186 protein-coding genes, 4 tRNA genes, 6 pseudogenes and 1 other annotated feature (1 of these 197 cut by a window edge) are annotated in these 205,112 nt (G+C 73.1%); of the genes and pseudogenes, 69 read left to right on the forward strand and 127 right to left on the reverse strand.

What is annotated here, in order from left to right; genetic code table 11:
* The 3 genes from LG379_RS11760 to LG379_RS11770 form a co-directional block, all read right to left on the reverse strand.
* A tRNA-Val gene (locus LG379_RS11760) sits at positions 1–69 on the reverse strand (it extends 5 nt beyond the left edge of the window).
* Between the two features lie 30 nt (positions 70–99).
* Positions 100–579: a peroxiredoxin gene (locus LG379_RS11765; protein WP_225754713.1), complete on the reverse strand. Its 480-nt coding sequence runs from the start codon at positions 577–579 to the stop codon at positions 100–102.
* Positions 576–1,016, reverse strand: a complete 441-nt coding sequence (locus LG379_RS11770; RefSeq protein ID WP_225754714.1) for a DUF3052 domain-containing protein — start codon at positions 1,014–1,016, stop codon at positions 576–578. The genes LG379_RS11765 and LG379_RS11770 overlap by 4 nt, the downstream gene beginning before the upstream one ends.
* Positions 1,017–1,319: 303 nt before the next feature.
* Here LG379_RS11770 and aceE point away from each other — a divergent pair, with 303 nt between their 5' ends.
* Positions 1,320–4,058 (forward strand): pyruvate dehydrogenase (acetyl-transferring), homodimeric type, encoded by a 2,739-nt coding sequence (gene aceE / locus LG379_RS11775; protein WP_225754715.1) that lies wholly within the window; start codon positions 1,320–1,322, stop codon positions 4,056–4,058.
* Between the two features lie 295 nt (positions 4,059–4,353).
* Positions 4,354–4,749, forward strand: coding sequence for a VOC family protein (locus tag LG379_RS11780; protein ID WP_225754716.1), 396 nt, complete (start codon positions 4,354–4,356; stop codon positions 4,747–4,749).
* Positions 4,750–4,803: 54 nt separating this feature from the next.
* On the opposite strand, the gene LG379_RS11785 is transcribed toward LG379_RS11780, so the two are convergent.
* On the reverse strand, positions 4,804–5,487 hold the full coding sequence (locus tag LG379_RS11785; protein WP_225754717.1) for a hypothetical protein: 684 nt from the start codon (positions 5,485–5,487) through the stop codon (positions 4,804–4,806).
* 213 nt (positions 5,488–5,700) lie between these two features.
* On the opposite strand from LG379_RS11785, the gene LG379_RS11790 reads away from it, so the two are divergent.
* The 5 genes from LG379_RS11790 (at position 5,701) to LG379_RS11810 (ending at position 10,784) form a co-directional block, all read left to right on the forward strand.
* Positions 5,701–6,867: a CdaR family transcriptional regulator gene (locus LG379_RS11790; protein ID WP_225754718.1), complete on the forward strand. Its 1,167-nt coding sequence runs from the start codon at positions 5,701–5,703 to the stop codon at positions 6,865–6,867.
* Positions 6,868–7,022: 155 nt separating this feature from the next.
* A complete protein-coding gene (locus LG379_RS11795) occupies positions 7,023–8,039 on the forward strand; it encodes an ACP S-malonyltransferase (protein ID WP_225754719.1) in 1,017 nt (338 codons plus the stop codon).
* Entirely contained in the window at positions 8,036–9,040 is a 1,005-nt protein-coding gene (locus LG379_RS11800; RefSeq protein WP_225754720.1) for a beta-ketoacyl-ACP synthase III, read from the forward strand. Before LG379_RS11795 ends, LG379_RS11800 begins: the two co-directional genes overlap by 4 nt.
* 87 nt (positions 9,041–9,127) lie before the next feature.
* On the forward strand, positions 9,128–9,376 hold the full coding sequence (locus tag LG379_RS11805) for an acyl carrier protein (RefSeq protein WP_225754721.1): 249 nt from the start codon (positions 9,128–9,130) through the stop codon (positions 9,374–9,376).
* A 166-nt stretch (positions 9,377–9,542) separates the two neighbouring features.
* Positions 9,543–10,784, forward strand: a complete 1,242-nt coding sequence (locus LG379_RS11810) for a beta-ketoacyl synthase (RefSeq protein WP_225754722.1) — start codon at positions 9,543–9,545, stop codon at positions 10,782–10,784.
* A 194-nt stretch (positions 10,785–10,978) separates the two neighbouring features.
* Here the strand turns inward: LG379_RS11810 and LG379_RS11815 are convergent, their stop codons facing one another.
* Positions 10,979–11,479, reverse strand: coding sequence for a DUF3145 domain-containing protein (locus LG379_RS11815; protein ID WP_225754723.1), 501 nt, complete (start codon positions 11,477–11,479; stop codon positions 10,979–10,981).
* Positions 11,480–11,643: 164 nt separating this feature from the next.
* Positions 11,644–12,135 (reverse strand): peptide deformylase, encoded by a 492-nt coding sequence (gene def / locus LG379_RS11820; RefSeq protein ID WP_225754724.1) that lies wholly within the window; start codon positions 12,133–12,135, stop codon positions 11,644–11,646.
* Positions 12,136–12,311: 176 nt separating this feature from the next.
* Here def and LG379_RS11825 point away from each other — a divergent pair, with 176 nt between their 5' ends.
* Together LG379_RS11825 and LG379_RS11830 are read left to right on the forward strand one after the other, a co-directional pair.
* Positions 12,312–12,656: a YtxH domain-containing protein gene (locus LG379_RS11825; RefSeq protein WP_225754725.1), complete on the forward strand. Its 345-nt coding sequence runs from the start codon at positions 12,312–12,314 to the stop codon at positions 12,654–12,656.
* Positions 12,657–12,770: 114 nt separating this feature from the next.
* Positions 12,771–12,968, forward strand: coding sequence for a hypothetical protein (locus LG379_RS11830; protein WP_225754726.1), 198 nt, complete (start codon positions 12,771–12,773; stop codon positions 12,966–12,968).
* Positions 12,969–12,971: 3 nt separating this feature from the next.
* Here LG379_RS11830 and LG379_RS11835 read toward each other — a convergent pair whose 3' ends face one another.
* Genes LG379_RS11835 through aceA form a run of 3 tightly spaced genes read right to left on the reverse strand, consistent with a single transcriptional unit; the run spans position 12,972 to position 16,529 of the window.
* Positions 12,972–13,355: a DoxX family protein gene (locus tag LG379_RS11835; RefSeq protein WP_225754727.1), complete on the reverse strand. Its 384-nt coding sequence runs from the start codon at positions 13,353–13,355 to the stop codon at positions 12,972–12,974.
* Positions 13,356–13,389: 34 nt separating this feature from the next.
* Positions 13,390–15,120, reverse strand: a complete 1,731-nt coding sequence (gene aceB, locus LG379_RS11840; protein WP_225754728.1) for a malate synthase A — start codon at positions 15,118–15,120, stop codon at positions 13,390–13,392.
* Positions 15,117–16,529 (reverse strand): isocitrate lyase, encoded by a 1,413-nt coding sequence (gene aceA / locus LG379_RS11845; protein WP_225754729.1) that lies wholly within the window; start codon positions 16,527–16,529, stop codon positions 15,117–15,119. The genes aceB and aceA overlap by 4 nt, the downstream gene beginning before the upstream one ends.
* Positions 16,530–16,686: 157 nt before the next feature.
* Here aceA and LG379_RS11850 point away from each other — a divergent pair, with 157 nt between their 5' ends.
* A complete protein-coding gene (locus LG379_RS11850; RefSeq protein WP_225754730.1) occupies positions 16,687–18,153 on the forward strand; it encodes a helix-turn-helix domain-containing protein in 1,467 nt (488 codons plus the stop codon).
* Between the two features lie 13 nt (positions 18,154–18,166).
* Here the strand turns inward: LG379_RS11850 and LG379_RS11855 are convergent, their stop codons facing one another.
* On the reverse strand, positions 18,167–18,352 hold the full coding sequence (locus LG379_RS11855; protein ID WP_225754731.1) for a hypothetical protein: 186 nt from the start codon (positions 18,350–18,352) through the stop codon (positions 18,167–18,169).
* Positions 18,353–18,539: 187 nt separating this feature from the next.
* Between LG379_RS11855 and LG379_RS11860 the strand changes: the two genes are divergently transcribed.
* From LG379_RS11860 to LG379_RS11875, 4 genes are all read left to right on the forward strand, one after another.
* Positions 18,540–18,613 (forward strand) — tRNA-Ile (locus LG379_RS11860).
* Between the two features lie 129 nt (positions 18,614–18,742).
* Positions 18,743–19,087 carry a hypothetical protein gene (locus tag LG379_RS11865; RefSeq protein WP_225754732.1) on the forward strand — a complete coding sequence of 115 codons (345 nt, stop codon included), beginning with the start codon at positions 18,743–18,745 and terminating at the stop codon, positions 19,085–19,087.
* A 95-nt stretch (positions 19,088–19,182) separates the two neighbouring features.
* Positions 19,183–19,695 carry a hypothetical protein gene (locus tag LG379_RS11870; RefSeq protein ID WP_225754733.1) on the forward strand — a complete coding sequence of 171 codons (513 nt, stop codon included), beginning with the start codon at positions 19,183–19,185 and terminating at the stop codon, positions 19,693–19,695.
* 92 nt (positions 19,696–19,787) lie between these two features.
* Positions 19,788–19,860 (forward strand) — tRNA-Asn (locus LG379_RS11875).
* Between the two features lie 214 nt (positions 19,861–20,074).
* Here LG379_RS11875 and LG379_RS11880 read toward each other — a convergent pair.
* On the reverse strand, positions 20,075–20,404 hold the full coding sequence (locus tag LG379_RS11880) for an STAS domain-containing protein (protein ID WP_225754734.1): 330 nt from the start codon (positions 20,402–20,404) through the stop codon (positions 20,075–20,077).
* A 136-nt stretch (positions 20,405–20,540) separates the two neighbouring features.
* Here LG379_RS11880 and arfB point away from each other — a divergent pair, with 136 nt between their 5' ends.
* Both arfB and LG379_RS11890 read left to right on the forward strand, forming a co-directional pair.
* On the forward strand, positions 20,541–20,960 hold the full coding sequence (gene arfB, locus LG379_RS11885) for an alternative ribosome rescue aminoacyl-tRNA hydrolase ArfB (protein ID WP_225754735.1): 420 nt from the start codon (positions 20,541–20,543) through the stop codon (positions 20,958–20,960).
* A gap of 584 nt (positions 20,961–21,544) precedes the next feature.
* Positions 21,545–22,087 carry a L,D-transpeptidase family protein gene (locus LG379_RS11890; protein ID WP_370634517.1) on the forward strand — a complete coding sequence of 181 codons (543 nt, stop codon included), beginning with the start codon at positions 21,545–21,547 and terminating at the stop codon, positions 22,085–22,087.
* 50 nt (positions 22,088–22,137) lie between these two features.
* Here the strand turns inward: LG379_RS11890 and LG379_RS11895 are convergent, their stop codons facing one another.
* Positions 22,138–23,031, reverse strand: a complete 894-nt coding sequence (locus tag LG379_RS11895) for a DNA-3-methyladenine glycosylase (protein ID WP_225754736.1) — start codon at positions 23,029–23,031, stop codon at positions 22,138–22,140.
* 32 nt (positions 23,032–23,063) lie between these two features.
* Positions 23,064–23,372, reverse strand: a complete 309-nt coding sequence (locus LG379_RS11900) for a hypothetical protein (protein WP_225754737.1) — start codon at positions 23,370–23,372, stop codon at positions 23,064–23,066.
* A gap of 143 nt (positions 23,373–23,515) precedes the next feature.
* Here LG379_RS11900 and LG379_RS11905 point away from each other — a divergent pair, with 143 nt between their 5' ends.
* Both LG379_RS11905 and LG379_RS11910 read left to right on the forward strand, forming a co-directional pair.
* On the forward strand, positions 23,516–24,283 hold the full coding sequence (locus LG379_RS11905) for a DUF554 domain-containing protein (RefSeq protein ID WP_225754738.1): 768 nt from the start codon (positions 23,516–23,518) through the stop codon (positions 24,281–24,283).
* A 10-nt stretch (positions 24,284–24,293) separates the two neighbouring features.
* Positions 24,294–25,256 (forward strand): LLM class flavin-dependent oxidoreductase, encoded by a 963-nt coding sequence (locus LG379_RS11910; protein WP_225754739.1) that lies wholly within the window; start codon positions 24,294–24,296, stop codon positions 25,254–25,256.
* 21 nt (positions 25,257–25,277) lie between these two features.
* On the opposite strand, the gene LG379_RS11915 is transcribed toward LG379_RS11910, so the two are convergent.
* The 7 genes from LG379_RS11915 to LG379_RS11945 form a co-directional block, all read right to left on the reverse strand.
* Positions 25,278–26,156 (reverse strand): Cof-type HAD-IIB family hydrolase, encoded by an 879-nt coding sequence (locus LG379_RS11915; protein ID WP_225754740.1) that lies wholly within the window; start codon positions 26,154–26,156, stop codon positions 25,278–25,280.
* A gap of 36 nt (positions 26,157–26,192) precedes the next feature.
* On the reverse strand, positions 26,193–28,157 hold the full coding sequence (dnaG, locus tag LG379_RS11920; RefSeq protein WP_225754741.1) for a DNA primase: 1,965 nt from the start codon (positions 28,155–28,157) through the stop codon (positions 26,193–26,195).
* Positions 28,158–28,227: 70 nt separating this feature from the next.
* Positions 28,228–29,526, reverse strand: coding sequence for a deoxyguanosinetriphosphate triphosphohydrolase (locus LG379_RS11925; protein WP_225754742.1), 1,299 nt, complete (start codon positions 29,524–29,526; stop codon positions 28,228–28,230).
* Between the two features lie 85 nt (positions 29,527–29,611).
* Positions 29,612–31,423 (reverse strand): glycoside hydrolase family 13 protein, encoded by a 1,812-nt coding sequence (locus LG379_RS11930; RefSeq protein ID WP_225754743.1) that lies wholly within the window; start codon positions 31,421–31,423, stop codon positions 29,612–29,614.
* A complete protein-coding gene (locus LG379_RS11935; protein ID WP_225754744.1) occupies positions 31,420–32,343 on the reverse strand; it encodes a sugar ABC transporter permease in 924 nt (307 codons plus the stop codon). Before LG379_RS11935 ends, LG379_RS11930 begins: the two co-directional genes overlap by 4 nt.
* Before the next feature lies 1 nt (position 32,344).
* Positions 32,345–33,988, reverse strand: a complete 1,644-nt coding sequence (locus tag LG379_RS11940; protein WP_225754745.1) for an ABC transporter permease subunit — start codon at positions 33,986–33,988, stop codon at positions 32,345–32,347.
* A gap of 213 nt (positions 33,989–34,201) precedes the next feature.
* Positions 34,202–35,464: an extracellular solute-binding protein gene (locus LG379_RS11945; protein WP_225754746.1), complete on the reverse strand. Its 1,263-nt coding sequence runs from the start codon at positions 35,462–35,464 to the stop codon at positions 34,202–34,204.
* Positions 35,465–35,668: 204 nt separating this feature from the next.
* Here LG379_RS11945 and LG379_RS11950 point away from each other — a divergent pair, with 204 nt between their 5' ends.
* Positions 35,669–36,709: a LacI family DNA-binding transcriptional regulator gene (locus LG379_RS11950; RefSeq protein WP_225754747.1), complete on the forward strand. Its 1,041-nt coding sequence runs from the start codon at positions 35,669–35,671 to the stop codon at positions 36,707–36,709.
* A gap of 45 nt (positions 36,710–36,754) precedes the next feature.
* Positions 36,755–38,536, forward strand: a complete 1,782-nt coding sequence (locus LG379_RS11955; protein WP_370634503.1) for a glycoside hydrolase family 13 protein — start codon at positions 36,755–36,757, stop codon at positions 38,534–38,536.
* Here LG379_RS11955 and LG379_RS11960 read toward each other — a convergent pair.
* The 5 genes from LG379_RS11960 to dusB all read right to left on the reverse strand — a co-directional run bounded on the left by LG379_RS11960 (position 38,526) and on the right by dusB (position 45,836).
* On the reverse strand, positions 38,526–39,953 hold the full coding sequence (locus LG379_RS11960) for a PQQ-binding-like beta-propeller repeat protein (protein ID WP_225754748.1): 1,428 nt from the start codon (positions 39,951–39,953) through the stop codon (positions 38,526–38,528). The two genes, LG379_RS11955 and LG379_RS11960, sit on opposite strands and share 11 nt — an antisense overlap.
* A gap of 74 nt (positions 39,954–40,027) precedes the next feature.
* Positions 40,028–41,539, reverse strand: a complete 1,512-nt coding sequence (locus tag LG379_RS11965; RefSeq protein ID WP_225754749.1) for a PQQ-binding-like beta-propeller repeat protein — start codon at positions 41,537–41,539, stop codon at positions 40,028–40,030.
* Between the two features lie 51 nt (positions 41,540–41,590).
* Complete coding sequence (locus LG379_RS11970; protein WP_225754750.1) at positions 41,591–43,048, reverse strand: PQQ-binding-like beta-propeller repeat protein; 1,458 nt, start codon at positions 43,046–43,048, stop codon at positions 41,591–41,593.
* A gap of 9 nt (positions 43,049–43,057) precedes the next feature.
* Positions 43,058–44,596, reverse strand: coding sequence for an alpha-amylase family protein (locus tag LG379_RS11975; RefSeq protein ID WP_225754751.1), 1,539 nt, complete (start codon positions 44,594–44,596; stop codon positions 43,058–43,060).
* Between the two features lie 64 nt (positions 44,597–44,660).
* Positions 44,661–45,836: a tRNA dihydrouridine synthase DusB gene (dusB, locus tag LG379_RS11980; RefSeq protein WP_225754957.1), complete on the reverse strand. Its 1,176-nt coding sequence runs from the start codon at positions 45,834–45,836 to the stop codon at positions 44,661–44,663.
* A 68-nt stretch (positions 45,837–45,904) separates the two neighbouring features.
* Between dusB and LG379_RS11985 the strand changes: the two genes are divergently transcribed.
* Entirely contained in the window at positions 45,905–47,146 is a 1,242-nt protein-coding gene (locus LG379_RS11985) for a YibE/F family protein (protein WP_225754752.1), read from the forward strand.
* On the opposite strand, the gene LG379_RS11990 is transcribed toward LG379_RS11985, so the two are convergent.
* Positions 47,085–48,329, reverse strand: coding sequence for a YibE/F family protein (locus LG379_RS11990; protein WP_225754753.1), 1,245 nt, complete (start codon positions 48,327–48,329; stop codon positions 47,085–47,087). The genes LG379_RS11985 and LG379_RS11990 overlap by 62 nt on opposite strands.
* Positions 48,326–49,714, reverse strand: coding sequence for a glycine--tRNA ligase (locus LG379_RS11995; RefSeq protein WP_225754754.1), 1,389 nt, complete (start codon positions 49,712–49,714; stop codon positions 48,326–48,328). The genes LG379_RS11990 and LG379_RS11995 overlap by 4 nt, the downstream gene beginning before the upstream one ends.
* A 161-nt stretch (positions 49,715–49,875) precedes the next feature.
* Between LG379_RS11995 and LG379_RS12000 the strand changes: the two genes are divergently transcribed.
* Genes LG379_RS12000 through LG379_RS12020 form a run of 5 tightly spaced genes read left to right on the forward strand, consistent with a single transcriptional unit; the run spans position 49,876 to position 53,557 of the window.
* Positions 49,876–50,913 (forward strand): metal ABC transporter solute-binding protein, Zn/Mn family, encoded by a 1,038-nt coding sequence (locus LG379_RS12000; RefSeq protein ID WP_225754755.1) that lies wholly within the window; start codon positions 49,876–49,878, stop codon positions 50,911–50,913.
* A complete protein-coding gene (locus LG379_RS12005) occupies positions 50,910–51,692 on the forward strand; it encodes a metal ABC transporter ATP-binding protein (protein ID WP_225754756.1) in 783 nt (260 codons plus the stop codon). The genes LG379_RS12000 and LG379_RS12005 overlap by 4 nt, the downstream gene beginning before the upstream one ends.
* A complete protein-coding gene (locus LG379_RS12010; RefSeq protein WP_225754757.1) occupies positions 51,689–52,615 on the forward strand; it encodes a metal ABC transporter permease in 927 nt (308 codons plus the stop codon). Before LG379_RS12005 ends, LG379_RS12010 begins: the two co-directional genes overlap by 4 nt.
* Positions 52,615–53,031: a Fur family transcriptional regulator gene (locus tag LG379_RS12015; protein ID WP_225754758.1), complete on the forward strand. Its 417-nt coding sequence runs from the start codon at positions 52,615–52,617 to the stop codon at positions 53,029–53,031. The genes LG379_RS12010 and LG379_RS12015 overlap by 1 nt, the downstream gene beginning before the upstream one ends.
* Position 53,032: 1 nt before the next feature.
* Positions 53,033–53,557, forward strand: a complete 525-nt coding sequence (locus LG379_RS12020; RefSeq protein ID WP_225754759.1) for a DedA family protein — start codon at positions 53,033–53,035, stop codon at positions 53,555–53,557.
* Between the two features lie 70 nt (positions 53,558–53,627).
* Here LG379_RS12020 and LG379_RS12025 read toward each other — a convergent pair whose 3' ends face one another.
* The 14 genes from LG379_RS12025 to hrcA all read right to left on the reverse strand — a co-directional run bounded on the left by LG379_RS12025 (position 53,628) and on the right by hrcA (position 67,912).
* Positions 53,628–53,978 (reverse strand): VOC family protein, encoded by a 351-nt coding sequence (locus LG379_RS12025; RefSeq protein WP_225754760.1) that lies wholly within the window; start codon positions 53,976–53,978, stop codon positions 53,628–53,630.
* A 17-nt stretch (positions 53,979–53,995) separates the two neighbouring features.
* Positions 53,996–54,820, reverse strand: coding sequence for an isoprenyl transferase (locus LG379_RS12030; RefSeq protein ID WP_225754761.1), 825 nt, complete (start codon positions 54,818–54,820; stop codon positions 53,996–53,998).
* Positions 54,817–55,548, reverse strand: a complete 732-nt coding sequence (gene recO, locus LG379_RS12035; RefSeq protein ID WP_225754762.1) for a DNA repair protein RecO — start codon at positions 55,546–55,548, stop codon at positions 54,817–54,819. Before recO ends, LG379_RS12030 begins: the two co-directional genes overlap by 4 nt.
* 124 nt (positions 55,549–55,672) lie before the next feature.
* On the reverse strand, positions 55,673–57,556 hold the full coding sequence (gene leuA / locus LG379_RS12040; RefSeq protein ID WP_225754763.1) for a 2-isopropylmalate synthase: 1,884 nt from the start codon (positions 57,554–57,556) through the stop codon (positions 55,673–55,675).
* Positions 57,557–57,727: 171 nt separating this feature from the next.
* On the reverse strand, positions 57,728–58,738 hold the full coding sequence (locus LG379_RS12045) for a hypothetical protein (RefSeq protein WP_225754764.1): 1,011 nt from the start codon (positions 58,736–58,738) through the stop codon (positions 57,728–57,730).
* A gap of 132 nt (positions 58,739–58,870) precedes the next feature.
* Complete coding sequence (locus tag LG379_RS12050) at positions 58,871–60,364, reverse strand: S9 family peptidase (RefSeq protein WP_225754765.1); 1,494 nt, start codon at positions 60,362–60,364, stop codon at positions 58,871–58,873.
* 97 nt (positions 60,365–60,461) lie between these two features.
* Positions 60,462–61,433, reverse strand: coding sequence for a GTPase Era (gene era / locus LG379_RS12055; protein WP_225754766.1), 972 nt, complete (start codon positions 61,431–61,433; stop codon positions 60,462–60,464).
* Positions 61,430–62,719, reverse strand: a complete 1,290-nt coding sequence (locus LG379_RS12060) for a hemolysin family protein (protein WP_225754767.1) — start codon at positions 62,717–62,719, stop codon at positions 61,430–61,432. The genes era and LG379_RS12060 overlap by 4 nt, the downstream gene beginning before the upstream one ends.
* On the reverse strand, positions 62,716–63,168 hold the full coding sequence (ybeY, locus tag LG379_RS12065; protein WP_225754768.1) for an rRNA maturation RNase YbeY: 453 nt from the start codon (positions 63,166–63,168) through the stop codon (positions 62,716–62,718). The genes LG379_RS12060 and ybeY overlap by 4 nt, the downstream gene beginning before the upstream one ends.
* The gene (locus LG379_RS12070) at positions 63,165–64,364 is read right to left on the reverse strand and encodes a PhoH family protein (protein WP_225754769.1); all 1,200 of its coding nucleotides are present in this window, start codon (positions 64,362–64,364) and stop codon (positions 63,165–63,167) included. Before LG379_RS12070 ends, ybeY begins: the two co-directional genes overlap by 4 nt.
* Positions 64,365–64,530: 166 nt before the next feature.
* Positions 64,531–64,920 (reverse strand): HIT domain-containing protein, encoded by a 390-nt coding sequence (locus tag LG379_RS12075; RefSeq protein ID WP_225754770.1) that lies wholly within the window; start codon positions 64,918–64,920, stop codon positions 64,531–64,533.
* A 41-nt stretch (positions 64,921–64,961) separates the two neighbouring features.
* On the reverse strand, positions 64,962–65,735 hold the full coding sequence (locus LG379_RS12080) for a 16S rRNA (uracil(1498)-N(3))-methyltransferase (RefSeq protein WP_225754771.1): 774 nt from the start codon (positions 65,733–65,735) through the stop codon (positions 64,962–64,964).
* Positions 65,732–66,865 carry a molecular chaperone DnaJ gene (gene dnaJ, locus LG379_RS12085; RefSeq protein WP_225754772.1) on the reverse strand — a complete coding sequence of 378 codons (1,134 nt, stop codon included), beginning with the start codon at positions 66,863–66,865 and terminating at the stop codon, positions 65,732–65,734. The genes LG379_RS12080 and dnaJ overlap by 4 nt, the downstream gene beginning before the upstream one ends.
* A 27-nt stretch (positions 66,866–66,892) precedes the next feature.
* Complete coding sequence (hrcA, locus tag LG379_RS12090; RefSeq protein WP_225754773.1) at positions 66,893–67,912, reverse strand: heat-inducible transcriptional repressor HrcA; 1,020 nt, start codon at positions 67,910–67,912, stop codon at positions 66,893–66,895.
* 176 nt (positions 67,913–68,088) lie between these two features.
* Between hrcA and LG379_RS12095 the strand changes: the two genes are divergently transcribed.
* Both LG379_RS12095 and LG379_RS12100 read left to right on the forward strand, forming a co-directional pair.
* The gene (locus tag LG379_RS12095) at positions 68,089–68,934 is read left to right on the forward strand and encodes a DUF3097 domain-containing protein (RefSeq protein WP_225754774.1); all 846 of its coding nucleotides are present in this window, start codon (positions 68,089–68,091) and stop codon (positions 68,932–68,934) included.
* A gap of 142 nt (positions 68,935–69,076) precedes the next feature.
* On the forward strand, positions 69,077–69,730 hold the full coding sequence (locus tag LG379_RS12100) for a DUF4870 domain-containing protein (RefSeq protein WP_225754775.1): 654 nt from the start codon (positions 69,077–69,079) through the stop codon (positions 69,728–69,730).
* Positions 69,731–69,806: 76 nt separating this feature from the next.
* Here the strand turns inward: LG379_RS12100 and hemW are convergent, their stop codons facing one another.
* Positions 69,807–71,045, reverse strand: coding sequence for a radical SAM family heme chaperone HemW (gene hemW / locus LG379_RS12105; RefSeq protein ID WP_225754776.1), 1,239 nt, complete (start codon positions 71,043–71,045; stop codon positions 69,807–69,809).
* A gap of 10 nt (positions 71,046–71,055) precedes the next feature.
* Positions 71,056–72,951, reverse strand: coding sequence for a translation elongation factor 4 (gene lepA / locus LG379_RS12110; protein ID WP_304522443.1), 1,896 nt, complete (start codon positions 72,949–72,951; stop codon positions 71,056–71,058).
* A gap of 159 nt (positions 72,952–73,110) precedes the next feature.
* Here lepA and LG379_RS12115 point away from each other — a divergent pair, with 159 nt between their 5' ends.
* Both LG379_RS12115 and rpsT read left to right on the forward strand, forming a co-directional pair.
* Positions 73,111–73,614, forward strand: a complete 504-nt coding sequence (locus tag LG379_RS12115; RefSeq protein ID WP_225754777.1) for a type II toxin-antitoxin system PemK/MazF family toxin — start codon at positions 73,111–73,113, stop codon at positions 73,612–73,614.
* Between the two features lie 201 nt (positions 73,615–73,815).
* Positions 73,816–74,076, forward strand: a complete 261-nt coding sequence (gene rpsT / locus LG379_RS12120; RefSeq protein WP_225754778.1) for a 30S ribosomal protein S20 — start codon at positions 73,816–73,818, stop codon at positions 74,074–74,076.
* 95 nt (positions 74,077–74,171) lie between these two features.
* On the opposite strand, the gene LG379_RS12125 is transcribed toward rpsT, so the two are convergent.
* From LG379_RS12125 to leuS, 6 genes are all read right to left on the reverse strand, one after another.
* Positions 74,172–75,542, reverse strand: coding sequence for a helix-turn-helix transcriptional regulator (locus LG379_RS12125; protein WP_225754779.1), 1,371 nt, complete (start codon positions 75,540–75,542; stop codon positions 74,172–74,174).
* 148 nt (positions 75,543–75,690) lie between these two features.
* The gene (locus tag LG379_RS16945; protein WP_255632905.1) at positions 75,691–75,825 is read right to left on the reverse strand and encodes a hypothetical protein; all 135 of its coding nucleotides are present in this window, start codon (positions 75,823–75,825) and stop codon (positions 75,691–75,693) included.
* Positions 75,826–75,912: 87 nt separating this feature from the next.
* Complete coding sequence (holA, locus tag LG379_RS12130) at positions 75,913–76,920, reverse strand: DNA polymerase III subunit delta (protein WP_225754780.1); 1,008 nt, start codon at positions 76,918–76,920, stop codon at positions 75,913–75,915.
* Positions 76,921–76,993: 73 nt separating this feature from the next.
* Complete coding sequence (locus LG379_RS12135) at positions 76,994–78,487, reverse strand: ComEC/Rec2 family competence protein (protein WP_225754781.1); 1,494 nt, start codon at positions 78,485–78,487, stop codon at positions 76,994–76,996.
* A complete protein-coding gene (locus LG379_RS12140; protein ID WP_225754782.1) occupies positions 78,484–79,443 on the reverse strand; it encodes a ComEA family DNA-binding protein in 960 nt (319 codons plus the stop codon). The genes LG379_RS12135 and LG379_RS12140 overlap by 4 nt, the downstream gene beginning before the upstream one ends.
* 95 nt (positions 79,444–79,538) lie before the next feature.
* A complete protein-coding gene (gene leuS / locus LG379_RS12145; RefSeq protein ID WP_225754783.1) occupies positions 79,539–82,439 on the reverse strand; it encodes a leucine--tRNA ligase in 2,901 nt (966 codons plus the stop codon).
* Positions 82,440–82,551: 112 nt separating this feature from the next.
* Here leuS and LG379_RS12150 point away from each other — a divergent pair, with 112 nt between their 5' ends.
* Positions 82,552–84,372 carry a helicase HerA-like domain-containing protein gene (locus LG379_RS12150; protein ID WP_225754784.1) on the forward strand — a complete coding sequence of 607 codons (1,821 nt, stop codon included), beginning with the start codon at positions 82,552–82,554 and terminating at the stop codon, positions 84,370–84,372.
* Positions 84,373–84,430: 58 nt separating this feature from the next.
* Here the strand turns inward: LG379_RS12150 and LG379_RS12155 are convergent, their stop codons facing one another.
* From LG379_RS12155 to LG379_RS12190, 8 genes are all read right to left on the reverse strand, one after another.
* Positions 84,431–85,558: a fatty acid desaturase gene (locus tag LG379_RS12155; protein ID WP_370634504.1), complete on the reverse strand. Its 1,128-nt coding sequence runs from the start codon at positions 85,556–85,558 to the stop codon at positions 84,431–84,433.
* 119 nt (positions 85,559–85,677) lie between these two features.
* Entirely contained in the window at positions 85,678–86,316 is a 639-nt protein-coding gene (locus tag LG379_RS12160; RefSeq protein WP_225754785.1) for a metal-dependent transcriptional regulator, read from the reverse strand.
* Positions 86,313–87,209, reverse strand: coding sequence for a metal ABC transporter permease (locus LG379_RS12165; RefSeq protein ID WP_225754960.1), 897 nt, complete (start codon positions 87,207–87,209; stop codon positions 86,313–86,315). Before LG379_RS12165 ends, LG379_RS12160 begins: the two co-directional genes overlap by 4 nt.
* Positions 87,210–87,322: 113 nt before the next feature.
* Entirely contained in the window at positions 87,323–88,126 is an 804-nt protein-coding gene (locus LG379_RS12170) for a metal ABC transporter ATP-binding protein (RefSeq protein WP_225754786.1), read from the reverse strand.
* Entirely contained in the window at positions 88,123–89,055 is a 933-nt protein-coding gene (locus LG379_RS12175) for a metal ABC transporter substrate-binding protein (protein ID WP_225754787.1), read from the reverse strand. Before LG379_RS12175 ends, LG379_RS12170 begins: the two co-directional genes overlap by 4 nt.
* Before the next feature lie 97 nt (positions 89,056–89,152).
* Positions 89,153–89,890, reverse strand: a complete 738-nt coding sequence (locus LG379_RS12180) for a YceI family protein (protein ID WP_225754788.1) — start codon at positions 89,888–89,890, stop codon at positions 89,153–89,155.
* Positions 89,887–90,516 (reverse strand): copper resistance CopC family protein, encoded by a 630-nt coding sequence (locus LG379_RS12185; protein ID WP_225754789.1) that lies wholly within the window; start codon positions 90,514–90,516, stop codon positions 89,887–89,889. The genes LG379_RS12180 and LG379_RS12185 overlap by 4 nt, the downstream gene beginning before the upstream one ends.
* A gap of 118 nt (positions 90,517–90,634) precedes the next feature.
* Positions 90,635–92,359: a metallophosphoesterase family protein gene (locus LG379_RS12190; RefSeq protein WP_225754790.1), complete on the reverse strand. Its 1,725-nt coding sequence runs from the start codon at positions 92,357–92,359 to the stop codon at positions 90,635–90,637.
* 101 nt (positions 92,360–92,460) lie between these two features.
* Between LG379_RS12190 and LG379_RS12195 the strand changes: the two genes are divergently transcribed.
* Positions 92,461–93,261: a hypothetical protein gene (locus LG379_RS12195; RefSeq protein WP_225754791.1), complete on the forward strand. Its 801-nt coding sequence runs from the start codon at positions 92,461–92,463 to the stop codon at positions 93,259–93,261.
* Here the strand turns inward: LG379_RS12195 and LG379_RS12200 are convergent.
* A complete protein-coding gene (locus LG379_RS12200; RefSeq protein ID WP_225754792.1) occupies positions 93,250–93,426 on the reverse strand; it encodes a hypothetical protein in 177 nt (58 codons plus the stop codon). The two genes, LG379_RS12195 and LG379_RS12200, sit on opposite strands and share 12 nt — an antisense overlap.
* Before the next feature lie 1,405 nt (positions 93,427–94,831).
* Entirely contained in the window at positions 94,832–95,038 is a 207-nt protein-coding gene (locus LG379_RS12205; RefSeq protein WP_225754793.1) for a helix-turn-helix domain-containing protein, read from the reverse strand.
* Between the two features lie 326 nt (positions 95,039–95,364).
* On the opposite strand from LG379_RS12205, the gene LG379_RS12210 reads away from it, so the two are divergent.
* Positions 95,365–96,180 carry a hypothetical protein gene (locus tag LG379_RS12210; protein WP_225754794.1) on the forward strand — a complete coding sequence of 272 codons (816 nt, stop codon included), beginning with the start codon at positions 95,365–95,367 and terminating at the stop codon, positions 96,178–96,180.
* Positions 96,181–96,580: 400 nt separating this feature from the next.
* A complete protein-coding gene (locus tag LG379_RS12215; RefSeq protein ID WP_225754795.1) occupies positions 96,581–97,000 on the forward strand; it encodes a hypothetical protein in 420 nt (139 codons plus the stop codon).
* A 766-nt stretch (positions 97,001–97,766) separates the two neighbouring features.
* Here LG379_RS12215 and LG379_RS12220 read toward each other — a convergent pair.
* The 13 genes from LG379_RS12220 to LG379_RS12280 form a co-directional block, all read right to left on the reverse strand.
* Positions 97,767–98,780, reverse strand: a complete 1,014-nt coding sequence (locus LG379_RS12220) for a sodium:calcium antiporter (RefSeq protein WP_225754796.1) — start codon at positions 98,778–98,780, stop codon at positions 97,767–97,769.
* Positions 98,781–98,881: 101 nt separating this feature from the next.
* Complete coding sequence (lnt, locus tag LG379_RS12225; protein ID WP_370634506.1) at positions 98,882–99,913, reverse strand: apolipoprotein N-acyltransferase; 1,032 nt, start codon at positions 99,911–99,913, stop codon at positions 98,882–98,884.
* Positions 99,856–100,428 (reverse strand): hypothetical protein, encoded by a 573-nt coding sequence (locus LG379_RS12230; RefSeq protein WP_225754797.1) that lies wholly within the window; start codon positions 100,426–100,428, stop codon positions 99,856–99,858. Before LG379_RS12230 ends, lnt (LG379_RS12225) begins: the two co-directional genes overlap by 58 nt.
* A gap of 151 nt (positions 100,429–100,579) precedes the next feature.
* Entirely contained in the window at positions 100,580–101,554 is a 975-nt protein-coding gene (gene ccsB / locus LG379_RS12235) for a c-type cytochrome biogenesis protein CcsB (protein ID WP_225754798.1), read from the reverse strand.
* Between the two features lie 2 nt (positions 101,555–101,556).
* Positions 101,557–103,062: a cytochrome c biogenesis protein ResB gene (locus LG379_RS12240; protein ID WP_225754799.1), complete on the reverse strand. Its 1,506-nt coding sequence runs from the start codon at positions 103,060–103,062 to the stop codon at positions 101,557–101,559.
* A 205-nt stretch (positions 103,063–103,267) separates the two neighbouring features.
* Positions 103,268–103,948: a DUF305 domain-containing protein gene (locus LG379_RS12245; RefSeq protein WP_225754800.1), complete on the reverse strand. Its 681-nt coding sequence runs from the start codon at positions 103,946–103,948 to the stop codon at positions 103,268–103,270.
* Positions 103,948–104,583: a DUF3105 domain-containing protein gene (locus tag LG379_RS12250; RefSeq protein ID WP_225754801.1), complete on the reverse strand. Its 636-nt coding sequence runs from the start codon at positions 104,581–104,583 to the stop codon at positions 103,948–103,950. The genes LG379_RS12245 and LG379_RS12250 overlap by 1 nt, the downstream gene beginning before the upstream one ends.
* Positions 104,584–104,614: 31 nt before the next feature.
* On the reverse strand, positions 104,615–105,364 hold the full coding sequence (locus LG379_RS12255) for a cytochrome c biogenesis CcdA family protein (RefSeq protein WP_225754802.1): 750 nt from the start codon (positions 105,362–105,364) through the stop codon (positions 104,615–104,617).
* Positions 105,361–106,038, reverse strand: coding sequence for a TlpA disulfide reductase family protein (locus LG379_RS12260; RefSeq protein ID WP_225754803.1), 678 nt, complete (start codon positions 106,036–106,038; stop codon positions 105,361–105,363). The genes LG379_RS12255 and LG379_RS12260 overlap by 4 nt, the downstream gene beginning before the upstream one ends.
* Positions 106,031–106,504, reverse strand: a complete 474-nt coding sequence (locus LG379_RS12265) for a helix-turn-helix transcriptional regulator (RefSeq protein ID WP_225754804.1) — start codon at positions 106,502–106,504, stop codon at positions 106,031–106,033. Before LG379_RS12265 ends, LG379_RS12260 begins: the two co-directional genes overlap by 8 nt.
* 77 nt (positions 106,505–106,581) lie before the next feature.
* Positions 106,582–107,139 carry a signal peptidase II gene (locus LG379_RS12270; RefSeq protein WP_225754805.1) on the reverse strand — a complete coding sequence of 186 codons (558 nt, stop codon included), beginning with the start codon at positions 107,137–107,139 and terminating at the stop codon, positions 106,582–106,584.
* Entirely contained in the window at positions 107,136–109,100 is a 1,965-nt protein-coding gene (locus LG379_RS12275; RefSeq protein ID WP_225754806.1) for a cation-translocating P-type ATPase, read from the reverse strand. Before LG379_RS12275 ends, LG379_RS12270 begins: the two co-directional genes overlap by 4 nt.
* Entirely contained in the window at positions 109,097–109,498 is a 402-nt protein-coding gene (locus tag LG379_RS12280; protein ID WP_225754807.1) for a metalloregulator ArsR/SmtB family transcription factor, read from the reverse strand. The genes LG379_RS12275 and LG379_RS12280 overlap by 4 nt, the downstream gene beginning before the upstream one ends.
* Positions 109,499–109,559: 61 nt before the next feature.
* Here LG379_RS12280 and LG379_RS12285 point away from each other — a divergent pair, with 61 nt between their 5' ends.
* From LG379_RS12285 to LG379_RS12295, 3 genes are all read left to right on the forward strand, one after another.
* Positions 109,560–110,177 carry a class I SAM-dependent methyltransferase gene (locus LG379_RS12285; RefSeq protein ID WP_225754808.1) on the forward strand — a complete coding sequence of 206 codons (618 nt, stop codon included), beginning with the start codon at positions 109,560–109,562 and terminating at the stop codon, positions 110,175–110,177.
* 66 nt (positions 110,178–110,243) lie between these two features.
* Positions 110,244–110,534 (forward strand): hypothetical protein, encoded by a 291-nt coding sequence (locus LG379_RS12290; RefSeq protein WP_225754809.1) that lies wholly within the window; start codon positions 110,244–110,246, stop codon positions 110,532–110,534.
* A 45-nt stretch (positions 110,535–110,579) separates the two neighbouring features.
* Positions 110,580–111,179 (forward strand): cadmium resistance transporter, encoded by a 600-nt coding sequence (locus LG379_RS12295; RefSeq protein ID WP_225754810.1) that lies wholly within the window; start codon positions 110,580–110,582, stop codon positions 111,177–111,179.
* Positions 111,180–111,333: 154 nt separating this feature from the next.
* Here LG379_RS12295 and LG379_RS12300 read toward each other — a convergent pair.
* The 4 genes and pseudogenes from LG379_RS12300 to LG379_RS12315 form a co-directional block, all read right to left on the reverse strand.
* A pseudogene (locus tag LG379_RS12300) lies at positions 111,334–112,335 on the reverse strand (bile acid:sodium symporter).
* Between the two features lie 51 nt (positions 112,336–112,386).
* Positions 112,387–113,211 (reverse strand): IS21-like element helper ATPase IstB, encoded by an 825-nt coding sequence (istB, locus tag LG379_RS12305; RefSeq protein ID WP_225754811.1) that lies wholly within the window; start codon positions 113,209–113,211, stop codon positions 112,387–112,389.
* Positions 113,211–114,881, reverse strand: coding sequence for an IS21 family transposase (istA, locus tag LG379_RS12310; RefSeq protein ID WP_225754812.1), 1,671 nt, complete (start codon positions 114,879–114,881; stop codon positions 113,211–113,213). The genes istB (LG379_RS12305) and istA overlap by 1 nt, the downstream gene beginning before the upstream one ends.
* Before the next feature lie 200 nt (positions 114,882–115,081).
* Positions 115,082–115,563, reverse strand: a pseudogene (locus tag LG379_RS12315) (transposase); the annotation flags it as partial.
* Positions 115,151–115,282 (reverse strand) — a sequence feature (AL1L pseudoknot). (Overlaps the previous pseudogene by 132 nt.)
* Before the next feature lie 53 nt (positions 115,564–115,616).
* Between LG379_RS12315 and LG379_RS12320 the strand changes: the two are divergent.
* Positions 115,617–115,748, forward strand: a pseudogene (locus LG379_RS12320) (integrase core domain-containing protein); the annotation flags it as partial.
* A gap of 13 nt (positions 115,749–115,761) precedes the next feature.
* On the opposite strand, the gene LG379_RS12325 reads toward LG379_RS12320, so the two are convergent.
* From LG379_RS12325 to LG379_RS12340, 4 genes and pseudogenes are all read right to left on the reverse strand, one after another.
* Positions 115,762–117,018 (reverse strand): hypothetical protein, encoded by a 1,257-nt coding sequence (locus tag LG379_RS12325; RefSeq protein ID WP_225754813.1) that lies wholly within the window; start codon positions 117,016–117,018, stop codon positions 115,762–115,764.
* Positions 117,019–117,273: 255 nt separating this feature from the next.
* Positions 117,274–118,511: pseudogene (locus tag LG379_RS12330) on the reverse strand (IS256 family transposase).
* Between the two features lie 432 nt (positions 118,512–118,943).
* Positions 118,944–119,730 (reverse strand): annotated as a pseudogene (gene istB / locus LG379_RS12335) (IS21-like element helper ATPase IstB).
* The gene (locus tag LG379_RS12340; RefSeq protein ID WP_304522444.1) at positions 119,730–120,305 is read right to left on the reverse strand and encodes a hypothetical protein; all 576 of its coding nucleotides are present in this window, start codon (positions 120,303–120,305) and stop codon (positions 119,730–119,732) included. The pseudogene istB (LG379_RS12335) and the gene LG379_RS12340 overlap by 1 nt, the downstream one beginning before the upstream one ends.
* Before the next feature lie 97 nt (positions 120,306–120,402).
* Between LG379_RS12340 and LG379_RS12345 the strand changes: the two genes are divergently transcribed.
* Entirely contained in the window at positions 120,403–121,707 is a 1,305-nt protein-coding gene (locus LG379_RS12345; protein ID WP_370634508.1) for an IS256 family transposase, read from the forward strand.
* 47 nt (positions 121,708–121,754) lie between these two features.
* Here the strand turns inward: LG379_RS12345 and LG379_RS12350 are convergent.
* Positions 121,755–122,387, reverse strand: a pseudogene (locus LG379_RS12350) (sigma factor-like helix-turn-helix DNA-binding protein); the annotation flags it as partial.
* 278 nt (positions 122,388–122,665) lie between these two features.
* Between LG379_RS12350 and LG379_RS12355 the strand changes: the two are divergent.
* Complete coding sequence (locus LG379_RS12355) at positions 122,666–123,877, forward strand: IS110 family transposase (RefSeq protein WP_225754815.1); 1,212 nt, start codon at positions 122,666–122,668, stop codon at positions 123,875–123,877.
* Positions 123,878–123,909: 32 nt separating this feature from the next.
* Here the strand turns inward: LG379_RS12355 and LG379_RS12360 are convergent, their stop codons facing one another.
* Together LG379_RS12360 and mobF are read right to left on the reverse strand one after the other, a co-directional pair.
* On the reverse strand, positions 123,910–124,302 hold the full coding sequence (locus LG379_RS12360; protein WP_225754816.1) for a hypothetical protein: 393 nt from the start codon (positions 124,300–124,302) through the stop codon (positions 123,910–123,912).
* Positions 124,299–127,895: a MobF family relaxase gene (mobF, locus tag LG379_RS12365; protein ID WP_225754817.1), complete on the reverse strand. Its 3,597-nt coding sequence runs from the start codon at positions 127,893–127,895 to the stop codon at positions 124,299–124,301. Before mobF ends, LG379_RS12360 begins: the two co-directional genes overlap by 4 nt.
* Positions 127,896–128,198: 303 nt before the next feature.
* Between mobF and LG379_RS12370 the strand changes: the two genes are divergently transcribed.
* The 7 genes from LG379_RS12370 to LG379_RS12400 all read left to right on the forward strand — a co-directional run bounded on the left by LG379_RS12370 (position 128,199) and on the right by LG379_RS12400 (position 134,813).
* Positions 128,199–128,666: a hypothetical protein gene (locus tag LG379_RS12370; protein WP_225754818.1), complete on the forward strand. Its 468-nt coding sequence runs from the start codon at positions 128,199–128,201 to the stop codon at positions 128,664–128,666.
* Positions 128,667–128,760: 94 nt separating this feature from the next.
* Positions 128,761–129,186: a hypothetical protein gene (locus LG379_RS12375; RefSeq protein WP_225754819.1), complete on the forward strand. Its 426-nt coding sequence runs from the start codon at positions 128,761–128,763 to the stop codon at positions 129,184–129,186.
* The gene (locus LG379_RS12380) at positions 129,183–130,556 is read left to right on the forward strand and encodes a hypothetical protein (protein ID WP_225754820.1); all 1,374 of its coding nucleotides are present in this window, start codon (positions 129,183–129,185) and stop codon (positions 130,554–130,556) included. The genes LG379_RS12375 and LG379_RS12380 overlap by 4 nt, the downstream gene beginning before the upstream one ends.
* A 323-nt stretch (positions 130,557–130,879) precedes the next feature.
* Positions 130,880–131,707, forward strand: a complete 828-nt coding sequence (locus LG379_RS12385) for an amino acid ABC transporter substrate-binding protein (protein WP_225754821.1) — start codon at positions 130,880–130,882, stop codon at positions 131,705–131,707.
* A 21-nt stretch (positions 131,708–131,728) separates the two neighbouring features.
* Positions 131,729–132,397 (forward strand): amino acid ABC transporter permease, encoded by a 669-nt coding sequence (locus LG379_RS12390; RefSeq protein WP_225754822.1) that lies wholly within the window; start codon positions 131,729–131,731, stop codon positions 132,395–132,397.
* The gene (locus LG379_RS12395; RefSeq protein ID WP_304522446.1) at positions 132,384–133,199 is read left to right on the forward strand and encodes an amino acid ABC transporter ATP-binding protein; all 816 of its coding nucleotides are present in this window, start codon (positions 132,384–132,386) and stop codon (positions 133,197–133,199) included. Before LG379_RS12390 ends, LG379_RS12395 begins: the two co-directional genes overlap by 14 nt.
* A gap of 540 nt (positions 133,200–133,739) precedes the next feature.
* Positions 133,740–134,813, forward strand: coding sequence for a prolipoprotein diacylglyceryl transferase (locus tag LG379_RS12400; RefSeq protein WP_225754823.1), 1,074 nt, complete (start codon positions 133,740–133,742; stop codon positions 134,811–134,813).
* 271 nt (positions 134,814–135,084) lie between these two features.
* On the opposite strand, the gene LG379_RS17095 is transcribed toward LG379_RS12400, so the two are convergent.
* The 13 genes from LG379_RS17095 to LG379_RS12465 all read right to left on the reverse strand — a co-directional run bounded on the left by LG379_RS17095 (position 135,085) and on the right by LG379_RS12465 (position 150,475).
* The gene (locus LG379_RS17095; RefSeq protein WP_370634518.1) at positions 135,085–135,333 is read right to left on the reverse strand and encodes a hypothetical protein; all 249 of its coding nucleotides are present in this window, start codon (positions 135,331–135,333) and stop codon (positions 135,085–135,087) included.
* A 363-nt stretch (positions 135,334–135,696) separates the two neighbouring features.
* Positions 135,697–138,153: a cation-translocating P-type ATPase gene (locus LG379_RS12410; protein ID WP_225754824.1), complete on the reverse strand. Its 2,457-nt coding sequence runs from the start codon at positions 138,151–138,153 to the stop codon at positions 135,697–135,699.
* Between the two features lie 44 nt (positions 138,154–138,197).
* Positions 138,198–138,476: a metal-sensitive transcriptional regulator gene (locus LG379_RS12415; RefSeq protein ID WP_225754825.1), complete on the reverse strand. Its 279-nt coding sequence runs from the start codon at positions 138,474–138,476 to the stop codon at positions 138,198–138,200.
* Between the two features lie 74 nt (positions 138,477–138,550).
* On the reverse strand, positions 138,551–141,328 hold the full coding sequence (locus tag LG379_RS12420) for a heavy metal translocating P-type ATPase (RefSeq protein ID WP_225754826.1): 2,778 nt from the start codon (positions 141,326–141,328) through the stop codon (positions 138,551–138,553).
* Positions 141,329–141,955: 627 nt separating this feature from the next.
* On the reverse strand, positions 141,956–142,546 hold the full coding sequence (locus LG379_RS12425) for a class I SAM-dependent methyltransferase (protein ID WP_225754827.1): 591 nt from the start codon (positions 142,544–142,546) through the stop codon (positions 141,956–141,958).
* A gap of 305 nt (positions 142,547–142,851) precedes the next feature.
* Entirely contained in the window at positions 142,852–143,502 is a 651-nt protein-coding gene (locus tag LG379_RS12430; protein WP_225754828.1) for a DUF305 domain-containing protein, read from the reverse strand.
* Between the two features lie 33 nt (positions 143,503–143,535).
* Positions 143,536–143,934 carry a four-helix bundle copper-binding protein gene (locus tag LG379_RS12435; protein ID WP_225754829.1) on the reverse strand — a complete coding sequence of 133 codons (399 nt, stop codon included), beginning with the start codon at positions 143,932–143,934 and terminating at the stop codon, positions 143,536–143,538.
* 355 nt (positions 143,935–144,289) lie between these two features.
* On the reverse strand, positions 144,290–145,219 hold the full coding sequence (locus LG379_RS12440) for an ATP-binding cassette domain-containing protein (RefSeq protein ID WP_225754830.1): 930 nt from the start codon (positions 145,217–145,219) through the stop codon (positions 144,290–144,292).
* Positions 145,216–146,388 carry an ABC transporter permease gene (locus LG379_RS12445; RefSeq protein WP_225754831.1) on the reverse strand — a complete coding sequence of 391 codons (1,173 nt, stop codon included), beginning with the start codon at positions 146,386–146,388 and terminating at the stop codon, positions 145,216–145,218. Before LG379_RS12445 ends, LG379_RS12440 begins: the two co-directional genes overlap by 4 nt.
* Positions 146,385–147,506 carry an ABC transporter permease gene (locus tag LG379_RS12450; protein ID WP_225754832.1) on the reverse strand — a complete coding sequence of 374 codons (1,122 nt, stop codon included), beginning with the start codon at positions 147,504–147,506 and terminating at the stop codon, positions 146,385–146,387. Before LG379_RS12450 ends, LG379_RS12445 begins: the two co-directional genes overlap by 4 nt.
* Positions 147,507–148,348: 842 nt before the next feature.
* Positions 148,349–149,974 carry an apolipoprotein N-acyltransferase gene (gene lnt, locus LG379_RS12455; protein ID WP_370634509.1) on the reverse strand — a complete coding sequence of 542 codons (1,626 nt, stop codon included), beginning with the start codon at positions 149,972–149,974 and terminating at the stop codon, positions 148,349–148,351.
* Positions 149,949–150,176 carry a DUF2933 domain-containing protein gene (locus LG379_RS12460; protein ID WP_225754833.1) on the reverse strand — a complete coding sequence of 76 codons (228 nt, stop codon included), beginning with the start codon at positions 150,174–150,176 and terminating at the stop codon, positions 149,949–149,951. The genes lnt (LG379_RS12455) and LG379_RS12460 overlap by 26 nt, the downstream gene beginning before the upstream one ends.
* Before the next feature lie 17 nt (positions 150,177–150,193).
* Complete coding sequence (locus LG379_RS12465; protein ID WP_225754834.1) at positions 150,194–150,475, reverse strand: hypothetical protein; 282 nt, start codon at positions 150,473–150,475, stop codon at positions 150,194–150,196.
* 362 nt (positions 150,476–150,837) lie between these two features.
* Here LG379_RS12465 and LG379_RS12470 point away from each other — a divergent pair, with 362 nt between their 5' ends.
* The 4 genes from LG379_RS12470 to LG379_RS12485 all read left to right on the forward strand — a co-directional run bounded on the left by LG379_RS12470 (position 150,838) and on the right by LG379_RS12485 (position 154,190).
* Complete coding sequence (locus LG379_RS12470) at positions 150,838–151,470, forward strand: DUF305 domain-containing protein (RefSeq protein WP_225754835.1); 633 nt, start codon at positions 150,838–150,840, stop codon at positions 151,468–151,470.
* A gap of 175 nt (positions 151,471–151,645) precedes the next feature.
* Entirely contained in the window at positions 151,646–152,464 is an 819-nt protein-coding gene (locus LG379_RS12475; protein ID WP_225754836.1) for a prolipoprotein diacylglyceryl transferase, read from the forward strand.
* Positions 152,464–152,868 (forward strand): hypothetical protein, encoded by a 405-nt coding sequence (locus LG379_RS12480; protein ID WP_225754837.1) that lies wholly within the window; start codon positions 152,464–152,466, stop codon positions 152,866–152,868. Before LG379_RS12475 ends, LG379_RS12480 begins: the two co-directional genes overlap by 1 nt.
* A 221-nt stretch (positions 152,869–153,089) precedes the next feature.
* Positions 153,090–154,190 carry a YibE/F family protein gene (locus LG379_RS12485; protein ID WP_225754838.1) on the forward strand — a complete coding sequence of 367 codons (1,101 nt, stop codon included), beginning with the start codon at positions 153,090–153,092 and terminating at the stop codon, positions 154,188–154,190.
* 121 nt (positions 154,191–154,311) lie between these two features.
* Here LG379_RS12485 and LG379_RS12490 read toward each other — a convergent pair whose 3' ends face one another.
* From LG379_RS12490 to LG379_RS12505, 4 genes are all read right to left on the reverse strand, one after another.
* Positions 154,312–155,193, reverse strand: coding sequence for a potassium channel family protein (locus tag LG379_RS12490; RefSeq protein ID WP_225754839.1), 882 nt, complete (start codon positions 155,191–155,193; stop codon positions 154,312–154,314).
* 519 nt (positions 155,194–155,712) lie between these two features.
* Positions 155,713–156,339 carry a peroxiredoxin gene (locus LG379_RS12495; protein ID WP_225754840.1) on the reverse strand — a complete coding sequence of 209 codons (627 nt, stop codon included), beginning with the start codon at positions 156,337–156,339 and terminating at the stop codon, positions 155,713–155,715.
* Positions 156,336–157,316 (reverse strand): cytochrome c biogenesis CcdA family protein, encoded by a 981-nt coding sequence (locus LG379_RS12500; RefSeq protein WP_370634511.1) that lies wholly within the window; start codon positions 157,314–157,316, stop codon positions 156,336–156,338. Before LG379_RS12500 ends, LG379_RS12495 begins: the two co-directional genes overlap by 4 nt.
* Positions 157,317–157,332: 16 nt before the next feature.
* Complete coding sequence (locus LG379_RS12505; protein ID WP_225754842.1) at positions 157,333–157,641, reverse strand: glutaredoxin; 309 nt, start codon at positions 157,639–157,641, stop codon at positions 157,333–157,335.
* A gap of 152 nt (positions 157,642–157,793) precedes the next feature.
* On the opposite strand from LG379_RS12505, the gene LG379_RS12510 reads away from it, so the two are divergent.
* The 10 genes from LG379_RS12510 (at position 157,794) to LG379_RS12555 (ending at position 169,107) form a co-directional block, all read left to right on the forward strand.
* A complete protein-coding gene (locus LG379_RS12510) occupies positions 157,794–158,501 on the forward strand; it encodes a response regulator transcription factor (protein WP_225754843.1) in 708 nt (235 codons plus the stop codon).
* 44 nt (positions 158,502–158,545) lie between these two features.
* On the forward strand, positions 158,546–159,610 hold the full coding sequence (locus tag LG379_RS12515) for a cell wall metabolism sensor histidine kinase WalK (protein ID WP_225754844.1): 1,065 nt from the start codon (positions 158,546–158,548) through the stop codon (positions 159,608–159,610).
* A gap of 480 nt (positions 159,611–160,090) precedes the next feature.
* Positions 160,091–160,303 carry a heavy-metal-associated domain-containing protein gene (locus tag LG379_RS12520; protein ID WP_225754845.1) on the forward strand — a complete coding sequence of 71 codons (213 nt, stop codon included), beginning with the start codon at positions 160,091–160,093 and terminating at the stop codon, positions 160,301–160,303.
* A 91-nt stretch (positions 160,304–160,394) separates the two neighbouring features.
* On the forward strand, positions 160,395–162,728 hold the full coding sequence (locus LG379_RS12525) for a cation-translocating P-type ATPase (protein ID WP_225754846.1): 2,334 nt from the start codon (positions 160,395–160,397) through the stop codon (positions 162,726–162,728).
* Positions 162,729–162,778: 50 nt separating this feature from the next.
* Positions 162,779–164,164 (forward strand): sulfite exporter TauE/SafE family protein, encoded by a 1,386-nt coding sequence (locus tag LG379_RS12530; RefSeq protein WP_225754847.1) that lies wholly within the window; start codon positions 162,779–162,781, stop codon positions 164,162–164,164.
* Positions 164,165–164,687: 523 nt separating this feature from the next.
* Complete coding sequence (locus tag LG379_RS17010) at positions 164,688–166,058, forward strand: M23 family metallopeptidase (RefSeq protein WP_304522449.1); 1,371 nt, start codon at positions 164,688–164,690, stop codon at positions 166,056–166,058.
* A 269-nt stretch (positions 166,059–166,327) separates the two neighbouring features.
* Positions 166,328–166,588: an SHOCT domain-containing protein gene (locus LG379_RS12540; protein WP_225754848.1), complete on the forward strand. Its 261-nt coding sequence runs from the start codon at positions 166,328–166,330 to the stop codon at positions 166,586–166,588.
* A 289-nt stretch (positions 166,589–166,877) separates the two neighbouring features.
* Positions 166,878–167,282: a hypothetical protein gene (locus LG379_RS12545; protein ID WP_225754849.1), complete on the forward strand. Its 405-nt coding sequence runs from the start codon at positions 166,878–166,880 to the stop codon at positions 167,280–167,282.
* 47 nt (positions 167,283–167,329) lie between these two features.
* Positions 167,330–168,007: a response regulator transcription factor gene (locus LG379_RS12550; protein ID WP_225754850.1), complete on the forward strand. Its 678-nt coding sequence runs from the start codon at positions 167,330–167,332 to the stop codon at positions 168,005–168,007.
* Complete coding sequence (locus LG379_RS12555) at positions 168,004–169,107, forward strand: cell wall metabolism sensor histidine kinase WalK (RefSeq protein WP_225754851.1); 1,104 nt, start codon at positions 168,004–168,006, stop codon at positions 169,105–169,107. The genes LG379_RS12550 and LG379_RS12555 overlap by 4 nt, the downstream gene beginning before the upstream one ends.
* Positions 169,108–169,704: 597 nt before the next feature.
* Here the strand turns inward: LG379_RS12555 and LG379_RS12560 are convergent.
* The 15 genes from LG379_RS12560 to LG379_RS12630 form a co-directional block, all read right to left on the reverse strand.
* Positions 169,705–170,976 carry a tyrosine-type recombinase/integrase gene (locus LG379_RS12560; protein ID WP_225754852.1) on the reverse strand — a complete coding sequence of 424 codons (1,272 nt, stop codon included), beginning with the start codon at positions 170,974–170,976 and terminating at the stop codon, positions 169,705–169,707.
* Positions 170,973–171,206, reverse strand: a complete 234-nt coding sequence (locus tag LG379_RS12565) for an AlpA family transcriptional regulator (RefSeq protein ID WP_225754853.1) — start codon at positions 171,204–171,206, stop codon at positions 170,973–170,975. The genes LG379_RS12560 and LG379_RS12565 overlap by 4 nt, the downstream gene beginning before the upstream one ends.
* Positions 171,207–171,364: 158 nt before the next feature.
* Positions 171,365–171,437: transfer RNA gene (locus LG379_RS12570), tRNA-Ala, on the reverse strand.
* Between the two features lie 87 nt (positions 171,438–171,524).
* Positions 171,525–172,925, reverse strand: coding sequence for an FAD-binding oxidoreductase (locus LG379_RS12575; RefSeq protein ID WP_225754854.1), 1,401 nt, complete (start codon positions 172,923–172,925; stop codon positions 171,525–171,527).
* A gap of 65 nt (positions 172,926–172,990) precedes the next feature.
* Positions 172,991–173,689, reverse strand: coding sequence for a histidine phosphatase family protein (locus LG379_RS12580; protein WP_225754855.1), 699 nt, complete (start codon positions 173,687–173,689; stop codon positions 172,991–172,993).
* A complete protein-coding gene (rsfS, locus tag LG379_RS12585) occupies positions 173,686–174,081 on the reverse strand; it encodes a ribosome silencing factor (protein ID WP_225754856.1) in 396 nt (131 codons plus the stop codon). The genes LG379_RS12580 and rsfS overlap by 4 nt, the downstream gene beginning before the upstream one ends.
* On the reverse strand, positions 174,082–174,453 hold the full coding sequence (locus LG379_RS12590; protein ID WP_225754857.1) for a hypothetical protein: 372 nt from the start codon (positions 174,451–174,453) through the stop codon (positions 174,082–174,084).
* A gap of 1,193 nt (positions 174,454–175,646) precedes the next feature.
* Complete coding sequence (gene nadD / locus LG379_RS12595; RefSeq protein WP_225754858.1) at positions 175,647–176,249, reverse strand: nicotinate-nucleotide adenylyltransferase; 603 nt, start codon at positions 176,247–176,249, stop codon at positions 175,647–175,649.
* A 40-nt stretch (positions 176,250–176,289) separates the two neighbouring features.
* Entirely contained in the window at positions 176,290–176,445 is a 156-nt protein-coding gene (locus tag LG379_RS12600; RefSeq protein ID WP_225754859.1) for a hypothetical protein, read from the reverse strand.
* A 171-nt stretch (positions 176,446–176,616) separates the two neighbouring features.
* A complete protein-coding gene (locus LG379_RS12605) occupies positions 176,617–177,936 on the reverse strand; it encodes a glutamate-5-semialdehyde dehydrogenase (RefSeq protein WP_225754860.1) in 1,320 nt (439 codons plus the stop codon).
* A gap of 38 nt (positions 177,937–177,974) precedes the next feature.
* On the reverse strand, positions 177,975–179,111 hold the full coding sequence (gene proB / locus LG379_RS12610; protein ID WP_225754965.1) for a glutamate 5-kinase: 1,137 nt from the start codon (positions 179,109–179,111) through the stop codon (positions 177,975–177,977).
* Complete coding sequence (gene obgE, locus LG379_RS12615; protein ID WP_225754861.1) at positions 179,111–180,634, reverse strand: GTPase ObgE; 1,524 nt, start codon at positions 180,632–180,634, stop codon at positions 179,111–179,113. Before obgE ends, proB begins: the two co-directional genes overlap by 1 nt.
* Positions 180,635–180,726: 92 nt before the next feature.
* Entirely contained in the window at positions 180,727–180,984 is a 258-nt protein-coding gene (rpmA, locus tag LG379_RS12620; RefSeq protein ID WP_225754862.1) for a 50S ribosomal protein L27, read from the reverse strand.
* A 73-nt stretch (positions 180,985–181,057) separates the two neighbouring features.
* Complete coding sequence (gene rplU / locus LG379_RS12625) at positions 181,058–181,366, reverse strand: 50S ribosomal protein L21 (RefSeq protein ID WP_173406167.1); 309 nt, start codon at positions 181,364–181,366, stop codon at positions 181,058–181,060.
* A 191-nt stretch (positions 181,367–181,557) separates the two neighbouring features.
* Entirely contained in the window at positions 181,558–184,839 is a 3,282-nt protein-coding gene (locus tag LG379_RS12630) for an Rne/Rng family ribonuclease (protein ID WP_225754863.1), read from the reverse strand.
* Positions 184,840–185,580: 741 nt separating this feature from the next.
* Here LG379_RS12630 and LG379_RS12635 point away from each other — a divergent pair.
* From LG379_RS12635 to LG379_RS12655, 5 genes are all read left to right on the forward strand, one after another.
* Positions 185,581–187,068, forward strand: a complete 1,488-nt coding sequence (locus LG379_RS12635) for a cytochrome ubiquinol oxidase subunit I (RefSeq protein WP_225754864.1) — start codon at positions 185,581–185,583, stop codon at positions 187,066–187,068.
* Positions 187,069–187,082: 14 nt separating this feature from the next.
* Positions 187,083–188,102 (forward strand): cytochrome d ubiquinol oxidase subunit II, encoded by a 1,020-nt coding sequence (gene cydB, locus LG379_RS12640; RefSeq protein WP_225754865.1) that lies wholly within the window; start codon positions 187,083–187,085, stop codon positions 188,100–188,102.
* A complete protein-coding gene (gene cydD / locus LG379_RS12645; protein ID WP_225754866.1) occupies positions 188,099–189,805 on the forward strand; it encodes a thiol reductant ABC exporter subunit CydD in 1,707 nt (568 codons plus the stop codon). The genes cydB and cydD overlap by 4 nt, the downstream gene beginning before the upstream one ends.
* Complete coding sequence (cydC, locus tag LG379_RS12650; RefSeq protein WP_225754867.1) at positions 189,802–191,574, forward strand: thiol reductant ABC exporter subunit CydC; 1,773 nt, start codon at positions 189,802–189,804, stop codon at positions 191,572–191,574. The genes cydD and cydC overlap by 4 nt, the downstream gene beginning before the upstream one ends.
* A gap of 75 nt (positions 191,575–191,649) precedes the next feature.
* Positions 191,650–193,347, forward strand: coding sequence for a GAF domain-containing sensor histidine kinase (locus LG379_RS12655; protein ID WP_225754868.1), 1,698 nt, complete (start codon positions 191,650–191,652; stop codon positions 193,345–193,347).
* A gap of 40 nt (positions 193,348–193,387) precedes the next feature.
* Here the strand turns inward: LG379_RS12655 and LG379_RS12660 are convergent, their stop codons facing one another.
* The 9 genes from LG379_RS12660 to LG379_RS12700 all read right to left on the reverse strand — a co-directional run bounded on the left by LG379_RS12660 (position 193,388) and on the right by LG379_RS12700 (position 200,954).
* Positions 193,388–194,011, reverse strand: a complete 624-nt coding sequence (locus LG379_RS12660; RefSeq protein WP_225754966.1) for a response regulator transcription factor — start codon at positions 194,009–194,011, stop codon at positions 193,388–193,390.
* Between the two features lie 61 nt (positions 194,012–194,072).
* A complete protein-coding gene (mutM, locus tag LG379_RS12665; protein WP_225754869.1) occupies positions 194,073–195,107 on the reverse strand; it encodes a bifunctional DNA-formamidopyrimidine glycosylase/DNA-(apurinic or apyrimidinic site) lyase in 1,035 nt (344 codons plus the stop codon).
* Between the two features lies 1 nt (position 195,108).
* Positions 195,109–195,819, reverse strand: a complete 711-nt coding sequence (gene rnc, locus LG379_RS12670; RefSeq protein WP_225754870.1) for a ribonuclease III — start codon at positions 195,817–195,819, stop codon at positions 195,109–195,111.
* Between the two features lie 34 nt (positions 195,820–195,853).
* Positions 195,854–196,051 carry a 50S ribosomal protein L32 gene (gene rpmF / locus LG379_RS12675; RefSeq protein ID WP_225754871.1) on the reverse strand — a complete coding sequence of 66 codons (198 nt, stop codon included), beginning with the start codon at positions 196,049–196,051 and terminating at the stop codon, positions 195,854–195,856.
* A 2-nt stretch (positions 196,052–196,053) separates the two neighbouring features.
* Complete coding sequence (locus LG379_RS12680) at positions 196,054–196,638, reverse strand: DUF177 domain-containing protein (protein ID WP_225754872.1); 585 nt, start codon at positions 196,636–196,638, stop codon at positions 196,054–196,056.
* A gap of 157 nt (positions 196,639–196,795) precedes the next feature.
* Positions 196,796–197,326, reverse strand: a complete 531-nt coding sequence (locus LG379_RS12685) for a hypothetical protein (RefSeq protein WP_225754873.1) — start codon at positions 197,324–197,326, stop codon at positions 196,796–196,798.
* Positions 197,323–197,856 carry a pantetheine-phosphate adenylyltransferase gene (gene coaD / locus LG379_RS12690; RefSeq protein WP_225754967.1) on the reverse strand — a complete coding sequence of 178 codons (534 nt, stop codon included), beginning with the start codon at positions 197,854–197,856 and terminating at the stop codon, positions 197,323–197,325. The genes LG379_RS12685 and coaD overlap by 4 nt, the downstream gene beginning before the upstream one ends.
* 26 nt (positions 197,857–197,882) lie before the next feature.
* Positions 197,883–198,533: a 16S rRNA (guanine(966)-N(2))-methyltransferase RsmD gene (rsmD, locus tag LG379_RS12695; protein WP_225754874.1), complete on the reverse strand. Its 651-nt coding sequence runs from the start codon at positions 198,531–198,533 to the stop codon at positions 197,883–197,885.
* A 63-nt stretch (positions 198,534–198,596) separates the two neighbouring features.
* Positions 198,597–200,954: an ATP-dependent DNA helicase RecG gene (locus LG379_RS12700; RefSeq protein WP_225754875.1), complete on the reverse strand. Its 2,358-nt coding sequence runs from the start codon at positions 200,952–200,954 to the stop codon at positions 198,597–198,599.
* 258 nt (positions 200,955–201,212) lie between these two features.
* Between LG379_RS12700 and rpmB the strand changes: the two genes are divergently transcribed.
* The gene (gene rpmB / locus LG379_RS12705) at positions 201,213–201,404 is read left to right on the forward strand and encodes a 50S ribosomal protein L28 (protein ID WP_221655189.1); all 192 of its coding nucleotides are present in this window, start codon (positions 201,213–201,215) and stop codon (positions 201,402–201,404) included.
* A 196-nt stretch (positions 201,405–201,600) separates the two neighbouring features.
* Positions 201,601–202,131 carry a GNAT family N-acetyltransferase gene (locus LG379_RS12710; protein ID WP_225754876.1) on the forward strand — a complete coding sequence of 177 codons (531 nt, stop codon included), beginning with the start codon at positions 201,601–201,603 and terminating at the stop codon, positions 202,129–202,131.
* 57 nt (positions 202,132–202,188) lie between these two features.
* On the opposite strand, the gene LG379_RS12715 is transcribed toward LG379_RS12710, so the two are convergent.
* Complete coding sequence (locus LG379_RS12715) at positions 202,189–203,232, reverse strand: thiamine-phosphate kinase (protein ID WP_225754877.1); 1,044 nt, start codon at positions 203,230–203,232, stop codon at positions 202,189–202,191.
* A 65-nt stretch (positions 203,233–203,297) separates the two neighbouring features.
* Here LG379_RS12715 and LG379_RS12720 point away from each other — a divergent pair, with 65 nt between their 5' ends.
* Positions 203,298–203,858, forward strand: a complete 561-nt coding sequence (locus tag LG379_RS12720) for a DUF3515 domain-containing protein (RefSeq protein ID WP_225754878.1) — start codon at positions 203,298–203,300, stop codon at positions 203,856–203,858.
* A 7-nt stretch (positions 203,859–203,865) separates the two neighbouring features.
* Here the strand turns inward: LG379_RS12720 and LG379_RS12725 are convergent, their stop codons facing one another.
* A complete protein-coding gene (locus LG379_RS12725; protein ID WP_225754968.1) occupies positions 203,866–204,927 on the reverse strand; it encodes a D-alanine--D-alanine ligase family protein in 1,062 nt (353 codons plus the stop codon).
* Positions 204,915–205,112: PLP-dependent transferase (locus LG379_RS12730; RefSeq protein WP_225754969.1), on the reverse strand; the 198-nt coding region annotated here is incomplete at its 5' end. The genes LG379_RS12730 and LG379_RS12725, both read right to left, overlap by 13 nt.

Raw genomic sequence — 205,112 nt, forward strand, 5'->3', positions numbered from 1 at the left:
CCGGCCGGTCTCGAACCGACGACCTCCGCGGTGTAAGCGCGGCGCTCTGACCAACTGAGCTACAGGCCCGACGGCCGCACAGCCTACCGTTGCGCCGGCTCAGAGGGCGGCGAGGGCCGCGCGGTACTCCCCCAGGTCGCGGGCCACACCGCGGGGGTTCACGAGGGTCCACCGGACGATGCCGTCCCCGTCCAGCAGGAAGCTGCCCCGGACGGCCATGCCGGCGTCGTCGTCGAAGACGCCGAACGCCCTGGCGGCCGCGCCGTGCGGCCAGAAGTCGGAGAGGAGGTCGTAGCCGAAGCCCTCCTGCTCGCTCCAGGCGCGCAACGCCGGCACCGGGTCGCAGGAGACGGCCAGGAGGCGCACCCCCGCGGCGTCGAAGTCCTCCAGGTTGTCCCGCAGCTCGCACAGCTCCGCGGAGCACGTGCGGGAGAACGCGAACGGGTAGAAGACGACGGCGACCGGACCGCCACGCAGGTCCCCAAGGGTGACGGGCGTGCCATGGGTGTCCAGAAGGGTGACGTCGGGAGCCGGGTCACCGGGGACAGGGGGCGGTGTGCCGGAGCCGGACTCCGTCACTTGCCGCGCCCGCGGGTGCCCAGGCGCGTGGCCGACCACTCCGGGGCGATGGTGAGCGTGCTCGTGGCGTGGAGACCGGCGGTGGTCGCCGCCTCCTCGATCTCGGAGTGCGGGACGTGGCCAGGCCGACCCGCCTTGGGCGTGAAGAGCCAGATGAGGCCGCCCTCGTCGAGGGCGGCACGGACGTCCACGAGGGCGTCGGTGAGGTCGGTGGCGTCACCGTCCTCCTCGCGCCACCAGAGGACCACGGCGTCCGTGACGTCGTCGTAGTCCTCGTCGACGAGCTCGCCGCCGACCATCTCCTCGATCGCGGCGCGGAGCTCCTGGTCGACGTCGTCGCCGTAGCCCCACTCCTGGACCACCTGACCTGCCGAGAAGCCCAGCTTCGCGGCGCCGGTGCCGCCGTGGCCCACCGAGGGCTGTGCGGTCGTACCCACCTCGAGTCGTTCCCTTCGTCCTGTCCGACGTCCCCTGCTGCGCGGGCCCGCTGCGGGGCCGCCCGCAGGTGCCACACGCTAGCCCACAGGATGCTCCTGGCGTGTGGCAAGCGCCACAACGGGCCTCCCGCCGCACGTCGGCACGCCGTCGGACCGCCTCTCGGTGTGACTTTGCCCGGGCATGAGGAACACAATGGTCGGACGACCTCGACCCGGCCGCTGCGCCGACCGCGCACCGGCAGCCGTGGGTCGACCCGAGCGCTGCCGCGACCACGGCGGTGCGGACGAGAGGTGAGGTTGCTGGTGGCTGCACGCGACACGACGGGTCCGCTGATCAACGGACTCCTCAGCACGGTCCCCGACATCGACCCGGAGGAGACCGGCGAGTGGGTCGAGTCCTTCGACGGGCTCGTCGACGAACGAGGCGGCCCCCGCGCCCGCTACGTCCTGCTGAACCTGCTGAAGCGGGCCAGGGAGCGCAACATCGCGGTCCCCACCTCGCTCAACACGCCCTACGTCAACACCATCGGCGTCCACGAGGAGCCGTACTTCCCCGGCGACGAGGCCGTGGAGCGCCGCTTCCGCAGCTGGATGCGCTGGAACGCGGCCGTCATGGTGACGCGCGCCCAGCGGCCGGAGGTGAGCGTCGGCGGGCACATCTCCTCCTACGCGTCCGTCGCGACCCTCTACGAGGTCGGCTTCAACCACTTCTTCCGCGGCAAGGACCATCCCGGCGGCGGCGACCAGATCCTGTTCCAGGGGCACGCCTCCCCCGGCATCTACGCACGCGCGTTCCTCGAGGGCCGGCTGACCCCCGAGCAGCTCGACGCGTTCCGGCAGGAGGTCTCCAGCCCGGGCGGCGGCCTGTCCTCCTACCCGCACCCGCGTCTCATGCCGGACTTCTGGGAGTTCCCGACGGTCTCCATGGGCCTCGGCCCGGCCTCGGCGATCTACCAGGCGTGGGTCAACCGCTACATGCACAACCGCGGCATCAAGGACACCGCCGAGCAGCGCGTGTGGGCCTTCCTCGGCGACGGCGAGATGGACGAGCCCGAGAGCCGCGGCATGCTCCAGCTCGCGGCGCAGCAGGGTCTGGACAACCTCACCTTCGTCGTCAACGCGAACCTCCAGCGCCTCGACGGCCCGGTGCGCGGCAACGGGAAGATCATCCAGGAGCTGGAGGCGTTCTTCCGCGGAGCCGGCTGGAACGTCATCAAGGTCGTGTGGGGCCGGGAGTGGGACGCGCTGCTCAACGCGGACAAGGACCGGGCGCTCGTCAACCTCATGAACACCACGCCCGACGGCGACTTCCAGACGTACCGCGCGGAGAGCGGCGCCTTCATCCGCGAGCACTTCTTCGGACGGGACCCCCGCACCAAGGCGCTCGTGGAGCGGATGACCGATGACGAGATCTGGGCGCTCAAGCGCGGCGGTCACGACTACCGCAAGATCTACGCCGCGTACGCGGCGGCGGCGGCCCACACCGGGCAGCCGACCGTCATCCTGGCGCACACGATCAAGGGCTACGGTCTCGGGTCGAGCTTCGCGGGCCGCAACGCCACCCACCAGATGAAGAAGCTCAAGTCCGACGACCTCAAGACGCTGCGTGACTCGCTGCGCATCCCGATCGGCGACGACCAGCTCAAGGACCCGTACACGGCGCCGTACTTCCACCCCGGCGAGGACGCCCCCGAGATTCAGTACATGCTCGAGCGCCGCCGCGCCCTCGGCGGCTTCATCCCGGAGCGGCGCACGCGCCACAGCGAGGTCACGCTGCCGGCGGAGCAGACGTACGAGGTGCTCGCCAAGGGCTCCGGACAGCAGATGGTCGCCACGACCATGGCGTTCGTCCGCCTGCTCAAGGACCTCATCAAGGACAAGGGCTTCGGCAACCGGATCGTGCCGATCATCCCGGACGAGGCCCGCACCTTCGGGCTGGACGCCATCTTCCCCAGCGCGAAGATCTTCAACACGCAGGGTCAGAACTACCTCGCCGTCGACCGCGAGCTGATGCTGTCGTACAAGGAGTCCGAGTCCGGGCAGATCCTGCACACCGGCATCAACGAGGCCGGCTCCGCCGCGGCGTTCCAGGCGGTCGGCACCTCCTACGCCACGCAGGGCGAGGTCATGGTGCCGGTCTACATCTTCTACTCGATGTTCGGGTTCCAGCGGACCGGCGACCAGTTCTGGGCCGCCGGCGACCAGATGACCCGGGGCTTCATCATCGGCGCGACCGCCGGCCGCACCACGCTGACCGGTGAGGGCCTGCAGCACGCCGACGGGCACTCGCCGCTCCTGGCCGGCACGAACCCGGCCGTCGTCCACTACGACCCGGCGTACGGGTACGAGATCCGGCACATCGTCCGCGACGGCCTGCAGCGGATGTACGGCGACGACGGGCGCGACCCGAACGTCATGTACTACCTGACGGTCTACAACGAGCCGATGCTCCAGCCGGCCGAGCCGGAGGACGTAGACGTCGAGGGCATCCTGCGCGGCATCCACCGCGTCTCGGTCGCCGAGGGCGAGGGCCCGCGGGCCCAGGTCCTCGCGTCCGGCGTCGGCGTGCCGTGGGCCCTGGAGGCCCAGGAGCTGCTCGCGAACGACTGGGGGGTCCGGGCCGACGTCTGGTCCGTGACGAGCTGGAACGAGCTGCGCCGCGACGGCCTCGCCGCCGACGAGCACAACTTCCTCCACCCGGACGACGAGCAGCGAACCGCGTACCTGACGCAGAAGCTGGCCGACGCCCCGGGTCCGTTCGTCGCCACGAGCGACTACAACCACCTCGTGCCCGACCAGGTGCGTCCGTGGATCCCGGGTGACTACGCGACCCTCGGCGCCGACGGCTTCGGGTTCTCCGACACGCGCGCGGCGGCCCGTCGGTTCTTCAAGATCGACGGACCGTCCGTCGTCGTCAAGGTCCTGCAGCAGCTCGCCCGGCGCGGCGAGGTCGACCGGAGCCTGCCGGGGCAGGCCATCGAGAAGTACCAGCTCCACGACGTCCGCGCCGGGACCTCCGGGGCCGCGGGTGGCGACGCCTGAGCTCGGTCCCCACGCCTGACGACGAAGGGTCCCCACCGCGACGGTGGGGACCCTTCGTCGTCGACGACGACCCGTCCGACCACACCCCAACGTCCAGCCCGCCACTGTGCGTCCGATCCGGCACGTCCTCCGTGCGGACAGGACGGACAGTGGCGGATCGGACGGCCGGCTGAGGGGGCGGTGGCGTGCCACTGGGAGGGCGCCCGTGGGGGCCCTGGCTCGTTGACCGCCCTGGGGGGCGGTCCTACAGTCGAGAGGCCGACCAGTCGACGGTCGCCTGGTCCGCGCTGGAGGCATGATGCTCTCCGACTTCCCCGCGATGCCCGTCCTCGCCGTGACGGACCTCCCCCGGGCGCGACGGTTCTACGAGGACACCCTCGGCCTGTCGCCCGGGGAGGACGCGCCCGACGGGGTGGTGTACCGCGCCGGCGGGGTGGACCTCCTCGTCTACCCGTCGTCCTACGCGGGCACGAACAAGGCCACCGCCGTGGGGTTCCAGCTCCCGCAGGACGCGTTCGACACCGAGGTCGCCCGGCTGCGGGACCTCGGTGTCGCCTTCCAGGAGTTCGAGATGGAAGGGCTCACCTGGCACGACGGTGTCGCCGAGATGGAGGGCATGCGGTCGGTGTGGTTCGCCGACCCGGACGGCAACATCATCAACGTCGGGACCGCGACCGCCTCCGGCGGGTGACGGGCCTGCCGGACCGGGCACGCGTCAGGCGCGACCGGTCCGGCCGCCCGCGCGTCAGGCGCCGGGGATGTGCTGCTCGGCCTCGGCCACGCGCTGCTCGAGCTCGGGCTTGAGGGCCGCGACCGCCGAGCGGTCGGGGTGCAGGTCGAGCGCCGCCAGGTGGTGCTTGGCCTCCAGCGGACGGTCGGCCTCGAGCGCGGCCAGCACGAGGTGCCGGCCGACCTCGGGGGTGTGCTCCTTGGCGCGCCAGTGCCCGACGCCCAGGCCGAGGGCCTCGACGGGCATGCCGGCCTCGCGCAGCACGATCAGACCCTCGGCGAGCGCATGGCCCGACGGGTCGCGCTCCGCCGCCGTCTGGAGGCGACGCATCATGCCCTCGTGGTCGTCGTGCACGGAGAGCCGGGCCAGCTCCACCAGCGGGTACCAGGCTCGCGGGTTGCCCGCCAGCTCCTCCGCCAGCGCCCAGACCGCCAGGTCGGCGGCCCTCTGCTTCTCGACCTCGTCCTGGGGAGCGGTCAGCGGGTCGCCGTCGGGACCCATCTCCGCCGCCCGGCGTCGGACGATCTCCGCCAGCGCCTGGAACGCCCGCACGTCGTTCGGGTCCTCGTGGAGCAGCGCGCGGACCGAGTCCTCGTGGATCGTGTCGCGCCGGCGGGCGGACGTCGGCCGCCGGACGCCGACCTTCGACGCGGAGACCGGACGTCGCAGGAGCCGACGGAGCCGTGGGAGCAAAACCATAGGGCGACCATAGCCGCATCACGCGTTGACCATCCTGCCGAACCATGACCGCAGTCGGGCGCGGGCTGACAGGCGCTCCGCCGTCCGGCCCCGGGACGACGCCGACCCGCGCACCCTCCGGAGCCCGCCCGCCGGGTCGCCGGCCACCCGCGTTGTAGGGAGCCGACAAGCGGCAACGCCCGGCGCGGACCGGGAGAGCCCTATGCTGCGCGCATGGCCCGCCAGGCGACCCGCGACCAGGCGCACACGCTGCGCCGTCTGCACGACGGCAGCGGCCTGCTCGCGGCCGCCGCGCTGCGCAAGCTCGACGAGAACCTGCCGTGGTACCGCGCCCTGCCGGCCGAGGACCGGTCGTGGCTCGGGCTCGTGGTCCAGGCCGGCATCAGCAACTTCATCACGTGGTTCTCCGACCCCAGCACGCCGCCGAACGGCGCCGGCGACATCTTCGCGGCCGCACCACCGGAGCTGACGCGCTCCATCTCGCTGCAGCACACGCTTCAGCTCGTCCGCCTCATCGTGGAGGTCGTGGAGGACCACAGCGAGCGGCTGGCCGCGCCCGGGGGCGAGCGCGACCTGCGCGAGGCCGTCCTCCGGTACTCCCGCGAGGTGGCGTTCTCCGCCGCGGAGGTCTACGCCCGCGCCGCCGAGGTGCGCGGCGCGTGGGACGCGCGGCTCGAGGCGCTCGTCGTGGACGCCCTGGTGCGCGGGGACGCCGACGACGCCCTGCGGTCGCGGGTCGCGGCGCTGGGCTGGAGCGGTCACGGCAAGGCCCTGGTCATGGTGGGCACGACGTCGCACCCGCTCGACGACGTCCGCGCCGCCGAGCTGCGGCGGGCGACGCGCCGGGCCGCGGACGACGCCCTCGTCGGCATCCAGGGCGACCGGCTCATCGTCGTCCTCGGCGGCGAGGGCGACCTGCGCGCGGCCGCCGCGTCCCTGCTCGCGCGGTTCGGCCCGGGACCGGTGGTCATCGGCCCGTCCGTCCCCAGCCTGGCGGAGGCGGCGCGCTCCGCCTCGGCCGCGCTCGCCGGGCTCTCCGCCGCACGCGCCTGGCCGACGGCGCCGCGCCCCGTCCTCGCCGACGAGCTGCTGCCCGAGCGGGTCCTCGTCGGGGACACCGTGGCCCGGCGCACCCTGGTGGAGCAGGCGTACGCACCCCTCGTCGCGGCGGGCGGCTCGCTGCTGGAGACGCTCGCGGCCCACGTCGAGCACGGCAGGTCGCTCGAGGCCGCGGCGCGGGTCCTGTACGTCCACCCGAACACGGTGCGGTACCGCCTCCGCAAGGTCGCCGAGGTGACCGGGTGGGACCCGCTGGACGCCCGCGAGGCGTACGTGCTCCAGACGGCCCTCGCCCTCGGGCGCCTCGACGGCGGCACCTGAGCCCGCCCCACCCCACCGCGACCCTGGGTGGTGGGACCGCCGCCCGCGCGGGTCGCGGGCCGCGGGTGTCGTTGTAGGAACTCGACAACGGGCCCGCGCGAGCTTGGTGCTCGTCGTGGCCCGGGCCGCCCCGACCCGCCCGGCACAGTGAGCGGGTGCTTGCGATCGTCTGCCCGGGTCAGGGCTCCCAGACGCCCGGATTCCTCGCCCCGTGGCTCGACCTCCCCGGCGTCCCGGAGCAGCTCCGGCGACTCTCCGACGCCGCCGAGGTCGACCTCGTGCGCTACGGCACCGAGTCGGACGCGGAGACGATCCGGGACACCGCCGTCGCGCAGCCGCTCATCGTGGCGGCGTCCCTCGTCGCCCTGCGCGCCGTGCTGGGCGAGCGCGCGCCGGAGGACGTTGCCCACGTGACGGCCGGCCACTCCGTCGGCGAGCTGGCGGCCGCCGCCGTCGCCGGCGTCCTGACGGACGACGGCGCCGTCGGGCTCGTCGCGCACCGGGCCCGCGCCATGGCCGAGGCCGCCGCGGCCGAGCCGACCGGGATGAGCGCCGTCGTCGGCGGCGACCCGGACGCCGTGCTGGAGGCGATCGAGGCAGCCGGGCTGCACCCGGCGAACGTCAACGGCGGCGGGCAGGTCGTCGCCGCGGGTTCGCTCGACGCCCTGGCCGCCCTCGCGGCCGCCCCGCCGGCGAAGGCCCGCGTCATCCCCCTGCAGGTCGCCGGCGCCTTCCACACCCCGTTCATGGGCACCGCGCACGAGCGCTTCGCGGTCGTCGCCTCCGGCTGGCCCGCGGCAGACCCGCGGCTGCCGCTGCTGTCCGACGCCGACGGCGCCCCGTACCCGGCGGCCCCCGGCGCCCCTCACGGCCGCGCCGCGGACGTCCTCGCGCGGCTCGCGGCGCAGGTCGTCGCGCCGGTCCGGTGGGACCTGTGCCAGCGCACCCTGCTCGAGATGGGCGCCACCGGCCTGCTGGAGCTGGCCCCGGCAGGCGTGCTGACGGGCCTGGCGCGGCGTACGCTGCCCGGCGTGGAGACGGTGGCGGTGAAGTCGCCCGCCGACGTCGACGCGGCTCTCGACCTCCTGGCCCGTCACGGGGCGCCGCAGGCCGGGGCGCCGACCGCACCGGACGTGCCCGCGTCCCCGACCGCCGAGGAGCCCTCCGCGTGACCCGCCCCGTCCTGACCCAGGCCACCGGTCCTGCCCACTCCCGCATCCTCGGCCTGGGTGCCGCACGCGGCGAGCACGTCGTCACCAACGACGACGTCGCCGGCCCGATCGACTCCTCGGACGAGTGGATCCGCCAGCGCACGGGCATCGTGACGCGGCGCCGCTCCGGCCCGGACACGGACGTGCTCGACCTGGCCGAGGCCGCGGCCCGCGACGCGATCGCGGACGCCGGCCTCACCGGTGCGGACATCGACGCCGTCATCCTGTCGACGGTCACGTACTTCCACCAGACGCCGGCCGGCTCGGCGGTCCTGGCGGACCGGCTGGGCGCCACGCCCGCGGCCGCGTACGACATCTCCGCCGCGTGCGCCGGGTACACCTACGGCATCGGGCAGGCCGACGCGCTGGTCCGGTCGGGCAACGCACGCAACGTCCTGGTCATCGGCGCGGAGAAGATGAGCGACTTCATCGACCCCACCGACCGGTCCATCTCCTTCCTGCTCGGCGACGGGGCGGGCGCCGTCGTCATCGGCCCCTCCGACACGCCGGGCATCGGCCCGACGGTGTGGGGCTCGGACGGCTCGATGGCGCAGAGCATCCGCCAGACCGCGTCGTGGAAGGACGCCTTCGAGGAGGGCGGGGCCTGGCCGACGCTGCGGCAGGAGGGCCCCACGGTCTTCAAGTGGGCCGCCTGGCAGATGGCGCCGGTGGCCGAGAAGGCGATCGCGGCCGCGGGCCTGACGGCGGACGACATCGACGTCTTCGTCCCGCACCAGGCGAACATGCGGATCATCGACCAGATGATCAAGCAGCTGAAGCTGCCGGAGAAGGTCGTCGTCGGCCGGGACATCGCCGACACGGGCAACACGTCCGCCGCGTCGATCCCGCTGGCGATCGAGCGGCTCAAGCGGGAGGGTCAGGCCTCCACGGGAGACCTGGCGCTCCAGATCGGCTTCGGGGCCGGGCTCGTCTACGCGGCCCAGGTCGTCGTCCTGCCCTGAGCCCGACCCCAGACCCCGGTGCCGTGGGCACCGACCGCACGAGGTCCTACCCGCCGGGCCGGACCGCGACCACACGAGGAGATGCACATGGCGTACAGCGAGCAGGAGATCCTGGAGGGCCTGGCGGAGATCGTCAGCGAGGAGACCGGTCTGCCGACCGACTCTGTCACGTCCGAGAAGTCGTTCACGGACGACCTCGACATCGACTCCCTGTCGATGATGACGATCGTGACGCTCGCCGAGGAGAAGTTCTCCGTGCGCATCCCGGACGACGAGGTGAAGAACCTCACGACGGTCGGCGACGCGGTCACGTACATCGCGGGCGCCCAGGAGTGATCCGCCCGCGGGGGGCGTGACCCCCGCAGCCGCGTCGGGTGGTGCCGGTCCGTGACGCGACCGGGCCGGCCCACCCGACCGCACAGCCCGACGGCCCAGCCCCACACCCGTTCCCGCGGCCCGCCGCGACACCCGTCCCGCGGCCCGCCGCGACCCTGGAGGAACCGTGACCCCCGCACCCGACGTCGTCGTCACCGGCCTCGGCGCGACCACGCCGCTCGGCGGGGACGTGCCGTCCACCTGGCAGGCCGCCCTCGCCGGCACCTCCGGCGCCCGGACCCTCGAGAACGACTGGGCCGACACCTACGAGATCCCGGTCCGCTTCGCGGCGCAGCTGGCCGTGCCGGCCGCCGACGTCCTGCCGCGGCCGGAGACCAAGCGCATGGACCCGTCCGCGCAGTACGCCGTCGTGGCGACGCGCGAGGCCTGGGCCGACGCGGGTGCGCCCGAGGTCGACGGCGAGCGCCTCGGTGTCGTCGTGTCGTCCGGCATCGGCGGCATCTGGACGACGCTGGACGCCTGGGACACCCTGCGCGCCAAGGGCGCCCGCCGTGTGCTGCCCATGACCGTGCCGATGCTCATGCCCAACTCCCCCGCCGCGTACGTCGAGCTGGAGCTCGGTGCCCGTGCCGGTGCGCACGCGCTCGTCTCGGCCTGCGCGTCCGGCGCGGAGGCGATCGGGTACGCGATCGAGATGATCCGCAGCGGCCGGGCGGACGTCGTCGTCGCCGGCGGCACCGAGGCGGCGATCCACCCCATGCCGATCGCCGCGTTCGCGGCCTCCCGGACCCTTTCCCTGCGCAACGACGACCCCGCCGGGGCGTCACGGCCCTACGACGTCGAGCGTGACGGCTTCGTCCTCGGCGAGGGCGCCGGCATCGTGGTCCTGGAGAGCGCCGAGCACGCCGCGGCGCGGGGCGCCCGCGTCTACGCACGGCTCTCCGGGGTGGGGCTGTCCGCCGACGGCTACCACATGACCTCCCCGGAGCCGAGCGGCCGCGGTCAGATCGCGGCGATGCGCGCGGCGCTGCAGGACGCCGAGGTGTCCGCCGCGGACGTCGTGCACGTCAACGCCCACGCGACGTCCACGGTCGTGGGCGACCTCATCGAGGCGCGCAGCGTCCGGGACGTGCTGGGCGGGGCCGCCGACGGCGTCGCGCTGTCCGCCACGAAGTCGATGACCGGTCACCTGCTCGGCGGCGCCGGCGCCCTGGAGACGATCTTCACGGTCCTCGCGGTGCAGGACCGGACCGCTCCCCCGACCATCAACGTCGACCAGCCGGACCCCGAGCTCGTCCTGGACCTCGTGCGGGAGCCGCGCAGCCTGCGCGCCGGGAGCATCGCGGCGATCAACAACTCCTTCGGCTTCGGCGGGCACAACGTGGCCCTCGTGGTCACCTCCGCCTGACACGCCGAGCCTGGCGCGGGCTCCGGCACATGGGCGGAGCAGCGCGGACCAGAGACGGGGCAACCAGAGACGCGGCAGCGCCCGGCACCTGAGGTGCCGGGCGCTGCGTCGTCCGGGTGCCGCCCCCACGGCCCGGACGAGGCGCCGGGGCGGACGGCGTGCGTCGGCCGCGGCGGTCTGGGAGGCGTGGCTGGTCAGCCCACGCGGTGGAGCCACCGTACCGGCGCGCCGGCACCGGCGTAGCGGAACGGCTCGAGCTCGTCGTCCCACGCCTGCCCGAGGGCGACGTCGAGCTCGCGGCGCAGCCGCTCAGGGTCGGCGGCGTGCTCGAGCGCGGACCGGATCCGGTCCTCGGGGACGAGGGTGTTGCCGTGCACGTCCGTCACGGCGTGGAAGATGCCGAGCTCCGGCGTGTGGCTCCACCGGCCACCGTCGGAGCCGTGGCTGGCCTCCTCGGTGACCTCGTAGCGCAGGTGCGCCCACCCCCGCAGCGCGGACGTGATCCGTGCGCCGGTCCCCTGCGCGCCCTGCCAGGAGTGCTCGGCCCGGAACATGCCGGGCGCGGCCGGCTGCTCGGTCCAGTCCAGGGAGAGGCGCGCGCCGAGGACCCCGCCGGCCGCCCACTCGATGTGGGGGCACAGGGCACGGGGTGCGGAGTGCACGAACAGGACACCGCGGGTGATGGCACCAGCCATGTCGATCCTCCTGATGGTCGAGGTTCGTCTTCCCCAACGACCTCGGGACTGTCAGGCGATCGACTGCTGAGCTGGACCCACCGTGGCGGCGTACCAGCGCCCAGCATGCCGCACGACCGGCGGGGACGCCAGCACCAGGGCGGGCGCGTCCGGCGGGGCCGACGTCAGGCGAGCTGCTCCCGGAGGGCGCGCATCGCCTTCTTGCGCACGGAGCGCTCCAGACGGTCCAGGTACAGGGTGCCGTCCAGGTGGTCGACCTCGTGCTGGAGGCACCGGGCCATGAGCTCTACGCCCTCGACGACGACCTCCTTGCGGTCCAGGTCCTCCCCGACCACCCGCGCGTACCAGGCCCGCTTGGTCGGGAACCACAGTCCCGGGACCGACAGGCAGCCCTCGTCGCCGTCCTGGTACTCCTCCTCGGACAGCTCGACGATGCGGGGGTTGAGCACGTACCCGATCTCGTCGTCGATGTTCCACGAGAACGCGCGCAGGCCGACGCCGATCTGGTTGGCGGCCAGGCCCGCACGCCCCTCGTGGTCGACCGTCTCGAGCAGGTCCTCCACGAGCGACCGCACACGGTCGTCGACCTCGATGATGGGGTCGCACGGAGTCCGCAGCACCGGGTCGCCCACGGTGCGGATCTCTCTCATCGCCATGGCCGTCATCCTTTCACGGCGCCGGGACGACGACGCCCGGGCACCCCCTGACGGGACGTCCGGGCGCCGCCCCGCCGGCGTCGTCCCAGCGCGCGATCCGTGTCGCGCCGACCTACGTTGGGGTCCTGGGGACGGCGCCCTCGCGGCGCCCCCACGCGAACGAGAGGGGATCAGCGATGAAGAACAAGGCAGTGTTCCTGGCCGGCGGTGCGGTGGGCTACGTGCTCGGCACCCGTGCCGGTCGTCAGCAGTTCGAGAAGATCAAGCTCCAGGCGCAGAAGGTCTGGGAGAACCCGAAGCTGCAGGAGAAGGTGTCCGGCGTGCAGGAGCAGGCAGCCGGGTTCGTCAAGGAGAAGGCGCCGGAGCTGAAGGAGAAGCTCCCCTTCGGCGGCGGCTCAGGCGGTCAGCACGCAGCGGACGCGTCGACCGGTGCGCCCACGGCCCCGGACGAGCTCGGGACGTTCACGACCACCGGGACGGACGAGACCGAGACACCGGTCAACGGGACCAACCGCTTCTGAGCCTGAGCAGGGGCCGGGTCCGGCCGCGAGGCCGGATGCCCGTCGGGTGACGGACGAGGGTCGGGGTGCGAGCAGCGCCCCGGCCCTCGTCGCGTCTGCGGGCACACTGGTCCGGTGCAACCGCTGACCCTCGCCCTGGGCGCCGTGCTCACCCTCGCCGGCGCCGCCCTGCTCGTCATCGCCTACCGGCAGGGTCAGGCGGGCCGGGCCGAGGACGAGCGCCGGACGTTCCGCCTCGCGGTCGCCGGCCTCGCCGGTGGTTCGCTCCTCTTCCTCGTCACGACGGTGATGAGCACGCCCGTCGCCGGCTGAGGGCTACCGCCCCTCTCTCGCCACCCGTGCCGCCCACAGCACGAGGGGCACCTGCAGGGGCAGCCGCGCCCAGGCGACCACCCGGTACGCCCGGCTCCCGCGACCCGACCGCACCGCCATGGTGACGTTGCCGGGGAAGACGGCGACGAGGAGCGCGGCCGCCGCCCACCCGCCCTGCCGCCGGGTCGCCGGGTGCGCGAGGGCCCCCGCGCACGCGAGCTCGGCCACGCCGCTGCCCAGGACCCACGCGCGCGGCGACCCCAGCCGCCGCGGGATGAGGTGCTCGAAGGGTCGTGGCCTGACCAGGTGCAGCGCGCCGGCGGCGCCGAGCAGGGCCGCCAGGCCGACGGCCCTGCTCGAGGTGGCTCCGGACGGGAGGGTCGTCATCGGCACACGGTATCCGCGCCGTGCGCGGCGCGGCTCACCCCTGCCGGTCCTGCACGGGTGAGTCCTGCGCGAGCCCGACGAGGTGCTGCGAGTACGCGCACAACGTCAGGAACGTCGGGAACTCCTCCTCGAGCGCGACCTGGCGCAGGACGTCGGCGGCGTCGTCGTAGCGGTCGCCGTCGTGCCGAGGCAGCCGCCCCAGGACGTCGGCCAGGACCCACTCGACGTAGCGGCGCGTGATGCGCGTGCCGTCCGTCGTGACGACCTCGTGGTGGATCCACTGCCACAGCTGGGACCGGGAGATCTCGGCGGTGGCGGCGTCCTCCATGAGGTGGTCGATCGCGGCCGCACCCGTCCCGCGGAGCCACGACTCGACATACCGCAGCGCGACGGAGACGTTGCTGCGCACGCCCGAGCTGGTGACCTGCCCGGCCGCAGAACCGACGTCGAGAAGGTCCCGAGCGGTCACGGCGACGTCGTCGCGCAGCAGGTGCAGCTGGTGCGGCCGCGCGCCGAGCACCTCGTCGAAGACCTCTCGGGCGACCGGCACCAGGTCGGGGTGCGCCACCCACGTGCCGTCGTAGCCGGCCGCCGCCTCCCGCTCCTTGTCCGCCCGCACCTGCTCCAGCGCCCGTGCGGTGACCTGCGGGTCGCGGCGGTCGGGGATGAAGGCCGACATGCCCCCGATCGCGTGCGCGCCCCGGCGGTGGCAGGTGGCGACGAGCAGCTCGGTGTACGCACGCATGAACGGCACGGTCATGGTCAGGGTCGACCGGTCCGGCAGGACGTACCGGCGCCCGCGGGACCGGAAGGTCTTGATGACGCTGAACAGGTAGTCCCAGCGTCCCGCGTTGAGGCCGGCGCAGTGGTCCCGCAGCTCCCAGAGGATCTCCTCCATCTCGAACGCCGCGGGCAGCGTCTCGATGAGGACCGTCGCGCGGATCGTGCCGTGCGGCAGGCCGAGCAGGTCCTGCGCCGCGACGAAGACGTCGTTCCACAGGCGCGCCTCGAGGTGGCTCTCGAGCTTCGGCAGGTAGAGGTACGGGCCGCGACCGGCGTCCACGAGGAGCCGGGCGTTGTGGAAGAGGTACAGACCCGCGTCCACGAGGCTCGCCGACGCCGCCACCTCCTGCCCGGACCGGTCCGCGAACGCGAGGTGCTTCTCCGCGAGGTGCCAGCCGCGGGGTCGCATGACGACGGTGGGCGTCCGCGGCCCGACGCGGTACTCCTTGCCCTCCGGCGTGGTGAAGTCCAGCTGTCCGCGGAAGGCGTCGTACAGGCTGAGCTGACCGCCGACGACGTTCTGCCACGTCGGCGACGTCGCGTCCTCCAGGTCGGCGAGCCAGACCTGCGCGCCGGAGTTGAGCGCGTTGACGGTCATCTTCCGATCCGTCGGGCCGGTGATCTCCACGCGCCGGTCCTCCAGGCCGGGGCCGGGGCCGGCGACCCGCCACGTGCGGTCGGCGCGCAGGTGCGCGGTGTGCGGCAGGAAGCCGGGGTCCACGCCGTCGGCGAAACGCTGCCGCCGCTCCTGGCGCAGCGCGAGGAGCTCGTTGCGGCGGGCGAGGAACCGGGTGTGGAGCTCGGCGACGAACGCCAGCGCGTCCGCGGTGAGGACCTCCGGTGACCCCGGCACCTGCGGACCCAGGACGCGCAGCGTGGCGGTCCTGCCGGTGGTGGTCGAGGAGGTGGTCGACGGGCTCGTCGACCGGGTCGGCGCCGGGACGCCGCCGGTCGTCGTGCGCGGGAACGTCGTCGTCGTCATCGCTGCTGCCCTCCGTGGTGCGGACCTGCGTGCGGGGAGGACGGCCCGGTGAACTGGGCCGTCTCGGTCGAGCCGGCCATGGCCGTCGTCGTGCTGGTGGGGTCGATCGTGGTGGCGACCCGGTCGAAGTAGCCGGTGCCGACCTCCCGCTGGTGCCGGGTGGCGGTGTAGCCGACCGCCTCGTCGGCGAGCTCCGCCTCCTGGAGCTCGACGTACGCGGACATGCCCCTCACCGCGTAGTCGCGGGCGAGCGTGAACATCGAGTGGTTGAGCGCGTGGAAGCCGGCCAGGGTGATGAACTGGAAGCGGTAGCCGTACGCGGCCAGCTCGCGCTGGAAGCGCGCGATCGTGGCGTCGTCGAGGTGGGCCCGCCAGTTGAACGACGGCGAGCAGTTGTACGCCAGGAGCTTGCCCGGGAAGCGGGCGTGGATGCGCTCGGCGAACTCGCGGGCCAGCGCGAGGTCCGGCTCGCCGGTCTCGACCCAGAGCATGTCCGCGTACTCGGCGTACACGAGGCTGCGCGCGACGACCGCGTCCAGGCCGGGCCGGACCCGGTGGTAGCCCTCGGCGGTGCGCTCCCCGGTGAGGAACGGGTGGTCGCGCTCGTCGACGTCGGAGGTGAGCAGGTCGGCGCCGAGGGCGTCGGTCCGCGCGACGACGACGGTGGGGACGTCCGCCACGTCCGCCGCGAGCCGGGCGGCACTGAGGGTGCGGACGTGCTGCGACGTCGGCACGAGGACCTTGCCGCCGAGGTGCCCGCACTTCTTCTCCGCGGCGAGCTGGTCCTCCCAGTGCACGCCGGCCGCACCCGCGGCGATCATGCCGCGCATGAGCTCGTAGGCGTTGAGCGGGCCGCCGAACCCCGCCTCGGCGTCCGCGACCACCGGGGCGAGCCACTGGCGGCTGGGCACGCCGCGCTCGGCGGTCTCGATCTGGTCGGCCCGCAGCAGCGCGTTGTTGATGCGGCGCACGACCGCGGGCACGGAGTCCGCCGGGTAGAGGCTCTGGTCGGGGTACGTCTGGCCGGAGAGGTTCGCGTCCGCCGCGACCTGCCAGCCGGAGAGGTAGATCGCCTCCAGGCCGGCGCGCACCTGCTGGACGGCCTGGTTGCCCGTGAGGGCACCGAGGGCCGCCACGAGGTCCCGCGAGTGCAGCAGCTCCCACAGACGCTCCGCGCCGCGGCGCGCGAGCGTGTGCTCCTCCCCCACCGACCCGCGCAGCGCGACGACGTCGTCCGGCGTCCAGTCTCGCCGGACCCCGGCCCAGCGCGGGTCCTCCGCCCAGGCCCGGGCGAGCGCGTCGGCGTCGCGACGGTGGTCCGCGCGGCCCCCCGGTGCCGCCCCCTGCGCGGCGCCGACGACGCCCGTGCCTCCGGCCCGGGTGGTGGTGGTCTCGTACGTGGTCGTCATGGCCTTCTCCTCGATGTCGAGCGGTCGCCTCGTCGGCTGTGTGCACCACGGTGGGGCAAGGTCAACCGCTCTTGACCGACGCGAGGAGCAGAAGAACCCGCGTTCTTCTACGCAGGAGAACCTCCCGGCGACGACGGCCGCCGTGCCACCGTGAGTCATGGCACCGGCACCCCTGACCCCGGCCGCGCCCCGCACGGCGGTCGACCCGCTCGTCATCGGACGGCGGGTGCGCCACCTGCGCACGCACCGCGGCATGACCCTCGAGCACCTGGGCGCCGCCGTCGGGCGCGCACCGTCGCAGCTCTCGGTCCTGGAGAACGGGCGTCGTGAGGCCCGGCTCTCGCTGCTGGAGCAGGTCGCCACCGCGCTCGGGGTGACCCTGGCCGACCTGCTGTCGCCCGAGCCGCCCAGCCGCCGTGCCGCCCTCGAGATCGAGCTGGAGCGCGCGCAGCGCGGGCCGCTGCACGCCGCGCTGGGCCTGCCGCAGGTGAAGGCGGGCAGGTCGCTGCCGACGGACGCGCTGGAGGCGATCGTCGGGCTGCAGCGGGAGATCGGCCGCCTGCTCACCGAGCGCGCCGCCACCCCGGAGGAGGCACGCCGCGCGAACACCGAGCTGCGCGCCACCATGCGTGACCAGGACAACTGGTTCGGCGACCTCGAGGTCCACGCGCGCGAGCTGCTGGCCGCCGTCGGGCACCGGGGCGGTCCCCTCTCGCAGCGCGCGACCGCCGAGATCGCCGCCCACCTCGGCTTCACGCTGCACCACGTGCACGACCTGCCGCACTCGACGCGGTCCGTGACCGACACGGCACACGGGCGCATCTACCTGCCTCAGGCGCCCAGCGCGTCCACCGACCCGCGGTCCGTCGTCCTGCAGGCCCTCGCGGCCCACGTCCTGGGGCACGGCGAGCCCGCCGACTACGGCGACTTCCTGCGGCAGCGGGTCCAGACGAACTACCTGGCCGCGGCGCTGCTCGTGCCCGAGGAGGCCGCCGTCGCGATGCTGAGCACCGCCAAGGACGAGCGGCGCCTGTCGGTGGAGGACCTGCGGGACGCGTTCGGCGTGCCGTACGAGACGGCGGCGCACCGGTTCACGAACCTCGCCACCAAGCACCTGGGCATCCCGGTGCACTTCATGAAGGTCCACGAGGACGGCACCCTGCACAAGGCGTACGAGAACGACGGCGTCCGCTTCCCCAGCGACGCGCTGGGCGCGATCGAGGGCCAGCCGGTGTGCCGGCGGTGGACGGCCCGCGTGGTGTTCGCGGTGCCCGACCGGTTCAGCCCCTACTACCAGTACACCGACACCTCGACGGGCACGTACTGGTGCACCTCACGCGTCCAGGCCGGCGGGGACGGGACCTTCTCGGTGAGCGTGGGCGTGCCGTTCGCCCAGGTGCGGTGGTTCCGCGGGAGGGAGACCACGGAGCGTGCCGTGTCGCGGTGCCCGGAGCCCGAGTGCTGCCGCCGCCCGCCCGGCGAGCTCGCCGCGCGGTGGGAGGGCCGCGCCTGGCCGGCGGCCCGCCCGCACGCGAGCATGCTCGCGGCCCTGCCGGTCGGCGCGTTCCCGGGCGTCGACCAGACGGAGGTCTTCACGTTCCTGGAACGGCATGCGCCGTCGTGAGCAGCGGACCGGCTCAGCGCGGCTCGCGCTGGCGGAACTCCTCGATCATCTGGCGTGCCTGGAGCCGGTACAGCTGTTCCAGGTCGCGCCGCAGGAGCGCCTGCCGCTCAGGCTCCGCGCGGTCCAGCTGCGCTCGCCGGATGGCGTCGCGCGCGGCGCGCACGTCCGCATCCGTCACCATCACCACGAGGTCGTCCATGGTCGCAGTCTGTGCGGATCCGGTTGCCGCGACCAGCAGCGGGACGGATTTTCACCCGCATGACCGCGACAAACGTGTCGAACCGGGCGCACGACTGTCAGGCGTCGGCGCGGGCGCCCACTCCTGGCTCGCGGGCCGCGGGCGCCGCTCGGGTGTGAGCGCCCGCTGCTAGCCTGACGCACCGCGAGGGCCAGTAGCTCAGCCGGTCAGAGCAGCGGACTCATAATCCGTCGGTCGTGGGTTCAAGCCCCACCTGGCCCACCCTCGGGCGTAGTAGCTCGGCTGATGCTCAACGGTGTCGCGTCGGCGGACGACGGTGCCCGCCGCGCGCCCGACGCCCACCCTCCTTAGGGTCGATCGGGTCCGCACCCGTCCCACGAGGAGGTCCTCATGAGTGACGTCCCAGCACGCGACGCCCTGCCGATCCCTGACTACGACCACCTGCCGGTCACCGGCCTCGCCCACCGCATCCGATCGCTCGAGGCAGAGGACGTGGACAGCCTCATCTCGTACGAGCGCGCTCACGGCGGCCGACTGCCGGTCCTGCAGGTCCTCGAGATCCGCCTCCGGGAGCTGGCCGACGGCGCCGTGCCGTCCGGCGGCGACGCGGCGGGCCTCTCCCCCGCCGCGGCACCCGCGCCAGACGGCGGCAGCAAGGTCGGCCCCGACACGCAGGGCCCCGCGCAGAACCCGCCGTCGCATGGCGTGCCGACGAACCCCGCCCAGCCGCGCTGAACGCCCGGCGCCTGGCCTTGCCGCCGGGCGACCGCGCCGGCCGGGAACGCCGAGGGCATGGCACGCGGAGGCATGGCACCACCTACCGTGGTGCCATGCCTCTCCTGCGTCGCCGACGCCCCCCACTGCCCGACGACGTCCGTGACCGGTTGGGGCTCGCCGAGAGGGACAGGCCGCTGGCCGTGGGTCGGACGACGAACGACGGCTGGGTCGTGGCGACGCGCGCCGTCCTCGTCGTGCTGGACGGGGCGGAGGTGCTGCGCCGGGCGTGGGTCGACGTCGACGGCGCGCGCCTGGACCCGGCGACCGGGGACCTCACCGTCACCTGGGTGGACGGCACGCCGACGACGCGGATCCCGCTGGTCGCCGAGGCGGCGCGGGACCTCGCCCGTGCCGTCCACGACCGCGTGCAGTCCTCGGTGGTCCACGGCGAGAAGGTGGAGCTCGGCGGCGGGCGCACCGTGCGGGTCGTCCTGCGCCGGACCGACGACGGCTCGCTGATCACCCAGGTGATCGGGGCCGGTGACGTCGACCTCGGTGACCCGCGGACGGCCGCGGCCGTGGACGCCGCCGAGGCCCGGGTCCGCGAGGCCGCAGGCCTGCGCTGAGGTGCTGCGCGGCCCTCCCGGACGTGGTGGCCGGCGCGACACGCCGGTGTCCTGCCACCCGTGGAGTTCAGGTAGCATTGCCAACCGCGCGATCCCGCGTAGCTCAATTGGCAGAGCATCCGACTGTTAATCGGACGGTTACTGGTTCGAGTCCAGTCGCGGGAGCAACACGAGAACGGCCCCTCACCAGCGGAAGCGCTGACCGAGGGGCCTTCGTCTTTCCCGAACCTGCGATACAGGTGCGACAGGCGAGAGAACCCCCGGGCTTCGCGTGCCATCCGGGAGCTTCCCCGCCGACGGTGCCGCTGATGGACCGCCGGGGCGGGACGACGAGCACCGCCCTCACCCCGGGGACCACTGTCAGGGTGGTGCTACCGCGTCAGGGCTCCATCAGGGGCAGCGCGTCTATCCCGGTGATCCGCAGAAGTCGATCCAGCATGGGTGGCGCGTCCAGGACCCGCGGGCGCTCGGGAACGGACTGTGCCAGGAGCGACAGGCAGCCGACCGCGGACGAGTCGATGAACGTGAGCTCGGCACACTCCACGTCGACGGGCAGGCCGGCGCTGACGACATGATCGATGGCCGTGTGCAGGTCCGGGACGAGGACGACGTCGACCTCACCGACCAGGATCAGCGAGGCGCGCTCGTGCCCGAGGGCGACGTCGACACGTCCCTGCGGGAGCGGAGACGGAGGCTCGGTCCTGCTCACGGGCTGCATCGTCGCTCCACAGGCTCGGTCCCAGCTGGTCCTCTGGTGATCGAGAGGCTACGCCGCGCGCATGCCGGTGCATACCGCCGACCGAGGTCGAGCATGCGCTCGGTCGGAGGGATGGGACGATCGCTGCATGAGGACCGGGATCACGGTGACGCCCTCCCTGGTCATCCCGCGCGCCGAGCTCGCGGTCCGGTTCTCCCGGTCCTCCGGTCCGGGCGGTCAGGGGGTCAACACCACCGACTCGCGCGTCGAGCTCCTGTGGGACGTCAGGTCCTCCTCGGTCCTCACCGACGCCCAGCGGGAGCGGCTCGTCGACCGCCTCGGTGCACGCCTGGTGGACGGCGTGCTCACCGTCACGGCATCCGAGCACCGCGAGCAGCGCCGCAACCGGGCTGCCGCCGAGAGCCGGCTGGCTGCGCTCGTCGCCGCGGCGATCAGCCCGCCCGCGGCCGAGCGCCGAGCGACCCGCCGGACCCGAGGGTCCAACGAGCGTCGACTCGCGGCCAAGAAGCACCGGTCGGAGGTCAAGCGCCTGAGGTCACCCGACTAGACGGTCTGCCACGCCGTGCACATGCAGGACCCAACGATCCGGGCCGCCCGCACGTAAGGATAGGTAGCGGTCGGCACGCGGCCGTCCGAGCTGGGGGTAGCCATGTCGATCCACGCCACGTCGTCGTCTGCCGGGACGAGGCGACAGAGGGCACTGGCCGGTGCGCTCGGGGTCCTCGTCGGCGCGGTGGCCTCGTTGTCCGGCTGCACCACGGCGCCGGGCGCGCCGGGAGCGGCGGCGACGTCCGCTCCGTCGGCTCGCCCGTCCCCCGGCGACGCCTCCTCCCCCGCACCGGTGGACCCACCCCACCCGTCACGAGCAGCCCACCAGCGGAGCCGACGCCCCCATCCGAGCCCACCCCATCAGCCGAGCCCACCCCACCGGTCGAGCCCACCCCACCGGTCGAGGCGACCCCACCCGTCGAACCCCCGGTCGAGCCGAGCGAGACCGTCCCACCCGCACCGCCGGCGCCGGAGCCGACCGAGGAGGCGTCCCCAGCTGCCCCGGCGAACCCCGAGCCCGCCGCACTGCGTCGCGGGGACGCCGGCGAGGCCGTCCTGGCCCTGCAGCAGCGCCTCGACGAGCTGGGCTACTTCATCGCCCGTGTCGACGGCGAGTTCGGTGCCGGCACGCAGCAGGCCGTGTGGGCGCTCCAGAAGGTCGCCGGGCTGACCCGGGACGGGATCGTCGGCCCGGCGACGAGCGCCGCCCTCGATGCCGGGGTGCGCCCGACACCGCGCACCACAGCTGGTCGGGTGATCGAGATCGACCTGGACCGCCAGATCCTGCTCGCCGTCGACGACGGGGTCGTCACGCGCATCGTCAACGCGTCGTCAGGGAACGGTGAGACGTACACCGCTCAGGGCCGTCAGCTGCAGGCCATCACACCGACGGGCAGCTACGAGCTGGTCCGGCAGATCGACGGGATGCACGAGTCGACGCTCGAGCTGGGATCGATGTACCGACCGAAGTACTTCCACAAGGGATGGGCCGTCCACGGCTCGACCTCCGTGCCGCCCTGGCCCGCCTCCCACGGGTGCGTCCGTGTGTCGAATGCCGCGATGAACTGGATCTGGGACGCCTGGGGGGCGCCCCTGGGCACCCCGGTGGTCGTCCACAGGAGCTGACACCGCCCTGGACGGGCCCTGGGCCGGACGCGTCGGCGGGCGGGTCGCCCTTACGCCCGCACGGCCGCCGACGCCCACAGGTGGTGCAGCGCGTACGACCGCCAGGGTGCCCACCCCTGCGCCAGGTCGCCCGCGCCCACCGGGTCCGACGCGCACCCGAGGCGGCGCAGCGCGTTCCGCACGCCGACGTCCGTCGGCAGGAAGACGTCCCCGTCCCCCAGGGCGCGCATCCTGATGTAGCCCGCCGTCCAGGGACCGACCCCCGGGAGGGCGAGGAGCCGACGCTCCACCTCGTCAGGATCCTCGTCCGGGACCAGCCGCAGCGCGCCCGCGGCGGCGCCCGCCGCGAGCGCCTGGAGGGTGCGGCGACGGCTGGTCGGCATGGCGGGCAGCTGCTCCTCCCCCGCACGAGCCAGGGTCGCCATGTCCGGGAACACGTGCGTCAGGCCGTCGCGCGGGGCGGAGAGCGGCTCCCCCAGGGTCGCGACCAGACGCCCCGCGAGCGTCCGCGCCGCCGCCACCGACACCTGCTGACCGAGCACCGCCCGCACGGCGAGCTCGTCACCGTCCGCAGCGCCCGGCGAGCGCCGCCCCGGGGCGTCGGACACCAGCGGTGCGAGCAGCGGGTCCGCGCCCAGGTGGGCGTCGACGAGGACCGGGTCGGCGTCGAGGTCGAGCAGCCGCCGCAGCCGCCGCACCGCCTCGGGCACGTCGCCGCGGTCGCTCGGCCACAGAGTGCACTCGAGGTGCGGCGGCCCCGCCCGCGTCCCGGGGCGGACCTCCGCCACGGCAGGACCGCCGGACAGCCGCAGCACCCGGCGGTACGTGTCGCCGTCGACCACCTCGATGCCGGCGATCGCCCGCGCGCCGAGGAAGGCCATGAGGCCGTCGTGGTGCAGCGGTGGCCGGTACGGCAGGCGGACAGTGACGGCACCGGCATCCATGGCCCGAGTCTGGCCGACCCGGACCGGGAGTCTCAGCCGACCGGGACGGCCGAGCGCCAGCCCTCGCCGGCCGGCTCGACACCCTCCGGCAGGTCGACCGTCGCCACCACGACGTTCGTGCCGGTGCCGGAGACCTTCTCCCACCGGCTGCCGTAGCAGAGGTCCACGCGCACGTCGGGCGGCGACGCCGCAAGGTCCGCCTGGTCGAGCAGCTCCGTGGTGCCGTCCTCGGAGTCGGCGGCCCAGTACACCGTGGCGTGAGGGTGGTAGCTGGCCCACTCCCACTTCCAGCGGCGCTGGACCTGCTCCCAGTGGCAGAGGGTCTCCGTCGTGTCGGACATGTGCGTCGTCACCTCCTGGAGCGCGAGCGCCCCGTCGCGCCCGCGTCGCTCCGATCGTCGCACTCCCCGGCGCGCGCGTCACGGACCAATGACCCTGGTCCACCTCGTCCTGCGCCCCGCCTGCCACCGCCTAGAGTTCCCGCGTGGACGGCGCGTTCCCGGGCCTCGGGACCCTCATCAACATGACGACGATCGTCGTCGGCTCCCTTGTCGGGATCGCGGTCGGGAACCGGCTGCACGCGCGCACGCGCGGCGTCGTCACCGACAGCCTGGGCCTCGTCACGCTGCTCATCGCCGCACTGTCCGCGGTCGCCGTCACCGACGCCGCCTACGTCGACGCCCTGCCCACGGGCGCGCCGGTCCTCGTCGTCCTGGGCTCCCTGCTCGTGGGCGGCATCACCGGGTCGCTCCTGCGGCTGGAGGAGCGGCTCGCAGGCCTGGGCGGCAAGGTCCACACCTGGACCGCGCGCCGGTGGAGCGGCGCGGACCTCGCCGGCCGTGAACGGTTCATCGAGGGCTGGCTCTCCGCATCCCTGCTCTTCTGCATCGGCCCGCTCGCGGTGCTGGGCAGCCTCTCCGACGGCCTGGGCCGCGGGATCGAGCAGCTGCTGCTCAAGTCCGTGCTGGACGGGTTCGCCGCCCTCGCCTTCGCCTCGACGTTCGGCGTCGGCGTCCTCATGTCCGCCCTCTCCGTCGGCGTCGTGCAGGGCGCGCTCACCGTGCTGGGCATGCTGCTCGGCCAGTTCCTCCCCGAGCCGCACATCGCCGCGCTCACGGCGACCGGCGGGCTGCTCCTCGTCGGGATCGCCCTGCGCCTGCTGCGCGTCCGTGAGGACCTCCCCGTCGCCGCGATGCTGCCCGCCCTGGTCGTCGCGCCCCTGCTGACGGAGCTCGTGCTCCGGCTCTCCTGAGGAGGAAGTCATGACGTCCCACCCGATGAGCGTGGGAGCCCTGCTCCCCCGCGACCTGCCCGCCCGCGACCTGCCGGCCTTCGTGCGCGACACCGAGGCGCTCGGATTCGACGAGCTCTGGGTGGTCGAGGACTGCTTCTTCCGCGGCGGCATCGCACAGGCGGCCGTGGCGCTCGCGACGACGTCGACCCTGCGCGTCGGCGTCGGCATCCTGCCCGCAGCGGCCCGCAACGTCGCGTTCGAGGCGCTGGAGCTCGGCACGCTCGCGGAGCTCTACCCCGGGCGGCTCGTCGCCGGCGTGGGACACGGCATGCCCGGGTGGATGCGCCAGGTGGGCGCGTGGCCCGCCAGCGCCCTGACGCTCCTCGAGGAGCACCTCACCGCCCTGCGTTCCCTCCTGCACGGCGAGGAGGTGACGACGCACGGACGCTACGTCCGGCTCGACGCCGTCCGGCTCGAGTCCCCGCCCGCGGTGCCGCCGCCCGTCCTGGCCGGTGTGCGCGGGCCCCGCTCGCTGGCGGTGGCCGGGCAGCGCGCCGACGGCGTCGTGCTCGCCGAGCCCGGCACGCCGGCGTACGTCCGCGCCGCGCGGGAGCAGGCGGGTGGCGGCGCCGGGCTGCGCGTCGTCGCCTACGAGGTCGCGGCCGTCGACGACGACGCCGCGGTCGCCCGGGACCGCGCGCGGGTGGCGCTGCGCTGGGTGGGAGAGGCGGACGCGGCGGCGCACCTCGTGGGTCTGCCGTTCGCCGAGGAGCTGACGGAGCTGTGCGCCCGGCACGCGGACGTCGCCGCCTTCGCCGCCGCGCTGCCCGACGCCTGGGTCGACGAGCTCGCCGTCGTCGGCACGCCCGAGGACGCGCGGCGCCGCCTGGGTGATCTCAGCAGCGCGGGGGCCGACGCCGTGGTCCTGCTCCCGGCCGGGCCGGACCCGCTCGCCGCCCTGCACTCCCTCGCCCGGGTCCTGCCCGCCTGACGCGGCTCCGGGCGGCCGCGATCAGCGGTCCGGCAGCGGAGCGACCCCGGGGAGGTCGATCCCGAGCAGCCCCGCGACGGTCCGCACCACCCCGTCGTCCGTGTGCGGCGGAGCGACGAAGCGCGCCCGACTCAGCACCTCCGGATGGGCGTTCGCCATGGCGAAGGACAGCCCGGCCGCCTCGAGCATCTCCACGTCGTTGAGGTAGTCGCCGAATGCCATGGTCTGCGCCGGCGTGATGCCGTACGCCTCCTGCAGCCGGCGGACGGCGGCACCCTTGTGGGTGGTCGCACCCAGCACGTCCACCCAGTGCGCGCCGGAGACCACCACCTGGTGAGTGCTTCGGAAGGCCTGCAGCGCCGGCACCACGGTGTCCTCGGCCGACGCGAAGTCGAAGACGGCGACCTTGAGCACGTCGTCGTCGACCGCGAGCACGTCGTCCACCACCGTCAGCAGCGTGTAGTAGCGGTCCGCCTCGGTACGGAAGGCGGCGTCGCGCCGCTCGACGTAGGCCGACCGCTTCCCGCACACGACGACGCCGACGTCCGCACCTGAGCCCGCCAGCCCCCGGACCGCGCTGACGACCTGCAGGACGACGTCACGCTCCAGCACGTCGGAGCTGATCTCGCGGCCGCCGCGCGCGACGTACGCGCCGTTCTCGGCGATGAAGGGCAGGTCCGCGCCGGCGTCGCCGAAGCGCGCCGCGAGGTTCGCGTACTGCCGACCGCTCGCCGGGCAGAACAGCACGTCCCGGCGGGCGAGCTCCTCCAGGAGCGGCCCCAGCGCCTGCGGGAGCTCGTGGTCGGCGTCCAGGAGCGTCCCGTCCATGTCGACGGCGACCAGCCGGACGTCGGCGACCTCGTCGGGCGCGGGCAGGGACAGGGCCGGTGCGACAGTCATCCCACCATTGTCCGTCATGTCCGGCGCTGCGGTGCCCTACGCGTCCTGGCGCAGGGCGCGCCGCCGGCTCTCCAGCGCGATGAGGTCGGCGAACGCCGCCTGGTACGCCTCGACCTCCCGCTGCGGGTCCATCCGCTGCAGGCGGCCCCGCAGGTCGGCGATGCGCCGGGTGATGCCGAGGTCCACCAGGGCGGTGACCACCCCGCGCGCGTAGCCGTCGACGGCGTCCGGCCGGTCCTCCGGGAGCGGTGTGACGGCCAGCTCGAGGACGAGCGGCTGCACGGGCAGCGCCGCCTCCTCCCGGACCCGGTCCACCCACGCGGCGGGTGAGCCGCCGGCGGCGGACGTCAGACCGCCGGCCGCGCGGATCGCCTCGTGCACCGCCCGGAACGCCGGGACGGTGAACGCGTCGGGGGCGAGGTCGTCCACCGCGGCGGCGTCGACGGCGCCGGGGTGCTGCAGCAGCACCTCCAGGGCGTTGCGCTCGAGCTTCGCCACGGGGTCGGTCCGGTCCGGTCCGACCAGGCGCGGCCGGGCGGGGGCGCCGTCGGGGCCCGCACCGCCGGGCCGCTCCCCCGGGCCGGGCATGGTCGGGTGACGGCGGCCGGGCTCGGACCCGCGCTCCCCGCCGTCACGGGACCGGCGCGCGGCCGCGCTCACCTCACGCAGCACCGTCTCCGCCTCCATCCCGAGCCAGCCGGCGAGCATCCGGCCGTACTCCGGGCGCAGGGCCGCGTCCCGGATGCCGGCGACCACCGGCGCCGAGGCGCGCAGCGCGGCGACCCGGCCCTCGACGGTGTCCAGGTCGTGCCGGCGCAGCGTCGAGCGGATGACGAACTCGAAGAGCGGCTGCCGACCAGCGACGAGCGCCTGCACCGCGTCGGGGCCCTTCTCCTGACGCAGCTCGCACGGGTCCATGCCGCTCGGCTCCACCGCGACGAACGTCTGCGCGTAGAACTTCTGGTCCTCGCCGAACGCGCGCAGGGCGGCCTTCTGGCCGGCCTCGTCCCCGTCGAACGTGAAGACGACCTCGCCGCCCGTCGACGCCCCGGACGCGAGCTGCACCCCGCCGCCGGCCGACGTGTCCCCCAGCAGCCGGCGCACGATGCGCGCGTGGTCCGGCCCGAACGCGGTCCCGCAGGTCGCGACGGCGGTCGGCACGCCGGACAGGTGCGCCGCCATGACGTCGGTGTACCCCTCGACGACGACGACCTGGCGCCGCTTGGCGATCTCCCGCTTGGCCAGGTCGATGCCGTACAGGACCTGCGCCTTCTTGTAGAGCGCGGTGTCCGGGCTGTTGAGGTACTTCGGGCCCTGGTCCTCCTCGAGCAGGCGACGCGCCCCGAACCCGACGACGTCACCGGTGACGTCGCGGATCGGCCACATCAGGCGGCCCCGGAACCGGTCGTACACCCCCCGGTTGCCCTGGCTGAGCAGGCCGGACACGGTCAGCTCCGCCTCGGTGAAGCCCTTGGACCGCAGGTGCCGCAGCAGGTGGTCCCAGCCCTGCGGCGCGAAGCCGACCCCGAACTGCTCCGCGGCGGAGCGGTCGAACCCGCGCTCGGCGAGGAACTGCCGGCCGACGGCGGCCCCGGGCGTGAGCAGCTGCTCGGCGTAGAACGCCGCCGCGTGCCGATGCGCCTCGAGCAGCCGCTGACGGCGACCCGGCTCCTCGCCCGGGCGGACGGCGCCGCCCTCCTCGTACTGGAGCTGCACCCCGACGCGGCCGGCGAGGTGCTCGACGGCCTCGGTGAAACCCAGGCCGTCGATCTTCTGCAGGAACGAGATGACGTCCCCGCCCTCGCCGCAGCCGAAGCAGTGCCAGAAGCCGACCTGGGGCCGGACGTGGAAGGAGGGGCTCCGATCGTCGTGGAAGGGGCACAGCCCCTTGAGCGACCCGACGCCCGCGGGCTTGAGCGTGACGTGCTCGCCGACGACCTCCTCGATCCGGGCGCGCTCACGGACCGTCGTCACGTCCTCGCGTCGGATCCGTCCAGCCACGGCGCGAGTCTAGGCCGCGGGACGCGCCGCCCGGGCCGGGGCGCGGGCCCCCTGTGCGCCGTGGGCACTGCTACCGGTCGACGCGCCGCACCATCCGGGCGTGCCACTCCGCGGCGCTCACGTCGGTGAGCGACGCCACCTGGTCGACGACGACCCTGAGCCGGGCGGCGTCGTCGGCGGCCTGCGCCCAGTCGGCGGCGAAGGCCGGCTCGAGCGCGACGGGGGCGCGCTCCGCCACCACCTGCACCAGGTCCTCGATGACCTCGCGCTGGCGCCGGTAGAGGGGCTCCGCCTCGCGGGGCGCCATGACGTACGCGACGGCCAGGCCCTTAAGGACGAGGATCTCCGCCAGGGTCTGGCGGGGGACGACGAGCCGGGCGCCGTACCGGGTCAGCGGCCCGGTCCCGTAGCGCTCCCGCGTCGCGTCGATCGCGGCCCCGCAGAACCGCCCGATGAGCTGACTGGTCATGTCCTTGAGCGCCGCCAGGTCGCGCCGGCTCCCGCCGTGGCCGCGCACCCACAGCTCCCCGCCGCGCAGCCGCTCCATCGCCTCGAGCAGCTCCGCGTCCTCGAGCTGCCCCCCGAACCACGTGCGGGTCTCGGCGAGGACCCGGTCCCGGGCACCGCCGTCGTCGAGCACCTCCAGCTCGAGGCGACCGCCGACGACGGCGTCCTCCACGTCGTGCACGCTGTAGGAGACGTCGTCGGCGAGGTCCATGACCTCGGCCTCGAGGCAGCGCACGCCGGCGGGGGCACCCTCACGCAGCCAGGCGAAGACCTCCGCGTCGTCGGCGTAGACCCCGAACTTCCCCGACGGCGTCCCGTCCGGCCGCAGCGGCGCCTCGGTCCCGCCCCACGGGTACTTGACCGAGGCGTCGAGGCTCGCCCGCGTGAGGTTGAGGCCGGCGGCGCGTCCGGTCGCCGGGTCGACGACCTTCGGCTCCAGCCGCGTCAGCAGCCGCAGTGTCTGGGCGTTCCCCTCGAAGCCGCCGATCTCCGCCGCCACCCCGGCCAGCGCCCGCTCGCCGTTGTGCCCGAACGGCGGGTGGCCGAGGTCGTGCGCGAGGCACGCGGCGTCGACGACGTCGGGGTCGCAGCCGAGGGCCTTGCCGAGCTCGCGGCCCACCTGCGCGACCTCGAGCGTGTGGGTGAGGCGCGTGCGGACGAAGTCGTCCGTCGCCGGACCGAGGACCTGGGTCTTGGCCCCGAGCCGGCGCAGCGCGGAGGAGTGCAGGATGCGCGCGCGGTCGCGCTCGAACGGCGTGCGCTGCTTGCTCTTGGGCGCCTCGACGCACCACCGGTCCCGGTCCGCGTCCGTGTAGGAGCCCACCGGCGGACCGGGCAGGCCCTCGGCGGGGTGTGCGCTCACGCGTGCACCCTAGCCAGCGGGACGGTGCGCCGCGTCGGGCGCCCTCACGGCCGGGCCGCGGGGTGGTCGCCGGATGGTCCGGACGTCACGGGAGTCGCCAGACGGCGAGCGCCGGCCCGTCGCCCGGGACGTGCACGCCGCCGTCGGGCGCGCGCACGGGGTCCGGCCCGTGGAGGACCTCCGGGGTGCCTCCGTCCAGCAGAGCGGCCGGCACGGACGCGCCGGACCACGGTGCCCGGGCCGCGACCACGAGGACCCGCTCCTCGGGCGTCTCCCGCAGGTAGGCCAGGACGTCGTCCTCGGCGAGCCACCAGCGCAGGCCACCCCGGCGCAGGGCGGGGGACTCCCGGCGCAGCGCGATGAGGCTGCGGTACAGCCCGAAGGTCTCGGCGTCCCAGTCGTCCGGCCGGTCCCACGGCATCGTCACGCGCGCGTGCTCGCCGGTGGTCCCCGTGGCGCCGACCTCGTCGCCGGCGAACACCATGGGTGTGCCCGGGTACGTCATGAGCAGGCCGACCGCGACCTCGAGCACGCCCCGGTCGCCGACGAGCGTGCTGATCCGGGCGGTGTCGTGGGAGCCGAGCATGTTCCACTGCGCGGCCGTCACTCGCCACGGCAGGACGGCCGCGAACTCCCGCATCGTGGCGACCGCCGCGGCACCGCTGCGCCGCGCGCGCCGGACGGGCAGGCCGAGCGCGGGCTGCTCGGAGCCCACGGGGGTCGTCCAGCCCCACACCGGGCGCGTGAAGCCGGTGTAGTTCATGGTCGCGTGCCAGCCGTCGCCCGGCAGGTCCAGGCTCGCGTCGTGGAAGTGCTCGCCGACGAGCAGCGCGTCCGGACGGACGTCCGTCATCGTGCGGCGGACGCGGCGGGCGACCTCGTGCGTGAGGTCCTGGTCACGGTACCGCCCGGTCATGTTGGCCACGTCGATGCGCCAGCCGTCGAGGGCGTACGGGTCGCGCAGCCAGCGGCCGATCACCGAGTCCGGTCCGTCGACGAGCCGTCGGCCGAGCGCGGAGGACGCGTGGTCGAGCTTCGGCAGGGTGTCGTGGCCCAGCCAGCTGACGTAGCCGTCGTCGGTCCACAGGTAGAAGGACGCCTCCTCGGCGTCCCGGTCCGCCTGGGCGCGCCGGAACCACTCGTGCCCGGCGCCGGTGTGGTTGGTCGTCAGGTCGCCCACGAGCCGCATGCCCCGCGCGTGGACCGCCCGGGACAGCGACGCCAGTGCCTCGTCCCCCCCGAGCACCGGGTCGACGTGGTCGAAGGTGCTCGCGTCGTAGCGGTGGTTGGACCGCCCGGGGAAGAACGGCGTGAGGTAGAGGACGTCGACCCCGAGCCGCTCGAGGTGGTCCAGACGCCGCTCGATGCCGCGGAGGTCGCCGCCGAACAGCTGCTGCCCGACGCCGGGCCCGGCCGCCAGCGGCTCGTCGTCCCACCCCGCCGGCAGCGCCCAGTCCGGCGCCGGCCGCCGCACGCCCGAGCGCGCGAAGCGGTCGGGGAACACCTGGTAGACGACGGCGTCGTGGGCCCACCCGGGCGCGCCCGGGTGCACGGTGAGCCGGAAGTCCGCAGCGTCCGGCACGTCACGCGCGTGCAGGCCCGTGCCGTTCAGCCAGCGGTGGCCGTCCGGCTCGTCGAGGAGGAAGCGGTAGTGCGTGACCGGGTTGTGCACCTCGACCTCGGCGACGTACCAGCGCTCGTGCTCGTCCTCCCGGTCCAGCGTGGTCGCGGTGACCTCCGGCTCCCCGTCGCGGACGGTCCGCAGGTGGACCGCCCGCGCGGCGGAGCCGGAGGGCACCCGGACCCGGACGGGCACGCGGTCCCCCAGCGCCGGCGTGCCTGCCGGGACGTACAGCTCGCTCCCGTCGTGGTGTGCGTCGAGGGAGCGACGGCTCATCCCTTGACCGAGCCCGCGGTGAGCCCGCCGACGATGTAGCGCTGCAGGAAGAGGAACAGCAGCAGCACGGGCACCGCGGAGATCACCGCTCCGGCCGCGAAGAGGCCCCACTGCGCCTCGAGCAGGTCGGACACCCAGCCGTACAGGCCGACGGCGAGCGTCCAGTTGCTCTCGGACTGGAGCAGGACGCGGGCGATGATGAACTCGCCGAACGTCGAGATGAACGACAGGAGGGCGACGACGGCCAGGATCGGCGCGACCAGCCGCAGGATGATCGTCCAGTAGATCTGGGCGTGGGAGGCGCCGTCGATCTTCGCGGCCTCGTCCAGCTCGCGCGGCACGGTGTTGAAGAAGCCGTACATGAGGAACGTGTTCACGCCGAGCGCGCCGCCAAGGTAGACGCAGATGACCGCCAGCTTGCTGTTCAGGCCGAGCGCCGGGACGACGTTGCCGAGCGAGATGAGCAGCAGGAAGATCGCGACGAACGCGAGCATCTGCGGGAACATCTGGATGATCAGCAGGGACGTGAGCCCCACGCGACGGCCGGTGAACCGGAAGCGCGAGAAGGCGTAGGCCGCCGCGGCGCCCATGAGGACCGTGCCGATCGCGGTGACGCCCGCGATGAGGAGGGTGTTCCCGACCCACGTCCAGAACCGGGTCGCGTTGAGGTCCTCGAAGTTTGCCGTGCTGATCGTTCCGAAGAGCTCGTTGGACCCCGTGAGCGTCCCCTGGTCCGACAGGGCGGCCGAGAACACGTACACGAGCGGGAACGCGGCGTAGACGACGCCGATGACGCCGACGACGTGACGCCACCCGAGCTCGCTGAGGTACCGGCCGGGCTTCATCCGTCGCGCGTCGTCCGCCGGGGCTCCCGTGCGCGTCCTGCTGCCCGCCGTGACGGTGCTGGTCTGCGTGGCCATGTCAGTTGATCTCCTCGAGCTGACGGGTCCGGCGGAAGGCCAGGGCCGAGATGGTCGCGACGATGATGAAGACGACGATCGACAGCGCGCTGGCGAGCCCGTAGTTGCGCGGCGCGGAGCCGTCCAGGCCGGACACGGAGTAGATCATCGTGATGAGGATGTCCGTGTGGCCCAGCGGCACGGAGGTGTCGGTGAACCGTGGTCCGCCCTGCGTAAGCATGTACACGAGCGTGAAGTTGTTGAAGTTGAAGGCGAAGGACGAGATGAGCAGCGGGCCCGTCGAGACCAGGAGGAGCGGCAGGGTGATCGACCGCCACATCCGGAACCGGCCGGCACCGTCGATCTTCGCGGCCTCCGTGAGGTCCGCAGGGATGGCCTGCAGGGCGCCGGTGCAGATGAGGAACATGTAGGGGAAGCCGAGCCACAGGTTGACGCCGATGATCGACAGCTTCGCGAGCGTCGGGTCCGTCAGCCAGGGGATCTCCGCGCCGCCGAGGATCACGGCGTTGACGAAGCCGAACCGGCGGTTGAGCAGACCGGCCCACAGCAGCGCGGCGAGGAAGCCCGGCATCGCGTACGGGAGGATCAGCAGGGTCCGGTAGATCTTCCGGCCGCGCAGGCGCGGGTCGTTGAACGTGATCGCGAAGAACAGCCCGAGCATGAACGTCGTCAGCACGGACAGGAACGCGAAGGCGAACGTCCACAGCAGGATCTTGACGAACGGACCGGCGTACCGGGCGTCGCTGAACGCCGTGACGAAGTTCTCGGCACCGACGACGACGCGCCACCCGACGGAGAGCTGCTCGCCGTCCGGCGAGACGAAGAAGCCCTCGTCGGACGGCGAGTACACCGTGCCGTCGACGAGGCTCCGCATGACGTCCTCGTCCGGGTCGTACTCCAGGGCGGAGCGGAACACGTAGGCGTTGCGGGCGTCCTGGGTGCGCAGGGACCCCTCCTCCGGGTCCTCCGACAGGGCCACCCGCAGGGTCGTCACCTCGTCGGCGCGCTGGAGGATCTCCTGCCGGTCCAGCAGGGTGTAGCCCGGCACCTCGGTGACCCGGCCGTCGCTCGCCTCGCCGTCCTCGACGGTCCGCAGCGGCTCCTGCGCGGTGCCCACCCGGACGTCGCCGGACCCGGTGACGACCGCGAGACCGAGGTCGCCGCCGTCGCTCTCGACGACCGCGACCTGGTACGCGTCCGAGCCCTCGACGCGGCGCTCGTTGTCGATGAGCAGGAACTCGATCGCGTCCTGCTTGGTCGAGTTGTGCCCGTCGCCGTAGTTGGTGAAGGCCACGAAGACGGTGTAGACGACGACGAAGATCTGGAACGCGAAGAGGAAGATCAGCCCCGGGAGGATGTACTTCATCGGCAGCGTCCTGCGGGAGAAGTACACGACGTCGACCGCGACGACGATCGCGACCATGCCGGCGAGGATCCCGTAGGAGCCGATCGTCCACGCCGACCACGCGATCCACACGCCGAGGGCGTTGACGAGGGCCATGAGCATGAGCTTCGTGAGGAAGCCGGGCCCGTAGTCGCGGGCGGGCGCCGTCCCGGTGCGACGGGGCCTGGCCGGTCCCGGGGTGCGGTCGCCCGGCGCCATGGCGTCGGCGGCCTCGACCTGCGGTGGGTGGGGGCTGCTCATCACTACCTCCGTGCGGGCTCGTCAGCGCATCGGCTGAGCACCCGCGCTCCGGTGCGGGGGCCGCAGCGGCGCACCGGAGGCGAGGGGCACGTCGTCGTGCGCCTTGCTCGCATCATGGCACCGCCCCGGCGGGAACTGGGGGTCATGCGCGCGTGGCGCGCAACCGGGGGTGCCGGTTGCGCGCCACGCGGTCGTGCTGTGCTCGCTCGAGCGTCAGGCAGCGGCGTCGAGGGCGGCCTGGATGTCGGCGACCATCTGCTCCCAGGCGGCGGCCGGGTCGGCTGCCGCGCCGGAGACGATCTGCGCCTCGGTCACGCCCCAGAACTCCCACACCGAACCCATCTCGGGGATGGACGGCATCGGGACGGCGTCCGAGCCCACGGCGCGGAAGCCGGCCGTGATGGGGTCGGACGACGCGGCGTCGGCGGCGGCGATGAGCGCCGGCGGACGGCCGCCGGCCTCGTAGAGCGCCGTCTGGGCCTCCTCCGTCGCCATGAAGTTGACGAGGAAGTCGTTGGCGAGGAGCTCGTTCTCCGTCTGCGCGGAGATGTAGAAGCCCTGAACACCCACGAACGGCTGGGCCGGCTGGTCACCGGCGGCGGGGATCGGGTCGATCGACAGGTTCAGGCCCTCGAACGACTCGATCATCCAGGGGCCACCGATGATGAACGGCGACTCACCGTTGGCGAACGCCTCCACGGCGACGTCGTAGGTGACGGCCGTGTCGAGCACGCCCGCCTGGCCCTGCTCCTGCAGCCACGTGGCGAACGCGGTGCCGGCCTCGCCGCCGAGCGCGAGCTCGGGGGTGTAGGAGCCGTCCTCGTTCTGGACGAAGACCGGGGCGCCGAACGACGTCTGGAAGGGGTACATCGTGTAGGGGTCACCCGTCTCACCCATCTGGATGAGGATCGGGTAGGGGGTGCCGGCAGCCTGGCCGGCCGCGACGGCGTCGTCCCACGTCGCCGGCGCCTCGGGGGCCAGGTCGGTGTTGCGGATGAGCGCGATGTTCTCGACCGCGTACGGGAGGCCGTAGACCTGGCCGTCCTGCGTGAACGCCTGGAGCGCGACCTCCTCGAAGCCCTCCGCCGCGTCGCCGAGCTCGATCGGGGCGACGACGCCGTTGGCCGTCAGGCCACCCAGCCAGTCGTGCGCGCCGACCGTGATGTCCGGGCCCTCGCCGGTCGGGACCTGGGCGAGGAAGTCCGGACGGATGTCGTCGAAGTTCTTCTGGACCAGCTCGACCGTGGTGCCGGTCTCGGCCTCGAAGTCCGCCGCAGCGGCCTCGACGGCCTTCTGCCGCGTCTCGTCGACCCAGATCGTCAGGCTGCCGCCCTCGGACTCGGGGGCCTCCTCGTCCGTGGTCTCCTCGGCCGTGGGCTCCGCGGCCTCCGGCTCCTCGGCGTCACCGCCACCGCAGGCGGACAGGGTGAGCGCGGCGCCCAGGGCGACCGCGACAAACGGGATGCTCCGTCGCATCGTGGGTGTCTCCCAACACGAGTTCTCCAACTGGCGCGACCTGGCGACACCGCAAGATCGAGCCCTGATGACGGCGACGCTAACCGGGGGGCTCGCTTCGGTGCAAGCCGTTGCGGTAACTTTCATGCAACGCTTTCGCGACGACATGTCTCGGAACGAGGACCCCCCACGAGGAGGTGTGCCGTGTCCTCTACGCTGCCGCACGTGCGGACCCGTCTGAAGGATCTCGCGGAGCAGGCCGGCGTCAGCACGGCCACGGTCTCGCGCGTCCTCAACGGGAAGGCCGGCGTCTCGTCGCAGACACGCAAGTCCGTGCTGGCCGCGCTCGACGTGCTCGGGTACGAGCGACCGGAGAAGCTCCGCACCCGCTCGGAGGGCCTGGTCGGCCTCATCGTCCCGGAGCTGACGAACCCGGTGTTCCCCGCGCTGGCCCAGTCCGTCGAGAACTCCCTGGCCGAGCGGGGGTTCACGCCGCTGCTGTGCACCCAGTCCCCCGGTGGCACGACCGAGGACGAGTACGTCGAGATGCTCCTCGAGCACGGTGTCGACGGCATCGTGTTCGTCTCCGGTCGGCACGCCGACACCACGGCGAGCAACGAGCGGTACCACCGCCTGCGCAGCCGGGGCCTGCCGATCGTGCTGGTCAACGGCTACTCCGAGGGCATCGACGCCCCGGCCGTCTCCACCGACGACGCGGTCGCGGTCGAGCTCGCGCTGCGCCACCTCACCTCCCTCGGGCACCAGCAGATCGGGCTGGCCATCGGCCCCGACCGCTACATCCCCGCGCGCCGCAAGCTCGCCGCCTTCACCGCGGCGCTCCGGCGCCGGGACCCCTCTGCGGACCCCAGCCGTCACGTCGTCACGACGCTCTTCACGGTCGAGGGCGGCCAGGCCGCCGGCGGCGAGCTCATCGACTCCGGCCACACCGCCGTCGTCTGCGCCTCGGATCTCATGGCGCTCGGCGCGATCCGCGCCGCCCGCGCACGCGGCCTGGCCGTGCCCGACGACGTGTCGGTCGTCGGCTTCGACGACTCGCCGCTCATCGCCTTCACCGACCCGCCCCTGACGACCATCCGGCAGCCGGTCGTCAGCATGGGCGAGGCCGCGGTGAGCGCCCTGGTGTCGGAGATCTCGGGCACCCGCGTCCCGCGGTCCGAGCTGCTCTTCCACCCGGAGCTCATCGTCCGTGGCTCGACGGGCGCCGCGCGCCCGGCGGTCACGGTCGCCCAGGCCGCTCCGGCCTGAGCCGCGCGCCACCCGTCCCCCGCACCCCCAGCCCGACGGAGATCCGTGAGCTCGCCCGTTCGTCCGCCTGCCCTCAGCACGTCCCTCACCACGACGCCTGTGCACGCCGCCTCGCCCGCCGGCGCCTGGTGGCGCGACGCGGTGATCTACCAGGTGTACCCGCGCTCCTTCGCCGACGCCGACGGCGACGGGATCGGCGACCTGCCGGGCATCACCGCCCGGCTCGACCACCTCGCCGAGCTGGGCGTCGACGCCGTGTGGCTGTCGCCGTTCTACCGCTCGCCGCAGCGGGACGCGGGCTACGACGTCGCGGACTACCGGGACGTCGACCCGCTCTTCGGCACCCTGGCCGACGCCGACGCCCTCCTGGCGCGCGCCCACAGCCTCGGCCTGCGCGTGATCGTCGACCTGGTGCCGAACCACACCTCGTCGGACCACCCGTGGTTCCGGGCGGCCCTCGGCGCCGCCCCCGGCAGCCCGGAGCGGGCCCGCTACCTGTTCCGCGACGGCCGCGGCCCCCACGGTGCCGAGCCGCCGAACAACTGGACCTCCGTGTTCGGCGGCCCGGCGTGGACCCGGGTCACGGAGGCGGACGGCACGCCTGGCCAGTGGTACCTCCACCTGTTCGACACGAGCCAGCCGGACCTGGACTGGTCGAACCCCGAGGTGCGCGCCGAGCTCGAGGACGTGCTGCGCTTCTGGCTGGACCGCGGGGTCGACGGGTTCCGCGTCGACGTGGCGCACGGCATGGTCAAGGCGCCCGGTCTGCCCGACTGGGACGGCACGACGGCGATGATCGACGGCGGCCACGACGGGACGTACGGCTCCGAGGACGGCGCCACCGGCTCTGGCAGCGCCGGCCCGATGTGGGACCAGGAGGGCCTGCACGACATCTACCGCTCGTGGAACCGCGTGCTCGCGGAGTACGACGGCGACCGTGCGCTCGTGGCGGAGGCGTGGGTCGAGCCGATGTCCCGGCTGGCGCGCTACGTCCGCCCGGGCGAGATGCACCAGGCGTTCAACTTCGCGTTCCTCACCACGCTGTGGTCCGGACCCGCCCTGCGCGCGGTCGTGACCGGGTCGCTCGAGGCCAACGACGAGGTCGGCGCGCCGACCACCTGGGTGCTGTCCAACCACGACGTCGTCCGGCACCCCTCGCGCCTGGGTCTTGAGGTCCCCGGGTCGCGACCCAACGGCATCGGCACGACCGACCCGCAGCCGGACGCCGAGCTCGGTCTGCACCGTGCCCGCGCCGCGTCGCTGCTCATGCTCGCCCTGCCCGGCTCCGCCTACGTCTACCAGGGCGAGGAGCTGGGGCTGCCCGAGCACACGACCCTCCCCGACGAGGAGCGCCAGGACCCGGCGTGGTGGCGGTCGGGGCACACGGAGCGCGGCAGGGACGGCTGCCGCGTCCCCCTCCCGTGGGAGGCGGACGCGCCCGCCTACGGCTTCTCCCCCGGCGGCCGCAGCTGGCTCAGCCAGCCGGACGTCTTCGCGGACCACGCGCTCGACCAGCAGCGCGGCGTGCCGGGCTCGACCTACGAGCTGTACCGCACGGCCCTGCACGTCCGCCGCGAGCGCTCGCTCGGCACGGGCTCCCTGGCCTGGGTGAGCGGGCTGCGCACGACTGCGGGGGACGTCGTCGGCGACGACGTGCTCGCCCTCGTGAACCGGGACCTCCTCGTGGTGACGACCGTCGGTGGCGCGGAGGCGGTGCTGCCGCGCGGCTGGGAGCCGGTGGTGACGTCCGGGCCGACGAGGGCGTCCGACGAGGGCGGCGTGCTCGTCCCGCCGGACACGACCGTGTGGGCGGTCCTCAGGGACTGACCGGCACGCCGACGACGCCGTCCCTCGCCTGGACGACGACGGCGCCGTCGGCCGGGACGAGCATCCGCGTCCCCTGGGGCAGCGGCACCCGCCAGACCTCGAGCCCGTCGTCCAGGTCCAGCGCCGCCAGGTCCGTCGTGCCCACGCCCGGCACGGGCAGCAGCACGGTCCGGCCGTCGGTGAGCGGCACGGGGTCCACCGCGGCGGCGGTCTCGACGCGCCAGCGGACGCGTCCCGTCGCGCGGTCGTGGGCGACCACCTCCGCCGAGGCGGCGAGCAGCACCACCCCGGAGACGTCCGCGACGGGCGACGGGCGCGGGCCCGGAGGGACACGCCACAGCTCGTGCACGGACCGGCCAGCCCCCGGCGCCACCACGCGCGTGCCCTCGCGACGGGGCAGGAGCGCGACCGGGTTCGTCGCGTCGGTCACGAGCGGCCAGACCGGGGACGCCGTCGGGCGGCGCCGCGACGTCGCCGGGACGTGCGTGGCCAGCGGGCTGCCGTCGGCGAGCGCGACCGTGGCGCGCCGGTTGCCGCGCACGGTGAGCGTCCGGCCGTCCTGGAGCACCGCGGTCCCCACCGCGTCGGGCGTCGCCACGCCCGGGTCCGAGACCGTGCGCCAGCGCAGCACGGCGGCCTGCGGGTCCCACCGGCACACGACGACGGAGCCGTCGTCCCGCGCGACGACGAGGACGAGGTCACCGTCCAGGAGGAGGCTCGTGACGAGCCGCCCGTCCTCCTCGAGCCGGGCGCTGGCGCGACCGTCGGCGGTGTCCACGATCTCCACCAGCGTGCGACGGCGCAGGTCGTCCTCGGGTCCGTCGGCCCACCAGCCGCTGCGGTAGCAGGCGGCGTCGGCACCCAGGGGGCTCCACGGCGTCGTCCGCTCGAACTGGATGTCGACCTCGTCGTCCGCCAGGAGCGAGCACCAGCCCGACGTGCCGCGCTCGCCCACGGTCCACCGCACCTCGCCGGTCCGGGCGTCGAGCGCCTCCATCATGTGCCCCGCCGAGGAGACGAGGACGGCGTCGTCCACCACACCGAGCAGCAGCACGTCCGGCCGCGTCCACGACGGTCCGGGTCCGGTCACGGGGTCGAGGACGCCGGGCACGGCCGCGAGCCGGGCCGCCGCGGCCGTCGACCGCGCCTCGGTGGCGACGTTGAGCGTGAGGACCGCCGCACCGGCGACGGCGAGGCTCGTCACGGTGACGAGACCCCGGCGGGAACGGTCCCGCAGCACCGCCCCGTGGTCGGAGCGCGCCGGGTGCCGCGAGGTGCTCCGCCCCGCGTCGGACCGGGGCTCGTCGTCCTCGACGAGCTCCACGTCCACGTCGTGCACGGTGGCCACGCCGGGGTGCCAGGTCCCGCGCTGCGGGCCGGGCCGGGCCGACGGGGCGCCGTCGGTACGGCGCCGCATCCTCCGAGGATAGGTCGGACGTCCCGGCGACGGCAGGGGTGGGGCTGTCCCGGGCCACGCCGTGCCCGCCGTCCTCACCCGAGCGCGGTGATGCCGTCCCCGGACTCGACCAGGAGGATGCCGTGCGCCGACCGGACGCCCTTGGTCCCGTCGGGCAGGGGTGTGCGCCACAGCTCGGCGCCGGAGCGCCCGTCGACGGCGAGGAGCGCTCCCGCCGGCGTGCCGTCCTGCACGGGCAGGGCGACCACGGTCCCGTCCGTGAGCGGGTGCAGCCTCGGCACGTCGGCGAGGGGCAGCCGCCAGAGCTCCCGGCCGCCGGCGAGGTCGACCGCCCAGGCCTCGACGGTGTCCGTGAGCACGGCGACCGGTCCGACCTCCGTGAGCAGGCGTAGGTCGGCCGCGTCGTTCGGACCACGCAGCGCGAGGGGTGACTCCCACAGCGGGGATCCCGTCGTCGGGTCCACGGCGACCACCGTGCCCCGGTCCGACCGGTGGAGGAGCAGCGCGGGCGGCGCGGTCCCCGTGCGCACCTCCGGCAGCAGCGGGTCGCCGGTGCCCGACCAGCGCGTGGCGCCGTCGGTGCCGACCACCGCGCTCGACGCGCCGACGCCGCCTCCGCGGACGACGACGGCGGCGCCGTCGGGGAGGTGGCCGACGACGACGGGATGGCGCTGCGCCTCCGTGCCGGGACGGTCCCTCTCCTCGCCGGACGCCAGGTCGACGGTGACCGTGCCCGACCCCACGAAGCTCACCGTCCCGGCGCCGCGGTGCACCGCCACCCCGTTGCTGCGGCGGTCGGTCACCCGGTGCTCGCTGCGGAACGTCCACCGTGGTGCGCCGGTACGGGGGTCCCAACGGGCGACGCTCACGCGTCCGGACGCGTCCGCCCACGCGTGGAGGAGGTCCTCGCCGGCCACGTCGGAGACGAGGAGGCCGCCGTCGACCTCACGCGTGGCGACGACGGCGCCCGTGCCCGCGTCGTGGACGGTCGCCGTGGTGTGCCGGACCCGGGTCCCGAGGCGTCCGGCGACCCACCGACCCTCCTCGCACACCACGAACGCGGCCGGACGCACGTCGGGTGGCACCCGGGTCAGCGCGGACCCGTCCGGGGTCCTGTCCAGCGCCGAGCACCAGACGGAGCCGCCCGGCGGGGGCCGCCCGGTGTCCCACCGCACGGCGCCGGTCTTCGGGTCGACCGCCTGCAGCGGACCGTCCGGGGTGGTGACGAGGACGTCGCGCTCGCCGAGGCCGGCGACCCAGGCTCCAGGCAGCCGCCACTGCTCCACGGGCAGCACGTGCACCGACCGCAGCAGCCCGGGCTGCGCCTCCAGAGCGGCCGCCACGACCGCCTGCTGCCGGCTCTGCAGGACGCCCGCGACGCCGAGCAGGACCACCACCGCCAGGACCGCGACGGACCGGCGGCGACCCACCACGGGGCGGAAGCCGGGCCGTCGCTCGGCGGGCGGTCCAGCGGCCGGGGTGGCCGCGGCGTGCGCGCGGGGGGCGCGGTCCGACACCCGCTCGTCCTCGACGAGCACCACCTCGACGTCGGCCGCCCGGCCGGCGCCGCGCGAAGGGCGACGCATCGTCGAAGAGTACGTCCGGCCCGCAACCGCCGCCCGAGGGGGTGCACGGGCTCAGGGACGCAGCCCGACGACCCCTCCGACACCCTCCACGACCAGCGTGTCCGCCACACCGAGCACCGTGTCGCCCGTCCAGGGCAGCTCGAGGCGCCACACCTCGTGACCGTCCCGCACGTCCAGCGCGACGAGCACGTCCGCGAGGCGGTCGCCGAGGGACCGTGCCGGGACGATCACGGAGCGCCCGTCGCTCACGGCGCCGTAGGAGCTCACTCCGAGGTCCTCCGCGACCCACAGCGTGCTCCCGTCGCGCGCGTCCAGGGTCTCCAGCCGCCCCCCGGTGGCCAGGACGAGCCGGTGCGCGACCTGGACCAGGGGTATGCCGTTCCCGCCGCGCCACGTGCCGGTGTCGGTGCCCTCGGCGCCGCGGGTCCAGAGGACCTCGCCGTCCCGGACGTCGTGCGCGACCACCCCACGGACGTCGTCGCTCACGAGCAGCACCGGGGTGCGCGGGTCGAGGGTCTGAGGGCCGGCGAACCATGCCTCCGCCTCCCAGCGCACCGTGCCGTCGCGGTCGGTCACCGTCATCGCGCCCGGTGCGTCCAGCGGGATGCGGAGGTCGACCGTGCCGTCGGCGAGCCGGGCGATCGCGATCCGGGGAGACCCGAGGTCGTCGCGATGGACGACCGACCCGTCGTCGAGGGACACCAGCACGACGGCGCCACCGTTCTGCACGAGCACGACGTCTCCCACGACCCCCGCGCTCAGCTCGCGCGAACCGGGCCCGGAGGCCTGCTCGCTGCGGTACCGCCACCGATCGGTGTCCGTGTCGGGGTCCCAGCGCACCACCTCCAGGTACCCGTCCGCGTCGTGCCCCGCATGCACGACGTCACCGGCCAGGGTCGCGACGAACGTCGGCTCCGTCCTGATGGTGCGCTCCGCGAGGAGCCCACCGGTCCGGGCGTCGAGGACCTGGAGCCGGGTCGAGACCGGAGCACCGGACCGTACGGTGGTGGTCCGGCACAGCACGGAATCCGCCGGGTCCTCCGAGAACCCCCACACGGCCGGGGCGGCGCCCTCGCGCACGAACTCGCAGTCCCCCCAGCCGCCGTCCGCGCCCGGCCCCTGCGCCGACCACAGCACCGCGCCGGTCGCAGCGTCCACCAGGTCGGTCGCGGCCCCGTCGGAGGAATGCATCAGGAGCATCGCACCGGCGGCGTCGCGGACGTAGCCGTCCCGCTCCCAGGCGACCTGCGGAGGCATGTCCATGCGGGCCACGAACCCCGGGACGCCGGCCAGCGCCGCCTGTGCCGTCTGCTCCTGCCATGCCTGCGCCGCCCCGGCAGCCGTCACCACCACGAGAGCGACGACGGCGCCCCGGGCGAGCCGCCGACCGCGCGGGCCCCGTGACGCCCCCGGTGCCGGCCGTGCCTCCGCCGGCTGGTCGGGCGCGTCGTCGTCGACGAGGAGGACCTCCACGTCCCCGTCGCCGAGCGCCGCACGGCCCCGCCCCATGAGGCGACCCTAGCGCCGCGCCCCGACGTGGAGGGCGAGCGCGGTGTCCCCCGCGAGCGCCACGTCGACGGAGCCGTCGTCGTCCACCGTCACCTCGTCCCCGGTGCACGCACCGTCCACGAGGGCGCCGGTGACCACGTCGCAGTAGGTCCCGGCGGGAAGGGACGTCGTCAGGGTCTGCGTCATGTCGGCGGCGTTGCCGTTGACCACGACGAAGCCGCGGTCCCCGCGGCCGAACGCCACGGCGCGTCGTCCGACCCACAGGTCCGTCAGCTCCGTCGCGCCCACCTCCGCACGCCATCCGACGAGGCCTGCGACGGGCGTCCACCGGTGCTGGCAGAGCCACGCGCCGGGCGGGTCGCGCGGCACGTCGCCCCACGCCGCCGGCTCGGGCGCGCACTGCACGTCCTGCACCGCCCCGTCGGCGTCCTGCGGTGGCCCGGCGTCCCGCGTCCGGAAGGCGTAGCCGGAGTACACGACCGGGGTGCCGTAGTCCGCGGCGAGCATCATGACGAGCGCCTGCAGGTGGTCCGCGCCGTCCTTGTAGCCGAGCGTGGAGCCGTTGCGCTCCGTGTCGTGGTTCTCGACGAAGACCACGGCCTGCTCCGACGGCAGCGCGGTCGAGGTCCCGGGGTACTCGAGCACCCGGTCCAGCGCCCCGCCGCCGACGAACGCGGCCAGCTCACGGCCGTAGAAGAAGTCCGTCACCAGCCCGTTGGGGAGGTAGTCCTCCGGGCGGATCGGCTCCTCCGTGGCGCCGATGACCTCCTGGAAGACCCACACGTCCTCGGGCAGCCCGGCGACGACCGCGCCGACGTCCTCGGCCGGCATGTGCTTCGCGGCGTCGATGCGGAAGCCGGCGACCCCCAGGGACACGAGGTCGGCGAGGTACGCGCCGACGCGCTCGCGCACGCGCTCGGTGCCGGTGGCGAGGTCGGCGAGGTTGACCAGCTCGCACCGCTGCACCTGGCCGGCCGACCGGTACTGCGCGATGTCGTCCCCTGCGGCCAGGCCGCAGTGGTGGAAGTCGCCCTCGGCGTCGGAGTACAGGCCGGGGTACTCGTAGTGCTCGTACGGGCTGCCCGCCCAGCCGACGCCCGGCTCGTCCTGCCCGGTCATGTGGTTGATCACCGCATCGGCCACGACGGCGACGCCGGCCTCGTCGCACGTGGCCACCATGGCGGCGAACTCCTCGCGCGTGCCCAGGCGCGACTCCAGCCGGTAGGAGACCGGCTGGTACGCCGTCCACCACGGCTCCCCCAGGACGTGCTCCTGCGGCGGCGACGTGAGGACCCAGTCGTAGCCGGCCGGGCCGAGGACCTCCCCGCACTCACGCGCGATCGAGGTCCATGTCCACTGGAAGAGCTGGACCCCCGTCCCCGGGCCCGTCGGCTCGGGGACGGCCTGGGGGGCGTCGTCGGCGCTCCCGGTCGGCTGTGGCTCGGCGGGCGCGTCCGGCGACCCGGTGCACCCCGTCAGCGCGGCGACGACGGCGACGACGACGGCGCCGCGCACCCCAGGGCGGGGCCGGATGCGGAGGTGCTGCACGACGGGACCACCGATCGTCGGGGGGCGGGGACCGCCCGAAGGGTACCGATCGCGGGACGACCGGTCAGCCGCCGGAGACGCTGAGCTCCGCCTCGGCGAGCGCGCGCCGGAAGTCCTCGCCGAGCTCGCGCGACTCGAGCCAGCCCTCGGGCAGCGCCGGTCGCTTCGGGGAGCCGGCGCGACCCCGCTGGCCCTCGGCCGCCTCGCCCGGGTACGGCTGGTCGAGGTCGAGCTCGGCGAGCAGGTCGTCCAGCTGCGCGCGCGACTCGACCAGCCCGAGCCTGGCCCGCAGCGCCCCGCCGACGACGTAGCCCTTGAGGTACCAGGCCATGTGCTTGCGCATCTCGCGCAGGGCCTTGCCCTCCTCGCCGAACTCCTCGATCATCAGCTCGGCGTGCCGCCGGATCACCGCCGCCACCTCACCGAGCCCGGGACGCACCCGCACGTCGGACCCGTGGAACGCCGCGGCGAGGTCCGCGAAGAGCCAGGGCCGGCCCTGGCACCCCCGGCCGACGACGACGCCGTCGCACCCGGTGCGCCGGACCATCTCCAGCGCGTCCTCGGCCGACCAGATGTCGCCGTTGCCGAGCACCGGCACGTCGGTGACGGCGTCCTTGAGGCGCGCGATCGCGTCCCAGTCGGCGGTCCCGGAGTAGTAGTCCGCGGCCGTGCGCGCGTGCAGCGCCACGGCGGCGGCACCGAGGTCCTGCGCCACCCGGCCCGCGTCGAGGTAGGTCAGGTGGTCCTCGTCGATGCCCTTGCGCATCTTGACGGTCACGGGGACGCCGTACGGGCGCGCGGCGTCGACCGCGGCCCGGACGATGCCGGCGAACAGGTCGCGCTTCCACGGGAGCACGGCGCCGCCCCCGCGACGCGTGACCTTGGGGACCGGGCAGCCGAAGTTGAGGTCGACGTGGTCGGCGCGGTCCTCCTCGGCGAGCATCCGGACGGCCGCGCCGACGGTGGCGGGGTCCACCCCGTACACCTGGACCGAGCGCGGTCGCTCGTCGGTGTCGTGCCGGATGATCCGCATCGACTCCGGCGTCCGCTCCACGAGCGCCCGCGACGTCACCATCTCCGACACGTACAGGCCCGCGCCGTGCTCACGGCACAGGCGCCGGAAGGCTCGGTTCGTCACCCCCGCCATGGGCGCGAGGACCACCGGCGTCTCCACCGTCAGGGGTCCGATGCGCAGGGGCGGCAGGACCGCCTCGCTCCCGGGCGGGCGGGACGACGGCACGACGGTCGCGGACGCGTGGGGGACGGGCACCGCACGATTGTCCCCCACGCCCCTGCCATCATCGGCGGATGTCCTCCTCGAGCACGCCCGACCGGCCGCGCGGACCCCGCCGGACCGCCGTCGTCATGGCGGCCCTCCTGGTCCCCGCGGCCCTCGCCACGGTCGCGGGGCTCGTGCTGCTGTGGCCGTCGGGCGACCGTCCGTCGACCGGCGTCGTGGCCGTCGACGCCGAGTACCCGCGCGCGGACGTGGTCCAGGCGCGCGAGGAGTCCTGCGGCGGCACGAGCGAGGACCGCCTGCCGGACGGCACCGTGCCCGAGCAGGTGCGCTGCGTCAGCGTCGTCGTCGAGGTGCTGGACGGCGACGCCGCGGGTGAGGAGGTCCAGGTGTGGGCCCTGCCGACGCTCACGGTGGCGGACCTGCCCGTCGGCACGCGCGTCGTGCTGGAGCGCTACCTGGCGACGGACACCGAGGAGGAGGCGTGGGCGTTCCACGACGTCGCCAGGACCGCGCCCCTCGGTGTCCTCGCCGCGGCGTTCGCCGTCGTCGTCGTCGCCGTGGCGGGCCTGCGCGGGCTGCGCGCGATCGTCGGCCTCGCGATCGCGTTCTCCGTGGTGGCGGTGTTCATGCTGCCCGCGCTGCTGGAGGGACGCGACCCCCTGGCGGTGGGCCTCGCCGGCAGCGCGGCCATCATGTTCGTCGTCCTCTACCTGGCCCACGGGTTCTCGCTCCGCACGACGACGGCGCTCCTGGGCACCTTCGCGGGGCTGGGCGTCACCGCGGCGCTCGGGGTGCTGGCCGCGAACGCGGCCCGGCTCAGCGGCGTGACGACGGAGGACGAGTACCGCCTGGCGCAGCTGACCGGCCAGCTCGACGGGTCGCAGCTGCGCGGGCTGTTCCTCTGCGGTGTGGTCCTCGCCGGGCTCGGGGTGCTCAACGACGTGACGATCACCCAGGCCTCCGCCGTGTGGGAGCTCCGCGCGGCGGACGCGGACGCGACCCCGGCCTCGCTCTTCCGCGGCGGGATGCGCATCGGGCGCGACCACATCGCCTCGACCGTCTACACGATCGCGTTCGCGTACGCCGGCGCCGCGCTGCCCGTGCTGCTGCTGCTCGAGGTCTACCAGCTGCCGTGGGCCCTGACGATCGGCAGCGGGGAGTTCGCGCAGGAGATCGCGCGGACCCTGGTCGGCTCCATCGGCCTGGTGCTCGCCATCCCGCTGACGACGGCGATCGCCGCGGCCGTCGTCACGCGTCTGCCGCTGCGGCAGGTGCGCCGGGAGGGCTCGACGCACGCCCACGCCCACTGACCGCGACGTCGGTGACGACCGCGCCCGCCGTCACCACGAGCGCGGCGATCGCCGTGGTGAGGGGGATCGCCGCGACCAGACCGATCGACCCGACGAGGGTCCGGACGACCTCCTCCGCGATCTCCCCCGCCGTCAGCGTCCGCGTCAGCGGCTGGTCGTACAGGCTGATGAGGAGCATGATCGGCAGCGCCGCCCCGACGTACGCGAAGGCGATGGTGTAGACCGTCGAGGCGATGTGGTCCCGCCCGATGCGCATGCCCCGCCGGAACAGCTCCCACCGGCCCATCCCGGGCGCGATCGCCCGCAGCTCCCACACCGCGGACGCCTGGGTGATCGTCACGTCGTTGAGCACGCCGAGGCCGGCCAGGATGATCCCGCACAGCACGACGCCACGCATGTCCAGGTCCGGCGCGAGGCCCGGCAGCAGCAGCGCGTCCTCGCTCGTCAGGCCCGTGAGCGCCGCCGCGCGCGTCGACCACGAGGCGAGCACGGCGGTCAGGGCCACGCCGAGGACCGTGCCGAGCAGCGCCGTCGTCGTCCGCGCGTTGAGGCCGTGCGCGAGGTACAGCGTGGCGAACAGGGCGGCGGACGCGGTGACGAGCGCGACGAGGAGCGGTGGCTGACCGGCCAGGAGGGCAGGCAGGGTGAAGAGCGCGACGAGCCCGAGCGACACGACGAGGCCGACGATCGCGGCGACCCCGCGCCACCGCGCGACCAGCACGACGAGCGCGGCGTACGCGACGGCGAGCAGTCCGATGGGGGCGTCCCGGACGAGATCCACCCAGACGAGCGGGACCTCCTCGGACCGGATGGTCAGGAGCAGGACGCGGTCGCCCTCGCCGACGCCGGCCGCGAGCGCCTCCGGCGGCACCTGGGCGAGCGCGAAGCCGCTGCCCTCGACGTCCACCTCGAGCAGCCGCGCCTCCGGGAGCACCCGCAGGACGTCCGCCTGTACGTACGACGAACCCTCGGCCGCCGTGGGGATGCGGTCCGGCCGCTGGTCCGCCGACGGCCAGAGAGCGACGAGACCGACCAGGGTGAGCACGGCGACGGGCAGGACGCACAGCGCGAGGACCCACCGCACGCGCGAGCCCGCACGGGGGTTCTCGCCGCCGTGGGAGTGCCCGGTGACCGGGTGACCGGTCATCGCGTCACCGGCGGGCCGGTCGGCCGTGCGGCTCACGCCCCGACGAGCCCCGCGCCCAGGTAGGCGGTCACCTGGTCCAGGCTCACGCGCTCCTGGCTCATGGTGTCGCGCGACCGGATGGTGACGGCCTGGTCCTGCAGGCTGTCGAAGTCCACCGTGATGCAGTACGGCGTCCCGATCTCGTCCTGCCGGCGGTAGCGGCGGCCGATCGCGCCGGCGTCGTCGAACTCGACGTTCCACAGACGACGCAGCTCCGCGGCGAGGTCACGGGCGACCGGCGAGAGGTCCTCGTGCCGGGACAGCGGCAGCACGGCGGCCTTGACCGGCGCGAGGCGCGGGTCCAGCCGCAGGACCGTGCGCTTGTCGACGCCACCCTTGGTGTTGGGGGCCTCGTCCTCGGCGTACGCCTCGATGAGGAACGCCATGAGCGACCGCGTCAGACCGGCTGCCGGCTCGATGACGTAGGGCACCCAGCGCTCGTTCTTGGCCTGGTCGAAGTAGGACAGGTCCTGGCCCGAGTGCTCGCTGTGCGTCCGCAGGTCGAAGTCCGTGCGGTTCGCGACGCCCTCGAGCTCGCCCCACTCCGAGCCGCTGAAGCCGAAGCGGTACTCGATGTCGACCGTGCGCGTGGAGTAGTGCGAGAGCTTCTCCTGCGGGTGCTCGAAGAGCCGCAGGTTGTCGCGCGAGATGCCGAGGTCGACGTACCAGTCCGTGCGCGTGTCGATCCAGTACTGGTGCCACTCGGCGTCCGTCCCGGGCTCGACGAAGAACTCCATCTCCATCTGCTCGAACTCGCGCGTGCGGAAGATGAAGTTGCCGGGGGTGATTTCGTTCCGGAACGACTTGCCGATCTGGCCGATGCCGAACGGCGGCTTCTTGCGGGCCGTCGACATGACGTTCGCGAAGTTGACGAAGATGCCCTGGGCGGTCTCGGGCCGCAGGTAGTGCAGCCCGGACTCGTCCTCGACCGGGCCGAGATAGGTCTTGAGCATCATGTTGAAGTCGCGCGGCTCGGTCCACTGCCCGCGCGTGCCGCAGTTGGGGCACGGGATGTCGGCCAGGCCGTTCTCGACCGTGCGACCCTTCTTCTCCTCGTACTCCTCGATGAGCTGGTCCTCGCGGAAGCGCTTGTGGCAGCTCAGGCACTCGGTGAGCGGGTCGGTGAAGACGCCCACGTGGCCCGACGCGACCCAGACCTGGCGCGGCAGGATGACCGAGGAGTCGAGGCCGACGATGTCCTCACGGCCGGTCACCATCGCCTTCCACCACTGGCGCTTGATGTTCTCCTTGAGCTCCACCCCCAGCGACCCGTAGTCCCACGCGGACCGCGTCCCGCCGTAGATCTCGCCCGAGGGGAACACGAACCCGCGGCGCTTGGCGAGGTTGGTGACGGCATCGAGGCGGGACGGCGTGGCGGCCACGGAGAGCTCCTGGTGGTGTGCGGTCCGCGCGTGGCTCGCGCGGACGGGACGGGCGGCGAACGCCCCAGGCTAGCGCCCGGGGACCCGAGGCACCGCGCCCCCGCAGCCGTGCCGACCGACGAAGTTGACAATCATTTTCAGCACAGATGAGAATCAGTCTCATGCTGCTCCGCCGTACCGCTGCCCGTGGCCCCGCCCGCACCCGTGCCGTGATCGCACTCCCCGCGATGCTCGCCGCGGGGTTGACCCTGACCGCGTGCACCGCCGACGGCGGCGCAGCCGACGAGGGCACCGGCCAGGAGCAGGAGGCGGCCGCCGCGACGGAGCCCGTGCGGGTGCTCGCCTCGTTCTACCCGCTCGTCCACGCCGTCGAGCAGGTGGGCGGTGACCTGGTCGAGGTGGCCTCGTTGACACCGGCCGGCGCGGAGCCGCACGACCTCGAGGTCTCCCCCGCGCAGCTGCGGGAGATGGCCCAGGTCGACGCGGTCGTCTACCTGTCGGGCTTCCAGCCGGCCGTCGACGACGCGATCGCCGCCCGACAGCCGGAGAACGTGCTCGACGTGTTCGACGTCGCGGACCTGCAGCCGGCACCCGAGGAGCACGACCACGAGGGCGGGGCCGAGCCGCACGACGAGGCGGAGGAGGAGAGCCACACCGCCGACGACGGCCACGACGACCACGGCTCCCTCGACCCCCACTTCTGGCTCGACCCGACCCGGCTCGCGGCCGTCGGCGAGGAGATCGCCGCCGTCCTGTCCGAGGCGGCACCCGAGCATGCCGACGCCTTCGCCGCCAACGCCGAGGCGTTCACCGCCGACCTCACGGCGCTGGACGAGCAGCTCGCGGCCGGTCTCGCGCAGTGCGAGCGGGACGTCGTGATCACCGGCCACACCGCGTTCGGCTACCTCGCCGAGCGCTACGGGTTCACCGAGATCGGCGTCGCGGGCATCGACCCCGAGGCCGAGCCCTCGCCGGCCCGCCTCCGGGAGATCGCCGAGGAGGTCCGCGAGCACGGGGTGACCGCCGTCTACACCGAGAGCGCGGCCAGCCCCGCCGTCGCCGACACCCTCGCCGCGGACCTCGGCCTGGAGGTGCTCGTCCTGGACCCGGTGGAGACGTTGGCCGACCCCTCCACGGACTACCGTGGCGTCATGGAGTCGAACCTCGAGGCCCTGCGCACCGGGCTGGGGTGTGAGTGACGGACGTCCTGACGGCCACCGGCCTGCGCGTCACGCTCGGCGGCGCCACGATCCTGCACGACGTCGACCTCACCGTCACCGACGGTGAGGTCGTCGGTCTGCTCGGCGCGAACGGCTCCGGCAAGTCGACGTTGGTCCGGGCGCTCGTCGGGGCCGTCCCCCTCGAGCGGGGCGCGGTGCGGCTCTTCGGGGAGCCGCTGGGCCGGCGCACCCCGTGGCACCGCATCGGGTACGTCCCGCAGCGGGTGGCGGTGGGGTCCGGCGTGCCGGCCACCGCCGAGGAGGTCGTCGTCTCGGGGCTGCTGCACGGGCACCGGCTCCTGCCCCCGCGCCACGCGCGCCGGCGAGCCGCCGAGGCGCTGGGGCTCGTGGGGCTCGGCCACCTCGGCGGGCGCGCCTGCCAGGAGCTCTCCGGGGGCCAGCAGCAGCGCGTGCTCATCGCCCGTGCGCTCGTCCGCCGACCCGACCTGCTGCTCCTCGACGAGCCCGTCGCCGGCGTGGACCTGCCCAGCCAGGAGGCGTTCGCGCAGGCGCTGCGCGACCTCGCCGCCGCGGGGACGACGGTCGTCGTCGTGCTGCACGAGCTGGGTGCCCTGGCGCCGCTCGTGCGCCGCGCCGTCGTGCTGCGGCACGGCCGCGTGGTCCATGACGGCGCTCCCCCGGCGCCCGCCCCCGGCCACGCCGAGCCGAGCCACGACCACGTCCATCCCCACGGCGACAGCGACACGGCGCCGCCGGACGCGCTGGGCCTCTCGAGCACGGTGGGGTGGACGTCGTGACCGTCCGGGACGAGGTGCTGGGGATGCTCACGGACCCGTTCATGCAGCGGGCGCTCGTCGTGGCCGCGCTCGTCGGGCTGACCGCCCCGGTGATCGGCACGTACCTCGTGCAGCGCCGGCTCTCCCTCCTCGGCGACGGCATCGGCCACGTGGCCCTCACCGGGGTGGCGCTCGGCTGGCTCGCCGGCAACGCCCTCGAGCTCTCGCGCCAGGACGCCCTCGCGCTCCCCGGCGCGGTGGTCGCGGCGATCGTGGGCGCCGTGGCGATCGAGGTGGTGCGCGCCCGGGGCCGCACGAGCGGTGACGTCGCCCTGGCACTGCTGTTCTACGGCGGCATCGCCGGCGGCGTGCTCATCATCGGCCAGGCGGGGGGCACGAGCGCCAACCTCGTCGGGTACCTGTTCGGCTCGATCTCGACGGTCTCGACCGGGGACGTGTGGCTCACGGCCGCCCTGGCCGCGCTCGTGCTCGCTGTCGGGGTCGGCCTGCGGACCGCGCTCTTCGCGGTCTCGCAGGACGAGGAGTTCGCCCGCGCCGGTGGCCTGCCGGTGCGGACGCTGAACCTCCTCATCGCCGTCGTCGCCGCCCTCACCGTCACGGTGGCCATGCGCGTGGTCGGGCTGCTCCTCGTCAGTGCGCTCATGATCGTGCCCGTGGCCGTGGCCCAGCTCGTCTCCTCGTCGTTCCAGCGCACCATGGCCGTCGCCATGACGGTCGGCGTCGTGGTGACGGTCGCGGGGCTCAGCATCACCTACTGGGAGGACGCGGCTCCCGGGGCGATGATCGTCGTGCTGGCCATCGGCCTCTACGCCCTCACCGCCGCGTTCCGCCCGCTCCTGCGGCGGCGGCGACCGTCCCCCGTCCGCGACCCCCACCCCCAGCTCGACGACGACGTCCAGATCACCGCACCGAGGACCGCCTGATGCAGCGCATGACCCGGCAGCGCACCGCCGTCGCCGACGCCCTCACCACCGTCGAGGACTTCCGCAGCGCCCAGCAGCTGCACGAGCTGCTGCGGGACCAGGGGCACGGGATCGGCCTCGCGACCGTCTACCGGACCCTGCAGTCCCTCGCGGAGGCCGGTGACGTGGACGTGCTGCGCACGGCCGAGGGCGAGTCGGTCTACCGCCGCTGCGAGCGGCGCGAGCACCACCACCACCTCGTGTGCCGCACGTGCGGCGCCACCGTGGAGATCGACGGCCCGGCCGTCGAGGCGTGGGCGGACAGCATCGGTGCCGGCCACGGCTTCACGGACATCTCGCACACCATCGAGCTGTTCGGCACCTGCACCGCCTGCTCCGCCGCGGCGCGTCCGCCCGGCCGCGCGACGGACGACTGACGTGCCGAGCTGGCTGGAGAGCTGGCCGTTCCTCTGGCTGTACCTCTTCTTCGTGCTCGGGGCCGCGCTGCGCTCGCAGGCGCTGTACTGGCTCGGGCGCGGCGTGGCGGCCGGCGCCCTGCGGACCCGCTGGGCCGAGCGGCTCGACGGCCCGCGCACCCGGCGCGCCGTCCGTCTCATCGAGCGGTGGGGCATGCCGGTCGTGCCGCTGTCGTTCCTGACGGTGGGGCTGCAGTCCGCGGTGCACGGCGCGTCCGGCCTGCTGCGGCTGCACTGGCTCCGCTACACGCTGTGGTCCGTGCCCGGCTGGCTCGTGTGGGCACTGGTGTGGAGCGGGGGCGGCACGGTCGCGCTGTACGGCTCGGTGGCCCTGGCGGCGGAGTCGCCCTGGGCGCTCGCCGGCGTCGTCGTGGTCGTGGCCACGGTCGTGACCGTCCTGGTCCTGCGGCGCCGTCGGCGGCGGGAGCAGCGCGACGCCGTGCAGGACATGGCGGACCGGGCGCACGGCGCGACCCGCACGACCTGACCGGCGCACTCCTCGTCCCGACCGCGCAGGCGGGGCGTCGCGCCTGCCGGGGCGCGAGGCGTCGGGCGACTCAGCCGCGGGCGGAGACGCAGAAGTGGTTGCCCTCCGGGTCGGCGAGCACGACCCACGCGAAGTCCGGCATCTCGTGGCGGGCGACGACCTGGGCACCGGCGAGCTGCAGGCGCTCGACCTCGTCGTCCCGGTCCAGCGCCTCGAGGTCCAGGTGCAGGCGGTTCTTGCCGGGCGTGGGGTGCTCGACCCGCTGGAAACCCAGGTTCGGGCCCTTCGGGGTCGCCACGATGACGTACTCGCCGTCGTGGTCCGCGGCCACCCGGCCCTCGAGCCGGTCGGCCCACCACGCCGCCAGGGCGCGCGGGTCCTGGCAGTCGAACGTGACCATCCCGATCGTCAGCGCTGTCATGGTGCCGACGGTACCGCTCAGCCCTCCTGCACCGGCGTCCCGGCGCGGTCGACCGCGCCCCCGTAGCGCCGGTCCCGCCGGGCGTAGTCCTCGACCGCTCGCCACAGGTGCCGACGGTCCACGTCGGGCCAGTACTCGGGCAGGAAGACGAGCTCCGCGTAGGCCGCCTGCCAGATCATGAAGTTCGAGGTCCGCTGCTCCCCCGACGTGCGCAGGAACAGGTCGACGTCCGGAAGGTCGGGCTCGTCGAGGAACCGGGCGACGGTGCGCTCGTCCACCCGGTCGGGGTTGAGCCGGCCCGCGGCGGCCTCCCGGGCGATCGCCCGTGCGGCGTCCGCGACCTCGGCGCGCCCGCCGTAGTTGACGCACATCGTCAAGGTGCACCGGTCGTTGCCGCGCGTCAGCTCCTCCGCCGCCTGGAGCTCCTCGACCACCGAGCGCCACAGCCGCGGGTGACGCCCGGCCCACCGGACCCGCACCCCCCACGCGTGCATGGTGTCCCGCTGGCGGCGCAGGACGTCCCGGTTGAAGCCCATGAGGAAGCGGACCTCCTCCGGCGACCGCTTCCAGTTCTCCGTGGAGAAGGCGTACGCGGACACGTGCGTGACGCCGATCTCGATCGCGCCGGCGACGACGTCGAGGAGCGCCGCCTCCCCCGCCTCGTGACCCGCCGTCCGGGGCAGCCCCCGCTCGTTCGCCCAGCGCCCGTTGCCGTCCATGACGATGGCGACGTGCCGGGGCACGAGCTCCGCGGGGACCCGGGGCGGCCGCGCCCCGGACGGGTGGGGCGGCGGTGCGACGACGTCGGTGCGCCGTGCGCTGCCGCGTGCACCGGGGCTCACACGCGCTCCACCATGCGCAGCGAGCGCACCTGGCGCTCGAGGTGGAACTGCAGGAAGACCGCGACCAGTCCGCTCGCCTCGCTCCGGTGCCGCTCGGCGCTCGCGTCCGCGACCGGCCAGTCGCCGGTGAGCAGGGCAGCGAGCAGGGCGAACGTCTCCGGTGCGGGCGACGCGGCGCCGGGCGGTCGGCACGCGCCGCACACCGCCCCGCCCGACGCGACGGCGAAGGCGCTGTGCGGTCCGACGGCGCCGCACCGCGCGCAGTCCGTGAACGACGGCGCCCACCCCGCCACGGCCAGGGCGCGCAGGAGGTAGGCGTCCAGCACGAGCCCCGAGGCGTGCGCCCGCTCCGCGAGCGACCGCACCGCACCGACGAGGAGGAGGTACTGCTGCACCGACGGCTCCCGCTCCGCCTCGACGAGCCGCTCCGCCGTCTCGAGCATGGCCGTGCCGGCGGTGTACAGGGCGTAGTCCCCGCACACCGCCCGGCCGTACGGGCCCAGGGTCTCGACCTGCGTGACGATGTCGAGGTTGCGGCCCTGGTGCAGCTGGGCGTCGACCACCATGAACGGCTCGAGCCGCGAGCCGAACCGGGACGACGTGCGCCGCACGCCCTTCGCCACCGCGCGGACCTTGCCGTGGTGCCGGGTGAGGAGCGTGACGATGCGGTCCGCCTCGCCCAGCTTCTGGGCACGGATGACGATCGCCTCGTCCCGGTACAGGGTCACCGGACGATTCTCCCCCCGACCACCGACACCGGCGTGCAGGCGCGACCGGACGGCCGACGGCCGGCACCCGTCCGCGTGTTGTCGGCGGCGGCGGTCGCCGGGGCGGACGGCCCGCCGGACGTCCCTACCGGACCGCTCCGGCCGCGCGCTCCGCGCGGTTGACCGCGGAGATGATCGCCTTGAAGGACGCCGTCGTGATGGACGGGTCGATGCCGACGCCCCACAGCACCGTGTCCCCCACCAGGCACTCGACGTACGCCGCGGCCCGCGCGTCGCCGCCCGTCGCGAGCGCGTGCTCCGCGTAGTCCAGCACCTCCACGTGCTCCCCGAGCGTGGCCAGCGCACGGACGAACGCGTCGACCGGCCCGTTCCCCGACCCCTCGACCGTGACGAGCGCCCCGCGGTCGACGAGGTCCACCGCGAGGGTGTCGGCAGACCCCTCCCCGCTGGAGGTCCGGCTGCCGCGCAGCGCGAGGCGACCCCAGGGGGCGAGCTCGCTGCCCGGCTCGACCGGCAGGTACTCGTCGGTGAAGATCCGCCACAGGTCGTCCGCGGTGACCTCCGCGCCGTGGGCGTCGGTGTACTGCTGCACCACGCGGGAGAACTCGATCTGCAGGCGGCGCGGGAGGTCCAGGTTCCGCTCGCTCTTGAGCAGGTAGGCGACGCCGCCCTTGCCGGACTGGGAGTTGACGCGGATGACGGCCTCGTAGGACCGCCCGAGGTCCTTCGGGTCCACGGGCAGGTACGGCACCGCCCACTCCAGGTCGTCCACGGCGACGCCGCGGGCGGCGGCGCGGGCGGCCATGGCCTCGAAGCCCTTCTTGATCGCGTCCTGGTGCGAGCCGGAGAAGGCCGTGAACACGAGGTCGCCGGCGTACGGGTGCCGCTCCGGCACCGGCAGCTGGTTGCAGTGCTCCACCGTCCGGCGGACCCGGTCGATGTCGCTGAAGTCGATCTGCGGGTCGACGCCCTGGCTGGCGAGGTTCATGCCCAGGGTCACCAGGCACACGTTCCCGGTGCGTTCCCCGTTGCCGAACAGGCAGCCCTCGATGCGGTCGGCGCCGGCCATGTAGCCGAGCTCGGCGGCGGCGACCGCGGTGCCCCGGTCGTTGTGCGGGTGCAGCGACAGCACCACGTTCTCGCGGTACCGCAGGTGCCGGCTCATCCACTCGATCGAGTCGGCGTAGACGTTCGGCGTCGCCATCTCCACCGTCGCCGGCAGGTTGATGATGACCTTCTTCTCGGGCGTGGGCTCCAGGACGTCCAGCACCGCGTTGCACACGCGCACGGCGAACTCGAGCTCGGTGCCCGTGTAGGACTCCGGCGAGTACTCGTAGAAGACGTCGGTGCCGGGGACCATCTCCTCGTACTTCTTGCAGAGCCGCGCGCCGCTCGTGGCGATGTCGAGGATGCCGTCCTCGTCGGAGCGGAACACGACCTCGCGCTGGAGGACCGAGGTGGAGTTGTACAGGTGGACGATCGCCTGCTTCGCCCCGGCGATGGCCTCGTAGGTGCGCTCGATGAGGTGCTCGCGCGACTGCGTCAGGACCTGGATGACCACGTCGTCCGGGATCCGGTCCTCCTCGATGAGCATCCGGACGAAGTCGAAGTCCGTCTGGGACGCCGAGGGGAAGCCGACCTCGATCTCCTTGTAGCCCATCTCGACGAGGAGCTCGAACATCGCCAGCTTCCGCTGCGCGTCCATCGGCTCGATGAGGGCCTGGTTCCCGTCGCGCAGGTCGACCGCGCACCACCGGGGGGCCTTCTCGATGCGACGCGACGGCCACGTGCGGTCGGGCAGCTCGACGCGGAGCTGCTCGTGGAACGGGCGGTACCGGTGGACCGGGAGGGGCGACGGCTGCTGGGCGGTGCGCTCCTCGTACGAGGCCGTGCTGCGCGCGACGAGGTCGCGCTGCCCGCCGGTCGGGTCGGCCGCGACGGCTGCGTGCGGCCCGGAGCCCGGCACAGGGCTCGTGGCGGGGTTGGTGTCAGGGTTCGTGCTGCTCATGGGAGGTCCTCCGCTGGGGCTGTGGCGCTGTGGGAGACCGGCACGACGACCACCGCGGCGAGGGACCGGTCGTGTCAGACCTCACCGCGGCGACGAAGGAGGAGCTCCCGTCGGAGGATGTGCACGCCGTCACTGTACCGCGGGGCGCGGAGCGGGCCGGACGTGCCGCCGTCAGGGGGCGCAGGGCTCGTAGGACTCCTCGCGCGTCCCGCCGCAGGTCATCGCGAACCTCTCGTACTCGGTGCCGATCCCCGAGACGGAGTACAGCTCGTCGCACGCGGCCGCCTCGCCGCCGCCGCAGGCGTCCCAGAGCGCGTCCAGCCCGGGGTCGTCGCCGTACGTCCCCGCGTCGTCGGACGACCCGGGCAGGGAGCCGCCGAGCTCGACGGAGCACAGGCTGGTGCCGTCCGTCCGCCCGCCGCAGGTCTCGCCGAACCGCTCGTACTCGGTCCCGCCGCCCGACTCGAAGTAGAGGTCGTCGCACGCGTCCCAGTCCTCGGCCGCGCAGGCGTCCCAGAGCGCGTCCAGCGCCGGGTCGTCGCCGTACGTCTCGCCGCCGAGGTCCCACACCGCACCCGGACGGTCGACGGCGGGGTCCGTCACGTCGACGGCGGCGCGGAACGCGCTCAGGCCCACCAGCACCACCCCCACCGCTCCGACCAGCACGAGACCGACCACCCCGAGCACCACCCACAGCACGGTGCGCGAGGAGCGGGCCGGCACCGGCGCGGGGCTCCAGGGCCCACCGGGCGGTCCGGCGTACTGCGCCGGCGGTTCGGCGTACTGCGCCGGCGGTTCGGCGTACTGCGCCGGCGGGCCGCCGTACTGCGCGCCCTGACCGCCGTACAGCGTGCCCTGGCCGCCGTACGGCGCAGCCTGGCCGGCGAACGGGCCGCCGTCGTGCGTGGCGGCACCGCCGACCTGGGCCGTCGACACCGCCCACGGCGCAGGCTCGTCGTCCTCCACCCCGTCGGGAACCGCCCCGGCGCGCCGGCGCAGCGCGGTGTCGACCGCGGGCTCGCCGAGCGAGGCGAGCCACTGCAGGAGGCCCGGGTAGGCCGCGGGGTTGAGGGCGACGACGGGGCGCAGGTCCTCGCGCAGGGCAGCGATGTCGGCGAGGGTCTGCTGCGGCGTGGAGGGGTCCGCCGCCTGCAGACGCGTGTACTCCTCGGGTGCGGTCACGTCCGGCTCCTCCGCACCCGCGGGTGCTCTGGTCCACTCGTCACGCGCCCCGCGGGGCGGCGAGGCCCCCGTCCAGGTGCCGCGCGCACAGTACCGAGGCGCGCGGCCCCGCGGGGCGGGTCGCCCCCAGGTTCACCAGAACGGCGGGAACACGCCCCAGTAGGCGAGCAGGAGCAGCAGCATCACCGAGCCCCCCACCGCCGAGGACAGCGTCGCCTCGCCGGCCGCGGACAGGGCCGCCGGGACGCCGCCCCGCCGTCGGCCGTCGAGGATCCGGTACACGAGCACGACCCCGGCGACGACGGTGGCGATGCCGGCCAGGCGGAGCGTCAGCCACCCGCCCTGGACCACGAGCGGGTTGGTCCGGTAGTTCTGCGCGAGGTTCGCCACCACCAGCAGGTACACGACGAGGAGGACGAGCGTCACGGCGGAGCCGGCCGCCATGACCGTCAGCGGTGCGCGCACCCCGGGTGCGAGGACCGGGGCGCGTCGACGGCGTACGCGGCGCACCACCCACAGGGCGGGCCCCACCAGCAACGCCCCGAAGGCCGCGACGATCCCCGCCACGAGGAGGTCGCCCTCCGCGTACCACCGGGGCCGCTCCACCGGCGCCGCGACGAAGCGCTGGTACGGCTCCGCGCCCGCGATCCGTGGCGGTGCGTCGGCCGTCGCAGGGAGACCCAGCACCCACGTCGCCAGGTCCCGCGTGAACTCCGGCAGCAGCCGGCGGTCCACCTTGATGCCGTGGTCGGCGCCCTCGTAGTAGCGGACCGTCCAGTCGTCGTTGCCCGCCACCTCCAGGTCGTCGAGCACCTGCAGCGCGCCCTGCACGGTCGGCATCGCCGCGTCCCCGGTCCCGTACACGACGAGCACGGGTTGCCGCAGTCGCTGCTGGAAGGGCTGGACGTCGAAGTCGGCGTACCCGAAGCCGCCGCCGGGGAAGTCCATGCCGACCATCCGCGGGACGGCACGGAGCAGCTCCACGGGCACGCCGGTCGCCCGCAGGTAGGAGTCGACGGCGAAGGCCGCCTGCTGTCGTGGCGGGACGACGGGCGCCGCGACCAGCGTCACGAACGCCACCGAGGGGTTGTCCGCGGCCATCACGGGGACGATCCACGCACCCTCGCTCTCGCCGTACACGCCGACGCGCCCGGGGTCCACGCCCGGCAGCTCCCGCAGGAGCTCGACGCTCTTGAGGTAGTCGTTCGCCATCGCGACGTAGCTGCGCTCACGGGTGGAGTACGTGTCGAGCCGCTTGTTCGGGACCATCGTGACGATGCCGGCGCTGGCCAGGGCCTCCGCCTGCGCGACGAACGCCTGGTCGAACTGCCCGGTGCCGGCCCCGTGGACGAAGACGAGACCCGGGCGGTCACCGCCCGCGCCGAGGGGCTCGCGGACCATCGCCTCCACGTCCGCCCCGGCGAGCTCGACGGTGACGACGGAGGTCGCGACCTCGTAGGTCCCGACGGGGTCCGACGGCGGGACGCCACCGATGCGGGTGTCCGGCGTCTCGACGTCGATGGTCCGGGTCAGCGGCACGGGGTCCCAGTCGGGCCCGGAGACCTGCCCCAGGAGCGCCAGGACCACCACGGCCGCGGCGCTGCTCAGGGCGATCCGGTACCGCACCCGGGGAGTCTAGCCACGCGTCGTCGTCCCCCGGCCGGGACCCGCCGCCACGCCGGCGAGGCGAGCTCGACGACCGGGCCAACGGCGCCCGCCCGGCTCAGAAGCCCAGCCGACGCAGCTGCTTGGGGTCGCGCTGCCAGTCCTTCGCGACCTTCACGTGCAGGTCCAGGTACACCTTGGCCCCGAGGAGCGCCTCGATCCCGCGGCGGGCGGTCGTCCCGACGTCGCGCAGCCGGGAGCCGCCCTTGCCGATGATGATCGCCTTCTGGCTGTCCCGTTCGACGAACAGCTGCACCCGCACGTCCAGCATCGGCGGCCGCCCGTCGCTGCCGTCGCGGCCCTCGCGCGGGAGGATCTCGTCGACGACGACGGCGAGCGAGTGCGGCAGCTCATCGCGGACGCCCTCGAGCGCCGCCTCGCGCACCAGCTCCGCCACCATGACGGCCTCCGGCTCGTCCGTCAGCTCGCCGTCGGGGTACAGCGCCGGCCCGGGCGGCAGGTGCCCGATGAGGATGTCCAGGAGGGTGTCCACCTGGTACCCGTCCACCGCGCTCACCGGCACGACGTCGGCCCAGTCACCCAGCTCGGCGACCGCCAGGAGGTGCTCCGCGAGCCTCCCCTTGCTCACCGTGTCCGCCTTGGTGGCGACGGCGACCACGGGCGTCGCCCGTCCGGCACCGCCGAGCGCGGTGAGCTGCTGGGCGATGAACCGGTCACCGGGGCCGACCCGCTGGTCGGACGGGAGGCAGAAGACGACGACGTCGACCTCGGTGAGCGTGTCGCGGACGAGGTCGTTGAGCCGCTCGCCGAGGAGCGTCCGCGGACGGTGCAGGCCGGGGGTGTCCACCAGGACGATCTGCGCGTCGGGGCGGTGCACGATGCCGCGGATGACGTGGCGCGTCGTCTGGGGACGGCCGGAGGTGATCGCGACCTTCTGCCCGACGATCGCGTTGGTGAGGGTCGACTTGCCGGCGTTGGGCCGACCGACGATGCACGCGAACCCGGAGCGGAACGCCCCGCCCGCGGGGCCGCTCGTCGGGGTGTCGGGACCGGTGGGTCCGCTGGTCATCGTCGTTCTCCCTGGTCCGTGGTGGCTCGGTCGTCGTCGTCCTGCGCGCGGCGGACGAGGAGCGTCGCGACCTGGCGCCGTCGTCCCTGGACCCGCTCCGCGGTGATCACCAGCCCCGAGACCGCAGCGCTGGAGTCCGCCAGCGGCACCTTGCCGAGGGCCTTGGCCAGCAGGCCGCCGGCCGTGTCGACCTCGTCGTCGGTGAGCTCGAGGTCGAACAGCTCCCCCAGCTCGTCCACCGGCAGGCGTGACGGGACACGGTACGTGCCGCCGCCCAGGTCCTCCACCTCCGGGCCCGACCGGTCGTGCTCGTCGGTGAGCTCGCCGACGATCTCCTCCAGGGCGTCCTCGATGGTCACGAGCCCGGCGACGCCGCCGTACTCGTCGACCACCATCGCGATGTGCGAGGAGGCGCTCTGCATCTCCCGCAGGAGGTCGTCCACCGCCTTCGACTCCGGCACGAACACCGGCGGCCGGACGAGGGGCTCGACCGGCTCGTCGTCCACGTCGCGTCCCGTCATGTGCCGGTGCCGGAGGAGGTCCTTGAGGTACAGGATCCCCACGAGGTCGTCGACGGACTCGCCGACGACCGGCACCCGCGAGTAGCCGGAGCGCAGGAACAGGGACAGCGCCTTGCGCACCGTCGTCCCCGAGGGCAGCACGATCATCTCGGTGCGGGGCACCATGACGGACCGGACCCGGGTGTCGCCGAGCTCCAGCACCGAGCGGACCAGCGCGCGGTCCTCCTCCTCGATGCTCTGCGACTCGTCGAAGCGGTCCACCATGTCCCGCAGCTCCTCCGCGGAGCGGTCCGGCACCGGGGAGGCGCCGAGAGCCAGCCGCCGCACCGGCCGGGTCAGGCTGCGGGCCGCCAGGAGGGGGCCTGCCGCGACGCGCACCGCGCCGCGCGGGTGCCGTCGGGCGATCGAGCGTGGCAGGTACCGCACCACGAGGAGCCCGAGGACGACGGCGGCGCCGGCGGCCACGAGCAGCGTCGGCCACCACGCCAGTCCCGACCACGCGAGCGCGAGGGTCAGGGCGACCACCGCCACGGCCTCCAGGCCGACGCGGGACCATGCGGCCGCGGCGACCGCGCCGTGCGCGTCGGCCAGGATCCGGTTGACGCGTCGCCCGTGGCGGGACTCGACGACGGCGAGCTCCGCCATGCCCGACCGGCCCAGGCGTGGAACGGCCGCCTCGCCCGCGCTGAGCAGGACCGCCGGCACGAGCGCCGCGACCGCGAGCACGGCCAGGAGCGCGGGGACCGCGTCCGTCGGGCCGGTCATCTCCCGGCGAGGAAGGTGAGGAGCAGCCGGCGCTGCAGCGCGAACATCTCCTTCTCCTCCTCGGGCTCCGCGTGGTCGTACCCCAGCAGGTGCAGGATCCCGTGCGTGGTGAGGAGCAGGAGCTCCTCCTCGGTCGAGTGGCCGGCCTCGCGCGCCTGCCGGGCGGCGACCTCGGGGCACAGCACGACGTCGCCGAGGAGCCCGGCGGGCGTGGGGTCGCCCTCCACGCCCGGGCGGAGCTCGTCCATGGGGAACGACAGGACGTCCGTCGGCCCCGGCTCGTCCATGTACTGCACGTGGAGGTCCGTCATGACGTCGGTGTCGACCAGCAGGATCGACAGCTCCGCCTGGGGGTGGACGTGCATGGCGTCGAGGACGTGACGACCCAGCGCGGCGAACTCCGCCTCGTCGACGACGTGCCCGGACTCGTTGTTGACCTCGACGCTCACTCCGCATCCTCCTGAGCCACCGGGGGCCGCACGGTCGGCGGGGGCTGCACCGTCGTCGGGGGCACGGCGTCGTCGTCCGCCGCGCCCGCCTGCGCCGGAGCCGGCCGGGACGCCCGCCGCGTGCGGTCGCCCCGCTGCGGCCGGTCGCCCCGGGTCGGCCGCATGGCGCGGGGGCCGTCCCGTCGCCCGTCGCCGTCCGCGCGGACGAGCGTGTCCCACCGCGCGTACGCGTCGATGATCTCGCCGACGAGGCGGTGCCGGACGACGTCCTCGGACGTGAGGCGGCAGAACGCCACGTCGTCGACGCCACCGAGGATGTCCTCGACGACGCGCAGCCCGGAGGTCGTCCCCCCCGGCAGGTCGACCTGGGTGACGTCGCCCGTGACCACGACCCTGGAACCGAAGCCGAGGCGGGTGAGGAACATCTTCATCTGCTCGGTCGAGGTGTTCTGCGCCTCGTCGAGGATGATGAAGGCGTCGTTGAGGGTCCTGCCGCGCATGTAGGCCAGCGGTGCGACCTCCACGGTCCCGGAGTCCATGAGCCGCGGGATCGAGTCCGGGTCGACCATGTCGTGCAGCGCGTCGTACAGGGGTCGCAGGTAGGGGTCGATCTTCTCGCTCAGCGAGCCGGGCAGGAACCCGAGCCGCTCCCCCGCCTCGACGGCCGGCCGCGTGAGGACGATGCGGTTGACCTGCTTGGCCTGGAGCGCCTGCACCGCCTTCGCCATCGCGAGGTAGGTCTTGCCCGTCCCTGCCGGACCGATCCCGAACGTGACCGTGTTGCGGTCGATGGCGTCGACGTACGTCTTCTGACCGACCGTCTTGGGCCGGATGGTCCGGCCGCGGCTGGACAGGATGTTCTGCGTGAGGACCTCGGCCGGCCGGCTCGCCGTGGCGGCGGTGAGCATCTGCACCGACCTGCCGACGACGTCCGCGTCGAGGACGGTGCCGCTCGCCGCGACCTCGAGCAGCTCGTCGAGGAGGCGGGAGACCAGGGCGACGTCCGCCGGCGGGCCCAGAAGCGTGATCTGGTCCCCGCGGGCGTGGATGCCCACCGCGGGGAAGCCGCGCTCGACCGCGCGCAGGACCTCGTCCCCGGGACCGAGGAGGGCGACGACGGGCAGATGGGCCGGGACGACGATCCGGTGCTCGACGTCCGTGGAGGCGCGGGCACGCCGCGCGGGTGTCTCGGTCATGGGTCCGGCCGTGCGGCCTGCGGTCTCCTGTCGCCTGCCCGAGGTCGCTCCCCGTGGCACCGTGCCGCGCCGCCCCTGCGACGGCGCGCCCTCATCGTACCGACGCGCAGCCCGGCCGCCCGGCACCCGTCCTCCGCGTCCTCCCGGCGTCCCCCGCGACGCCTCGTCAGGCGGGCGACCAGCCCAGGCGGGTGCCGCCGATGACGTGCCCGTGCACGTGGAAGACGGACTGACCCGCCTCGGCGCCGGTGTTGAAGACGAGCCGGAACTGGCCCTGGCACTCCTGCGCGGCCACCTCGTCCCCGAGGAGCACGACGGCGGCGAGCAGCGCGGGGTCGGCCGCCGCGAGCTGGGCGACGTCGGCGTGGTGGTCGCGGGGCACGACGAGGACGTGCACCGGCGCACGGGGGTCCAGGTCGCGGAAGGCCACGGCCGCCTCGTTCTCCGCGACGACGGTGGCCGGCAGCTCGCCCGCGACGACGCGGCAGAACACGCAGTCCGGTGCGGTCAGCCGCGGGCGGCGGTGGTCGTCGGCGGAGGGCGTCGTCGGCGTCATGACCCGAGGCTAGGCGCCCGGGCGACCGGGCGCCCGGGCGGTCAGCCCCAGCGCCCCAGTCGCTGCGCGAGCAGCGCGAGCGCGACCGGGCCGGCCGTGGAGGTGCGCAGGACGTGCGGGCCGAGCCGGGCCACCGAAGCCCCGGCGGCGGTCAGCGCCGCCAGCTCCTCCTCCGCGATCCCGCCCTCCGGCCCGACCACCACGAGGACCTCGGCCGGCGCGCCGCCGTCGGCAGCGGGCAGGGGGACGGCGCCGAGCGGTGCGGTCGCCGACTCGTGCAGCACGACCGTCGTCCCGCCCTGCGCCGCGACGGCAGCCGCCCGGGCCGCGAGCGCGCGGGTGTCGACGGGCTCGGCGACGTCCGGCACCCACGCGCGCCGGGACTGCTTGGTCGCCTGCCGCACCGTCGCCACCCACTTGGCGCGGCTCTTCGCGGCGCGCTCGCCCCGCCAGACGACGACGGACCGCCGCGCCTGCCACGGGACCACCTCGTCGACGCCGACCTCGGTGGCGGACTCGACGGCGAGCTCGTCGCGGTCCCCCTTGGCCAGCGCCTGCGCGAGGACGAGCCGGACCGGCGGAGCCGCCTCGTCGGCCCGTCCGAGGACGGCCAGGACCAGGCGGCCGGCGTCCACCTCGGCGATCTCGCACACCGCGCGGACACCCCGGCCGTCGACGACGTCGACCCGCTCCCCCGCGCGGCGACGCTGCACCACCCCCGCGTGCCGGCCCTCCGCCCCCTCGAGGACGTAGGTCGACCCGGGTCCCAGGTCGTCCAGGAGGCCGGGCCCGGTGAGGAAGACCGGCGCGCTCACCGACCGGCGAGCTTGTCGCGCAGCTTGGAGAAGACGCCGGAGCCCGCCGCCGCCAGCCGCGAGGCCGGGCGCTCCTCGCCGCGCAGGGCCGCCAGCCGGCGCAGGAGCTCGGTCTGCTCCTCGTCCAGCTGGGTCGGCACCTGGACGTCGACGTGGACGTGCAGGTCCCCGCGGCCGCCGGTGTGCAGCCGGCCGACACCGAGCCCCCTCTCGAGGACGACCTGCCCGGGCTGCGTGCCCGGCCGGATGTCGATCTCGCGCGGCCCGTCGAGCGTCTCGAGCTCCAGGACGGTGCCGAGGGCCGCGGCGGTCATCGGGACGGGGAGCGTGCAGTGCAGGTCGTCGCCGCGGCGCACGAAGGTCTCGTGCGGCCGCTCCCGGATCTCGAGGTACACGTCACCCGCGGGCCCACCGCCCGGGCCGACCTCGCCCTGTCCAGTCAGCTTAATGCGTGTCCCCGTGTCGACGCCGGCCGGGATGTCGACGGGGATCGTCCGCCGGCTCCGGACCCGACCGTCACCGGAGCACTCGGGGCACGGGTCGGGGATGACCGTCCCGAACCCCTGGCAGGCGGCGCAGGGGCTGGAGGTCATGACGCGCCCCAGGAAGGACTGGGCGACGCGCTGCACGACGCCGCGGCCGCCGCACACGTCGCACGTCCGCGGCGAGGTGCCGGGGCGGCAGCAGCTGCCCTGGCAGGTGGGGCACAGCACCGCGGTGTCCACCTGGACGTCGCGGTGGGCCCCGAAGGTCGCGTCCGCCAGGTCGATGTCGACGCGCACGAGGGCGTCCTGGCCGCGCCGTGCGCGGGGGACGGGCCCTCGCTGCCCCGCGGACGGACCCGCCCCGAAGAAGTTCTCGAAGATGTCCTGGAAGCCGAACCCCGCACCGCCGAAGCCGCCGCCGCCGCCGGGCGCCGTCGGGTCCACGCCGCGGTCGTACATCTCCCGCTTCTCCGGGTTCGACAGCACCTCGTAGGCACGCGAGACGTCCTTGAAGCGGTCCTCCGCGCCCTCGCCCTGCGCGACGTCGGGGTGCAGCTCGCGCGCGAGGCGCCGGTAGGCCTTCTTGATCTGGTCGGGCGTGGCGTCTCGGCCGACACCCAGGACGTCGTAGTAGTTCGTGCTCACGGGCTCGCTCTCTGCTCGGGTGGCCGGTCAGCCGGCGAGGATGCGGGACAGGTACCGTGCGACGGCGCGCACGTGGGCGATGGTGGCGGCGTAGTCCATGCGGGTCGGGCCCAGGGAGCCGATGCGCGCGAGCGCCTCGCCGTCGCCGCCGTACCCGGTCGCGACGATCGAGGTCTCGGTGAGCCCCTCCACCGTGTTCTCGTGGCCGATGCGCACCGCGACGCCCGCGGAGTCGTCGGCCATCTCGGTCAGCAGGCGCAGGAGCACGACCTGCTCCTCCAGCGCCTCCAGGACCGGACGGATCGTGCCGGGGAAGTCGGTGCCGCTGCGCGCCAGGTGCGCGGCGCCCGCCATGACGATGCGCTCCTCGGTCGCCTCGGCCAGCGTGTCCTCGACGACGCGGATCACCCGCCGCACGAGGGGACGGTCGGCCTCGGGGAAGGCGAGCGTCATCTGCTCCAGCGGCTCCGGGAGGTCCACGAGGCGCCGGCCCGCGACGGCGGCGTTGAGCCGCGCGCGGAGCTCCGGCACCACGAGCTCGGGCACCCGGGCGTCGAGGTCCAGGGTCCGCTGCTCCACACGGCCGTTGTCCGTGATGATGACGACGAGGAGGCGGTGATCGCCGACGGGCACCAGCTCCAGGTGGCGCAGGGCCGACCGGCGCAGGGAGGGGTACTGCACGACGGCGACCTGCTGGGTCAGCTGCGCGAGCAGCCGGACGGACCGGTCCACGACGTCGTCGAGGTCGACGGCGTCCTCGAGGAAGTGCTGGATCGCCCGCCGCTCCGGCGACGACAGGGGCTTGATGGCGGAGAGCCGGTCCACGAACAGGCGGTAGCCCTTGTCGGTGGGCACGCGCCCGGCGGACGTGTGGGGCTGGGCGATGAAGCCCGCCTCCTCCAGCGCGGCCATGTCGTTGCGCACCGTCGCCGGCGACACGCCGAGGCGGTGCCGCTCCACGAGCGTGCGTGAGCCGACCGGCTCCCGCGTCTGCACGTAGTCCTCGACGATGGCACGCAGCACCTCGAGGCGGCGTTCGTCGCTCATGGCACCTCCGTCCGTCGAGGACCTCCCGGTCCGGCGAGCGCGCCGCCTGGCACTCAGGCGGCGCGAGTGCCAATCGTACGACGCGGACCTCCTGGGCGTCCTCCGTGGCAGTCTGGTGCCCCGCGCGCTGCCGACCCGGCACGCGGCCGACCGCCACGAGGGGACCACCGGCGACCATGAGCGAGCGCTACGGACGCGACGTCCTGGCCGGCCCGTCCTCGCCGGCCGGACCGGTCTCCACCCCGACGCCGGCCGAGCGGGGCCTCGTCGTGGAGGAGGTCGGCACCGGCTGGGTCGGCGCGGTGGTCCGGACGGAGAAGTCCGGCGGCATGCACGTCGTCGTCCTGGAGGACCGCCGCGGCCGCACGCGGACGTTCCCCCTCGGGCCGGGCTTCTGGGTCGACGGGCGGCCGGTCGAGCTGGTCGCACCCGCCGGTCGACCTGCGCCGACCCCGCCGACCCGCACCGCGTCCGGCTCCGTGGCGGTGCACGGGGCTCGTGCCCGGGTGGCCCGGGGCAGCCGCATCTGGGTCGAGGGCAAGCACGACGCCGAGCTGGTGGAGAAGGTGTGGGGCGACGACCTGCGCCTCGAGGGCGTCGTGGTGGAGATGCTCGACGGCGTGGACGACCTCGCCGCGGCGGTCCGGGACTTCGCCCCGGGCGACGGGCGCCGCCTGGGTGTCCTCGTGGACCACCTCGTCCCCGGGTCCAAGGAGAGCCGGATCGCCGACGACGCCCTGCGGGCCGCGCCGCGCGGGACCGTCATGGTGCTCGGCCACCCGTACGTGGACGTCTGGCAGGCGGTCCGGCCGGAGCGCATCGGGCTCGAGGCGTGGCCGCGCGTCGAGCGGGGGACGGAGTGGAAGCGCGGCATCCTCGCGCACCTCGGCTGGCCCGCGGCGGACCAGGCGGACGTCGCCCGCGCGTGGCAGCGCATCCTCGGGACGGTGCGCGACTACCGCGACCTCGAGCCGTCCCTCCTGGGCCGCGTCGAGGAGCTCATCGACTTCGTGACCGCCTGAGGCGCCGGACCGCGACAGGTGCCGCACGACACGCGCGCGGCACCTGCCCGAAGCGCTGCCTCGACCCGACCGCCTTCGCTAGATTCGGGAGCCGGGGGCACCCGACGTGCCCGTCCCACCCTGCTGAGAGCCGGTGAGCGAGATGAGCACGAACCCGTCCGAGGAGCAGCCGCCCACGGGCGGCGGCACCCCGCCACCCCCGCCGTCCGGTGCGACCGGTGCGACCGGTGCCCCGCCACCGCACGACGGCCACGGCGCACCGCCTCCGGGCCCGCCTCCCGGGGGCTACGGTGCCCCGCCCGAGGGTCCGCCCCCCGGGGGCTACGGCCAGCCCGGCTACGGCCAGCCCGGCTACGGCCAGCCGTCCGGGGGCTACCCGCCGCCGGGCGGCTACCCGCCGCCCGGGGGGTACGGCCCCCCGCCCGCCGCCCCGTACGCGGGCGGGGGCTATGCGACGCAGCCTCCGCTGAGCGACGCCGACCAGCGGATGTGGGCCACCATCGGCCACATCCTGCCGATCGTGGGCCTGTCCTTCCTCGTCCCGCTGATCATCTGGTTGGTCTTCAAGGGGCGCGGCCCCTTCCTGGAGGACCAGGCCAAGGAGGCGCTCAACTTCCAGATCACGGTGGTGATCGTCTCGATCGGCATCTCGATCGTCGGGGCGCTCACCCTCGGCCTCGGCTTCATCCTCTACCTGGGTCTGATCCTGGCCCTCGTCTGGATGATCATGGCTGCGATGGCCACCAACCGGGGAGAGCTCTACCGCTACCCGGTGAACATCCGCATCATCAAGTGACCCGTCGCTGCTGGTCGACGTGACTCCGTGGGGCCCGTCCCGCTGACGGGCCCCACGGTCGCGCCGGCACCGGCGATCAGTCGGTGAGGTCCCGCACGACCGCGTCGGCCAGGAGCCGGCCGCGCCGGGTGAGCAGCGCCCGGCCGCCGACGGCAGCCCGGCCGTCCAGGAGGCCGTCGGCGACCAGGCCCGCGACGCCCCGGCGTCCGGTCGCGCCGAGCACGTCCACGGGCAGGCCGTCGGCGAGCCGGACGCCGAGGAGCACCCGCTCCAGAGCCACCTCGTCGTGGTCCAGCACCTCGCGGCCGGCGGCCGGGGTCACGCCCCGCGTGAGCCGGTCGGCGTAGGCACGCGGGTGCTTGACGTTCCACCACCGCACGGCGCGGTCCTCGGCGCCGACGTGCGAGTGCGCGCCCGGGCCGAAGCCCCACCAGTCGCTGCCACGCCAGTACGCGAGGTTGTGCCGGCACGCGGTCGCGTCGGTCCGCGACCAGTTGCTCACCTCGTACCACGTGAGGCCCGCCGCGGAGAGCAGGTCGTCGGCGAGCTCGTACTTCGCCGCCTGGTCGTCGCCGTCGGGCATCGCGAGGAGGCCCCGGCGGACCTGCACCGCCATCTTCGTCCCGGGCTCCACCACGAGCGCGTACGCCGAGACGTGATCGACGCCGCACGCCACCGCCGCCTCGACCGACGCACGCCAGTCGTCGAGCGACTCCCCCGGCGTCCCGTAGATGAGGTCCAGCGACACGTCCAGACCGGCGTCGCGGGCCCACGCGACGGCCTGCGGCACGCGAGCCGGGTCGTGGGTGCGCTCCAGCGTCGCCAGGACGTGCGGCACGGCGGACTGCATGCCGAAGGAGACCCGGGTGAAGCCGCCGTCGGCGAGGTCGCGGAGCGACTGTGGGGTCACCGAGTCGGGGTTCGCCTCGGTCGTCACCTCAGCAGCCGGCTCGAGCCCCCACGTCGAACGGACCTCGCGCAGGAAGCGGACGAGGTCGTCGGCCGGCAGCACGGTCGGCGTCCCGCCGCCCACGAACACCGTGGAGACCTCCCGGGCGCGGCCGGCGTCGGTGAGCACGCGGTCGGCCAGCCGCAGCTCGGCGAGCGCCGTCTCGACGTACGCCGCCTGGCTCGCCCCGCCGCCGAGCTCGGCGGCGGTGTAGGTGTTGAAGTCGCAGTACCCGCACCGCACCGTGCAGAACGGCACGTGCAGGTACACGCCGAGGCCGGGGGCGCCCGGTGCGGTCGCCGCGACCCAGCCGGGCAGCGCGCCGTCGTCGGGGACGGGCTCGCCGTCGGGCAGCGCGGGGGTCACGCCGCCACCGTCACTTCTTCGCCTTCTCCTTGCCGTCCTTGTTGCTCGCGGCCTCCGAGGACAGCGCGGCGATGAAGGCCTCCTGCGGCACGTCGACCCGGCCGATCGTCTTCATGCGCTTCTTGCCCTCCTTCTGCTTCTCCAGCAGCTTGCGCTTGCGGCTGATGTCGCCGCCGTAGCACTTGGCCAGCACGTCCTTGCGGATGGCGCGGATGGTCTCGCGCGCGATGACACGCGAGCCGACGGCGGCCTGGATGGGCACCTCGAACTGCTGCCGCGGGATGAGCTCCCGCAGCTTCCCGGCCATCATCACGCCGTACGCGTACGACTTGTCCTTGTGCACGACGGCGCTGAAGGCGTCGACCTGCTCGCCCTGCAGCAGGATGTCCACCTTGACCAGGTCCGCGACCTGCTCCCCCGCCTGCTCGTAGTCGAGCGAGGCGTACCCGCGCGTGCGCGACTTCAGCTGGTCGAAGAAGTCGAACACGATCTCGGCCAGCGGGAGCATGTAGCGCATCTCGACACGTTCGGCGGACAGGTAGTCCATGCCCTGCAGGTCGCCGCGGCGCTGCTGGCAGAGTTCCATGATCGTGCCGATGAACTCGCTGGGCGCGAGGATGGTCGCCTTGACGACGGGCTCGCGGACCTCCTTGATCTTCCCCCCGGGGAACTCCGACGGGTTCGTCACGGTGATGACCGTGCGGTCCTCCATCGTGACGTCGTAGACGACGTTCGGCGCCGTCGAGATGAGGTCGAGGTCGAACTCGCGCTCGAGCCGCTCGCGGACGATCTCGAGGTGCAGGAGCCCGAGGAACCCGATGCGGAAGCCGAACCCCAGCGCGACCGACGTCTCCGGCTCGTAGACGAGCGCGGCGTCGTTGAGCTTGAGCCTGTCCAGCGCGTCGCGGAGCACCGGGTAGTCCGACCCGTCGATCGGGTAGAGCCCCGAGAACACCATCGGCTTGGGGTCGCGGTAGCCGCCGAGCGCCGACGAGGCCGGCTTGCCCGCGTTGGTCACCGTGTCGCCGACCTTGGACTGCCGCACGTCCTTGACCCCGGTGATGAGGTAGCCGACCTCGCCGACGCCGAGGCCGTCCGTCGGGATCGACTCGGGCGAGATGACGCCGATCTCGAGGAGCTCGTGCGTCGCCCGCGTCGACATCATCACGATGCGCTCGCGCGGCGAGAGGTGCCCGTCGATGACCCGGACGTAGGTGACGACACCGCGGTACGTGTCGTAGACCGAGTCGAAGATCATCGCCCGGGCGGCGGCGTCCGCGTCGCCCTGCGGCGGCGGCACCAGCTGCACGATGCGGTCCAGCAGCGGCTGGACGCCCTCACCGGTCTTGCCAGAGACCCGCATGACGTCGTCCGGGTCACCGCCCACGAGGCCGGCGATCTCCTCCGCGTACTTCTCGGGCTGCGCGGCCGGGAGGTCGATCTTGTTGAGGACCGGGATGATCGTGAGGTCGTTCTCCATCGCCAGGTACAGGTTGGCGAGCGTCTGCGCCTCGATGCCCTGCGCCGCGTCGACGAGCAGCACGGCTCCCTCGCAGGCGGCGAGGGACCGGGACACCTCGTACGTGAAGTCGACGTGGCCGGGGGTGTCGATCATGTTGAGCGCGTAGGGCACGACCTGGCCGTCCGGCCCTGCCACGCCCCACGGCATCCGTACCGCCTGCGACTTGATCGTGATGCCGCGCTCGCGCTCGATGTCCATGCGGTCGAGGTACTGGGCTCGCATCGCCCGGTCGTCGACGACACCGGTCAGCTGGAGCATGCGGTCGGCCAGCGTCGACTTGCCGTGGTCGATGTGGGCGATGATGCAGAAGTTCCGCAGTAGCTCCGGTGACGTCGCGGCAGGCCGGATGCGCTGGCTCAGGGCGGCGCTGGGGATCGGTGACACGCTGGCGAGCACTCCACTGCTGGTCGGGACGAGACGGTGGTCGAGACCGCCCATCGTCCCACGGCGGCGTCGCCGGTCGCGCCTGCGCGCAGGGCCGGCCGGCCCTGCCGGTCTCGGCCGAGTGCTCCCGCGGCGTCCCGGGCCGTCTAGGGTCGGGGCGTGCGCGCCCGTGACGTCCTCACCCTCCTGCTGCGGGCGGCCCGCGCCTCCACGCCCCGGACGACGCGCCGACGCCCGGCCGACGCGCCCGTGCCCGTGCGCGGCGGCGTGTACCCGGGCGACCACACCGGTCCGCTGCGACCCGTCTACGCCCCCGACCCGGACGGCGAGCCGGACCCGGGCGAGATCGTCTGGACGTGGGTGCCGTTCGAGGAGGACCACAGCCGGGGCAAGGACCGGCCGGTCCTCGTGGTCGGCCACGACGAGCCGTGGCTGCTGGGTCTCGTGCTCTCCACACGTGACCACGACTCCCGCCCGGACGGGCGTGGGGAGTCGTGGCTGGACCTGGGAACCGGCGACTGGGACGCCCGGCGCAGGCCCAGCGAGGTCCGCCTCGACCGGGTCGTCCGGGTCGACCCGGCGGCCGTCCGTCGGGAGGGGGCCGTCCTGGACCGGCGGCGCTTCGACGCGGTCGCCGCCGCCCTGCGCGACCTGCGTCGCTGAGCACCGGGCGTCCCGGCCCGCGGCGGCCCCGTCGGGGCGCACGTCGGCGGCTGGTAGACTCGTGGGTCGCGTGTCCGCCCAGGTCGGCGGGCACTGGTCCAGAACCTCTCCGAGGGTGTCCCCACGCCCCAGTCCCGGTGCTGGACGCGCCCTCTACGACCTGTCAGATCGCTTCGGCGAAACCAGAAGAGAGTCCTGAACGTGGCGAACATCAAGTCCCAGATCAAGCGGATCCGAACCAACGAGATCGCCCGCCTGCGCAACAAGGCCGTGAAGTCGGAGCTGAAGACGCACGTCCGTCGCGTCCGCGAGGCCGTGGCGGCCGGCGACAAGGAGGCGGCTGCTGCCGCCCTCCGCAGCGCCACCACCAAGCTCGACAAGGCCGCGAGCAAGGGCGTCATCCACGCGAACCAGGCCGCGAACCGCAAGTCGGCGCTCGCCAAGCAGGTCGCGTCCCTCTGAGCAGTCGCGCTCGACCGCACGCGGGTCGAGCACCGAGATGACGAAGGGCGTCACCCCTCGGGGTGACGCCCTTCGTCATGCGCCCTCGAGGCAGGTCAGGACGCGGTGCTCGCCCGGCCGCGGCTCTCCCCGCTCCGCGTGCCCTGGTCCGCCGAGCCGTGCGGCACGACGACGGGGAACGTCGTCGAGCGGATGCCGGCGTCCGCCAGGGCCTGGTCGTACGCGCCGAGCGCACCGGGGAGGTCCCCGTGCTCGAGCAGCCGGTCCCCGATCGAGCGCCACACGGCTGCCGCCTCGCGCGCCGCCGTCATGAGGCCCAGCATCTGCGCCGCCCACTGGTAGGTCTCCAGAGCGCGCGGCACGTCGCCCTGCGCGGCGAGGGCATCCCCGAGGAGGATGCGTCCGTTGCACGTGTCGAGCACGGCCTGGTCGTCCAGCAGGGCCAGACCCGACCGCGCCTCCTCCTCCGCCCGTCGCGCGTCACCCTTCATCAGGTGGGCCCGCCCGACCTCGAAGGCGCACCGGGCCCGCTCCGGCTCCGACCCCACCAGGGCGAGGGCCTGACCCGCCTGCGCGAGCTGGACGAGCGCGCCCTCGGGGTCGACCGGCTCGCACCGCAGGAGCAGCCAGCCGTAGTGCAGGCGAAGGCGCGGGAGGTCGCGGCTCACGGCGCCCTCGCTCAGGTAGGCGAGCGCACGCTCGGTGAGACGGCGGGCCTCGACGTAGTCGCCGCGCGCCTCCGCGACCAGCGAGGCGTTCCAGTAGATCGAGCCGCGCCCGCGGAGCGTCCCCTTCGCCTCGGCGAGCGAGATGAGCTCGGCCGCGCGGTGGGTGGCGTAGAGCAGGTCCCCGCGCTCGTAGTACGACCACAGGATGGTCGCGGCGAGCCGCAGGTGCTCGTCCGAGCCCGCGATGCCACCGGCCTCGACCTCACGCAGGACACCCTCGCCCAGCTCGACGCTGCGGCCGAGGTCGCCCGCCTCGTGGTACGCCGCGACGAGGTCGTTGCCCAGCGCCGCCGCCTCGAGCCAGCGTCGCTCGTCCCGCGCCCGCGCGAGCAGCGGCTCGAGCACCGCCACGGCCTCGTTGAGCTCGCCGAGCGCCTCGTGCGCCTGGGCGAGCGCGCCCAGGGCGTCCGCGTGGTGGCGCGGCGCGATCGTGCCCAGGTCCAGCGCCAGGAGCCGCTCCTTGGCCTCCTGCGGTGAGCCGTTGGCCAGTGCCAGACGCGCGAAGCCGATCTCCAGCCGCGCCCTCTCCTCGCTCGGGGCCTTGTCCCCGTGGCGGAGGAACTCCGCCGTGGTGCCGAGGCGCTGCGCCAGGACCGCCAGGGCGCTGTCGGTCGGGACCCGCCGACCGGCCTCGATGAGCGAGATGTAGCTCGGGGAGAAGTCGCCTCCCGCCAGGGACGTCTGGGAGAGCCCGGCCCGGATGCGCTCGGACCGGAGCCGCTCGGATAGTTCTGTCACAGTAGGTCACTCTATTCGTGACTCGGGGAGCCCTGCAGGAAGGAAGTGTGCCACGAGCGGGTGAAACTTCATCCATCTCCTGGCTCGGGGCCGGCCTCGCACCGCGGCGGGCCCGCACGGAGGTCCCGGCATGCCGCCGGGACGGCGGTCAGTTCTTGCAGCAGCCCGTGCTGCCGATCGACATCACGCCGGCCGCAGGGAGGAGCTCCACCGCCGGCGCGACGCCGACGAGGAGCCCCACGCTGACGACGGCGGCCGCGGCTGCGCGCAGGGTCCGCTTCATGACTGGTCTCCTCACGACGGTGTGCCGGTCATGCCGACTATGACACGCCGTCCGGCGGACGCCAACCGGGGACCCGCACCGGCCTCCTCACCCGTGGGCTGCGGCCACGACCAGGACGGCGCGCTCGACGGCGAACACGGGGTCCCGCCCGGCGCCCTTGACCTCGGCGTCCGCCCGCGCCACCGCCGAGATGGCGGCGGCCAGCCCCTCCGGCGTCCAGCCCCGCAGCTCCCGGCGGGCCTTGTCGACCTGCCAGGGCGCGAGGCCGAGGTCCCGGGCAGGGTCGAGCCCACGCCCTCGTGCGGCCGCGACCTTGGCCAGCGTGCGGAGCTTGGCGGCGAGTGCGGCCACCAGCGGCACGGGGTCGGTGCCGGTCGCGACGGCATGACGCAGCAGGGCCACCGCCTCCCCGGACCTGCCCTCGACCGCGGCGTCGGCCACGCGGAAGCCCGTCGCCTCCACCCGTCCACCGTGGTACCGCGCGACGACGTCGGCAGTGACGACGCCGCTCGTGTCGGCGACGATCTGCTGGCAGGCGGCCGCGAGCTCGCGCAGGTCGTTCCCGCACGCCTCGACGAGCGCCCGCACCGCGGCCGGCTCGGCGCGCCGCCGCGCCCGGCGCAGCTCGGCCGTGACGAAGGCGACCTTGTCCGCGTCGCGCTTCACCGGGTCGCACCGCACGACGACCGCGCCGGCCGCGCGGACCGCGTCGAGCGCTCGCCTTCCCCGCTGTCCTCCACCGTGCACCAGCACGAGGACGACGTCGGTGCCGGGGTCCTCGAGGTGGCCGATCAGGTCCGCGAACAGCTCGTCCGTCCCCGCCTGCACGTTCTCGATCACGACGACCCGCCGCTCCTCGAACAGGGACGGGCTCGCGACCACCCTCAGCCGGCCGGCCTCGTACGCCGCGGCGTCGAGGCGTGTGACCTCCACCTCCGGCTCCACCTCGCGCGCACGCGCCACCACGCGCTCCACCGCACGTTCGGCGAGCACGGTCTCGGCGCCGCTGACGAGGACGAGCGGCGCCGGTTCCACCTCGTCCCAGCCGATCTCCGGGGTCGATCCGGACGGGGCGGTGCGGCGTGCCGGTGGCATGCGCACAGCCTGCCACGCGCGTCGGACACGACGGCCCCACCGGGCGGCCCGACCGCGAGGTGGGGCCGCCCGCTCACCGGTCGACGGGCCGGCGCTGACGCAGCAGGACGGTCACCGCGACGGTCACGACGAGTGCGAGGGCGGCGGCACCGGGCCACCCCGGGACCCACCGGAGCCGTGCGCCGGGCAGGCCTGCCGCGGTCCGGGCGACGACGCCGACCCAGGCGGCCGGGACGGCCGCGAGCCGCGCCACGACCTCGGCCACCTCCGGCAGGGACGGCGCGAGCACCGTCGCGAGGAGCCCGAGCAGCGTGGCGGGCAGCAGCGCAGGGGCGGCGAGGACGTTGGCGGGAACGGCGTACGTCGTCACCACCGGGTCGAGGAGGACGAGCACGGGCGCGCACGCCAGCTGCGCCGCGAGCGGGACCGCGACCAGCGTCGCGGCCGACCGCGGCACCCCGGCGGGACGTCGGGAGACCAGCGCGGGGGCGAGCAGCACGATCGCGGCGGTGGCGGCGACGGAGAGGACGAACCCGTACGACCGCGACAGCCAGGGGTCCACGAGCAGCAGCACGGTCGCACCGGCCGCGAGAGCCGGGACGGCCCGAGACGGACGGCGCAGCACCGGGGCGAGGACCCACGCCGCGGCCGCCGCCGCGGCCCGCGTCACGCTGGCGCCGCCGTGCACCAGGTGGACGAACGCCAGTGCGGTGGCGGCGAGGACCGCGGCCCGCGCGACCGGTGGCGCCCGCAGGACGCCGAGCAGCCCGAGCACCGTCACGGCGAGGACGGCGAAGTGCGCGCCGGAGACCGCGGTGACGTGCGTGAGCCCGGCGTCCCGCATCGCCTGGCGGAGGTCGTCCGGGAGGTCCTGGGTCGCGCCGACGGCGGACCCACGGACGAGGGCGCGGTGGTCCGGGGGCAGGTCCGCCGTGACGTGGCGCAGGTCGCGACGAAAGGTCTCGACGACGGCTGCTCCCCCACCGGCGGGCTCGGTCGTCCCGGGCGGACCCGTGGCGTGGAGGTCGGCGACCGCCTCGCCGCCACGGGGCACGCGGGCGAGGCGGCCGTCCGCCCGCACGGTCGACCCGTGCCGGGCTCCGTCCCATCCCGGCCCGCCGGTGACGACGACGACGGCCGCGGACCCGCCGGAGAGGTGGGGGGCGTGGACGTGCCCGACGCGCAGGCGTACCCGGTACCGCTCGCCCCACCGCCCCACGGGGACCGGGTCGCCGACGACCCGCCCGGTGACGGTGGCGTGCGCCTGCTCGTCCGCCAGCGCGACGAGCGGCCCCGCCTCCCGGACGGCCACCTGCACGGAGGTCACGGCGCACGCCAGGGCCGCCGCCGCGCACGCGAGGGCCACGGTGACCCCGACGTGGTCCGCGCCCACCCGCGCCCCGACCGCCCGCCGCAGCGCGGTCGCGACGACCGCACCGGTGCCCGCGAGGACGGCCGCCACCGCGAGCGCGCCCCGGGCATCCAGACCGACGGCGACGAAGCAGGCGGCCCAGGTGAGCAGCGCTGCGGGTACGAGGCGCAGGTCCGAGCCCTGGACGACCGTCACGTCGTCACGAGCTCCCGCAGGTCGCCCAGGAGTGAGGGGCCCACACCGCGCACCCGCTGGAGGTCCTCCACCGATGCGAAGGCGCCGTGCTGCTCGCGGTGCTCCACGATCCGTGCGGCGAGGACGGGTCCGATCCCCGGCAGCGCCTCGAGGTCGGCGACGGTCGCCCGGTTGAGATCCACGCGCCCGCCCGCCGCGCCGGAGCCCGCCGCAGCCGGCGCCGAGGCGGCATCCGGCACGACGACCTCGCCCGGTCGCGGGACGACGACCTGCTCCCCGTCGACGACGGCGCGCGCCAGGTTGAGGCCGGAGAGGTCCGCCTCGGACGTGGCCCCGCCGGCTGCGGCCACGGCGTCGACGACACGCGCCCCCGCGGGAAGCTCCACCACGCCGGGCGCGTGCACCCGCCCCACGACGTGGACGAGGACCACCGCAGCCCCCTCGCCGGCCGGCGCCTCCGCGGGCGGAACCCCGGCGGCCGGCCCGCCCTCGACCGACCCTCCCCCGGCCGACGAGCCGGTGCTCTGCTCTCCCCCGGCGTCGGCCCCCGGCGCCGGGACCGCGCCGTCGCGCGAGGTGGGCGGCGCGGGCACGACCGGCTCGGCGAGGACCACGGTCGCCGGCCCGCCGAGGAGGGTGTGGACGACCACGCCCGCGCCCACGAGGCTCAGCGCGCCGGCGACGAGCAGGGCGGTCCGTGCGCTCGTCCCCCACCGCACCGGCCCCGACGTCGTCGGGTGCTCCAGCGGGTGCCCGTAGGTCGCGGCGTACGCGGAGGTCGCCGCAGCCAGCGCCCGGTCGCGCACGGCCGTCGCGTCGCCGTGCGTCGTCGGGCGCTCGTGCGGGGTCTCCCCCGCCGGGCCGGCGTGCCCGTCCGCGGCGTCGTCGGCCCGTGCCATAGGCGGACCGGCTGCCAGGCCGACCAGGCGGTCCTGGGGGCTGCGGTCGGTCGGCACGTCCGGACGCTAGGCACGACCGTCGGGCTCCGGGCGGCCATGCCGTCGTCCCTGGGGACGGTGGCACGGCCCCCGGGGTCTGGGGATCCTCCCGGTCAGGCGGGGACGACGTTGACCAGGCGCGGCGCACGCACGACCACCGTGCGCACGTCGCGGCCGGCGAGGGCGCGCTGCGCGCCCGCCGTGGCGAGGGCGCGCTCGCGCAGGTCGTCCTCGGCGATGTCCGCGGGCACCTCGATGCGGTCGCGGACCTTGCCCTGGACCTGGACCACGCAGGTCACGGTCTCCTCGACGAGGTACCTCGGGTCGGCCTCGGGGAACGGCTCGCGTGCGAGGCTCGCGGCGTGCCCGAGCCTCGACCACAGCTCCTCGGCGATGTGGGGCGCGATCGGCGCGACCATGAGGACGAGCGCCTCGGCGACCGCCCGCGGCACCTCGTCCAGCGACGTCAGGTGGTTGTTGAGCACGATGAGCCGGGCGACCGCGGTGTTGAACCGCATGCCCTCCATCTCGGTGCGGACGTCGGCGATCGTCCGGTGCAGGACGCGCCGCGTCTCCTCGTCCGGCTCGACGTCCGCCACGACGGTCCGACCCGTCGTCTCGTCGACGACGTTCCGCCACAGCCGCTGCAGGAAGCGCTGCGAGCCGACGACGGCCCGCGTCTCCCAGGGCCGCGACAGGTCCAGCGGGCCCATCGACATCTCGTACACGCGGAAGGTGTCGGCGCCGTACGCCTCGTACATGTCGTCCGGCGTCACGACGTTCTTCAGCGACTTGCCCATCTTCCCGTACTCGCGCTGCACCTCCTGGCCGCGCCAGGTCCAGCGGACGGCGCCGTCCGGCGCGGTCTCCTCCTCGACCTCGCCCGCCGGCACGTACTGGCCGCGGTCGTCGACGTAGGCGTACGCCTGGATGTAGCCCTGGTTGAACAGGCGGTGGAACGGCTCGCGGCTGGACACGTGACCCAGGTCGTGCAGCACCTTGTGCCAGAAGCGCGCGTACAGCAGGTGGAGCACGGCGTGCTCGACGCCACCGACGTAGAGGTCGACGCCACCGGCGACTCCCACGGTCCCGTTGTGGCCCGGGCCCATCCAGTACCGCTCCAGGTCCGGGTCGACGACGACGTCCCGGCGCCCCGGGTCGAGGTAGTTGAGGTAGTACCAGCACGACCCGGCCCAGTTGGGCATGGTGTTGGTGTCGCGGCGGTACTCCTTCGGCCCGTCGCCGAGGTCCAGCGTGACCCGCACCCAGTCCTCGTTCCGCCCGAGCGGCGGCTCCGGCGTCGAGTGGGCGTCCTGCGGGTCGTAGGTGCGCGGTGAGTAGTCCGGGACGTCCGGCAGGTCGACCGGAAGGAGGCTCTCGGGCACGCCGACGGGCAGGTCGTGCTCGTCGTAGACGATCGGGAACGGCTCGCCCCAGTAGCGCTGCCGGCTGAACAGCCAGTCGCGCAGGCGGTACGTCACCGTGCCGGTGCCGTAACCCTCGTCCTCCAACCAGGTGATCATGCGGCTCTTCGCGGTGGGCACGTCCAGCCCGTCGAGCGACAGCAGGTCGCTGGAGGAGCTCACGACGACGCCGTCGCCGGTCCACGCCCCCTCGTGACCCTCGGGCGGCTGCACCGTGTGCACCACGGGCAGCTCGTAGGCCTGCGCGAAGGCGAAGTCACGCTCGTCACCCCCCGGGACGGCCATGATCGCGCCGGTGCCGTAACCCGTGAGCACGTAGTCCGCGGTGAACACGGGGATCAGCTCGTGGTTGACCGGGTTGATGGCGAGGTGCCCCGTGAAGACGCCCGTCTTGCGGCCCGCGTCCGCCTGCCGCTCGACCGCCGACTTCGCGGCCGCCTCGACGCGGTACGCCGCGACGGCGGCGGTCGGGTGGTCGTGCCCGCCGGTCCACGCGCGGTGGGTGCCGTCGGGCCACTCTTGCGGCACCTCGTCCAGCAAGGGGTGCTCCGGCGCGACCACCATGAACGTCGCGCCGAACAGCGTGTCGGGACGCGTGGTGAACACCTCGACCGCGGCGCCGCCGATGACGTCGAACGTGACGCGCGCACCCTCCGAGCGACCGATCCAGTTGCGCTGCATGGCGCGGACCTTCTCGGGCCAGTCGATGAGGTCCAGGTCCTCGGCGAGACGGTCCGCGTAGGCGGTGATCCGCATGTTCCACTGCCGCAGGTTGCGCTTGAAGACGGGGTAGTTGCCCCGCTCCGAGCGACCGTCGACCGTGACCTCCTCGTTCGCCAGCACCGTGCCCAGGCCGGGGCACCAGTTGACCGGGGTCTCGGAGACGTACGCCAGGCGCTGCGCGTCGACGACGCGGCGGCGCTCCACGGCGTCCAGGTCCGACCACGGCCGCCCGGACCACTCCTCGGGCAGGGCTCGCTCCCCCGCCTCGTAGCCGGCGACCAGGTCCGCGACGTGGCGGGCCCGCCCGCGACCCCCGTCGGGCCGCTCGGCGTCGGCGTCGTACCACGCGTCGAAGATCTGCAGGAAGATCCACTGGGTCCAGCGCACGTAGTCGCTGTCGGTCGTCGCGAACGTGCGGCGGGGGTCGTGCGCGAGGCCCAGACGCCGCAGCTGGCGGCGCATGTTCGCGATGTTCGCCTCGGTCGTGACCCGCGGGTGCTGGCCGGTCTGGACGGCGTACTGCTCGGCGGGCAGGCCGAAGGCGTCGTACCCCAGGGCGTGCAGGACGTTGTCGCCGCACATGCGGCGGTGCCGCCCCACGACGTCCGTCGCGATGTAGCCCAGGGGGTGCCCCACGTGCAGCCCCGCTCCCGAGGGGTACGGGAACATGTCCATGATGAAGAAGGACGAGCCGCCCGCGGCGACGCCCTCGCCCGCGAGACCTCCGCTCGGGTTGGGCGTGTGGAAGGTCCCCTCGGCGTCCCACCTGTCCTGCCACCGCTGCTCGATCTCGGCGGCGAGCTCGGCGGTGTAGCGGAAGGGCGTCTCGGTCGGGCGGTCGGTGCGTGCGGCGTCCTGCGTGGTCACCGCGCCAGGCTACTGCCGCAGGTGACGGGCGGGACGACGCATTTCGCCGGGGCGACACCCGGCGGACGCCCGGTCACGCGGGGCGGCGACCCGGTGCTCGTACGCTCACCCCATGGACGACGACGCCCCGGCCCCCGACGCTGCTGTCCTCGAGGCCCGGCTGGCCGCGGCGCAGGCGCGCGCGGAGGCCGCGGAGGCGCGCGCGGCCGCCGCCGAGGCCGCAGCCGAGGCGGCCGAGGCGCAGGCCGCCGCGCTGGAGGCGCGGACGGACCGGCCCACGGCGGCCGCGGAGGCGTCGGCACCGGGCGTGAGCGCGCCCGAGGCGACCCCAGCCGCACCCTCCGGCGCGGCCCCGGCGCTGAGCGGCCTGGCGGAGGAGGTCCGCGCGGGCTACTCCAGCGAAGGACCCGTCCTGGCGCTGGGTGCCCTCGTCGAGGACGGGAGCGCGGTGCCCGGGGCGCCCGTCGGGCTCCCCCTGGCGACGATGAACCGGCACGGCCTCGTCGCCGGCGCGACGGGCACGGGCAAGACGAGGACGCTCCAGCTCATGGCGGAGGGGCTGTCCGCCGCCGGCGTACCGACCTTCCTCGCGGACATCAAGGGTGACCTGTCCGGCATGGCCACGCCGGGCGCGCCGTCGGACCGCCTCCTGGGGCGGGCGGCCGAGGTGGGTCAGGCCTGGCAGCCGACGGCGTTCCCCGTCCAGCTCCTCACGCTCGGTGGCCTCGGGACCGGGACCCCGGTGCGCACCACCGTGACGGACTTCGGCCCGCTGCTGCTCGCCCGGGTGCTCGGCCTCAACGCGACCCAGGAGTCCAGCCTGCAGCTGGTGTTCCACTGGGCCGACGCACAGGGCCTGGCGCTCCTGGACCTGGCGGACCTGCGCTCGACGATCGCGTTCCTCGTCTCCGACGAGGGCAAGCCCGAGCTGCGCGCCATCGGGGGCATCTCCACGGCGACCGCCGGCGTGATCCTGCGGGAGGTGGCCGGCCTCCAGGCCCAGGGCGCCGACACCTTCTTCGGCGAGCCGGCGTTCCAGACCGCGGACCTGCTCGGCACGACGGCCGACGGGCGCGGCGTCGTCACCGCCCTGCAGCTGCCCGCGGTGCAGGACCGGCCGGCCCTGTTCTCGACGTTCCTCATGTGGCTGCTCGCGGACCTGTTCGAGGAGCTGCCGGAGGTGGGCGACGTCGAGCGGCCGCGGCTGGTGTTCTTCTTCGACGAGGCGCACCTGCTCTTCACCGGCGCGTCGCGGGAGCTGCTCGCCAGCATCACGCACACCGTGCGGCTCATCCGCTCCAAGGGCGTGGGCGTGTGGTTCGTCACCCAGACCCCCAAGGACGTGCCCGACGACGTCCTCGCCCAGCTGGGCGGGCGGGTCCAGCACGCGCTGCGCGCCCACACGCCCGACGACGCCGCCGCGCTGCGGGCGACGGTCCGGACGTACCCACGGTCGGCGTACGACCTCGAGGAGCTGCTCACGACGCTCTCCACGGGCGAGGCCGTCGTCACCGTCCTGTCCGAGAAGGGCGCACCGACCCCCGTCGCCTGGACGCGCCTGCGGGCGCCGCAGTCCGCCATGGACCCGTCCGCGCCGGACGTTCTCGCCGCGCTCGTCGCCGCGTCGCCGCTGCACGCGCGGTACGCGACCCCGGTCGACCGGGAGTCCGCCCACGAGCTCCTCGTCGCCCGGGCGGAGGCGACCGCGGAGCAGGCCCGACGGGCGGCGGAGGACGAGACCCGCCGTCAGGAGCTCGAGGAGATCGAGAAGGACCTGAGGCGGCCGGCGCCCCGTGGTGGCACGTCGAGGAGCGGGACCACCCGCGCCCGGTCCCGCGGGTCGGACCCGCTCGACGCCTTCCTGCGGTCGGTCGGCACGACGCTGGGCCGCGAGATCACGCGCACGGTGCTGGGCACGCGGCGGCGCCGCTGACGTCCCACGCGCGACGACGCCCGGCCCCACGAGGGGACCGGGCGTCGTCGTCGTCGGATCAGCGGGCCGAGCGGTACTCCTGGGTCAGCGGGCACTGGAACGGGTCGCGGGCGGCGAGCCCCACCCGGTTGAGGTAGCGCACGACGATCCCGTAGGACTGCAGGAGTGACGTCTCCGTGTACTGGATGCCCCGGCTCGCGCAGAACTCCCGGACCAGCGGCTGGACACGACGCAGGTGGGGACGCGCCATGCTCGGGAAGAGGTGGTGCTCGACCTGGTAGTTGAGGCCGCCCATGAACCAGTCCGTGAGGCGCCCGCCGCGGATGTTGCGGCTCATGAGCACCTGCCGGCGCAGGAAGTCGATGCGGGCGTTCTTCGGGACGATCGGCATGCCCTTGTGGTTGGGGGCGAACACCGCTCCCATGTAGAGGCCGAACAGAGCGAGCTGCACGCCGAGGAAGGCGAACGCCATCCCGACCGGCAGGACCCAGAACACGAGGGCGAGGTAGCCGCCGAGGCGGAGCGTCACGAAGGCCATCTCCACCGGGCGGCGCTTGACCTCTCCGCGGCCGAAGATCGTCCTGACGCCGGAGATGTGCAGGTTGAGGCCCTCGAGCAGCAGCAGGGGGAAGAAGAACCAGCCCTGACGCTGGGCGAACCAGCCGACGAGGCCGGTGCGCACCTTGGGCACGTCCTCGGTCGTGAACACGAGGACCCCGGTCTCGATGTCGGGGTCCGCGGCCACCTGGTTGGGCTTGGCGTGGTGCCGGCTGTGCTTGTGCTGCCACCACCCGTAGCTCATGCCCGCGTAGAGGTTGGCGATGACGAGGCTGGCCCAGTCGTTCCACCGCCCGGAGGCGAAGATCTGCCGGTGCGCCGCGTCGTGGCCCAGGAACATCACCTGGCCGAGGACGAGCGCGAGGGCGGCGGCGACGAGCAGCTGCCACCACGACTGCCCGATGAGGACGAAGGTGACGCCCAGTCCGACGAGCAGCAGGGTGAGGACGACGAAGCGGGTCCAGTAGTACCCGTGCCGGCGGCGCATGAGGCCCGCCTCCTGGACGGTCCGGGCGAGCTCCGTGAAGTCGCCGGTCTGACGCGACCGTGCCGACTTCTCCCGCGGCGCCCGCTCCGGGGCGTCCTGCGTGGTGGGGGCCTCGGTGCCCGCCGCGATGGTCGTGTCCATCCAGTACTCCGCATCCGTCGTGGGTGGTCGCCGTCGCAACGACGGTCCAACCTACGGGAGCGTAACCCGGGAACGTCCATGACGCCGGTCGAGGTCCACGGCGCGTCCTGCACGTCCCCTCAGCCGCGCGTGGCCGGCCGCACCCACACGGCCTCCCGGACGCGGTCGCTCACGCGGTGCCCCTCCCTGAGCACGACCCCGGGGCGGACGCCGTCGGCGGCGCACTCCCGGAGCACTCGCGGGTCCGCGTCGGACACCCGGACGACGACGGCCCGCGCTCCCGCCGGCAGGTCGGCGAGCCGCACGGCGGGTGGGCGGCGGACAGAGCCGTCGGCGGCCGGGATCGGGTCGCCGTGCGGGTCGTGGGCCGGCCGGCCGAGTGCCTCGTCGACACGGTCCACGAACCGGTCGGACACGGCGTGCTCGAGCACCTCGGCCTCGGCGTGGACCTCGTCCCAGCCGTACCCCAGGTGCTCGACGAGCCACGTCTCCAGCAGGCGGTGCCGCCGCACGACCTGCACCGCGACGGCGCGTCCGGCGGGCGTGAGGCTCACGCCCCGGTAGGGCTCGTGGTCCAGGAGCCCCCGACGCGCGAGGAGCCGCACGGTCTCGGAGACGGTCGGGGCACCGACGCCCAGCCGATGTGCGAGCCACGTCGTCGAGACCGGGGCCGGGTCCCACTCCTGGGCGTTCCAGACCGCCTTGAGGTAGTCCTCGTGCGTCGCGGACACGCCGCGCCCGACCGCCGGGTCCCTCACCACGGCACACCGTCCGCGCGTCGCGCACCCTCCGCGCCCGGAGCAGCCGGGGCAGCCCGAGCGGCCCGAGCGGCCGGGGCAGCCGGGGCGCGCCGTCGCCGGCCGAGACCCGCGGCGCGACGGTCCCGGCGCCGGGCGACCAGCCACGCGACGGCGAACGCCGCGCCCTGGCAGACGACCACGAGGCCGGCGCTGCCGACGTCGAGGACGTAGCTCCCCCACGTGCCGGCGACCGCCGCGACGACCGCGACCGCAGGGGCGACGACGAGCATGCGCTGGATGCGGTCGGTGAGGAGGAACGCCGTCGCGCCCGGGGTGATGAGCATCGCCACGGCGAGCACGACGCCGACCGCCTGGAGCGCGACGACGACGGTGACCGCCAGCAGTCCCAGGAGCAGTGCCCCGATCCGCCGTACGGGCAGGCCGATGACGTGCCCGTGCACGCGGTCGAAGGCGTACAGGGTGATGTCCCGACGCAGCAGCACCAGCACCGCGAAGGCGATCGCAGCGAGCACGAGGACCTGCACCACGTCGGCGTCGGAGACGCCCAGGACGTTGCCGAAGAGCACGTGCGACAGGTCGACCTGGCTCGGCGTCGTGGAGACGAGCACGATGCCGACGGCGAACACGGTCGTGAAGACGACACCGATCGCGGTGTCCTCCTTCAGCCGGGTGGTCTCGCGCACCGCGCCGATGAGCGCCACCGCACCGACCCCGAAGAGGAAGGCGCCGATCGCGAAGGGCGCCCCGACGAGGTAGGACAGCACGACGCCGGGGAGGACGGCGTGGGCGACGGCGTCGCCCATGAGCGACCACCCGATGAGGACGAGCCAGCAGCTCAGCAGCGCGCAGACGACGCTCGCGACGACGGTGACCAGCAGCGCACGCTGCATGAACTGGAACTGCCACGGCTCGGCCAGCACGTCCCACACGGACGCGGGAACGGCCGCGGAGGCGCCGGAGGACGCGGCGAGGACCGCGTCGGCCACCGGGCGCAGGACGGCCGTCACGGTGCGCCTCCCGTCGCCGGCACGTCCAGGCCGAAGGTCCGCGCCAGGTTCTCCGGCGTGAGCACCTGCGCCGTCGGCCCCGACGCCAGGACGCGGCGGTGCAGCAGCACCGAGCGCGAGCAGAGCTGAGGCAGCGACGCGAGGTCGTGGGTCGAGACGAGCACGCTGCCCCCGGCGGCCACGAACTCGCGGAGCACGCCCTCGACCGAGGCCTGCGAGGTGACGTCGAGCCCGGTGAAGGGCTCGTCGAGGAGCAGCACCGCCGCGTCCTGCGCGAGCGCCCGCGCCAGCAGCACCCGCTGCCGCTGGCCGCCCGAGAGGCGGCCGATCCTGCGGCCCGCCAGGTCCGCGAGCCCGACGCGGTCGAGGGCGGCCGCCACGGCGCGGTCGTCGCCGGCGCGGGGCGCGCGGGTGGGGCCCATCCGGTGGTAGCGGCCCATGAGCACGACGTCGCGGACGCTCACCGGGAAGTCACGGTCGATCTCGTCCTGCTGGGGCACGTACCCGATCAGCCCCTCGGCGCGCGCCCGGTCCACGCCTCGCCCGAGCACGCGGACCTCCCCCGCCGCGGCCCGCTGCAGCCCGACGACGGTGCGGAAGAGCGTGGACTTGCCGGAGCCGTTCATGCCGACGAGGCCGCAGGCCTCCCCCACGCCCACCTCGAGGTGCACGTCCTCCAGCGCCACGACCTCCCGGTACCGCACGGTCACACCCGCGACCTGCAGGGCGGCGACACCGACCGGCGTGCGGTCGCCGGAGGGGCCCGGTCGCAGCGCACGGCGCAGCACGCCGGGCCTCACGCCGCCGGTCCCGTCAGTCCGGCGACGATCACGTCGACGTCGTGCCGCAGCAGGTCCAGGTAGGTCGGCGCGGGGCCGTCGGGACCGGTGAGGGAGTCGACGTACAGCGTCCCGCCGAACCGCGCGCCGGTCTCCGCCGCGACCTGCCGCTGGGCGGTGGGCGCGACGGTGGACTCGCAGAACACCGCCGGCACGCCGCGGTCGCGGACCGTCAGGACGACGCCCGCGACCTGGCGCGGGGTCCCCTGCCGCTCGGCGTTCACCGGCCACAGGTAGGCCTCCTCCAGGCCTGCGTCCCGCGCCAGGTAGGAGAACGCCCCCTCGCACGTCACGAGCACACGCCGGTCCCGGGGCAGCTCCCGCAGCCGGCCGACCAGCTCGGCGTGGAGCGCGTCCAGCCGCGCCGCGTACGACTCCGCGCGGTCCGCGTAGTCGGCCGCCCGCGGTGGGTCGAGCACCGCGAGCTCCTCGGCGATCCGCCGGACGTAGTGCCCGCCCACCCGCGGCGACATCCAGGCGTGCGGGTTGACCGCCTCGCTGCCGGAGATGGGCACGGGCTCGATGCCGTCGGTGAGGACCACCGTGGGCAGGCCGAGCGGGTCGACGAGCCGCTCCACCCAGTCCTCCAGGCCCAGGCCGTTCACGAGGAGGAGGTCGGCGCCGACGGCGCGGCGCAGGTCGTCCGGCGTGGGTTCGTAGCCGTGGATCTCCGACCCCGGCTTCGTCACGGAGGTCACGACCACGTCGTCCCCGCCGACGACGCGGGCCATGTCCGCCAGCACGGTGAAGGTCGCGACGACCCGTGGGCGGGCGTCGTCGGTGCCCGGCAGCGCGGCCGTCGTCGTCACGTCGGGCGCGCAGCCCGCGAGCGCCGGCAGGGCGACCGCCAGCGCGAGGGTCGCGCGTCTCGTCCGACGAGGTTTCGGCACACCGAAATCTCATCATGCGCGTCGGCCGCGCGCCAGGCCCGGGAGCTCCTGCCGCAGTGGCTCGGGACCCGCCGCAGGGACCGCGGGCCGGACGGCCTCAGCGCGTGAGGCGCAGGAGCACCTCGACGGTGCCCTGCGGCTCCACCGTCACGAAGCCGAGCTCGGGCGGCGTCAGCCCGTGGTCGGCCAGCACCACCGGGACGGTCCCCGCGACCTCCACCGTCCCGCCCGCGCGCTGCGCGACGAGGGAGGCGGTGACCGGACGCTCCACACCGTGCAGCACCAGGACGGCGGGGACCTCGAGCGGCACGCCCTCCTCGGCCTCGGCGAGGGCGGTCACGTCGACGGGTGCGGTGAGCCGGAGCACCGCCTGGGGGTAGGTGCTGGTGTCCAGGGCGCGGCGGAAGTACGCGTCCCGGGCCGACTCGTCGGTCGTCATGGCGGCGACGTCGACGACGACCTCGGCCGCGGTCAGGACACCCCCGTCCACCGTGAAGGACCCGGAGACCTGGGCGGTGCGCCCGACGACCGTCACCGGCTGGCCGGACAGCACCTCCTGGAGGCGGTAGCCCGCCTCGGACGTCTCGTCCAGCCGCCACGTCCCTTCCAGGTCCAGCGGCCCGGGGGCCACGGTGACCGCCTCGGGCTGCGCCTGCTCCGGCAGGGCGAGCGGCGGCGGGGCGTCCGGGGCGAACAGGCGCGCGTACACCCAGGGCCCGCCCGCGAGCAGCCCGACGACGAGGAGCACCGCGCCCAGCGTCACGAGCACCCGCCGCCGGACGACGTGCTCCGGCGGGGCCTGCGCCGGTGGCGCGTCCTGCACGGTGCCCGTCACGGGGCCACCTCGTCCCGCCTCGAGCGGCGCACCGCCACGGCGAGCGCGGCCCCGAGCGCCACCACCCCGGCCACGGCGACCACCGGGCCGCGCCACGCCGTCCCCTCGCCGCCCGTCGCCTCCGCGGGGACCGCAGCGGCCTCCTCGGCCGCCGGCGGGTCGTCGTCAGTGCCCTGCGCCCCCGGCTCCTCGGTCGGCGCGGCCGGGGCGACCGGTTCGTCGCCCCCCGCTCCCCCGGTGACCTCGAACGCGAACGCCCCCTCGATGGGGTGGCCGTCGGCCGAGACCGACCGCCACTGGACCGCGTAGGCGCCGGCGGGCAAGGGCTGCAGCGTCTGCGTCACGGTCGGGCCGGACACGGTCGGCGTGCCGTCCGTGCGGTCCGTGCCCGCGGCGTCGCGCACGACGACCGCCGCGCCCACCGGCAGCTGGTCGGAGCTGAACGTGAGGACCACCGCAGCCGGACCTGCGTCCAGGACCGCCCCGTCGGCCGGGTCGCTGCTGAGGAGCCGGTCATGAGCGGCGGCCGGGGCCGCGGCCAGCAGGCTCCAGACCGTCAGCAGGACCGCCGTCACGAGGCCCGCGGCGGCGGGGCGGACCGGTGCGGACAGGGGGTGGTCGGGCACGTCGGTCCTCTCGGGGGCAGGGGTCGTCGTGGCGTGGGTCGCTGGGGGCGCCCCTACGCTAGCCACCGATCCTGGGAGCCGGCCGGACCGGCACCCTGGCTCAGCGCGGCACCCTGGCTCATCGCGGCGCCCGCGGGTCGAGCGGCTCGGGCGCGGGCGGCAGCGGCCCCGGCCAGCGCAGCGCGAACCCGACCGTGACCTCGCCGTCGGGCAGGACCCGCACGAGGCGGTGGTCCAGGACCTCGCCGGTCTCCCGGGAGAAGCGCAGGACGGTGATCTCGGCGACGCCGTTGAGGGGGCCGACCGTCGGCTCGCCGGAGACGGCGCCCGCCGTGCTGCTGTTGACGTACCGCACCCCGCCGACCTCACGCTCCGGCCCCACGCGCCGGTGGTAGTGCCCGGACACCTGCGCGGGCACACAGCCCCGCTCGAGGGCCTGGCGGCCCATCCGCGGGTCGTGGACGAGCAGGAGGTCCACGTCGCCGTCGGTGCAGGCGACGTCCGCCAGGCGGGCGGCCGCATCGGCGATCGACTCCTCGCCTGCCTGCTGCGTCCCCACCCCGACCCGCGTCGTGCGGACGTCCGCGTCACCCAGGACCCGGATCCCCGCGACGTCGACCGGTTCGCCGTCCAGCACGGCCCAGCCGAGCGACCGCTCGTGCGCGGCGATGTCGGCGCTGTCGTGGTTGCCGTCGGCCACGACGGTCGTGACGTCCGCCGGCAGCGCCTGGTCGAACGCCGTGATGCAGTACGTCTCGACCGCTGTCCCGTTCATGGTGGTGTCCCCGGCGTTGAGGACCAGCTCGGCGCCCGACTCCTCGACCACGGCGCGGATCACCCGCGCCATGCCGACGTTGCAGTGCAGGTCCGAGACGACGACCGCGGAGACGGTCGCCTCCTCGGGCACGGGTGTGATCCCGGCGGCCTCGCGGGCGGCCAGCACGCCCGCGTCGACGACCCGCTGCCTGTCCCAGGCCGTCCGCACGCCGGCGGCGGCCCGGTCGTAGAACGCCTCGTTCTGCCGGTAGGCGGTGACCACGCGGCTGCCGTAGGTGTCCACGACCCCCGCCAGCCGCCCCGTGATGACGGCGCCCTCGAGCGGCGTGCCGTCGAACACCGCCGACGGCGGCCCGGGGCTCGGCCGGGCGGGGAGGACCGTCCCGCCGGACGTCGTCGTCAGGGTGAGGAGCACCGGCAGGGTCGCGCCCGCGACGAGCAGCGGCGCGTGGCGCCGCGCGGAGGCGGAGAGCTCCGCTCGCCGGGCCGGTCCGAGCGCGGCCCGCACCGCGAGGACGACGCCCCCCAGCACCAGCGCTGCCAGGGCGCCACGTCGGACCGCGTCGGCCACGAGGGCGTCCACCGCCGTCCGGAGCGTCGCCTCCGGGGCGCTGAACAGCTGCACGTACCGGTCGAGGTCCTCCCCGAGCTCGTCCAGGGTGAAGGCCGTCCGCACCTCGGTGAGCTCCCGCGGGATCTCCTGCACGGTCACCCTGGCGCCGAGGGTCAGCGGGGCGGGTGATCCCACCACGAGGGTGCCGAGCGGGCCGAGGTCGACGGTCACGCGGTGGTCGAGGGTCACCTCGTACCTGGCCGCGTGCGGGCCGAGGTTGCCGTCCGCCGACGCCGTCGCCACGCCGAACGCCGCCGCCACGAGGAGGACGGCGGCGACCGCCACCGCCCGGTGCACCTCGCGACGCCACGACACCGGGCGCCACGCCCGCGCCAGGGCGCGCCGCCATCCTCGGGCCACCGCGCCCCCCGTGCGGGGGTCCGAGGGGCGCTCCGGCGCCACGCCGTCACGCGTCGACGGCGGGGCGGTGGCTCCTCGTGCGGTCGTGGTCATCTCGGGACCAGCGTCGCGCATCCGGCGCGCTGCCGAAAACGGACCGGTCGCGGGCAGGCCGACATGCGTGCCCGTGAGGGCCGCGCGAAGGTGGGAGCACCATGACCACACCCCTGCCCGACCGGACCGAGCCGGACCGCGACCGGCGTGCGCCGCTCACCGCACCACCGGCGCCGGAGGCGCCGACGGGTCGGACCACCCCGCCGTCGACGGGTGCGCCGGACACCGTCACGCGCGCCGAGGAGCTCGCCCGACGGCTGGACCGTCCGATGGGCGCCCTCGGCGTCCTCTTCCTCTTCCTCGTCCTGGCGCAGACCCTCGCGACGGACCCGACCACGACGGCATGGCTCAGCGCGCTCGGCTGGGTGCTGTGGGCGGTCTTCGTCGCCGAGCTGGTCCTGCGCGCCGTGGTCGCGAAGGACCAGCGCCGGTTCTGGCGCCGCAACTGGTGGCAGGTGGTCTTCCTCGCCGTCCCGTTCCTGCGGTTCGCGCGGGCGCTGTCCTTCCTCCGGCTCGGGCGGGCCGCCCGCGTGGCCCGCGTCGGCGGCATCCTCACGAGCGCCGTGCGCGGGTCCCGCTCCGCGGGACGCCTGCTGACGGACCGCATCGGCTGGCTCGTCGTCGTCACCGGTGTCGTCGTGCTCGCCTCGAGCCAGCTGCTGTACCTCGTCGGCGTCCACGAGACGTACGCGGACTCCCTCCACGCCGCCGCGCTCGCCACGGTCTCCGGGGAGCCGCTCGGCGCCGACGACGGCGTCGCGCGCGTCCTCGAGGTCGTCCTGGCCGTGTACTCCGTCGCGGTCTTCGCGACCCTCGCCGGCGCCCTGGGCGCCTACTTCCTCGAGCGTCCGCGGGAGCGCGCCGAGCCGGCCGGGACGGCCGGCGCCCGGTCAGTCCCGTAGGCCGGGCGCGCGCCCGTCGGCCTCCAGGGCCCAGCGGTCACCGGCCCGGGACGTCGTCACGACGCTGAGCGCGCCGTCCTTGTCCACCACAGACCGGGCCCCGAACGCGTTCAGCGTGGACAGGGTGCGTCTCCCCGTCACGCGCAGCAGGGCGACGGGCGTCACGTGGGCCGCGGTGCCCACGAGGAGCGTTCGGAGGATGTCGGACCGGCGAGCCCGCTCCGCTGGGCGGACGCCGTCCCACCGCCCGGGGTCTCCGCCCCGACGTGGCCCTTCGACGACGAGGGCGGGACACCGTGTCGGTGTCCCGCCCTCGTCCTCGGGTGGAGCTGAGGGGACTCGAACCCCTGACCCCCTGAAGGGGCCGGGCTGGCTCTAGACCAGACCGGCGGTCGAGATCTCGCGGGCTTCCTCGTCTTGTCTCGTCGATGAGCAGGGCCGATGTCCGAACGGGCATCGGTGGCGGTTGGAGGGTATCGACTTCTTTCGCCTCTTCTCGAGCCCGCTCGTGACGTCTTTGTGTCCATTTTCTGTCCACTGGTCGCCGACGGGAACCCCGATAGCGATCGCCGCCGGGCGACGGCACCGGCCGACCACGCGGCGGACCAACCCGACCCAGTGACGTCGGTTGCCTCGCAACGTCGACCACGTCGCTCTGCGCGAGAGCCCCCTGATCCGTTGGGAGAGGCCACGGGGAGGTGGACGACCACTCGGTGACGACGTGGAGGGCTGTCCAATGTGGAGCGAAGGTCGCCCGCGTCCGACTCAGGGATGTCGCGATCCCGAAGGCCGCCGCCTTGTTCAGGGGCGGCGGCCTGGTCCGCGCGGACCTTGCGGTCCGGACGTCAACCGGGCCTCACCAGCTCGGCTGTGGAAGAGGCCTCTCGGGTAAGGAGCGGCCCCGTCTCCTCACTGTACGCCGAGAGCCCACCGTCCTGGCACCTTTGTCGACGGCTCTCTGCCACAGGAGGCCGATCTCCCGTTCGAGACTTTGCGGTGGGCGGCAACCCCAACCGGTCAGCTCATGGCGCGGTCGCTGACGACAGCGCTACCTGACCGCGGCGGTGGTGACCGGGCGATACCCGGCCTGGTCCTCCACCACCCTCGACGCTTGCTCAACACCCTCTCGCCAGGACGGCACGCACTGTGGCTGGCCCGTCGGGTTGGCCGGGACTGCTGCGCGTCGCGGCGCGCCAGCCGACACCCTGCCGGGCCGCCAGCTCCCCCGTGTCAGCGGGGCGACGCACACTGATCCCATGGACCGCGGCCCGCACGCCGACTACTCCTCGTGGGTGGTCACCCATGGTGATCCGCCGCAGCGTCCGCAGATGATCGAACCCCCGCGCCGATGCGTCGCCGACGTAGTGACGTACGGGGGCCATCGGGTACGCCTGCAGCTCTACGCCATTGCCCGCGCGCCGGGCTGGGTCTGCGTCCAGCAGGACCTACGTGACAGGGCCCCGTGGAACGCGTGGGTGCCGGCACGACAGGTCACACCGATCTAGCCGGCCAGTCGATCGCGCGCGGATCGCGACCGAGCTCCGAGGCACCTGCCGTGGGTGCCACCGGCTCAGGCTGCGCCGCCGAACGGGCGCAGCAGTGCCGTGACGTCGCTGCGGCGGATGCGGACGATGCGGGTGCCGACCTTCACTGCCCGGAGCTCACCGCTGGCGATGAGCTGACGGACGAAGCGCTCGGTCACCTGCAGGTCCCGAGCGACGTCGGCGACGGTGACGAACGTCGATGGTGAGGTCTGGTGGATCGATTCGGTGGCCATGGTCCCCCCAGAAGCGGAGTCGGTCCCTCGAGGGTCCTCAGGGCCGATAGCCAAACCGATGACGGGACAGAAAACCCGCTAGCGCGAGCGATGACGCCCCTGGGGATGACATAGCCGTCGCGATGACGCGGGCGATGGCTCCGCGTTCCGTCATCGCCGCGCCCTCGTGCCGTCATCGGGCCTGACCTGCAGGTTCGTCCGCGTCATCGCTACGGCTATCGCCGCTGAGCAGCGTCTTCGGTGTCCGTTCGAGACCGGAGGCGACGACGATGACCCACGACAACACGACACCGGCCGGCGTCTTGCCGGCCCGCGAGCAGCGGGGGGTGACCCGCGACAGGCAGGGGCTTCTCGACGCACTCGCGCTTGTGGACGCGCACGGTTGGGACAGCGAGCCCGCGACCGATCTGCTGACGCAGATCCGGTACGAGCTCATCCGACCGTTGACGATCGACATCGGCCTGCGCGGCACCGCCGCGGCCCAGGCCGAGGCCAGCGCGTGGGAGACGGTGTGGCTCAAGCTGTGCGACCCCCACCTGCGCTCCGCAACTTCTCCGTGGGGAGTGATCTGGCAGACCGCCCGGCGCGCCGTCCTTGCCGAGGTCCTCGCCGCCCGGTGGGGCACGGAGACCCGACGGGCTTGGGAGCACAACGCCGAAGAGCGCACCGGACGACGCGCTCGGCCGATCCGCCTGGAGCCGCTTCTCGCGTCCGGCTACGACACGGCCGACCCGAGCCCACCGCCAGAGCCGGCGCCAGGAGCCCCCGTGGCGTCGGCGCTGCAGTTGGCCGCCGACGCCTTGACCCAGGCCGGCTGGGACGCCGTCGAGGCGAGACGGATCGTCGCCGAGGTGGCCCTCATGGATGAGGCGCTGGGCCGCGGCGCGACCGTCGTGGGATGGCGGCCACTCGCCGCCCGGCTCGCGCTGCCCCCGTGGCAGGCACGCAGGCTGACGTACCTGCTGCGCGGGTCGGTCGACCGCCCCGGCCTGCTCGCACGGCTCATCGCCGAAGGTCCGCACATCATCCACGCCGTGGAGCTGCGTGAGGCGATGGCCGCGACGCGCTCGCGCACGCTGCCCACACCGACCCAGCGCTGCTTCGCCGCCCGCGGCTCCCGTCCACAGGGGCTCGCGTGCTGACCTCCTCCACAGCCCGCGCCCGAGCCGGCCACATCTTCTCGGTCCGCGGCGCACACCTGGTGGCATGAGACCCATCACGTCGCAGAGCAGCCGGGGAACGACTTGGCCGCAGAGTCTGTCACAAACCGGGCTACTCGTGTCACAGTGGGCACTTTCACGTCGAGTCCCCACGGCGGGGACGAGACGTAGATCGGGCACCGTCAAGGGGGACGGAATCATGCCGAGACGAACAGGGCTGACACCGTACGCAGCGGCACTGGTGTGCGCCGCCGTCATGGGCGCAGGGGGATGCTCGGTCGCCGCGCCCGCTCAGACTCCGGTGCCAACGGCGACGCTCAGGACACCCCCGTCGCAGGAGCCAACCCCCACCGCTGAACCGACAGCCACGGTCGACCCAGCCGTGGCCGAGGCGGAGGCGGCCGTGCTCGCGGCATACCGCACCTACTGGGAGGTCTCGGCAGCCGCGCTCGCCGACCCCCTCGCTCCCCTGCCACAGGACTTCGATCGCTTCATCGTCGACAAGGCGAGAGCGGGCCTGGCGGAGTCGCTGCTGTGGGCCGAGCAGAACGACGTCAAGATGGTCGGTGCGCCGATGATCTCGCCGTCGGTCGAATCACTCGTCCTCGAGGGCGAGCAGGCCGCGCACGTCGTGGACTGCGTGGACTCCACCGACTGGATCCTCACCCATCGCGAGACCGGCGACCCCGCGTCGTCCGCAACCAACCAGAACACTCGAGTGACAGCCGACGCGTGGGCCACCGTCTACGACGGTCGCTGGGTCATCCGCGAGGTGACGCTGAACCGGGAGGAGCCGTGCTGAGGGGGGTCGCGAGCTGCCTCGCGGTCACGGCGTCCCTGATCGTCACCGTCGCGTCCCCTGCCCTCGCCGCTCCCGGCGTCGAATGTCCACCCACGATCATCAACTGCGAGATCGAAGCGGAGACCCCGGGAACGCCTGGCAACTCCGGCCCGAACGCGCCGACCACACCCATCAGCGACGGGCAGTGCAGGACTGCCACCGGCAACGTCGTGCCTTGCTGGAATGACGAGTGGGGCTGGTTCAACGCGAGCGACTCCTGCTACTACATATTCCGGGAGCCCCAGCCTCCGGGTACCGACCCGGTATGGGAAGGCAACTTCCCCAAGGGCGCGATCTACGACGTCTCCTGCGCAGACCCGCTCGGAGCGCCGGGGTCGAACGGTGGCTGGACGTGGCTACCGGGCCCACCGGCCGGGTACGGCGGGGACCCGGCGCAGCTGGCCGAGAAGGCGGTCGAGCGGATGGCGCTGGAGGGACCGGCGATCCGCACGCCACTGGATGGCGAGGAGATCGGCACGGTCGGGATTCCGCTGTGGCTGTGGACCGAGCAAGGCGCCACGACCTGGGGTCCGACCACGGCAACCGCGTCGGTCCCCGGCTTGTCGGTGACCGCGACGGCGGAAGCGCGGTGGATCGACTGGGCCCTGGGCGACGGGTCGACGATGCGCTGTGAGGGGCCCGGGACCCCGTTCATCCCCGGTCAGGTGAAGTCCCCGACGTGCGACCACATCTACACCGTCTCCTCGGCGGGGCAGCCGGGCGACGTCTACACGGTGACGGGCACGACGACGTGGGAGGTGACCTGGTCCGGGGGCGGGATGTCCGGGGTCCTGCAGGTCACCCGTTCGTCGTCGACGACCGTACCGATCGGCGAGCTACAGGTGCTCGCACGTCGCAGGGCCAGGACGGAGAACAGCAGCGGCATCAGCGCGACGAAGCCCATGACGACGACGACAAGCAGCAGGTCGCGGATCTGGACGCCGACGATGGCCAGCGGCACCACCGCGAGGGTGAAGGTCATGGTGTGGTCGGCGAAGACGCTCGTGACGCCGCTCGTGACTTGTCCGGTGCGGACCACCGACCAGGTCGTGAAGACCTGCGGCAGCGCGGTCATGAACGCCGTGATGAACAAGCCGCTGACGATCGGTTGCAGGCCCAGCGCGTTGCCGACCTGGCGTGTGCCGGTGACCAGGACGTAGGCGCCGAGAGCCAGTGCGAGTACGCCTGCGACGGCCAGCCATGTCTTCCTGGTCGACCACGACACCTCGCCGCGTTCCCCGCCGCGGCCTCTGAGCAGCGCCTGGAGCAGGAAGACGATGTAGGCGGCGGCGGCGATGAGCCCGTCGATGGGCTGCAGTCCGCGCCACGGGGGCGGCAGCACGAGGACGGCGAACAGTACGACGATCGCCAGGTAGGGCAGCGCGTCGACGAAGACGGCGTCGCGTTGCACCCGTAGCTGCCCGTTCCCCTCGGCGGGGCGTTCGCCTTGCGAGCGGTTGCGGCGCACGGCGGCGTAGGCGACCGCGACGGTGATCGGGATCGAGACGACGGTGGACCCCAGCATGCTGCCCAGCCCGATGGAGGCGGTTCCGGTGATCGCGCTGACGGCGTTGATCCCGACGTCCGGGCTGGCGCTCCCGAGCGCGACGAGAGGCCCGCCTGCGGCTCCGGTGAATCCGTACCGCATCCGCACCGCCTTCAGCGGCGCCGCGAGCTGCTCGGCTCCCCACCGCGCCACGAACGCTGCGATGACCAGACCGGGAACCCACAACCACACCATGGGACCTCCTGATCATCGCTGGCGTTGAGCGGCAGTTCCGGCGCCCCAAGGACGGCGACTCACAAGGATGCCCGCAGGCGGCGGGGTGTGCATCAGCGCGGTTACCCCCCGCTGCCTGGGCCGGACCTGCTCGGACGTCCCGGCGGGCGGGTGCGCCTCAAGACACCGGCGGTGACGGCGGCTGCCGCCAGCACGTACGCGCCCAGCTCGAGGATCGCCCCCAGGCGGGCTGCGGGTGTCAGCGTGGTACGCAACGGGAGCGCGGCGACCAGCTCCTCGGCGGTGAACAGCTCGGTGCGCTCCACCACCGCGCCGTCGGGCATGATCACCGCGCTGACGCCGACCGTGGAGATCTGGATGGTGGCCCGGGCGTGCTCGGCGGCTCGGAAGCGTGACATCGCCAACTGCTGGGTCGACTCCTGCGACCGGCCGAAGGAGGCGTTGTTGGTGGGGATGACGATCAGCTCCCCGCCCCTGCGCACGCCCTCGCCGATGATGTCGGCGTAGGCGACCTCGAAGCAGATGCCCGTCACGACGGGGACGGACCGCGCCAGGCGCTCGATGGGGATGGTGGTGACCGCGGGTGCGGTACCGGCCACCATGTCAGTGGCGATCCGGTCCACCAGAGGGGTGAGCTGGCGGAAGAACCGGCGGTAGGGCACGTACTCCCCGAAGGGCACCGGGTGCTGCTTCGCGTAGGCACCACGGGCACCCTGACCCGCTTGCCACACGACCATCTCGTTGAAGCGGACGTCCTGGCCGTCGGGGAACCGCTGGGTCCCCAGGAGCAGCGGCGCCCCGGCGGCCGCTGCTGCGGCGTCCACGAGCGCGGCCTGGGCCGCATCGACGCGCGGGTCGATGTCGGCCGCGCTCTCCGGCCACAGGATCAGGTCGAGCTGGTCGGCCCCGGCCGATGCCAGGAGTCGTTCGGTGCCGCGCGCATGGTTGGCGGTGACCTGCCGGGCCTGATCGGCCCAGTGTGCACCCTGGGCTGGCACGTCACCCTGGACCGCCCCAACCCGAAGGCGCCCTGCCTCCTGCCCGGCATCGACCGGAAGGAGCCCCGGGCCCAGCGTCAGGGCGACGGCCCCGGCGGCGACCACGACACCAGGCACCCTATGCCCGGTGAGCACCTGCTGCCAGGACGCTGCCAGCGCGGCGCCGACCAGACCACCACGGCGGAGACCAGGATCTCACCACCGTAGGGCGCCAGCCGCAGCGCCGGCGCATCGGTCTGGGAGAACGCCAGGTACCCCCACGGGAACCCGCCGAAGGGCCACGACCCGCGCAGCTGCTCCACGGCCACCCATACCACTGCCGCAGTCGCGGCCCGCACCGGCGGGTGGTCACGAACCCACGCGGCCCGCTGCGCATAGGCCCACAGCACAGCGAATCCGGCGACGTAGGACGCCTGGAACAGGCTCAGTGCGATCCAGGGCAGGACCGAACCGGTGGCCTCGACCGCCCAGTCGACATGCGGGAGGAAGAAGCACAGTCCCCAGACCAGCCCGGTTCCTGCCGCGCGGCCAGGTCGTGCGCCGCACAGCGCGATAAGCAGGAGCGCGACACCGACGTAGGCCAGGGGCCACCAGCCACGGTCGGGGAACGCCATGTTGGTCAGCCATCCGCCCAGGGCCGCCAGGACCACCGCCGTACGGTGCGGGACCGGCGAGGCAGCTGCCCTCACCGGCCGAGAGCCGTGGATATCGAGGTGCCCCGCTTCCGGCGGTGTCAGGAGAGGGAGCAAGGGCGCTTCTCCGTTGTCAGGGACGGGCAACTCTGGGGGCACCGGCGGGCGGTCAGACGCCGGCATAGGAGTGCAGGCCGGTGATGAACAGGTTGACGCCGACGAAGTTGAACAAGAACGCGGCGTAGCCGGCGAGGGCGAGCCACCCGGCCTTGGTGCCGCGCCACCCGGCCGTGGACTGGGCATGCAGGTACGCGGCGTACAGCACCCAGGTGATGAAGGCCCAGGTCTCCTTGGGGTCCCACCCCCAGTACCGGCCCCAGGAGTCCTCGGCCCAGATCGCACCCGCCAGGACGGCGAACGTCCAGACGGGGAAGGCGAAGAGGTGGGCGGTGTGGGCGACGCGCTCCAGGGCGGCGGCCGCGGGCAGCCTCCCGGCGTAGCCGCGGGTCGCCTGCCCGCTTGCATCACGCCCGTCGGCCCGCCGGCGTAGCAGGTACAGGCCGGTGGCGGCGGCGCCGACGGTGAAGACGCCGCCGGCGATGATCGCCGCGGCGACGTGGATGACGAGCCAGTAGGAGTTCAGTGCGGGGACGAGGTCCCCGGCCGGGGTGTACAGGACGGTCACAGCGAGGCCGAGGCTCAGGGTGACCAGTGCGAGGATCCACACGCCGAGGTCCCGCACGGGTTGACGTCGCAGGAACACCAGGTAGGCCGCGGTGGCCGCGAGGGTGGCGGCGGCGGTGAACTCGTACATGTTGCCCCACGGCGCCCGGCCGGCGGCCACGCCACGGGCCAGGACCCCGGCCAGGTGCAGCACGAACGCAAGTGTGGTCAGGGCAGCAGCGACCCGGTCCAGCCGGCGGGCCGCCGGAGTGGGCCCGCTCACGGCGGCTGAAGTCGTTGCCGACGACGTGGACGTCGCAGGTCCGCCCACGGCGACTGGCTCGGCGACACGGGCTCCTTGTCCAAGGGTCCGCGGGCGTCGGGCCGCGTGGTAGGCGTAGGCGAGCATCGCCAGGGCGTAGACGGCGATGGCGCTGTAGATCAGCCGGTCGCTGAGCTCGGCCAGGATCGGGGTGGGCACGGTCAGTCCTCTCTGTCGTGCATGGACACGTCGGTGGGGTCCGGTTCGGCGCCCGGCAGGGCCGCGAGCACGGAGGAGAGCTCGTCGGGGACGGCTCCACGGCGGGTCAAGGCGTAGGTGGCGATGTCCACCGTGGGCGCGCCACCACCAGGGGCATGGGCGACGCGGAGCCAGATTCGGCGTCGGCGCACGGCCAGCGACACCGTCAGGCCGAGCAGAAGGGCGATGGCGGCCGTCAGCGCGATCTCCTTGCCCGGGTCGTGGGCGATCTGGAAGTTCGCGAACCGCGAGACCGACTCGAACGTCAAGGTGCCCTGCCCGCCCGGCAAGACCATCGACTCGCCCGGTCGCAGGGCGCGCGCGAACGGCTGGTCCCCGTTCATCACCTGGGTCAGGTCGTCCTTATCGAGGCGGAACACCGACTGCGGTGCACCGTCGGCCAGACCGAGGTTCCCGGTGTAGGCGGTGAGCAGCAGCTGGGGGTCGACCAGGTCCGGGTAGAGCGAACGCGGCCCGAGGCCCGGGTCCACGGAGGCGGTGGGCAGGAAGAAGCCTTCGAACCCGAGCTGGGTGGGTTGGGCGTCCGGGACCTTGATCACGCCTTCGGAGGAGAGGTTGCCGTCGAAGGGCACGAACACGACGGGTCCGGTAAACACCGTCTCTCCGCGGCCGTCGGTGATGCTGACCACTGGTGCATAGCCGTGACCTGTGAGGAACACCTTGGTTCCCTCGACCTGCAGCGGGTGGTTCACCTCGACTGTGACGTCCTGCGGGACGCCGCCGGGTGTGCGCAGCACGGTCACGTCGGCCTGGAAGTCCCGGGCGCTGCCGCGTTGGGGGCCGGACATCTCGAACTCCGCGGTGAAGTCGTCCAGTGTGAGGGAGAACGGGGTCAGCGCCTCGGCGTCGGTCAGGGGACCGGGGGTGAACTCGTCGTACTGCAGTCGGGTGTTGGTGAAGGACGCGCCCTCCACGACGATCGCTCGTCCCTCGAAGCCGAACAGCGACCCGATCGCCACCCCGAAGAGTAGGACCAGCAGGGAGAGGTGGAACACGAGGTTGCCGACCTCGCGCAGGTACCCCTTCTCCGCCCGAACGGAGTTCTCGTCGACCACGACCCGGAATCGTCGGGCGCGCAGGTGCGCGGCCGCGGCGTGCAGGACCTCGGCCGGTTCCGCGGTCACCGTGGCGCGGCGGTGGTCGTCCAGGCGCGCCAGGTTGCTCGGTGCGCGCGGAGGCTCCGCGCGCACGGACTGCCACAGCCGGGCGGCGCGGGGCAGGACGCAGCCGGTCATGGAGACCATGAGCAGCAGGTAGATCGCGGCGAACCAGGGTGAGGAGTACACCTCGAAGAACCCCAGGCGGTCCAGCCAAGGCCCCAGCGTCGGGTTGTCACCGATGAACCGGGTTACGGCGCCCGGGTCGAAGGCGACCCCTCGCTGGGGCAGCAGCGACCCGGGCACGGCAGCCAGGGCCAGTGCGAGCAGGAGAAGCACCGCGGTGCGCATCGACGTCAGCGTGCGCCACGCCCACCGCGCCCAAGCTGGTGCTCCACCACCGGTCGGTCGCGGCGGTACCGCCATCACTCCGGCTCGGGTCGCGAGCACCTCGTCCTCGTCCGTAGGCGCCTGCGCCTCGCTCACGGTGGCCGAGTTCGACCCGGGCGCGGTTGCCTCGGGCGCTGGCGTCCTGGCGGCAGCGGTGCCGGTCGGCCTAGAGGAAGGACTCACGCTCGACCAGCATCTGCTCGAGGACCGCGAGCTCCGCGGTCTGGGAGTCGACGATCGCCTGGGCGAGTCGGCGCACGTCCTGGTCCTCCGCCCGGTCCAGGGCGCCCTGGGCCATGGCGACACCTCCCCGGTGGTGCGCCACCATGAGCTCCAGGTACCGGGTCTCCGCGTCGACCCCGACGACCTGGTCCAGCTGCTGGAGCTCCTCGTCGGTCGCCATCCCAGGCATGACCACAGCAGAACCGGGCGCCGGTGTCACGTCCGAGCCGTGGCCCATCGAGGCCATCCCGGAGCCGGCGTGACTCATCCACTGCATCGGTGGGTCGAGGCTGGCCTGAGGCAGGTCCCACTGCTCGAGCCAGCCGTACATCTGTCCGGCCTGCTGCTGCTGGGTCAGCATGATGTCCAGCGCCAGCGACCTGACCTCGGGGTCGTCGGTGGCGTCGCGGACCATGACGGACATCTGCACCGCCTGGGCGTGGTGGGCCTGCATGTCCCGGGCGAAGCCCGCCTCGGGCGAGCCGTCCATCGGCCGTGCGGCGGCGGTCCCTCCACCAGTCAGGGCGGCACCGGCCGCCATGCCGGCTGCCCCGACTGCAGCGGCGACCAGGATGACCAGTGCCGCCGTGGGGATCCTGCGCCGAGCACCACTGTCCACGCCCATCAGGCGTCGACCCCACCGGTGCACGGCGCGCCCGGCTCGGGGGTCTGCTCGCCCTGCTGGTACTTGACGAGGAACTGCTCCAGGCGCGGGTCGTCCGCGGTCTCCAGCGCCAGCTGGGTGCCCCAGGCACTGGCCACCAGCTCCCCGGTCAGCCCTTCGAAGGGGCTGAGCAGGACGTAGGCGTTGCCCTGAGCCAGGTCGGTCAGCCGCTGGACCTGCCCGGTCGGCAGGTCGGGGCTGTAGGTGATCCACACGGCGCCGTGCTCCAGGGAGTGCACCGCCAGCTCGCTGGGGATCGGCTCGGTGTACGTGCCGCAGTTAGCCCACACGCCGGCATGGTCGCCACCGACCGGTGGGCTCTGGTCGTACTGGACCGGTTGCTGCACATGGGTCGCGGACAGGTCGGTGAACGTCTGCACCCCGGAGATGTCCCCGGCCGCGGCCTCGGCGACGTCCGCCTGACGCCGCTGCTCACCGACGATGACGATCGCGGTCACGCCGATCAGCACGGCGGCGACCAGTGCGCTGACGCCGGTGATCAGCGCCGTGCGGCGACGCTCGGCGCGGCGCTGCTGCTCGCGGATCTCGGTCAGCCGGGCCGCGCGCTCGGCCTCGTCCTTCTTTCGTGTGCTCATCAGCTCGTGCTGCCTTCCATGTGCGTGGTCGTCACAGGACCGTGGTGTAGCCGGAGACCGTGGACTGCAGGGCGCGCATCAGCAAGTCCCACACCCCCGTTGCCAGGAGAAGACCGGTGGCGATGAGCATCACCGCGCCCGCGCGCTTGATCGCCGCGGTGTGCCGTCGCGCCCACGCGGTGGCGCTCAGCGCTCGGCGCATGCCCAGACCAACCGCGATGAACGGCACGCCGAGCCCGGCGGCGTAGACCCCGGCCAGCGCGGCCCCGCGCCCGGCGCTGGCCTCGGTGAACGCCAAAGTCTGCACCGTGGCGAGGGTTGGGCCCAGGCACGGTGTCCAGCCCAGTCCGAAGGTGACACCCATCAACGGGGCGCCCACCAGGCCGGACTTCGGACGCAGCCGAGGTAGCAGCTGGCGCTGCGATCCGGGCAACCAACCGGCGAAGACCAAGCCCATGATCACGACCACGACGCCCAGGACACGGGTCAGCACGACCTGGGAGGACTGCAGCGCGGCACCGAGGCCGCCGAAGAGGGCGCCGTAGGCGACGAAGACCGCAGCGAATCCCAGGATGAACAAGGCGGTGCCGACCACGACCGGTCGTCGTCGCGTCGCGGTGCCTTGATCGAGCAGGGGGCCGCCGGCGACGTAGGACACGTACCCGGGCACCACGGGGAGCACGCACGGGGAGACGAAGGAGACCAGCCCGGCCAGGGCCGCGACTGCCGCAGCCGCAAGCATCGGGCCGGCCGCGACGATGTCCTGCACGCCCGCGCTCACGACGGCGGCCCCTGGGGCTGCTCGCCCAGGACCGTGTCCAGCAGGGCGGTCAGGGTCGACTCCTGGACCGCTCCCAGGACGCGCGCCGCCGGGCGCCCGTCGCGGTCCAGGATCAGGGTCACCGGGACCCCCGCAGCGGGAAGGTGCTCGGCCAGGCTCAGCAGGGCCTGCCCGTCGCTGTCGTCGATGCTGGGATAGGTGATGCCGTAGCTCTCCTCGAACGCGATCGCCGCTGCCGGGTTGTCGCGCACGTTCACACCGAGGAACCGCACCCCCTGGTCCGCGTAGGCGGCGGACGTGGCTGCCAGGATCGGTGCCTCCTCACGGCACGGCGCGCACCACGAACCCCACACGTTGATCACCACGACGTCGCCGCGCCAGGCCGCGATGTCGATCGCCTCCCCGGTCAGTCCCGTTCCCGACAGGACCACCGGTTCGGCCCGGTCTGCGGGCGGGTACTCCGTCACAGTTCTGCTGCCCGTCGACGGCGAGCCTTGCTCCGCCGCCCCGCCCCCGCCCGTCGACACGAAGCCGGCGAGCTGGGCCACCACCACGGCTGCGGTGACCACGACCAGGATCAGGACGACGATGCGCGGGCGGGTCAGCAGCAGGCGCGACGTCCTGTGCCCGGCGCTTCCCTGCACCGGCGGCCCACCGGGGGTCAGATCATCCACGGTGGGGCTGCGGCAACGGTGCGGGCGTCTCGTTCGCGTGGGTGGCTGGCGCCAGATGATCGCGGCGCCGGCGACCGGTCGTTGCCGTCAGTTCCGGCTGCTCAACCAGCAGAGCCTCACCTGGTGCGGCGACGTCGAGCACGGCGAGCAGCGCCGCGCCGTGCGCCGTCAGTTGGCACATCACCAGCTTGCCCTGCCGGCGGGAGGTCACCAGGCCGGCGCGGCGCAGGACGCGCAGGTGGTGCGAGACGAGGTTCGGCGCGGCGCCGACGACCCACGCCAGATCGCAGACGCACAGCTCGGCCCCCAGGGCCAGGGCCGTTGCCGTGCGAAGACGCACCGGGTCCGCCAGGGCCTTGGCGGTGTTCGCCAGCACTTGGGAGCGGTGCGCTTTCGGCAGTGCTGCACGGACCGCCTCCGCGTGCGGCAGGTCCAGGCACAGCAGCTCACACCCATCGGCCGTCATGTACATATCCTAACGACCGTTGAGATGTGCGCCGGCCCCCGGTCGCGCTGGTGGCAGTCGCTGGGGGTCGTGCTGGTTCAGTCACCCGGTCGGGTGCTCGTGCCGTCCTCGCTGGCAGTGTGTGCCGAGTGGCGCGGGGCACTGTGTTCCGGGTGGCGCAGTGTGGTCAGCACCAGCAGGGCGGCGCCGGTGACGATGGCGGTGTCGGCGAGGTTGAAGGTCGGGAACCACCCGCTGTGCAGGTAGTCGGTGACGACCCCGTCGCCGGCCCGGTCCGCGACGTTCGCGATCGCACCACCTAATATCAGGGCGAGGGCGGGCAACCGCCCTGGCGAGGGGGCGGCGGCGGTCCGCCAGGCGACCACGGCGACTGCAGCGGTGACCAGGGCGGTGACGGTGAGCACGAGCCAGGTCGGCGCGCCGGCGCCGACGGAGAAGGCCACCCCAGGGTTGTAGGCCAGCCGCAGCTCGACCGGGCCCAGAGGGATGGCCCGCTCCTGCAGCGCACTGACCGCCCATGCCTTCGCGCCCAGGTCGACGGCGGCGACCGCGGCAGCGCCCAGCCCTGCCGCCAGGCGTCGGCGGGTTGGACTGGCCAGGCCCCGCTTCTGCTCACGGGCGGTCGAAGCGGTCACCGGGTGGCCAGCGTCGGGCGCTCGAGGACTGCAGCGGTCCCGGTGGTGGCCTGCGGCAGCGGGCGGGTGCGGCCGGCGCGGACACCGTTGGCGATGACGACGATCTCGGCGACCTCGTGGACCAGGACCACCGCGGCAAGGCCCAGGACCCCGAACAGCGCCAGTGGCATGAGCACGACGATGATCGCCAGGGACAGGCCGACGTTCTGGAGCATGATGCGCCGGGCCCTGCGGGCGTGGGTGAACGCCTGGGGCAGGTGGCGCAGGTCCTCGCCCATCAGCGCCACGTCGGCGGTCTCGATCGCCACGTCCGAACCCATCGCGCCCATCGCGATGCCCAGGTCCGCGGTCGCCAGGGCGGGGGCGTCGTTGACGCCGTCGCCGACCATGGCGGTGCGGCGCCGGGTCCGTAGCTGGGCGACCAGTGCAGCCTTGTCCTCCGGGCGCAGGTCGGCGTGGACCTCCTCGATGCCCGCTTCGCGGGCCAGGGCGTTGGCGGTCAGGGTGTTGTCGCCGGTGAGCATCGCCACGTGGTACCCGTCGCGGCGCAGCTGGGCCATGACCTGCGCCGCCTCGGGGCGCAGCTCGTCGCGCACGGCGACCGCCCCCAGGAGCTGTCCGTCCTCCTCGATGAGAACGGCGGTGGCACCGGCCTGCTGCATCCGCTCCACCTCGCCCGCCAGCGACCCGGACTGCACCCAGCCGGGTCGGCCGAGCCGGACCGGCCGACCGTCGAACGTGCCGGTCAGCCCGGCGCCGGGCACGGCCTCCACGCCAGTTGCGGGAGTGACCGCCGGGACCGCGGCCAAGATGGCGCGGGCCAGGGGGTGCTCGCTTCGGGCCTCGAGCGCGGCCGCGACCTCCAGGACGCGGTCCTCGCTGCGCCCGGGTGCAGCGACGACGGCCACGACGGCGGGGTCGTTGCGGGTCAGGGTCCCGGTCTTGTCCAGGGCGACCCCGCGGATAGCGCCGAGGGCCTCCACCGCCGCGCCACCCTTGATGAGCACGCCCTGCTTGGACGCGGCGCCCACTGCTGCGACCACGGACACCGGCACGGAGATCGCCAGGGCGCACGGTGAGGCCGCGACCAGGACGACCAGTGCCCGCTCGATCCAGGTGCCCGGGTCTCCCAGGAGGCTGCCGGCGACGGCGATGAGCGTGGCGGCGATCATCACCCCGGGCACCAGCGGCTTGGCGATCCGGTCTGCCAGGCGCTGGGCCTGGCCCTTGCGGGACTGCTCGGCCTCGACGATCCGCACGATCCGCGCCAGGGAGTTGTCCTCGGCGGTGGTGGTGACCTCGACCTCCAGGGCGCCGGATCCGTTGATCGACCCGGCGTACACCGTCTGGCCCGGTCCGGCCTCCACGGGCACGGACTCACCGGTGATGGCCGAGACGTCCAGCGCCGTCCGGCCGGTGCGGATCAGCCCATCGGTGGCGACCCGCTCACCCGGCTTGACCAGCATCAGATCCCCGACCCGCAGGTCACCGGGAGACACGGCGGCCTCCGAGCCGTCGCGCAATACGGTGGCCTGAGCGGGGACCAGGCTCAGCAGCGCCCGAAGGCCGCGCCGGGTGCGGGCCAGGGAGTACTCCTCCAGGCCCTCGCTGATCGAGAACAAGAACGCCAGCGCGGCCGCCTCGGCGACCTCACCGAGCAGGACCGCGCCGATCGCAGCGATCGTCATCAACGTGCCGACGCCGATCTTGCGCTTCGCGAGCCGGCGAATCGTGGAGGGGACGAACGTCCACGCACCGACCAGCAGGGCGACCCAGTTCAGGACCAACGCCACGGTGGGCTGCTCCATAGAGCCCGCCACCAGGCCCGCAAGAAGCAGCACGCCGGCGACCGCGGCGAAGCGCAGCTCGCTGACCTCCCACAGCCGCTCGGCCTCGTGCTCCTCGGCGTCCTGACCGGCAGGCGTGGTCTCGTCGTCGCCGCAACCGCACGCGTCGCTCATCGTGCCGTCTCCTTCGTTGCTGGGGTCGGGTCGTGGTCGTCAGCTGCGGGGTTTGCGTAGGTCGGGCACAGCGCCACGGCGTTGCCGGTCGCCGCCAGCAGACCCTCGCCCGCAGCGAGCAGGTCCATCAGCTCAGGGTGGGTCAGGTGGTACACCGAGGCGCGACCCTGCGGGCGGTAGTCGACCAGGCCGCAGTCCCGTAGGCAGGCCAGGTGGGTGGAGACACTCGACTGACCCAGCCCCAGCGCGGTGCACAGGTCCACGACCCGCGCCTCGCCCATCGCGAGCTGACGCACGAGCGCCAACCGGGTCGGGTCACTGAGGCTGCGGAACAGGGCGACGGCGGGAGCCAGCGCCTCGCGACTCAGCACATCGAGACTTGCAGCGATCATCGACATATGCTGATGATACGTCATCCAACTGATGCTTGCGAGGGTCGAACGGAGCAGGGCCGTGCTGATGAACCGGGTTGAGACGTTGCTGATGAACAACCCGGTCCGGGCCTGGCTGCAGCGATCCTATGAGGTCCCCCTGCTCGAGCGGCTGGGCGTCCGGCTCGCTGGCGCCGACGTGGTCGAGATCGGGTGCGGGCGCGGTGTGGGTACCGAGCTGCTCCTGGAGCGGTGGGGGGTGGCCCACGTCACCGCGCTCGACCTCGACCCAGCCATGGTCGCCCGCGCGCGGCGTCGCCTGAGCCGCCACGGGGAACGGGTCGACGTTCGGACCGGTGACGCATCCGAGCTGCCGTTCGCGGACGCCAGTCTCGACGCGGTGGTCGACTTCGGCGTGATCCACCACGTGCCCGCCTGGCGCGACGCGGTCGCGCAGGCCGTGCGGGTCCTTCGGCCCGGTGGCCAGTTCGTCTTCGAGGAGGTCACCCGCCACGCACTCGAGCGCTGGTCGTATCGCACCTTCCTCGAGCACCCCGAGCACGACCGGTTCAGCCCGCAGGAGTTCGTGGCCGAGCTCGAGCGGCACGGCTTCGTGCTCCCCGAGCCGGCGGTCACCCGGTTCTTCGGTGACTTCGTGATCGGCGTCGCCGTCAAATCGGCGACCACCCCGAGCAGTCCGCTGTGAGCAGCCACGCCGATCCTCGGCCTGGCCCTGTTCGCCGTGTGGGCCCTGCTCGCCGGGGTGGGCCCCATGGCCGTCCAGCGGCGGCGCACAGGCGACAGCGGGTTTCGGTTCGCGGCCTCTGCACGAGGTACCCGGCAGTGGTGGGCCAATCGCATCAGCGGCGCCGGATCGGTCGCCGTCGGCCTCGCCGCACCGATGGCCGACCTTCTCGGGCTCGACCCTGCGGTGTCCCGGCTGACCTTGCCAACCCTGCGCACCGCAGCGGCCGTGGTGGCCGCTGCGGGACTCGTGGCGACGCACGCGCCGCAGATGGCCATGGGCACGATCGGACGCCTCCGCCCGCCACGCCGCCGCTAGCCCCGACCGTCCCCTGCCTCACCCTTGAACCCCGAAAGGCCTCCCATGGACCTGGCAGTCGTCGCCCTGCAAGCCGTCGGACTGTTCCTGGTGACGAACATCGACGACATCATCGTCCTGTCACTGTTCTTCGCCCGCGGCGCCGGCGCTCCCGGCGTCACCGCGAAGATCGTCGCCGGTCAGTACATAGGCTTCGGCGCGATCCTGGTGGCCTCGGTCCTGGTCGCGCTTGGCGCCGACGCGTTCCTGCCCGACGACGCGATCCCCTACTTCGGGCTCATCCCCCTGCTCCTGGGCCTGTACGCCGCCTGGCAGGCATGGCGCAACCGCCACGACGACGATGACGACGACGACCCCGGCAAGGCCGTCGCCGTCTGGACCGTGGCCGCCGTCACCTTCGCCAATGGCGGGGACAACATCGGCGTCTACGTCCCGGTCTTCCTCACCGTCGGACCCGCAGCGATCGCCGCCTACGCCGCCGTGTTCCTCGCCCTGGTCGCGGTCCTGGTCCTCGCCGCCCGGTACGTCGCCACCCGCCGACCCATCGCCGAGGTCCTCGAACGCTGGGAGAGCGTCCTGTTCCCCCTGGTCCTCATCGGCCTGGGCGTCGTGATCCTCGTCGAAGGAGGAGCCTTCGGGCTGTAGGTCCCCGCGTCGTGAGACCCAGCAAGGAGCCGGCTCGCGGTCCCGCCACGAGCGTGCGGGTCCCGCTGTTGGCGGGGGATGGGCCAGGGCCCGGCTGGCCGGACGCTCGAGCTCGTCGGGCGCATCCGGCCATCGGGGGGATATCAGGGTTCGGTCAGGACTGTGTGCGGACGGGCGCGGGCGCCTCCTGAGGGTCGCGTGCCGGAACCAGACGGGGAACGAGCCGTACGAGGACGACCATGGCAACGAGCTCGACAGGGGTTTGAGTGACCACAGCCAGCGGGGCCATCTTCAGCGATGCGGGAAGGGCCAGCGCGAGGGGAAGTACGACCAGGAACTTGCGCGTCGCGGTCGAGAAGACGGCGGCGCGTGTGGAGGGCACATCCAAGCGCGCGAGTCGGCCAGCCAGGCGGCCTACCGTCACGGCGAGGACGGCGAAAGCAACGTAGAGAGGCACGACGCGAACCAACGTTGACACCTGCGTGCCGACGGCGGCGACCTGGGAACCGATGACCACGACCAGGGTCGCCATCATCAGCGGCACCATCGCGCCCGCCATGACTCCTTCGACGACGCGGCCGACCCGGCGACGACTCGCAATCCGCTGCACGAGCGCAGCTGCGCCGAGCGGCAGGACGACCAAGATCGGGAACGCCTCGACGAATGGCTCGACCTCGACAACGGACAGCACGTCGCCGCCGGCGAATAACAGCAGGTAGAGGGGCAGCAGGAGGAGCTGGCCGACCATCAGCAACGGCGCGGCCGCGAGCAGGCGAGCGCGGGCGCCTCCCGCGAGGCCCGTGAAGACGACGACATAGTCGATTCACGGCGTCAGGAGCACCAGCAGCACGCCCAGCAGCAGCCCGCGGTCGTCAGCGACGAACCGGGACAGCGCGAAGGCGATCGCCGGCACGACGATGAAGTTCATGGTCAGGACTGTCCCAAGGAACCGCAGATCGCGGAACGCGCGGCCGAGCTCGGTCAGTCGCACCGCGAGGAACGTCGCAAACAACAGCAGGGCAAGCACAGGGTTGGTCGCGTCGGCGAGCCTTGGAGCGAGCTGCGGGCCGACCAGGCCGAGCAGGACACCGAGGACGATCGCCGCGACGTACAACGGGATCTTCCTCTCGTCCCACCAGTCGACGGCCCGCTGCATGGGTCCTCCTCCCCGAGCGCGTGTCGATCCGCCTCGCGGTCGTCGCGGGCTTCAGACCACGGGCGACTGTCCGGCTCGCTGGGCGCGGGTGTGGGCGAGCCGGTAGGAGGTGGTGCCGGTCTCGATGATGTTGCCGCCGAAGGTGAGGCGGTCCACGATCGCGGCGCAGAGGCGTGGGTCGGTGAAGGTCTTGGTCCAGCCCGAGAAGGATTCGTTGGAGGCGATCGCGACGCTGTTGGTCTCTTCGCGTTCGGTCAGGACCTGGAACAGCAGCTCGGCGCCGCGACGGTCGAGTTCCATGTAGCCGAGCTCGTCGAGGCAGAGCAGGTCGACCCGGCCGTAGCGGGCGATGGTCTTGGACAGGACCCGCTCGTCGGCGGCTTCCACGAGCTCGTTGACGAGCTTGGCGGCCAGGACGTACTTCACGCGGTGCCCGGCCATCGCCGCGGCCGCGCCGAGCCCGATGAGCAGGTGACTCTTACCGGTCCCGGAGTCACCGATCAGACACAGCGGCTCACCTTTGGTGACCCAGGCGCAGGCGGCGAGCTGGGCGATCACGGCGGGTTGGATGTGGGGGTTGGCGGTGTAGTCGAAGTCCTGCAGCCACTTCTCCCGGGGGAAGCCGGCTGCGGTGATCCGCCGGGCGGAGCGGCGGCGGTCGCGGTCGTCGCACTCGGCCATGAGGAGCTCGGCGAGGAACCCGCGGTAGGTCAGCTGCTCGCGTTGTGCGGCGTCGGCGACTTCGGCGAAACGGGCGCACATCGTGGGCAGCCGGAGCATCCGGCAGGCCTGGTCGACGGCGGCGTCCGCGGCCTGCTCGGTCACCCCGGTGCGGCCGGCCCGGATCGCGGTGGCGCTGCTGGTGGTGGTGGTCATCAGGTTCCTCGGGTTCCGGTCGCGGGCGGGTGGGTCAGCAGCTCGTCGTACTGAGCGACCGACGGCAACGGCCGCCCGTCGGCGGGCAGGTCCCCGGCGCGGTTGCGGGCCTCGACCAGGCGGCGTTCGGTCAGGCTCGCGACCCGGTCCCGACGACCGGGGACGACGGGCGGGACCAGGTCGACCGCTTCACCTGGTGAGCCGAAGGTCGGCGTGGCGCCCCGCAGCTGCGCGGCCTTGCGCGCTTCGACGGCAACCACGTCGGAGCTGGTGGACCCGATCGAGACCGCAGCGGCGAGCCCGGCGATGACGTCGCCGTGGGTCAGGTGGCGGTGCAGCAGCAGGACCTCGACCATCGCCCGGGTGCCACCGGCGTCGCCGAGCGACCGGCGGGCCAGCGCCCAGAACGCGTCATGAGCGGAGGTGAACGTGCCGGCGGCGCGGGCCTGGGCCAGGGCGGTCGCGCCGGGCAGCGCCCCAGGCTTTCGGGCCAGGACCTCCAGGTAGTGGTCCAGCAGCAGGCTCTGCGAACCCTTACGGACCGACCGGGCGTGGCGGGCGACCTCGGACCGTCCGTCGAAGATGACCAGCTCCGAGGCGCGCAACGACACCTTGACCCGCCGGCCGATCAGCCGCGCTGGGACGGAGTAGTACGCCATCCGGACCATCACCCGGGCGTAGCGGTCGACCCGCGGGGTCAACGTCAGCCCAGGGTCGATGCCCTCGACCGGTAGCGGCCGCAGCAGCGGCTGCTCGAGGACGAAGTCGTGCCCGACCGTCAGGGTGCGGTTGTCGATGCGGCGCCGGTCCTCGGCGGCGTCAATCTGCTCGAGGCGCGCGTTGAGCTCGGCGAGGCTGGCGACGTCAGGCATCGGCACCAGGTGGTTGCGCCGGAACCGGCCGACCTCACCCTCGACCCCGCCCTTCTCGTGGGCGCCCTCGATTCCGGGCATGCAGTAGAAGCTGTCGAAGCCGTAGTGGGAGCGGAAGCTCACCCACCGGTCGGACTCGGTCCGGTTCCGTCCGAACAGCACCCGCGTCACCGCGCTCTTGAGGTTGTCGTAGCGGATCTTGTCGGTCGGGGTGCCGCCCAGGACCCTGAACGCCTCCAGGTGGCCCTCGATGAACGCCTCCTGTCCCTGGCTCGCGAACACCCGGTGCACGGCCTTGCCGGAGAACGACAGGCGCAGGGTGAACAGCGCGCACTTGGTCAGCTCACCGTCCAGACGGACCCACACGTCACCGAAGTCGACCTCGGCCTCCGCGCCGGGCTCGTGGGTCTGCGGCACGAACGCCTGCTCCGCGTCCTTGCCCGCCGCGGCCCGCACCTGCGGCCGGCGCTTGGCGACGTAGTCGCGGACCGCCGAGTACGTCAGCTCGTTCATGCCGTGCTCATCGACCAGACGGGCAAGCACCCGCCGCGCCGTGTGCTGCTGCTTGCGCCACGCCGTCAGGTCCTCGACCAGCATCGCGTCGATCAACGGCTTCGCCGCCTCGAGCTTCGGGGCGACCCGCACCGGAACCTTCCGCGGCGCCGGGACCGCCGACGCCAGAGCCGCACGAACTGTTCGCCGGTGCACGCCGTGCCGCTCCGACAACGCCCGAATCGACAGCTCTTCGCGCCGGGCATCCCGGCGGATCGCTTCGTAGAGCTCCACCCGCGTCCCCAACCTGGCCCCCCACCAGAGTCGTTGATCACGACTATGCAGGCGCGGGCGCACCTCGACCGACAACGACGCCCTGGCGTGTCGGCAAGTGGGGCCAGATCAAGCCGTCACACCCTCGACAGATCGCCGAGCGGAACCGGGTGGGGCCAGATCAAGCCGTCACGGTGGGGCCAGATCAACCTGACACAGCCATCGACCAGCAGGTTCACCGCGTAGGCGTCGGCCAGCTCGGCGTCGCTGACCGGGGCGACCAGCCGGGCGTAGTACGTGCTCGGGGCGATCTGGATGCCGTGAGCGGTGAGCACCCGGCAGATCGGCTCGACCCCGAAACGGTCCCGGAAGGCGGTGATGTAGTCGCAGATCACTTGAGTCGGCGGTCGAGCTCCGCCTGGGCGAAAAACGCGGACGCGGTCTTGAGGATCTCGTTGGCCCGCCGCAGCTCGGCGTTCTCCCGCCGCAGCTGCTTCAGCTCGTCCTCGGTCGCGCTGGTCACGCCGGGCCGGGCGCCGGTGTCGATCTCTTCGCGCTCGACCCAGTTCCGCAGCGTCGCGGGGTTGATGTCCAGCACGGCGCCGACCGCGCGCCGGGCTGTCAGCTTCGACTCACCGAGATCTCGAAGGCGGTCGAAGTACATCCGCACCGCACGGGCACGGGTCTCCTCATCGAACTTACGGGGTGCAGACACTGGCTCAGTCTCCTTGCAGGATCAGAGCCTCTGCCAGACCCAGGACGATTCACTATCGCCAGGTCTTCACCTCCAACGCCGAACGCACCGCTGCCCTTGCCCCATGGCTCGAGCACTACAACACTCGACGGCGCCACAGTGCTCTCGGAGCCCTCCCGCCCATCAGCCGCCTGTCAACAACCTGACGGCCAAGTACATCTAGCCCCTTCGCTCGCGTTCCTGGCGTTGTACATGGTCGTCGACCTGCTCGCGCCACAACCGGTACGCCTTCAGCCAACCGACCATTGCGTCCTCCAAGGGCTCCCCGACGTCCTCAGCCCACCTAAGCCCGGCCCCAAGTCGGCCTCGTCCCTCAAGCCCGGCCGCACCGAGGAACAACCAGGCGCACTTGGGGTGGGATTTGAACCTCTCCGCGAGCCGGTCCCCGATGAAAAGCTCGAGAGCTCGCAGGGCGTCCATAGCGGTCCGCGCTTCCGCGCCGCTCGGGCGATACCCGGCATGGACGACGCGGTTGCGGACCCCCGCGACATGCGAGTGCCAAGGTGAGAGCTTCTGACCTGTCACCGACCATTGGCCCCCCAGTCGAGGGTGGTAGTCGGTTTGGACCCGAGATGTGAGCGGCTTAGAGAAGACCGTCGCAGCCTCGTCAACAGCGGTGCGCTTCTCCCACATGATTACGCCTAGAACCGCATCAAGCAGGATTTCAGCGGCGATCGCCGTTTGCACCACACTCTCGCCAGGGCGGCCTCCTACATTTGCCTCAACCACCGCGTCAAGCCGCCGCTCCGCGAAAAGCACAAAGGGGTCGTGCACCGCGGACCGTCTGATGAACTGGTCGATTCGGTGATGCCCGTCTTGGGTAAGCGGCTCCGGGACGACGCCAGGAATGTTGGCGTGGTTCAGAACCGTAATGCCCATTGGCTGCGGTGGGCCCGGGTCCGCAATATCCCGTTCCAACCGCGGGACTAGGGGGTGGAGGCGCTCATAGGTCAACTCGGGGACCCTGACGTCCTCAGCGAGCCGGTACGCCCGGTGGTAGGCGAGCAACTCGTCGATGCAGCGAGTCAAGTCGTCGCCATCGGCCTCCAGCGACAAGGGCCGCACGCAGGTGACGGCCTCGACGACGGTGACATATGCACCTTCTGGATGCGATGGTGCCTGAGCTAGCTCCCTGTCGGCGGTGCCGAGAATTTGTCCGATCACTCTCGTCGCGGCAAGTAGCCCGGATGCCATCTCCGTCGGCACCTGCCAGAACTTCAGCGAGACGAAGTTGGAGCCTTCAGAGGGTCGCGACGCCAGGTGCGGTGTCGGCGCCCACTCCATGCCGGCCAGTTCGGGCACTGCCAGGGCGGGCAGGACGCGGGTCCATGTGGAGCCGGGATGCAGGGGAATCGGATCGGGCAAGGTTAGGAGGTAGACCCGAAAGAAACTGCCCGGCTCGTCGGAGTTCTCCACGTCGATAGCCTGCCCGACCCGCGTCAGTTCGGGAAGCGCCAGGTCAAGGCGGCAGAGGTCGACCACGGGAGCGGCGGGGACGCGCTCTGCATCTGGCCCTGTCCACCGGTGAGGGCCCGCTGAGCTCGGGACGCGGGGATTGACGAGCGCGTCGAACTGGAGGACGGGCACCTGAAGCTGCGGCCCCGCGCGCCGGCCGGTGAACGGGGTCAAGTCCCTGGGAGTGGTGTAGCGGTTCGGCGTGACCCTGATGGGTTAGGCGGTCAGGGCCAGGGGTGGGTCGATCACCTCTTCCTCTCCGGGGACGATGGCCAGGCGGGCCTTGGCGAGGAGCTCGAGGCCGAGGTAGCGGCGTCCTTCGGCCCATTCGTCGTGCTGCTCGGCCAGGACCGCGCCGACGAGGCGGATGACGGAGGCGCGGTCGGGGAAGATCCCGACGACGTCGGTGCGCCGGCGGATCTCTCGGTTGAGGCGCTCGTTGGGGTTGTTGGACCAGACCTGGCGCCACAGGCCCTTGGGGACGGCGGTGAACGCCAGGACGTCGGCGCGGGCGGCGTCCAGGTGGGCGGCGACGTCGGGGAGCTTGTCGGCCACGGCGTCCAGGAGCTTGTCGAACTGGGCCTGGACGTCCGTCGGGGTCGGCTGGTCGTAGACCGAGTGCAGCATCGCCTTCACCGCCGGCCACGACGCCTTCGGGGTCACGCTCATGAGGTTCGCCGCGTAGTGCGTGCGGCACCTTTGCCAGGTCGCCCCGGGCAGGGTCGCGCCGATCGCGGCCACCAGCCCGGCGTGGGCGTCGGAGGTGACGAGCTTGACCCCGGACAGGCCGCGGGCGACCAGGTCCTGGAAGAACGTCAACCACGCCGGGCCGGTCTCAGCGGTGGTGACCTGCACCCCCAGGACCTCCCGGTGCCCATCGGCATTGACCCCGGTGGCGACCAGGACCACGGCGTTGACCACGCGCCCGGCCTCGCGGACCTTCATCGTCAGCGCGTCCGCGGCGAGGAACGTGTAGGGCCGGCGTCCAGCGGGCGGGTCCGGAACGCGGTGACCTGGGCGTCCAGGTCCTTGGACATCTCGCTGACCTGCGACCGCGACAGCGAGGTGATCCCCAACGACTGCACGAGCTTGTCCATCCGCCGGGTGCTCACGCCCAGCAGGTAGCCGGTCGCGACCACCGACGTCAGGGCCGCCTCCGCGCGCCGGCGACGGGTCAGCAACCACTCCGGGAAGTAGGTCCCGGTGCGCAACTTCGGCACGGCCACGTCGATCGTGCCGACCCGGGTGTCCAGGTCCCGATGGCGGTAGCCGTTGCGCCGGTTCACCCGATCATCGGAGACCTGGCCCCACCCGGCGCCGCAGACCGCGTCCGCCTCGGCCGACAGCAACGCGTCGATGAACGTGCTCAACAGCTCACGCATCAGGTCCGGGGATGCCTGGGCCAGCTGCTCGTGCAGGAACCGGGCAGGGTCGATACTCATAGGTGCGGTCATCGCGGAGTCCTTCTTCGAGTCGGTTGTGAGAGATCACTCGAAGGGTCACGCGGTGACCGCGTCCTCGTCTACGACGACACGATCACCGGGCTACCGGTACACCACTCTGACGGACGCAACTGTGAACGGTCTGCAACCGCCTGGACCAACATCACATGCCCTACGACGGCTGGCTTGACCGTGCACGAGCGAAGGAAGCGATCCGTCCAGGCGCTGAGAACGTGACGAGCGTGGTCCTCAGGTGGTCGCCTCTTCGGACATGAGGTGCTGCGGTGGGCACGGGCTGCGGACGCAACTTTCGGAGGCGGTCGCTCGAGCATCCGCACATCCGCACATCGGCTACTAGGAGACTTCACGCAGGACCTGTCAACGACGGCTGAAAACGGACCCCTTGGCGACGGGCGAAAGTGGACCCCCCTCTCGGTGGTGTGGTCAGTCGGTCGGGGCCGCTGGTGGGCGGCCGAGGTCTCGGTTCTTGAGCCGGTAGGAGTCGCCCTTGAGGGCGATCACGTCGGCGTGGTGGACGAGGCGGTCGATCATCGCGGCGGCGACGGTGTCGTCGCCGAAGACCTCACCCCACCGCCCGAACGGCTTGTTCGAGGTCACGATCAGCGAGGCGCGTTCGTAGCGGGCTTAGACGAGCTGGAAGAACAGGTTGGCGGCTTCGGGTTCGAAGGGGATGTAGCCGACCTCGTCGATGACCAGCAGCGGGTAGCGGCCCAGGCGGCGTAGCTCGTCTTGCAGGCGCCCGTCGTGGTGAGCGGTCGCGAGGCGGTCGACCCACTCGGCGGCGGTCGCGAACAGGACCCGGTGACCGGCTTGGCAGGCGCGGATCGCGATGCCGGTGGCCAGGTGGGTCTTGCCGGTGCCGGGCGGGCCGATCAGGACGACGTTCTCCCGGCCGGCGATGAAGTCCAGGGTGCCCAGGTGCGCGATCTGCTCACGCTTCAGGCCGCGGGCGTGGTCGTAGTCGAACTCGCTCCAGGGACTTGCGGGCCGGGAACCGCGCGGCGCGGATCCGGCCTTCGCCGCCGTGGGACTCGCGGGCGGCGACCTCGCGTTGCAGGCAGGCGGCGAGGAACTCCTCGTGGGTCCAGGACTCGGCGCGGGCGCGGTCGGCGAGCCGGTCCATGGACTCGCGCATCGTGGGCGCCTTGAGCGCCCGGGTCAGGAACGCGAGCTCGGCGGTGACGTCACGGGGCTTGGTCGTGGTGGACATCAGGCCACCTCCGTCAGACCGAACGCGGTGTCGTAGTCGGCCAGGTCACGCTGCTGGACGACCTCGACCGCCGTGGTCGGGGGCCGGTGCGCAGCCGCGTGGGCCAGGGCCAGCGCTGCGGCGCGGTGCGCGGGGTCGGTGATCGTCTGGTTGCGGGCCCAGCAGCGGTCGTGGACGGCGACGACCCTGGACCCCAGACGGACGGTGACCTGCTCCAGGTCGGCGGTGAGCAGCACCTTGCGCCCGACCGCGACCGGGTCCACGGAGTAGTCGTTGGAGTCGATGCGGACGTAGTGGTCCCGCGGCAGACGCACGGTCGCCTGCCACCCGGTCCGTGGGGCGACCGGCGGCAGGGACAGCATCGCCGCCAGGTCCGCGGCCCAGCGGTCGACCGGGCGGGTGCCCAGCGTCCGGTGATGGCGGGCGTTGGCCCGGGTCAGCCAGTCGCTGAGCTGAGTGTTGAAGTCGCCGGGGCCGGTGAAGGTGCGTCCAGGCAGGAACGAGGTCTCCAGGTAGCCGTTGGCCCGCTCGACCAGGCCCTTGGCCTCCGGGTCGCGCGGGCGGCACTGGTGCACCGAGATCCCCAGCGTCCCGCGGAGGGCGTGTCGGAATCTCTGTGTAAGTGCGTGACCTCGACGCTGGGCCGTGCGAGCGGCCCGGGGAGGACACGTAATGAGCGATGTGACCGAGACTGCACGGGTGGGACGTCGTGGCCGTGAGCCGGATCCGGAACGCGATGACGGGCTCGTGGATGCCGGGTTGGCCGAGGAACTCGTGGCGCGGGCGCGTGAGCAGGGCGTGGAGCTGCTGGGCGAGAACGGGCTGCTGCGGCAGATGACGAAGGCGATCCTCGAGCGGGGTCTGGCCGAGGAGCTGACCGAGCACTTGGGCTACGAACCGCACGAACGGGCCGGGGCTGGGAACGCGCGTAACGGCACGACGCCGAAGAAGTTGCACAGCGAGGCCGGCACGATCGATCTGGACGTCCCGCGGGACCGGGCGGGCTCGTTCGAGCCGAGGCTGGTGCGCAAGGGCCAGCGGCGCCTGGACGGCATCGACAAGATCGTGATCGGCCTCTACGCGCGCGGGATGACCGTGCGGGACATCCGCGCGCACCTGGCGGAGATCTACGACGTGGAGGTCTCGCCCGATCTGATCTCCACGATCACCGACGCGGTCCTGGAGGAGGTCCGCGAGTGGCAGGCCAGGCCCCTGGACCGGGTCTACCCGGTGATCTTCCTGGACGCGATCATCTGCAAGGTCCGCTCCGAGGGCACCGTGCGCAACAAGGCCGCTCACCTGGCCGTCGGCGTCGATGTCGATGGCCGCAAGGAGGTCCTGGGCATCTGGGTCGAGCACACCGAGGGCGCGAAGTTCTGGCTGCGGGTGATGAACGACCTCAAGGCCCGCGGCGTCGAGGACGTCCTGATCGTCGTCTGCGACGGGCTGACCGGCCTGCCCGCCGCGGTCACGGCCGTGTGGCCGGAGGCGATCGTGCAGACGTGCGTGGTCCACCTGGTCCGGTCCTCGATGCGCTGGGTCAACTACAAGGACCGCAAGAAGGTCGCCGCCCAGCTCCGCTCGATCTACGCGGCCGCGACCGAGCAGGCCGCCCGGGACGCGCTGGATGCCTGGACCGATTCGGACATCGGACGGCAGTACCCGGCGATCAAGCGCCAGTGGGAGGCGGCCTGGGAGCACGTCATCCCGTTCTTCGAGTTCCCTCCGGAGGTCCGCAAGGTCATCTACACCACCAACATGATCGAGTCGATCAACTACCAGCTCCGGAAGATCACCAAGACCCGGGGGCACTTCCCGACCGACGAGGCGCTGGTCAAGCTGCTCTACCTCGGCTGCCGCGAGATCGGCGTCGACCACGCCCGCCAGACCGCCGGCCGCACCCTGGCCACCGGCTCCTGGCGAGCCGCGCTGAACCAGTTCGACCTGATGTTCCCCGGCCGCCTGGACCGGGCCTGACACCATGAACACCAGTCACCCACTTACACAGAACGACGGACAGGCCCCCCGCGGAACGCCTCGAACTCCTCAGTCAGCCGGGGCCGGCCGGCCCGCCAGGACCCGACCGCGGCCTCGTTGTCCCAGACCAGCTGCGCCGGGACCCCGCCCATCGCCTGCAGCAACTCCCAGTGCCCGGCGATCAGATCCGGGCCCTGCCGGGTCGGCAGCATCCGAGCGAAGATCGTCCTCGAGTAGCCCGAGACCATCACCAACACCGGTGGGCTGCCCGCCTGACCGGACCCGAGCGGGACCTGCGCCGGCGGGAACCACAGATCGCACTGCACCCGCTGGCCCGGGTCATAGGCGGTGCGCGTGGCCGGGTCCGGCGGCAGGTAGTACGGGCGCAGCTCACGGACCCGGTCCTTGAGCACCGTCAGTGACCGGTCCCACCCGATCCGCTCGGCGATCACCGTCGCCGGCATCCGCGGATGAGCCCGCAGCAGCTCCCGCACCTGGGGCTCTACCGCGTCCACGATTGAGCCCCTCGGCGCCCGCTCGTACTTCGGCGGGGCATCCCGGGCCAGCGCCCGGCGCACCGCGTTCCTCGAGACACCCAGCTGGCGGGCGATCGCCTTGATCGCCATCCCCTCAACCCGGTGCAGCCGGCGGATCTCCGCCCAGTCCTCCACGGTCATCACCCTCCTCAGCGTGGCCGGAGGGGGTCCGTTTTCGGCCGTCGCTCAGGGGTCAGTTTTCAGGCGTCGCCGACAGGATCGGCGTCCGGCCAGACTCGGTCCAGGTGTCCGGCGGGACGCTCTCTTCAGCGGCTGCCCTCCGGTTCCGGTTGTGGCTCTCATCTGGACTGCGGCCCGTCGGACACCGTGACGAGGCGTGGCTCAAGAGGGGACTGCCCAGCTCGTAGTAGCACTGCCCACCTCGCCGTCCCTTACCCGGTTCGAGGAGAGCAGGAGACGCCGTGGCGCGCGTGATCATCGGGGTCGATCCCCACAAGTTGTCGGCGACGCTCGAGATCGTCGACCAGCACGGTCACCTGCTGGGGACCGGCAGGTTCACCACCGACAGGGCCGGCTACGCCGCGATGCGCAGCTACGTGAGGTCCTGGCCCGAGCGCGTGTGGGCCATCGAGGGCGCCAACGGTGCCGGCCGCCCGTTGGCGCAGCGGCTGGTCGAGGCCGGTGAGCAGGTCTGGGACGTGCCTGCCAAGCTCGCCGCCCGGGTCCGCCTGTTCGACACCGGCCACAACCGCAAGACCGACGCCCTGGACGCCCACTCGATCGCCATGGTCGCGGTCCGCACCCGCGGCCTGCGCGTCGTCGCACCCCACGGTGAGCTGGAGGCTCTGCGGATGCTGGTCGACCGTCGCGATGAGTTGGCGCGGTTGCGGGTGCAGATCGTCAACCGGCTGCAGCGGCTCCTGTCCGAGCTGATCCCTGGCCAGCGCAAGAAGGACCTCTCCGCCGCCCAGGCCAAGGCGATGCTGGCCACCGTGCGACCCCGAGACATCGCCGGCAAGACGCGCCGGCGGATGGCCGCGGAGGAGATCGCCGACCTGGTCGCGGTCGACGCGAAGCTGAAGAAGATCAAAGGCGAGCTGCAGGCCGCGGTCCTGGCCCGTGGCTCGACGCTGCTGGAGGTCTACGGCATCGGACCGGCCGGCGCGGCCCGGATCCTGGCCGATGTCGGTGACGTCGCCCGGTTCGCCGACCGCAACCGGTTCGCCTCCTGGACCGGCACCGCACCCCTGGACGTCTCCTCCGGGGAGCAGGTCCGCCACCGGCTCTCCCGCGCCGGGAACAGGCGGATGAACCACGTCGTGCACGTCGCCGCGATCGTCCAGCTGCGCCATGACACCGAAGGGCGCGCCTACTACCGGCGCAAGCTCGCCGGGGGCAAGACCCCGATGGAAGCGTTGCGCTGCCCCAAGCGGCGCCTGTCCGACGTGATCTACAGGCGCCTGGTCGCTGACGCCCACACCGCCGCCGCCCGCCTGGCTGACGCGGGCCCGGGAGGGCACTGCGGGGCGACTCAAGAATCCAGCGCGGTCGACCTGCCCCCGCACATCGACACTTCGGATCAGCCACTTCCCGGACCCGCAGCACCGACGCTACGCCCCGGCGACCGCACGAGAAAGAGCCTCACCCAGAGGGCCCTCGAACCCGCCTCTTGACACAGAGGGGAGCCAGATCCGGATGTACCGGCTCAAGAGATCGCGCGATGCTCCCCGGGGCGGCATCCGGCCCGCGCCACCCATTCGGCGAGCCTGACTCGTGCGTGGCCGAAGTGTTCGTGCCATGTCAGGGGTGCGTCGCCGTGGGCGGTGGTCGCGTATGCGGCGTCCCACGCGAGGTGCAGGGCGGAGAGCTCTTCGATGAGTTCCCAGTGCTTGGTCCAGCATTCGGGGACGTATCGGCGGTCCAGGCGGTAGTGGTGAGCGAGCCAGACGACCCAGGTGTCGAGGGCCTCGAGGTGGTGCTGCTGCTGCTCGAGGGTGTGCGCGGCCCACATGAGCGGCATCGGGGGTCCGCCGGCCTGATACAGGACGGGCTCAGGGTAGAAGCCGTCGGGTCCGCTCTTCGGCGTTCTGTTGCTCATCGGGTTGGGCTCCGTTCGGCGTCGGCGTTCGGGGGCGAGGCGGTCATCAGCGTTGGGGGGCCGGTGGTGGGACCGTCGGGGAGGTCGTCGTGGGCGATGCGTGCGGCGATCGCGTCCCGCGATCCGGAGCTCAAGCCCGGGTCGGTGGGCGCGGGTGCGAGTGCCAGCGAGTCGGGCAGGTCGCTGAGGGCACCGGCGTCGAGCGCGTGGGTGCGGTCGGCGATGAGCTGGTCGACGTGGCGCACAAGGTCGGCGATGTCGTCGCGCGCCGCAGTGAGGTCGAGAACTGGCTGGATGGTCGAGGGGTCCCGGACCTGGGTGTGAAGCCAGTCGCTGACGCGGTGGTGCAGGACGCTGGCGATGTCACCGACGGCGTCGTCCGTGTTGTCGAGTGGTCGGGCGCCGATGAGACCGGCGAGGACCTGGGGCATGGGGTGGCCGAGGGTGCGGCCGCGTTCCAGGGCGGTGATGAGGGCCCCCCGGGCGGGTGAGGTGCGGATCTCCTCGCACTGCCGTGCGGTCATCCCGAGGGCGGGGAAGGTCGTGCCCCAGCGGTGTGCGGCGGCGTCGGCGAGGAGCGTCTGCCGGATGGGCTCCAGCCGGTTCAGCGACGCGGCGGCTGTACGGGAGGCGGCGAGCGTCTCGGTGGCGGACAGCTCCGCACCGGAGGTGGCGAGGATGGTCTCGAGGATCTCTCGTGCTTCGGTGTGGGGCTGCCGGTCCGGTGGGTGGTCGCAGGTGGGGTCGACGTCGTCCAGGGCGAGGTAGAGGTGGTTGTCGTGACGGCCGCGGGTCATGGCGACGTAGAGGTTCTCCCGGACCGTCCCGGGTGCGGCGAGGACGTGGGAGCGGTCCACGGTGATCCCTTGGGCGCGGTGGGTGGTGGTCGCGTACCCGAGGTCGACGTGCTCGGCCACGTACCGGGCGGGCAACGTCACCCCTCCCCCGCCCGCCTCGGCCGCAGTCTTCGCGGCGCTGGAGCCGGTCCTGGTCAGCGGGGTGACCACGAGGCCGCCGTCGGCGGCGACAGCGGTGACATGCCACAGGTCGCCGTTGCGGACGTGCCCGTCCGGGCCGCGCAGTCGCCGGTCGTTGCAGCGGGTCAGGACTCGGTCCCCGACGCCGATCCGGGTTCCGTCGGCCTTGACCAGGCACTCGGGGTAGACGAGGCCGTCCGTGACGCGGTCGTTGTGCGCGCGGGTGTTGAGGACGGTGACGGTGTGGGCCTCGGGGGCGATGAGGATCGCCGCGGTGCCGTGATCCGTGTCGGTCTGCCAAGCGGTATAGGCGTCCTCGCACATGGCCTCCGCCGGGCCGGCGCTAACACGGTCGTGCCCGAGGTAGGTGTCGATGACCTGGGGGTCTCCGGTGCGCAGGCGCCGGGTGGCGGCGGCTTCCCAGGGGTGGGTGAACCGCCACAGCGAGGTCAGGGTCGCCGGGCGGGTGCGTTCGGCGAGGAGGTGGAACGCGCCGCCGGCGTCGACCGCGGACAGCTGGTGGTGGTCCCCGACCAGCAGCACCTTCGCCCCGGCCGCCGTCGCCTGCGCGGTCAGGGCGTCCAGGGTGAACGTGCCGGCCAGGGAAGCTTCGTCGACGATGAGGAGCTCATCACGGCGGAGGCGCCACCGCTGCCCTTGGGCGGTGAGGGTGTTGATTGCGGTATCGATCGTCCGCAACCGTGCCCGCTGGTCCAGGCCGAGCGCGGTGGCACGCTCGGCGCGCAGGTGGGCCAGCAGGGCGGTGCGGCGGGTGGCGCCAGGGCCGGTGGACTCGTGCAGCCACTTGGCAGTGTTCTCACACCCGATGCCCAGCGCGTGCCCGAGCTCGGCCGCGGCCGTCGCTGACGGTGCGAGGCCGACGACGGTGCCGCGCCCGTGGGCCTGTTCCCACACGGTGCGTAGCGCCGCGAGGGTGGTGGTCTTCCCGGTCCCGGCCGGTCCGACCAGGACGTCGACCCGTGTTGGGGAGGTGGCGATGTGGTGGACGGCGTCGGCCTGGTCCTCGGCGAGGGTGACGGTGCGCCCGTCGGTGCGGTGCACCGGGCGGGAGGTCACGGCCTTGGCCATCCACGCCGGTGCGGTCGGTGCCGCTGTGTCGAGGGTTGCTGCGTCCAGGAGCCGGGCCTCGGCGTCCAGGACCTGGCGGTGGGTGTACCGGTCCTCCCCGGTTCGGGTGAACTGAGAGGTGCCGTCGGGGCGGGTGTAGGAGGCGGGGACCCGCAAGGGGTCCGGTGCTTGCAGGCTCACACATGAGGCCAGGGCGACCTCGGTGACGCGCTCCAGCAACGCGGTGCGGTCTGCGGGGCTGGCCATGCGGATCGCGCGGGTGGCGCGGGCGGCCTCGGCCAGGACGTTCCACCGGGTCCAGGTCGACCGTCGCGTCATCACCTGCCCGATCGTGTGCTGCGCCAACCGGTCGATGACAGCCCCCGGGACGTGCCCGGCGCGCAGGGGCACGGTGTGCGAGACGCGCAGGGCGGCGGCGGTCAGCTCGGTCGGGGTCTTACCGGTGCGGCCGGTGGCGCGGGCTCGCCACAGCGTCATCAGATCGGCTAGCGGGGTGACGTGCTTGTCCGGGCGAACCGAGCGGGTGACCTGCTGACGCAGGCGCGTGACCTCGATACGGTTCGGGCCCCGCCCGTGGGTCGCGTAGAACTCGGCCAGGACGTCCGTCATCGCCTCGTCTATCTGGGTGGTGCGGGTGGAGAACTCCGTCATCAGCGCGTCATCGACCCCCTCCACCTCGAACGCCGGTGTGCGGCGCGGGCCGCGGGCCCGCCAGGCGAACTGCACGGGCAGGCGCCGGGCGAGCTCGTCGGCGAGGAAGTCGTCGTAGACCTCCGAGACCATCACCACCGCGTGGTGCAGCGCGCGGGAGTCCACCGACAGCCACGCCCCGCCGGGTCCGCGGACCTTGTTCGCGATGACCAGGTGGGTGTGCAGGTTCGGGTCCCCGGCGCGGGAGTCCCAGTGGTCGAACCCCGCCGCGATCAGGCCGTCGACGCGGTGCTGCTGGCACCCGTCCTTCCCGGTCCGGGTGAACGCCGCGGTGTCCTCCAGGAAGCCCAGCGCCTGCTCGACGGCCGCCCGGTGCCCGGCTAGGACCGCCGACTGCGTGTGGGCGTCGGCGACCGCCCACAGCGCGGACACGGACTTCGTCGGGCTGAACGTGAGGTCGAACCCCGCCACCGCCGACGGGGTCCGCTTGGCCAGCTCCACCCGGGTGATCACGGCGACCGCCGCCTCGCGTGCTTCGCCGGTCAGCTCGCCAGGGAGGGCTGCGACCTGGGTGGCGATGCGCTCGGCCGCCGGGGTGTAGGTCCGGTACGCCCGCCCCAACGCCACCCCGGACGTCGGGTCGAGGCCGTGACCGAAGAGGTTCGCCATCTGCGCCTCCTCCACCCGCGCCCCAGCCGTCACAGCCTCACCCTCAAGCGCATCCAGGCCCCGGCCGTACCAGCGGCCCGGCGGGTTACCCGAAGCGGTGTAGTACGCCGTCAGGTCCGAACCCGCCGACCGGTCGCAGTCACCCGAAGCGGTGTGCTTGAGCAGGTACTGGTAGCCGGCACCGGCCGTGAGGCGATGCATCGTCATCACCACCGCCGCTCACCACCCGCGGTTCTGGCGGTGCGAAGCGACGTCGACCGGTGAAGGCGGCGCGCGGCCGTCGTGGTCGGCGTGGTCGGACGGGTCCTCATGCCTACAGGTGTGCGAACTGCGGCCAGAAGATTCGCGACCTCGCCGCCGAACCCGGCCCCGCTCAGACCCCAGATGCCAGAAGTGTCATGGCTCCTCGTGCCCGCGGACCGGCGATGTTCTCCGTCCTCCGCGCACACCTGCCGTCGACGGGGCCTCGTCAACAGCCCCGGCCGCGCAGACCCCGACGGGGCGCAGGGGATGACGACCCTCGAGAACGGGCGGACACGGGAGGGTGCGATGGACGAGCGGGGACGGATCGAGGTCGCCGCGAGGTTGCGGGAGTGGGCACGCGGGTCGCTCCCGATGGGAGCCGGCGTCGAGCTGTTGCTGCGCGCCTTCGACGGGAGGTTCGCCGACCCCTCGTGTCGGTGGGTCATCAGCGAACCGGACGGGCGCGCGTGGGTCGAAGTCGACGCCCTGAACGCCGGCACCGGGGTGCTGTCCGGCGGGGAACGCCGGGTTTTGGCCATGGTCGCCGCGCTCATCGGGGAGACGACGGTCGACGTCGTCGACATCGTCACCGGGCTGGACCGGACCCACCTGCACCTGATCCTGGCGGCCCTGGCCCATGCCGCGGCATCCCACGAGCACACCGACGTCGTCGTCGACCCCGACGGTGTCGCGCACCTGTCCCGCCCCGGCGCGCTGGTCCGGTGGCCGACGTGACGCGCGCGCCTCGAAATCTTCTCCCTCCGGTGCGCACACCTGCTGTCAGGAGGGCCCCGGCGCCCTCGAGCACCACGGAGGAAGGACGCAGGCGATGAGCACGACGTGGACACAACCGGCCCGAAAGTTGATCGCCAGCGCCGCGACTGGGTGGGACGGCATCTGGTCACTCACCTACGCCGCCGGGTTCGGCGCCCTGAACCTGGCGATGAGCGTCCCCCTGGGCGTCGGGGTGTCGATCTCCTACGCGGCGATGGACTTCCGCGACGCCCAGGACGAGCTCGAATGGGCACGCCCAGGCCTCCGGTCCACCGCCGACGCCGTCCGCCTCGGCGGCGTCCACACAGCCCAGGACTCCGCCGAGGCCCGGACGGTCCTGGACCAGCTCGCCGCCGCCGCTCTGGAGCGCGCCGCAGCCCTCGCCGTGGTCGAGCAGGACCTCGCCGACCAGGCCGCGCTGTCGCGGGTGATGGCCCGCCTGATCACCGCCCGCGCCAAGGTCACCGGGCACTGGGCATGACCACCTACGGCGACCTGCTGACAGCCTCCGCAGAGCATCTGCGCCAGGGCAACACACGACTGGCCACCGACAGGTTCTGGACCGTCGACGAGGCCTTCGACGCGATCGCGGACTTTCACGGGATGCTCCACGCCATCGCGGCTCACACCCGCCGGCTCCTGTGGCCGGCAAAGTCCGTCCGGCCGGGTATGAGCCGCCAGGTCGCCGATCTCTCCCCTACCGAACAAGCCGCCGCCCACCTGGCCACCGGGATCGACGCCTTCATCGGCGCTGGAACACCGCACCCCGCCCAGCTCGTGCCGGTAACCACACCCTGGCGGCGCGCAGCGATGCACCTGCGCGCCGCGTCCGACCTCGTCGCTGTGCACTACCGCCCCGACGGCAGCGCACGCACCCCCCACGCAGCCGCCACCGACGTGAGGGCACTCGAGGCCGGCGTGGTGGACCTGGCGCACCTGGCCGCCCTCACCCTCGCGGCCGAGGAACCACTCGCGCTGCGCGCCTTGCAGGCCGGCGCCAACAAGGACGCGGTCACGCGGCACCTTCCCGGGCTGGGACACCTCAGCGACCTCGCGCACACCGTCGCCGACAACCCCGCATCTCGCGACCTTGGTGCTCGAACACGCCTGGCGACCCTCGGGCCCACGGTGACACCGATCCGTGCCGACGACCCAGTCACCGAACTGAGCGACCGCATGCAACGGCTACGCCAGACGACCTGGGATCTGAATGCCACCAGTGGAGACCCTCTGGCAACGCTCCGGGACGTGACCACGATCGGCATCGCCATCCACGCCCACACGGCCGCGTTCCACGGCGCGCAAACGTTCACCGTTGCAGAACCCCCGCCCACCGCCCGCGGCGCGCGAGCACTCCTCGTGCGGGGCCGTGCCTGGCAGGCACTGCACCGCGACCTCTCCCACTTCCTCACCCTCGCCCCACCGGTCGGCACCGTCCGGGACGACCTCACCGCTCTTGCCCGCATACTCCCCGCCCTCGCCCCCCTCGACGCCAGAACGAGCCGCGCGACAAGCGCGGACCCGGCATCGCGCCGCATCGGAGCCGCGCTGAACGGCGCCGTCGCCACGATGACCGACATCGCACAGCACACCGCCGTCGCGTTCACAAAGCTTGCGGAAACCGGAGCGCTACGCCTCAACGCACGCGACCTGCCACGGCACCTGGTCAGCGCGGATCCCGCGCTTGCGAGCGACCGGCTACGCGGCGCACTCGTCCACCCACCCGAGGAAGTGCTCAACAGGATCCGAGGCGAGCTCAGCATCGTCACCGATCACCCTGTCGCTCAGATCGGCACCTGCCTCGGACGCGTTTCACACGGAGCTAGCGGCCTCGTTCCTACGGACAACTGAGAACTGCCGCGAGTTTGGAGTACACCATCTGCGCGTAGCGCCTGTCGGGCAGAAGGTCCTGTCGGGTACGGACGTCGCTGTGGTGCACTGTGCTCCATGCGCCCCTTCGTGCCTGGTGAGCCGTGTTGTTCCGGCCATGTGCGCACGTCGTGTTGTCCGGGTCCGCGCCTTTCCTAGCCCCGCAGGCGACCGGTCCTGAGCTGGTCTACCACCGAGCGAGCCCGCCCGTGTCCGGCGCTTGGCGCCTGGACCTCCCTGCGCGCGCGACCTCTACCCCTTTGTCCAAGACGCCAACCGGCGCATGCGTCCCCCGAAGGATCACCATGACCAGGTTTGTCCGGAAGTCCTCCCTGACCGTGGCCACCGCCGCCCTCGCCCTCGCCGTCACGGGCTGCTCGACGGCCGCCGACGACGACGCCGCGACCGTCGAGGGCACCCGGGAGGACAGCTCCTGGTCCGACGTGCAGGAGGCCGGCGTGCTCGTGGTCGGCACGGAGGGCACCTACCGGCCGTTCTCGTTCCACGAGGAGGGCTCCGGCGACCTCGTCGGCTACGACGTCGAGGTCATCGAGGCCGTCGCCGAGGAGCTCGGCGTGGACGTCGAGTTCGAGGAGACCCAGTGGGACGCGATCTTCGCGGGCCTGGAGGCGGGGCGCTTCGACGTCATCGCCAACCAGGTGTCGATCACCCCGGAGCGTGAAGAGGCGTACACGTTCACCGAGCCGTACACCGTCTCCAACGGCGTCGTCGTCGTCCGGGCCGACGAGGACTCCATCGACTCCTTCGAGTCGCTCGACGGCAAGGTGACCGCGCAGTCCCTGACGAGCAACTGGAAGGCGCTGGCCGAGGAGAGCGGCGCGCGGATCGAGGCCGTCGAGGGCTGGGCGCAGGCCGTCGCGCTGGTCGAGCAGGAGCGCGTCGATGCGACGATCAACGACAAGCTGACGTTCCTGGACTACGCGAAGAACAACGACGCCTCTGGGCTGAAGGTCGCCGCCGAGACCGACGAGCAGTCCTACAGCGCCTTCGCCCTGGCGCAGGGCCGTGACGAGCTCGCCCGGGCGATCGACGAGGCCCTGGCCACCCTCGCGGAGAACGGCACGCTGGCCGAGATCTCGGAGAAGCACTTCGGCGCCGATGTCACCCGCTGATCAGTACGGGAGTCGGCGACCGTGAGCCCGGAGACCCTAGAGCTCGTCACCGACTCGCTGTGGCCGATCGTCCGCGGCGCGATCACCGGCACGATCCCGCTGACGCTGATGTCGTTCGCGGTGGGGCTGGTGATCGCGCTCCTGGTCGCCCTGATGCGGCTGTCCCGGAAGCGGTGGCTGTCCGCGCCGGCACGCGCGTACGTGTCGGTGGTGCGCGGCACCCCGTTGCTGGTGCAGCTGTTCGTGATCTTCTACGGCCTGCCGTCCATCGGGGTGGTCATCGACCCGTGGCCCAGCGCCGTCGTCGCCTTCTCGATCAACGTCGGCGGGTACGCCGCCGAGGTGATCCGGGCGGCGATCCTCTCCGTGCCCAAGGGGCAGTGGGAGGCCGCGCACATGGTCGGGATGTCGCACCAGCTCGCGCTGCGGCGGATCATCCTGCCCCAGGCGGTCCGGGTGTCCGTGCCGCCCCTGTCGAACACGTTCATCAGCCTGGTCAAGGACACGTCCCTGGCGTCGCTCATCCTCGTCACGGAGCTGTTCCGGGAGGCCCAGCAGATCGCGGCGTTCAGCCAGGAGTTCATGGTGCTCTACCTGGAGGCGGCAGCCGTGTACTGGGTCATCTGCCTCGCCCTGTCCGCCGGGCAGAGCCGGTTGGAGCGACGATTGGACCGCTATGTCGCCCGGTGACCACGACGTCCTCGAGCCGCCCGGCGGCCACCCGCCCGGCTCCGCCCACGAGCCCCTGCTCCTTGTCGACGGGCTCGGGAAGCGGTTCGGCGACCACGAGGTGCTGCGGTCGGTGGACCTGCGCGTGGCACGCGGGCAGGTGCTCGCGCTCATCGGCCCCTCCGGCTCGGGCAAGACGACGGCGCTGCGGTGCCTAAACGGGCTCGAGCGCCCGGACGCCGGGCGCGTCGCCGTCGGCCCCGACCTGCTCGTGGACTTCTCCCGCGGTGCGTCCAAGCAGCAGGTCGCCGCCCTGCGGGACTGCTCGGCGATGGTGTTCCAGCACTACAACCTCTTCCCGCACAAGACCGTGCTGGAGAACGTCATCGAGGGCCCGGTCGTCGTGCAGCGCCGCCCCAGGGCCCAGGTGACGGCCGAGGCGACCGAGCTGCTCGACCGGGTCGGGCTCGCCGCGAGGAAGGACGCCTACCCCTTCGAGCTGTCCGGGGGGCAGCAGCAGCGGGTCGGCATCGTCCGCGCCCTCGCGCTGCGGCCCACCCTGCTCCTCTTCGACGAGCCGACCTCAGCCCTGGACCCCGAGCTCGACGGCGACGTCCTCGGGCTCATCAAGGAGCTCGCGGACGAGGGCTGGACCATGGTGATCGTCACCCACGAGCTGCAGTTCGCCCGTGAGGTCGCCGACCAGGTCGCGTTCATCGACGGCGGCACGATCGTCGAGCACGGCCACCCGGACCGGGTCCTGCGCGACCCCCGCGAGGAGCGCACCCGGCAGTTCGTCCAGCGGCTCCTGCACCCCTTCTAGGTCCCGATCGCGGATGGGTCCCCGTCGCGCAAGACGCCCGTGACGCCCGAGGGCGCGCCGCCATACCGCCGAGGGAAAATGGTTAGCCTCTTCAGCGAACCTTGACGCTTCCCGAGTGAGCAGCGCAGGGTTCCCTCGGCATCGTGGGGCCGGCATCTGTTCCAGGTCCTACGAGAGGCGACCATGGCACGTCGATCAGCCAAGAGGCGAGCCCCGGGGGCGCGGAAGACTTCGCCGGCACGTCCCCGATCAGAGACCCCCCGGTCTGACCGCTCGGCACACGATACGGCTCATCCTCCGGCACAGGCGCCGATCCATCCACTGCCGCTCCGTGTCCCCCTGCTCGCTGTTCCCCGGCCGGGCGCTTCCCAGCGCCAGGCACCTCCACCCGACGTACCCCGGCCGAAGAACACCAGCACAGCCAGTAGCACCTCCGTCGGCCGCACTCCGAGCCTGGCCCCGGGGCCGGCACCGTTGCCTGCCGCACAGCCGATGCCGCGGCTGGCACGGGTCAGCGGTGCGGGCGGCACAGCAGGCGCTGTGGAGTTCGTCAAGGCACCGTTCCCCTTCATGGGCGAGCTGCGACCCCATGCCTTAGGCATCACCTACTGGTTCGATCCTCCGACCATGCCGGTTCCGTATGAGGTGGTGGTCCGCCTCACCGGCCGTCGCCTCGACGTCGAAGGTGCCCGGACCCCCTCCGATGACTTCGTCGTTGTGGCGACGCTCGCAGAGGTCCGGCCAACCAGCGGTCGGACGGCCTTGACGCAACGCGTTGTGGGGAAGGCTCCTGGGCGCTGGCACGTCACGGCGGACGCCCTGGCGAGGGTGAGCTCCGGTGGCGACCGCAAGGAGGTCGTGCGACTGCCCTCTGCGGAGGCCGTCGGAGCGTCGACCTTCACGGCGGTGGCAACGATGCGGGCGCCGGGGGTTCTGCTGGGTGCCTGGCCTGCGATGGTCGGCCTCGGGGTTGTGATGGCCATCATCCTGCAAAGCGTCCTTGCACGGGTCCACGGCCTCGCATCCGGCAAGGTCCTGGGCGTTGCCCTCGTAGCCAGCGTCCTGGGCGCTCTCGGCGCGAAGGTGTACTACCGGCTTACTCACCTGAAGGAGCGCGCGAGGCCAGTGTTCTCGGGCCTGAGCGTTCAAGGTTTCGTCATCGTCGCCACAGCCACCTTCGTCGTCGGCGGAGCCGTTCAAGGCCTCGCTGTCGGGCACCTCCTGGACGCCACGGTGCCCGCACTCCTCGTCGGTCAGGCCGTCGGCCGGCTCGGCTGTCTCCTTGCCGGATGTTGTGCCGGGGTCCCTACGAGCTCGCGATGGGGTCTTTGGTCATCCGACCGTCGCGTGGGGACCCGTCGCCTGCCGGTGCAGCTCATGGAGGCGGCTGCGGCCGCAAGCCTCGCGGTAGTGACCACAGTCATCGCGTGGCGGGTACCGCCGTCGTGGGCAGGCCTTCTCTTCATCGGTGGGCTCGCGGGATACGTCCTCGCACGCCAGCTCCTGTTCCCTCTTCGCGGGCTCCCACGATCGACCCGGCACGGGCGCCACGTCACCATGACGTTGGCTGCGCTGACGCTGGTCGGCACACTCGGGGCAGCTTTGGTCGCCTGACGCGGCCGGATCGCGCGCGCATGAGCCGCTGCCTCCTTGCCGGTGTGCTGCGGCTCGGCAACTTTGTCCACCACGGTCCGGCCACAGCCCGCGATGCCGCTGACGGCGTCGGTCGCCGTCAACGGACCGCGAAGTCGGCCCGTCCATATCCAGGCCTCCCAGTCCCGTCGCCGGCCATCGCTCCCGCGAACAGCCGCGCCAACTTCGATGGAACCCTTGGCTCCCGCCATCCGGATTACGGACGGACAGCTCTGAAGGCGGTCGCCGGGACTCACTCCAGATGTCGTCGCAGGAACGCAAGCAACTCCAAGCCCTCGGGAGTGGGCACCGACCCACGACCGGCGCAGTCTGGGCACGGGCGGCTCCGCGGCTCGTCTGGGCGTGCGCCTGCATGAGCGGTCAACCGCTCCTCGATCAGTCGCTGCAAGACGGGCTCCTGCAGCGCGCCCTCCCACATCTTCGCCAGTGGGACGCGTTCGCGGTCCCAGCGTTCCCAGACCTCGCTAGGCAGGTCCCCCATGCCGTCACACGACGAACACCACTGCTCGAAGCGGGCGGCGAGTGGTTCGTCTGCGAACGAAAAGCCGGTCACGTCGCCCTGGCCCTGTCGGCACTGCACCGAGGTAGCTGTTCGAGAAGGTTGCGTCGCCTCAGACGCGTCCCACGGCACAGCGGCTCGGGACGCCCTCCGCCACTCGGGTCCCCTGAGGCGTCAGGTTCTTGGGCAGCGACGAACTGGTGCAGCGTCAGGGGACGTGACCGTCCGCCAGAGGCGGGGCGCTCGATCTCACGCTCCAGGAGCCTGAGCTGTGCGGGGGCCAGGAGACCGGCCACTACGCCTGGTGCGCCATCGACGGCCGCACGGACCGGGGCGGGCGCCATGTCATCGGATGCCGGCGGGAGCTGGTGCAGGCTCCCGATCGGTCGTTGCGCCCTGCGACGCAGCCGGAGGGTGCACGGGCAACCGAAGACGCTTGAGGAGCAGGGCGTTAGCAGTGACGATCACCGTGGATCCCGACATCGACAGGGCCGCGATCTCGGGCCGCAGCATCAGCCCGAACGCGGGATAGAACACCCCAGCGGCGATGGGCAGTGCGATGGCGTTGTAGCCGATCGCCCAGGCGAGGTTCTGCCGTTCCTTGTGCACCGTGCCGCGGCCGATACGCAGGGCCACGGACACGTCAAGGGGGTCGGAGCGCATCAGGACGATGTCGGCCGTCTCGATCGCCACGTCCGTCCCCGCCCCGATCGCAATGCCGACGTCGGCCTGGGCCAACGCGGGGGCGTCGTTCACGCCGTCGCCGACCATCGCCACAGTCTTGCCCGCCGCCTGCAGCTCGATGACCTTGTCCGCCTTGTCGCCGGGCAGGACCTCGGCGATGACGCTGTCTATTCCCAGTTGGCCGGCGATCCGGCGGGCGGTGGCCTCGTTGTCACCGGTGAGCATGACGACCTCGATCCCCGACTCGTGCAATGCGGCGACGGCCGCGGCGGCGGTCTCGCGGGGGGCGTCGGCCAGGGCGATGACGCCCACAGCGCGTCCGTCCACGGCAGCGAGCACCGCTGTGCGGCCCGACGCCGCCAGCTCCTCGCGAGGCGCGGCGAGTTCGCCGAGGTCGACGCCCTCCTTCGTCATGAGGCGCAGGTTGCCCACCAGCACCCGCCGACCGTCGACCACTGCCGAGGCGCCGTGTCCTGGCACGTTGAGAAACTCGTCGACGTCAGCCACGAGGACGCCCCGCTGGGCGGCGTGGCTCTCGATCGCCCGGGCCAGGGGGTGCTCCGACTCGCGTTCGACCGCTGCGACCAGCCCGAGGACCTCCTCCTCGCTCATCCCGGCCACGACGACGTCGGTGACCTCGGGCTCGCCCTTGGTCAGGGTGCCGGTCTTGTCCAGGACCACCGTGTCAACCCGCGCAGTGCCCTCGAGGGCGGTGGCGTTCTTGAACAGCACCCCGCGCTGAGCGCCCAGCCCGGTCCCGACCATGATGGCCGTGGGCGTGGCCAGGCCCAGCGCGTCCGGGCAGGTGATCACGACGACCGTGATCGCGAACAGCATCGCCAGCGCCACATCCGCGCCGGCGAGCATCCAGACCGCGAAGGTGACCGCACCACCGATCAAGGCCACGAAGACGAGCCAGAACGCGGCGCGGTCGGCCAGCCGCTGCCCAGGTGCCTTGGAGTTCTGGGCCTCCTGGACCAGCTTGACGATCTGCGCCAACGCCGTATCGGCGCCGACCTTCGTCGCCCGGGCCCGCAGGGTGCCCGTGGTGTTGATGGACGCGCCGATCAGCTCCGCCCCCGGCGCCTTGGCCACGGGCATGGACTCTCCGGTCACCATCGACTCGTCGACCTCGGACTCCCCGTCCTCCACCACCGCGTCGACGGGGATCTTCGACCCAGGCCGCACGAGCAGAAGGTCTCCGACGACCACCTCGGATGTCCGCACCTCGACCGGCTCGCCATCACGCACGACCACGGCCTGCGCCGGCGCGAGCTCGAGCAGCGTGCGGACAGCGTCGTTGGCGCCGCCCCGGGCTCGCATCTCCAACCAGTGGCCGAGCAGGACGAAGGTGGTCAGGACCGTCGCTGCCTCGTAGAACACCTCCCCGCCACCGACAAGGGTGACCACCACGCTGTACAACCAGCCCGCGCCGACAGCCACAGCGACCAGGACCATCATGTCCAGGGTCCGGGCCTTCAGGGCCCGATAGGCACCGTCGAAGAAGATCCAGGCCGAGTAGAAGACGACGGGTACGGACAGGATCAGCGAGAAGACGTCATCCCGGAGACCGAAGGGCGCCGGAGCGGTGAACCCCAGGACCTCACGTCCGATGGGCGACCAGAACAAGATCACCAAAGAGAGGATCGCGGCGACCAGGAACCGGTTGCGCATGTCCCGGGCCATGTCCGCCATCGACCCGCCGTGTCCGCCGTGCCCCATGGCCTCGTGGGAGGAGCGATCAGTCTGAGCGCCGCCGCCGTGGCTGTCGTGCTCAGCGGACCCACGCCCCGCGGAACCGTGACCGACGTCAGGCTGCGCCTTGGCGTGCGTGTGGTCCGAGGCAAGCGACTCGGTCGGGGCCGGCTCCGTCAACGGGTGGCACAGGTGGCCCGGGACCGACTGTCCCCTGCAGTGGTACCCGCAGTCGTTGACCCAGCTCACCAGGTGGGCCACGGAGGTCTGATCTGGGTCGTAGGTGACGGTGGCCGTCTGCGAGACAGCACTCGCCTCGACCGCGAGCACTCCTTGCTGGCGCATGAGGGTGTTCTCGATGACCGCCTCGGAGGTGGCCCAGTGCAGACCACCCACCTCCAGCACCGTGGACTGACGACCCATGATCGTGTCTTCCCTTCGTCGCTTGCTGGCTCCGGGGTGACGCCCTAGCTCCGCACGAGCCGGGCGATGGCGTCGGTGGCTTCCTTGAGCTTGGCGTCCTTCTCCTGCCCACCGGCCTGTGCGGCGTCGACCAGGCAGTGGCTCATGTGGTCCGCGAGCAGTCCCAGCGCCACGGCCTGCAGTGCACGTGAGGCGGCAGAGACCTGCGTGAGGATGTCGATGCAGTACTTGTCGTCTTCGACCATACGGGCGATCCCGCGGACCTGGCCCTCGATGCGGTGCAACCGGACCAGCAGGTCCTGCTTCGGGTCGGTGTCGGTCATCACGTCCTCCTGCCGGAAGGTCCCCGGGGCGCCGCGGCTGTCACCTCCCGCGACGCCCCGGGGCTTCACCGGGGTCACGGCGCCACGGCGGTGGTGTAGCGGGCGGGGTCAGCGCGGAAGCTGTCCGCGCAGTGGTCGGAGCAGAAGTGGTAGGTCTGGCCCTCGTGCTGGGCGGTGCCGGCTGCCGAGGCAGGGTCGATCCTCATCCCGCAGACCGGGTCGGTCACCTTCTGGGGCTTGTCGGACATGGCGTGCTCCGTTCCGTCGTGAGCGTCGTTCCCTATCTCCACCACCGGGTCGGTGGCGGCGACCTGGACGGCCTCGGGCAGCGGCCGTGGGGTGAAGGTGCGCAGGCGGTTGGCGTTTGCGACCACCGACAGCGAGGACAAGGCCATGGCCGCCGCGGCGATGATCGGGCTGAGCGTCCAGCCCAGTGCCGGGTACAGCACACCCGCCGCGATCGGGATGCCGATCGCGTTGTACATGAACGCGAAGACCAGGTTCTGGCGGATGTTGCGCATGGTGGCCCGGGACAGGTCGACCGCGGTGACCAGACCGGAGAGCGCACCGGAGATCAAGGTGATGTCGGAGGACTCGATCGCCACGTCGGTGCCGGTGCCGATCGCCGATCCGACGTCCGCCTGGGCCAGGGCCGGTGCATCGTTGATGCCGTCCCCGACCATCCCGACCACACGCCCCTCGGCCTGGAGCCGCTGCACCTCGGCCGCCTTGTGCTCAGGCATGACCTCGGCCACGACGCGCGTGATGCCGACCTGACGAGCGATCGCGGCGGCGGTGGCCCGGTTGTCCCCGGTCATCATGATCACGTCGATGCCGCGCATCTGCAGCGCGGCGATGGCGACCGCGGAGCCTTCCTTGAGGGTGTCGGCCACGCCGATCACGCCGGCGAACCGCCCGTCGACGACCGCGAACATCGGGGTCTTGCCGTCGGCGGCGAGGCGGTCCGCATCGCGGGTCCGGGCGGTGACACCGACGCCGTCGAGCAGGCGCCTGTTCCCGACCAGGACCTCGCGGCCCTGGACCAGGGCGCGGACGCCTTGACCGGTCACCGCGTCGAAGGCGCTGGCCTCCGGCAGCTGGATCCCGCTGTTCAGAGCGCTGGTCACGATCGCCGCCGCCAACGGGTGCTCGGAGGAGCGCTCCACCGCCGCGACCAGGGTGAGGAGCTCGACGTCGGTGAACCCGCCTGCGGGGAGCACGTCGGTCAGCGCCGGGGCGCCCTTGGTGATGGTCCCGGTCTTGTCCAGCACGACGGTGTCGAGCTTGTGGGCCGACTCCAGCGCCTCGGCGGAGCGGATGAGGATGCCGGCCGTCGCACCCTTGCCCGTGCCGACCGTGATCGACAGCGGTGTTGCCAGCCCCAGGGCGCAGGGGCAGGCGATGATCAGTACGGACACGGCCGCCACCAGCGCGAAGACTGAAGCCGGCGGTGGGCCCACCAAGGCCCAGATCACGAAGGTCCAGATCGCGATGCCGATGACCGCCGGGACGAAGTAGCTCGAGACCCGGTCCACCAGACGCTGGATGGGCGCCTTGGAGCCCTGCGCCTGGCGCACGAGGCGGATGATCTGCGCCAGCATCGTGTCCGCACCGACCTTGGTCGCGGTGTACCGGAAGGCCCCGGTCTGGTTGATCGTCGCGCCGATCACGGGGTCACCCGGGCCCTTGGTGACCGCGATCGGCTCACCGGTCACCATGGACTCGTCGACCGCGGACGCGCCCTCCACCACCTCCCCGTCGACGGGAAGCTTCTCCCCGGGCCGGACCACCACCACGTCCCCGACGACGACCTCGTCGAACGGCACCTCGAGCTCGTCGCCGTCACGGATCACCCGTGCGGTCCGCGGCTGCAAACCGATCAGCGTCCGGATCGCCTCCCCGGTGCCGGCCTTGGCCTTGGTCTCCAGCAACCGGCCCAGCAGGATCAGCGTGATGATCACCCCGACGGCCTCGTAGTACACCTCCCGGGTCTCCTCAGGCAGCAGCCCCGGGGCGAACGTCACCACCAGGCTGTAGCCGAAGGCTGCGATGGTGCCCAGCGTGATCAGGGAGTTCATGTCCGCGGTGCGGTGCGACAGCGCAAGCCAGCCGGTCTTGTGGATGGGCCAGCCGGTGTAGAGCATCACCGGGGAGATGAGGACCATCTGCAGCCACGGGTTCATCAACGCGTCAGGAACCCACATGGCATTGAAGAGCTCCATCGCCATGACCGCCACCAGCACCGGCAGGGTCAGCACCGTCCCGGCGACCACCCGACGACGCAGGTCCGCGATCTCGGCGGCACGCTCCCGCTCCTCGGAATCCGCATCCTCGGTCACGGCGGGCGGCTGCTCGGGGCGCGACGGCTCGTGCCCGGCCGGACCGCGCGTGGATGCACCGTCGTCGAGGGCGCTGTCGCGGCCGGCCAGCCGCTCAGCGAGCGCAACACCACCACCACCGGTCCCCGGCTGGGGCGACTCGCTGACGACTCGTACCCGCCCGTGCAGCATGTTCATCCCACACGCGAAGGCGTACTCCCCCGGCACAGTCGACGTGAACTCCACGGCGGTCGTCGCGTACGCAGGTAGACTTTGGTTGATCTTGAAGTCCGGGAGCAACACGCGAGACGAGCAGTCACCGCTCTCCTGCCGGTCGAACACCAGGCGCACCGGAACACCGGACACGACCTCGACGAGGTCAGGGCTGTAGCCGCCGCGCACCGTGACCACGACCTGCTGCAACCCATCGGCGACGTCAGCGCGCCTGGACTTCTTCGGACCGAAGAAGTACCACCCCAGCAGCGCCGTGAGGACGACACCACCCACAACCACTGACAACTCGAAACCGCTCATCTCGGCACCTCCGCGGACTCGGTCGACTTCGGGGCGGTCAACGAGAACCCAGCGTCCTCGACCACTGCCTGCACAGTCCGGCGCTCAGGGGTCGAGCCAGCGAGGACAACCAAGCGGGATGCACCACCGGCGACAAGTTCGACCCGGACCCACCGCACTCCGGCCAACGAGCGAACCCGCTCCATCAACAAGGCCAGGCAGGCGCCACACGTCAGACCCCAGACCCTGTAGCTCTTCCGTCTCACTGCGCCACCTCCATACCCCTGGTCGGTATCTCCAGGGGACGCCCTCCACGTCTTGGAAGCCCCATCGAAGCGATGAAGGTCCGATGAAGAACGGACGGCCGGACAGGTGAGAGCTGACCCCGGCCCCCGGTAGGGGGCTGTCGAGAGATCGAGGCCGGGCCGGTAGCCCGTTTCGAGTGAGTGAGCGGACGACGCGGTGGCCGCCAGGCGCGTTCGAGGAGCGGGCACCTTCCGGAGATCGGACCGGTACGCGAGCCGGCCGGTGGTCACGCCTTTCGAACCCAGGACAGGTGGGCCCTCGGCGACATCGCCACCGTCGAGTCGCTGTTCTCGATGCCACCAGCCGCGCCGCCGGCCAGATACGTGCAGGCCGTACTTGCTGTCAGGGAAGACGGATCGCCGTGAACCGGACCAGGTGTTCCCGGGCCGAGATGTCCAAGTGGTCCAGCCTCAGTCCGACGCTCTCGAACACGGTCAGTAGTTCGCCGGTGGACACAAGTCGGTGAGGCGAGCGATCGACCCAGTGCACCAGGCGGGCCAGCATCGTCCGCGTCAGGTCGTAGCCGACGAAGACGCCGCCTGGACGAAGGACCCGAGCGACCTCCGCGACCGCCGTCTCCCAGTCGTGGAGATGATGGAGCATCAGGTAGCTCGTGACACAGTCGAACGAGCCATCCGAGAACGGCAGAGCGGTCGCGTCCGCCTGCCGAGCCTGCGCATTGGGCAGTCGACGCAGCCGCTGCCGCGCCGACGGCACCATGACCGGGTCGATGTCGGTCGTGGTCACACCGCTGCTCGGGAACAAGCGGGCCAGCTCCGCGGCCATCGTCCCTGTCCCGCGACCGATGTCCAGGACCTCGCCGTCCACGCGCAGGCCCCGCACGGTCCACGGCAGGACATGTCGTCGAGTGAACCAGTCCCACAGCGTGTTCCGACAGACCACCCGCTCTAGCCGCGACATGGCGGGCATCATCAACCTCCTCGACACGACGATCGTCGAGCCGTCGTCGGAGAGCGACCGATGAGCGATGCGAGGCGTGGGTGGGCCGTGGAGTCGGCCGACCGGCATGCGGGCCGGAGAGGGGACGAGATCGGCTGTGCTTCCTCCGTGCAGCAGACCGCGGCCACAAGCCACCCGACCCGGTGCCGCACAGTTGCGGTGCCGGCGTTCATGCCCCCCGGCGGTGACGCCTCTGAGCCGCCGCCCAGGATCCCTTAGCGCGTGCTCAGCGCGTGCTCATTCCTTCTCGGGCGCAGGCGCTGCTCCATGCTTCGGACCTAGTCCGTCGTGCAGGTGCGCTCGGCCACAGCCGGGAAGTCCGGGACCTGACGCGCCTGAGCTTGCTCAGTCGTCGTCGCCGGGCCATTGCGCTCGATGTCCTGGATCAGCCAGTCCATCTCGTCGATCTCCCGGCGCTGCGCCTCGCTGATCTCCACTGCCAGCTCGCACACCCGCACATCATCGATCTGCGCCCGCTCGGAGCGGGTGATCGCCAGGGAGTGGTGCGGGATCATCGCACTCATCCACGACTGGTCCTGCACGGTGACCTGACTGCGGTCCAGGGCCACGCCCGTACCCAGCAGCAGGACGCTCGCGACGACGACGGCGACATTCGCCTTGGTGCTCTTGTACATGTTGAGCATCCAGGCGAACATCACCAGGCCCATGGCCCCACCCATGGTCAAAGCCATGAAGAGCCGCGACTCGCTCCAGCGCACATGGTCCCACTGGTAGGTGCCGACGAACATCGTGGCGTACATGACGACCATCCCGGTGAGGATCATCGCCGCGAAACGCAGGTACATCATCCGCATCTGGCGCTGCTGGTCCTGCGCATCCTGCTGCTGGTCCTGGTCGACGTGCTGGTCCTCGTTCGGCTGCATGAAACCCGTCCCTTCAGTCTTGTCGGAGCCGATCAGGCGGCGCACGTGCCCCCCGGGCGCGTGCGCCGCCGTTCGCCGTCAGAGGGCATTCAGCAGCTCGGTGCAGGCTTCCTCACAGGCGCGGCACGCGTCGGCGCAGACTCGGCAGTGCTCATGCATCCCGGCGTGCTGGGAGCACTCGTCCCCGCATGCGCGGCAGGCAGCGATGCAGGCCTCGAGGTGCGCGCGGGTCAGGTTGGCGTCGTAACCGGTGTGCCGGGACAGGATGCGCGCGGTGGCCGCACAGCTGTCCGCGCAGTCCAGGTTGGTGCGGATGCACTTGCGTAGATCAGCGACCATCTCTTCGCTCAGGCACGCGTCGGCGCAGGCGGTGCACGCTTGCGAGCACTCCACGAGCGCATCGACGACGCGCGCCAGGAGCTGGCGGTCGAGGTTGATCTCGGCTGGATAGGTCTCCATCATCTCGTTCGTCTTCATCGTGTCTCCTCGGGTCGGTCGGACGGCGGCTGCCATATGCCGTCGATGACCTCTCGACGCTATGGACACGCTCGACGGCGCGCACGCCGAGGAACCATGACGACGATGAAGATCCGATGAAGCCCGGCGGCATACGCGGCGCCCGCGGAGACAATGAGGTCCCCGTCCGCGGACGGTGGACCGTGGCCGTGGAAGGTCACGGACAGCCTCGAGATCCCCGTCGTCGAGCGCACCGACTTCCATCACCGACGCCAGCACGGCGCGATCGAACTCATCCCACACGCCAGGACGAGGCCAACCACTACCCCGGGCTACGGTCGGTGCGTCAGGGTGCCTCCGCTGAGCCCGGGGCGGTTCACCCGAAGCTTGCGGCGTTCTCGACGAACTCGCGCTTGCAGCCTTCGGAGCAGAACCAGATCCTCCCGCCTTGCCCGTCGACGTGGGCGCCGGTGGTTTCGACCGCCATCCTGCAGACAGGGTCGACTGCCATCGAGGTGAGGGGGCGGAACTGCCCGTCCTCCAGCCACAAAACGCGGTCGGCAATCTCGCGAAGGCGTTCGTCGTGGCTCACGATCACGACCGAGCAGCGGTCTTCACGAGCCAGGCTCCGGAGCAGGCGAGCGAGGTCCCGGCCGCGGGAGGCGTCGAGGTTCGCCGTGGGCTCGTCGGCGAGCAGGACGGGTGGGTCGTTCGCGAGCGCGCGGGCGACGGCGACTCGCTGTTGTTCGCCTCCAGACATCTGCGACGGGCGCGCGGTCGCCCGGTGGGCCAGGCCGACCCGGTCGAGCAGCTTGGTCGCCCGGTGGCTGGCAGCTGCCCCTGTCGTGCCGGCGAGGTTTGCCGCGACGGCGATGTTCTCGGTGGCGGTGAGCGCGTCGATGAGGGCGTAGTCCTGGAAGATGAATCCGAACGTGTGAGAGCGCAATGCCGGGAGCTGCTTCTCGGGCGCGGTGGCGATGTCCGTCTCTCGATGGTCGCGGTAGCTGACCATGATCGAGCCAGAGCTCGGGCGGAGCAGTGCCCCGAGCATCAGCAGCAGAGTCGTCTTGCCCGACCCCGATGGCCCCATGACGAGCAGCACCTCACCGGAGGCGACGTCGAGGTCTACAGAACGGACCGCGGCAACAGCGGTATCGCCGAGACCGTAGGTCTTCGTGAGCCCTCGAACCCTCAGGACCGGTACCCCGCCGGCTGCTGCCGGAGCAGCCTGGGAGGCTCCCGTCGAGCCCGAGCCCGCTGCGGCTCCGGAGCCGATGGCGGCGCGGGTGCCTTCGAAGGTGTTCATCGGGTCTCCCGGAAGGCGGTCGCCGCGTCGATGGCGGCGATGCGTCGGAGCGGCCACAGGGCGGCGATCAGACCGACCGGGAGCGCCGTGGCAGTGGTCTGCGCGACCGCGGTTGCCGTGATGGTCACCTGGACGGCAGGAGCCGCCGTCGGAAGAAGCCAGGCAAGTGCCAACGCAGCCGTCGTGGCCACCGCCGAGGCCAGGACGACGGTCAGGACGACTTGCATGGCGACCGCACCGGCGAGGCGCGGGGTGCGGGCGCCGAGGGCTTTCAGCACGGCGAAGTCCCGCAGCCGGTTCAAGGTGGCGGTCATCAGCCCGAGAGCAATGACAGCGAGCGCGATGACCAGCCCGATGGTGGACATCAGTCGGAGCAGGTCGGCGCTCATGTCGGTGACGACGCGCGCCTCGGACTCAGCGAACCGCTCCCGGCTCTGCACGGTGACTCCGTGGACCTCTGCCCGGATGCGGTCGGCCACGGTTCTCGGGTCGGCACCTGCGTCGAGGCCTGCGAGCACGTAGGAGACCCGGTCGTCGTGGATGCGAGCGAACTCGGCGCGGTCCACGAACACGGTGGTGTTGGTGATGCTGCTGCCGCCGGTGGAGAACCCGACGGCACGCACCGGCATGCCCATCACCGTGAACCGGTCTCCCAGGCGGATGCCGAGCCGCTCCGCAGCCTGTTCGTCGAGGATCGCCTCCCCGGCGCCTGGGGCGCGGCCGGCCACCAGCCCACTCGGGCCACCGCGACCTGCGCGGGTGTCGTAGCCGATCAGGTATGTCAGTTGGCGCCCCTGAGGTCCGCCTGCAGAGCCGGAGGCAAATGCGATCGGTGCGGCCCAGGCAACGCCCGCCACTTGGGCGATGCGCGCGGGTGCGTCGCCTGGGAGCGTCGAGGCAGACATGTGCATCGTCCGCACCCCGGCCTGCGAGACGAACACGTCGGCCGGCGAGGTACGGATGTAGTACGTCACCCGGTCGACGGCGCCGGCGAAGATGCCACCGAGGACAAAGACAAGCAGCAAGGACGCCGCCACGCCGAGGACGGTCAACGTGGCGCGCCGCCGGTCCGCAAAGAGGAAGCGCCGCCCCACAGGCACAGATCCGGTCCGGCGTGACCGCCGGGTCCGGCTTGGCGGCGGCACCGCAGGGACGGACGTGGTGGTCATCGTCCGCTCCGGAATGCTGAGGCGGCATCGAGCCGGCTGAGCCGGTGCACTGGCAACCATGCCGCTAGCACCGCCATCACGGCCGCTGCAGCGGCGGTCTGCGCCATCGTGCGGGCGGTCAGCAGGACGGGGAAGGCTGGCCGCCACCACGCGAGGATCTCCCTGGTGAGCACCAGGAGGACGACGGCGGCGAGCGTGCCGAGGACCGTCAGGGTTACCGTCTGCGCCACGGCGATCCGCCGCAGTCGCGCTGGGGTAGCGCCGAGAGCCTTGAGGACGCCGAGGTCGCGTTCCTGCTCGGTGACGCGGGTGTAGGCCACGAGCGCGACGATGAGGGTGCCGGCGACGAAAGCGACCCCGACCATGAGCCGGACCGGCGAGCCGTAGATGTCCGTGGCGAGCTGCAGCGACGCTTCCCTCAGCTGTGCCGGAGTCCGCACGGAATACCCCTCGGCCCGCAGACGTGCTGCGACGGCTGCGGGTTCGTCGGTGGTGACGAGAACCGCGCCGGTCGTGCCGGTGGCCCCCAGCATCTGGTCCATGCCGGAGGTGCTGGTGAACAGCAAAGGGGTCATGAAGAGGGCGGTGTCGTCGGTCAGCCCGACCACGTTCATCTGGTGTCCGAGGATCGGCAGCAGGTCGCCGATCTCGATGTTGTGCTGGTCGGCCCACAGGACGTCCACGACCACCTCGTCGGCGGCCCGAGGAGCCCTACCGGCGCTGAGCGCCCACGGGCCGCCCAGACCACTGGTGGGATCGAAGGCGACCGCGGCGACGGCGGCTTTGCCGTGCGGCAGCTCGAGGATCTGGTAAGCCGTCCGCAGTGGCGCTGCTGCCGTCACGCCCGGTGTCTGGGCGACGCGGTCCACCGTGGGTGCGGGCAACACACCGGGGTCGGCGAAGAGGCTGCGGGTGCCGGCCGGGACGACGACCAGGTCGGCACCGAGGTGGTCGTCGTAGGTGGTGACGCGGTCCTGGACGCCGACCCAGAGGCCGGCGAGCAGCAGCATCAGCATCAGTGCGAGCCCGATCCCACTGGCACCCGCCGCTGTGAGCACCGGACGGGAGATGAGGAAGCGACGGCTTATCGGGACCGGTCCATCGCTGCGGCGTGTCATGTCGGCTCACGTTCCTAGGCCGAGTATCGACTCGGGCTCGTACTACCGCTGTCGACCGTGTCGGGGGCCGCGCCCTCTGCCGCCGCTCCGACCAGCAGGAGGATGCCCACCACAGCGCCCAGCCCCGCCGACAAAGGTGCGACCTGCTCGCTCGGCGGGAGTGATGTCGATCCTCCAAGGGCTGCTCACGACGACCCTCCACCTTCCCGCAGACCAACCGGGCCCACCGTCAGCGTCCCGCCCACGGGTGAAGGTGACCGCGGGGATGGTGTGAAGGTTCGTTGAAGGCAAGGGCGACCGCCGAGCGCACCTTCGACAGCCGATCGCCGGCCGCGGAAGTTGACCGCACCTTGAGCCCGCGTCAGTGCGCCCTTCACGACGACCCGTCACGATGGAAGCATGATCGTCGAGCGCATCCTTCAAACACCGCCGCCGCGGGCGGCGAGCGCTCGCGAGCCTCACCGCACGGCCTCGACCGCGGCAACCGGTGTGCTGGGTGCGGCGAGCGGTGTGGCTCCCCACGTCTTGCATCACGTCGGGCCTCTCGTCGGCACAGCCGTCGTCGCAGGCGCGGGTGGAACGGTGCTCTTCGGTGTCCTCGGGCTCGTTGCCTCCGTGCCGTTGCTGCTCAGGCTGAGGCGTCGATTCCGCAGCTGGTGGGCCCCGAGTTTGGCGTTGCTCCTCTTCTCGGCGCTCTTTCTCTTCTCGTCCTTCGTTGTCGGACCTCTCATCAGCGGCGCGGAAGAGCGACCCGTGACGGTGGACTCACCGGCCCACGACTCTCACCACAAGTTAGCGTCGCCGGCAGCGGGACCCGCTTGACATGACGGCCCCGCTTGGCGTCACGCCCTTCCGCCCCCTCCGCGCAGTCGAGACCGGCCGAAGGCGGCGGTGGCCAGAAGCGTCAGCGCGGCAGCGTCGATCATCCCCGTCGGCCAGGCACCGAGGCGGTCCGCCAGGGTCAGGGTCGTCCGGAGCGGCAGGTCCGCAATCATCTGATCGCTGGTGAACAGCGCGGTGCGGTCGAGGACCGCACCGTCCGGCGCGATCACGGCGCTGACGCCCACGGTCGACACCTGGACGGTCGCCCGGCCGTGCTCGACGGCGCGGAACCGCGACATGGCCAGCTGCTGGGTCGACTCCTGCGTCAGACCGAAGGAGGCGTTGTTGGTCGGGATGACGATGAGCTCGCCGCCGGCGACGACGGACTCGCGGATGAGGTCGCCGTATGCGACCTCGAAGCAGATCGCGGTGGCGACCCGGACCGGCCGACCGAGCGCGGCGATCGGCACGTCGAGCACACCCGTCGCGCCGCCGGCGGCCATGTCGGTGGTGACCCGGTCGACATCGGGTGAAAGTCGCCGGAAGAAGTCGCGGCACGGGATGTACTCACCGAACGGCACGGGCCGCTGCTTGGTGTAGGCGTCGGTGCCACGTGAACCAGGTGGCCACACGAGGTAGTCGTTGTACCGGGCGCGGTCGGCGAACCGCTGGGTGCCGAGCAGGATGGGGGCGCCCGCGTCGCGGGCGATCGAGTCGATGGCACCCGCGAGCTCGTCGTCCGTGCGGGGGTCGATGTCCGAGGCGCTCTCCGGCCAGACGACGAGGTCCAGGGCTCCCACCCCGGCGTCGCGCAGCAGCGCGCGGGTACCCGCCACGTGGTTTGCGGCCACCGCCCGTGCCTGTGAGGTCGCATCGGCGCCGCGGGTGGGAACGTTACCTTGGATCGCACCCACGACCAGGGTCCCGGACTCCGCCGCCGTGGGCGTTGGCACCAGCGACGGGGCGAACGTGAGGACGACGGCGGTCGCCAGCGGGGTCGCGATCCGACCGACCGGGGCGCGGCACAGCCAGCGCGTCGCACCGACGGCGAGGAGCGCACCGATCGCGGCAGTGACTGCGCTGACCACCGTCGTGCCCCCGACCGACGCGAGCGGCATCAGGGGACCGTCGGTCTGGGAGAACGCGAGAAGTCCCCAGGGGAAGCCACCGAAGGGGACCCGCCCACGGAGCTGCTCGATCGCCGTCCAGAGGATCGCCACGACGGCGACCTGCACCAGGTCATGCCGGGCGACGAACCGCGTACGGCGCACCGCGACCCATGCCGCACCGAAGAGCCCCACGGCGGTCGACTGCAAGGCGGCGAGCGCGATCCACCCGATGGGCGCTCCCACGGCTGCGTCGGCCCACCAGAGGTGTGGCAGGAAGAACGCGAGTCCGAAGACCGCAGCAGTGATGAAGCCGCGCGGGATCGAGTCCCGCCGCAGCGCGAGGACCAGCAGCGCCATGCCCACGTACGCCATAGGCCACCAGGACTTGCTCGGGAACGCGGTCTCGGTGACTAGTCCGCCCAGGGCCCCCGTGCACAGAGCCGCCCATGGCGGGAGGGCGCGCCATGGACGGCTCTGAGCGACCGGAGGTGCCGGCGAGGCGCGACGACGCTCAGTGGTGCTGGTGCTCAATGGCACCGTCGCGGTCCCTCACCTCGGTGTCCGGCCGGTCCTGAGCGGCACCCTGACCACTGTGGCCTGCGTGACCGCGGCTCATCATCCACATCATGCCGACCATCATGAGCGGGCAGACCAGCAAGATCGCCCACAGGCCGGCGTTCCCCACGTCGACGCCTGCGACCAGGAGCGCGGCGAAGATGACGGCTCCCCCGATCAGCATGTGCTTCGAATGACCTTTCATGGTCTTCCTCCCGTTGTTGTCGCGGACTGCGCCGCGAGCTCCTCCCGGACGGCCCGGTAGGTCGCCGGATCGATGTCACCGGCGGCCAGGCGCGCGTCCAGGATCGAGCGTGCGTCCGCCACAGGCTGTGCCGGGAAGAGTCGACTGACACCCCACACGACGACCACGACGACGACGACCCAGAAAGCAATCATGGACAGCCAACCGCCGGCGCCCATCTGGCCGCACCAAGGACCCATTGCCGTCTCCACCTGTTCCCGAGGCGCCGGGGTCGGCACCTGCAGCCACCCTCGCCGAGTCGGATCAAGAACCCGCACCTGTCCCGTGAAGACTTGCTGAAGGTCAAGACGTGGTGCCTCGTTCACGTACGGCGAAGCGCCCTCGACCGTGGCTCGTGGCTTGAATCGTCGGCCCGCCTACCGGCTCCCCGGCGTCCGGGATGCTGGCCCACCAGTCGGCCACCACGCCTTGGCAGTGATGTGTGTGTGTCGCTCAACCCCACGGCGCCTTCATCGAACCTTCATCGGCCGTGGTGGGGATCGCGGTCCTCCGTGACGCAGTCTGAGGAATGTTCCAGGCCCGTTCGAGCCCATCACAGAGGGATCACCGTCCGGCCACTGACCCGAGGAGCCCACTTCCGATGACTCACGCACGCCGCTCGTCCCGTGCTGCCGCAGCGGCCACAGCGTTCCTGCTGACACTGACGCTGGCCGCATGTGGCAGCGCAACGGTCGATGAGGAGACCGCACCGACCGCCCCGTCCCCGTCGCCTGCAGCCCAGGACGCCGCGGCGGCCGAGGTCTACAACGACGCCGACACCGAGTTCGCCCAGATGATGATCGTGCACCACGAGGGTGCGGTGGAGATGGCCGAGCTCGCAATCGAGAAGGCCGAGGGCGACGAGGTCCACGCCCTTGCCCAGCGCATCGCCGCCGCGCAGGGCCCGGAGATCGAGGCGCTCACCGGCTGGCTCGACGCGTGGGGCCAGGAGCTGCCGGGCGAGATGGACATGGGCGGCATGGACCACGGTGCGATGCAGATGGACGGGATGGATCAGGAGACGGTCATGGCCGAGCTCTCCGGTCTGTCCGGCAGCGACTTCGACCGCCGGTTCCTCGAGGTGATGGTCGAGCACCACCGCGGTGCGATCGAGATGGCCGAAGAGCACCGGGGCGAGGGCGAGAACGCTGAAGCCCTCCGCCTCTCCGGGTCGATCATCGACGCCCAGACACTGGAGATCACAGAGATGGAGAACCTGCTCCGCGGTCTATGACCGGATTGCTCCGGCGCCGTCCCACCCGCGAGCGCTTCGCTGCGCGCCGTTCTTCATCGAGCCTTGATCGCCCGCCGCGTGATCCTTCATCACCCCAGGAAACGCTGGAGGCGTCCGCAGCGAGGGGCGCGCACCCGGCGCGCCACCGACGGACCCACCGGCGGGAACTCCACCGATGCAACCTGTCCTCTTCTCCGTCCTGGGCCTGGACATCCAGACCTACGGCCTCAGCAAGGCGCTCGCCGCAGTGGTCGGGGCATTCCTCCTGGGTCGCGCCTTCCAGCGCCGCGGGTACAGCAAGGACGTCGCCCACAGCCTGGTGCTGTGGGCGACTGTCGTCGGTTTCGCGGCCGCGAAACTCTACTACCTCGCCGAGCAGCTGCCCGACGTCACCGCTCACGACTTCGCCGGCACCGGGTTCACCTGGTACGGCGGGCTCCTGGGCGGCGTCGCAGCGGCGCTGGTCGTCGCCCGGCGCAACGGCCTGCCCATCCCCGACGTCGCCGGCCTCGCGGCCGTGCCGTTGACAGTCGCGTACGGCATCGGCCGACTCGGCTGCCTGCTGTCCGGTGACGGGACCTACGGCAGGCCCACGGACCTGCCCTGGGGCATGGCCTTCCCGAACGGTGCGGTCCCCACCGACGTGCCGGTGCACCCCACTCCGTTGTACGAGGCGCTGGCCGCCGTGGTGATCGCACTGCTGCTCACGCGGTTCGCGCGCCACGTCCGCCTGCCGGTGGTCTTCGCCGGGTACCTCGTGCTCAGTGGTGCTGCCCGCTTCCTGGTCGAGAACCTGAGGATCAACGACTCCGCACTCCTCGGCATGACCCAGCCGCAGCTGTGGGCGCTGCTCAGCATCGCCGTCGGGCTCGCCGTGATGCTCAGCGCTGCGCGCGCAGAGGCGCGGTCGCGACCGCGCAGGGGCGGGCCTCCGGCCGGCGCAGGTGGGACGGTCCTCGAGGGGTCCGAGGCTGCGGTTGCGGGCGGGCGGTGATGGACACCGGCGTCATGGCCCGGGTTCTCACCGGTCGCCGCTCGCTCGCCCGCCGGGACACCTGGACCCGGGAGGAGCTCCTGGCATTCCAGCAGCACCGTCTGGAGGCCGTGCGCGTCCACGGGTTGCAACGGTCACCGTTCTACCGACGCCAGCTGACCGGTCGGGAATCGGCACCACTGAACGATCTGCCCCCGGTCTCCAAGGCTGCCCTCATGGCCCAGTTCGACGACGTCCCGACCACGCGCGACATCCGGCTCGCGGATGTCGAAGGGCATCTCCGGGACCTGACCACGACCGATGGTGACCCGGGGCGACCGCTGCATCACCGATGGTGGACAGCTGCGACCGCGGGCACGACAGGGCGCCGCGGCGTCTTCCTCTGGGACCGGCGAATGCTGTGACACCACGCCCAGGGGTCATGCCCAGCGACGGCGCGCACGATGTGACCAGCCGCTCTGACGGTGCAGCCGGGGGTGCGCCTGTCGCACAGAGGAGGCGTCGGCGGTTTCATCGCACGACGCTGGTCCTGGCGACGCTCCTGGCCCCGATCGCCGCTCTGACGGGCCTCGGACTGGGAGAGTTCTGGCCCACCGACGACCCGCCGGCGACAGGCGTCGTCGCGGTGGCCGCCGAGTACCCCCAGGCCGAGGTCGTCGATGCGTCCAGCGAGATGTGTGGCGGCTCGAACGAGGACCGCCGACCGGACGGGTCCATCCCTGCGGAAGTGGACTGCACCCTTGTCACCGCACGGGTCACCACCTCCGACGCTGTCGGGCAGACGGTCCAGGTCTGGGCCCCGGCTCTGATCCGCCCGCAGGACCTCGCGCCCGGGACCACGGTCGTCCTGGTCAGGTACCTGCAGACCGCTGACGAGCCGGAGGCATGGGCGTGGTACGACTACGCCCGCACCGTGCCGCTGGGGGTCCTGGCTGTGTTGTACGGGGTCGTCGCCGTCGCCGGGATGCGGGGACTGCGCGCTCTCCTCGGTCTGGGCTTCGCTTCGGTCGTCATCGCCGTGTTCGTGCTTCCGGCTCTCCTCCAAGGCAGCGATCCGCTGCTCGTGGGGCTCACTGGCTCCTCCGCGATCATGTTCGTCGTCCTGTACCTCGCCCATGGACTCTCACGACGGACGACAACGGCACTGCTGGGCACCTTCGCCGGGCTGGGCGCGACCGCAGTGCTCGGTGTGGTCGCGGCAAGGTCGGCACGGATCAGCGGCATCTCGGTCGAGGAGAACTATCGCCTGGCGCAGCTGACCGGGAACCTGGACGGCACAGCACTGCGCGGCCTGTTCCTGGCCAGCGTCGTACTGGCAGGCCTGGGAGTCCTGAATGACGTGACGATCACTCAGGCCTCCGCCGTCTGGGAGCTGCGTGCAGCGGACCCCGATGCGGGTGTCGGCGACCTGTTCTCGCGCGGCATGCGTATCGGGCGTGACCACATCGCCTCCACGGTGTACACGATCGCGTTCGCCTACGCCGGCGCAGCGCTGCCCGTCCTCCTCCTCGTCCAGGTGTACCGCCTGCCGGTCATGCAGATGATCGGGAGCGGAGAGTTCGCCGAAGAGATCGCACGCACCCTTGTCGGCTCGATCGGGCTGGTCCTCGCCATCCCACTGACCACGATCATCGCTGCACTGGTCGTCGCTACCGAGCCCGAGCGCCGCGGCCGCCACACTCAGCCAGGCAGTGGGGGGCACGGCCACTCCCACGCCGGTCATTGAGCGGACCTCATGCAGCACCCGGAACAACGCAGTTCGTTGACTCCTGCCAAGGGTTCCGCCCCGACGGCGGCGAGCAGTTGCCGCGAGCGGCCTGGCGACCTGGCGCCGTTCGCCTCTGGGCTCATCTACCGGCTGATGTGCAGGAGCCCATTCGGGTGGCGTATGTCGTGAACACCGCTGGTAGGTCGTCCTGGCCCGTGTCGAGGTGCTCCGCGAGTCTCATGGCGAGCGAGTCGGCCGCTCGGGCGAGGGCGGTACCGGCGAGCCGCACCTCGCGGTTGTCCGACCGCTGGGCGGTCTCGGCCAGTTCGTAGGTGTAGGGCACCGTGCAGGCGATGTTGATGCTCGGGTCCGCTTCAACAAAGTAGAACGTCTCGGCGTACTGCGTCAGGTCGACTCGGACTTGCGCCAGCCCTTCTGCGACGCCTTCGATGAGGCGCGCGCCGGCCTGGTCGTTGCCCTTGATCGCTTCGTGCAACCCTGCGTCGCGCAGGTTCGCAATCCGCTGTGCCAGGGCCCGACGTCGAGTCAGGGCGGGGTAGAGCTGCAGGACCCAGGTGGCCGAGGCGGTGAGCAGAGCGAAGCTGATCAATGCTTGGAGGGGGGTGAGGACACGCAGCCACGAGGTCGTGGGCACGATGTCCCCGAAGCCAAGGGTCGCGGTGGTGACCAGCGACAAATAGACCGCGTCCACCAGCTCGGTGCCGCGGCCCGGTGACAGTCCCGGACTGTAGCTGAACGAACCTGGCAGGTGCGGCCAGTACGTCAGGGCGCCGCCCGCCACCACCAGAGCAAGCCACGTGCTGATGATCACCGCAACCGCAGCCGGCCCGGCAAGTTCTCGGAGCTCCGGACTACGGCGTCTGAAGACCCGCCAGACCACGCGACTCAGAACGCCGCTGAGCCCCCCCTGGCCGGTGGGGTGCCACAGAGTGTGGAACACGTCGCGCAACGCGAGCACAATCAGCAGGCCACCGGTTACCGAGATCAGTCCACGCAACATGTGCTCCTCCTGTGGTTCGGGCCCTCGCAAGTCTCGGCCGCGGGGCGATGCCCCTCAACCGGTGACCGTGCCACGCACGGCAGGTCCGGGAAGATCACCTCCCTTGACTCGATCGGTGTTCATCGGCCGAGGGCTGGAAGCCGAGAGCCGTTCCCCGGGAGCGTCCTCCTCGCTCTCTCGGGAGGGCCGCCCTGCGGCCGAGGCCTCGTGGTTGTCCGTGCGCGGATGACGCCGACTTCGGTCCGCAAGCTCCGCGGGTCGTCGCTCGCACCGGGGACACACGTCGGTCCGACCCGCACGGGGTCGGACCAACTGTCAGGTGGCGGCTCGTGGTCGTCTCAGTGCGCGGACCGACCACCCCCGCAGCACGCGTGGCTCTTCGCACTCGTCGCTTCGGCCTCCGGCTCAACCTCGGAGCCGTCACTGACCTTTGCGGCGCGGCAGCACTCGCCGGTCTCCTCGGTACAACAGGTGCTCATCGCACTGTCCTCTCGTTCGCAGATGAAGAATGTCGGTGGCTCACAGCCGGCTCTGCACCTCCTTGAGGAGGTCTTGCGGCGCGAGCCACATGGACGGGTAGTTGCCGTACCACTGCTGGACGCCCTCGGCGTCGATCAGGATGAACCCGTGACCGGGCAACCCTTCGTGCATCCCGGTGCCGAGCGTGCCGTACTGCTCCGACACGGTGCCGTCGTCGAGGAGGAAGTCCGCGGTCACGCCCAGGCGTGCTCGCTCGGCGTTGATCTGCTCTGCGGTGTTCATCACGATCGGCAGCACGGTGATCCCCGCTTCCGCGAAGGCGGGATCCTTCTCGATCTCGGCCATCTGCATGAGGCAGGAGTCGCAGCCGGCGCCCTCGTTGAAGTAAAGGACAACCGGCGAGCCCCGCAGTGAGGACAGGGTCACCGTCTGTCCGCTCGAGGTCGGGAGAGTGAAATCGGGTGCGACGCGGGCCTCGGATGACATGACCGGTCGGGAGGAGATGAGCGCCGCTGCCACAAGGGTGACGACGATGACAAGCGCGGCACCCCATGCGGCCAGGCTGATGCGGTGCCGGCGTTTGGCGACAGCTTCCTGCGCGTGGCGAATCTCGTCGAGCATCTGCTGGCGCTCGGCCAAGCGTCGCGTCGCTGTTCCGGATGTCATGGGACCACTTCTTCCTCGGTGGCGGTGCTGTGGCAGGTGGGTGCACTGGTGCTGCTGGGAACGTCATCCACTGCGGCCTCGCCGTCAGAGCCGTGGGTCATGGAAGTGACGTTCGCCGCCCCGTGCCGCTGTCGGCGACGATCAGCGAGAGTGACCCACACGAACGCGGTCGCCACTGCGAGCAGACCGAGTCCGAGCACCGGCTCGGGGACGGGGCTCACCCAGGTCTGAACCGCCAGGAACGCGTTGGTCAGAGTGCTCGCGGCGACGTCCTGCGCTTCGGTCCCGCCGGTCATGTCCGTGTCACCGGCGAGGGCGATGACGAAGGCACCCATGACGACGAACCCGACCGACACGGCGATGTTGAGCGTGTTCGTGACGATCGTGCGTCCGGCGATCCGGAGTCGGACCGGGCGCGCCCGCAGAGCCTTGCGCTCCCCGAGCCGGGCCTTGTCCCAGATCAGGGCCATGACGAACAGGGGGAAGACCATGCCGAAGACGTAGGCGAGGCCCAGGGCGAGGCCCCCGACGGCCGAGCCGGACAAGACCGAGAGGGTCATCACGCCGGCCAGGACGGGTGCGCAGCAGCTCGAGGCGATTCCGGAGAACACCCCGAGTGAGAAGAAGCTGGCGCTGTCCCCGCGTGAGGTGTCGGGAGCGCGCAAGAAGCTGGGCAGCGACCACATGGTGCCGGAGAAGGACAGGACCGCCAAGGCGAACATCAGCACGCCGCCGGCGATGTAGAGCGGGACGTGGTACCGGGCGATCGCACCGGCCAGCAGGCTCATGCCGAGGGTGATGGGGACCAGGACGACAGCCAGACCCGCAGCGAAGATAAAGGTGAGCGGCAGCAGCCGCCAGCGGCGGTTCTTCACCGCGCCGGCCAGGTAGCTGGGCGCCAGGAACACGATGCAGCACGGCGCGAACAATGCGACCCCGCCGGCGAGGAACGCCGCCAGGATGCTGCCCGTGGTCAACAGCTCGGCGCCCACCTCACACGCTCACGGCGGAGGCGGACGCGCTCGGGAGTACGCGGCCGGTCAGCAGCTTGACCAACTTCTTGCGCGGCAGTCGGCCCGAGCTGAAGTACGCACCGTCGACCACGACGAGCGGGTTCATCGCGGGCCGGTGCTGCGCGACGAGCAACGCTCCTTCGGTCGACTCCAGCTCCACGACCCGTACCGTCAGGGGCCACCTCTGCCCGAGGTCAGCCAGGGCGTCAACGGCGTCTTCGCAGAGGTGGCACGCCGGCGCATGGACGACGGTCACGTGGACCGGCGCGGACTCAGGTGGCGAGGTCATGGAGGTCTCCAGAGGCAAAGGGTGGTCGATCCCCACCAGGTTCCCGACGTCGTGCTGCGCCCCGGTCTTCGTTCGATCAACGTTCGGTGAATCCGCGCCGGACGTCGCCCTGAGCGCCCGCCCGGTGCGCGGTCCACCCGCACAATGGGCGCATGCCATCTGAGACGATCCGCCGCGCCCTGGTCATCGACGACGAACGCGCGCTGGCGTCAGTCGTCGCCAGTTACCTGGAGCGGGACGGTTTCGAGGTGCACCTCGCCTTCGACGGGCCCGAAGGGCTGGACTCGGCCCGGTCCGTCGACCCGGACGTCGTCGTCCTCGACCTGGGTCTGCCGCGCATGGACGGCGTGGAGGTCTGCCGTCAGCTGCGGACCTTCTCCGACTGCTACGTCGTGATGCTGACGGCGCGAACCGATGAGATCGACACACTGATCGGGCTCTCGGTCGGCGCGGACGACTACATCACCAAGCCGTTCAGCCCACGTGAGCTGATGGCCCGGATCACAGCACTGCTGCGCCGTCCGCGCCGGGCGGAGGCCACGCCCGCGTCCGCAGAGCCGTTGACCCTGGGCGACCTCACCGTGGACCTCGAGTCGCGGGAGGTGCACCTTGACGGCGCCCTGGTGCCGTTGACCAGGACGGAGTTCGACGTCCTGAGTACGCTCGCCAAGAGCCCCAACCGGGTGTTCAGCCGACGCGCCCTCATCGAGGACGTGTGGGGGGCGACTTGGGTGGGGGACGAGCACCTCGTCGACGTCCACGTGCTTCACGTCCGACAGAAGCTCGGTGACACCGTCGCCGAGCAGCGGTTCATCCGCACGGTCCGTGGCGTCGGCTACCGGGTCGGGCCGGGGACATGACCGAAGACGGTTGGTCTCCGGGCCCCGGCCTCGGGGGTCGGCTCATGGCAGCGCTGGCCCTGGTGGTGCTCGCGGGCGGGCTGACTGCGTGGCTCGTGGCGGGAGCGGTCGGCCCCGTCGTGTTCCACGCGCACATGCTCGAGGCCGGTTTGCGCGAGGAGACGCCCACGGTGCTCCACGCGGAGGCGGCCTTTCGTTCGGCCAGCGCATTGGCGCTGACCATCGCTCTTGGCGCATCCGTCCTGGCCTCGCTGGCGGTGAGCGTGTTCTTGACCCGTCGCATCGCCACCTCGCTCGGTGCCCTGGCTGCGGCGGTCACCCGGATCTCCACGGGTGAGTTCGACGCGCGCGTCGCCAGCCCGAAGTTGGGCGCCGAGTTCGAGCAGCTCGCCCAGGCGTTCAACGACATGGCCGACCGCCTGCATGACAGCGATGCCCTCCGTCAGCGACTACTGGCCGACGTCGCCCACGAGGTGCGCACACCGGTCGCGGTCATCAACGCCTACCTCGAGGGCGTCGAGGACGGCGTGGAGAGCCTGACGCCGCAGACCGTCGCGGTGCTGCGTGATCAGGGATCCCGCCTGACGCGGCTCGCCGACGACCTGGCGGCCGTCACACGAGCCGAGCGCGGCGACCTCGGGCTGGTCCGCCACGCGACGACCGCCCGCGATCTTGTCGAGCGGGCGTACACGGCTGCTCTGGAACACTTCGCGGCGCGCGGTGTCGCACTGGACGTCGCCATCGACGACGACCTGCCGTCCGTGGCCGTGGACCCAGATCGCATGGGTCAGGTTCTGGGTAACCTCATCGACAACGCGCTTCGCCACACCGCGACAGGGGGACGAGTCGAGTTGAGCGCGCAGCTCAGCGAGGAAGGTGCTCTCTGTCTGGCCGTAACGGACAACGGTGAAGGCATCGACCCGTCGCACCTCCCCCACGTCTTCGAACGGTTCTACCGAGCCGACACCGCGCGCGACAGAGGCCACGGCGGCTCGGGCATCGGCCTCGCCATCGTCCGGGCGATCGTCGCCTACCACGGGGGCCGCGTGAGCGCCCACAGTGACGGCCGCGGCACCGGTGCGCGCTTCGAGATTCACCTGCCCACCTGACGAGCCGGGCCACGCGTGCCCCAGGAGCGTCTTGGTTCGGCTCACGGCCTTGTCGCCCCCACCCCCACAGCGTGACTCGGCGCCACGCGATCCTGCCGACCCACCTGCCTGGCGTGCGGGCCGGCCCCGGCGGCGCAGGGACGCCGGCCGCTCGGGGCGAGGTGGTCCCTCGGATCTTCTTCGCCACCTTCTCAGGGGCGGACCATGTGCCGCCGCCGCATCCTCGACCTCGGGGACGCCGGGATGGCCGCCATGGCACCTTCTCGAGCGTGAACTGCCGCCGCGGTCCCGGAGAGATGGCTCTCGACCGACGGGGAGCGTCGACGCGGACCGCGGCGCCTTCATGAAGAGATGCTGAAGATGCCCTGGCACGGGCCCTTTGCCCGCAAGTTGTGCCTGCCCCGCCGGTTAGCGTTCGGGCGCCCCGGGGCGTCGGTCGACGCGCGGGCGCGAACCTCTCCTCCGACGAAGGGCACCGCCATGAGCATCACCTACGACGTAGCGGGCATGACCTGCGGGCACTGCGTCGCGTCGATCACCGCGGAGGTGTCCAAGGTGGACGGCGTGCAGGCCGTGCAGGTGGACCTCAAGACAGGGCGCGTCACCGTTACCAGTGAGAGACCGGTGGACCCCGGCCTCGTCGCGGTCGCCGTCGACGAGGCCGGGTACGCCGTCACCGGGTTGAGCTGGTGACCGGCGGGGCCTGGGCCCGCCTGGGTGCCTATGCGGTGGCGCTCGTGCTGGTCTTTGCAGCGGCACTTGCACTCGGCAACACGATCAGGGGATGAGACCCACGATGACCACCGGTACCACGAGCCAGCCCACCTCCGCCTCGGGCACCTCCGCCGTCGAGCTCGCGATCGGCGGTATGACGTGTGCGTCGTGCGCTGCGCGGATCGAGAAGAAGCTCAACAAGATCGACGGCGTCACGGCGAGCGTGAACTTCGCGATGGAGTCCGCCAAAGTGCTTCATCCCCCTGCGATCTCGCTCGACCAGCTCATCAGTGCGGTCGAGGACGCCGGCTACACGGCCGCGTTGCCCACGCCACCCGCTCCACCCCAGCACCAGGACGGCGGAGCTGCGGCAGGCACGGCGCCCGGGACACAAGACCCGGTCGATAGCCTGCGCCGGCGCTTGGTCATCTCCGGTGCCCTGACCCTCCCCGTCCTGGCCCTGGCGATGGTGCCGCCCCTGCAGTTCGACAACTGGCAGTGGCTCTCGCTCACCCTGGCTGCACCGGTCGTGGTGTGGGGCGCGATGCCGTTCCACCGCGCCGCCTGGAAGAACCTGCGCCACGCCACCGCCACGATGGACACGCTCATCTCCATGGGCGTCCTTGCCGCCTTCGCCTGGTCCCTGTGGGCACTGTTCCTCGGTGATGCCGGCATGCCCGGCATGCGCATGGACTTCACGCTGTTCCCCGAGCCGGGCGCGGGTTCGTCGGAGATCTACCTGGAGATCGCCGCCGCCCTGGCCGTGTTCATCCTGTTGGGTCGCTACTTCGAGGCCCACGCCAAGCGCCGCTCCGGAGCCGCGCTTCGAGCCCTCCTCGAGCTCGGCGCCAAAGACGTGGCGATCCTTCGTCCTGGGCCCGACGGCGCGGCCGAGGTGCGCGTACCGATAGAAGAGCTCGTCGTCGGGGACCGGTTCGTGATCCGCCCCGGAGAGAAGGTGGCGACGGACGGCGTGGTCGTCGAGGGCACCTCCGCGATCGACGCAGCGCTGCTGACCGGCGAGTCAGTCCCCGTCGAGGTAGGGCCGGGGGACCCGGTCACCGGAGCAACAGTGAACGCGGGCGGGCGCCTGGTCGTCGAAGCGAGCCGGGTCGGCGCGGACACCAAGCTCGCACAGATCGCGCGCCTCGTCGTGGACGCCCAGTCGGGCAAGGCGGCCGTTCAACGGCTCGCCGACCGCCTCTCGGCCGTCTTCGTCCCCATCGTCATCGCGCTGTCAGTAGGCACCCTCGGCTTCTGGCTCGGGCTCACCGGCGACGTCGTCTCCGCCTTCACCGCCGCCGTCGCCGTGCTGATCATCGCCTGCCCCTGCGCCCTCGGACTGGCGACTCCGACCGCCCTACTCGTCGGAACAGGCCGCGGGGCCCAGCTAGGCGTGCTGATCAAGGGCCCGGAGGTGCTGGAGTCCACCCGGAAGGTCGACACCATCGTGCTGGACAAGACCGGGACCGTGACCACCGGCCGCATGTCCCTGGTCCACGTCGTCCCCGCTCACGGGACAGACGCCGACGAGGCGCTCCGCCTCGCCGCGACACTGGAGAACGCCTCCGAGCACCCGATCGCCGCCGCGGTCGCCGTCGGCGCCACCGAGCGCGGCATCGCCCTCGGATCGTTGACCGACTTCGCGAACACCCCAGGTCGCGGCGTGACCGGCTCGGTGGACGGCCGACGGGTCCTCGCAGGCCGCGCCTTATGGCTGGCCGGCGAAGGACTGGCGGTGCCACCCGAGCTCGTGCTGGCGGTCGACGAGGCAGAGGCTGCCGGCCGCACGGCTGTCACAGTCGGGTGGGACGGCAGCGCACGCGCGGTCCTCGTCGTCTCCGACACCATCAAACCCACCTCGGTCCAGGCGATCAGCCAGCTGAGGACGCTCGGATTGACCCCGATCCTCCTCACGGGCGACAACACGCGCGCCGCACGGGCCGTGGCAGCCCCGCTCGGCATCACCGACGTCATCGCCGAGGTCCTGCCCGAGGAGAAGGTCGCCGTGATCACTCGCCTGCAGGGCGAGGGCCGCGTTGTGGCGATGGTCGGAGACGGCGTGAACGACGCCGCCGCGCTGGCACAGGCCGACCTCGGCTTGTCCATGGGCACGGGGACCGATGCTGCGATCGAGGCATCCGACCTGACGCTGGTCCGCGGGGATCTCCGCTCGGCGGCCGACGCCATCCGTCTCGCGCGCCGGACCTTGTCGACCATCAAGGGCAATCTCTTCTGGGCCCTGGCCTACAACGTCGCCGCTATCCCCCTGGCCGCGTCCGGCCGACTCAATCCCCTGATCGCGGGTGCCGCCATGGCTCTCTCAAGCGTCTTCGTGGTGTCCAACTCGCTGCGGCTGCGCAAGTTCACGGCCTGGTCTCAGGACGCACCCGAGAGCCGTTGAGGAGTCGTCACCCTGGCCGTCAAACCACCCTTTTCACCTGAGGACGTCCCATGGCCGTGATCGACCTGCCCGTCAGAGGCATGACCTGCCAAGCGTGCGAGGTGCGCATCAGCAAGGCGCTGCGCACCGTCCCAGGCGTCCTGCGTGTCAAGGTCTCCGTCCGCCGGGGCATCGCACGCGTCCATACCGACGCCCACATCCCCCGCAGCCGGCTCAACAAAGCGGTCCAACGGGCGGGCTACGAGCCTGGACGTGACGACAAGGAATGGGTCACCACGGACCGGGCCGTCTGGCGGGACGTCCTCGTAGCCGTCGGGGTCCTCGCCGGCCTGGGTCTGGCTCTCCAAACGAGCGGGCTGACCGACCTCGCTGGGCAGGTCGGCACGCTCGCGTCGTCGGGCAGCCTCGCGATGGTGGCAGTCCTGGGCGTCGCGGCGGGCCTGTCCACCTGCATGGCACTGGTCGGCGGCCTGGTGCTGGCAGTGTCCGCACGGCACGCCGAGCTCCACCCGGCGGCGTCGACCGTTCAGCGTCTACGACCTCAGTTGGCCTTCAACGTCGGACGGATCGTCGGCTTCGGGCTCCTGGGTGCACTCGTGGGACTGGCCGGGTCCGCCTTCACACTCAGCGGCCGCGCCCTGGCAGTGATGATGGTCGTGGTCTCCCTGGTGATGGCTTCCGTCGGGCTGAAGCTCACCAGCTTGTCCCCCCGTCTGTCGCGCGGCGGGACCCTGACCCTGCCGCCTGCGCTCATGAGGGTCTTGCGCCTCGATCGGGCCGACGGCCGCTACAGCGACGGGCGCTCAGCCCTTCTGGGCGCCGGCACGTTCCTGCTCCCCTGCGGCTTCACCCAAGCAGTCCAGGTGTACGCGATGTCTACCGGCAGCCCAGTCCGTGCGGGTGTGATCATGAGCCTGTTCGCACTGGGCACCCTGCCAGGCCTACTCGGCATCGGCGGTCTCACAGCGGCGGTCCGGGGCAAGACCGCAACCCGCTTCTTCCGCTTTGCCGGCGTGGCTGTCCTGGCTTTCGCCGGGATCAACCTCTCCGGCGCCGCCGCAGTCCTGGCCCCCGCCCTCGTTGCACCACCGGCGGCCGCCGCACCCTCTGCGCGAGACGGTCTGTCGGCCAACGTCCAGCTGGAAGGCGAGATCCAGGTCCTGAAGACGACGCAGGTGGCGACAGGCTACGAGCCCGCGGCCGCGACCGTGTACATCGGTAAGGAGGTCCGGTGGGAGATCGACTCGGCGGCGGTCAGCTGCGCCGCGTCTCTCTACTCCCCCGACCTCGGGATCGAGCCCATGGTCTTGGAACCGGGTCCGAACGTCCTGACCTTCACACCGTCGCGGACGGGCATCCTTCGATACTCCTGCGGCATGGGCATGTACTGGGGTTCCATCACGGTGATCGAGGAGCCAGCGACGAACGGCGCGTAGGCTCCGCCGCAGGCTCATCACGAGAGGCAGCAACGCCCTGATCCAGCGGCGCTCGCCTCTCAGGCCCCACCGGCGCTGGACAGGGGCAGCATTGCAGCCCGCCCAGCTCGCCGTGCTCCCGCCACGGGTTCCGTTCGTCCAGCAGGGGGGCGGAGCCGTGAGGAATTCATCCCGGCACTCCGGACCCCCAACGAGCTCGATGCCATCGTCACCGCCGGAGCGCGAGCCGAGAAGGCTGTCGTGAATGACGAGCCAGAGGGACAGCCTTCGAAGAGAAGGGATTCCTCACGACGGGTTGTCGCACACCCGGGGCGCCGCAGTTTGCGGGTGCCGAACAGCGCCGGGAAGGGAATGACAGGGCGGAGCGCCAGGACCGTGCCCCCGATGTAGGGGTCGTCAATGTTCGATGAAGAAACGAAAAGCAACCGCCGTTTGCCCAGTCGAGAAGCGGCAGACGCGTCGATGATCGCATCGCGGGCGTCCATTCCCGAGCGCCCGGAGAACTTCCAGAGGAACCGTACCGATGCGCACCGCCGTTCACGTCAAGCTGTTGGCCGCGGCCGCCGCCCTCACCCTCGGCGTCGCCGTCGCCGTCCCTGTGCAAGCGACGGAGTACGACGACCAACGCGCGCGCGCCGAGGAGGGGCAACGCTCCGTCGGGCTTTCTCTGGAGGAGATCGACGAGCTGCTGGAGGACACGGACGCGGCGCTCGTCGCCGCGTACGCCGAGCGCGAGGCAATCGCCGCTCAGCTGCCGTCCGTTGAGGCGGAGCTCGCATCGGCGGAAGACACGTTGGCCCGACTGCAGCTGGAGCTCGCCCTTCTTGAGCAGCGTCTCCTCAGCGCAGAGGCGTCGGCTGACGCCATAGCGGGCCAGATCCGGGACGATACGGAGCGGGCCGTGGCCGTCCAGTCGAGCATCGGCGAGATTGCTCGGAAGGCCTACCAGGGTGACCTCGCCGGCGCGTCCCTGTCGGTGCTGTTCGACGCTCGGAACTGGGAGGAGGCGGTGGCTGCCTCAACGCTGACCGACTCCGCGCTGAGGGTCCACACCCAGGCGCTGCGTGAACTCGAACAGGCCCGTGGTACCGCGCGCAACCAGGAAGCGCGGCTCGCCGCAGTGGAGGCCGAGATCGCCGACCTCACCGCGGAGACCGGCGCCAAGGTCGCCGACGCCGATGCCGCTCGGGTGGCTGTGCAGGCTCGTCAGGATGAGCTCCTGGGTCTGCTAGCGGAACAGGACGTGAAGACCGCCGCGATCGAGGCCCAACGGGGCGACCAGCTCGCGGCCAAGGCCCGATACGAGGCACAGCAAGCGGCACTGGCCGACGAACTGAAGGAGATCATCGAGGCCGAGCGCCTTCAGGAGCGGCGCCGGGAGGTCGAACGCGAGGAAGAGCGACGGCGCGAGGCTGAGCGAACCGGGTCCCAGAGCACACCCGGCGCGCCGCCTCCACCTGTTCCGTCCGTGACCGGCGGCTCGATCGGCCCCGGCATCCTGGGCTCCCCCAGTCCGATGAATCCGCCGGTCATCACGTCGCCGTATGGCTACCGCATCCACCCCATCTACGGCTACCGCAAGCTTCACGCCGGCACGGACTTCCGGGCCTACTGCGGAACTCCGATCGTCGCGGCGGCGTCCGGAACCGTGCAGTGGGCCAAACCTGTCGGGGGATTCGGCAACCAGGTCATGCTCAACCACGGATCGCCTCGCGGGACCTCGCTCATGACGAGCTACAACCACCTGTCGTCGTTCGCCGTCCGCACGAGCGAGCAGGTCAAGCAGGGCCAGGTCATCGGGTACTCCGGCACGACCGGTACCTCGACCGCATGTCACCTGCACTTCGAGGCCTACCTCGACGGCGACCCGGTCGACCCGGAGACGCTGCTGTAGCGGCCGGTCCCAGACCTCGCGGGGCAGGCTATGGCGTCCGGCAGGTTCCGGCTCGCAACTGGGAGCGTTCCGGGCAGAGGCGCGCGTGAAGAAAGGTCCCCGTGCGTCATGGAAGCACCCTCCCGTCATGTACTCCGACGACCAGGTGAGGCTTGAGCCAATCTTGAGCCTGTACCCACCTACCCCTTGAGCGGCGGCGGCCAGCATGGGCACGTCCGCAGAACAAGAGATAGGGAAGGAGTCCGAGAATGATGGGATATGGATGGGGAATGGGTGCGGGCGGCTGGATCGCGATGACGATCTTCTGGGTCGCGCTGGTCACACTCGTGGTGTGGCTGGTCATCCGGGCGTTTCCCGGTGGCGGGGACACCGCGCGCGAGGGTCGCCGTGAGACCTGGTCCGGCAGCGAGACGCCGGAGCAGATCCTGGATCGCCGTTACGCCGCGGGGGAGCTGGACCTGGAGGCCTATCAGGTCATGCGGGCGACCTTGGCATCCGGCCGCTCGAACGGGAAGGGCGGTGCCCGGTGACGCGAGCAAGGACGTCATGGTGGATCCCGACGGTGGCCGCGCTAGCGCTCGTCGGCTCGGTGACGTGGATGCTCGTCCAGGGTGAGGGCGTAGGCGCCTGGGGATCGGCCGCGCGCAGTGGGATCTCGGGCAGCGGGTATGGCTCGATGATGCAGGGGGCGGATGGGGCGACGGTTCGATGATGGGCGGGACCCTGTCAGGCCGATCGGACACCACGGGCCAGAGCGTCGACGACCTGGACGATGCCCGGAGCGCCGCCGAAGACTTCGTCGACAGCCTGAGCAAGGGAATGAGCGTGGGAGAGGTGATGCAGTTCGACAACCACTACTACGCCGAGGTGGTCGGCGCGGACGGGGAGCTGGCGACGGAGCTGTTGGTGCAGCCGTCCTCGGGCGCCGTGCAGATCGAGTACGGCCCGGCACGGATGTGGAACACCCGCTACGGGATGATGGCCGCAGGGGCGTGGGGCAGCGGGCGGGTCACAGCGGCCGAGGCCGAAGAGATCGCCGACCGATGGCTGGCCGATCAGGGTGACCTCACCGCGGACGAGGCGGAGGAGCTACCGGGCTACTACACCCTTCATGCCCTGCGGGACGGTGCCCTGGAGGGGATGCTCTCGGTGAACAGCACCACAGGTGACGTCTGGTACCACTCGTGGCACGGTCAGTTCGTCGACATGACGGAAGCCCCATGACTGACCCGTCGGCACGCACCCTCACGGTGACCGGAGGGCGTGGGCACGTGCTGGTCGTGGAGGACGATTCCGCGATCGCGCACCTGCTCATGCAGTACCTGAGCCGGGAGGGGTTCGAGGTCGATGTGGCAGTCGACGGTGAACAAGGGGTCGAGCGGGCGGGGGACATCCGACCGGACGTGATCATCTTGGATCTCATGCTGCCGGGCATCGACGGGATCGAGGTGTGCCGGCGCGTGCGGGCCTTCTCCAACGCGTACATCCTCATCCTGACCGCTCGCGGTGAGGAGGTCGACCGCGTCATCGGGCTGTCTGTGGGCGCAGACGACTACGTCGTCAAGCCGTTCTCTCCGCGGGAGCTCAGCGCCCGTGTGCAGGCTCTACTGCGCCGCCCCCGTCAGGACCACGCCGTCGAGGAACCTGTACGGCGCTTCGGCAGCCTGGTCATCGACCCGGCTGCGCGCGAGGTCACCCTGGCCGGTGAATTCGTCGACCTGACCCGTACCGAGTTCGATCTCCTGGAAACCCTCTCGGCCCGGCCGCGAGCAGTCTTCGAACGCCGACGACTCCTGGAGCACGTGTGGGGCAGCGAGTGGTACGGCGACGACCACGTGATCGACGTCCACATCGCCAACCTGCGCCGGAAGCTCGGCGACGACCCTTCCGCCTCGCGGTACGTGCGCACGGTCCGCGGCATCGGCTATCGGATGGGTGATGGCACATGAAGGGTCCCCGAGGTGGGTTCGGTGCGCGGCTCGCCCTGTCGCAGTTGCTGACGGTGGCAGTCGGCGCTTCAACCCTCCTGGTCGTCGCCCTGGGACTGGCCCCAGGACTGTTCCGCGCACACGTCGTGGACACCGTCGGACCGATCTCCTCCGAACTCGCCACCCACCTAGACATGGCGTTCGCCCGGGCGACCCTTGTCTCCCTGGCCGTGGCCACTACCGCAGCGACGATCGCGGCTCTTGGAGTAGGCGCCTTCGTCACGCGTCGTGCCGTGCGGCCCGTCCGCGGGCTGGCCGGAGCCGCCTCGGCCGTCGCGCAGGGTGACTTCACGGCTCGGGTCCCGGAGACCGGGTTCGGATCCGAGCTCACCATGCTCAACCGGGCGTTCAACCAGATGGCACGCGAGATCGCGGCCACTGAGCGTACGCGTGCTGAGATGCTCCGCGACCTCGCTCACGAGCTGCGCACACCCCTGACCAGTGTGCGCGGCTACCACGAGGCGATCGCCGACGGTGTCCTGCCCGCCGATGACACCACCTTCGCGCGCATCGACGGGGAACTGTCCCGGATCGAGCGACTCGTCCAGGACCTGGACACGGTGTCCCGCGCTGAAGAGCGACGCCTCGACCTACGCCTGCGCCCGGTCTCCGTGGCCAACCTACTCACCAGCGCCGCTGACTCCGCTGCCCTGTCGTACCAGCACACCGGCGTCACCGTGCGCCTCGACCTGGCCAACGACAATGGCACCGAAGTCTGGGGCGATCCAGACCGATTGCACGAGGCATTGGCCAACCTCATCGCCAATGCTGTCCAGCACACACCCACCGGCGGGACCGTGACGCTGCGCAGCCGCACGACAGCCTTCGGCGTGACGATCGAGGTTGCCGACACCGGCGCGGGCATCGACGCCGAACACCTGTCCCGGATCTTCGAACGCCTCTACCGCGTCGACACCGGACGGTCCCGCAACACCGGCGGCAGCGGTATCGGGCTGACCATCACCCGCGCCCTGATCAAGGCCCACGACGGCCACATACATGCCGAGAGCCCCGGCCTGGGCCAGGGCACGACGTTCATCATCAACCTGCCCCGCCGTTAGCACGAACGCCACGTCTGGGCCGCCGGAGGGCGCCTGACGCACCTGCCACGGTCACCCTGCAGCCCTGACCTCGTTGCATCACACCAGGTGAGCCCGAGAAGCCGACCTGGACTGGCGACACCTCGAAAGTGCCGGCAGGAGTTCAGCGCGAGGATGCCCTGAGGAATCTGTTGCCAGTCCGGTGACGGCGATGACGTCACGACGCGCGATGCGGAGGTCGAGCACCAGACTGTCGGAAAGAGGGCGGCTGGGCGGCGGCCTCTGACTGCTCAGCGAGCATTGAGAGCGCTCGAGCGATCTCGCGGTCACAAGTGGCGATCGCATGCTGGCCCAAGGTGGCAGACAGGTCGTCGACGTGACGCTGTCCGGCATGACGGTCACGCCGTCGGTCGTCGAGGTCGCTGCGGGGACGTCACCGCTGATCGGCGGGAGCCCGCCGAGAGCGCTGTGAAGCGGGCAAGTCTTGCAGTGCTCGAGCCAGGGAGCAAGGGCTGCGGTCCGTTCGTCGTTGAAGATAAGACCTGGTGGTCTCCGAGGCGAGCGAGGCCGGGCTGATGACGCCTTGGACGATCTGGGGCGGGCGGCGCACGCCTGCCCTCAGCCGTCCAGGGGTGTCCTGTCCTGGTCCAGGACGTCCAGCATTGCCCGTTCACCCGTGTCCACCGGCTGGGCCAGCAGCGCGCCGTCGGGACGGTCCGGGCGCAAGGTAAGGTCCAGCACCGCCGCCGGGGACCGGTCCACCGCGGGGTCGGCCTGGATGTAGTGGGCCTGGGTCACTGCGGCGTTGGTGTGACCCAGGAACGCGGCGGCCGCGTCGACGCCGAGCCCCCTTGCCAGCACGGTGGCTCCGGTGCGCCGGTACCACCGTGGCGTGATGCCGGAGTCGGCCAGGCCGGCCTCGGCAAGGAAGGCCCGGAACGTTCGGCGCAGGTTGTGCAGGGAAATCACACCGCCGTCGCGGTTGTGGAAAATTGTCTGCGCCTGGTCCGGACCCGTCTGCCCGATGCGGCGCCGCAGGACCTGGGCCGCGAAGTCCGGGACCGCGAGCTGCCTCGTGGAGGCGTCGGTCTTGGCGTGGTCCTGGCGGCTGTCAGCGCGCCCGGTGCGCCGCACGACGGTGCCGCGTACGTGCACGGTCATGCCCTCGGCGGTGTCGGTGACGTCGCACGGGCGCAGCGCCAGCACCTCCCCCGGTCGCATGGAGGTCCCCAGCAGGACCTCGCAGATGTCCCGGACCGTCCCGTCCGGGCGCGGTCCCTTGACGTCCGGGCCGGTGCGCCATCCGGCGGCGGCGGCACGGATGGCCTGGACCTCGTCCAGGGTCAGGGCGCGGACGTCCCGTTGGGGGCGGCTCAGCGGCGAGGTGCCCGCCACGGGGTTGCGCGCGATCGCGTCGTGGCGCAGCGCGAAGTCGAAGAGCTGGTTCAGCAGGGTGCGGGCGTGCTTGGCCCGCGAGTAGGAGACGGCCGCTTCGGCCCGCAGGAACGACTCGACGCGGCCGGTGGTGATCTCACCGAGGGTGAACTGCGCCAGGGCGGGGCGGACGTAGCGGCGCAGGTCGTCGCGGTAGTTCTGCTTGGTGCCCTCGGAGATGTCGCGGTGGGCCAGGTCGGCCAGCCACAGCTCGCACAGCTCGGCGAACCCGGTGGCCACCCCGAGCCGGACGGCGGTGCCGGGCCCGGCGCGGCCGGCCAGGCGCGCCTTGAGCGTGGCCTCCGCGCCGCGGCGCGTCGCGGCGGTGGCGCTCACCTTGCGCAGCCGTCCGTCCACGTCCCGGAAGCGGGTCAGCGCCCGGTACCGCCCACCCAGGTCGGTGACCGCGATCTGCCCGAACGTGCCGATCGGGGTGCGCGGACGCCCGCGGGTCACGGTGGCCCGCCCGCGCCGTGCCGGCGCCCGTCGGCCTCCTCCATTGCCCGGATCCACGCCTCGATCTCGGCGGCGCGGAACCGCAGGTGCCGTCCGACGCGGAAGCCGCGCGGGCCGCGTCCCTTGGACCGCAGGTCGTACAGCGCCTGGGGGCTGACCGCCAAGAAGGCGGCGAGCTCGGCGAGGGTCATCGTCGTCGGCGCGGTGGCCGGCCGGGCATCGGCGTCCATACCGACAGGTGTGCGCCGCCGGGGCAGAACATTTGCCGCGCAGCGCCGCAGACCGTGCCGGCCGCCCTGGGTCGGCGAATATGTGTCCACTAAATGTCCAGAGGCCACGTCGTTCTCCTCGCAAGGATCCCGACGTGGCCTCTGACCAGCACTTCCGGTGGAGCTGAGGGGACTCGAACCCCTGACCCCCTGCATGCCATGCAGGTGCGCTACCAGCTGCGCCACAGCCCCGTCGCCCCGAAGGGCACGCTGCAGTCTAGGGGCCCCGGCCCACGGAATCCAATCGCGTGGCAGCCCCCTGACGCCCTGTGGCGCAGGTCACGAGTCGAAGCCCGCACCCACCGTGTCGAGCAGGCGCAGCCACGCGTTCCGCCTGCCCTGGCTGCGGTCGGCGCGGTCCAGCGACCACCGCGTCAGACCGATGACGGGTGTCGCCAGCGGCTCGGGCGGGAACGGCAGGGGCATCGACCGGACCATCTCCAGCCGGGTGCGCTCGGTGGCCTCGCCACTCAACAGGTCCAGGACGACGTCGGCCGCGAAGCGGGTCGACGCGACGCCCAGGCCGGTGAAGCCGGCCGCGTAGGCCACCGCACCGCCGTGCGCCGTGCCGAAGAAGGGCATGAAGCGGGAGCACGTGTCGATGACCCCGCCCCAGCGGTGCGTGAACGTGACGTCCTCGAGCTGCGGGAACGTCATCCGGAAGTGCTCCGCCAGGCGCAGGTACGTCTGCTCGCGGTGCTCGTACGCGCGGCGGACGCGTCCGCCCGGGTGGTAGACGGCGTCGTAGCCGCCCCAGAGGATGCGCCCGTCCGCGGTGAGCCGCGAGTAGTGGAACTGGTTCGCGACGTCACCGAGGCCCTGACGGTGCGCCCACCCGACCGACGCGCGCTCCGGCGCGCTCAGCGGGCGGGTCATGAGGACGTAGTCGTAGACGGGCACGACGAAGTGCCGCACGCGGCGCAGCAGCGACGGGAAGGCGTTGGTGGCGAGGACGGCCTGCCGGGCGCGGACCTCGCCGCCGTCCGTCCGCACGACGACGTGCCGTCCGTCGCGGTGCAGGTCCCGCGCCACGGTGCCCTCGACGACCCGCACGCCGCGGTCCAGGCACGCCCGGCGGAGCCCCCACGCGAGCTTGGCGGGGTGCACCAGTGCGGTGTCCGGGGACCACAGGCCGGCCAGGAACATCGGGCTGTCGATCTCGTCCCGCACGGCGGTGGTGTCCAGGAAGCGGTCGTCGGGTCCGGCCTCCGCACGCAGCGCCTCGACCTGGTGCTCCTCGGTCGCCACGTCCAGGGCGCCGGTCCGCTCCAGCTCGGCGTCGATGCCGTACCGGTCCACGGCGGCCTCGATCGCGTCGAGGTTGTCCCGCCCCAGCCGACGCAGGACGTCCATCTCGTCCGGGAACCGCGAGGACCCGTTGGCCTCGCCTTGGGTCAGCGACGCGGCCACGAACCCGCCGTTGCGCCCACTGGCCGCCCACGCGACGCTCCTGCCCTCGACGAGCAGGACGTCACGGCCGGGCTCGCGCTCCGTCGCGCGGAGTGCCGTCCACAGTCCCGTGTACCCGCCGCCGACGACGACGAGGTCCGCCGTCGTCGACCCGGCCAGCGGCGGGTGCGGCTCCGGGCGAGCCGGGTCGTCGAGCCAGAACGGACCCGGCGCGGCGTCGGCGAGGGACCTGGCCGCCCACGCGGACGGGACGGCATCGACGTAACGCATGATCAGAATGTCTCATGCCCGCGACCCCGCGGACAGGGTGCCTGCGTGCGCGACGCCGGTACCGCTCAGGTCCGCAGCGCGTCGGCGGTGGTGCTCGGCACACCCTCCGTCGGCCGGCCCTCGTTCCAGTCGTCGACGATCACGGCGGGACCCTGGTTGTGGGCCTCGAGCGCCCAGCGCGGCCGGCCGGCGCCGGAGGACCGGCGCAGCACCGACCAGTGCGCGTTGTGCAGGCCGAACACGCCGCGCCACGACTCCGGGTCCAGTCCCAGGAGCGTCACGAGCCCGAGCGTGATCGCGGCACCGTGCGAGACGACGACGAGCGTCCCGCCGGTCGCGGTCCGCGAGGCGTGGTCGGCGATCGCACCGGCCATGCGGTCCGCGACGTCACGACGGGTCTCCGCGCCCTCGCGGTGGGGGTCGTGACCGCTGCGCCACGTCTCGTACTGCTCCGGCCAGCGCAGGGCGATCTCGTCGCCCGTGAGGCCCTCCCACTCGCCGAACCGGCGCTCCCGCAGGCGCGGGTCGGGCTCGACGGGGAGGCCGGCGAGGTCAGCGAGCGCCTGCGCCGTGTCCGCCGCGCGCCCCAGGTCCGACGTGACGATCCGGTCGGGGACGTGGCGCTCGGACAGGCCCTGGGCCGCCTGCCCGACCTGCCACCGGCCGATGTCGTCCAGCGGGATGTCGGTCGCGCCCTGGAGGCGGTGCTCGGCGTTCCAGGCGGTCCGGCCGTGGCGCCACAGCACGACGGTGCCGGCGCTCACCCCTGGGTGTCCGTCCGGCCGTCGCCACCGCGCGCACCCTCGGGCAGCTCGACGACGGGGCAGTCCGCCCACAGCCGCTCGAGGTTGTAGTAGACGCGGTCGTCGGCGTGCTGCACGTGGACGACGACGTCGCCGTAGTCCAGCAGGGCCCACCGGGCCTCGCGGACGCCCTCGCGGCGCACGGCCTTGGCGCCCGCCTTCTGCATCGCCTCCTCGACAGCGTCGACGATGGCGCCCACCTGGCGCTCGTTGGTGCCGGACGCGATGAGGAAGACGTCTGTGAGCACCAGGCGCTCGCTCACGTCGAGCGCGATGATCTCCTGCGCCTTGCGGTCCGAAGCGGCGTGGGCGGCCGTGAAGGCCAGGTCGAGGGCACGATCGGTCGCAGCCACTCAGGCTCCTGTCTCGAACGGGTGGGACGGGGTGAACGGTACGTGTGCCACCGCCGACGCGCCGTCGGTCGACACGGGGACGCCCCCGACCGCGGCGGAGAGGGCGGCGCCCGTGCCACCGTCGTCGTCCTGGATGAGCGCGAAGTAGATGAGGACACCGAGCACGAAGGCGACGCTGATGAGGCCCAGCACCTGGAGCCACGTGTAGGGCGACCGGTGCTCGACCGGGGGCCCGTCGGTCGGGTCCGCGAGGCGGTCCGCAGGGGGCACGGTCCCGGCCGGGGCGGTGACGTCTGACGTGGTCTCCCGACCGGGGACCGGCGCCCACGGGAGCGGCCGCTCCTCCACCGCACCCCAGCGGGGGGTGGACACGGGCGGCGCGGGACGGGCGGGAGCGGTCCCGGGGTGTCCGCGGGCGGGCCGGCGCGGCGGTGGAGGCCTGCGCGGGGCGGGCCGGCGCAGCAGCAGCGACGTCCGCGGGGCGGGCCGGCGCGACCGGCGCCGCGGTCGTGCGAGGACCGGCCGGTGCGAGCGCCTGCGGGGGCGCGGGGACGGACGGCTGACCCGCCGGCCGGACCACGGCGATCGGCCCCCCCGCGACGGACCCGGTAGAGCGCGCTGCGGCGGCCGGTCCGGGACGGCGCTCCGCGACCTGCTCGACCGCGGGTCGCGCCGCCTGGTCCTCGTCCCGTCCGGCGGTGGACGCAGGTCCCGACGGGGTCGGGCCGCTCGGGGCCCGCCGTGGTGCCGGCACCGTCGACGCCCGCCGGTCCCGTTCCTGGGCGGCGCGCTCGTGGTGCGCCCGCTGCGCGCGCTCGACGTTGCGCCGGGCGGCCTCCTCGCGCTCCTCCTGCGCCCGCGCCGCCTGGGCCCGCAGTGCCGCGGCCCTGGCCTGCGGGGACAGTGGAGCTGACGTCTCGGGCGCGGGCTCGTCCGATGCCGGCACGACCGGCGCGACCGCGTCCGATCCTGGCGCGGCGTCGTCCGCGGCCCCGACCGTCCGCGGTGCCGCAGGACTCGTCGTGCCACCTCCGCGCGGGCTCTCGACCGCCGAGAGCGACCCGTCGGGCGCGACCCGGCGCACCCCGCCGGTCGGGGCAGGCGGACGCACGAGGGGCGACGTCGTCGTCGGCAGCGCGACCTCACCCGTCCGTGCCGCCTCGCGCAGCGCCCGACGTGACAGCGCACGCGCAGGCGCCGCGGCGGGTGCCGGCGACGGGTCGTCGGCGGGCCGCTCGCCGGACGGGCGCTCCTCAGCGGGTCGCGCATCGGCGGGGCGCTCGTCGGCGGGGCGCTCGCCGGACGGGCGCTCGTCGGCGGTTCGATCGTCGGCCGGGTGCTCCTCGGCCGGACGCTCCGCGGCGGCGCGCTCCGCCGCCTGGCGCTGCGCGCGCTCACGCAGCTCCCGGCGCGACAGCGGCCGCTGCTGCGCCGACGGCGGATCGGCTGGCCCGGCCTGCGCAGCGGGCGGACCGGGCGTCGACGCGGGGGTCACCTCCGACTCCGGCGCGACGGACCGTTCCGCCTCCCGGCGTCGCCGCCGCTCACCCCACTGCTGCGTCTGGTCAGTCATCGTGCCCTCGGTACAGCCGGTGCTTCGCGATGTGCTGGACGACGCCGTCCGGGACGAGGTACCAGACCGGCTCCCCCGCCCGCGCCCGACGGCGGCAGTCCGTGGAGGAGATGGCCAGCGCGGGGATCTCCAGGATGCTCACCGAGTCCGGCGGCAGACCGTCCAGCGAGAGCGTGTGGCCGGGCCGCGTGACGGCGACGAAGTGCGCCATGTCCCACAGCAGCTCCGCGTCCTTCCACGTGAGGATCTGCGTGATCGCGTCGGCACCGGTGATGAAGTACAGGTCCACGCCGGGCCGCTGCGCGTTGAGGTCGCGCAACGTGTCCACCGTGTACGTCAGGCCGGGCCGGTCGACGTCGACGCGGCTCACCGTGAACCGCGGGTTCGACGCGGTGGCGATGACGGTCATGAGGTACCGGTGCTCCGCGGGCGTCACGCCGGGGTGCTGCTTCAGCGACGGCCGGCCCGTGGGGACGAACACCACCTCGTCGAGGTCGAACGTCGCCGCGGCCTCGCTCGCCGCCACCAGGTGACCGTTGTGGACGGGGTCGAACGTGCCGCCCATCACCCCGATCCTGGGCCGGTGATGCGCCATGCCTGTGGCTTCCTCCACCTCGACGGTCCGCCGTCCGACGTCAGTGACGGGTGCCGACGCTCCGGAACGCGAACGTCACCAGGAGGAGCACCACGAGTCCGCCGAACGCCAGCAGCCCGTAGGCGGCCGGGGGCAGGGGCAGGTGGTTGGCGGTCTCGGCCGCCTCCTCGGCGAGCAGCAGGGCAGCAGCAGGCACCTCGTCCTCCAGGAGTGTCGCGTCGGTTCGTCCGGGCCGTGACGGGGCGGCCCGCGCGTCGTCCGACCCCTCCCGAGGGCCGCCGACGGCGTCCTGCCGACCCGCGGAACGGCAGGGACCAGTGTCGCACGTCGGCGACGGGCGCCCCAGCCCGACACGGCCCGCGACGGGTCAGCCGCGGATCTGGCCCTCGCCGTGGACGACCCACTTCGTCGTCGTCAGCTCGGGCAGGCCCATGGGCCCGCGCGCGTGCATCTTCTGCGTGGAGATGCCGATCTCGGCGCCGAGCCCGAACTGCGCCCCGTCGGTGAAGCGCGTGGAGGCGTTGACCATGACCGCTGCGGAGTCCACCTGGGCGACGAAGGCCTCCGACGCCGCGAGGTCGCGCGTGACGATGGCCTCGGTGTGGCCGGAGGACCACGTCCGGATGTGCTCGACGGCGTCCTCGAACGAGTCCACCACGCGCACTGCGAGGTCGAGCGACAGGTACTCCGTCGCCCAGTCCTGCTCGGTGGCGGGGACGACCGGGACGTCGGCCGGGGCGAGGCCGGCGGTCCGCTCGTCGCCGTGGAGGGTCACGCCCGCGCGGTGCAGGGCCACGAGCGCGTCCGGCAGGAACGCGGTGGCCGCGTCGCGGTGCACCAGCAGCGTCTCGGCGGCGTTGCAGACGCCGACCCGCTGCGTCTTGGAGTTCATGATGATGGGCAGGGCGACCGCGGGATCCGCCGTCGCGTCGACGTACACGTGGCAGTTGCCGGTCCCGGTCTCCACGACCGGGACGGTGGCCTCCTGGACGACCGTGCGGATGAGGTCCGCACCGCCGCGCGGCACGAGGAGGTCGACGAGCCCCCGCGCATGCATCAGAGCCACCGCGCCGGCCCGCCCGTGCTCGTCGATCGACTGCACCGCGTCCGCGGGGAGACCGACCCCCCGCAGCGCCTCGCGCAGCACCTCGACGATGACCGTGTTCGACGACGACGCGGCCGACCCTCCCCGCAGGATCGCCGCGTTGCCGCTCTTGAGGGCGAGGCCGGCGGCGTCGACGGTGACGTTCGGCCGCGCCTCGTAGATCATGCCGACGACGCCCAGGGGAACCCGGACCTGACGCAGCCGCAGGCCGTTGGGCAGCGTCGAGCCGCGCACCACCTCGCCCACCGGGTCCGGCAGCGCGGCCAGCTCGCGCAGCGCCGCGGCGATCCCCTCGACCCGCTCCGGCGTGAGCGCCAGGCGGTCCAGCAGGCCGGGCGACGTGCCGGCCGCCTGGCCGCGTTCGAGGTCCACGGCGTTGGCGGTGACGATCTGCGACGTCGCGGCGACCAGGGCGTCCGCCATGGCGTGCAGCGCCGCGTCCTTGGTCGCCCGGGGCGCCGTGGCGAGGTCGCGAGCGGCGACCCCGCTGCGCCGGGCCACGTCGAGCACCGCGTCCCGGACCGACGGCGGCACGGCCGTGCCGGTCGGGTGGTCCTGCTGGAGTGCGGGCGTCGTGGTCATGGCCGCAGGATAGGCCGCGTTCCCGGGCGTCGGACGGCTCAGCCGCGGGCCGGGACGAGGACCAGGTCGTCGGCGTGCACGACCTCGCGGTCGTAGCCGTCACCGAGCTCGGCACGCAGCTCGCGGGTGGACCGGCCCAGCAGCGGCGGGAGCTCGTCGGAGCCGTAGGACACCAGACCGCGGGCCACGACGCGCCCGTCCGGGCCGGCCAGCTCGACCGGGTCACCCGCCTCGAAGGTCCCGTGGACCTCCGTGATCCCCGCGGGCAGCAAGGACGTCCGTCGCTCCACGACGGCCCGGACGGCACCGGCGTCGAGCACGAGGCGCCCGGCCGTCCGCGCGGCGTGGGCGAGCCACAGCATGCGCGTGGGGACACGGCGCCCGGTGGCGGCGAAGAAGGTGCCGACCGGCTCGCCGTCGGCGGTGGCCCCCGTGAGCGCCGCGGCGGCGCGGCGCGCCGACGTGAGGACCACGGGGATCCCGGACCCGGTGGCGATCGCCACGGACGCGAGCTTGGTCACCATGCCCCCCGTGCCGACCGAGCTGCCCCGGTCGGTGACGACGACGCCCTCCAGGTCGCCCGGCCCGGACACCTCGCTGATGCGCCTCGCGCCCCGCGACGGCGGTCCGTCGTAGAGCGCGTCCACGTCGGTGAGCAGCACCATCGCGTCCGCCCGGACGAGGTGGGACACCAGGGCCGCGAGGCGGTCGTTGTCGCCGAAGCGGATCTCGTCCGTGGCGACCGTGTCGTTCTCGTTGACGACCGGCACCACGCCCAGGGCCAGGAGGCGCTCCAGCGCCCGCTGGGCGTTGCGGTAGTGACCGCGCCGGATCGTGTCCTCCGCGGTGAGCAGGACCTGGCCGACGCGCAGGCCGTGCTCCGCGAAAGCCTCGGTGTAGCGCGCGACGAGCAGTCCCTGCCCCACCGAGGCCGTCGCCTGGGCCGTGGCGAGGTCACGGGGCCGGGCCGTCAGCCCCAGGGGCGCCATGCCCGCCGAGATCGCGCCCGACGTCACGAGCACCACCTCCGTGCCGGCGACGCGCCGCTCGGCCAGGACCCGCACGAGCGTGCGCAGGGCCGCGACGTCCAGGGTCCCGTCGGCGGCCGTCAACGACGACGAGCCCACCTTGACGACGACCCGTCCCGCGGACGCGAGGCCCGCCCGGTCGGTGATCACGCGTCGGACTCGGGGTCGGTCCAGCGGCCCGACTCGCGCTCCGTCCAGAGCTCGGCGCGTGCGTCGGCCTTGGCGTCCATGCGGTCCTTGTACTCGCGGCGCTTGTCGTCGCGGGTCGGCCGGGCACGGTCCTCGAGACGCAGGTCCGTCCCCCGCGGTCCGCCCAGCAGCTCCGTCCCGGTGAGCAGCGTCGGCTCCCAGTCGAACACCACGGCGTCGTCGCCGTCACCGATGACGACCTCCGCGCCGGGCGTCGCGCCCTGGGCGAAGAGCTCCTGCTCGACGCCGAGCCGTGCGAGGCGGTCGGCGAGGTAGCCGACGGCCTCGTCGTTGGAGAACTGCGTCTGGCGCACCCAGCGCTCGGGCTTGGTGCCGCGCACCTGGAACCAGGTGCGGCCGCCGTCCTCGCGCCGGGCGACGGTGAAGCCGGACTCGTCCACCGCTCGCGGCCGGAGCACGACGCGGGTCGGCTCCGGGGGCGGGGCGGCCGCCCGGGCAGCGTCCACGAGCCGCGCGAGCGCGAACGTCAGCGGCCGCAGGCCCTCGTGGCTGGCCGCGGAGATCTCGAAGACCTCCAGGCCGCGCGCCTCGAGCTCGGGACGGACGAGGTCGGCCAGGTCGCGCGCCTCGGGCACGTCGACCTTGTTGAGGACCACGAGGCGCGGCCGCTCGGTCAGCGGTACCGCGCCGCCGGCGATCTCGAGGTCGCCCGCGTACGCGGCGAGCTCCGCCTCGATGACCTCCAGGTCGGTGACGGGGTCACGGTTCGGCTCGAGCGTCGCGCAGTCGAGCACGTGCACGATGACGGCGCACCGCTCGATGTGCCGGAGGAACTCCAGCCCCAGGCCCTTGCCCTGGCTCGCCCCGGGGATGAGGCCCGGGACGTCGGCGACCGTGAACCGTGCCGAGCCGGCCTGGACGACGCCGAGGTTCGGCACGAGCGTCGTGAACGGGTAGTCGGCGATCTTCGGGCGCGCGGCCGAGATCGCGGCGACGAGGCTGCTCTTGCCGGCGCTGGGATACCCGACGAGCGCGACGTCGGCGATCGTCTTGAGCTCGAGGACGAGGTCGCGGCTGTCCCCCGGCTCACCCAGGAGCGCGAACCCCGGGGCCTTGCGGCGCGGGGAGGACAGCGCGGCGTTGCCGAGCCCGCCCCGGCCCCCCGCCGCGGCGACGAAGCGCGTGCCGGCGCCGACGAGGTCGGCCAGCACGGTGCCGTCGGCGGCCTTGACCACGGTGCCGTCCGGGACCCGCAGGACGAGGTCCTCCCCCGCCGCGCCCTGCCGGTCGTCACCCATGCCCTGGGTGCCCGACGGCGCGTGGCGGTGCGGCGAGTGGTGGTACTCGAGCAGCGTGGTGACCTGGGGGTCGACGACGAGGAGGACGTCGCCGCCGTCGCCCCCGTTGCCGCCGTCGGGGCCGGCGAGCGGCTTGAACTTCTCGCGGCGGATCGACGCGCAGCCGTGCCCGCCGTCACCGCCAGAGACATGCAGGACGACGCGGTCGACGAACGATGCCACGACGGCTCCTTCCGGGGGTGGTGACGTGCGAGGACGGTGGGGACGACGAAGGGGCGCACCGAACGGTGCGCCCCTTCGTCACGCTGTGCGGCTCAGGCGTCGGCAGCCACGATGTCGATGACCTTGCGGCCACGGCGGACGCCGAACTGCACGGCACCCGGAGCGAGGGCGAAGAGGGTGTCGTCGCCGCCACGGCCCACGTTGTTGCCGGGGTGGAAGTGGGTGCCGCGCTGGCGGACGATGATCTCGCCGGCGTTGACGAGCTGACCGCCGAAGCGCTTGACGCCGAGACGCTGCGCGTTCGAGTCGCGGCCGTTCCGCGAGGAGCTCGCGCCCTTCTTGTGTGCCATGACGTGCCTGCTTTCGTGCTGGGGTGAGGGAGGGGCTCGACCGGCCCGCGCCGGAGGCGACGGACCCGACGGCTCACTTGATGCCGGTGACCTTCAGGCGGGTCAGCTTCTGCCGGTGACCCTGGCGCTTGCGGTAGCCGGTCTTGTTCTTGTACTTCAGGATGTCGATCTTCGGGCCCTTCTCGTCCCGGACGATCTCCGCCGTGACCTGCACCTTGGCCAGCGCGGCGGCGTCGGAGGTCACCGTGTCGCCGTCCACGAGCAGCACGGCGGGCAGCTGGACGGTCGAGCCGGCGTCACCGGACAGCCGGTTCACGACGACGACGTCGCCCACCGACACCTTCTCCTGACGGCCTCCGGCCTTGACGATCGCGTACACCACGTTGCTGCTCATCTCTCTCGAACGGCTCTCGCGTCTGCATCAGCGTGCCCTGGTGCCCGGTCACCCGGGCGCACACCTCGGACGCACTGCATCTCGCGGGGAAATCGCGGGGCACGGCATCCGGGGCACGTGGAAGCGGTGCGCACTCAGGCGCACCGACGTTCCAGGGTACGGATGCCTCCGCCCGCAGGTCAAATGACGGGCTCGTCCACCCCTGCCGGCCCGCTCTCCTCGCCGGCCGCTCCGGCCCCGTCCGACGGGGTGCCCGTCCCGTCCACCGCCTGGTCACCCGACGCTGCCACGGCGGCGCCGGGGTCGCCCGAACCCGGCGCGGGCGCCTCGACGGCACGGATGCTGCCGACGGCGTCCGCGAGCTCCGCGAGCGCAGCCGGGGCCGTCCCGTCCGGCCCCTGGCCGGTCGGGGCGGCGCCCCCACCGGCGCCGGACGACCCGTCCCGGCTGCCCACCGCGCGCGCCAGCTGCTCGAGCTCCGGCAGCACGACCGCGCTGGCCTGCTCGTGCGGGTGCTCGTGCTCGTGGGCGTGCGCCGCGGCTGCCGCGATCGTCGCCAGGGTGGCCTTGACGGCCTCGCGCGCCTCGGGCAGGACGGGCACCGTGACCGCGGGCGCTGTCGACGACCCGCCGGAGGACTTCTTGCGCCGGGACCGCTTGGCGTCCGACTGCGGCTCGGGCGCCGGCTCCTGCCCGCCCGGGCGCTCGACCGGCGCGCTGTGCACGACGAACCCGCGGCCGTTGCAGTGCTCGCAGGTCTCGCTGAACGACTCGACGAGACCCTGGCCGACCCGCTTGCGCGTCATCTGCACCAGGCCCAGCGACGTGACCTCGGCGACCTGGTGCTTCGTGCGGTCGCGGCCGAGGCACTCGACGAGCCGACGCAGGACCAGGTCACGGTTGGACTCGAGCACCATGTCGATGAAGTCGATGACGATGATCCCGCCGATGTCCCGCAGCCGGAGCTGCCGGACGATCTCCTCGGCCGCCTCGAGGTTGTTCCTCGTGACGGTCTCCTCGAGGGTCCCGCCCGCACCGGTGAACTTCCCGGTGTTGACGTCGACGACGGTCATCGCCTCCGTGCGGTCGATGACGAGCGACCCGCCGGAGGGCAGCCAGACCTTGCGGTCCATCCCCTTGGCGAGCTGCTCGTCCACACGGTGGTCGGCGAACACGTCGCCGGTCCCGGTGTACCTGGTCACGCGGTCGGCGAGGTCGGGGGCCATGGCGGAGACGTACTCCTCGATCATGCTGTGGACGTCGTCGCCCTGGACCACGAGCGACCGGAAGTCGTCGTTGAAGATGTCGCGCACGACCCGGATCGCCATGTCGGGCTCGCCCTGCAGCAGGGCGGGCGCCGAGGCGGTCTTCGCCTTCTTCTCGATCGCGGCCCACTGCTCCTGCAGCCGCTGGACGTCGCGGCGCAGCTCCTCGTCGCTCGCACCCTCCGCCGCCGTGCGCACGATGACGCCCGCGTCGTCGGGGACGATCTCCTTGAGCAGCTTCTTCAGGCGGGCACGCTCGGTGTCGGGCAGCTTGCGGGAGATCCCCGTCATCGCCCCGCCGGGGACGTAGACCAGGTAGCGACCGGCGAGCGTGACCTGCGACGTCAGGCGGGCACCCTTGTGGCCGATCGGGTCCTTGGTGACCTGGACGAGGACGGAGTCGCCGGACTTCAGCGCCTGCTCGATGCGGCGGGGCTGGCCCTCCATGCCCGCGGCGTCCCAGTTGACCTCACCGGCGTAGAGGACCGCGTTGCGGCCCTTGCCCACGTCGACGAACGCCGCCTCCATGCTGGGCAGCACGTTCTGGACGCGACCGAGGTAGACGTTGCCCACGGTGGTCGTCGACGCGCTCCTGCCCTGACCCGTGCGCGACACGAAGTGCTCGACGAGCACGCCGTCCTCCAGGACGGCGATCTGGACCCGGCCGTCGTGCTCGCGCACCACCATGGCGCGGTCGACCGACTCCCGGCGGGCCAGGAACTCCGCCTCGGTGATGATCGAGCGGCGCCGACCCGCGTCGCGTCCCTCCCGGCGGCGCTGACGCTTCGCCTCCAGGCGCGTGGAGCCCTTGAGCGCCGTGACCTCGTCCGAGGCCGACGACGTGCGGGTGCGGCGGCTGCTGGTGGTGCGCTGCTCCGGCTCGGCGTCCCCCGAACCCTCGGCCCGGCTGCTCCGACGGCGCCGCCGACGGCGCCGGCTCGTGCCGCCGGTCTCCTCCTCGCCGTCCTCGTCGTCCGGCCCGGTCGCGCCGTCGTCGTCGGTGGCGCCCGGCGCACCGTCCTCGGTCGCGCCGTCGGCGCGGGCACCGTCGGAACCAGCACCGTCCTCGTCGTCCCCGTCGTCGTCGTCCTGCTCACCGTCCGGGCGGTCCGTCGAGCGGCTGCGCCGTCCGCGCCCGCCTCGACGGCGACGGCGACGGCGACCGGCCTCGCGCTCGTCCTCGGTGCGCTCGTCGTCACCGTCCTCGTCCTCGACGGACTCCGGGGCGTCGGCCTCGCCGGCGGGCTCGGGGCCCACGTCCGCCTGCTCGGGGCCGGCGGCGCCGTCCTCGACCGGCGTGAGGACGTCGTCCTCCGCCTCGACCACGTCCAGCGTCCCACCCTCCTCGGGAGCGCGCGGCGGCCCGGCGGGAGCCTGCGCCCGACGGCGGCGCGGCCGAGTCGTCGGGTCCGGTGCCTGGAACAGGAGCGCGGTCGCCGAGCGGCGCGGCGCGTCCGTGTCGGGCGGTGTCGGCTCCGCGCTGCGGGCAGCACCGAGCTCGGCGAGCACGTCGAGCGTGCCCTCGGCCACCGGTGCGGGCTGCGCGGCGGGGGCCGCGACGTCCGGGGCGGCGCCGGCGCGGCTCCGGCTGCCGCGCCGCGAACGGGTCCGTGCCGGCGGGGCGTCGTCGGCCGGCGCACCCTCGGGCGCGGCGTCGGCTGGCGCCGTGTCGCCGGGCGCGGCGTCGGCGGACGCGGCGTCGACCGGGGTCCCCTCGGCCGCGACCTCCGGCTCGGCACCGGGGGGTGTCGGCTCCGCGGCAGCCGCGTCCGCTCCGGCACGGCCCCGGGTGGACCGTGACCGACCGCCACGACGGACGCCACGGGTGCGACCCTCCGACGCCTCGGTCGGGGCGGCGTCCTGGGGATCGCCTTCGGTGGTCGGCGTCGGCGTGGTGCCCGCGGTCCCGGCGGCCTCGTCGGGCGTCCCCTCGTCGGCCTGCGCGGCGACGGGCGTCCCCTCGGTGGGGAGCTCGGCGCCGGCGTCGGCGACCGCGTCCGCCTTGCGACGACGGCGCCGCGGGGGCGCCTCCGGGGCGTCGGGCGGCGGCGTGGCGCCGGTCGTGGCAGCGGGTGCCGCCGTCGGCTGCTCCGGCTCGGCCGCCGGCTTGCGGGAACGCCTGGACCTCGCCGGTGCCGCGGTCGCCTGCTCCGGCGCGGCGGACGGCGGAGCGGCCGGCTCGGAGGCCGGGGACACGGGCACCTCGGCTTCGGGTGCCCCGGAGGCTGAGGGCGCGCCGGTCCCGCTCGCGGCCCCGGCGGGCGCGGTGGCGCGGCGCGAGCGGGTCCGCCGAGTCGGCGGTGCGGCGTCGGCGATGGCGGCGGTGCCGGCGGACGTCGCCGGGGCCGGGGCGGGGGGCTCGCCGCGGGTGCCGTGTCGGTGGCGGGGGGCGTCGTCGTCGCGCTGGTGGCGCGCCGGCTGCGACGGGCTCGCGGCGCCGAGGCGTCGGTGCTGCCCTGGGCTGCGATGTCGGGGGTGATGCGGTCGTCTGCCACGGAGTACGTCTCCATGCCCGGTTCGGCCACACTCCCCGGCCCGGGCGGGTCGGTCGTCGCTGGCGCGGTGCGTCGCGACGGAAGCCTGTCGTCGGACCGGACGGGTGGGCGGGGACCGGCGCCAGCCTGTCCCGGCACCTGCCTCCTCAGCGGCGATCGTGTCACCCGAGGAGAGGTCGGTGCAGGACGGCGGCGCCTGGCGGTCGCGGACCACGTCCGGCAGTCGTCTGCCGCCCGGGAGACGGTGTGGCGACCCCCGAGCTTGCCGGAAGTATCGCACAGCAGGGACCTCCGACCCACGCGCGCTGCCGCGGCGTGGCGCGCGCCGCGGGGTGGAGGTGACGTGGTGTCACCTCGAAGGACGAAGGTCCCAGGAGGCGCCGACCCCCCGCTCCCTACCGTCGTCGCGTCGGATCTCGACAGTGCTCGAAGGAGAGGCACCGTGGACGCCCTGGACCTGGCGCGGTGGCAGTTCGGCATCACGACCGTCTACCACTTCATCTTCGTCCCGCTGACGATCGGACTGGCGCCGCTCGTCGCCATCATGCAGACCGCCTGGCACCGCACGGGCCACGAGCGCTGGCTGCGGCTGACGAGGTTCTTCGGGAAGCTGCTCCTCATCAACTTCGCCATCGGCGTCGCGACGGGCATCGTCCAGGAGTTCCAGTTCGGCATGAGCTGGAGCGAGTACTCCCGGTTCGTCGGCGACGTGTTCGGTGCACCGCTGGCGATGGAGGCCCTCGCGGCCTTCTTCGTGGAGTCCACGTTCCTCGGGCTCTGGATCTTCGGCTGGGACACGCTGCCGAAGCGTGTGCACCTGGCGACGATCTGGGCGGTCGCCATCGCGACCAACGTGTCCGCCTACTTCATCCTCGCGGCGAACTCCTGGATGCAGCACCCCGTCGGCGCGGTGCTGAACGAGGAGACGGGCCGGGCGGAGATGGTCGACATCGGTGCCGTCCTCAGCAACGTCACGCTGCTCGCGGCGTTCCCGCACACGATCACGGCGGCCTTCCTCACGGCCGGCACCTTCGTCGCCGGCATCGGGGCATGGTGGATGGTCCGCTCGGTGCGCCGGGGGGACGAGGCCACGGCACGCGTCTACCGCAGCGCCGTCGTGCTCGGCACGGTCACGATGCTCGCGTCGGGGGTGGGTGTCGCCCTGTCCGGGGACTGGCAGGCGAAGCTGATGTTCGACCAGCAGCCGATGAAGATGGCGTCCGCCGAGGCGCTGTGCGACGGGGAGAACGGTGCGGCCTTCTCGCTGCTGACCATCGGCGACCTCGGCAACGACTGCGAGGGCGTGCGTCACGTGCTGACGATCCCCGGCCTCACGTCGTACCTGGCGTCGGGCACGTTCGACTCCTACCTGCCGGGTGTGGACGAGCTGCAGGAGCGCTCCGAGGTCCTGTACGGCGAGGGCGTGGACTACCGCCCGAACCTCGCCGTGACGTACTGGAGCTTCCGGCTCATGATCGGCCTCGGTGCCGGCTCCGCCGCCCTCGCAGCCGCGGTCCTGTGGTTCCTGCGCCGTCGCTCCGTGGTCGGGACGCGCTGGTTCGGCACGCTGGGACTCGTCGCGCTGCCGATGCCGTTCCTGGCGTCGTCGTTCGGCTGGATCTTCACGGAGATGGGCCGCCAGCCCTGGGTCGTCGTCCCCAACCCCAACCCCGGCGGGGTCGACGGCGTGTGGATGCTCACGGCGACAGGCGTCTCCACGTCCGTCCCGGCGGCGACGATCCTCGTCTCGATGGTCGGCTTCACGCTGCTCTACGCCCTGCTCGCCGTCATCTGGTTCCGGCTCATGGTGCGGTACGCCCGGGAGGGCGTGGCACCCACCGAGAAGGACCCGAGCCCCGAGGCCCGGCGGCTCGCCTCCGCCCAGGGCCCCGACGACGCCGGCTCCACGCCCCTGTCGTTCGCGTACTGAGAGGAACCGAGACCATGGAGCTGGCGACCGTCTGGTTCGTGCTCGTCGCGGTCCTGTGGACCGGCTACCTCGTCCTCGAGGGCTTCGACTTCGGCGTCGGGATGCTCCTGCCCGTCCTCGGGCGCGACGACCGGGAGCGCCGGGTGCTCATCAACACCGTCGGGCCTGTGTGGGACGGCAACGAGGTGTGGCTGCTGACCGCGGGCGGGGCGACCTTCGCGGCCTTCCCCGAGTGGTACGCGTCGATGTTCTCGGGCTTCTACCTGGCGCTGTTCCTCATCCTGCTGGCGCTCATCGTCCGGGTGGTGGCGTTCGAGTGGCGCGGCAAGATCGACGACGACCGCTGGCGAGCGTGGGCGGACCGCGCCCTCGTCGTCGGGTCGTGGGTGCCGGCCGTCCTGTGGGGCGTGGCGTTCGGCAACCTCGTGCGCGGCGTGCAGCTCGACGCGGACCACCAGTACGTGGGCACCTTCGCGGACCTCCTCAACCCGTTCGCCCTCCTCGGCGGCGCGACGACCGCCCTGGTCTTCCTCACCCACGGCGCCGTCTTCCTCGCGCTCAAGACCGACGGCGACGTCCGTCGGCGTGCCGGCGCGCTGGCGGGGCGCCTGGCGGTCGCGACGCTCGTCGTCGCCGGCGCCTTCGCCGTCTGGGCGCAGGTCGCCTTCTCCGTGCCGTGGACGTGGGCGGCGACGGCCCTCGCCGCTCTCGCGCTCCTGGCGCTGGTCGCGACGACCCGCGCCCGGCGCGAGGGTCCGGCGTTCGTCGCGTCGGCGGTGACGATCGTGGCCGCGGTCGTGCTCGTCTTCGGCTCGATGTACCCGGACGTCATGCCGGCCGTCGACCCGGCGAACTCGCTCACCGTCCGGAACGCGTCGTCGACCGACTACACACTGACGATCATGACCTGGGTCGCCGTGGTGCTCACGCCGCTCGTCCTGGTCTACCAGGGCTGGACGTACTGGGTGTTCCGCCGGCGCCTCACGGTCGAGCAGATCCCCGCGCCGACGGGGCTGACCTTCGACCGCGTGTGAGGCCGCTCGACCCGCGCCTCCTGCGGCGGGCCCGCTCGGCGCGTCGCTACGTCGTGCTCACCGCCGTCCTGGGCGGGCTCACCGCGGGGACGGTCGTCGCCCAGGCGCTCCTGCTCGCCCACGCGCTGGCGCCGGTGGTGACCGGGGCGGCAGGCCTCGCCGACGTCCGCGGGCCCCTCACCGGCCTGGCCGTCGTCCTCGTCGCCCGCGCCGTGCTCGTGGGGCTCCAGGAGCGGTGGGCCCACCGGTCGGCCGCCCGCGCCGTCGCCGAGCTGCGCGAGCAGGTCGTCCGGCACGCCGTCGCGCTGGGCCCGCGGGGCCTCCCGGAGGACCCCGCCGCCGTCGCGACGCTCGCGACGCGCGGTCTCGACGCCCTCGAGCCCTACTTCGTCCGGTACCTCCCCCAGCTGCTGCTGGCCGCCACCGTGACGCCCGCCGGCCTCCTCGTCGTCCTCGGCCTGGACGGCGTCGCCGCGGCGACGATCGCGCTCACGCTGCCGCTGGTGCCGCTGTTCATGTGGCTCATCGGCGTCATGACGCAGCAGGTGGCGGACCGGCGGCTCGTCGCCATGACGCGGCTCGGCGGCCACGTGCTGGACCTCCTCGCGGGCGTCCCGACGCTGCGCGCCCTGGGCCGGGAGCGCAGCCCGGCGGTCCGTGTCCGCGAGCTCGGTGAGGCGCACCGCCGCGCGACGCTGGACACCCTCCGGGTCGCGTTCCTGTCCGGGATGGTGCTCGAGCTCCTCACGACACTCTCCGTGGCCCTCGTCGCCGTCGGCGTCGGCTTCCGGCTCGTCCACGGCCACCTCGACCTCACGACGGCGCTCGCGGTGCTCGTCCTCGCCCCCGAGGTGTACCTGCCGCTCCGGCAGGTCGGCGCCCACTTCCACGCCTCGACGGACGGGCTCGCCGCCGCCTCCCGGACCTTCGCCCTCCTGGACGTGCCGATCCCCGGAGCGTCCCCCGTCGCTGCCGCCCGACCGGCACCGGACCTGCGCCGGGCCACCGTGCGCGTGGTCGGCCTCGACGTCGCGGCACCCGGGCGGTCGCTCCTGGCGCCCGCGGGCCTGGACCTGGTGCTCCGGCCGGGCCGCGTGGTGGCGCTCGCCGGGGCCAACGGCTCGGGCAAGTCGACGGCGGCAGCGGTCGTGCTCGGGCTCGTCGCACCGACCCGCGGTCGGGTGCTCGTCGACGACGTCGACCTCGCCCACGTGGACCGCCGCACGTGGTGGCGACAGGTCGCCTGGGTCCCCCAGCGGACGACGCTGGAGCCCGGCTCCGTCCTGGACGCGGTGACCCGCGGACGGGCCGTCGCGCCGGACGCCGTCGCGGCGGCCGCGCGGCTCACGGGCCTGGCGGACGTCGTCGAACGCCGGCCGGGGGGCTGGCTGTCGGCCGTCGGACAGGGCGGCTCGGGCCTGAGCCTGGGCGAGCGGCAGCGCGTCGCGCTCACCCGGGCGCTGCTCGGCGACGAGCCGCTGGTCGTGCTCGACGAGCCGACGGCGCACCTGGACGCGGACGGCGAGGCGGTCGTCCTGCGCGCGGTCGCGCGCCTGCGGGACCAGGGCCGCACGGTGCTCCTCGTCGCCCACCGACCCGCCCTGCTCACGGCCGCCGACGACGTCGTGCAGGTGCGCAGCGCCCCGGACCGGGAACCCGTGCCCGCGCGAGAGCCGGTGCCCGCTCCCGTGGTGGCGCCGTGAACCGCGTCGACCCCTTGTGGCGTGCCGTGCGGCTGCTCGAGGTGCCGCCCCGACGCGTCCTCGCAGCGGTCGCAGCCGGTGCGGGCAGCCTCGGCTCCGCCGTCGCGCTGGCCGCCGTGTCGGCCTGGCTCATCGCGCGGGCGTCGCAGATGCCGCCCGTCATGGCGCTGACGGTCGCCGCCGTCGCGGTCCGCGCCTTCGGCGTCTCCCGCGGACTGCTGCGGTACGTCGAGCGCCTGGTGTCCCACGACGTCGCGCTGCGCGGCATGGCCACGCTGCGGACGAGGCTCTACGAACGCCTCTCCGCGGGCGACCCCGCGGCCCTGGTGCAGCTGCGGCGCGGGGACCTGCTCGCCCGGGTCGGGACGGACGTGGACGCTGTCGGGGACGTCGTCGTCCGGGGACTGCTGCCGATGGTCGTCGCCGCTGTGGTCGGACTGGCGTCCAGCGTGCTCGTCGGCCTCTTCCTGCCGGCGGCGGGGGTCGCCCTCGCGCTCGGGCTCCTCGTGGCCGGCGTGCTGGCACCACGGTTCGCACTCCGTGCCGCCGAGGCCGCCGAGACGCGGTCGGCGCAGGCCAGGTCGGACACGTCCGCGGCCGTGCTGACGCTCCTGGACGGCTCGGCGGAGCTGCAGGTGGCAGGCCGGGTGGACCCGCTCGTCGACACCGTGCGCGAAGCGGAGGCACGCTGCACCCGGGCCGCCGACGACGCCGCCCGTCCCGCTGCGGTCGGCGCCGCGCTCCAGCCGGCGGCCACGGGCGCCGTCGTGCTCGCGGCACTCCTCCTCGGCGTCCCCGCCACCGTCGCCGGGAGCCTGGCGCCGGTGGAGCTCGCGGTCGTGGTGCTCACCCCGCTCGCCGCTTTCGAGGCGGTGGCCGCCCTGCCCGCCGCCGCCGTGCAGGTCCTGCGCTCGCGGTGGGCGGCGGGGCGCGTCATGGCGCTGCTGGACGCCGCCGCACCGCCACCGCCGGCGGCGCCGGCCGGCGTGGTGGGCGACCCCGTGCCCGACCTCCTGCGGGCCCGCGACCTCGCCTGCGGCTGGAAGGACGGACCCGTCGTCGCGCGCGGCGTGGACCTGGACCTCCGCCCGGGCCGCGGCGTCGTGGTCGTCGGACCGAGCGGGGCCGGGAAGACGACGCTCCTGCTCACCCTCGCGGGTCTGCTCCCGCCGCGCGCCGGGACGGTGCGCATCGGCGGCCAGGACGTGGCGGCGCTGCCCCGCCAGCAGGCCGCCCAGGTGGTCGCTCTTACCCCCGAGGACGCCCACGTCTTCGACACGACCGTCCTGGAGAACCTGCGCGTCGGACGCGGCGACGTCACGCCGGGCGAGGCCCGTGAGGCGTTGGGGACGGTAGGCCTGGGGCCGTGGCTCTCCGGGCTGCCGGAGGGCCTGGGCACGGTCCTGGGCGGCGACGCGGTCCGCATCTCGGGCGGGCAGCGGCGCCGCCTCCTCCTGGCCCGGACGCTCCTCACGCGCGCGCGTCTGCTGCTGCTGGACGAGCCGACCGAGCACCTCGACGACGAGGACGCCGCCGCGGTGCTGCGCGGGCTGCTCGACGGCACGCTCGCCCCGGGCCGCGGCGTGCTGGTCGTGACGCACCGCGACACGGGCCTGGACGACGCCGCCGTGGTGCTGCGGGTCGGCCCCGGTGCCGACGTGACGGTGCTCCGCGGCGCTGCCTGCGAGGACGCGGCACCGGGCGCCGGGCCGGCCACCCAGGACGTGCGCGGTACCGTGCCCTCAGGGAGTCCGACCACCCCGGGCTGACCACCCGGCACGACCGGCGGCCACGGCCCCGCAAGGCACCGCCCGAGCCCGGGCCACGACGCAGCAGGAGGCACCATGACGGCGCCGTCGACCCAGCGCCACAGCGGTTCCGTCGCCGCGGCGGAGCTCCTCCAGGCGGCTCTCAACCTCGCGTCCAGCCTCGACCTGCCGAGCGTCCTGCAGCGGTTCGTCGCCGCGAGCACCGAGCTGACCGGCGCCCGCTTCGGGGCCATCAACGTGCTGGACGGACGGGGCCGCTCGACGACGTTCGTGCACACCGGGATGGACGAGCGTCTCGCGGCGATGCTCGGCCGCGGTCCGCACGCCGTCGGCGTCCTCGGCGCGATCCCGACCCGCGGCACCCTGCGGCTCGGCGACCTCATGCAGCACCCCAGCTTCCGCGGCTTCCCGGCGAACCACCCGCCGATGGGCTCCTTCCTCGGGACCGCCGTGCGCGTCCGGGACCGCGTGTACGGGTACCTGTACCTCTCCGAGAAGGAGGGCGGGTTCACCGACGACGACGACGACGTCGTCCTCACCCTCGGCGCGGCGGCCGCGGTCGCGATCCAGAACGCCCAGATGTACGCCGAGGCCGAGCACCGCGAGCACTGGCTCCAGGCCGGCCAGACGATCACGACGATGCTGCTCTCCGGCGCCGAGGAGGAGGAGGTCCTCGCCGAGATCGCGTCGTCCTCCCGGGAGGTCGCGCGGGCGGACACCGCGGCTCTGGTCCTGCCCGGGGTGGACGACACGTGGGTGATGGAGATCGTCGACGGCGTCGGCTCCGACGAGCTCGTCGGGACCGTCATGCCGCCGGACGGACGCGCCCGGACCGTCCTGCGGGACGGCAACGGCCTGGTCGTCGACTCGCTGTCCCGCTCCCGTGCGATGCGGGTGGACGCGCTGCGCCAGTTCGGTCCGGCGATGTACGCGCCGATGCAGGCCGACGGACGGGGCGTCGGCGTCCTCGTCCTGCTGCGTCGCGTGGGCTCCACCCCCTTCGAGCCGACGGACCTCGCGACCGCCGAGGCGTACGCCGCTCAGGCGGCGCTCGCGCTGGTCCTGGCGGAGGCGCGGCACGCCCAGGACGTCGCAGCCCTGCTCGACGAGCGCGAGCGCATCGCGCGCGACCTGCACGACCTCGCGATCCAGCAGCTCTTCGCGACCGGCATGCAGCTGGAGACCGTGCGCCGGCGCGCGGCCCGCGGGGTCGACCCGACCGAGCTCGCCGGGATCGTCGAGGAGGCGCTCGACAACGTCGACTCCACGGTCAAGCAGATCCGCTCCATCGTCCACGCGCTGCGCGACCCGGACGCCGCGGCCCCGCTCGCGGAACGGCTGCGGCGCGAGGCGTCGCTGGCGCGGACCGGTCTGGGCTTCGCTCCGTCGCTGCTCATCACGGTCGACGGCCGCGTGCTCGACTCCCCCGACAGCCTCGAGGGCGACGCGGCGGCGCTCGACGAGCGCGTCGGTGAGGACCTGTCCGACGACGTCGTCGCGGTCGTCCGCGAGGGCCTGGCGAACGCGGCGCGGCACGCGCGGGCGGCGTCGGTCGCGGTGCGCGTCGAGCTGCACGGCGAGGCGCCCACCGGCCGCGTCGTCGTGGAGGTCGAGGACGACGGCGCCGGGCTCCCGCCCGAGCGCGAGCGCCGCTCCGGCACGGACAACCTCGCCGCCCGCTCGCGGCGGCACGGCGGGACGTTCGTGCTCGGGGCCGGCTCGGACAGCGGGACGCTGCTCACGTGGCAGGCGTCGCTGCCGGGTCGCCACTGAGACTGCCGGTCGCGCCGAGAACGGCCGGCCGGAGGCGCCGTCAGTCGTGCTCGGGGCGCCAGGAGCTGCGCTTGTGGCCCGCGACCCACGCCGCGGCCTGGGTGCGCCGCTGCAGGCCCATCTTCGACAGCAACGACGTGATGTGGTTCTTCACCGTCTTCTCCGCGACGCCCAGGCGCTCGGCGATCTCCCGGTTCGACATGCCCTCGCCGATGAGGTCGAGCACCTTCCGCTCGCTCGGCGTGAGGTCCGACGTCGGGTCGTCGTGACCGGCGCGGCGCCGGGTCACGGTGCGCTCGTCGAGCAGCGTGCGCCCGGCGGCCACCGACCGGACGACGTCGGCGATCTCCGCCCCGCGCACGGTCTTGAGGACGTAGGCGGCGGCGCCGGCCTCCAGGGCGGCGGCCAGCGCGTCGTCGTCGTCGAAGGACGTCAGGACGATCGCCCGGGTGTCGGGCAGCGCGGTGCGGACCGCGGTGAGGATGTCGATGCCCGTGCCGTCGGGGAGCTGCAGGTCGACGAGCATGACCTGCGGGCGCACGAGCGTCGCTCGGCGCACGCCCTCCGCGACGGTGCCCGCCTCGGCCACGACGGTCATGCCGTCGGCCCGGTCGATCACCTCGGCGATCCCCCTGCGGACGACCTCGTGGTCGTCGACGATCATGACGGCGATGTCAGCAGTGCGCCCGGCTGCGGGCGGGACGTTGGCTACCACGGGGACGATCCTAGGCAGGGAACGGGCCGGATGGCCCGGAGACCCCGGAACGGCGCGTCGCGCGCGCCGTGGTGACCCCGGGACCGGGGCGACGGACGGCACCCCGGAGGCCACCGCCGCGGGGCCTCGGCTGGCAGCGCGGGCACCGGAACGACGACCGGTTCATGAACGGCTCCCGGACCACCACCGTCCCGCACCGGGGGCACGGCCCGCCCTCCTGCCCGTACACGGCGAGGGAGCGGTCGAAGTACCCGGAGGCGCCGTTGACGTTGACGTAGAGCGCGTCGAAGCTCGTGCCACCCACCCGCAGCGCCTCGGTCATGACGTCCGCCGCGGCGTCGAGGAGCGTGCGGACCGCCACGGGGCGCAGGCGGTCCGTGGGCCGGGCGTAGTGCAGGCGAGCGCGCCACAGCGCCTCGTCCGCGTAGATGTTCCCGACCCCGGAGACGAGGGTCTGGTCCAGGAGCGCGCGCTTGACGTCGGTCCGGCGCGCCCGCAGGCGCGCGACCAGGCCGGGCCGGTCCAGCGCCGGGTCCAGCAGGTCACGGGCGATGTGGGCCACCGGCTCCGGGACGACCGCAGCCGGGCTGCCGTGACCGCCCGGCGCGCCGTCGTCGGTCGGGAGGAGGTCCACGACGGTGAGGTGACCGAACGTGCGCTGGTCGACGAAGTCGAGCACGAGCGGTCCGTCGTCGTGCGACGCCGCCAGGTGGAGGCGGGCGCGCAGGTGGGGGTGCTCGACCGGGGGCGTGGCGGCGTCGCGCACGAGCAGCTGGCCGCTCATCCCGAGGTGGGCCAGCAGCGCCTCACCGCCGGGCGCGGGCGCCTCGTCCGTGCCGTCACCGAGCAGCAGCCACAGGAACTTCCCGCGGCGGACGGCGGCCGTGAGCGTGCGCCCCGCGAGACGCCCGGCGAACTCCGCCGCGGCGCCCTCCTGCCGGCGGACGGCGGAGTCCCGACGCACCTCGACGGCGCCGACCCGGCGGCCCAGCACGTGCCGGGCCAGCCCGTCCCGCACCGTCTCGACCTCGGGCAGCTCCGGCACGTCAGGACGCGGGGTCGGCCGCCGCGGCGAGGGCCTGCAGCGCGCGGTAGGCGTCGGCGGCCGCCTCCTGCTCGGCGAGCTTCTTCGCCGTGCCGGTCCCGGTGCCGCGGACCTCGCCGTCCAGGACGATGCGGGCGGTGAACCTGCGCGCGTGGTCCGGGCCCTCGCTGTCGCAGACGTACTCCGGCGCGCCGAGGTCGAGCCGGGCGGCGAGCTCCTGCAGGGAGGTCTTCCAGTCCAGACCGGCGCCGAGGTCCGCCGCGACCTCCAGCGTGGGGTCGACCAGACGCTCGACGACCCCGCGTGCGCCCTCCAGGCCGTGCGTCAGGTACACCGCACCGAAGAGCGCCTCGAGGGTGTCGGACAGGATCGAGTCCTTCTCCCGCCCGCCGGTCGTCAGCTCGCCCTTGCCGAGGAGGAGGTAGCCGCCGAGCCCCAGCTCCCGGGCGATGGCGGCGAGCGAGCGCTGGGACACCGTGGCGGCCCGCATCTTCGCGAGCTCGCCCTCGGAGAGGTCCGGGTGGCGGCGGTACAGCGCCTCGGTGACGACGAGGCCGAGGACGGTGTCCCCGAGGAACTCCAACCGCTCGTTCGTCGGGATGCCGCCCGCCTCGTGCGCGAAGGAGCGGTGCGTCAGCGCCAGCACGAAAAGCTCGGGGTCCAGGTGGACCCCGAGCTTCTCGACGAGCTGGGTGGCGGGCTCCGCGGTCATGGACGTCGACCGGTCACCAGCAGGGTGCAGCGACTCAGCGGGCCTCGTGCTCGCTGCGCAGCGCCTCGGCGTACTGCCGGCCGTTGTACGCACCGCAGGACGGGCACGCGACGTGCGGCATGGTGGGCGCCTTGCAGCGGGGGCACGTGGTGAGCGTCGTGGCAGTGGTCTTCCACTGCGACCGACGCGCACGGGTGTTGCTGCGCGACATCTTGCGCTTCGGAACGGCCACGATCAGCTCTCTTTCGGTTCGTCGAACAGGGTCTTCATCCGCTCGAGCTCGGACCACCGGGGGTCCAGCACCTCGTGCGTGTGGTCGGCGTTCTCCGGGTCCGCCAGGCGTGCGCCGCACTGCGGGCACAGACCGGGGCAGTCCGCGGAGCAGACAGGACGGAACGGTAGCGCAGGCACCACCGCGTCCCGGACCGCGGGCTCGATGTCGAGCAGGTCGCCCTCGAGCTCACGGACCTCGTCCTCGTCCTCGCCGGTCTCGGCCGCGACGCGGGCGCGGTCGGGGTAGTAGTACAGCTCCTGGATGTCGACCGAGACGTCGGCCGACGTCTCCTCCAGGCAGCGCACGCACTCCCCGACGGCCCGGCCCCGGACGGCACCGGAGACGAGGATCCCCTCCATGACGGACTCGAGCCTGAGGTCCAGGTGGAGGTCGCTGCCGGCGGGGATGCCGATCACGGCGGTACCGAGGTCCTCGGGCGCGGGCACCGTCCGCTGGAGCGTCCGCATGGTCCCCGGGCGCCGCGCGAGCTCATGGGTGTCGAGCACGTACGGGGAACGGGGGTGCGCGGTGATGTGACGCTCCACGGAGTCGGTCCTGGGTCGGGGATCTCGGTCCACGCCGCGAGCGGCAGGACCAGCGGACGATCCTACGCCATCGCGGGGAGCCGCCCAAACGCCCGGCGCCGGCGCACCCGGCCGGCTCGCCGCGCACCCGGCCGGCTCGCCGACGTCGACGCCCCGCTCAGTCGTCCCGGGCGTCGAGGTCCATCTCGAGCCTGCCTGCGAGCTTCGCCCGGCCGGCCTGGACCTGCGCGAGCACCCGACCCAGGTCGATCTCGAAGTCCGCGAGCCGCCGGTCGCAGTAGTCGTCGGCGTCGCGTCGCAGCCCGGCGGCGGTGCGCTCGGCCTCGGCGACGATCTCCTCCGCGCGCCGGCGTGCCGCTCGGACGACCTCCTGCTCGCCGACCAGCTCCGCGGCGCGCTCCCGGGCGGCCTCGACGATCTCCTCGGCCTCCCGCTGCCGGTCCTGCAGGACGGTGTCCGCGTCCGCGAGCACCTCGTCGGCCTGGGCGAGCTGCGCCGGGAGGATCGAGCGCGCCTGCTCCAGCAGGTCGAGGACCTCGGCGCGATTGATCAGCACCGAGGAGGACATCGGCATGGCGCGCGCCTGCCCGACGACCTGCTCGAGGGCGTCGAGCACGCCGGTCAGCCCCTCGGGGCGCCGTCGCTCGTCGTCGCCGGGGTGCCCCTCGATCGGTCCGGTGTCCGTCATCGTGCCGCCTTCCTGTCTCCGCTCTCGGACGTGCCCGTCTGCCCCAGGTGACCCAGGTCGGCGAGCCGGGCGAGCACGGCCCCGCTCACCCCGGGCGGCACCAGGTCGTCGATCCGGCCGCCGTGCCGCGCGACGTCCTTGACCAACGACGACGCGATGTGCGCGACGGAACGGTCGGCGGGGAGGAAGACCGTCTCGATGCCCGTGAGGTGTCGGTTCATCAGCGCCATGGGCAGCTCGGCGTCGTAGTCGGCACCGCCCCGCAGCCCCTTCACCAGCGCGGTCGCGCGGACGTCGCGGCAGAAGTCCACGAGCAGCCCCGGGACGAGCTCGACCCGCACGTTCGGCATCCCCGCCACCGCGGCGCGCGCGAGCTCGACGCGCGCCGGTGCGTCGAGCAGGGTCGCCTTCGAGGCGTTCGTCGCGACCGCCACCACGACGGTCCCGAAGAGCAGCGCCGCCCGCCCGATGACGTCGAGGTGGCCCAGCGTCACAGGGTCGTAGGAGCCGGGGCACACCGCGACGCTCAGGGCGCCGGTGCCGACGGGGTCGCTGCTCACGGCGTCACTGTAGGCCCGTCGGCCGTGCCGGACACGACGCTCGCGGCCGCGGCAGGCCCGGGGCTCCCGCTCGTGGCGGCCGGGGCGTCGGGAGCCGCCTCCGCCCCGGCGAACCAGAGCACCGTCTCGCCGTAGCGCCGGTCGGCGATCCGCTCGAGGCCGCTCGGCCAGGCCGGCTCGGGCGTGCGGGCGTCCCGCTCGACGACGACGGTCGCACCCTCGGCCAGGTGCGGGACCAGCGCGGCGAGCGCCTCCGCCAGGTCCTCCTCCGGCAGGTCGTACGGCGGGTCGAGGAGAGCGACGTCGACCTGCCCGCGGGGCGGCGTGCGACGCAGGTACGGCAGGACCTTCTCCGCGACGACGCGCACGCCCGGCAGCCCGAGCGCGGCGAGGTTCCGGCGGCACACCTCGGCGGCGGTCCGGGCCGACTCCACGAGCACGACGTCCGTGGCACCCCGGCTCGCCGCCTCGAGGCCCAGCGCACCGGAACCGGCGTAGAGGTCGAGGACGTGGGCACCGTCGAGCAGGCCGGCGTGGTCCAGGCGCGAGAACAGCGCCTCCCGGACGCGGTCGCTCGTCGGCCGGGTCCCTCGCGGGGGTACCCGCAAGGCACGCCCACCGGCCGCCCCGGCCACGATCCTGGTCACCGGCCCAGGCTAGCCACCGAGGACCCGCGCCGGGCACGCAGGCTCCACCGGCGACGGGGCGGCCTAGCTCCGTTCGAGGAACTCCTCGCGGTCCGGGCCCAGCCACCGGTCGATGGCCCGCCGCAGCTCGGGCCACCGCTCCAGCGACGGGTCGGCGTCGACGAGGCCGAGGGCGTCCTGCCGCGCCTCGGCGATGAGGTCGGCGTCCTCCAGGACGCGCAGGAGACGAAGGGAGCTGCCGCGGCCGGACTGGGACGAGCCCAGGACGTCCCCCTCCCGCCGCAGCCGCAGGTCGGCGTCCGCGAGCCGGAAGCCGTCGGTGGTCGACGCGAGCACCTCCGTCCGCGCCGCGGCTGCCGTCCCGGGCGCCGCCGACGACACGAGCAGGCACAGCCCGGGGTCGCTCCCCCGGCCGACCCGCCCGCGCAGCTGGTGCAGCTGCGACAGCCCGAACCGGTCCGCGTCCATGACCACCATGACCGTGGCCTCGGGGACGTCGACCCCGACCTCGACGACCGTCGTGGAGACGAGGACCGGCACGTCCCCGGCCGCGAAGCGCGCCATGGCGTCGTCCTTCTCCGCGGCGCCGAGGCGACCGTGCATGATGCCGACCGGCACGCCCGCGAGCGCCGGATGGGCACGCAGCTCCTCCGCCACGTCGAGGACGGCGCGCAGCGGCCGCGGCTCGTCCGGCGGGGGTACGAAGCCCTCGGCCGTCATGAGTCGCAGGAACTCCCGGTCGGTCGCCGCCGGGTCGGCGCTCGCCGGCACGCCGGACGACTCCCACAGGAGCCCGGGGGCGTCGGTCACGAGGTCCGCGGCGTCGGTGCCGTCCTGCCCGGTGCCGTCGTCGGGGCTGATGCGCGGGCACACGACGTACACCCGGTGCCCCGCGTCGACCTCCTCCCGCACCCGCCGCCAGGTGCGCTCCATCCACGCGTGGTTGTCCGCGGGCACCACGTGCGTCGTGATGCCCGGCCGCCCGGCCGGGATCTCCGCGAGCGTGGAGGTCTCGAGGTCCCCGAACACCGTCATGGCGACCGTGCGCGGGATCGGCGTGGCGGTCATGACGAGCAGGTGCGGCGTCGGCCCGTCGGTGCGGTTTCGCAGGGCGTCCCGCTGCTCCACGCCGAACCGGTGCTGCTCGTCGACCACGACGAGGCCGAGGTCCGCGAACTGCACCTTCGGCCCGAGCAGGGCGTGCGTGCCCACGACGATCCCCGCGCGCCCCGAGGCGGCGTCCAGCAACGCCTCCCGACGGGCGGCGGCACCGAGCGAGCCGGTGAGGAGCGCGACGCGGGTCGCGCTCTCCGCCCCGCCGAGCAGCCCGCCCTCCGCGAGCGGGCCCAGCAGGGCACGCAGCGTGCGGGCGTGCTGGGCGGCCAGGACCTCCGTAGGGGCGAGCAGGGCGGCCTGCCCGCCCGAGTCGACGACCTGCAGCATCGCGCGCAGCGCGACGAGGGTCTTGCCGGAGCCGACCTCGCCCTGCAGCAGCCGCTGCATCGGCCGTGGCTCCGCCAGGTCCCGCGCGATGGTGGCGCCGACGTCGACCTGCCCCTGCGTCAGCGTGAACGGCAGCCGCAGGTCGAAGGCGGCGAGGAGACCCGCCGCGGCGTCGGCCGCACCCGGCCGGGCGACGGCGTCCTGCTCCGCGACGGCGCGCCGCCGCCGGGCGAGCGCGGCCTGCAGGACGAAGGCCTCCTCGTACCGCATCCGGTCCCGGCCGCGCCGGTACTCGGCCTCGTCGGCCGGGTCGTGCAGGTCCAGCAGCGTGCGGTGGCGGTCGGCGAGCCGCCGTGTGGCGCGGATCTCGTCCGGCACCGGGTCGGGCACGTCCTCCGGCCGCACGGTGCCGAGGACCGTCGCCACCGCCTTGCGGATCCGCCAGCTCGGCAGCTGCGACGTTGCGGGGTAGAGCGGGACGGGGCGGCTCGACTCGTGCAGCGCAGCCGCCTCGTCGTCCACGTCCACGCCGACGAGCTGGTAGTCCGGGTGCGTCAGCTCGTAGGAGCCGCGGTACGCCCTCACCCGTCCGCCGAACACGCCCACGCGCCCGACGAGGAGCCGCCGCTGGTGGTGCTCGAGCACCCGGGGGCTGCGGGCGAAGAACGCGAGGAGCATCTCGCGGACCCCGTCCGTGATCGTCACCTGCAGCAGCGCCCCGCCCTTCTGGGTGCGTCGGGAGGCCACCGCGCTCACCCGAGCCATCACCGTGACGTCCTCGCCGACCGTGAGCGAGCGCATGTCGGTCAGCTCGCCCGGCAGGGCGTACCGGCGCGGCAGGTGCAGCAGCAGGTCGCCGACGGTGTGCACGTCGAGCTTCTCGAGCTCCTTGGCGGTCCGGTCACCCACCAGACCCCTGGCGGGCCGGTCCAGCAAGGGGGTGCTCTGAGGGAGCTCCCCCGGCAGCGCCGCCGTCATCACGCACCTCCACCACTCGACCGCCGGGGGCGCCATCATGTCCCGCGCCACCGACACGGGGCGGTCCCCGGCTCGTTTGGGGCATCACCGCCGATCGGCTACCCTAACGAGGTTGCCCGGTCACGCCTGGGCACGTCGGCGCCCTCCGTCGACCGCCGCGGCTCGCCGCCGGGGGTCGAGGACGGGCGCGGCCCACCGAACACGCTGAGCCGCCCTCCGCACGGAGCACGCGGCATGCACGACGATCAGGAGAAGAACGTGGCTGCCAACTGCGACGTCTGCGGCAAGGGCCCGGGCTTCGGGCACAGCATCTCGCACTCCCACCGCCGCACGAAGCGCCGCTGGAACCCGAACATCCAGCGCGTCCGCGCCGTCGTGGCCGGGGCGCCCAAGCGCGTCCACGTGTGCACCTCGTGCCTCAAGGCCGGCAAGGTCCAGCGCACCGCCTGAGCGTCGACGGGGAGCGTTCCACGCCCCCGCACCCCGGCGGGTCGTGCCACGAAGCCCGCAGAGCCCCGCTCTGCGGGCTTCGGCGCGTCTGCGTCCCCGGTCCCAGGACGACGAGATCCGCGGCGTCCGGTCAAAGGGACCTCAAAGAACGGGGCAAGGACTGGATCGGCGGGTCGGACGATGGCATGGTGTCGCCATGGTTGACGACGTGGGGGAAGCAGTGATCCGACCGGCGACGGTGGACGACGCCGAGCAGATCGCCGCCGTGCACATCGCCTCGTGGCGCGAGGCCTACGCCGGTGCGGTGCCCGACGAGTTCCTCGCGAGCCTCGACCAGGGCGCCCGCGCCGAGGCGTGGCGCGCGCAGCTGGGCGACGCCGAGCGCAACGAGATCCGTGTCTGGGTCGCCGAGGACCCCGAGGACCAGCACGTCGTCGGCTTCTCCTCGCTCGGCCCGAGCCGCGACGAGGACGCGGACCGGACCACCCTGGAGATCCACACCATCTACCTGGAGCCCGCCGCGTGGGGCCAGGGTGTCGCCCGGCGCCTCATGCGCACGATGCTGGAGCAGGTGCCCGACGGCGCGCGCGTGACGCTGTGGGTCCTCGCGAGCAACGACCGCGCGGCGCACTTCTACCGCCGTCACGGGTTCGTCCCCGACGGCATCGAGCGCCTGAGCACCTACGGGGACGAGCGGCTCCCCGAGGTCCGCTACGTGCGCGGCTGAGAGCCGACGCGGCGCGCCGCCGCCGGCGAGCCCCCGCGTGGGGAGCCGGGCGTCGCGTCACCCCCGGAAGTGGTCCCACCCCACCGACCGCACCTCGGGCGGACGGCCCGCGACGAGCACCCGTGGTCCGTCGCCCTCGGCCGGCAGGACGACGCCGATCCGCCGGAACGGCTCGGGCAGGGCGGTCCCGGGCGGGAACGTGGCCAGCAGCCCGTGGTCCTCGCCGCCGGTGAGGACCCAGTCGAGCGGGTCGGCCGGTGCCGCCCCCGGACCCAGCACGGCGGCCACCGGCATGACGGCGTCGAGGTCCGGCGCCAGCGACGCCGGGTCGTCGAGGTCCACGCGGACCGCGGAGGCCCGGGCCAGGCGCCCGGCGTCACGCAGGAGGCCGTCGCTGACGTCCATCATGGCCGTGGCCCCGGCGCGCGCGGCGGCCGGGCCGGCCGCGAGCGGCGAGACCGGGCAGCGGTAGCGCGCGACGGCGTCGGAGACCTCGGGCGGGGCGCCGTCGTCCGAGCGACCGGCGGCCAGCACCGCGTACCCCGCGGCGGACCGCCCGAGCACGCCGGCGTGCGCGACGACGTCGCCGCTGCGCGCGCCCGACCGCAGGACCGGCGGGCGTCCCTCCAGGTCCCCGTGGACGGTCACCGCGACGACGAGCTCCGTCCCGCCGGACAGGTCACCGCCCACCACGCCCACGCCGAGCGGCGCGCACGCGGTCTCCAGGCCCCGGGCCAGGCCCAGGACCCACTCCACCGGCGTGTCGGAGGGCACGACCAGTCCGACGACGAGGGAGGTGGGGCGAGCACCCATCGCGGCCACGTCCGCCAGGTTCTGCACCGCCGCGCGGCGTCCGACGTGCTCCCCCTCGGACCACTCGCGCCGGAAGTGGCGGCCCTCGACGAGCAGGTCCGTCGACACGACGAACCGTGCGTCGGGCGCGGCGACGACGGCGGCGTCGTCGCCGGGACCGACGAGCGTCGCCGCGCCGGCGCCCAGGAGCGGGAAGACCTGCGCGAGCAGGGCGTCCTCGCCGAGGTCGGCGACCGTCGGGCCGGGGCGTCCCGCCGGGGGTCGTGGGGCACGCGAGGGACCGGTCACGGGCCACCACGGTACGCGGGACCCACGCGCCCGGAGCACGCCGCGGAGCGGGTTACCGTGATCGCGTGCGCCACCGTGCCCTGCCGTCGACCTCGCCCGCCGGGCGCGCGGGCGCCTCCCCGCGCCGGGACCCCCTGGCAGCCCCGCGTGGGCGGTCCCGTGCCGCGGTCGCGACGGCCACGGGCGCCGCCGTCCTCCTGGTCGCCGGCTGCACCACCGCCGTCCCCGTCGAGGTCGCGCCCTACGCCGCGGACCCGACGTGCGCGGAGGTGGTCCTGGCCCTGCCCCGCGACCTCGGGGGCCTGCCGCGCCTGGGCACCACGAGCCAGGCGACCGTCGCCTGGGGCGACCCGGCCGACCCGGTCGTCCTCCGCTGCGGCGTCGAGCCGCCCGGGCCGACGACGGACCGGTGCGTCAACGCGGACGACGGCGAGACGAGCGTGGACTGGATCAGCGTCCCCGGCGACGAGCGGCCCGACGGCGCCTGGCTGTTCACCACGTACGGCCGTGCGCCCGCGGTCGAGGTGCTCGTGCCCGCCTCCGTCGCGGAGAGCAGCAGCACGTCGTTCATCCTCGACCTGGGCCCGGCGGTCGCGGAGGTGGAGCAGACGCGCGCGTGCCTGTGACGGGGCGTCAGCGCAGCCCGGTGGTCCGCGCCAGGGCGAGCTGCAGGAGCTCGTCGATGAGGTCGGCGTACCCCAGGCCGGAGACCTCCCACATCCGGGGGTACATCGAGAACGGCGTGAAGCCCGGCATGGTGTTGATCTCGTTGACCAGGACGGCGCCGTCCGGGGTGACGAAGGTGTCGACCCGCGCGAGGCCCTCGCACCCGATGGCCTCGAACGTGCGCGCGGCGAGGGCTCGGACCTGCTCCTCCACGTCGGGCGGCAGATCGGCGGGGCACCGCAGCGCGACACCGGCCTCGTCGAGGTACTTCGCCTCGAAGTCGTAGAACGTGTGCTGGGGGTCGACCACGACGACCTCTCCCGGCACCGACGTCCGCGGCACTCCTCCGTCGCGCCCGCCGAGGACCGCGCACTCGATCTCGCGACCCGCCACGCCCGCCTCCACGAGCACCTTCGGGTCGTGCTCCGCGGCGGCGCGGATCGCCGCTCCGAGGTCCGCGAGGTCGTCGACGCGGCTGATCCCCAGGCTCGAGCCGGCGCGCGCCGGCTTGACGAACACCGGCAGGCCGAGGCCCGAGACCTCCGCGGTCACGCCGGCCGGGTCCGCCTCGAACCGCCCGGGACGGACCAGCACGTACGGCGCGACCGGGATGCCGTGACCCTCGAGGACGACCTTCATGTAGTGCTTGTCCATGCCGACCGCCGAGGCCAGGACCCCGGCGCCGACGTACCGGATCCCGGCCAGGTCGAGCATCCCCTGGATCGTGCCGTCCTCGCCGTACGGCCCGTGCAGAAGCGGCAGGACCACGTCCACGTGCCCGAGCGAGTGCGCGGCGCCGTCGGTGGGCAGGCCGACCAGCTCCGTGTCGTCCGTCGCGAGCGGCACGACGACGGCGGCGCCCGCGCCGTCCTCGGTGACCTCGGGCAGCCGCCCGTCCGTGATCGCCCAGCGGGCGGGCTCGTCCGCCGCGAGCAGCCAGCGCCCGGAACGCGTGATGCCGATCGGGACGACGTCGTACCGGTCCCGGTCGATCGCCCCCAGCACCCCGGACGCCGTCACGCAGCTGATCCCGTGCTCGCCGGAGCGTCCGCCGAAGACGACCGCGACGCGCGGGCGTCGGTGCCGCGTCCCGCGACGGCGCCGTGCAGGGTGCGGTAGGAGGCGAGGCGAGCCCGCAGGGCCTCGTCGTCGGTGGCCAGGGCGCCGAGGACCACGTCGGAGTGGCCCGCGAGGTACTTCGTCACGGAGTGGAG

It is taken from the genome of Actinotalea sp. Marseille-Q4924 (genome assembly GCF_916618755.1).
In the GTDB taxonomy this organism is placed as follows: Bacteria; Actinomycetota; Actinomycetes; order Actinomycetales; family Cellulomonadaceae; genus Actinotalea.

Excerpts from the sequence above, each read along its gene's own strand:
- LG379_RS12165 (WP_225754960.1), bottom strand. The coding sequence starts at position 87,209 with ATGCAGCGTGCGCTGCTGGTCACCGTCGTCGCGAGCGTCGTCTGCGCG.
- LG379_RS11805 (WP_225754721.1), top strand. The coding sequence starts at position 9,128 with ATGGCGTACAGCGAGCAGGAGATCCTGGAGGGCCTGGCGGAGATCGTC.
- era (WP_225754766.1), bottom strand. The coding sequence starts at position 61,433 with ATGACCAGCGGACCCACCGGTCCCGACACCCCGACGAGCGGCCCCGCG.
- LG379_RS11970 (WP_225754750.1), bottom strand. The coding sequence starts at position 43,048 with ATGGGGCGGGGCCGTGCGGCGCTCGGCGACGGGGACGTGGAGGTCCTC.
- LG379_RS12655 (WP_225754868.1), top strand. The coding sequence starts at position 191,650 with ATGACGGCGCCGTCGACCCAGCGCCACAGCGGTTCCGTCGCCGCGGCG.
- cydB (WP_225754865.1), top strand. The coding sequence starts at position 187,083 with ATGGAGCTGGCGACCGTCTGGTTCGTGCTCGTCGCGGTCCTGTGGACC.
- LG379_RS12685 (WP_225754873.1), bottom strand. The coding sequence starts at position 197,326 with ATGACGGACACCGGACCGATCGAGGGGCACCCCGGCGACGACGAGCGA.
- LG379_RS12190 (WP_225754790.1), bottom strand. The coding sequence starts at position 92,359 with ATGACCACGACCGCACGAGGAGCCACCGCCCCGCCGTCGACGCGTGAC.
- LG379_RS11780 (WP_225754716.1), top strand. The coding sequence starts at position 4,354 with ATGATGCTCTCCGACTTCCCCGCGATGCCCGTCCTCGCCGTGACGGAC.
- LG379_RS12360 (WP_225754816.1), bottom strand. The coding sequence starts at position 124,302 with ATGAGCAACAGAACGCCGAAGAGCGGACCCGACGGCTTCTACCCTGAG.
- LG379_RS12575 (WP_225754854.1), bottom strand. The coding sequence starts at position 172,925 with ATGCGTTACGTCGATGCCGTCCCGTCCGCGTGGGCGGCCAGGTCCCTC.
- LG379_RS17010 (WP_304522449.1), top strand. The coding sequence starts at position 164,688 with ATGCGCACCGCCGTTCACGTCAAGCTGTTGGCCGCGGCCGCCGCCCTC.
- LG379_RS12545 (WP_225754849.1), top strand. The coding sequence starts at position 166,878 with ATGAGCGTGGGAGAGGTGATGCAGTTCGACAACCACTACTACGCCGAG.
- LG379_RS12555 (WP_225754851.1), top strand. The coding sequence starts at position 168,004 with ATGAAGGGTCCCCGAGGTGGGTTCGGTGCGCGGCTCGCCCTGTCGCAG.
- LG379_RS12025 (WP_225754760.1), bottom strand. The coding sequence starts at position 53,978 with ATGACAGCGCTGACGATCGGGATGGTCACGTTCGACTGCCAGGACCCG.
- LG379_RS11900 (WP_225754737.1), bottom strand. The coding sequence starts at position 23,372 with ATGTCCGACACGACGGAGACCCTCTGCCACTGGGAGCAGGTCCAGCGC.
- LG379_RS12710 (WP_225754876.1), top strand. The coding sequence starts at position 201,601 with ATGGTTGACGACGTGGGGGAAGCAGTGATCCGACCGGCGACGGTGGAC.
- LG379_RS12075 (WP_225754770.1), bottom strand. The coding sequence starts at position 64,920 with ATGACGCCGACGACGCCCTCCGCCGACGACCACCGCCGCCCGCGGCTG.
- LG379_RS12295 (WP_225754810.1), top strand. The coding sequence starts at position 110,580 with ATGGACCTGGCAGTCGTCGCCCTGCAAGCCGTCGGACTGTTCCTGGTG.
- nadD (WP_225754858.1), bottom strand. The coding sequence starts at position 176,249 with ATGGCGCATCACCGGCCCAGGATCGGGGTGATGGGCGGCACGTTCGAC.
- LG379_RS12435 (WP_225754829.1), bottom strand. The coding sequence starts at position 143,934 with ATGAAGACGAACGAGATGATGGAGACCTATCCAGCCGAGATCAACCTC.
- LG379_RS12470 (WP_225754835.1), top strand. The coding sequence starts at position 150,838 with ATGACTCACGCACGCCGCTCGTCCCGTGCTGCCGCAGCGGCCACAGCG.
- LG379_RS12420 (WP_225754826.1), bottom strand. The coding sequence starts at position 141,328 with ATGAGCGGTTTCGAGTTGTCAGTGGTTGTGGGTGGTGTCGTCCTCACG.
- LG379_RS12460 (WP_225754833.1), bottom strand. The coding sequence starts at position 150,176 with ATGCTGATCGGGGGAGCCGTCATCTTCGCCGCGCTCCTGGTCGCAGGC.
- hrcA (WP_225754773.1), bottom strand. The coding sequence starts at position 67,912 with ATGAGCGACGAACGCCGCCTCGAGGTGCTGCGTGCCATCGTCGAGGAC.
- LG379_RS11895 (WP_225754736.1), bottom strand. The coding sequence starts at position 23,031 with ATGGATGCCGGTGCCGTCACTGTCCGCCTGCCGTACCGGCCACCGCTG.
- LG379_RS12415 (WP_225754825.1), bottom strand. The coding sequence starts at position 138,476 with ATGACCGACACCGACCCGAAGCAGGACCTGCTGGTCCGGTTGCACCGC.
- LG379_RS12410 (WP_225754824.1), bottom strand. The coding sequence starts at position 138,153 with ATGGGTCGTCAGTCCACGGTGCTGGAGGTGGGTGGTCTGCACTGGGCC.
- LG379_RS12195 (WP_225754791.1), top strand. The coding sequence starts at position 92,461 with ATGACCACACCCCTGCCCGACCGGACCGAGCCGGACCGCGACCGGCGT.
- LG379_RS12280 (WP_225754807.1), bottom strand. The coding sequence starts at position 109,498 with ATGTCGATGATCGCTGCAAGTCTCGATGTGCTGAGTCGCGAGGCGCTG.
- LG379_RS11960 (WP_225754748.1), bottom strand. The coding sequence starts at position 39,953 with ATGCGGCGCCGTACCGACGGCGCCCCGTCGGCCCGGCCCGGCCCGCAG.
- istB (WP_225754811.1), bottom strand. The coding sequence starts at position 113,211 with ATGACCACCACCACCAGCAGCGCCACCGCGATCCGGGCCGGCCGCACC.
- LG379_RS12425 (WP_225754827.1), bottom strand. The coding sequence starts at position 142,546 with ATGATGCCCGCCATGTCGCGGCTAGAGCGGGTGGTCTGTCGGAACACG.
- LG379_RS12070 (WP_225754769.1), bottom strand. The coding sequence starts at position 64,364 with ATGACCGAGACACCCGCGCGGCGTGCCCGCGCCTCCACGGACGTCGAG.
- LG379_RS12265 (WP_225754804.1), bottom strand. The coding sequence starts at position 106,504 with ATGACGGCCGATGGGTGTGAGCTGCTGTGCCTGGACCTGCCGCACGCG.
- holA (WP_225754780.1), bottom strand. The coding sequence starts at position 76,920 with ATGCCACCGGCACGCCGCACCGCCCCGTCCGGATCGACCCCGGAGATC.
- rpmA (WP_225754862.1), bottom strand. The coding sequence starts at position 180,984 with ATGGCACACAAGAAGGGCGCGAGCTCCTCGCGGAACGGCCGCGACTCG.
- LG379_RS11870 (WP_225754733.1), top strand. The coding sequence starts at position 19,183 with ATGCCTCTCCTGCGTCGCCGACGCCCCCCACTGCCCGACGACGTCCGT.
- LG379_RS12245 (WP_225754800.1), bottom strand. The coding sequence starts at position 103,948 with ATGGGCGTGGACAGTGGTGCTCGGCGCAGGATCCCCACGGCGGCACTG.
- LG379_RS12490 (WP_225754839.1), bottom strand. The coding sequence starts at position 155,193 with ATGTTGCGTGGACTGATCTCGGTAACCGGTGGCCTGCTGATTGTGCTC.
- LG379_RS12480 (WP_225754837.1), top strand. The coding sequence starts at position 152,464 with ATGGACACCGGCGTCATGGCCCGGGTTCTCACCGGTCGCCGCTCGCTC.
- LG379_RS12605 (WP_225754860.1), bottom strand. The coding sequence starts at position 177,936 with ATGACCACGACGCCCGCACTCCAGCAGGACCACCCGACCGGCACGGCC.
- LG379_RS12475 (WP_225754836.1), top strand. The coding sequence starts at position 151,646 with ATGCAACCTGTCCTCTTCTCCGTCCTGGGCCTGGACATCCAGACCTAC.
- LG379_RS12510 (WP_225754843.1), top strand. The coding sequence starts at position 157,794 with ATGCCATCTGAGACGATCCGCCGCGCCCTGGTCATCGACGACGAACGC.
- LG379_RS11835 (WP_225754727.1), bottom strand. The coding sequence starts at position 13,355 with ATGACGACCCTCCCGTCCGGAGCCACCTCGAGCAGGGCCGTCGGCCTG.
- LG379_RS12015 (WP_225754758.1), top strand. The coding sequence starts at position 52,615 with ATGCAGCGCATGACCCGGCAGCGCACCGCCGTCGCCGACGCCCTCACC.
- LG379_RS12240 (WP_225754799.1), bottom strand. The coding sequence starts at position 103,062 with ATGCGCACCGCGGTGCTTCTCCTGCTCGCACTGGCCCTGGCTGCCGTG.
- LG379_RS12565 (WP_225754853.1), bottom strand. The coding sequence starts at position 171,206 with ATGGACGCCGATGCCCGGCCGGCCACCGCGCCGACGACGATGACCCTC.
- LG379_RS12515 (WP_225754844.1), top strand. The coding sequence starts at position 158,546 with ATGGCAGCGCTGGCCCTGGTGGTGCTCGCGGGCGGGCTGACTGCGTGG.
- aceB (WP_225754728.1), bottom strand. The coding sequence starts at position 15,120 with ATGACGACGACGACGTTCCCGCGCACGACGACCGGCGGCGTCCCGGCG.
- LG379_RS11935 (WP_225754744.1), bottom strand. The coding sequence starts at position 32,343 with ATGGCCACGCAGACCAGCACCGTCACGGCGGGCAGCAGGACGCGCACG.
- LG379_RS12290 (WP_225754809.1), top strand. The coding sequence starts at position 110,244 with ATGGCCGTCCAGCGGCGGCGCACAGGCGACAGCGGGTTTCGGTTCGCG.
- LG379_RS12440 (WP_225754830.1), bottom strand. The coding sequence starts at position 145,219 with ATGAACACCTTCGAAGGCACCCGCGCCGCCATCGGCTCCGGAGCCGCA.
- LG379_RS11910 (WP_225754739.1), top strand. The coding sequence starts at position 24,294 with ATGACGTCCCACCCGATGAGCGTGGGAGCCCTGCTCCCCCGCGACCTG.
- LG379_RS12495 (WP_225754840.1), bottom strand. The coding sequence starts at position 156,339 with ATGACATCCGGAACAGCGACGCGACGCTTGGCCGAGCGCCAGCAGATG.
- LG379_RS12445 (WP_225754831.1), bottom strand. The coding sequence starts at position 146,388 with ATGACCACCACGTCCGTCCCTGCGGTGCCGCCGCCAAGCCGGACCCGG.
- def (WP_225754724.1), bottom strand. The coding sequence starts at position 12,135 with ATGGCGATGAGAGAGATCCGCACCGTGGGCGACCCGGTGCTGCGGACT.
- LG379_RS12530 (WP_225754847.1), top strand. The coding sequence starts at position 162,779 with ATGGCCGTGATCGACCTGCCCGTCAGAGGCATGACCTGCCAAGCGTGC.
- LG379_RS11865 (WP_225754732.1), top strand. The coding sequence starts at position 18,743 with ATGAGTGACGTCCCAGCACGCGACGCCCTGCCGATCCCTGACTACGAC.
- LG379_RS11815 (WP_225754723.1), bottom strand. The coding sequence starts at position 11,479 with ATGGCTGGTGCCATCACCCGCGGTGTCCTGTTCGTGCACTCCGCACCC.
- LG379_RS12395 (WP_304522446.1), top strand. The coding sequence starts at position 132,384 with ATGTCGCCCGGTGACCACGACGTCCTCGAGCCGCCCGGCGGCCACCCG.
- LG379_RS11790 (WP_225754718.1), top strand. The coding sequence starts at position 5,701 with ATGGCCCGCCAGGCGACCCGCGACCAGGCGCACACGCTGCGCCGTCTG.
- arfB (WP_225754735.1), top strand. The coding sequence starts at position 20,541 with ATGAGGACCGGGATCACGGTGACGCCCTCCCTGGTCATCCCGCGCGCC.
- LG379_RS11915 (WP_225754740.1), bottom strand. The coding sequence starts at position 26,156 with ATGACTGTCGCACCGGCCCTGTCCCTGCCCGCGCCCGACGAGGTCGCC.
- LG379_RS12380 (WP_225754820.1), top strand. The coding sequence starts at position 129,183 with ATGACCACCTACGGCGACCTGCTGACAGCCTCCGCAGAGCATCTGCGC.
- LG379_RS12450 (WP_225754832.1), bottom strand. The coding sequence starts at position 147,506 with ATGACACGCCGCAGCGATGGACCGGTCCCGATAAGCCGTCGCTTCCTC.
- LG379_RS12540 (WP_225754848.1), top strand. The coding sequence starts at position 166,328 with ATGGGTGCGGGCGGCTGGATCGCGATGACGATCTTCTGGGTCGCGCTG.
- LG379_RS11930 (WP_225754743.1), bottom strand. The coding sequence starts at position 31,423 with ATGAGCCGTCGCTCCCTCGACGCACACCACGACGGGAGCGAGCTGTAC.
- LG379_RS12505 (WP_225754842.1), bottom strand. The coding sequence starts at position 157,641 with ATGACCTCGCCACCTGAGTCCGCGCCGGTCCACGTGACCGTCGTCCAT.
- LG379_RS11785 (WP_225754717.1), bottom strand. The coding sequence starts at position 5,487 with ATGGTTTTGCTCCCACGGCTCCGTCGGCTCCTGCGACGTCCGGTCTCC.
- LG379_RS12385 (WP_225754821.1), top strand. The coding sequence starts at position 130,880 with ATGACCAGGTTTGTCCGGAAGTCCTCCCTGACCGTGGCCACCGCCGCC.
- LG379_RS12370 (WP_225754818.1), top strand. The coding sequence starts at position 128,199 with ATGACGACCCTCGAGAACGGGCGGACACGGGAGGGTGCGATGGACGAG.
- LG379_RS12150 (WP_225754784.1), top strand. The coding sequence starts at position 82,552 with ATGGACGACGACGCCCCGGCCCCCGACGCTGCTGTCCTCGAGGCCCGG.
- LG379_RS11940 (WP_225754745.1), bottom strand. The coding sequence starts at position 33,988 with ATGAGCAGCCCCCACCCACCGCAGGTCGAGGCCGCCGACGCCATGGCG.
- LG379_RS12205 (WP_225754793.1), bottom strand. The coding sequence starts at position 95,038 with ATGGCCACCGAATCGATCCACCAGACCTCACCATCGACGTTCGTCACC.
- LG379_RS12520 (WP_225754845.1), top strand. The coding sequence starts at position 160,091 with ATGAGCATCACCTACGACGTAGCGGGCATGACCTGCGGGCACTGCGTC.
- LG379_RS12345 (WP_370634508.1), top strand. The coding sequence starts at position 120,403 with ATGAGCGATGTGACCGAGACTGCACGGGTGGGACGTCGTGGCCGTGAG.
- mobF (WP_225754817.1), bottom strand. The coding sequence starts at position 127,895 with ATGACGATGCATCGCCTCACGGCCGGTGCCGGCTACCAGTACCTGCTC.
- LG379_RS11855 (WP_225754731.1), bottom strand. The coding sequence starts at position 18,352 with ATGGACGACCTCGTGGTGATGGTGACGGATGCGGACGTGCGCGCCGCG.
- LG379_RS12375 (WP_225754819.1), top strand. The coding sequence starts at position 128,761 with ATGAGCACGACGTGGACACAACCGGCCCGAAAGTTGATCGCCAGCGCC.
- LG379_RS12095 (WP_225754774.1), top strand. The coding sequence starts at position 68,089 with ATGAGCGAGCGCTACGGACGCGACGTCCTGGCCGGCCCGTCCTCGCCG.
- LG379_RS12525 (WP_225754846.1), top strand. The coding sequence starts at position 160,395 with ATGAGACCCACGATGACCACCGGTACCACGAGCCAGCCCACCTCCGCC.
- LG379_RS12700 (WP_225754875.1), bottom strand. The coding sequence starts at position 200,954 with ATGACGGCGGCGCTGCCGGGGGAGCTCCCTCAGAGCACCCCCTTGCTG.
- LG379_RS17095 (WP_370634518.1), bottom strand. The coding sequence starts at position 135,333 with ATGGGGGACCTGCCTAGCGAGGTCTGGGAACGCTGGGACCGCGAACGC.
- LG379_RS12000 (WP_225754755.1), top strand. The coding sequence starts at position 49,876 with ATGCTGCTCCGCCGTACCGCTGCCCGTGGCCCCGCCCGCACCCGTGCC.
- LG379_RS12285 (WP_225754808.1), top strand. The coding sequence starts at position 109,560 with ATGAACCGGGTTGAGACGTTGCTGATGAACAACCCGGTCCGGGCCTGG.
- LG379_RS12660 (WP_225754966.1), bottom strand. The coding sequence starts at position 194,011 with ATGATCGTCGACGACCACGAGGTCGTCCGCAGGGGGATCGCCGAGGTG.
- LG379_RS12250 (WP_225754801.1), bottom strand. The coding sequence starts at position 104,583 with ATGAGCACACGAAAGAAGGACGAGGCCGAGCGCGCGGCCCGGCTGACC.
- LG379_RS12155 (WP_370634504.1), bottom strand. The coding sequence starts at position 85,558 with ATGGACACGACCATCGCGGCGGGCACCGAGGCCCCCACCACGCAGGAC.
- rnc (WP_225754870.1), bottom strand. The coding sequence starts at position 195,819 with ATGACCGCGGAGCCCGCCACCCAGCTCGTCGAGAAGCTCGGGGTCCAC.
- LG379_RS12100 (WP_225754775.1), top strand. The coding sequence starts at position 69,077 with ATGAGCACGAACCCGTCCGAGGAGCAGCCGCCCACGGGCGGCGGCACC.
- LG379_RS11985 (WP_225754752.1), top strand. The coding sequence starts at position 45,905 with ATGTCCTCCTCGAGCACGCCCGACCGGCCGCGCGGACCCCGCCGGACC.
- aceA (WP_225754729.1), bottom strand. The coding sequence starts at position 16,529 with ATGACGACCACGTACGAGACCACCACCACCCGGGCCGGAGGCACGGGC.
- LG379_RS12220 (WP_225754796.1), bottom strand. The coding sequence starts at position 98,780 with ATGGTGTGGTTGTGGGTTCCCGGTCTGGTCATCGCAGCGTTCGTGGCG.
- LG379_RS12275 (WP_225754806.1), bottom strand. The coding sequence starts at position 109,100 with ATGAGCGACGCGTGCGGTTGCGGCGACGACGAGACCACGCCTGCCGGT.
- LG379_RS11825 (WP_225754725.1), top strand. The coding sequence starts at position 12,312 with ATGAAGAACAAGGCAGTGTTCCTGGCCGGCGGTGCGGTGGGCTACGTG.
- LG379_RS12060 (WP_225754767.1), bottom strand. The coding sequence starts at position 62,719 with ATGACCGGCCCGACGGACGCGGTCCCCGCGCTCCTGGCCGTGCTCGCG.
- LG379_RS16945 (WP_255632905.1), bottom strand. The coding sequence starts at position 75,825 with ATGAAGCGGACCCTGCGCGCAGCCGCGGCCGCCGTCGTCAGCGTGGGG.
- LG379_RS11945 (WP_225754746.1), bottom strand. The coding sequence starts at position 35,464 with ATGCGACGGAGCATCCCGTTTGTCGCGGTCGCCCTGGGCGCCGCGCTC.
- leuA (WP_225754763.1), bottom strand. The coding sequence starts at position 57,556 with ATGAGCAGCACGAACCCTGACACCAACCCCGCCACGAGCCCTGTGCCG.
- LG379_RS11965 (WP_225754749.1), bottom strand. The coding sequence starts at position 41,539 with ATGCGTCGCCCTTCGCGCGGCGCCGGCCGGGCGGCCGACGTCGAGGTG.
- LG379_RS11850 (WP_225754730.1), top strand. The coding sequence starts at position 16,687 with ATGGCACCGGCACCCCTGACCCCGGCCGCGCCCCGCACGGCGGTCGAC.